The 229,086-nt window shown below is 66.3% G+C and carries 198 protein-coding genes, 4 tRNA genes and 2 pseudogenes (2 of these 204 cut by a window edge); 129 read left to right on the top strand and 75 right to left on the bottom strand.

All coding sequences use genetic code 11. From position 1 onward, the window contains the following. From WI26_RS06045 to WI26_RS06065, 5 genes are all read right to left on the bottom strand, one after another. Window positions 1-177, bottom strand: partial view of an MATE family efflux transporter gene (locus WI26_RS06045; RefSeq protein ID WP_069225455.1) — the 5' end (the start) only. The gene continues 1,197 nt to the left of window position 1, outside the view; the window shows 177 of its 1,374 coding nt (coding positions 1-177); it begins with the start codon at window positions 175-177; the stop codon falls past the left edge of the window. Window positions 178-187: 10 nt separating this feature from the next. Beyond that, window positions 188-514, bottom strand: coding sequence for a DUF2288 domain-containing protein (locus WI26_RS06050; protein WP_059508759.1), 327 nt, complete (start codon window positions 512-514; stop codon window positions 188-190). A gap of 84 nt (window positions 515-598) precedes the next feature. Continuing rightward, entirely contained in the window at window positions 599-2,218 is a 1,620-nt protein-coding gene (locus tag WI26_RS06055; RefSeq protein WP_069225456.1) for an acyl-CoA synthetase, read from the bottom strand. Window positions 2,219-2,595: 377 nt separating this feature from the next. Beyond that, a complete protein-coding gene (locus WI26_RS06060; protein WP_059465612.1) occupies window positions 2,596-3,288 on the bottom strand; it encodes a peptidoglycan DD-metalloendopeptidase family protein in 693 nt (230 codons plus the stop codon). 137 nt (window positions 3,289-3,425) lie between these two features. Beyond that, window positions 3,426-4,337 carry an aldose epimerase gene (locus WI26_RS06065; protein WP_069225457.1) on the bottom strand — a complete coding sequence of 304 codons (912 nt, stop codon included), beginning with the start codon at window positions 4,335-4,337 and terminating at the stop codon, window positions 3,426-3,428. Between the two features lie 483 nt (window positions 4,338-4,820). On the opposite strand from WI26_RS06065, the gene WI26_RS06070 reads away from it, so the two are divergent. Together WI26_RS06070 and WI26_RS06075 are read left to right on the top strand one after the other, a co-directional pair. After that, the gene (locus tag WI26_RS06070; RefSeq protein WP_069225458.1) at window positions 4,821-5,651 is read left to right on the top strand and encodes an undecaprenyl-diphosphate phosphatase; all 831 of its coding nucleotides are present in this window, start codon (window positions 4,821-4,823) and stop codon (window positions 5,649-5,651) included. 184 nt (window positions 5,652-5,835) lie between these two features. Beyond that, window positions 5,836-5,912: transfer RNA gene (locus WI26_RS06075), tRNA-Arg, on the top strand. A gap of 84 nt (window positions 5,913-5,996) precedes the next feature. Here WI26_RS06075 and WI26_RS06080 read toward each other — a convergent pair. The 8 genes from WI26_RS06080 to WI26_RS06105 all read right to left on the bottom strand — a co-directional run bounded on the left by WI26_RS06080 (window position 5,997) and on the right by WI26_RS06105 (window position 14,385). After that, window positions 5,997-6,461 (bottom strand): phage terminase small subunit P27 family, encoded by a 465-nt coding sequence (locus WI26_RS06080; protein WP_069225459.1) that lies wholly within the window; start codon window positions 6,459-6,461, stop codon window positions 5,997-5,999. Window positions 6,462-6,658: 197 nt separating this feature from the next. Then, window positions 6,659-8,113 carry an ATP-dependent nuclease gene (locus WI26_RS06085; RefSeq protein ID WP_069225460.1) on the bottom strand — a complete coding sequence of 485 codons (1,455 nt, stop codon included), beginning with the start codon at window positions 8,111-8,113 and terminating at the stop codon, window positions 6,659-6,661. Window positions 8,114-8,910: 797 nt separating this feature from the next. Further along, window positions 8,911-9,603 (bottom strand): hypothetical protein, encoded by a 693-nt coding sequence (locus WI26_RS06090; protein ID WP_069225461.1) that lies wholly within the window; start codon window positions 9,601-9,603, stop codon window positions 8,911-8,913. Between the two features lie 395 nt (window positions 9,604-9,998). Then, window positions 9,999-10,463 (bottom strand): hypothetical protein, encoded by a 465-nt coding sequence (locus tag WI26_RS32130; protein WP_155768739.1) that lies wholly within the window; start codon window positions 10,461-10,463, stop codon window positions 9,999-10,001. Continuing rightward, window positions 10,463-12,070 (bottom strand): YfjI family protein, encoded by a 1,608-nt coding sequence (locus tag WI26_RS06100; protein ID WP_167359233.1) that lies wholly within the window; start codon window positions 12,068-12,070, stop codon window positions 10,463-10,465. The genes WI26_RS32130 and WI26_RS06100 overlap by 1 nt, the downstream gene beginning before the upstream one ends. Next, a complete protein-coding gene (locus WI26_RS32625; RefSeq protein WP_167359234.1) occupies window positions 12,067-12,276 on the bottom strand; it encodes a hypothetical protein in 210 nt (69 codons plus the stop codon). Before WI26_RS32625 ends, WI26_RS06100 begins: the two co-directional genes overlap by 4 nt. Window positions 12,277-12,416: 140 nt before the next feature. Then, entirely contained in the window at window positions 12,417-12,644 is a 228-nt protein-coding gene (locus WI26_RS30895) for a hypothetical protein (protein ID WP_081334277.1), read from the bottom strand. Window positions 12,645-13,011: 367 nt separating this feature from the next. Next, complete coding sequence (locus WI26_RS06105) at window positions 13,012-14,385, bottom strand: tyrosine-type recombinase/integrase (RefSeq protein ID WP_069225463.1); 1,374 nt, start codon at window positions 14,383-14,385, stop codon at window positions 13,012-13,014. 156 nt (window positions 14,386-14,541) lie between these two features. Between WI26_RS06105 and WI26_RS32135 the strand changes: the two genes are divergently transcribed. The 4 genes from WI26_RS32135 to WI26_RS06120 all read left to right on the top strand — a co-directional run bounded on the left by WI26_RS32135 (window position 14,542) and on the right by WI26_RS06120 (window position 18,911). Next, window positions 14,542-14,609, top strand: a tRNA-Arg gene (locus WI26_RS32135). Window positions 14,610-15,447: 838 nt separating this feature from the next. Then, a complete protein-coding gene (locus WI26_RS06110; RefSeq protein ID WP_069226359.1) occupies window positions 15,448-17,277 on the top strand; it encodes an acyl-CoA dehydrogenase in 1,830 nt (609 codons plus the stop codon). 126 nt (window positions 17,278-17,403) lie between these two features. After that, the gene (locus WI26_RS06115) at window positions 17,404-18,384 is read left to right on the top strand and encodes an NADPH:quinone oxidoreductase family protein (protein ID WP_069226360.1); all 981 of its coding nucleotides are present in this window, start codon (window positions 17,404-17,406) and stop codon (window positions 18,382-18,384) included. A gap of 89 nt (window positions 18,385-18,473) precedes the next feature. Continuing rightward, window positions 18,474-18,911 (top strand): nuclear transport factor 2 family protein, encoded by a 438-nt coding sequence (locus tag WI26_RS06120; protein WP_069225464.1) that lies wholly within the window; start codon window positions 18,474-18,476, stop codon window positions 18,909-18,911. A 25-nt stretch (window positions 18,912-18,936) separates the two neighbouring features. On the opposite strand, the gene WI26_RS06125 is transcribed toward WI26_RS06120, so the two are convergent. Together WI26_RS06125 and WI26_RS06130 are read right to left on the bottom strand one after the other, a co-directional pair. Continuing rightward, entirely contained in the window at window positions 18,937-20,307 is a 1,371-nt protein-coding gene (locus tag WI26_RS06125; protein WP_069225465.1) for an ATP-binding protein, read from the bottom strand. Then, complete coding sequence (locus tag WI26_RS06130) at window positions 20,308-21,033, bottom strand: response regulator (protein ID WP_059508774.1); 726 nt, start codon at window positions 21,031-21,033, stop codon at window positions 20,308-20,310. It abuts the gene before it with no gap. 245 nt (window positions 21,034-21,278) lie between these two features. On the opposite strand from WI26_RS06130, the gene WI26_RS06135 reads away from it, so the two are divergent. Further along, entirely contained in the window at window positions 21,279-22,025 is a 747-nt protein-coding gene (locus tag WI26_RS06135) for a MipA/OmpV family protein (protein WP_069225466.1), read from the top strand. Between the two features lie 273 nt (window positions 22,026-22,298). After that, window positions 22,299-22,634: a hypothetical protein gene (locus WI26_RS06140; RefSeq protein WP_069225467.1), complete on the top strand. Its 336-nt coding sequence runs from the start codon at window positions 22,299-22,301 to the stop codon at window positions 22,632-22,634. Window positions 22,635-22,655: 21 nt separating this feature from the next. On the opposite strand, the gene WI26_RS06145 is transcribed toward WI26_RS06140, so the two are convergent. After that, window positions 22,656-23,894, bottom strand: a complete 1,239-nt coding sequence (locus WI26_RS06145) for a transglycosylase SLT domain-containing protein (protein WP_069225468.1) — start codon at window positions 23,892-23,894, stop codon at window positions 22,656-22,658. Between the two features lie 424 nt (window positions 23,895-24,318). Beyond that, a complete protein-coding gene (locus WI26_RS06150) occupies window positions 24,319-25,479 on the bottom strand; it encodes a porin (RefSeq protein WP_069225469.1) in 1,161 nt (386 codons plus the stop codon). Window positions 25,480-25,897: 418 nt separating this feature from the next. Between WI26_RS06150 and WI26_RS06155 the strand changes: the two genes are divergently transcribed. Then, entirely contained in the window at window positions 25,898-26,491 is a 594-nt protein-coding gene (locus WI26_RS06155; RefSeq protein ID WP_069225470.1) for a flavin reductase family protein, read from the top strand. Between the two features lie 40 nt (window positions 26,492-26,531). Here the strand turns inward: WI26_RS06155 and WI26_RS06160 are convergent, their stop codons facing one another. Further along, complete coding sequence (locus WI26_RS06160) at window positions 26,532-27,428, bottom strand: LysR family transcriptional regulator (protein ID WP_069225471.1); 897 nt, start codon at window positions 27,426-27,428, stop codon at window positions 26,532-26,534. Window positions 27,429-27,525: 97 nt separating this feature from the next. Between WI26_RS06160 and WI26_RS06165 the strand changes: the two genes are divergently transcribed. Genes WI26_RS06165 through WI26_RS06175 form a run of 3 tightly spaced genes read left to right on the top strand, consistent with a single transcriptional unit; the run spans window position 27,526 to window position 30,536 of the window. Next, window positions 27,526-28,824 (top strand): CitMHS family transporter, encoded by a 1,299-nt coding sequence (locus WI26_RS06165; protein WP_069225472.1) that lies wholly within the window; start codon window positions 27,526-27,528, stop codon window positions 28,822-28,824. 39 nt (window positions 28,825-28,863) lie between these two features. Then, window positions 28,864-30,225: an acyclic terpene utilization AtuA family protein gene (locus WI26_RS06170; protein WP_069225473.1), complete on the top strand. Its 1,362-nt coding sequence runs from the start codon at window positions 28,864-28,866 to the stop codon at window positions 30,223-30,225. Next, on the top strand, window positions 30,225-30,536 hold the full coding sequence (locus WI26_RS06175) for a hypothetical protein (RefSeq protein WP_059508838.1): 312 nt from the start codon (window positions 30,225-30,227) through the stop codon (window positions 30,534-30,536). The genes WI26_RS06170 and WI26_RS06175 overlap by 1 nt, the downstream gene beginning before the upstream one ends. A 21-nt stretch (window positions 30,537-30,557) precedes the next feature. Here the strand turns inward: WI26_RS06175 and WI26_RS06180 are convergent, their stop codons facing one another. Beyond that, the gene (locus WI26_RS06180; protein WP_069225474.1) at window positions 30,558-31,487 is read right to left on the bottom strand and encodes a phosphatidate cytidylyltransferase; all 930 of its coding nucleotides are present in this window, start codon (window positions 31,485-31,487) and stop codon (window positions 30,558-30,560) included. Window positions 31,488-31,523: 36 nt separating this feature from the next. Beyond that, the gene (locus tag WI26_RS06185; RefSeq protein ID WP_069226361.1) at window positions 31,524-32,156 is read right to left on the bottom strand and encodes a lysophospholipid acyltransferase family protein; all 633 of its coding nucleotides are present in this window, start codon (window positions 32,154-32,156) and stop codon (window positions 31,524-31,526) included. A gap of 452 nt (window positions 32,157-32,608) precedes the next feature. Between WI26_RS06185 and WI26_RS06190 the strand changes: the two genes are divergently transcribed. From WI26_RS06190 to WI26_RS06250, 13 genes are all read left to right on the top strand, one after another. Further along, window positions 32,609-33,214 (top strand): CDP-alcohol phosphatidyltransferase family protein, encoded by a 606-nt coding sequence (locus WI26_RS06190; protein ID WP_059540219.1) that lies wholly within the window; start codon window positions 32,609-32,611, stop codon window positions 33,212-33,214. Between the two features lie 68 nt (window positions 33,215-33,282). Continuing rightward, window positions 33,283-35,052, top strand: a complete 1,770-nt coding sequence (locus WI26_RS06195) for a bifunctional alpha/beta hydrolase/class I SAM-dependent methyltransferase (protein WP_069225475.1) — start codon at window positions 33,283-33,285, stop codon at window positions 35,050-35,052. Continuing rightward, window positions 35,049-36,449 carry a phosphatase PAP2/dual specificity phosphatase family protein gene (locus WI26_RS06200; protein ID WP_069225476.1) on the top strand — a complete coding sequence of 467 codons (1,401 nt, stop codon included), beginning with the start codon at window positions 35,049-35,051 and terminating at the stop codon, window positions 36,447-36,449. The genes WI26_RS06195 and WI26_RS06200 overlap by 4 nt, the downstream gene beginning before the upstream one ends. Then, window positions 36,449-36,901 carry a hypothetical protein gene (locus WI26_RS06205; protein ID WP_069225477.1) on the top strand — a complete coding sequence of 151 codons (453 nt, stop codon included), beginning with the start codon at window positions 36,449-36,451 and terminating at the stop codon, window positions 36,899-36,901. Before WI26_RS06200 ends, WI26_RS06205 begins: the two co-directional genes overlap by 1 nt. A 746-nt stretch (window positions 36,902-37,647) precedes the next feature. Further along, window positions 37,648-39,954 (top strand): cellulose biosynthesis cyclic di-GMP-binding regulatory protein BcsB, encoded by a 2,307-nt coding sequence (gene bcsB, locus WI26_RS06210; protein ID WP_059594416.1) that lies wholly within the window; start codon window positions 37,648-37,650, stop codon window positions 39,952-39,954. A 3-nt stretch (window positions 39,955-39,957) separates the two neighbouring features. Beyond that, on the top strand, window positions 39,958-41,163 hold the full coding sequence (bcsZ, locus tag WI26_RS06215) for a cellulose synthase complex periplasmic endoglucanase BcsZ (RefSeq protein WP_069225478.1): 1,206 nt from the start codon (window positions 39,958-39,960) through the stop codon (window positions 41,161-41,163). Then, window positions 41,148-45,071, top strand: coding sequence for a cellulose synthase subunit BcsC-related outer membrane protein (locus WI26_RS06220; RefSeq protein ID WP_069225479.1), 3,924 nt, complete (start codon window positions 41,148-41,150; stop codon window positions 45,069-45,071). Before bcsZ ends, WI26_RS06220 begins: the two co-directional genes overlap by 16 nt. An 8-nt stretch (window positions 45,072-45,079) precedes the next feature. Continuing rightward, window positions 45,080-47,035 (top strand): cellulose biosynthesis protein BcsE, encoded by a 1,956-nt coding sequence (bcsE, locus tag WI26_RS06225; RefSeq protein ID WP_069225480.1) that lies wholly within the window; start codon window positions 45,080-45,082, stop codon window positions 47,033-47,035. Further along, window positions 47,032-47,241 carry a hypothetical protein gene (locus tag WI26_RS06230; protein ID WP_069225481.1) on the top strand — a complete coding sequence of 70 codons (210 nt, stop codon included), beginning with the start codon at window positions 47,032-47,034 and terminating at the stop codon, window positions 47,239-47,241. The genes bcsE and WI26_RS06230 overlap by 4 nt, the downstream gene beginning before the upstream one ends. Beyond that, window positions 47,238-48,026 carry a cellulose biosynthesis protein BcsQ gene (gene bcsQ / locus WI26_RS06235; protein ID WP_069225482.1) on the top strand — a complete coding sequence of 263 codons (789 nt, stop codon included), beginning with the start codon at window positions 47,238-47,240 and terminating at the stop codon, window positions 48,024-48,026. The genes WI26_RS06230 and bcsQ overlap by 4 nt, the downstream gene beginning before the upstream one ends. Further along, window positions 48,023-50,560, top strand: coding sequence for a UDP-forming cellulose synthase catalytic subunit (bcsA, locus tag WI26_RS06240; RefSeq protein ID WP_069226362.1), 2,538 nt, complete (start codon window positions 48,023-48,025; stop codon window positions 50,558-50,560). The genes bcsQ and bcsA overlap by 4 nt, the downstream gene beginning before the upstream one ends. 27 nt (window positions 50,561-50,587) lie before the next feature. Beyond that, window positions 50,588-52,141 carry a cellulose biosynthesis protein BcsG gene (gene bcsG, locus WI26_RS06245; RefSeq protein ID WP_069225483.1) on the top strand — a complete coding sequence of 518 codons (1,554 nt, stop codon included), beginning with the start codon at window positions 50,588-50,590 and terminating at the stop codon, window positions 52,139-52,141. Then, complete coding sequence (locus WI26_RS06250) at window positions 52,123-52,317, top strand: hypothetical protein (protein ID WP_059540229.1); 195 nt, start codon at window positions 52,123-52,125, stop codon at window positions 52,315-52,317. The genes bcsG and WI26_RS06250 overlap by 19 nt, the downstream gene beginning before the upstream one ends. A gap of 60 nt (window positions 52,318-52,377) precedes the next feature. Here WI26_RS06250 and WI26_RS06255 read toward each other — a convergent pair whose 3' ends face one another. From WI26_RS06255 to WI26_RS06270, 4 genes are read right to left on the bottom strand one after another with little or no spacing between them, the layout of a single operon-like run. Then, on the bottom strand, window positions 52,378-53,262 hold the full coding sequence (locus WI26_RS06255; RefSeq protein WP_069225484.1) for a pirin family protein: 885 nt from the start codon (window positions 53,260-53,262) through the stop codon (window positions 52,378-52,380). Between the two features lie 23 nt (window positions 53,263-53,285). Continuing rightward, a complete protein-coding gene (locus tag WI26_RS06260; RefSeq protein WP_059467735.1) occupies window positions 53,286-53,678 on the bottom strand; it encodes an OsmC family protein in 393 nt (130 codons plus the stop codon). Between the two features lie 53 nt (window positions 53,679-53,731). Beyond that, window positions 53,732-55,312: a cation:proton antiporter gene (locus WI26_RS06265; RefSeq protein ID WP_069225485.1), complete on the bottom strand. Its 1,581-nt coding sequence runs from the start codon at window positions 55,310-55,312 to the stop codon at window positions 53,732-53,734. A gap of 10 nt (window positions 55,313-55,322) precedes the next feature. Further along, window positions 55,323-55,583, bottom strand: a complete 261-nt coding sequence (locus tag WI26_RS06270) for a DUF1427 family protein (protein ID WP_059508791.1) — start codon at window positions 55,581-55,583, stop codon at window positions 55,323-55,325. 287 nt (window positions 55,584-55,870) lie between these two features. Between WI26_RS06270 and WI26_RS06275 the strand changes: the two genes are divergently transcribed. Beyond that, window positions 55,871-56,557 carry a hydrolase gene (locus tag WI26_RS06275; RefSeq protein WP_069225486.1) on the top strand — a complete coding sequence of 229 codons (687 nt, stop codon included), beginning with the start codon at window positions 55,871-55,873 and terminating at the stop codon, window positions 56,555-56,557. An 18-nt stretch (window positions 56,558-56,575) separates the two neighbouring features. Here the strand turns inward: WI26_RS06275 and WI26_RS06280 are convergent, their stop codons facing one another. Then, window positions 56,576-57,499, bottom strand: coding sequence for a LysR family transcriptional regulator (locus WI26_RS06280; RefSeq protein WP_069225487.1), 924 nt, complete (start codon window positions 57,497-57,499; stop codon window positions 56,576-56,578). A 113-nt stretch (window positions 57,500-57,612) separates the two neighbouring features. Between WI26_RS06280 and WI26_RS06285 the strand changes: the two genes are divergently transcribed. The 6 genes from WI26_RS06285 to WI26_RS06310 are packed head-to-tail and all read left to right on the top strand — an operon-like array spanning window position 57,613 to window position 63,279. Continuing rightward, window positions 57,613-57,780: a DUF1427 family protein gene (locus WI26_RS06285; RefSeq protein ID WP_059467730.1), complete on the top strand. Its 168-nt coding sequence runs from the start codon at window positions 57,613-57,615 to the stop codon at window positions 57,778-57,780. A gap of 19 nt (window positions 57,781-57,799) precedes the next feature. Beyond that, window positions 57,800-59,689, top strand: coding sequence for an amidohydrolase (locus WI26_RS06290; protein WP_069225488.1), 1,890 nt, complete (start codon window positions 57,800-57,802; stop codon window positions 59,687-59,689). Window position 59,690: 1 nt separating this feature from the next. Continuing rightward, window positions 59,691-60,137, top strand: a complete 447-nt coding sequence (locus WI26_RS06295) for a DoxX family protein (RefSeq protein ID WP_059540234.1) — start codon at window positions 59,691-59,693, stop codon at window positions 60,135-60,137. Between the two features lie 51 nt (window positions 60,138-60,188). Next, on the top strand, window positions 60,189-61,103 hold the full coding sequence (locus WI26_RS06300) for a VOC family protein (protein WP_059467727.1): 915 nt from the start codon (window positions 60,189-60,191) through the stop codon (window positions 61,101-61,103). Continuing rightward, window positions 61,100-61,798: a YoaK family protein gene (locus WI26_RS06305; protein WP_059540236.1), complete on the top strand. Its 699-nt coding sequence runs from the start codon at window positions 61,100-61,102 to the stop codon at window positions 61,796-61,798. Before WI26_RS06300 ends, WI26_RS06305 begins: the two co-directional genes overlap by 4 nt. Beyond that, a complete protein-coding gene (locus WI26_RS06310) occupies window positions 61,795-63,279 on the top strand; it encodes an alginate export family protein (protein WP_069225489.1) in 1,485 nt (494 codons plus the stop codon). Before WI26_RS06305 ends, WI26_RS06310 begins: the two co-directional genes overlap by 4 nt. Before the next feature lie 104 nt (window positions 63,280-63,383). Here WI26_RS06310 and WI26_RS06315 read toward each other — a convergent pair whose 3' ends face one another. Continuing rightward, window positions 63,384-64,970 carry an acid phosphatase gene (locus WI26_RS06315; RefSeq protein WP_059467724.1) on the bottom strand — a complete coding sequence of 529 codons (1,587 nt, stop codon included), beginning with the start codon at window positions 64,968-64,970 and terminating at the stop codon, window positions 63,384-63,386. 223 nt (window positions 64,971-65,193) lie between these two features. Between WI26_RS06315 and WI26_RS06320 the strand changes: the two genes are divergently transcribed. From WI26_RS06320 to WI26_RS06330, 3 genes are all read left to right on the top strand, one after another. After that, a complete protein-coding gene (locus tag WI26_RS06320; RefSeq protein ID WP_069225490.1) occupies window positions 65,194-66,543 on the top strand; it encodes a cytochrome-c peroxidase in 1,350 nt (449 codons plus the stop codon). Window positions 66,544-66,655: 112 nt separating this feature from the next. Beyond that, on the top strand, window positions 66,656-67,042 hold the full coding sequence (locus WI26_RS06325) for a hypothetical protein (protein WP_069225491.1): 387 nt from the start codon (window positions 66,656-66,658) through the stop codon (window positions 67,040-67,042). 11 nt (window positions 67,043-67,053) lie between these two features. Beyond that, window positions 67,054-67,524, top strand: coding sequence for an NUDIX hydrolase (locus WI26_RS06330; protein WP_069225492.1), 471 nt, complete (start codon window positions 67,054-67,056; stop codon window positions 67,522-67,524). Window positions 67,525-67,644: 120 nt separating this feature from the next. Here WI26_RS06330 and WI26_RS06335 read toward each other — a convergent pair whose 3' ends face one another. Next, window positions 67,645-69,354 carry a glutamine--tRNA ligase/YqeY domain fusion protein gene (locus WI26_RS06335; protein WP_060319995.1) on the bottom strand — a complete coding sequence of 570 codons (1,710 nt, stop codon included), beginning with the start codon at window positions 69,352-69,354 and terminating at the stop codon, window positions 67,645-67,647. Window positions 69,355-69,607: 253 nt separating this feature from the next. Here WI26_RS06335 and WI26_RS06340 point away from each other — a divergent pair, with 253 nt between their 5' ends. Beyond that, a complete protein-coding gene (locus tag WI26_RS06340; RefSeq protein WP_006497729.1) occupies window positions 69,608-69,817 on the top strand; it encodes an ornithine acetyltransferase in 210 nt (69 codons plus the stop codon). 172 nt (window positions 69,818-69,989) lie between these two features. Continuing rightward, window positions 69,990-70,538, top strand: coding sequence for an RBBP9/YdeN family alpha/beta hydrolase (locus WI26_RS06345; protein ID WP_069225493.1), 549 nt, complete (start codon window positions 69,990-69,992; stop codon window positions 70,536-70,538). A gap of 97 nt (window positions 70,539-70,635) precedes the next feature. Here the strand turns inward: WI26_RS06345 and WI26_RS06350 are convergent, their stop codons facing one another. After that, the gene (locus WI26_RS06350) at window positions 70,636-71,856 is read right to left on the bottom strand and encodes a CaiB/BaiF CoA transferase family protein (protein WP_059467718.1); all 1,221 of its coding nucleotides are present in this window, start codon (window positions 71,854-71,856) and stop codon (window positions 70,636-70,638) included. 239 nt (window positions 71,857-72,095) lie between these two features. On the opposite strand from WI26_RS06350, the gene alaS reads away from it, so the two are divergent. Beyond that, complete coding sequence (gene alaS / locus WI26_RS06355; protein ID WP_069225494.1) at window positions 72,096-74,720, top strand: alanine--tRNA ligase; 2,625 nt, start codon at window positions 72,096-72,098, stop codon at window positions 74,718-74,720. Between the two features lie 139 nt (window positions 74,721-74,859). Here alaS and WI26_RS06360 read toward each other — a convergent pair whose 3' ends face one another. Beyond that, entirely contained in the window at window positions 74,860-75,777 is a 918-nt protein-coding gene (locus tag WI26_RS06360) for a LysR family transcriptional regulator (RefSeq protein WP_069225495.1), read from the bottom strand. Between the two features lie 124 nt (window positions 75,778-75,901). Between WI26_RS06360 and WI26_RS06365 the strand changes: the two genes are divergently transcribed. The 8 genes from WI26_RS06365 to WI26_RS06400 all read left to right on the top strand — a co-directional run bounded on the left by WI26_RS06365 (window position 75,902) and on the right by WI26_RS06400 (window position 82,894). Next, window positions 75,902-77,158 carry a YbfB/YjiJ family MFS transporter gene (locus WI26_RS06365; RefSeq protein WP_069225496.1) on the top strand — a complete coding sequence of 419 codons (1,257 nt, stop codon included), beginning with the start codon at window positions 75,902-75,904 and terminating at the stop codon, window positions 77,156-77,158. 121 nt (window positions 77,159-77,279) lie between these two features. Continuing rightward, entirely contained in the window at window positions 77,280-77,816 is a 537-nt protein-coding gene (locus WI26_RS06370) for an NUDIX domain-containing protein (RefSeq protein ID WP_059467714.1), read from the top strand. 115 nt (window positions 77,817-77,931) lie between these two features. Continuing rightward, entirely contained in the window at window positions 77,932-78,369 is a 438-nt protein-coding gene (locus tag WI26_RS06375) for an acyl-CoA thioesterase (protein ID WP_059467713.1), read from the top strand. A 12-nt stretch (window positions 78,370-78,381) separates the two neighbouring features. Beyond that, entirely contained in the window at window positions 78,382-79,317 is a 936-nt protein-coding gene (locus WI26_RS06380) for a branched-chain amino acid ABC transporter permease (protein ID WP_069225497.1), read from the top strand. After that, complete coding sequence (locus tag WI26_RS06385; protein ID WP_069225498.1) at window positions 79,310-80,536, top strand: branched-chain amino acid ABC transporter permease; 1,227 nt, start codon at window positions 79,310-79,312, stop codon at window positions 80,534-80,536. Before WI26_RS06380 ends, WI26_RS06385 begins: the two co-directional genes overlap by 8 nt. Then, window positions 80,533-81,282 carry an ABC transporter ATP-binding protein gene (locus WI26_RS06390; RefSeq protein ID WP_060190607.1) on the top strand — a complete coding sequence of 250 codons (750 nt, stop codon included), beginning with the start codon at window positions 80,533-80,535 and terminating at the stop codon, window positions 81,280-81,282. The genes WI26_RS06385 and WI26_RS06390 overlap by 4 nt, the downstream gene beginning before the upstream one ends. Then, on the top strand, window positions 81,279-81,983 hold the full coding sequence (locus tag WI26_RS06395) for an ABC transporter ATP-binding protein (RefSeq protein WP_069225499.1): 705 nt from the start codon (window positions 81,279-81,281) through the stop codon (window positions 81,981-81,983). The genes WI26_RS06390 and WI26_RS06395 overlap by 4 nt, the downstream gene beginning before the upstream one ends. Window positions 81,984-82,147: 164 nt before the next feature. After that, window positions 82,148-82,894 carry a glucose 1-dehydrogenase gene (locus tag WI26_RS06400; protein ID WP_059508806.1) on the top strand — a complete coding sequence of 249 codons (747 nt, stop codon included), beginning with the start codon at window positions 82,148-82,150 and terminating at the stop codon, window positions 82,892-82,894. Window positions 82,895-82,916: 22 nt separating this feature from the next. Here WI26_RS06400 and WI26_RS06405 read toward each other — a convergent pair whose 3' ends face one another. From WI26_RS06405 to WI26_RS06425, 5 genes are all read right to left on the bottom strand, one after another. Beyond that, window positions 82,917-83,411 carry a heme-degrading domain-containing protein gene (locus WI26_RS06405; RefSeq protein ID WP_069225500.1) on the bottom strand — a complete coding sequence of 165 codons (495 nt, stop codon included), beginning with the start codon at window positions 83,409-83,411 and terminating at the stop codon, window positions 82,917-82,919. An 82-nt stretch (window positions 83,412-83,493) separates the two neighbouring features. Beyond that, window positions 83,494-84,312: a 5-deoxy-glucuronate isomerase gene (gene iolB / locus WI26_RS06410; protein ID WP_059467706.1), complete on the bottom strand. Its 819-nt coding sequence runs from the start codon at window positions 84,310-84,312 to the stop codon at window positions 83,494-83,496. A 41-nt stretch (window positions 84,313-84,353) separates the two neighbouring features. Beyond that, complete coding sequence (iolE, locus tag WI26_RS06415) at window positions 84,354-85,283, bottom strand: myo-inosose-2 dehydratase (RefSeq protein WP_059467705.1); 930 nt, start codon at window positions 85,281-85,283, stop codon at window positions 84,354-84,356. A 60-nt stretch (window positions 85,284-85,343) separates the two neighbouring features. Beyond that, window positions 85,344-87,227 (bottom strand): 3D-(3,5/4)-trihydroxycyclohexane-1,2-dione acylhydrolase (decyclizing), encoded by a 1,884-nt coding sequence (iolD, locus tag WI26_RS06420; RefSeq protein WP_069225501.1) that lies wholly within the window; start codon window positions 87,225-87,227, stop codon window positions 85,344-85,346. Window positions 87,228-87,273: 46 nt separating this feature from the next. After that, the gene (locus tag WI26_RS06425; protein WP_069225502.1) at window positions 87,274-89,232 is read right to left on the bottom strand and encodes a bifunctional 5-dehydro-2-deoxygluconokinase/5-dehydro-2-deoxyphosphogluconate aldolase; all 1,959 of its coding nucleotides are present in this window, start codon (window positions 89,230-89,232) and stop codon (window positions 87,274-87,276) included. Window positions 89,233-89,539: 307 nt separating this feature from the next. On the opposite strand from WI26_RS06425, the gene WI26_RS06430 reads away from it, so the two are divergent. From WI26_RS06430 to WI26_RS06465, 8 genes are all read left to right on the top strand, one after another. Then, the gene (locus tag WI26_RS06430; RefSeq protein WP_059508810.1) at window positions 89,540-90,466 is read left to right on the top strand and encodes a sugar ABC transporter substrate-binding protein; all 927 of its coding nucleotides are present in this window, start codon (window positions 89,540-89,542) and stop codon (window positions 90,464-90,466) included. A 68-nt stretch (window positions 90,467-90,534) separates the two neighbouring features. Beyond that, a complete protein-coding gene (locus tag WI26_RS06435; protein ID WP_059467701.1) occupies window positions 90,535-92,109 on the top strand; it encodes a sugar ABC transporter ATP-binding protein in 1,575 nt (524 codons plus the stop codon). 27 nt (window positions 92,110-92,136) lie between these two features. Further along, a complete protein-coding gene (locus tag WI26_RS06440; protein ID WP_069225503.1) occupies window positions 92,137-93,162 on the top strand; it encodes an ABC transporter permease in 1,026 nt (341 codons plus the stop codon). Window positions 93,163-93,199: 37 nt separating this feature from the next. Further along, window positions 93,200-94,114: a sugar phosphate isomerase/epimerase family protein gene (locus tag WI26_RS06445; RefSeq protein WP_069225504.1), complete on the top strand. Its 915-nt coding sequence runs from the start codon at window positions 93,200-93,202 to the stop codon at window positions 94,112-94,114. Window positions 94,115-94,177: 63 nt separating this feature from the next. Next, window positions 94,178-95,191, top strand: coding sequence for a Gfo/Idh/MocA family oxidoreductase (locus tag WI26_RS06450; RefSeq protein WP_059467698.1), 1,014 nt, complete (start codon window positions 94,178-94,180; stop codon window positions 95,189-95,191). 59 nt (window positions 95,192-95,250) lie between these two features. Continuing rightward, entirely contained in the window at window positions 95,251-96,177 is a 927-nt protein-coding gene (locus WI26_RS06455) for a TIM barrel protein (RefSeq protein ID WP_069225505.1), read from the top strand. 54 nt (window positions 96,178-96,231) lie between these two features. Continuing rightward, window positions 96,232-97,404 (top strand): Gfo/Idh/MocA family protein, encoded by a 1,173-nt coding sequence (locus WI26_RS06460; protein WP_069225506.1) that lies wholly within the window; start codon window positions 96,232-96,234, stop codon window positions 97,402-97,404. Between the two features lie 268 nt (window positions 97,405-97,672). Then, window positions 97,673-98,557: a MurR/RpiR family transcriptional regulator gene (locus WI26_RS06465; RefSeq protein WP_069226363.1), complete on the top strand. Its 885-nt coding sequence runs from the start codon at window positions 97,673-97,675 to the stop codon at window positions 98,555-98,557. Between the two features lie 62 nt (window positions 98,558-98,619). Here the strand turns inward: WI26_RS06465 and WI26_RS06470 are convergent, their stop codons facing one another. Then, the gene (locus tag WI26_RS06470; RefSeq protein WP_069225507.1) at window positions 98,620-100,140 is read right to left on the bottom strand and encodes a CoA-acylating methylmalonate-semialdehyde dehydrogenase; all 1,521 of its coding nucleotides are present in this window, start codon (window positions 100,138-100,140) and stop codon (window positions 98,620-98,622) included. A 108-nt stretch (window positions 100,141-100,248) separates the two neighbouring features. Between WI26_RS06470 and WI26_RS06475 the strand changes: the two genes are divergently transcribed. From WI26_RS06475 to WI26_RS06505, 7 genes are all read left to right on the top strand, one after another. Beyond that, window positions 100,249-101,184 (top strand): LysR family transcriptional regulator, encoded by a 936-nt coding sequence (locus WI26_RS06475; RefSeq protein ID WP_059467694.1) that lies wholly within the window; start codon window positions 100,249-100,251, stop codon window positions 101,182-101,184. A 128-nt stretch (window positions 101,185-101,312) separates the two neighbouring features. Continuing rightward, the gene (locus WI26_RS06480) at window positions 101,313-101,540 is read left to right on the top strand and encodes a sulfurtransferase TusA family protein (RefSeq protein WP_006753156.1); all 228 of its coding nucleotides are present in this window, start codon (window positions 101,313-101,315) and stop codon (window positions 101,538-101,540) included. A 232-nt stretch (window positions 101,541-101,772) separates the two neighbouring features. Then, window positions 101,773-102,201: a peptidase gene (locus WI26_RS06485; RefSeq protein WP_069225508.1), complete on the top strand. Its 429-nt coding sequence runs from the start codon at window positions 101,773-101,775 to the stop codon at window positions 102,199-102,201. Window positions 102,202-102,464: 263 nt separating this feature from the next. Next, the gene (locus WI26_RS06490) at window positions 102,465-103,169 is read left to right on the top strand and encodes a response regulator transcription factor (protein ID WP_006402120.1); all 705 of its coding nucleotides are present in this window, start codon (window positions 102,465-102,467) and stop codon (window positions 103,167-103,169) included. Next, window positions 103,166-104,527 (top strand): FecR family protein, encoded by a 1,362-nt coding sequence (locus WI26_RS06495; RefSeq protein WP_069225509.1) that lies wholly within the window; start codon window positions 103,166-103,168, stop codon window positions 104,525-104,527. Before WI26_RS06490 ends, WI26_RS06495 begins: the two co-directional genes overlap by 4 nt. Before the next feature lie 10 nt (window positions 104,528-104,537). Next, window positions 104,538-106,925, top strand: coding sequence for a CHASE2 domain-containing protein (locus tag WI26_RS06500; protein WP_069225510.1), 2,388 nt, complete (start codon window positions 104,538-104,540; stop codon window positions 106,923-106,925). A 37-nt stretch (window positions 106,926-106,962) separates the two neighbouring features. Next, window positions 106,963-107,577, top strand: a complete 615-nt coding sequence (locus WI26_RS06505; RefSeq protein WP_069225511.1) for a DUF4136 domain-containing protein — start codon at window positions 106,963-106,965, stop codon at window positions 107,575-107,577. 59 nt (window positions 107,578-107,636) lie between these two features. Here WI26_RS06505 and galU read toward each other — a convergent pair whose 3' ends face one another. Both galU and WI26_RS06515 read right to left on the bottom strand, forming a co-directional pair. After that, window positions 107,637-108,521, bottom strand: coding sequence for a UTP--glucose-1-phosphate uridylyltransferase GalU (gene galU, locus WI26_RS06510; protein ID WP_059467689.1), 885 nt, complete (start codon window positions 108,519-108,521; stop codon window positions 107,637-107,639). An 87-nt stretch (window positions 108,522-108,608) separates the two neighbouring features. Next, window positions 108,609-111,476: a valine--tRNA ligase gene (locus WI26_RS06515; RefSeq protein WP_069225512.1), complete on the bottom strand. Its 2,868-nt coding sequence runs from the start codon at window positions 111,474-111,476 to the stop codon at window positions 108,609-108,611. A gap of 214 nt (window positions 111,477-111,690) precedes the next feature. On the opposite strand from WI26_RS06515, the gene WI26_RS06520 reads away from it, so the two are divergent. Together WI26_RS06520 and WI26_RS06525 are read left to right on the top strand one after the other, a co-directional pair. Continuing rightward, window positions 111,691-114,054 carry a UvrD-helicase domain-containing protein gene (locus tag WI26_RS06520; RefSeq protein WP_069225513.1) on the top strand — a complete coding sequence of 788 codons (2,364 nt, stop codon included), beginning with the start codon at window positions 111,691-111,693 and terminating at the stop codon, window positions 114,052-114,054. Further along, window positions 114,051-114,848, top strand: coding sequence for a 5'-methylthioadenosine/adenosylhomocysteine nucleosidase (locus WI26_RS06525; protein ID WP_069225514.1), 798 nt, complete (start codon window positions 114,051-114,053; stop codon window positions 114,846-114,848). The genes WI26_RS06520 and WI26_RS06525 overlap by 4 nt, the downstream gene beginning before the upstream one ends. 66 nt (window positions 114,849-114,914) lie before the next feature. Here WI26_RS06525 and WI26_RS06530 read toward each other — a convergent pair whose 3' ends face one another. Then, complete coding sequence (locus WI26_RS06530; protein ID WP_069225515.1) at window positions 114,915-116,153, bottom strand: MFS transporter; 1,239 nt, start codon at window positions 116,151-116,153, stop codon at window positions 114,915-114,917. A gap of 84 nt (window positions 116,154-116,237) precedes the next feature. Between WI26_RS06530 and WI26_RS32140 the strand changes: the two genes are divergently transcribed. From WI26_RS32140 to WI26_RS06540, 3 genes are all read left to right on the top strand, one after another. Further along, window positions 116,238-116,567: a hypothetical protein gene (locus tag WI26_RS32140; RefSeq protein ID WP_155768740.1), complete on the top strand. Its 330-nt coding sequence runs from the start codon at window positions 116,238-116,240 to the stop codon at window positions 116,565-116,567. Continuing rightward, entirely contained in the window at window positions 116,564-118,237 is a 1,674-nt protein-coding gene (locus tag WI26_RS06535) for a methyl-accepting chemotaxis protein (RefSeq protein WP_059508818.1), read from the top strand. Before WI26_RS32140 ends, WI26_RS06535 begins: the two co-directional genes overlap by 4 nt. Window positions 118,238-118,436: 199 nt before the next feature. After that, on the top strand, window positions 118,437-119,465 hold the full coding sequence (locus WI26_RS06540; protein ID WP_069225516.1) for an EpsG family protein: 1,029 nt from the start codon (window positions 118,437-118,439) through the stop codon (window positions 119,463-119,465). Window positions 119,466-119,501: 36 nt separating this feature from the next. On the opposite strand, the gene WI26_RS06545 is transcribed toward WI26_RS06540, so the two are convergent. The 4 genes from WI26_RS06545 to WI26_RS06560 are packed head-to-tail and all read right to left on the bottom strand — an operon-like array spanning window position 119,502 to window position 124,411. Next, entirely contained in the window at window positions 119,502-120,377 is an 876-nt protein-coding gene (locus WI26_RS06545; protein ID WP_014897260.1) for an HlyD family secretion protein, read from the bottom strand. A gap of 12 nt (window positions 120,378-120,389) precedes the next feature. Then, window positions 120,390-120,593, bottom strand: coding sequence for a DUF1656 domain-containing protein (locus WI26_RS06550; RefSeq protein WP_011351756.1), 204 nt, complete (start codon window positions 120,591-120,593; stop codon window positions 120,390-120,392). Next, a complete protein-coding gene (locus tag WI26_RS06555; protein WP_069225517.1) occupies window positions 120,590-122,791 on the bottom strand; it encodes an FUSC family protein in 2,202 nt (733 codons plus the stop codon). Before WI26_RS06555 ends, WI26_RS06550 begins: the two co-directional genes overlap by 4 nt. 15 nt (window positions 122,792-122,806) lie before the next feature. After that, a complete protein-coding gene (locus WI26_RS06560) occupies window positions 122,807-124,411 on the bottom strand; it encodes an efflux transporter outer membrane subunit (protein WP_081334232.1) in 1,605 nt (534 codons plus the stop codon). Window positions 124,412-124,568: 157 nt separating this feature from the next. Here WI26_RS06560 and WI26_RS06565 point away from each other — a divergent pair, with 157 nt between their 5' ends. Beyond that, entirely contained in the window at window positions 124,569-125,510 is a 942-nt protein-coding gene (locus tag WI26_RS06565) for a LysR family transcriptional regulator (protein WP_059467680.1), read from the top strand. A gap of 125 nt (window positions 125,511-125,635) precedes the next feature. Further along, complete coding sequence (locus WI26_RS32630) at window positions 125,636-125,794, top strand: hypothetical protein (protein ID WP_167359235.1); 159 nt, start codon at window positions 125,636-125,638, stop codon at window positions 125,792-125,794. 55 nt (window positions 125,795-125,849) lie between these two features. Here WI26_RS32630 and WI26_RS06570 read toward each other — a convergent pair whose 3' ends face one another. From WI26_RS06570 to wrbA, 4 genes are read right to left on the bottom strand one after another with little or no spacing between them, the layout of a single operon-like run. Then, window positions 125,850-126,677: a metallophosphoesterase gene (locus tag WI26_RS06570; protein ID WP_059467679.1), complete on the bottom strand. Its 828-nt coding sequence runs from the start codon at window positions 126,675-126,677 to the stop codon at window positions 125,850-125,852. A 25-nt stretch (window positions 126,678-126,702) separates the two neighbouring features. Next, complete coding sequence (locus WI26_RS06575; RefSeq protein WP_060190631.1) at window positions 126,703-128,124, bottom strand: FAD-binding oxidoreductase; 1,422 nt, start codon at window positions 128,122-128,124, stop codon at window positions 126,703-126,705. 20 nt (window positions 128,125-128,144) lie between these two features. Beyond that, entirely contained in the window at window positions 128,145-128,537 is a 393-nt protein-coding gene (locus tag WI26_RS06580) for a DUF2069 domain-containing protein (protein ID WP_069225519.1), read from the bottom strand. Further along, a complete protein-coding gene (wrbA, locus tag WI26_RS06585) occupies window positions 128,534-129,154 on the bottom strand; it encodes an NAD(P)H:quinone oxidoreductase (RefSeq protein ID WP_069225520.1) in 621 nt (206 codons plus the stop codon). The genes WI26_RS06580 and wrbA overlap by 4 nt, the downstream gene beginning before the upstream one ends. Before the next feature lie 142 nt (window positions 129,155-129,296). Between wrbA and WI26_RS06590 the strand changes: the two genes are divergently transcribed. Continuing rightward, window positions 129,297-130,628 carry a YihY family inner membrane protein gene (locus tag WI26_RS06590; protein WP_059467675.1) on the top strand — a complete coding sequence of 444 codons (1,332 nt, stop codon included), beginning with the start codon at window positions 129,297-129,299 and terminating at the stop codon, window positions 130,626-130,628. Window positions 130,629-130,646: 18 nt separating this feature from the next. Here WI26_RS06590 and WI26_RS06595 read toward each other — a convergent pair whose 3' ends face one another. Continuing rightward, window positions 130,647-130,964, bottom strand: coding sequence for an Mpo1-like protein (locus WI26_RS06595; protein WP_069225521.1), 318 nt, complete (start codon window positions 130,962-130,964; stop codon window positions 130,647-130,649). Between the two features lie 154 nt (window positions 130,965-131,118). Here WI26_RS06595 and WI26_RS06600 point away from each other — a divergent pair, with 154 nt between their 5' ends. The 3 genes from WI26_RS06600 (at window position 131,119) to aroC (ending at window position 135,013) form a co-directional block, all read left to right on the top strand. After that, window positions 131,119-131,574 carry a CBS domain-containing protein gene (locus WI26_RS06600; RefSeq protein ID WP_044846066.1) on the top strand — a complete coding sequence of 152 codons (456 nt, stop codon included), beginning with the start codon at window positions 131,119-131,121 and terminating at the stop codon, window positions 131,572-131,574. 139 nt (window positions 131,575-131,713) lie between these two features. Then, on the top strand, window positions 131,714-133,648 hold the full coding sequence (locus WI26_RS06605; protein ID WP_059543452.1) for an MFS transporter: 1,935 nt from the start codon (window positions 131,714-131,716) through the stop codon (window positions 133,646-133,648). A 264-nt stretch (window positions 133,649-133,912) separates the two neighbouring features. Then, the gene (aroC, locus tag WI26_RS06610; RefSeq protein WP_059467672.1) at window positions 133,913-135,013 is read left to right on the top strand and encodes a chorismate synthase; all 1,101 of its coding nucleotides are present in this window, start codon (window positions 133,913-133,915) and stop codon (window positions 135,011-135,013) included. A 68-nt stretch (window positions 135,014-135,081) separates the two neighbouring features. On the opposite strand, the gene WI26_RS06615 is transcribed toward aroC, so the two are convergent. Further along, window positions 135,082-136,152 (bottom strand): LacI family DNA-binding transcriptional regulator, encoded by a 1,071-nt coding sequence (locus tag WI26_RS06615; RefSeq protein ID WP_069225522.1) that lies wholly within the window; start codon window positions 136,150-136,152, stop codon window positions 135,082-135,084. Between the two features lie 238 nt (window positions 136,153-136,390). On the opposite strand from WI26_RS06615, the gene rbsK reads away from it, so the two are divergent. The 3 genes from rbsK to WI26_RS06630 are packed head-to-tail and all read left to right on the top strand — an operon-like array spanning window position 136,391 to window position 139,693. Continuing rightward, window positions 136,391-137,323 carry a ribokinase gene (gene rbsK, locus WI26_RS06620; protein ID WP_059594387.1) on the top strand — a complete coding sequence of 311 codons (933 nt, stop codon included), beginning with the start codon at window positions 136,391-136,393 and terminating at the stop codon, window positions 137,321-137,323. Window positions 137,324-137,381: 58 nt separating this feature from the next. Next, a complete protein-coding gene (locus tag WI26_RS06625) occupies window positions 137,382-138,701 on the top strand; it encodes an MFS transporter (RefSeq protein ID WP_069225523.1) in 1,320 nt (439 codons plus the stop codon). Window positions 138,702-138,745: 44 nt separating this feature from the next. Then, entirely contained in the window at window positions 138,746-139,693 is a 948-nt protein-coding gene (locus WI26_RS06630; protein ID WP_069225524.1) for a dihydrodipicolinate synthase family protein, read from the top strand. Between the two features lie 110 nt (window positions 139,694-139,803). On the opposite strand, the gene WI26_RS06635 is transcribed toward WI26_RS06630, so the two are convergent. Continuing rightward, window positions 139,804-141,477 (bottom strand): electron transfer flavoprotein-ubiquinone oxidoreductase, encoded by a 1,674-nt coding sequence (locus WI26_RS06635; RefSeq protein WP_069225525.1) that lies wholly within the window; start codon window positions 141,475-141,477, stop codon window positions 139,804-139,806. 178 nt (window positions 141,478-141,655) lie between these two features. Here WI26_RS06635 and WI26_RS06640 point away from each other — a divergent pair, with 178 nt between their 5' ends. Together WI26_RS06640 and WI26_RS06645 are read left to right on the top strand one after the other, a co-directional pair. Further along, complete coding sequence (locus WI26_RS06640) at window positions 141,656-142,432, top strand: SDR family oxidoreductase (protein ID WP_059467666.1); 777 nt, start codon at window positions 141,656-141,658, stop codon at window positions 142,430-142,432. A gap of 32 nt (window positions 142,433-142,464) precedes the next feature. Continuing rightward, a complete protein-coding gene (locus WI26_RS06645; RefSeq protein ID WP_069225526.1) occupies window positions 142,465-142,896 on the top strand; it encodes an acyl-CoA thioesterase in 432 nt (143 codons plus the stop codon). 107 nt (window positions 142,897-143,003) lie between these two features. Here WI26_RS06645 and WI26_RS06650 read toward each other — a convergent pair whose 3' ends face one another. Then, complete coding sequence (locus WI26_RS06650; protein ID WP_069225527.1) at window positions 143,004-143,549, bottom strand: PAS and helix-turn-helix domain-containing protein; 546 nt, start codon at window positions 143,547-143,549, stop codon at window positions 143,004-143,006. A 223-nt stretch (window positions 143,550-143,772) separates the two neighbouring features. On the opposite strand from WI26_RS06650, the gene WI26_RS06655 reads away from it, so the two are divergent. Next, complete coding sequence (locus tag WI26_RS06655; RefSeq protein WP_059467663.1) at window positions 143,773-144,477, top strand: CoA transferase subunit A; 705 nt, start codon at window positions 143,773-143,775, stop codon at window positions 144,475-144,477. Between the two features lies 1 nt (window position 144,478). Beyond that, on the top strand, window positions 144,479-145,120 hold the full coding sequence (locus WI26_RS06660) for a CoA transferase subunit B (RefSeq protein WP_059467662.1): 642 nt from the start codon (window positions 144,479-144,481) through the stop codon (window positions 145,118-145,120). 78 nt (window positions 145,121-145,198) lie between these two features. On the opposite strand, the gene WI26_RS06665 is transcribed toward WI26_RS06660, so the two are convergent. Genes WI26_RS06665 through WI26_RS06675 form a run of 3 tightly spaced genes read right to left on the bottom strand, consistent with a single transcriptional unit; the run spans window position 145,199 to window position 147,526 of the window. Continuing rightward, complete coding sequence (locus WI26_RS06665; RefSeq protein ID WP_069225528.1) at window positions 145,199-145,912, bottom strand: SDR family oxidoreductase; 714 nt, start codon at window positions 145,910-145,912, stop codon at window positions 145,199-145,201. A 34-nt stretch (window positions 145,913-145,946) separates the two neighbouring features. Beyond that, entirely contained in the window at window positions 145,947-146,957 is a 1,011-nt protein-coding gene (locus WI26_RS06670; protein ID WP_069225529.1) for a polysaccharide deacetylase family protein, read from the bottom strand. 11 nt (window positions 146,958-146,968) lie between these two features. Beyond that, window positions 146,969-147,526 (bottom strand): ester cyclase, encoded by a 558-nt coding sequence (locus WI26_RS06675; protein ID WP_059594659.1) that lies wholly within the window; start codon window positions 147,524-147,526, stop codon window positions 146,969-146,971. 137 nt (window positions 147,527-147,663) lie between these two features. Here WI26_RS06675 and WI26_RS06680 point away from each other — a divergent pair, with 137 nt between their 5' ends. The 13 genes from WI26_RS06680 (at window position 147,664) to WI26_RS06740 (ending at window position 160,629) form a co-directional block, all read left to right on the top strand. Further along, window positions 147,664-148,569, top strand: coding sequence for a LysR family transcriptional regulator (locus WI26_RS06680; protein WP_069225530.1), 906 nt, complete (start codon window positions 147,664-147,666; stop codon window positions 148,567-148,569). Between the two features lie 131 nt (window positions 148,570-148,700). After that, on the top strand, window positions 148,701-149,597 hold the full coding sequence (locus WI26_RS06685) for an alpha/beta fold hydrolase (protein WP_069225531.1): 897 nt from the start codon (window positions 148,701-148,703) through the stop codon (window positions 149,595-149,597). 81 nt (window positions 149,598-149,678) lie between these two features. Further along, entirely contained in the window at window positions 149,679-150,032 is a 354-nt protein-coding gene (locus WI26_RS06690) for a RidA family protein (RefSeq protein ID WP_027784253.1), read from the top strand. Between the two features lie 39 nt (window positions 150,033-150,071). Further along, window positions 150,072-152,306 (top strand): RelA/SpoT family protein, encoded by a 2,235-nt coding sequence (locus WI26_RS06695; protein WP_069225532.1) that lies wholly within the window; start codon window positions 150,072-150,074, stop codon window positions 152,304-152,306. Between the two features lie 95 nt (window positions 152,307-152,401). After that, a tRNA-Val gene (locus WI26_RS06700) sits at window positions 152,402-152,478 on the top strand. Between the two features lie 271 nt (window positions 152,479-152,749). Beyond that, window positions 152,750-154,657, top strand: coding sequence for a threonine--tRNA ligase (gene thrS, locus WI26_RS06705; protein WP_059536996.1), 1,908 nt, complete (start codon window positions 152,750-152,752; stop codon window positions 154,655-154,657). Window positions 154,658-154,706: 49 nt separating this feature from the next. Beyond that, a complete protein-coding gene (gene infC, locus WI26_RS06710; protein WP_071734130.1) occupies window positions 154,707-155,231 on the top strand; it encodes a translation initiation factor IF-3 in 525 nt (174 codons plus the stop codon). 190 nt (window positions 155,232-155,421) lie between these two features. Further along, window positions 155,422-155,619 carry a 50S ribosomal protein L35 gene (gene rpmI / locus WI26_RS06715; protein ID WP_004191477.1) on the top strand — a complete coding sequence of 66 codons (198 nt, stop codon included), beginning with the start codon at window positions 155,422-155,424 and terminating at the stop codon, window positions 155,617-155,619. 30 nt (window positions 155,620-155,649) lie between these two features. Next, complete coding sequence (rplT, locus tag WI26_RS06720; protein WP_004192938.1) at window positions 155,650-156,009, top strand: 50S ribosomal protein L20; 360 nt, start codon at window positions 155,650-155,652, stop codon at window positions 156,007-156,009. Window positions 156,010-156,157: 148 nt separating this feature from the next. Continuing rightward, window positions 156,158-157,171, top strand: a complete 1,014-nt coding sequence (gene pheS, locus WI26_RS06725) for a phenylalanine--tRNA ligase subunit alpha (protein WP_006753318.1) — start codon at window positions 156,158-156,160, stop codon at window positions 157,169-157,171. Window positions 157,172-157,267: 96 nt separating this feature from the next. Next, window positions 157,268-159,697, top strand: a complete 2,430-nt coding sequence (gene pheT / locus WI26_RS06730; protein WP_069225533.1) for a phenylalanine--tRNA ligase subunit beta — start codon at window positions 157,268-157,270, stop codon at window positions 159,695-159,697. Between the two features lie 73 nt (window positions 159,698-159,770). Continuing rightward, on the top strand, window positions 159,771-160,157 hold the full coding sequence (locus tag WI26_RS06735; RefSeq protein WP_006486093.1) for an integration host factor subunit alpha: 387 nt from the start codon (window positions 159,771-159,773) through the stop codon (window positions 160,155-160,157). Window positions 160,158-160,218: 61 nt separating this feature from the next. After that, on the top strand, window positions 160,219-160,629 hold the full coding sequence (locus tag WI26_RS06740) for a MerR family transcriptional regulator (RefSeq protein ID WP_069225534.1): 411 nt from the start codon (window positions 160,219-160,221) through the stop codon (window positions 160,627-160,629). Between the two features lie 77 nt (window positions 160,630-160,706). Here WI26_RS06740 and WI26_RS06745 read toward each other — a convergent pair whose 3' ends face one another. Both WI26_RS06745 and WI26_RS06750 read right to left on the bottom strand, forming a co-directional pair. Further along, a complete protein-coding gene (locus tag WI26_RS06745; protein ID WP_069225535.1) occupies window positions 160,707-162,917 on the bottom strand; it encodes a hypothetical protein in 2,211 nt (736 codons plus the stop codon). Window positions 162,918-163,275: 358 nt separating this feature from the next. Next, window positions 163,276-164,154 (bottom strand): annotated as a pseudogene (locus WI26_RS06750) (tyrosine-protein phosphatase). A 326-nt stretch (window positions 164,155-164,480) separates the two neighbouring features. Between WI26_RS06750 and WI26_RS06755 the strand changes: the two are divergent. The 3 genes from WI26_RS06755 (at window position 164,481) to bamC (ending at window position 166,782) form a co-directional block, all read left to right on the top strand. Continuing rightward, entirely contained in the window at window positions 164,481-165,194 is a 714-nt protein-coding gene (locus WI26_RS06755; RefSeq protein ID WP_059537006.1) for a methyltransferase domain-containing protein, read from the top strand. 161 nt (window positions 165,195-165,355) lie between these two features. Continuing rightward, window positions 165,356-165,432 (top strand) — tRNA-Pro (locus WI26_RS06760). 141 nt (window positions 165,433-165,573) lie between these two features. Continuing rightward, entirely contained in the window at window positions 165,574-166,782 is a 1,209-nt protein-coding gene (bamC, locus tag WI26_RS06765; protein ID WP_059467652.1) for an outer membrane protein assembly factor BamC, read from the top strand. A 715-nt stretch (window positions 166,783-167,497) separates the two neighbouring features. Here bamC and WI26_RS06770 read toward each other — a convergent pair. The 3 genes from WI26_RS06770 to WI26_RS06780 all read right to left on the bottom strand — a co-directional run bounded on the left by WI26_RS06770 (window position 167,498) and on the right by WI26_RS06780 (window position 169,111). Beyond that, window positions 167,498-167,755, bottom strand: coding sequence for a hypothetical protein (locus WI26_RS06770; protein WP_006486090.1), 258 nt, complete (start codon window positions 167,753-167,755; stop codon window positions 167,498-167,500). Between the two features lie 136 nt (window positions 167,756-167,891). Next, window positions 167,892-168,173: a hypothetical protein gene (locus WI26_RS06775; RefSeq protein WP_059467651.1), complete on the bottom strand. Its 282-nt coding sequence runs from the start codon at window positions 168,171-168,173 to the stop codon at window positions 167,892-167,894. 221 nt (window positions 168,174-168,394) lie between these two features. After that, a complete protein-coding gene (locus WI26_RS06780; RefSeq protein WP_069225536.1) occupies window positions 168,395-169,111 on the bottom strand; it encodes a YdcF family protein in 717 nt (238 codons plus the stop codon). Window positions 169,112-169,268: 157 nt separating this feature from the next. Here WI26_RS06780 and WI26_RS06785 point away from each other — a divergent pair, with 157 nt between their 5' ends. Further along, a complete protein-coding gene (locus WI26_RS06785) occupies window positions 169,269-169,586 on the top strand; it encodes a hypothetical protein (RefSeq protein ID WP_059510817.1) in 318 nt (105 codons plus the stop codon). Window positions 169,587-169,765: 179 nt separating this feature from the next. On the opposite strand, the gene WI26_RS06790 is transcribed toward WI26_RS06785, so the two are convergent. Both WI26_RS06790 and WI26_RS06795 read right to left on the bottom strand, forming a co-directional pair. Further along, window positions 169,766-170,017: a hypothetical protein gene (locus WI26_RS06790; RefSeq protein ID WP_059537207.1), complete on the bottom strand. Its 252-nt coding sequence runs from the start codon at window positions 170,015-170,017 to the stop codon at window positions 169,766-169,768. 200 nt (window positions 170,018-170,217) lie between these two features. Then, a pseudogene (locus tag WI26_RS06795) lies at window positions 170,218-170,613 on the bottom strand (transposase); the annotation flags it as partial. 431 nt (window positions 170,614-171,044) lie between these two features. Here WI26_RS06795 and WI26_RS06800 point away from each other — a divergent pair. The 9 genes from WI26_RS06800 (at window position 171,045) to truB (ending at window position 183,086) form a co-directional block, all read left to right on the top strand. Further along, entirely contained in the window at window positions 171,045-171,947 is a 903-nt protein-coding gene (locus WI26_RS06800; protein ID WP_059467647.1) for a LysR family transcriptional regulator, read from the top strand. A gap of 64 nt (window positions 171,948-172,011) precedes the next feature. Beyond that, window positions 172,012-173,214 (top strand): pyridoxal phosphate-dependent aminotransferase, encoded by a 1,203-nt coding sequence (locus WI26_RS06805; RefSeq protein ID WP_069225537.1) that lies wholly within the window; start codon window positions 172,012-172,014, stop codon window positions 173,212-173,214. Window positions 173,215-173,487: 273 nt separating this feature from the next. Next, the gene (scpB, locus tag WI26_RS06810; RefSeq protein WP_069225538.1) at window positions 173,488-174,510 is read left to right on the top strand and encodes an SMC-Scp complex subunit ScpB; all 1,023 of its coding nucleotides are present in this window, start codon (window positions 173,488-173,490) and stop codon (window positions 174,508-174,510) included. Between the two features lie 60 nt (window positions 174,511-174,570). After that, window positions 174,571-176,265 carry a 23S rRNA pseudouridine(2605) synthase RluB gene (gene rluB / locus WI26_RS06815; protein WP_069225539.1) on the top strand — a complete coding sequence of 565 codons (1,695 nt, stop codon included), beginning with the start codon at window positions 174,571-174,573 and terminating at the stop codon, window positions 176,263-176,265. Window positions 176,266-176,681: 416 nt separating this feature from the next. Next, entirely contained in the window at window positions 176,682-177,140 is a 459-nt protein-coding gene (gene rimP, locus WI26_RS06820; protein ID WP_014897219.1) for a ribosome maturation factor RimP, read from the top strand. Continuing rightward, window positions 177,140-178,615, top strand: a complete 1,476-nt coding sequence (nusA, locus tag WI26_RS06825) for a transcription termination factor NusA (protein WP_069225540.1) — start codon at window positions 177,140-177,142, stop codon at window positions 178,613-178,615. The genes rimP and nusA overlap by 1 nt, the downstream gene beginning before the upstream one ends. A gap of 91 nt (window positions 178,616-178,706) precedes the next feature. Next, window positions 178,707-181,628: a translation initiation factor IF-2 gene (infB, locus tag WI26_RS06830; protein WP_059537220.1), complete on the top strand. Its 2,922-nt coding sequence runs from the start codon at window positions 178,707-178,709 to the stop codon at window positions 181,626-181,628. 112 nt (window positions 181,629-181,740) lie between these two features. Beyond that, entirely contained in the window at window positions 181,741-182,139 is a 399-nt protein-coding gene (rbfA, locus tag WI26_RS06835) for a 30S ribosome-binding factor RbfA (protein ID WP_069225541.1), read from the top strand. A gap of 14 nt (window positions 182,140-182,153) precedes the next feature. Further along, the gene (truB, locus tag WI26_RS06840; RefSeq protein WP_069225542.1) at window positions 182,154-183,086 is read left to right on the top strand and encodes a tRNA pseudouridine(55) synthase TruB; all 933 of its coding nucleotides are present in this window, start codon (window positions 182,154-182,156) and stop codon (window positions 183,084-183,086) included. Between the two features lie 90 nt (window positions 183,087-183,176). Here the strand turns inward: truB and WI26_RS06845 are convergent, their stop codons facing one another. From WI26_RS06845 to WI26_RS06860, 4 genes are all read right to left on the bottom strand, one after another. After that, entirely contained in the window at window positions 183,177-184,736 is a 1,560-nt protein-coding gene (locus WI26_RS06845) for a DHA2 family efflux MFS transporter permease subunit (protein ID WP_057924316.1), read from the bottom strand. 27 nt (window positions 184,737-184,763) lie between these two features. Continuing rightward, the gene (locus WI26_RS06850; protein ID WP_059467639.1) at window positions 184,764-185,981 is read right to left on the bottom strand and encodes an efflux RND transporter periplasmic adaptor subunit; all 1,218 of its coding nucleotides are present in this window, start codon (window positions 185,979-185,981) and stop codon (window positions 184,764-184,766) included. Window positions 185,982-186,033: 52 nt separating this feature from the next. Continuing rightward, entirely contained in the window at window positions 186,034-187,530 is a 1,497-nt protein-coding gene (locus WI26_RS06855; RefSeq protein WP_069225543.1) for an efflux transporter outer membrane subunit, read from the bottom strand. An 87-nt stretch (window positions 187,531-187,617) separates the two neighbouring features. Next, on the bottom strand, window positions 187,618-188,109 hold the full coding sequence (locus tag WI26_RS06860; protein ID WP_059467637.1) for a MarR family winged helix-turn-helix transcriptional regulator: 492 nt from the start codon (window positions 188,107-188,109) through the stop codon (window positions 187,618-187,620). A gap of 335 nt (window positions 188,110-188,444) precedes the next feature. Here WI26_RS06860 and typA point away from each other — a divergent pair, with 335 nt between their 5' ends. From typA to WI26_RS06890, 6 genes are all read left to right on the top strand, one after another. Then, window positions 188,445-190,271, top strand: coding sequence for a translational GTPase TypA (typA, locus tag WI26_RS06865; protein WP_059467636.1), 1,827 nt, complete (start codon window positions 188,445-188,447; stop codon window positions 190,269-190,271). A gap of 317 nt (window positions 190,272-190,588) precedes the next feature. Further along, window positions 190,589-193,453, top strand: a complete 2,865-nt coding sequence (locus WI26_RS06870) for a 2-oxoglutarate dehydrogenase E1 component (RefSeq protein WP_069225544.1) — start codon at window positions 190,589-190,591, stop codon at window positions 193,451-193,453. 136 nt (window positions 193,454-193,589) lie between these two features. Continuing rightward, window positions 193,590-194,867: a 2-oxoglutarate dehydrogenase complex dihydrolipoyllysine-residue succinyltransferase gene (gene odhB, locus WI26_RS06875; protein WP_059447177.1), complete on the top strand. Its 1,278-nt coding sequence runs from the start codon at window positions 193,590-193,592 to the stop codon at window positions 194,865-194,867. A gap of 81 nt (window positions 194,868-194,948) precedes the next feature. Next, window positions 194,949-196,379 carry a dihydrolipoyl dehydrogenase gene (lpdA, locus tag WI26_RS06880; protein WP_059447178.1) on the top strand — a complete coding sequence of 477 codons (1,431 nt, stop codon included), beginning with the start codon at window positions 194,949-194,951 and terminating at the stop codon, window positions 196,377-196,379. Between the two features lie 99 nt (window positions 196,380-196,478). Further along, window positions 196,479-197,576: a cell division protein ZapE gene (gene zapE / locus WI26_RS06885; RefSeq protein ID WP_040144059.1), complete on the top strand. Its 1,098-nt coding sequence runs from the start codon at window positions 196,479-196,481 to the stop codon at window positions 197,574-197,576. Between the two features lie 94 nt (window positions 197,577-197,670). Beyond that, window positions 197,671-198,132, top strand: coding sequence for a transposase (locus WI26_RS06890; protein ID WP_155768741.1), 462 nt, complete (start codon window positions 197,671-197,673; stop codon window positions 198,130-198,132). A gap of 102 nt (window positions 198,133-198,234) precedes the next feature. Here WI26_RS06890 and WI26_RS06895 read toward each other — a convergent pair whose 3' ends face one another. From WI26_RS06895 to WI26_RS06910, 4 genes are all read right to left on the bottom strand, one after another. After that, entirely contained in the window at window positions 198,235-198,696 is a 462-nt protein-coding gene (locus tag WI26_RS06895) for a DUF2147 domain-containing protein (protein ID WP_059510808.1), read from the bottom strand. Between the two features lie 166 nt (window positions 198,697-198,862). Then, window positions 198,863-200,548, bottom strand: a complete 1,686-nt coding sequence (locus WI26_RS06900; RefSeq protein WP_059467632.1) for a ShlB/FhaC/HecB family hemolysin secretion/activation protein — start codon at window positions 200,546-200,548, stop codon at window positions 198,863-198,865. A 144-nt stretch (window positions 200,549-200,692) separates the two neighbouring features. After that, on the bottom strand, window positions 200,693-202,051 hold the full coding sequence (locus WI26_RS06905) for a collagen-like triple helix repeat-containing protein (RefSeq protein ID WP_059467631.1): 1,359 nt from the start codon (window positions 202,049-202,051) through the stop codon (window positions 200,693-200,695). Between the two features lie 40 nt (window positions 202,052-202,091). Next, complete coding sequence (locus WI26_RS06910; RefSeq protein ID WP_069225545.1) at window positions 202,092-203,780, bottom strand: collagen-like triple helix repeat-containing protein; 1,689 nt, start codon at window positions 203,778-203,780, stop codon at window positions 202,092-202,094. 666 nt (window positions 203,781-204,446) lie between these two features. Here WI26_RS06910 and WI26_RS06915 point away from each other — a divergent pair. The 14 genes from WI26_RS06915 to WI26_RS06980 all read left to right on the top strand — a co-directional run bounded on the left by WI26_RS06915 (window position 204,447) and on the right by WI26_RS06980 (window position 218,062). Beyond that, complete coding sequence (locus WI26_RS06915; RefSeq protein WP_011656702.1) at window positions 204,447-204,611, top strand: Flp family type IVb pilin; 165 nt, start codon at window positions 204,447-204,449, stop codon at window positions 204,609-204,611. An 80-nt stretch (window positions 204,612-204,691) separates the two neighbouring features. Next, a complete protein-coding gene (locus WI26_RS06920) occupies window positions 204,692-205,192 on the top strand; it encodes an A24 family peptidase (protein ID WP_069225546.1) in 501 nt (166 codons plus the stop codon). Further along, a complete protein-coding gene (locus WI26_RS06925; RefSeq protein ID WP_059467628.1) occupies window positions 205,189-205,659 on the top strand; it encodes a TadE/TadG family type IV pilus assembly protein in 471 nt (156 codons plus the stop codon). Before WI26_RS06920 ends, WI26_RS06925 begins: the two co-directional genes overlap by 4 nt. A gap of 88 nt (window positions 205,660-205,747) precedes the next feature. After that, entirely contained in the window at window positions 205,748-206,656 is a 909-nt protein-coding gene (gene cpaB / locus WI26_RS06930; RefSeq protein WP_069225547.1) for a Flp pilus assembly protein CpaB, read from the top strand. Window positions 206,657-206,721: 65 nt separating this feature from the next. Continuing rightward, window positions 206,722-208,056 (top strand): type II and III secretion system protein family protein, encoded by a 1,335-nt coding sequence (locus WI26_RS06935; protein ID WP_069225548.1) that lies wholly within the window; start codon window positions 206,722-206,724, stop codon window positions 208,054-208,056. A gap of 45 nt (window positions 208,057-208,101) precedes the next feature. Then, window positions 208,102-209,382 (top strand): fimbrial protein, encoded by a 1,281-nt coding sequence (locus WI26_RS06940; RefSeq protein ID WP_069225549.1) that lies wholly within the window; start codon window positions 208,102-208,104, stop codon window positions 209,380-209,382. A 3-nt stretch (window positions 209,383-209,385) separates the two neighbouring features. Continuing rightward, the gene (locus WI26_RS06945) at window positions 209,386-210,744 is read left to right on the top strand and encodes a CpaF family protein (protein WP_069225550.1); all 1,359 of its coding nucleotides are present in this window, start codon (window positions 209,386-209,388) and stop codon (window positions 210,742-210,744) included. Further along, on the top strand, window positions 210,737-211,720 hold the full coding sequence (locus WI26_RS06950) for a type II secretion system F family protein (RefSeq protein ID WP_069225551.1): 984 nt from the start codon (window positions 210,737-210,739) through the stop codon (window positions 211,718-211,720). The genes WI26_RS06945 and WI26_RS06950 overlap by 8 nt, the downstream gene beginning before the upstream one ends. A 4-nt stretch (window positions 211,721-211,724) precedes the next feature. Continuing rightward, entirely contained in the window at window positions 211,725-212,738 is a 1,014-nt protein-coding gene (locus tag WI26_RS06955; protein WP_069225552.1) for a type II secretion system F family protein, read from the top strand. A gap of 25 nt (window positions 212,739-212,763) precedes the next feature. Beyond that, window positions 212,764-213,654, top strand: coding sequence for a pilus assembly protein (locus WI26_RS06960; protein ID WP_069225553.1), 891 nt, complete (start codon window positions 212,764-212,766; stop codon window positions 213,652-213,654). Between the two features lie 131 nt (window positions 213,655-213,785). Continuing rightward, on the top strand, window positions 213,786-214,013 hold the full coding sequence (locus WI26_RS06965) for a DUF3613 domain-containing protein (protein ID WP_420480781.1): 228 nt from the start codon (window positions 213,786-213,788) through the stop codon (window positions 214,011-214,013). A gap of 11 nt (window positions 214,014-214,024) precedes the next feature. Then, window positions 214,025-215,890, top strand: a complete 1,866-nt coding sequence (locus WI26_RS06970) for a TadG family pilus assembly protein (RefSeq protein WP_069225554.1) — start codon at window positions 214,025-214,027, stop codon at window positions 215,888-215,890. 17 nt (window positions 215,891-215,907) lie between these two features. Then, window positions 215,908-217,299, top strand: coding sequence for a sigma 54-interacting transcriptional regulator (locus tag WI26_RS06975; protein WP_059467618.1), 1,392 nt, complete (start codon window positions 215,908-215,910; stop codon window positions 217,297-217,299). A 55-nt stretch (window positions 217,300-217,354) separates the two neighbouring features. Further along, a complete protein-coding gene (locus WI26_RS06980; RefSeq protein WP_059467617.1) occupies window positions 217,355-218,062 on the top strand; it encodes a DUF2968 domain-containing protein in 708 nt (235 codons plus the stop codon). An 83-nt stretch (window positions 218,063-218,145) separates the two neighbouring features. Here the strand turns inward: WI26_RS06980 and hfq are convergent, their stop codons facing one another. After that, window positions 218,146-218,739: an RNA chaperone Hfq gene (gene hfq, locus WI26_RS06985; protein ID WP_059537265.1), complete on the bottom strand. Its 594-nt coding sequence runs from the start codon at window positions 218,737-218,739 to the stop codon at window positions 218,146-218,148. 293 nt (window positions 218,740-219,032) lie between these two features. On the opposite strand from hfq, the gene WI26_RS06990 reads away from it, so the two are divergent. Then, entirely contained in the window at window positions 219,033-219,314 is a 282-nt protein-coding gene (locus WI26_RS06990; RefSeq protein ID WP_059537525.1) for a PXPV repeat protein, read from the top strand. A 27-nt stretch (window positions 219,315-219,341) separates the two neighbouring features. Here WI26_RS06990 and WI26_RS06995 read toward each other — a convergent pair whose 3' ends face one another. The 4 genes from WI26_RS06995 to WI26_RS07010 form a co-directional block, all read right to left on the bottom strand. Further along, window positions 219,342-220,253, bottom strand: coding sequence for a DUF1571 domain-containing protein (locus WI26_RS06995; protein WP_069225555.1), 912 nt, complete (start codon window positions 220,251-220,253; stop codon window positions 219,342-219,344). Window positions 220,254-220,282: 29 nt separating this feature from the next. Beyond that, window positions 220,283-222,037, bottom strand: coding sequence for an AMP-binding protein (locus tag WI26_RS07000; RefSeq protein WP_069225556.1), 1,755 nt, complete (start codon window positions 222,035-222,037; stop codon window positions 220,283-220,285). A 280-nt stretch (window positions 222,038-222,317) separates the two neighbouring features. Next, window positions 222,318-223,136: a TetR/AcrR family transcriptional regulator gene (locus WI26_RS07005; RefSeq protein ID WP_059537271.1), complete on the bottom strand. Its 819-nt coding sequence runs from the start codon at window positions 223,134-223,136 to the stop codon at window positions 222,318-222,320. A 216-nt stretch (window positions 223,137-223,352) separates the two neighbouring features. Beyond that, on the bottom strand, window positions 223,353-224,573 hold the full coding sequence (locus WI26_RS07010) for an MFS transporter (RefSeq protein WP_069225557.1): 1,221 nt from the start codon (window positions 224,571-224,573) through the stop codon (window positions 223,353-223,355). Between the two features lie 287 nt (window positions 224,574-224,860). On the opposite strand from WI26_RS07010, the gene WI26_RS07015 reads away from it, so the two are divergent. The 3 genes from WI26_RS07015 (at window position 224,861) to WI26_RS07025 (ending at window position 227,912) form a co-directional block, all read left to right on the top strand. After that, window positions 224,861-225,403, top strand: a complete 543-nt coding sequence (locus WI26_RS07015) for a GNAT family N-acetyltransferase (protein WP_069226365.1) — start codon at window positions 224,861-224,863, stop codon at window positions 225,401-225,403. Window positions 225,404-225,533: 130 nt separating this feature from the next. After that, window positions 225,534-226,160, top strand: coding sequence for a ParB-like protein (locus WI26_RS07020; protein ID WP_059914041.1), 627 nt, complete (start codon window positions 225,534-225,536; stop codon window positions 226,158-226,160). Between the two features lie 24 nt (window positions 226,161-226,184). Then, window positions 226,185-227,912, top strand: a complete 1,728-nt coding sequence (locus WI26_RS07025) for a SulP family inorganic anion transporter (RefSeq protein ID WP_069225558.1) — start codon at window positions 226,185-226,187, stop codon at window positions 227,910-227,912. Between the two features lie 42 nt (window positions 227,913-227,954). Here WI26_RS07025 and WI26_RS07030 read toward each other — a convergent pair whose 3' ends face one another. After that, a complete protein-coding gene (locus WI26_RS07030; protein ID WP_069225559.1) occupies window positions 227,955-228,905 on the bottom strand; it encodes a carbohydrate kinase family protein in 951 nt (316 codons plus the stop codon). Between the two features lie 131 nt (window positions 228,906-229,036). After that, window positions 229,037-229,086: the 3' portion of an ABC transporter substrate-binding protein gene (locus tag WI26_RS07035; RefSeq protein WP_069225560.1), read on the bottom strand. 895 nt of this gene lie beyond the right edge of the window; the window shows 50 of its 945 coding nt (coding positions 896-945); its start codon lies off the right edge, out of view; it ends in the stop codon at window positions 229,037-229,039.

The following is a 229,086-nucleotide window of genomic DNA, read 5'->3' on the forward strand; positions in this document are numbered from 1 at the left end:
GACGCCGCCGAGATACTGCGCGCCATCGAGGTGGCCGGCGACGGCCGTGTCGACCGCGCCGAGGATCGGCTGGGTCAGGTTCGCAAGGACGATCGGGAAGGCGAGGGCGAGGACGCGCCGGTGCGAGACGGCGGCCGACCCAGTGCCCGCCCCATGCGGCAATGCGGATTCGGACATGGCGGTCGGGTCAGGCGCGTTCCTGTACGCAGACCCACGGCGACACGACGACCGCCCACAGCTCCGGATTGCGTGCGGCGAAGTCGGAGGCGGTTTCCGCCGGCATGCGCGTGACGAGACCGGACGACAGCCAACGCGTGACCTGTTCGGCGTCATCGCCGGCGATCGCTTCCGCGACGCTGACGAGATCGAGATCGCGTGCAACCGACAGCAGCTTGCCCTGCGCGAAGAAGCGCTCGAGATCGCACCAGTCGATCTTGGCGGTTTCGCCGAGGAGTTTGGCGTAGAGCGGGCTGTGCGACGCGCCCGCGGCGGATTCGTGTTGGTCGGAGGACATCGGTGATGTGCTGAAAAGACTGCGTGGGCGCCACTATAAACCATCCGGGCGCGCGGCCGGCCGCGCGGCGGGCATGCGCCCGGTTCACGCGCCGCGCAGCGCGCGGCGGACGATCTTGCCGGTTGCCGTCATCGGAAGGCTGTCGACGAACGCGATCGCGCGCGGATACTCGTGCGCGGCCAGACGAGTACGCACGTGGGCCTGCAGCGCGTGCACGAGCGCGTCGTCGCCGACATGGCCGGGGTTCAGCACGACGAACGCCTTGACGATTTCCGTGCGCGTCGGATCGGGTGCGCCGACGACGGCCGCCATCCGCACCGCCGGATGCGTGAGCAGGCAGTCCTCGATCGGCCCTGGGCCGATCCGGTAGCCGGCGCTCGTGATCACGTCGTCGTCGCGGCCGATGAAGCGCACGAAGCCGTCGGCGTCGATCGTGCCGGTGTCGCCGGTAAGCAGGTAGTCGCCCGCGAACTTGTCGCGGGTCGCGGCGGGATTGCGCCAGTATTCGAGGAACATCACCGGGTCGGGGCGGCGCACGGCGATGTGCCCCTCGACGCCGGGCGGCAGCGGCGTGCCGTGCTCGTCGACGATCGCGACCGCGTGGCCCGGCACGGCCTTGCCGATCGCACCGGGCCGCGCGTCGAACAGCGCCGCGCACGACGACAGCACCATGTTGCATTCGGTCTGTCCGTAGAACTCGTTGATCGTCACGCCGAGCGCGTCGCGTCCCCAGGCTGTCAGCTCGGTGCCAAGCGATTCCCCGCCGCTCGCGACCGATTTCAGCGCCAGCGCGTGACGCTCGCTCGGCGCGGGCACCGCGCGCATCAGCTTCAGCGCGGTCGGCGGCAGGAACGCGTGGGTCACGCCATGTCGCGCCATCAGTGCGAATGCGGCTTCGCCGTCGAACTTCTCGAAGCGGCGAGCGAGCACGGGAACGCCGTGGTGCCATGACGGCAGCAGCACGTCGAGGAGTCCGCCGATCCACGCCCAGTCGGCCGGTGTCCAGAACAGGCGTGCGTCGCGCGGAAAGCACTGCTGCGACATCTCGACGCCCGGCAGATGACCCAGCAGCACGCGATGCGCATGGAGCGCGCCTTTCGGCTTCCCGGTCGTCCCGGACGTATAGATGATGACCGCCGGGTCGTCGGCGGCGGTGTCCGCCGGCACGAAATCCGGCGATTCGGCCGCGAGTGCGGCGTCGAAACGCAGCACGCCGGGCGCGTCGGGCGCATCGTCGCCGATGCAGTAGCAGGTGCGCAGCGCCGGCAGTCGCGCGCGCAGCGGCGCGATCTTCGCGTACCCGGCGGCATCGGTGACGAGCGCGGCGGCTTCGCTGTTCTCGAGCCGGTATTCGAGCGCGTCGGCGCCGAACAGCGTGAACAGCGGCACCGCGATCGCGCCGAGCTTGTACGCGGCGAGATGGGCGATGGCCGTTTCCGGACCCTGCGCGAGGAAGATGGCGATCCGGTCGCCACGTTGCAAACCCGCCCGCGCGAGGCTATTTGCGAAACGGTTAGAAACATTCCTCAGGTCGTCGAACGTGAGGCGGGACACGTCGCCTTGTGCCGTTTCGTGAATCAGCGCGAGCCGTCCGCTGCCGTCGGCCCACTTGTCGCAGACGTCCACGCCGATGTTGTAGCGGGCCGGAACGTCCCACGCGAAGCGGGAGAGGAGGTTGTCGTAGCAGTCGGCGGCTGGCAGCATCGCGAGTCTCCTTGACGTCGATCGTCGGCATCGGTTGACGGATTACATCTGCATTTAATGCGACCGAAACCACAATGGCGTCTGATGGATAGGGGAATGTGCGGGCTCGTGTAACCGAGGGGCTCAGTGCACGATTCCGCCATGACGCATAAGATCATGACAAAACAGTGATATGACCATGGATTTGCTTCTGATAGCTGCGGGGTTCAGCCTGTTCGGAATCGGGGTGCTGGTGGTGTTTGCCAGCCGCGTCGATCCGTTGTCCGGCCGGTTCACCGGCCGTTTGCGCAAGCGCTGACACAACCTTCCCGATCTCCCTCGCGACGACATGCGACGCATGCCGGCATCGCGTGTCGTCCTCGTTCGGCGTGGCGCGCTCAGCGCGCCGGCAGGTAGCGTGCCGGATCGATCGAGCGGCCGCCGTAGCGCAGCTCGAAGTGCAGCGCGACGCGATCGCTGTCGCTGTTGCCCATTTCGGCAATCGTCTGCCCCTGCGTGACCGACTGACCTTCCTTCACGAGCAGCGCACGGTTGTGCGCGTACGCCGTCAGATAATCGGCATTGTGCTTGAGGATGATCAGGTTGCCATAGCCGCGCAATCCGTTGCCCGCATAGACGACGGTGCCCGGTGCGGCGGCCAGCACCGGCGTACCCGCGGCGTTCGCGATATCGATGCCCTTGGATTTCGAGCCGTCGAAGCTGCGCACCACGTTGCCGGCGGCCGGCCAGATCAGCGCGATGCTGGTGGCCGGCTTGACGGCCGATTCGACCGGCGCTGAAGGCGCGGGGCGGTTGCGGCCCGCGCTGCCGGTGCCGGTGGTCGACGCAGTCGTCGTGCCGGGCGGCGGCGCGACGCGCAGCACCTGGCCGACCTCGATCGCGTCGGGATTCGTGATCTGGTTCCAGCGCACGATGTTGGCCATCGACGTGCGATTCTCGCGCGCGATCTTGTAGAGCGTGTCGCCGCGCTCGACGCGGTAGTAGCCCGGGCCGACGGGTGCGGAGCCGCACGCGACGAGCAGTGCGGCGCAGGCGGCCGCGAAAAGCCGCTTCGTTGTTGTTCCGAACATTGAACCTCGCAAAACCCCGCCGCGCGCGACGCGGCAGGTGATACAAAACGTCCGATTTTAACGGGTTCGGCCCGAGCACCGCAGTTTCGGGCTGCGGGTGCGGGCCTGCGCACACCGGCAAACCGGTGTGGCCGACGTCAGCCGGCGAGCGGCAGCAGCCGAATCCGCAGCGTGGCCGTTTCGATCGCGCCCGGTGCAAGCATGCGCAGCCCGAGGCCGTTGTGGATCGCGTCCGGCAGGCCAAGCCACGGCTCGACGCAGTAGAAGTCCGATTCCGGCTTCTCCGTCCAGGTCGTGACCGCGTACCACGGGATCGAGCCCGGGACGTCGAGCGCGATCTCGATCGTGCGGCCGCGGCCCGGCATCACGATGCGCACCGGCTCGGACGGCGCGCCGTCGAGGCAGTGGAAGCGGTCGAGAATGTCCGGGTCGCCGAGGCTGTACGACGCTTCGCCGGGCTCGAACGGGCTGATCGAGCCGTCGGCGCGCTGCATGCAGCGTCGCGTCGGCGGCAGCTCGAGCGTGGTCTGCGCGCGCTCGCCGTGTGGCAGCGCGAAGTAGAAATGGTGGCCTGCGTAGTAGGGCAGCGGCGTGTCGCCGCGGTTGGTCGTGGTGAGCGCGACGTCGAGCGTGTGCGCGTCGGCGAGCCGGTAGGTCGTCTCGAACCGGAAATCGAACGGGTAGCTGTCGCGCAGCGCGTCGTTCGCATCAAGCGTCATCGACAGTGCGGCGCCGTCGGCCGACGGTTGTGCCGCGAACGGCAGGTCGCGCGCGAAACCGTGCATCGGCAGCTCGCGGACCACGCCGGCGGCATCGCGCCAGCGGCCCAGTTCACCGTCGACGCGATGGCGGCCGAGGAACGGGAACAGCAGCGGATTGCCGCCGCGCACGCGCGCGAGGTTGCTCCAGTCGGCGGCTTCCGGCCAGAAGATGACCGGCTCGCCGTCGACGTGCCACGACAGCAAGCGGCCGCCGAATTGCGGGGCGACCCGGACGAGCGACGGGCCGGCGTGAAGTTCATGAATGTCGTGCTGCTGGAAGATCGGCATGGCGAATCGGTATGAACGGGTGGGCGGGGTGCGCGATGGCGCGCTCCATTATCGGGCCGCGACGCGGTCGGGGAAAACCCTTCTCGGGAAATCGCGAGTTTTTCAGACTGCCGACGGTCTGGATAATGCCTGTAAACCGGTGATGTTGCCGGGTCATGACACTTCGTGGAGGGGCCATGGATCTGGCAATGGCAATGGGAATCGCACTGTTCGGCATGTTCACCGGCAGCACGGTATTGTTTTTCTATCAGCTCGGCCGCTGACGGCAATTTCTGCCGGAACCGAAGGCCCGCCATGCAAATGGCGGGCTTTTTGCTTTCTGCGCGCTTACAAATTGCAAGCGTTTGTGTGCATCGCCGCAATAACCAGCCAAATGCCTTGGCGCAGTAATCCTGGCTCGGCATAATCGGGGCGCGTTTTTCCGGACGCGCGATGCGTCGTCCGCTTTTCCATCCGATTGATCACCACTAAAAGGACCGACGCGTGAGTCTCTGGTTTCTGGTATTCCTGAGCGTCCTGCAGGGCGTCACCGAACTTTTCCCCGTCAGCAGTCTCGGCCACACGCTGCTCGTGCCCGCGCTGTTCGGCATGCACATCGACAAGCACGCGCCGCAGTTGCTGCCGTTCCTCGTTGCGCTGCACCTCGGCACCGCGCTCGCGCTGCTCTGGTATTTCCGCGCACGCTGGATCGCGCTGATCAGCGGCTTCTTCGCGCAGCTCGGCGGCCGCAAGAACGACGACGGGCACCTGATGTGGGCGCTGATCATCGGCACGATTCCGACCGGGATCGTCGGCCTGTTGCTGGAGAAGCGCATCGAGCGCGTCTTCCACGACCTGCGGATCGTCGCGATCGCGCTGATCATCAACGGCGTGCTGCTGTGGATCGGCGATCGGATTCAGCGCAGCCGTGCGCACCAGCCGCCCGAAAAGATGACGTTCCAGCAGGCGTTCTTCGTGGGCCTTGCGCAGATCGGCGCGCTGATTCCGGGGTTCTCGCGCAGCGGGCTGACCATGATCGCCGGTAACGCGGCCGGGTTGACGGCGGAAAAGGCGGCGGAGTTTTCGTTCCTGCTCGGCACGCCGATCATTTTCGCGGCGGGCGTGCTCGAACTGCCGAAGCTGTTCCACGCGCGCGACCAGCTCGCCGACGCGCTGCTCGGTGGCGTGCTGACGGCAATTGCCGCTTATCTGAGCGTGCGGTTCCTGATGCGCTATTTCGAAGGCCGCGGGCGGCTGGCTTCGTTCGGCTTGTATTGCGTGATTGCCGGCGTGTTTTGTCTCGGGTGGTTCATGCTGCATCCGCAGCCGGTTTGACGGGGGCGGTGCCGGTCGCGCGGCGCGCGTGATTTGACGCGATGATCGGGTATAATTTCGGGCTCGGCTTCATGCCGGGCCCGTTTCGTTTCGGGGCTTTGAATTCGGCTGGTGCCGTGTTTTTCTCAAAGCCCGTTCGCGTCAAATGCGGCCCGGGTTTTGTGGCCGTGTCTTTTCCCCTCGACCGCCCTTAGCTCAGTTGGATAGAGCAACGGCCTTCTAAGCCGTAGGTCACACGTTCGAATCGTGTAGGGCGGGCCAATGGAATCAATGAGTTAGCTCGGCTTTTTGGGCCGGGCTTTTTGCTTCTGCGGATGGCCGGAACCAATCCGGAACCTAGTTCGCTCAACGTTGCGGCCGAACTGACTTCACGAACGCGGCATAGGGATTTTCAGCGGGCAACGGCGGCGGCGCGTCGATAGCTTGCCGTCCGCGCGGACTTAGGCCGAATGCATCGAGCAGCCGGGCCGCTTGGGCGCGCGCGTCGCTCAGCGCGCGCAGCGCCGGATGCGCCTTGCTTCCGCCGGTTCCGGTCGCAATCGTCAATCCTTCACGGTCCAGCGTCTCGCGCAACTGCGCCTCCGTTGCCAATGTTTCGGCAAGCAGTTCGAGCGCGCGTAGGTCGGAAGCGCTCAACAGACCCAAGCTCACGACGAGCGGCGCGACGCGGTCCCATTCCGCAGCCGCACGTAATGACATGCCGTCCGGCGGTGGCGGCGCGACGGTCAATTGATCGGCAGCGATGCCTTTGAGGCGGTCAGCGCGCAAGGTTCCGGCTAGTGCCTTGGTTACATTCGACTTGCGGGGCATGATTTTTCCCGAAGAGTGATGCGCCGTGGCTTACCGGGGAGCGTGACAACGATCCCAAGGAACAAGTAACAGAGTCTGCCAAAGCCGCGAGACGACATATGTCATGATCTAGCCCTAAGCGACACGCGACAAAGAGTGCTCGCACCTCTCGCACCGATCCTTAGTAACCCTATCACCGGTTCCCCTAAGTAATTATCTTACTTGTTCAGCAAAGACTCGATACTATTTGAAAATTTTTCAAACGAGATTGCTCGCATGATGTCGTCCGATAGCTTTTGAGCAAACATAAGCTCATCGATTCCACGCGCCTCGAGATTTTTGCGCAGGCGATAATAGAATTTCTTATCCGGTTGATCGACCTTCCCTTTGTACTTCTCGTTATGCTCGGCAGCCAACGAGTCCAAAGAATCCAGTTGAAAATATTTATCATTTATTGTTTTTTTGAGGGGCGGGTTGGTGCCATCAATTACAATAGAGTAAAGGAATTTTTCAATACTTTTTATTGGGAGAAAGAGCTTCTTGAGGTCGGAAAAGTCCTTTGGAACCTTGTCCGCTATATCCCCATCAAGAATGCTTATTATTTCTCGGCCAACACCCAAGACATTCCCGCGCAATAGGTCACGCTGCAACGTGAGGACGTTGGTGTAACCCCCAACTGGAACGACATGCACTAATTTACTTGACCCGAGATTTTTCGACTCTAGAACCTTTTCAACCAGCACTTTTGCGAGAATGTCCTCAACCAACAAAAGATAGTCGAATCCGTCATGTCGATATACGTCGCGGATAACGTAGCTTGGATAGCCCGGATTGACTACATCCACGATGCCTGAATTATTTTCGATTTTGTAGATATTCTTTGGTTGAATTTTTCGAATAACCTCGGGCGAGTGCGAAGTCAAAATAACCATCAGGTTAGGCGTGCTTTGCACAAGCTCATTGATCAGGTCTATAAATCGACTAACCGCAATCGGATGCAGAGCTAGTTCGATTTCATCGATGAGAACCAGAATCAGCTGATCATTAGCGAGCGAGCGCCGCACAATTGCATTGTAGACAAAATGAAGGAGCGAGATTAAGAGGCACTCACCTGAGCTCATTCGATACTGGCTAATTAGATTTCCATTAATGGAGTTAAAATAAGGGGTGCTTGTCAGGTTGAGTTTTTGCGCTATTGCGCGATTTTTAATTCGCTTAAGGTCTTTGTATTTGTTCGCCGTACCTGTGAGAATTTGGCTCAGCTTCTCTTTGACGTAGTCGTCCGCATCCACAATATCCCTATCCGCAATCTTTCCGGACTTAAGATGGCTATCTACGGTTCGAGAATCATTGAATCGCGTCCCGTAAAATAGACTCCCTTCGTACATCCCTCTTAAGGAGACCGCTTGATTGAATGGAGACCAACCATTTGCTCCGGACCAGACATCAACCTTCCCGTCGAGGCCGATTTCGACTTTTGAAGACGCATCATAATCATCGGATTCAAGTGATTTTAGAGAATTTCGGATTGCCTGAGAAAGCGCCAGCAATATCGTACTTTTGCCACTCCCGTTACTGCCAACAATCAGACTTAGACTTTGCTCTAACGGAAATTCAATTTCAGCGGATTTTATATTTTTTACATTCTCGATTTTAATTTTTAGATCGTTCATTTTTGAGATGTCCGTTCGCCGTGTGAAATGGATGCGCACATAATACCACTACGGAATCGCCTCGTTTGGAGACAAATCCACGTAATTCAAGGCGGTTGGTAAGGTCATCGCCGAGCCTGAAGCAGGGGGGGCACCGCGTCAGGGAGCGCGCGCGAGCGATCTCCATTCGCCACAAATCTACGAAAAGCCGAAAATTTTGTTTTCCTGCTGACTTCGCAAAAATTCGACTTGCGCCACGATCACCTGACCGCGTGGCCTAGGGATTTGCCCCCCTACGGGGTGCGGTGGATGCCTCACGGACGGTCGTCGTGGGCCGCTGCGCCGCTCGCGCGCGTTAGCCAAGGCCCCGCGTACCGGCGCGCGCACCGACCGCCCAAAACGCCAGCAATCTGCCCGCTTCGTCGCGCGCGGTCGCCACGCGCGTATCGCGAATCCGGACAGCCGACGCTATTGCCGCGCCTGATTATTGGCTCGCCATCGTGCCTGCGGCGAGCGTATCGAGCGTTCGCGGGTCAGCTTGCCGTCCTTGCGCGACCGGGGGCGATACGGTCTAGTTCCTGCTTCGTATCGGCCGTCGCGTTACAGAATGCATAAGGCGTCGGCCGATTCCATCTTCGGCACGCCCGGCGGTCGCGCATGAACGCCCGCAACGCGTCGAGGCTGTGACAATGCGACACACCGGCGGCGGGCGCTTGGGGTATGGCCAATTTTGCGCATACCCCCTACGTCGATCAGCAGAACGGCAAGCGGCATTCAGGGTCGGCACACACCGTCGATGCACGCCGCCAGGCGCTCACTTAGCTTCGATAACCCGCGACTTCGGCCAACAGGTCGCCGTGCGGCCGCGAACGGCGAGTTTCCCACTTCTGACGCGGCACCAATTCGAACATCGGCTCAAGCGCCTGATTCACACACGCGCGCGCACGCGATACCAGTTCGTCGCTTGGAATTGCCCCGTCATGAACAATCGCGCGAACGTCGCGTTGTGCCTCGGCGATTTTCGCGCGAGCCGCCTTGATTTGGGGCATGTTCGTCGTGACGTTGCCGACGCGAGCACCCAGCCAGTTTTTCTCCGTGAAAACGTCGGTCCGAACTGCGGCACGCAACAAATCATCCGCGCTCGACAACTCGTCGAGCGCCTCGCCGACTTCGGGCGGCGCGGTGCGTTCGAGTTCGGTCAGGATGCGTTCGCGGTCGCCGCTATCGGCCATCGTCCAAACCGCGAGGCGACCGCGCGTTTCGAGCATCGACTTTTCAGCTTCGTAGCATGCCGCTTTCGCGGCAGCGAAGGCAGCCGCCGCTCGTTCGGCCTCATTGGTCAACGCGGACCGCGCGCGTTTCCGGTCCGGCAACGACTTGAGTTCGTGCGCCAGTTCGGCGCGACGCGCATCGAGCTTCGCTCGTTGTTTCGCCGCGAGTTCGTCGGCGAGGCCGGTATCGGCGACGAGCGCTTCGAGGATTACCATGCGCTCGGGCAGGGGTTTTTTCATGACACTCTCCAAAAGGCGCGTTAGCGCGGGATTACGACGATGTAATCTTCGGGACGAATTTCGACGCGGTACTTCACCGGACCGGGCTTTACGACTTGGTATAGCGTCCGGCCGGCCGGACCGGGCCAAACGAGAATGCTGTAACTGCCATGTACGGCGTCAAAATGCAGTCGCTCCAGAAGCCGTTTCGGTGCAGACACCTTCATGATTTCGCACTCCTATTTACTCAGTTAAAACACCTTCACAGTGCGGGTTGCCCCGCGCCCATAAATCGTCCTGCATGTCCGACGTGTCGCTGCTGTAGAACGCCGCTGCTTGTCGGGAACCGTCCGTAGCCGGGCGTCCGCTTTACTCGCCGTTGACCATCGGCCCGTCTCGAAATTCGCGAACCCTCGTCAGGTGCGACGATCAAGAACGGCGCGGGCGGCGGCTTCCGCGTGGGCCGCTTCGAGTCGTTCGCGGAAGTACGCGATATTCGGCAACAGATCAGCCAGTGGCCCGCGTATGACGCGCATAAGTACGTTTTCGCGATGCAAGTGCGCCCAACCCTCAAGCGCCGATAGTTCCTCGACCATGTCGATCAGTTCCGTGCGCATCCGGCACACATCGTCCACGCTAAAGCATGGCCCCCAAGGCAGATACAGTCCGCCGTCCGGATCGCGCAGCGCACCAACGCAGTCGCGGGGAATCTCGGGACGGCTGATTGCGCTGTCGGTCCCCTGACGGACCTTGCTAACGCTAATGTCGCTAACGTTGCTAACTTCTCCGCCGCTTCGGTCCTCTCCATTAGCAGGATTAGCACGATTAGCATTAGCGATTCCGCCGCGACGTTTTTTGTAGATCAGGTCGGCAAGGCTCATTACGCGCCCCCGTTGATAAGCGCCGGGTTCAGGTGAATAACGGTCTTCTTTCCTTCCTTGACGACGCGCAGCCGGTCTAGTGTCGCCAGCGCTTGCAATGCGGCGCTCAACGACGCGGCGTTGCGCAGCGGCCCAAATTGCATCGCTCGGCTTTTATCGACGGCGCGCGTACGCTGCGTATTGCAATGCTCAATCAGCCAAGCGTCCAATCGCGCCGCGTCAACATCGCCGTCAGATACCGCAAGCTCGGAGAAAAAACGTTTCGACTCGGACAGGTGCCACGCAACGATGCTCGATGCGCTCTCGAACGCATCCGAACCAATCGACCCGGTCGCGCCGCTAAATACGTGAAAGAGCGCGGCCAATCGTGCTGCGTTGTCTGCTGACTTGCTCGCCACGTCGCGCACGTCGTAAAGCTCGCCGCCACTCGATAGTTGCCCCTCAACGGCATCGTGAAACCGCACCCATGCCTCTTTCGCGGCTGGGTCGAGCGACAGTAGCGCGGGTTCGAGTTCGCCATGCTCGTTCACCGGCGCGCTCTGGTTCAAGATTTCCTTCACGCGCTGATTGAACGCCTCCATGTGTGGCCAGTTTTCTGGTGCCTCCGTGAAAGGGCGAAACCCCTGCGTTGATTGCGGCCACGCTACGAGAAATCGGGCCATGAAGCCGGTACCGCGCGCGAGTGCCCCTGTCTTCTGAAAGAATGCGCGAATCGTCGCGTCCTGAACCTGAAATGCGACTGTCAGGCGTGCGCCGCGCACCGTGAACGAGTCGGACGTGCGCCTATCGATGGTCAACGTGTTACCGTCCCAAAGCTGATTCAGCATCGAGAGGTTACGCATGACCGAATCCGCGCCCATCCCGTGCGAGCCGAAAACAAACCCCGCTTCGGAAGATACAACGCCGCCAGACGGCCATTGCTTGCCCAGTGAGAATGCAAGTGCTTCGGGCGTCGCGTCCGCATAAAGAAGGCGCGGCACGCGCGGTGCCCGTGGTTTTGCGATCTCAAGCTTACGTAGCTCTTCTTCAAGGGCAATCGTCGACTTTCCGCCCTTTGTGGCTTGCCGGATGTGCTCCTTGACGCCGCCGACCTTCGACTCCCACGCCTGAATGTCGGCGCGATAGTCGCTCAGGGAACGTTGCGCGGCCTGCGCCTGCTCGGCTTCGTATTCCCGAATAGCTCGCATGAAAAAGCTGTCACAGGTTGATTTTCGTTCGCCGCTGTCGGCCACGACGACTACGTACAAGCCGACAGGCCCGATTAGTCGATCAGCTCTCTTCACATCGAAGTGCGCTTGTATCGCAAGGCTCAATGCCGCGATGGCGCACGACGCAACCAGCGGTAGCGGGGCCTTAACGAAGCCACAAACCTCATCGACAGCGGCGCGGATGCAAGATGGCAACACCTCGACGGGATATTCCATCGGCTCGATATTGACGATGAGCGGCTGCGGGTCGGGCCATAGGCTCACACCGCTTCTTTGATCAAAGATCGGTTCATGCACTTCTTCCACTTCTTGCGTTGCTCGCTGGACGTTACGTGCTTTCGCGTTTGCATCGGTTTCGACGGCGTCCGCATATACGTCATCCGAGATGTGTTCGTTCACAGCTTTCCCTCCCGGGCTTGGCGCATCATCCATTGGATCGCGGCGGCGACTACGTTTTCGCGAATCCAGTCACCGTGTTCGCGCCAGTTGTTCGGGCCATGTAAAACACGGCATCGAGTAAGCTCGCGGTCGATCAGCGTTTCGACTCGCGATTTGAGTGCTTGTGATGCTTCTGATTTAACAGCGGTAGGGCGATCGACATTCACGATTTTCCACGATCACAAAAGGTATCGACAGAATGCATCAACGGAATGGTTGTGTCGGTAATTGAGTTCGACGTGATTCAAGGATGTCTGATTGAGAAGTTGAAAGCGTATGTGTCGATGAAAAAATCGACATTTGTCATTCACTGACGGTTTTGATTAAGCAGGGCTTGGATATCAGCAACCTTCCACGCCAAGCGGCGATTAATCCTGATGGGTCGAATCGGGCCGTTTTCTTCGCATGCCCATTTGCGGAGGGTTTGTTCTTTACGGTTCAGTGCGACGGCGGCGACTGCCGTCGTGACCGTTCCCGTTACGCCGAATGCTTGCAGCGTCATTCTGATGTCGGTAGCGGCGTGCTCGTTTTTCATTTTCATTTTCTCCCTGTTGCCTGCGTTGAGCTGTCTGATTCATTGTTGCTCGACAATCGGGAATTTCAAAGCGCGCGGGATATCATGTATCGATGGTTGCGTGTGTCGATTATTTCTTACGACAGTGTCATTTAAAATCAATTGGTTGCGTCTTGAGTAATGTATTTCAGTGTAAAAATGTAGACGTTCGCACGCACGAATGTTGCTGTCTGAAAAAGGCCCTTGCGCGGACGTGAAACACGCTGAAACAATGTGTTTCGGCATGGAACACGTTGCGGCACGTGCTATCGCACCGCAAAGAATCCCACGCGCGGGTGTGATCGCATCGGATCGATGATATTTTTATATCGATTTTATCGGGCGATAGTTACTGATCGCGGCCGGCTGCAATCCGCAATGGCGTCGCGGCTTGAATCAATGAAAATTCAATACCAGCTTGGGCAAGCATCCACGCTTCAATCTTGTCGTGCCACATGCGCAGCAAATCGAGCGAACGGCGGCGGTAGTGCTTTTCAGCGATTGCCGAAGGCTTATGGCCCTGAATTTGCGCGACTACACCGATTGGACATTCGACCCATTCGGCAAGCGTCCCGAACGAGCGCCGGAGGCCGTGCAGACTCAGATGAGGAAGGCCGGCTATCGCGAGCGCTTTGTTATGCGCGATACGCGGCTCGGCAATTTTTCCGTCCGCCGATTTCTTGCTCGCGAAAACCCAAGGGGAGGGCGACCACGATTCGCCTTTGGCGGTCAAGTCCCGTATTTGACGGATGTTCGGCGGCGTGTCGTTCAAGCGCTTGAGCTCCCGCAGGACGCTGGCGAGGTACGGTGTAAGCGGGATGATGCGGGAACCTTCGACCTTGTCGGCGATGGACAGCGAGCGCCATTGAAAATCGACATCGGTCCATCGGAGTGCCGCCATTTCCTCGCGGCGCGCGCCCGTGATGAGCAACGCTTGCAGATATGCCGCAATGACCGGATTGCCGAGCTTGCTGACGGCGTCGAACCAAGCCGGTAGCTGTTCCCGTTGCAGGCAATCATCTTTCGCCTTAGTACGCGGTACGACGCTTCTTACGGCGCGCGCGTTGTATGCATTTGGCGCAATGATGCCGCCGTATTCCGGCCGGTCGTTACACCAGCGGATGAAGGCGCGCAGCTTCCGATAACTCTGCTCGGCATTTGTCGGGCGCGTTAGCGATTCGGATTCGAGCCACGCGGCGACCACGTCGGCGGTTAAGGTCGATAGCTTCAACGGCATGAGTGCGGCGAGCGGTCCCGCGACCGTCACACCTTTCCCGCGCTTTCTCGGCTCTCCGCCAGCGTGTGCCAGATTCTCATGGTCGAATAGATGGCGCTCGCTCCATCGCGACCGGTTTGCGTCGAGATAAGCCGCCCAAGCGTCGTGCACGGTCGCATCTTGTCGCTTGGCTTCGGCTTTCCGCGCTTCGTAGGCGGCGGCGTGTTCTGCTGCCTGTTCGCGCGGGTCTATGCCGCTGTCGAGAAGGGTTTTCAAGCGGCGTGCTTCAACGCGTGCCTTCTCGATGCTCCAAGCGGATGGGTCGCCAATCGAGATGCGCACAAGTGAGCCACGCAATTTCGCTTGGAGCACATACCGTTTTGTGCCGCCCGCGTTTGCGCGAAGACCAAGACCCGGCGCGCCGCTGTCCCACAGGAAGGCTTCGGATTTGCCCTCGGGGCAGGTGTGTGCCGCGATCTTGCCCGCCGTGAAATTGACCTTTGCCATTGTCGTCGCCCCCGCTTAGGGTAGGTTCCGGAACCAATCCGGAACCCGATTTTGGCAATTTTGATCAACACATGTCAACGGACAGGCAGGGCAAAATTCTTGTGAGAACCTTATTGGTTAAGGGTTTTGAGGATTTTTGGCGGCGTTCTCCAATGCCCGAAAATACCTAGTCTTTCGGCCTTCTAAGCCGTAGGTCACACGTTCGAATCGTGTAGGGCGGGCCAGTCAAATCATGGGTTTGCGGCTGCTGTAGTGGCTGATCTCCCGTGCATCAATTTCCATGTAGAAGCCGTGTAGGCATATCGCCGTGTCGGCGAGGCTCGTCATCCGTCGCATATTCGCGAGGCTTCGCGAGCGTCAGCCAGCGACGCATTGATCCGGGTGAAGAGCGATGTCGGCCAGGTTGCCACGGGCACACATCATCCACCCATGCTATTGCGTTGTGGGACGGTATCGGCAACGTTCATGCATCGAATGGCTTCCGTAACGCCGCCGCCAGTTGATTGCTGACGTACACGCGCGAGCGCATGATACAGGTCGATGCGCTCGAATTCACCACTGCTGCGGAAGGAGCGGTACGCAACGGCGCAGTCGAGTCGAAGAGCCGTTCGCGATCAGCGTGGATGGCTGGAGGGGAAGCGTTCAAGAATAATCCGTACGCTGCAGATCGGATTCCTGATGACTTGCTCGTATCTCCGGAACAGCAGGACATCGTGCCTTGCGCGGCGCGTATCTGTATCGACCGACGTCGACCAACCCTCGCCTTCCCCTGCCGCCATCGTCCTCGGTTTGCAGTCGGGGCGACTCTCCATTGTCGTTTTAGAACGACCGTGCTAAATTTCCCGCCGGCACTTGCAGTCACCGACCCAATCATCCGGTTCCGGCAACCGGCGCCAATATGTGCGCCGGCGCCGCCCGACAGGAGACAGACGTGATGGAGCATGCATCGATCGCGCGCCCGTGGATCGACCGGGTCACGCAGGACCGGGTCACGAAACACCATGTCGCGCAGGAGCGCCCGCGAGCGCCGCACGGCGTGCGGGCCGCGTGGAGGGCGTCGCGATGAGCCTGCTGATATCGCGACGCGATCTCGCATTTCTGCTGTACGACTGGCTCGACGCGGATGCGCTCGCCGCGCTGCCTCGCTATGCGGAGCACAGCCGCGAGACGTTCGATGCGGTGCTCGACACCAGCGAGCGGATCGCGGCCGACCTATTCGCACCGCATGCGGCGCGCGGCGACCGCGAGGAGCCGCGTTTCGACGGCGAGCGCGTGACGCTGATTCCCGAGGTCAAGCCGGCGGTGCGGGCCTTCGCCGACGCCGGCCTGATCGCCGCGGGCCAGGACGAAGCATTCGGCGGGATGCGGCTGCCGAAACTCGTCGAAGCCGCATCGTTCCTGTTCTTCCAGGCCGCGAACATCGCGACCGCCGCGTATCCGTTCCTCACCGTCGCGAACGCGAACCTGTTGCTCACGCACGGCAGCCCCGCGCAGATCGACGCGTTCGCGCGTCCCGAGCTGGAAGGCCGCTTCTTCGGCACGATGTGCCTGTCCGAGCCGCAAGCCGGTTCATCGCTGTCGGACATCGTCACGCGTGCCGACTTCGAATGCGCGTCGCCGCTCGGCCCGCGCTATCGAATCACCGGCAACAAGATGTGGATTTCGGGTGGCGAGCACGAACTGGCGGAGAACATCGTTCACCTCGTGCTCGCGAAGATTCCCGACGAGCATGGGCGGCTGCTGCCCGGCACGCGCGGCATCTCGCTGTTCATCGTCCCCAGGTATCTGCCGGCCGACAACGGCGCTGCGCGCGGCGAGCACAACGACGTGGTGCTCGCCGGCCTGAATCACAAGATGGGCTATCGCGGCACGACCAACTGCCTGCTGAACTTCGGCGAAGGCACGCGCCATCGTCCGCTGGGGCGGGCTGGTGCAATCGGCTATCTGGTCGGCGAGCCCAATCACGGCCTCGCTTACATGTTCCACATGATGAACGAGGCGCGCATCGGCGTTGGCGCGGGCGCGGTGGCGCTCGGCTACACCGGTTACCTGCACGCCCTCGACTATGCGCGCAACCGGCCGCAAGGGCGTGCGCTCGGACCGGCCGGCAAGGACGCGGCGGCGCCGCAGGCGCCGATCATCGCGCACCCCGACGTGCGACGCATGCTGCTCGCGCAGAAGGCCTACGTCGAAGGCGGCCTCGCGCTGATCCTGTATTGCGCGCGGCTCGTCGACGAAGCGCGCGCGCACGGCGATGCGGCGGTGCGCGCCGAGGCCGTACGCCTGCTCGACATTCTGACGCCGATCGCGAAGAGCTGGCCGTCGCAGTGGTGTCTCGCGGCCAACGATCTCGCGATCCAGGTGCACGGCGGCTATGGGTACACGCGCGACTATCCGGTCGAGCGGCTCTATCGCGACAATCGTCTGAATCCGATCCACGAAGGCACGCACGGCATCCAGGCGCTCGACCTGCTGGGTCGCAAGATCGGCCAGGACGACGGCGCGCTGTTGCGTACGCTCGATGCTCGCATCGATGCGACGGTCCAACGCGCACGGGCGGCGGAGGGCGACACGCGCATGCATGCCGATGCGCTGGCGCCGCGCTGGGCGAGGCTTGTCGACGTCACGCGCGCACTGGCCGCGCTCGGCGATCCGCAGGTGCGGCTCGCGAACGCGAGCGTCTATCTGGAGGCGTTCGGCCATCTGGTTGTCGCGTGGCTGTGGCTCGACGTGACGCTCGCCGCGCAAGGACGCGATGACGATTTCCACGATGGCAAGCGAGCTGCCGCGCGGTATTTCTTTCGCTGGGAGTTGCCGAAGGTGGATGCGCAACTCGACCTGCTGGGGAGCGTCGATACGACGACGCTCGACATGCGCGATGCGTGGTTCTGAGCGTCGGGCCGCACGGATGACGGTGTCGCGGTGCCGGCCATCTGGCCGGCGACGCATACCTTTCGCGCGGGCGCGTCCCGCTGCCGTATCGATGCGCGGCGATGTCGCGCAAGGAGAATGGAGAGCATGAAAGCCCTGTTGTGTACTGCATTCGGCCCGATCGACCGCTTGCGTATCGAGGATGTCGCGATTCCCGAACCGGCCGCCGGTCAGGTGCGGATTCGCGTGAAGGCGGCATCGCTCAATTTCCCCGATGCGCTGATCGTCCAGGGGCTGTATCAGGTGAAGCCGGCGCTGCCGTTCTCTCCCGGCGCGGAATTCGCCGGCGTGATCGACGCGGTCGGCGATGGCGTGAGCGCCTGGCGGCCGGGCGACGAGGTGGTCGCGTTCACCGGCCACGGCGGCTTCGCCGGGCAGTGCGTGGCCGATGTGCACCAGATCGCGGCGCTGCCGCCGGGGATGTCGTTCGAGCAGGGCGCGGCGCTCGTGCTGGCCTACGGCACGTCGCTGCATGCGCTGCAGCAGCGTGCGCGCCTGCAGCAGGGCGAGACACTGCTGGTGCTGGGCGCGGCCGGCGGAGTCGGGCTCGCCGCGATCGAGATCGCGAAGGCGCTGGGCGCGCGCGTGATCGCGGCCGCGTCGAGCGCGGACAAACTGGCGCTGTGCCGCGAAGCCGGCGCCGACGACACGATCGACTACTCGACCGAGGACCTGCGGCGCCGCGTCGACGAACTGACCGGCGGACGCGGCGCGGACGTCGTCTACGAGCCGGTCGGCGGTGCGTACAGCGAGGCGGCGCTGCGCGCGACCGCGTGGCGCGGCCGGTTCCTCGTGGTCGGATTTGCAGCCGGCGAAATTCCGAAGATCGCGCTGAACCTTGCACTGCTGAAGGAGCGCGACATTCTGGGCGTGTTCTGGGGCGACGCGGTGCGGCGCGACCCCGCGCAGCATGCGGCGAACATGCGCCAGCTCGCGCAATGGTTCGCGGCCGGCAAGGTGCGGCCCGCGATCACCGAGCGCGTGCCGCTCGCGGGCGCGGCCGACGCGATTGCGCGCATGGCGAACCGGCAGGTCAAGGGCAAGGTCGTCATCCTGCCGGATGCTTGATCGCGCCGTGCCGGACGATGCGAAGGGGGCCGATTCGGCGCCGCCTTCGGTCGAGCATCCTTTGTGTGACGTCACCGGAGTCGTTGAGTATGCAACCTTTATCGAATGTGCAGCCCGCCGTTGCGAAATCGCTCACGGCCTGGCACGCAATGCTCGAGCGCAAGGATTTCAGCGAGCTCGACACGATCGTCCATCCGGACGCCGTGTTCCGCTCGCCGATGGCGTTCAAGCCGTACGGACCGGCGCCCGCGCTGCTGCTGGCGCTGCGCACGGTGCTCACGATCCTCGAGAACTTCGAATATCACCGCGCGTTCGCCGATGACGACGGCACGAGCGTCGTGCTGGAATTCAGTGCAACGGTCGGCGACAAGCGGCTGAAGGGGATCGACATGATCCGCTTCGACACCGACGGACGGATCGTCGAATTCGAGGTGATGATCCGTCCGTTCAATGCGCTGCAGGCGCTCGGCGCGGAAATGGGCGCGCGGCTCGGGCAGCAGTTGCCGGCGTTCAAGGTTGGCGGGTAAGCGGGCGGTACCGCCCCGCCTGCGTTCATCGGCGCAATGAAGTCGATGACGAGTGGCCGGCACGACCGTGCGCTGCGTTTGCCGGCGCGTCGTCGAGAAAATCCTGCAACGCCCGCGCCGGCAGAGAAATCACGAAGCGTGCGCCGCCGAGCGGCGAATCCTCGAGTCGCACGTCACCGCCGTGCACGAGCGCGACGCGCCGCACGATCGCAAGCCCGAGCCCGAACCCGCCGGTTTGCCGGTCGCGGCTCGAATCGAGCCGCTGGAACGGTTCGAATACGCGCGCGCGATCGGCGACCGGAATGCCGGGGCCGTCATCGTCGACGCTCAGCACGAGCGCGCCGCACGCATCGTGCGTTGCGGACAGCAGGACCGTGCGCGACGCATAACGTGCGCCATTGCGGATCAGGTTCAACAGGGCACGTGCGACAAGCTTCGGATCGCACACGTGGGTGGCGGGCGCGCCCGTCGTCGACACGCCGAGCGTGAGACCACTGTCGGCGATGTCGTTCGCGACATTGCCGGCCACACTGTCGATCAGCGCGTCGACGACGACGTCCATCGGCGCGATCTCGCTTGCGCCTTGTTCGAGGCGCCCGATCGTCAGCAGTTCGGTTACCAGATCGTCCAGTTCGCGCACGTCGCGCCGAAGTTCGTCACGGCGTTCGCGCATCCGGCCGCTCTCGTCGGATTCGGCGAGCAGCGCGAGCCCGAATTCGAGCCGCGCGAGCGGCGTCTTCAGCTCGTGCGAGATTCCGTGCATCATCTCGCGCTGCTGTTTGATCGACGCCTCGATCCGCTCGGCCATGTCGTTGAACTGCTGCGACAGTTCGTAGATGTTCGATCGCCCGGACAGCTGCACGCGCGTCGACAGGTCGCCCGCGCCGAACGCGTGCGCGGCGGCCTGCAACCGGCGTAGATCGCGCCAGTGATACGAGATCCACAGCACGACGGCGAACAGCGCGGCGAGTGCGAGCAGCAGGTATGCGTAGATCTTGATGTCGAGATCGGCTGCCTCGGTCGGTCGCGCGTGCAGCACGGACCCGTCCGCGAGCGGCATGTAGTAATCCCTGGCGTCGTAGCTGATAGCGATCCTGCCCGCGTCGAGATCGCGCAGCGGCGCGCCGCTCAACTGAGCGCGGGCGTCGGCCATCGTCACGAAGCCGAATCCTTCGTTGCCGTGCTTCGCGAGTTCGCGCAGCGCGAGCATGCGTTGCGCGCCGGGATGACGCTCCAGGTAATCGTTCAGGACGAACGCGTAGGTCGTCAGCGAATCGCGCTGCGCCTGCGCGACGCGATCGTAGAAGATCCGGTCGAACGAAAACTGGATGAACGCAATCGATCCTGCGACACACAGGATCACGATGAGGTACAGCCTGATCAACGGACGCAGCATTTATTCGTCCCACGCGGAAGGGCTGAACAGGTAGCCGCGGCCCCAGATCGTCTTGATCTTGTGCGGCTCCGACGACGCATCCTCGAAGCGGCGGCGCAGCTTCGAGATGCCGGAATCGACCGAGCGGTCGAGCCCGTCGAATTCGATTCCGCGCAACTGCTTCAGGATGTCGTCGCGACTCAGCACGGTGCCGGCCGCGCGCGCGAGAATCAGCAGCAGGTTGAACTCGGCCGTTTTCAGATCGACAAGCTCGCCGCGCCATGTGACGGTGCGGTTCGGCGGCGAGATCGTCAGTTCTCCGAATACCAGCGCTTCGGGCGCGGCAGCCGGTGTGTTCGTCGCAACCGGTTGCGCGCGGCGCAGCAGCGCGCGGGCGCGCGCCACCAGCACACGCGGCTCGATCGGCTTCGTCACGTAGTCGTCGGCGCCGGTTTCGAGGCCAGCGACCTGATCGTAGACATCCGCGCGCGCGGTGAGAATCAACACGGGGACATTGGTGAACGCGCGAATGCGCCGGCACACTTCCATCCCGTCGAGGTTCGGCAGCATCAGGTCAAGGATCACGAGCGCAGGACGGTGCTCACGCACTGCCGCGACGGCCAGGTCGCCACGCCGCACGACCTTCACGGCGAATTCGTAGTTGTCGAGGTATTCGCGCACGAGCTGCGCCAGGCGGTCGTCGTCCTCGATCAGCAGTACACGATATTTGAGCGGATTGTTGTACATGGTCTCCTCGATGCGCACGCGTCATCCCGCATTCCGGCTCGCGGGCGCGCGGCGCGGCACGCGAATTCTATCCGGCGTTCCGGCGGTTCGGGGAGTGGGGCGACAATCGGGAACAATCGAACACAATTGGGTACAGATTCCCCGCAGATCCGGACAGTCCCGGCGCACGGCGGCACCTAGACTTCGGGCTCCGTCACTCTTACTTCAACATTGTGCGTCCAACCCTTCGCTGCTTTCGTTATTGCGTGCCGCTTGTCGGCCTGACCGTTGCCGCCGCCGCCCATGCGGAAAACCAGTATTCGCTTTCGCTCGGCGGCGGGTTCGCGCCGCGCTATCAGGGAAGCAACCAGTATCGCGGCGTCGTCGCGCCGGGGTTTTCCGCGACATTCGGCAACGGCTTCTTCATCGACAGCAGCACGGGCGCCGGCTATCGGCTGGATCTTCCGCACGGCGCGTTTGTGTCGGCTGCGGTGAACTACGACCCCGGCCGCGCCGACACAAACCGCGTCGACCTGCCCGGTTCGGATTACCTGAAGGGGATGGGCCGGATCCCGGGCTCGGTGCTCGTCGGCCTGCAGGCCGGGGTGACACTGTTCGATGCGGCCGAACTGAGCGTGACGGTCGACACCCCGGTGACGCATACGTCGCGCGGCGTGTCGGGCCATGTCGACCTTGCGGTGCCGGTGTTCAAGACCGCGCGGCACGAGATCGTCGTGACGGGCAGCGTGCATGCCGGGACCGGACGCTACACGCAGACGTTCTATGGCGTGACCGACGCGCAGTCGATGGCGAGCCGCTTCCAGCCGTATTCGACGCGCGGCGGGATCGACAGCGCGACGATGTCGGTCGCATGGAACTGGAACCTGTCGCGACACTGGTCGGTGGTCGCGACCGGTGGCGTGACGCGGCTGCTTGGGCGCTATGGCGACAGCCCGATCGTCCAGTCGCGTAGCAACTACTACGGGATGGCCGGCGCGACCTACAAGTTTTGAACGGGCTGCCGCCGCGCGCATGCCGGACATGACGCGCCGATGTCGGGCCGTTGCCGCGAACCGCGTGCGGTAACATGCTGGCGGGTCCGGCATTGCGTCGGGTCTGCGACGCCGGTGCGCGGAAACGACTCGGCCGCGTCGTGCAATGCCGCCATTCGCCGGCAGCCATCCGTCGGGATATGGCCAGCGGCGCGCGGCGCCGATCATGCATGCGATAACCGGCCTGGCTCGAATGCCGCACATGAATCGCCGGGCCGCGACAGGGAGAAACCGATGAAGAGAACGATCGCGATGCTCGTGGCACTCGTTGCGAGCGCAACCTTTGCAGGATGTGCGGACATGAAAACGAAGCACCCGAACGCCACCGCCGGCGGCGCGGTAATGAATCCTGCGCCGTCAGGGGCCGCGGCTGCGTGCAAGGCAGACGCGGCCCCTGACGATGCGCTGATCGGCAGGACCGAGGCCGATGCGGCCGCGCTGCTCGACGGCTGCCTGTGGCGCGTGCTCGAACGTGACGGCAAATCGTTGCCGGGCACGATGGACTACCGCGCGGAGCGCCGCGACCTGGGCATTCGCGACGGCAAGGTGATCTGGGTGCGGCGCGGGTGATGCGGCGGGCCGGCGCGTGGGTTACTTCGAGATATACCAGAGCGCGTCGGTGCTGACGCGCGCAGCCGGCTTCGTCGCCGCTGGCGCCTGAGGCGTCGCGACGGGGGGCGGTGTGTTCGACGTCACTGCAGTGGGCCACGTCGCTGGCGTCTGCGACGTGGTCGACGCCGTCGAGGTGGTTGCCGTACTCGACGAGGTCGCCGCCGAACCCGACGTCGACGCCGTATCGATATACCAGAGCGCATCGGACGATGTGGTGCGCTTGGCCGACGCATTGGCCGTGTGCTTCACCGCCGGCGCCGTGGCAGCCGATGCCGCCGCCCCCGAACGCTGCGTTGCCGCTGTTGTCGCCGTTCCTCCCTGCGCAGTTGCCCCCGCCGCGCCGTGCTGCGCGCGCGCCTCGAACGGTCCGAGCTGGAAGATTAACGTTTGCGCGGGACGCGTCAGAACGGCATACGGAAACTGCAGCTCCCACGACATCAGCACGCGGCCCGACGACGTCTCGGTGAAGATCGCCGGCACGTGCTTCATGTCGCTGAATTGCACGTAGATTCGCGCGCCGTCGTCAAACACCTGGGTCGGCCTGGCCTGGTCCGCACCGGTGACCGTCCAGCCGAAGTTGTACGTGCCGGCCGGGCCGGCGGGCCCGCCTTGCGGCTGCGGCGGGGGGGCGGCTGGCGCAAGCGTGCGGGCACGCGCGACCGGCGGCGCCGACACGCTCAGGCTGGCGAACGGGTTGTACGCCTGCACCTGCTGCGGCGGCGTGAAGGAGGGTGGCAGGATGGGCATGGGAGTATCTGGCGAATCCGGCATGGTCCGGATTGCATCATAGACCTTGCGGGCATACGCGAGGCGCTTGTCGGGCGATGCTGAGTTGTACGCGCCGATCGCGTTCCAGTTCGCACCGAGCTGGCGGATGTTCTGCGACAGGATCCACGCGCCGACATACGCGTTGGTGCACGCATCGAACAGGCTTTCACGCGAGATGCCCTCGCGCGCGAGTGTCGGCAGCCAGGTGCTGTTGATCTGCATCAGCCCGATGTCGACGGTGCCGTTTGTGTTGGTGTTGATGGCGTTCGGGTTCATTCCCGATTCGACCTGCGCGATGCCGCGCAGCAGGCTCACGCTCACTTTCTGGAACGTGGCCGCGTCGTCGAGGCAGTCGGCCCGCGCGAATCCGTGCAGCGCACACGACAGTGCGATCGTCGCGACGATCTTCGGCGTGGCTTGGCTGATCGAACGGGCAGTCTTACGCGGCATGGCAGGATGGGGCGGAATCCGTCCGCCCGGTGCAAGGAAATTACGCAGACGCGAAGTGTGCCATAGCGCGCAGTCAAATGGCTCGCGTCAAACTTTCCTTTGCATTTGCCGGCGCATGTGTCGCGCATTTCCGTTGGCGCCGGCATCCACGCGCGACGGGACGGAATCGGTAAAAAGGACTGCAATCGCGCGCATGCCGGCAGGCACGCGCGCTCGCAATACTGACGCCACGCGTCATGTGCCGCAATGACGGCAGTGAATGGTGCAGCGAAGCGGAATGACGGGCGGCGCAGCCGGCCGTGCGCGGGCAGTGAAAACGACGACGGCGGCCGCAGCCGCCGTGTCGGTGAATCCTCGATCCCCGAATCCGAATCGGGAGCCGATCGACCGGCCGCGCCTGCCGCGCGCAGCCGGCCGTCGTCGATCAGAAGCGGTGGCGCAGGCCGAGGTTGACCATCGTCTGCGAACTCGTGCCCGCATAGCCGTACGAACCGATCGACGCCTGCGCGGCCATCGACCCGCCGTTGCCGTCGCCCGTCCGTCCGCTCGCGTGCTGGTACGCGGCGGTCAGGTACACGTCGGTGCGCTTCGACAGGTTATAGTCCGCGCCGGCCGACACCTGGTGATAGGTTGCCGACGTATCGCCGCCCGAGCGCGTATAGCTGTATCCGACGCCGACGAGCAGCGCATTGGTCGCCTGGTAGTTCACGAAGCCCTGGCCGGTGTTGTAGTGCTCGTTCGAGTTGAACACCGAGCTCGCGTCGCGGCGGTACTGTGCGTTGCTGTAGCCGAGGCCGAACGTGAAAGGGCCGGCAACGTACTGGCCCGCGATGCGGGCGATGCCGATCGAGTGCGCGCTCGCGTAGCCATTGTTGATCGGGCCGTCGAAGGTGCCGTCCGACGAGCTGGTCCAGCCGGTGCGCAGCCCGTTTGACGCGGGGCTGTTGGTCGCGTGGAAGTAGCCGCCCGCGACGCTGAACGGGCCATTGTTGTATGACACGGCAGCCGAATACGACTGCGCGGCGCCGGTGCTGCCGGCGATGCCGCCGAACGAGTACATCGCCGAGAACTGCAGGCCCGAATACACGGCCGACGTGTACTTCACCGCGTTGTCGACGCGGAAGCTGTTGTCGTAGTTGTCGACGTCACCCGGCGTCGCGAACACGCTGCCGAGATAGTTGTCGGCGGTGATGCCCTGCACGAGATCGACGAGCGGATCGTACTGGCGGCCGAACGTGAGCGTGCCGTAGCGGTCGCTCGTCAGCCCGACGAACGCCTGCCGGCCGAACAGGCGACCGCCCTGGCCCTGCCGGCCGCCGCTCGGGTCGAAGCCGTTCTCGAGCTGGAACAGCGCCTTCAGCCCGCCGCCGAGATCCTCGGTGCCTTTCACGCCCCAGCGGCTGCCGGCAAGATTGCCCGCGCTGCTGTTGCCGAGCATCCACGCATTGTCCTTGCCCTGCGCGTGATTCACGTACGTGATCGACGTGTCGATCACGCCATACAGCGTGACGCTCGACTGCGCATGCGCGGCGGGAATCGCCGCGAACAATGCGAGCGAAATCAGCGAAAGGGTCGTGCGTTTCATTTCATCTCCTTGCGATTGGCTTGCTTTCTTGGAACCGGATTGGCAGGAGACTACCGAGCCGCCGACGAACGGCAAAAATGAAATTCTCCGATGTGATCTAAAGCAGACAGGTGCGTGCTTCGGCAAGGTCCATTGAGAGATTCACATTATTGTGAATTGTGTATCAATCGATTTGAATCTCAGGATTGGAAGATCGGCGTATTGCCGGATTCGTGATAATTCCGCGCGATTTTCAGTCGAATTTCGATGGCGACGCATTCGACGTCGATTCATCAATTGATTATTTAATGAATTGAATCGCGTGATGCGGGCCGGATGTGTTATTGCGCTCTCGCGCTCACCGTCAGCGGCGATCGGCACACGGTGCGAGAATGCGGCCTTCGGCCGGCACGCTCGCGCCGCTCACCAGGGAACCCGCATGGACAGTCACATTGCTCCGGTGGAGCTGAAGAAAGCCTACCGTCTTCTCAACCATGGCCCGACCGTGCTCGTGTCGGCCCGTCACGGCGGCGTCGACAACGTGATGGCCGCCGCATGGGCCTGTGCGCTCGATTTCCTGCCGCCAAAGCTGACGGTCGTGCTCGACAAGTCCGCGAAGACGCGCGAGCTCGTCGAGCGCAGCGGCACTTTCGTCATCCAGGTGCCGACGGCCGCGCAATTGCAGCTCACGCATGCGGTCGGCAGCCACAGTCTCGCGGAGCGGCCGGACAAGCTGCGCGAGGCGGGCGTCACGCTGTTCGATGTCGAAGGCCACGACCTGCCGTTCGTCGCCGGCTGTTCGGGCTGGCTCGCATGCAAGCTGATTCCCGAGCCGCACAACCAGCAGACCTACGATCTGTTCATCGGCGAGGTGATCGGCGCATGGTCCGACACGCGCGTGTTCCGCGACGGCCACTGGTATTTCGAATCGGCCGATCCGGCGCTGCGCAGCCTGCACTACATCGCGGGCGGCAACTTCTATGCGATCGGCGAATCGCTGCACGTCGATCCGGGCCAGCCGGGCCCGCGGTAATCATTCGGCCGGCGGCCCGCTTTCGTCGAGGGCGCGCGGCTCACGCACGCTTTTTCAGTTCCGCCAGCATCGCGTCGGCGAACGCCTGCGTAACGCGCGACAGCGTGCGCCCGCGTTTCGCGACGAGCGCGATCGGCCGCACGAACGCGGGGTCGTCGATCGGCTTCGCGACGAGGTCGGGTTCGGCGCGCACCTCGCGGGCAGTCGCCGGCAGGATCGTCACGCCGAGGCCGCCGCGCACCATCGCGACGGCCGTCATCATGTAGGTCGGTTCGCACGCGATGTCCGGCGTGCAGCCGGCTGCCTCCAGCGCCGCATCGACGACGCTGCGCACGCTCGTGCCCTGCGCGGTCAGCACGAGCGGCACGGCGGCGACATCGCCGGTGCGCACGCGCCGCTTGCGCGCGAGCGGATGATCCTTCGGGCACACGGCGACGAGCCGATCGGCGCCCGCGTACAGCACGTCCAGCGACGCGTCGAACGCATCGCCGCCGGTCAGCCCGAGATCGGCTTCCTCGTTGCGCACCAGCGCGGTGACGAGGCTCGCGACGCCGTCGCGGATGTCGAAGGCCGCGCGCGGCACGTCGCGCCGGAACGACTGGATGAGCTCCGGCAGCATGCTCGACGCAAACGTCGGCAGGCACGCGAGCCGCACCGTGCCGCTCGCGCCTTCGCCGAGCGCACGCGCATCGCGCAGCACGCGCTCCATGTCGTCGAGCGAGCGCTGCAGCAGCGGCAGCAGCTCGCGCCCCGTCTGCGTGAGCGCGACGCTGCGGCTGTTGCGGTCGAACAGCCGCGCGCCGACGATTTCCTCGAGCCGCCGGATCTGCACGGTCAGCGCCGGCTGCGACAAGTGCAGCCGCGCGGCGGCGCGCGTGAAGTCGCCGGCGTGCGCGACGGTGACGAACGCGCGAATGTCGCGAAGGTTCAGATCCATAACGGTTCGTGATTGCTGCGATCAAATCATTTCAATTGTGCTATCGCTGCGCCAACCGTACGCTCGTCCCCAACAAAAGACAAGGTAGGAGACACCGATGCTGCCGTTACTCGGGCTGGGCACGATCGTCGTGCTGCTCGCCGCGATTCTGTCCAGACGCATGTCGCCGCTCGTGGCGCTGATCATCGTGCCGATCGCGGCATCGCTCATCGGCGGCTTCGGGCTGCATACCAGCAAATTCGTGATCGACGGCCTGAAGGGCCTCGCGCCCGTGGTCGGGATGTTCGTGTTCGCGATCCTCTATTTCGGGACGATCACCGACGCCGGCACGCTCGACCCGATCATCGATCGCATCCTGCGCGCGGTCGGCACGCGGCCCACGCGGATCGTAATGGGCACGATGCTGCTCGCGCTGCTGATCCATCTCGACGGCTCGGGCGCCGTCTGCTTTCTCGTGACGATTCCCGCCGTGTTGCCGCTGTACGACCGCCTGAAGATGGACCGGCGCGTGCTGGCCGCCGCTGTGTCGATGGCGGCTGGCATCAACTTCCTGCCATGGACCGGGCCAATGATCCGTGCGTCGGCGTCGCTGCATCTGCCGGTGTCGGCGCTGTTCAATCCGCTGATTCCGGTGCAGGCGATCGGCCTCGTGTTCGTGTTCGGCGTCGCGTACTGGCTCGGGCGACGCGAGGAGAAGCGGCTCGGCCTGTCGCGCGACGATGCATCGATTCCGCTGCCGATCCGCGAGCTGACGCCGGACGAGCAGGCGCTGCGCCGGCCGCATCTGTTCTGGTTCAACCTGGTGCTGACGCTCGTCGTGCTCGGCACGATGGTCGCGATGGGCGAGAAGATCCCGCCCGCGATCATGTTCATGGTCGGCCTGTGCGTCGCGCTGATGGTGAACTACCCGGACGTCGACATGCAGCGGAAGCGCATCGACGCGCATGCGCGCGCGGCGCTGATGATGGCTGGCATCCTGCTCGCAGCCGGCGTGTTTACCGGGATCATGCAGGGCAGCGGGATGCTGAAGGCGATGGCGCAGGCGGCGGTCGGCTTCGTGCCGCCGTCGATGGCCGGCCATATTCCGGTTGCGCTCGGCCTCGCGTCGATGCCGCTCAGCATGCTGTTCGATCCCGATTCGTTCTACTTCGGCGTGCTGCCGGTGATAGCGGAAGTGGCCGGCCAGCTCGGCGTGCCGGCCGTGCATGTGGGGCAGGCTGCGTTGCTCGGCCAGATGACGACCGGGTTTCCGGTCAGCCCGCTGACGCCCGCGACGTTCCTTGTCGTCGGCCTGTGCGGGATCGAGCTGGCCGAGCACCAGAAGTTCACGTTCCCGCTGCTGTTCGGCGCCTCGATCGTGATGACGATCGCGTGCGTCGTGCTGGGCGTTTTCTGATTTTTTCCCGGCGCGCGAGCGCCGGATCACGGTACCGACATGACAGCAAAGCCATCATACGAACGGCGCGTGCGCATCGGCGCGGGCGCCGGCTATTCGGGCGACCGGATCGAGCCTGCGGTCGAGCTGGCCGAGCACGGGCAACTCGACTATCTCGTCTTCGAATGCCTGGCCGAGCGCACGATCGCGATCGCGCAGCAGGCACGGCGCAAGGATCCATCGCTGGGCTACGATCCGCTGCTCGACGCGCGCATGCAGGCGGTGTTGCCGGTGGCGGCGGCGAAACGCGTGCGTATCGTGTCGAACATGGGCGCGGCGAACCCGCGCGCGGCCGCGCTGCGCACCGCGCGGATCGCGCAGTCGCTCGGCCTCGCGGGGCTGAAGGTCGCGGCGGTCGAAGGCGACGACGTGCTCGACGTCGTGCTGCGCGGCGCGTTCCGTTTCGAGGAGTCGGGCGACGAGGTCGCCGCGTATCGCGACCGCATCGTGTCCGCGAACGCGTATCTTGGCGCCGCGCCGATCGTCGATGCGCTCGCGGCCGGCGCGGACGTCGTGCTGACCGGGCGCGTCGCCGATCCGTCGCTGTTCGCCGCGCCGCTGATTCATGCGTTCGGCTGGCGGATGGATGACTGGGACACGCTCGGGGCGGCGACGGTCGTCGGCCATCTGCTCGAATGCGCGGGGCAGGTGACGGGCGGCTATTTTGCCGACCCTGGCTACAAGGACGTGCCGAATCTTGCGCGGCTCGGATTTCCGATCGGCGAGGTCGCGGCCGACGGCTCCGTCGTCATCACCAAGGTGCCGCACGCGGGCGGCCGCGTAAGCGCGGCGACCTGCAAGGAACAGCTGCTGTACGAGATTCACGACCCGGCGCGCTACCTGCAGCCCGACGTCGTCGCGGATTTCACGCGCGTGGCCGTCGCGGAAGAGGCACCGGACCGCGTGCGCGTGACGGGTGGGCGCGGCAGCGCGCGTACCGACACGCTGAAGGTGTCGGTCGCGTATGTCGACGGCCATATCGGCGAAGGGCAGATCTCGTATGGCGGGCCGGGTGCGCTGGCTCGCGCTCGGCTCGCGCTCGACATCGTCCGCGAGCGGCTCGCGCTGACCGGCGTGGCCGCGACCGAACTGCGCTTCGATCTGATCGGCGTGGATTCGCTGTACGGCGACGCGGCGCCTGCCGCGCGCGGCGAGCCGGCCGAAGTCCGCGTGCGGGTGGCCGGCCGTGCGGCGAGCGCCGCCGAGGCAGCGCGGATCGGCAACGAAGTCGAGACGCTTTATACGAACGGTCCGGCCGGCGGGGGCGGTGCGTTCAAGTCGACGCGCGAGGTGATCGCGGTGCAGTCGGTGCTGCTGCCGCGCACGGACGTCACACCGTCGTTTTCATTCGTGGAGGCATGATGCAACTGCGTGAACTGGCGCATGCGCGCACCGGCGACAAGGGCAATACGCTGAACGTGTCGGTCATTTGTCGCGATCCGCGTCACTACGAACACCTGCGCGCACATCTCGATGCGCCGGCGGTGAAGGCGTGGCTTGCGGGCATCGTGCACGGCGACGTCGTGCGCCACGAGCTGCCGGTGCTTGCCGCGTTCAACTTCGTGCTGCGCGATTCGCTCGGCGGCGGCGTCACGCGTTCACTCGCGCTCGACGCGCACGGCAAGTCGGTCAGCTCGGCGTTGCTGGCGATCGACTTGCCGGAGCCGGCGTGACGGCGTCCCGCCATTCCGACTTCACACGTACAGATAACGCACGAGGTGGAAGAACACCGGCGCCGCGAAGCAGATGGAGTCGACGCGATCGAGCATCCCGCCGTGGCCCGCGATCATCGAGCCCCAGTCCTTGGTGCCGAGCGAGCGCTTCACGGCCGACAGCACGAGGCCGCCGACGAAGCCCGCGATCACGATCGCGAGCGAGATCCCGAACGCCGCACCGAAGCTGAACGGCGTCACGCGATACAGCGACGCGCCGCACAGCGTCGCGAGCAGGCCGCCGCCGACGAAGCCCTCGACCGTCTTCGACGGCGACAGGCGCGGCGCGATCTTGCGGCGCCCGCACAGCTTGCCGACCACGTACTGCAGCACGTCGCTGATCTGCACGACGAACAGGAAGAAGAACAGCAGCAGCGCGTTCTGCCCGGCGTAGCGCGGAATGTCGAGGATCAGCACAGCCGGCGCATGGCTCAACCCGTACACGCACACCATCAGCGCCCAGTTGATCTTCGCGTTGCGGCTCAGGAATTCGCGCGTGTCCTGCGTGAGTGCCGACACCAGCGACATCGCGAAGAACAGGTGCACCGGTACGAAGATCGAATACATCCCGTACCAGTTGATCCCGAGCAGCAGGTACTGCACCGGAATCGCGACGAAGAACGCGATGAAGAGCGTCGTGTGGTCGCTTGCGGTGGTCGGTGTGAGCGTGATGAATTCGCGCAGCGTCAGGTACGAAAGCAGCGCGAATACCAGATACGTGACGTTGTTGCCGAGACTGATCGAGATGACCATGATCGCGATCATCGCCCACCATGCGCGGATGCGCTGGTTCAGGTTGACGATGGTCGCGCTGGTACCGCCGCTGCGCGCGCCGAGGATCGCGCCGATCACGGTCGCGAGCACCAGCACGCCGGTGACGCCTGCGACCAGTTCCCAGAAGAGAGTTCGCATGAAGAGGTCCGGAAAAGGAAGAGGAGGGCGCCGCGTTCAGCCGGCCGGCCGCTGCGGCGGCGCGAGCGCGACGATCGCGTCGCGCATGCGGGCGAGGAAGGTCGGCTTGTCTTCGTCGGCGCCGAGCGCTTCGTTCGCACCGAAGTGCACCTTGCAGATCAGCGGCACGGGCCAGATCGCGCCCTTCGGCATGATGCGCTGTAGGTTCTCGAGATAAACCGGCGCGAGCGCGACCTCCGGAAACTCGGTCGCGAGATGGAACAGGCCGCTCTTGAACGGCTGCGGCAAGACTTCGGCGCCGCGCGTGCCTTCCGGAAAGATGATGATCGAATGGCCTTGCCGCAGTGCATCGCGCACCGGGTCCAACGGGTCGCCGCCGCTTTCGCGGTGACGGTCGATCAGCACGACGTTCAGCAGCTTCTGCGCGATGTGACGCTTCACGTTGCTGCTGTCCCAGTAGTCGCGCGCGGCGACGGGCCGTACGACCGCGCGCACGTCGCGCGGCAGCGCGGCGAGGATCGCGAGCGTGTCGATATGGCTCGTATGGTTCGAGAAGTAGATCTTCTGTGTCGGGGACGGCGGCGCCTGATGCCAGACCGGATACGCACCGGCGACGAGACGCACGATCGACAGCAGGAAATCGCGCTGCCACACGTTCAGGATGTTCATCGGTGCCGCGCCTCCTGCACGCATGTCCGCGCCGCCGCGCATGTGCGGCGGGCGGAATCCCGGAATGCCGGAGCGGCAGGATGCGCACCGGACGGCCATTGTTTAAGTTTTTTCAAATTCGTGGCTGCCTGTCGCAGGGCCGCGATAATCGGGCGATGCGCCGGCGGGTGTTGCGTCGCGGCGAATTCGCCGTTCGACGGCGTGATAATCGGCTGTTGCACGAGCGCCCTGTCACAGTTCGAATGAATTGCTGCGCTCGCGGGCCAGCGGATTATCGCGAGTTTCCGTCGAAAATGCCAGATAGCGCGGCGCGGCCGGCGAGTGTGCGGCTTGACGCGCTGGGGACCGCTCGGCGACGATTACGCCCACCCGTTGCACGCTGCGGCCGACGGGCGCGCTGCCCGGGGCGGGGCCGCCACAAACGTGTCCGAACGTGAATAACCAATAAAACGATGAGCCTCTACTCACTCAAACCGAAATTCCAGAACCGTCTGCGTCCGTTCGCGGATTCGCTTGCCGAACGCGGCGTCACGGCCAATCAGGTCACGCTGTTCGCGGCCGGCGGCTCGATCGTCGTCGGCGCGCTGGCGGGGCTCGGCGTATTCGCCCGCGTGCTGTTCCTGCTGATCCCGATCTGGCTGTTCGTGCGGATGGCGCTCAATGCGATCGATGGCATGCTCGCCCGCGAACACGGGCAGAAGAGCACGCTTGGCGCGTACCTGAACGAGCTTGGCGACGTCGTGTCCGACGTCGCGCTCGTGCTGCCGTTCCTCGCGGTCTCCGCTTTCGCTCAGGCAGACGTCTGGCTGTTCGCGCTGGCTGCGGTCATCGTCGAATGCGCGGGGCTGATCGGCCCGCTCGCCGGCGCGACGCGCCGCTACGACGGCCCGTTCGGCAAGAGCGACCGCGCGCTCGCGCTCGGCGCGTTCGCGCTGTGGATCGGCTTCGGTCTGCCGGTCGGCAGCGTGGCGGCGTGGCTGTGGCGCGTGCTGATCATGCTGTCGCTCGTGACGGTGGTGCGGCGCGTGCAGGCCGGCATCGCCGAAGCGGGTGGCTGACGGCGGTAGAAGGACCGGCGCCGGAGGGCGGCGCCGCATGATTCGAACAACGAAACGAGAGAGATCGCATGAGCGCACGCACGGCCCGCGAGGCCGATTTCATCACGCACGACGGCGAAACGCTGTTCTATCGTCACTGGCCCGCGACGGGCCCGCGCTGCCGCGGCGCGATCGTGCTGCTGCATCGCGGACACGAACATTCGGCGCGCGTTGCGCACCTCGTCGACGAGCTCGACCTGCCTGACTTCGCGTTCTTCGCGTGGGATGCGCGCGGCCACGGCCGCTCGCCCGGCGCACGCGGCTACAGCCCGAGCGCGGCCGCGTCGGTGCGCGACCTGCAGACCTTCGTCGAGCATATTCGCGACGCGCACGGCATCGCGATCGAGGACGTGGCCGTGGTCGGGCAGAGCGTCGGAGCGGTGCTCGCCGCCACCTGGGTACACGACTACGCGCCGCCGATCCGCTGCCTCGTGGTCGCGTCGCCGGCGTTCCACATCAAGCTCTACGTACCGTTCGCGCGGCCGGGGTTGCGGCTGACGCACAAGCTGCGCGGGCTGTTCTACGTGAACAGCTACGTGAAACCGAAATTCCTCACGCACGATCCCGAACGGATCGCGAGCTATGCGGCTGACCCGCTGATCACGCGGCCTATCGCGGTGAACATGCTGCTCGACCTGCACGACACCGCGAAGCGGATCGTCGCCGATGCAGCCGCGATCACGGTGCCGACGCAATTGCTGATCTCGGGCGCCGACTGGGTCGTGCATCGCGGCCCGCAGGACCGCTTCTTCGCGCGGCTCGGCGCCGCGCGCAAGGAGCGCATCGTGCTGCCCGGCTTCTATCACGACACGCTCGGCGAACGCGACCGCGCGCAGGCGCTCGCGCCGTTGCGCGCATTCGTGCTGCGCGAGTTCGATACGCCGAGCCCGCGCGTGTCGCTCGCCGACGCCGACCGGCGCGGTGCGTTCCACGACGAATACGCGGCGCTCGCCCGCCCGCCAGCGAACCCGTTCGCACGGGTGTACTGGGCGATCACGCGGGCGGGCCTGAGGGCCGGCGGCGCGCTGTCGGACGGCATCGCGCTCGGGCTGCGGCTCGGCTTCGATTCGGGCTCGACCCTCGACTACGTGTACCGCAACCGCGCGCAGGGCCGGCTTGGCGTTGGCGCGCTGATCGACCGCACCTATCTAGATTCCCCGGGCTGGGTCGGCATCCGCCAGCGCAAGGTGCATCTGCAGGAGCTGATCGGTGCGGCGATCGGCCGGCTGCGCGGGCACGGCGAACCGGTGCGGATCGTCGACATCGCGGCCGGACACGGGCGCTACGTGCTCGACGCGATCGCGACGGCCGCCGAGCGCGACGGAGCGGCGCCCGACGACATCACGCTGCGCGACTACAGCCCGCCGAACGTCGAGGCCGGGCGCGTGCTGATCGCGCAGCGCGGGCTCGAGCCGATCGCGCGCTTCGAGCGCGGCGACGCGTTCGACGAGGCGTCGCTGGCGACGCTCGAGCCGCGCCCGACGCTGGCGATCGTGTCAGGGCTGTATGAACTGTTCGGCGAGAACGCGCTGATCGAACGCTCGCTGCGCGGGCTTGCGCAGGCGGTGCCGCTCGGCGGCTATCTCGTCTATACCGGGCAGCCGTGGCATCCTCAGCTCGAATTCATCGCGCGCGCACTGAACAATCATCGCGGCGACGCGACCTGGGTGATGCGCCGCCGCTCGCAGGCCGAGATGGACGAACTCGTCGCGCGCGCGGGTTTTCGCAAGCTCGACCAGCGGATCGACGAGATGGGCATCTTCACGGTCAGCCTCGCGCAGCGGGTCGACGCATCATGAGCGCGCTCGGCGGCGGCGCCGGCCGTCTCGCCGAGCCGGCGGCCGGTGCGCGCGATGCGTCGTTCGCGCTGCGCGTCGGCTGGCTCGCGGCGATGGGCGCGGTGTTCTTCTCCACGTACGGCTTCGCGAACTGGCTCGCCGCGCGCCGCGCCGTGGTGCCGACCTTCGCGTTCGGCTGGGAGCACGCGATTCCGTTCGTGCCGTGGACCATCGTGCCGTATTGGTCGATCGACCTGCTGTACGCGCTGTCGTTCTTCTTCTGGACCCGCCGCGACGATCTGCTCGATCACGTGAAGCGGCTGTTGACCGTGCAACTGGTGTCGGTCGCATGCTTCATCGCGTGGCCGCTGCGCTTCGGCTTCGAGCGGCCCGAGGCGGGCGGCGTGGCCGGCGCGCTGTTCACGCTGCTGATGGGGTTCGACAAGCCATTCAACCAGGCGCCGTCGCTGCACATCGGCCTGCTCGTCGTGCTTTGGGCCGTCTATGCGAAGCATCTGCGCGGCACGGCCGCCCGGCTCGTGTTGCATCCGTGGTTCGCGGTGATCGGCGTGTCGGTGCTGACGACCTATCAGCATCACGCGATCGACGTGCCGACCGGTGCGGCCGTCGGCTGTCTGGCGCTGTTCCTGTTTCCATTGCGTGACGTCGCGGGGCGGCGGCCGGGCGCGACCGGCTCGCCGTCCGCCGCCGGCCGCGCGCTCGCCCGCCGCTACGCGCTCGGCGCGGCGCTGGTCGTGCTGGTGGCGCTTGGCTGCGTGCAGAGCGCGCCGGGCTGGGCGTTGGCGGCCGGATGGGCCGCGCTGGCGCTCGCGTGCGTCGCGTGGATCTACCGGCGCGGCGCGCCCGGCGCGTTTCAGAAAGACGACGCGGGCCGTTTCCCGGTGTTCATCCGCTGGTTGCTCGCACCGACGATCGCCGGCGCGTTCGTCAACTCACGGTTGTGGACGTTCCGGCATCCGGCGCCGGTGCGGATCGACGAGCGCGTGTCGATCGGCCGCACGCCGACCGCGCGCGATCTGCGCCGCCACGGTTTCACCGCGCTCGTCGACCTGACGGCCGAGATGCCGCGCTGGGTCGCGGCCGACGCGTCGCTCGCGTATGCGTCGGTGCCACAGCTCGACCTCGTCGCGCCTACCGCCGCGCAGCTCGCGGCGGCCGTCGCGGCGCTCGAACGCCTGCACGCTGACGGGCGCGACGTGCTGGTCTGCTGTGCGCTCGGCTACGGGCGCAGCGTGTTGTGTGCGGCCACCTGGTTCGCCGCGCGGCGCGGGCTAGGCGACGCGCGCGACGCGCTCGCCGCGGTACGGGCGCTGCGGCCGCGTGCGGTATGGTCGGACGACGGCGTGGCCGTGCTGCAGGACTGGATCGACCGCAGGCGCGTGACGGGAGCGGCGTGATGCGCGACCCGTCCGCACCGTTCCGGATAGCCGCCGCGCGCGGCGCGCTCGACGCCGGCGCGGGGGCCATCGCGGCCGCATTGGCCGCGGCGGGCGCGGGCTGGTGGGTCGCGGCGGGCTGGCCGCCGGCGACGATCTCGCGCGTGCTGCTGGCCGTGATCAGCACCGGGTCGGGGATTGCCGCGCTGTGGTACGCAGTGCGCATCGAGATCGACCGGCGGCTGTTCGCGGCGCTTGCGCGCACGGCATCGGGCGATGCGTCGGCCGACGACGGATTGGCCTTGCTCGATCGCGCGCTTGCCGACCTCGGCTGGATCGACGCAGGGAAGGCCGGCCGCACGCTCGATGCGCGCGTGCGCGGTGCGGTCGGGTTGTGCCGTGCCGGAGTGCTGGTCGCGATCGTGCAGTGGATCGTGGTCGGTGCGGCGATCGCAGTGTCGCGGGTCGGTTAGCCGTTTGTGACGGGCCCGATCGGCCGCGGGGCGGGGTGGCCGAGCGCGTTGTGTGTTTGCCGCCTGTTGCGTCCGCGTGCGCTTGGCGTCGGGCATCGCCTGGCATGGACCGCCGCGCCGCTCGCGCCCGCGAGCGGCGCTACCTGTTCGATCACGTCAGCAATCATGCTGCCGGGGTCGAAACTGAGATTCGCGATCCCGGGCGGCGCTCCCGCACCGCACCGTATCGGAGGAGGACGGCGCGGCGACGTCGACGATTTGATCCAGGTCAGTTTTCCATGAAGAAAGCACAGCGCGCGGCGCGGGCATGCGGTAGCATACGCGCCGCTCACGCGGCAGCGCGTTCTTGGGCGGCCCGCAACGGGCCGCAGTCGGCATCCGGCCAGTCTCTGGGGCGCCGGACCGTCGGTTCGGCAGCGTCGGCAGCAACGGTGTAACTCTTGCCATTCAATCGCGACGCGCAGCATTTTCGACCGAATTGAGTTGTTTTTCGCTTCATCAGCACGAATCAGGACGAGTTTCGTCCTAATTTTGAGATAGTGTGACGAATGGGCGAGCACCGGTGCCAGGTGCGCGCTGTCCGACGAGTCGGCAGCAAAATGATTCGTCGTGTCGTTTCAATAAATTATTCAGGCCAGATTTTGAGGGGAAGCAGTGAGGATGTGCACTTGCGGGCATAGCTGCTTTGCGCGCGTCGGTTGCGGCGCGCTTGATGACCGGACGATCGTGACGATGCGGGGCCGCGCATGAGGCCGGCCGCGTCGCTGTTCGTGCTGTCGGTCGCCACATTTGGCGCGTTCCATGCGGCCGCGCTGTCGGCCGCGCCCATGCCGGCTGCGGCTACGGCCGCTTCGGCGTCCGCCGGCAATCCGGCCGCGCCGCCGTTCGCGGCCGCGCCGAGCGCCCCCGGCGCGGCGTCCGCCGGCCTGCCCGCGACGACCGTGCACCTGCCGTTCGCGTCGCTCGGCGCGTTCGATCCGATGCACCTGCGCGGCGCCGACGACGCGCGCACGATCAATGCGGGCGTGCGGCTCGACCGCGTGGTGACCGGCGCGCGGCTGCGGCTGACCTACGCGTATTCGCCGTCGCTGGTCTTTCCGATGTCGCACCTGAAGGTGTCGATGAACGGCGAGGTGGTCGCGACCGTCCCGTTCGACGCGACGCGCGCGGGGCACACGGTCACGCAGGACGTCCCGATCGATCCGCGCTACTTCTCCGATTTCAACCAGATCGGCCTGCGCCTGATTGCGCATTACACGCTCGATCACTGCGAGGATCCGTCGAGCTCGGCGCTCTGGGCCGACGTGAGCCCGACGAGCGAGCTGATCCTCGACGAGTCGCCGGTACACCTGCCGAACGATCTCGCGCTGCTGCCCGCGCCGTTCTTCGACCGGCGCGACAACGGGCTCCTGCGGCTGCCGTTCGTGCTGCCGGCGTCGCCCGACTCGGCGACGCTGCGCAGCGCCGGCGTGCTCGCGTCGTGGTTCGGCGCGCAGGCCGACTACCGGCAGGCGCGCTTCCCGGTTGCGGCGACGCTCCCGTCCGACGACCAGGCGGTGGTGGTCGGCACGGCCGCGACCTTGCCGGCCGGCCTCGCGCTGCCGTCGGTCAACGGCCCGCTGCTCGCCGTCGCGGACAACCCGGCCGCGCCGGGCCGCAAGCTGCTGGTCGTGACGGGCCGCACGGCCGCCGAGGTCGACGATGCGGTCGCGGCGCTCGTGCTTGGCCGCGCGGCGCTGTCGGGCCCGGCGGCGACGGTCGCGCACGTCGATCTCGGCGCGCCGCGCAAGCCGTACGACGCACCGCGCTGGCTGCCGGTGAACCGGCCGATCGCGTTCCGCGAACTGGTGTCGGATCCGCGCGAACTCGAGGTGCGCGGCACGTCGCCCGACGCGATCCGGCTGAACCTGCGCGTGCCGTCCGATCTGCATTCGTGGAACGGCTCGGGCGTGCCGATCACGCTGCGCTACCGCTACACGGCGCCGACCGTGCAGGACAACTCGACGCTCGCCGTCGAGATCAACGACCAGCTCGTGAAGTCGTACCGGCTCGGGCCGGCCCACGCGGAAGACGCGCGCGGACGCATGCAGCTGCCGCTGCTGTCGGTGCCGGAAGGGCGCGCGACGAGCGATGTCGACATCCCGGCGTTTCGCGTCGGCAGCGGCAACCAGCTGCAGTTCCGCTTCACGCTCGATTCGCAGAAGACGGGGCTCTGCTCGAGCACCGCGACCGAGCCGCAGCGCGCGGCGATCGATCCGGATTCGACGATCGACTTCTCGCACTTCGTCCATTACGCGCAATTGCCGAACCTCGCGTTCTTCGCGAACAGCGGTTTCCCGTTTACGCGCTTCGCCGACCTGTCGCAGACGGCGGTCGTGATGCCGGATCGGCCGTCGCCGCAGGAGCTGGAAGCCTACCTGACGATGCTCGGCCACATGGGGCAGTGGACCGGCTTCCCGGCGCTGCGCGTGCAGGTCGCGCGGCCCGGCGACGTCGCCGCGCTCGCGGGCCGCAAGGACCTGCTCGTGATCGACGGCTCGCCCGCGTCGCCGTTGTTGTCGCGCTGGCGCGCCGCGTTGCCGCTGTCGATCGACCAGCAGGCCGGCACGGGCGCGACGCGTGTCGCGTTCTCGGTGAAGGAGCGCTGGCGCAACGGCGTCGGCATGGCCGACGGCGGCGCGCATATCGAACAGACGGGCGCGCTCGCGGCGCTGGCCGGGTTCGAGCTGCCGGGCAGCCATGGCCGCAGCGTCGTGGCGTTGACGGCGACCGACCAGACGCGTCTGGCCGACCTGCTCGACGTATTCGAGAAGCCGGGCCTCGTATCGCAACTGCAGGGCGACCTCGCGCTGGTGCGGCCGGGGCAGGTCGACAGCCTGCGCGTCGGCGAGCCGTACGTGGTCGGCTTCGTGCCGTGGTACGCGCGCGTCTGGACGCAAGCGGCGCGGCATCCGGTGGTGCTCGGCGCGGTCGGCGTTGTCGCGGGGCTGCTGCTCGCGCTCGGCGTGTTCAGCGTGCTGCAGAGAATCGCCGCGCGCCGACGGGGGATGTAACGGATGGCGTGGGCATTCGTAAGGCGACGGGCAGCGCAGCCGGCGCGGCGGGTCGGTACGGCGCTCGTGCTGGCCGTCGCGGCCGCGTGTGCGGCGACCGGCGCCGCCGCGCAAAGCGGCGCGGCCGGCGAGCGGTGCGGCGCGGCGTGGCCGCGCTGGGATGCGTTCAAGCGCGATTTCGTGTCGGCCGACGGCCGGGTGATCGACGTCGGCTCGGCGGATTCGCGCACGGTATCGGAGGGGCAGGCGTATGGACTGTTCTTCGCGCTCGTCGCGAACGACCGACGCACGTTCGACACGATCCTCGAATGGACCGAGAACAACCTTGCGCAGGGCGACCTGAGCGCCCGTCTGCCGGCGTGGCTGTGGGGCCGCGCGCCGGACGGCGCGTGGCGCGTGCTCGATGCGAACGCGGCGTCCGATGCCGACCTGTGGATCGCGTACACGCTCGTCGAAGCCGGACGGCTGTGGCACGAGCGCAGCTACACCGCGCGCGGCGCGCTGCTCGCGAAGCGCGTGCTCGACGACGAGACGGCCAGCGTGCCGGGCCTCGGCCTCACGCTGCTGCCCGGGCCGACCGGATTCAGGCTGGCCGACGGTCGATGGCGCGTGAACCCGAGCTATTCGCCGCCGCAGGTGATCCGCGGGCTCGCCGCGCGCCTGCCGGACGATCGCCGCTGGGCCGCGCTCGCGGCGAGCACCGGCCGCGTGTTGCTCGAGACTGCGCCCAAGGGGTTTGCGCCGGACTGGGCGTTGTATCGCGCCGGTGCCGGCTTCGCGCCCGATCCGCAGACCCACGCGGAAAGCGCGTACAACGCGATTCGGGTGTACCTGTGGGCCGGCACGCTCGATCACGCCGATTCGCTCGCGCCACAGCTGCTCGCGCGCTTCGCGCCGTTCGCCGATCACATCGCCGCGCATGGCGCGCCGCCGGAGAAGGTCGACACGACGACCGGCGTCGCGGGGCCGAACGACGGCAACGGCGGCTTCTCCGCGGCGGCGGTGCCGTTCCTCGACGCGCGCGGCCAGCACGCGCTCGCCGATGCGCAGGCGGCGCGTGTCGATGCGCTCGCGCGTCAGTCGGCGCCCGGTTACTACACGAGTGTGCTGACGCTGTTCGGCCTCGGCTGGCGCGACGGCCGCTACCGGTTCGGCGCGGACGGGTCGCTCGATGTGCGCTGGGAGGGCCGTTCATGCGCGGCCCGATGAAGTACACCGCGCGGCGTGTCGCGGGGCTTGCGTGGCTCGCGTCGTCGGTCTCCGCGGCGGCGCCGGCCGTGGTCGCCGTCGCGGCGACGAAACCCGTGGCGCCGAAAGCCGTGCCGATGCCGGCTGCGGCCGCTCCGTCCGATGTCCAGCGTCAGCTTGCAACTGCTCGCATGTGGGGCGCCAAGCATCGCGACGACCTCGCCCGCGACGCACTGCGCAAGGGGCTCCTGATCGCGCCGGACGATCCCGGACTGCTCGCGGAACAGGTGCGTGTGCTGCTGCGGCTCGGCGACGCGCAAGGCGCGCAGGCCACGCTGGCACGCCTGCAGGCGCGCGCGCCCGCGGCGCCCGACACGCGCCGCGCGGCTGACGAATACCGCGTCGCGACGAGCGGCCGCGGCGAAATGGCGCAGATCCGCCTGCTCGCGCGCAGCGGCCGCGCCGACGAGGCGGCCCGACGGATCGTCGCGCTGTTTCCGAACGGCGCGCCGTCCGGCGCACTCGGCGCCGAGTACTACCAGATCGTCGCGAACGCGCCGGGCGGCCGCGAACCGGCAATCGCCGCACTGCGCCGCGCGGTCGCGGCCGACCCGCAGGACTCGAGCGCGGCGCTGGCGCTTGCACGGCTTCTGAACCAGCGCGACGGCACGCGCGCGGAAGCGAACCGCATCGCGTGGTCGCTCGCGAAGCGGGTCGACGTCGACCATACGGAAGCGATGGCCGTGTGGCGGCGCGTGCTGCAGTCGGCCGGCAGCGACCCCGCGTATCTCGATGCGCTGCACGCGTATCTCGCGCTCGTGCCGGACGACACGGAATTCCGCGATCGCGCCGCCGCACTCGACCAGCAGCGCGACGCACAGCGCCGCCTCGAGCGCGATCCCGACTACATCGCGCAGCAGCGCGGCCTGCAGGCGCTCGTGCGAGGCGATCTGGCCGGCGCCGATCCGCTGCTCGCGCGCGCGGCGAAGGCACGTGCCGACGACGCCGACGCGGTCGGCGGGCTCGGCCTGCTGCGCCTGCGCGAAGGCCGCCATGACGAAGCGCGCGCGTTGTTCGCGCGCGCCGCTGCGCTGTCGACCGACCAGCGCGGCAAGTGGCAGAGTCTCGCGCGCACCGCGCAGTTCTGGGGGCTGCTTGCGCAAGGCCGCGCGGCGGCGTCGGCCGGGCGGCCGCAGGATGCCGAACGCGCGGCGCGCGCCGCACTCGCGATGCAGCCGGACAGCCCCGACGCGAAGCTTCAGCTCGCCGATGCGCTGCTCGCGCAGCGCGACTGGGCGCGTGCGGAACCGCTGCTGCGCGAATTGCTGGCCGCACGTGCGCCGAACCTGTCGGCGGTGCGCGGCGCGGCGATGCTGTATGAGAACACCGGCCGCGCGGATCGCGTCGGTCCGCTGCTCGACGCGCTGCAAAGCCGCGTGACGGGCCGCGACGATCGCCGCGCGCTCGACGGGTTGCGTGCCGACCTGCTCGCGAGCGACGCGCGTGCGCTCGCGGACAAGGGCGAACGGGGGCCGGCCGCGCAACGCTACGAAGCGGCCGTGCGTGCGGCGCCCGACGCACCGTGGACGCGTTTCGCGCTCGCGCGGCTGTACCGCGACATGGGACTGCCGCAGCTTGGCCGCACGGTGATGGACGAAGGGCTCGCACAGAGCGAGTCTCCCGAGATGCGCTATGCGACCGCGCTGTATCGCAATTCGCTGGACGATGTCGCCGGCGCGCAGGCCGCGCTCGCGGGCGTCGACGATGCGCATCGTTCGGACGGCATGCGCGCGCTCGCACGCAAGCTCGATGCGCAAAGCGCGCTGACCGACGCACGCGGTGCGCTCGGCCGCGGCGATCGCGCGGCATTCGATGCGGCGCTCGCGCATGCGCGGGCGAGCGCGCCGGACGATCCCGACATGCTGGCCGCGATCGGCGCGCAATGGATCGACGCGGGCGAACCCGACCGCGGTCTCGCACCGTTGCACGACTGGATCGCCGCGCATCCGCGCGAGGCCGACACCGACGTGCGGCTGCGCTACGGCGACCTGCTCGGCAGCGCGGGGCGCGACGACGCGCTCGCCGCGTGGCTCGACGCGCTGCGCCGCGCACCGGCGCTGACGCCGGCGCAGACCGCGCGGATCGAGGACCAGTCGCTGCGGCTCGTGTTGCGGCAGACGGACGAAGCGATCGCGCAACGAGACTATGCGCGCGCGCGCGCGCTGCTCGATCGGGCGAGCCCTGCCGGCCGCGCAGACAAGCGCTACGCACTCGAACTGGCAGACCTCGAGCGTGCACAGGGGCGTTACGACGCGGCACGCGACGCGCTCGCGCCGGTCGTCGCGCGCACGCCTGACGATGCGGATACGCAACTCGCGCTCGCGCGCATCGACGAGGACAGCGGGCGCCGCGCGGCCGCGCTCGCCCGCGTGCAGGCCGTGCTCGCGCGCACGCCGGACGACGATGTCGATACGCGGCTGTCGGCCGTGCGCCGGCTGAACGCGCTGCGCCGTTCGGACGAAGCCGCGCAAGTGATCGACCCGCTGCATGCCGCATACCCGGCGCGTGCCGACGTGACGGTCGCGGCAGGTCGCGTGGCCGAGGCGCAGGGGCGCTATGACGATGCCGCATCGCTGTACCGGCTGTCGATGTCGCAGGAGCGCACGAGCGGCGTGAGCCCGGGCCGCGACGGCCGCACGCCCGCGCAGGCCGCGTTCGCGGATCTCGCCCAGCGGCGCGATCCCGAGATCGAGATCGGCTGGCTGCCCGCGTACAAGTCGGGCGACGAAGGGATTTCCGCGTACCGCGCACAGCAGGTGCCGATCTACATGCAGATGCCGGTGCGCTACGACGGGCATGCGTTCCTGCAGCTGGATACCGTGCATCTGGACGCCGGCACGCTCGATACGAGCGATCCCAATGCGTATTCGCTGAAGACGTTCGGGACCTACGCGGCGCTCAACTCGCCGATCGGGTTGCCCGCGCCGTTCGTCGCGAACCCGTCGGCCGCCGCGTTGATCGCGCATCCGCCGGGCGACCTCCATCAGCCGATGATGGGCGTCGCGCTCGGCGCCGGCTTTCGCACGGACGCATGGCGCGTCGATCTCGGCACGTCGCCGCTCGGCTTCCCGGTGCATTACCTGGTCGGCGGCGTGCGCTACCGCTTCGATGCGGGGCCGGCGAGCTTCACCGTGAACGCATCGCGCCGGCCGGAAACGAGCAGCGTGCTGTCGTATGCGGGGATGCGCGATCCGTGGACCGGGGCGGTTTGGGGCGGCGTGCGCCGCGACGGCGTCAACTTGCGCGCGGCGGTCGACGTCGGACGCGTGAACCTGTTCGCGGAGCTCGGCGCGGGTGTGCTGTCGGGCCGCAACGTCGAGCGCAACGCGGAAGTCACGCTGCGCTCGGGCTTCACGGTGCCCGTGTACGAACGCGCGACGATGAAGGTGAGCACGGGACTCATCGGCAATGCGTGGCACTACGCACAAAACCTGCGCTACTACACGTACGGGCAGGGCGGGTACTACAGCCCGCAGCGCTACCTGTCGCTCGGCGTGCCGATCGAATGGGCCGGGCGGCGCGACGCGCTGTCGTGGGACCTGACCGTCACGGCCGGAATCTCGAACAGCTACGAAAAAGATTCGGTGTTCTACCCGACCTTCGCGAACCAGCGCGCCGCGCAGGAAGCGGCGGGGCTCGTCTACGCGGGCAGTTCGACGCGCGGCGTGTCGTTCTCGTACGGCGTGAACGGCATCGTCGAATATCGCGTGAATCCGCACCTCAGCGTCGGCGCGCAACTGCACGTCGACCGGTCGCACGACTATGCGCCGAGTTCGGCGCTCGTGTACCTGCGCTACGCGTTCGACGCACGCGCGGAGCGCAACTGGCTCGTCACGCCGACGCCGGTGCGGCTTTATTCGGATTACTAGGGGAAGCCGTGAATACGGAAATCGATGCAACCCGCCCCGCGCTCGGCGCCGCCGGCCTGCTTGGCCGCTTGCGCGCGCTGCTGCGCACGGGGCCGGCAGGCGGCCGCGCCGGCGCGTTGAGCCGGCTCGCGATCGACGGGCTGCCCGATACATGGACGCAGCTGGAAGCGGGCGGCCTGTACGCGATCTATGCCGCTGCCGGCACGCCGGCGTGCGACGCGCTGGTTTGGGAAAGCGCGCGTCAGTCGCGCACGCGCGACGTGACGGTCGTGCTGTCGCGCGACGCGGCGCGCGTTGCCGCGCAGATGGAGTCGCGCGGTTTCGCGGGCGGCGCGCAGCCGGCCGGCTGGCCGCGCAACCTGAACGTGCTGGCGCTGCCGCCCGCGCATGAGCCGGCCGACGGCGATGACGCGCGCGAACCAAGCGCGCCGCGCCGTGCGGCGCCCGGTCCGTTCGCACGCCTCACGGGCGGCTTGCGCGCGATGAAGCGCTACGGCTTTCGCGCGCGCTCGCTGTATTTCATCGAAGGCGCGCAGCGCTGGTTCAGCTGGGACGATCCGGCGGCACTCGCCGAAGAGGCGCACGCACTCGCCGACTGGTGCCGCACGCATCGAATCGCGCTGGTGCTGCTGGTCGATCCGGAGATCGCGCGCACCGGCGCCGACCTGGATACCGACGATCCACCGCTCGTGCGCGATGCGAATCGCGCGCCGCGCAGCGGCTTTCATGGCGTGTGCTCGGGCGTCGCGCAGTTGCAGCGCACGCACGGCGAGCTGCTGTGGGTCGTCGATTTCTGGCGTGCCGGCGACACGCTCGCGGCCGGTGAAGTGCGGCCGCTGCGTTTCGCGCCGAGCGGCAGGCTCGCGGCGGTCGTCGACGGCGGCGCCGCCGAGCCGTCGCGCCGCATGAAGCTCGCGACTGACGAGGATCGCGTCGTCGTCAGCCGCGCGGTGCTCGATGAAGCGAGCCGTGTGCCCGCGGGCTGGGAAATCGTCGACGACAACGCGGCGGTCGTCGCCGCCTGTGCGCACGCGCAGGCCGCGACCGCGGTGCTGGCGTTCCGCTCGCACGCGCAGCTCGAGGCGCTGTGCGCGGCCGTTCACGCGTTGCGCCGGCAATCCGGCGGCGCATTGAAGATCGCCGTCGTCGAACGCGGCGAGGTGCTGCGCCAGCAGTTCGAGATGCTCGTGCTGAGCGTCGGCGCGAACCGCGTCGTCGCGCGCGACCTGCCGGTGTCGCGGATGTACGCGGCGGTCAATGCGCTGCACGGACAGCTCTATGCGCGGCCCGTCGCGGCCGACTATCGTGCGGCGCTCGCGGCCGCGCTCGGCGATTCGGTGCTCGGCTACCTGCCGGTCGGCGCCTTCTGCCTGCGGATTCGCGCAGTGCTCGATCGCGGCGCCGTGCTCGCGTTGCCGCATACGCTCGCGAAGATCGCGCTGCTGCCCGGCGTGTCGCACGTCGATGCGCTGCGCCACTGCCGGCCGCGCCGCGCGGGCGACGTCGTCACCGCCGATGCCGGACACCTGTACGTATTCCTGTTCGCGTGCGAACCCGGCGATGCCGACGACGCGCTGACGCGGATCTTCGACGTGCCGGTCGACACGCTGTCCGATCGCGTCGTGTGTCTCGGGCAGGGCAGCATCGACACCGAGCTCGATGCGCTGAAGGCCGAGAACCGGCGCGCGCCGATCGCCGACTACAGCGACCTGTTCTCGACGGCGAAGCCGGCCGGTTCGGCGCGTGCGCCGATCGAACGCGCCGGCGACGTCGCGACGCTCGCTGAACCGGGTACCGAAGTCACAGCGGCCGGGACGTTCGACGAGCATGCCGATGCGGCGCCGCACGCCGGCGACGCAACGCCGGCTGCCGATGCGCCGGCACCGTCCGCCGAATTTCCCGCCGCGCGCGCGCGCGGCGCCATCCGCAGCGCGATGCCGCTGCGCAAGCCGGAGGGTGCATGATCGCCGAACTCGTCATCGGATTCGTCGTCGGCATTGCGATCGCGGTGCCGGTGTGGCTCGTCGTGCAGCACCTGGGGCTTGGCCGCGGCTTTCATGCGCCGCGCGGGCTGCACCGGCGCGACGCGGTGCCGTGCGAACTCGTGCCGGTCGCGCTGCGCGGGCGCCTGCTGCCCGAAGCCGACCGTACCGACGAGGCCGCGCCATGAAGACGATCGCCATCACATCGACGACCGGCGGCGCGGGCCGTACGACGCTCGCAGGCGCGCTCGCGGTACTGCTCGCGCGTCGCGGCCGGCCGGTCGTCGCGGTCGAGTTCGATGCGCAGAACCTGATGGGCGCGACGCTCGGTCTCGATACGCTGGCCGAGCACGGGCTCGCGCACAGCCTGCTCGGTGACGCGGATGATGCCGCGCCATGGCACGCGCACACGTGGCGCAATGCCGACGGTGTGCTGTTCGTGCCGTACGGTCAGGTCGACGCGGTGGGCGCCGCCGCCTGCGATGCGCGGCTCGCGGCCGATCCGGCCTGGCTGTCGCGCGCGCTCGACGAGATCGCGCTGCCGGCCGACGGCGTCGTGCTGGTCGACACCGCGCGCTATCCGTCGCCGCAGGCCGAGCAGGCGATTCGCCGTGCCGACCTGACGCTCGTCGTCGTGCCGCCCGAACCGGCCGCATGCGCAACGGTCGCCGCGCGCCTCGACGCATTGCGGGCCGGCGGCGGCGACCTGCAGATCGTCGTGAACCGGCTGAACCCGGCGCGCGACATGCAGCGCGACGCGCTCGCGATGCTGCGTGCGGTCGCGGGGCCGGCGTCGATGCTCGAACAGCGGATTCACGTCGATGCGGCCGTGCCCGAGACGCTCGCGCGCGGCACCTGGATCTTCGACGACGCACCGTATTCGCAGGCGTCGCACGACCTGAACGGCGTCGCGAACTGGGTCGACACGTGGCTCGCCGCCGCCGTCGCCGGCCGCACGGGAGCGCGGCGATGAAGGCCGCGTTCGCGTCTCGCTGGCGCGCCGCGGCGCGGCGTGCGACCGACTGGTGTGCGTGCGGGATCGGGCTGCCGGCCCAGCGCACGCTGCTCGACTGGCTCGTGCGGCTGTTCTTTCATGCACCGCCGCCCGGCCGGCCCGATCCCGTGCGCCGCCGGGCGCGCGTCGCGTTCCTGTGGCTCGCGCAGGAGTGGGGCGTGCTGCAGCCGCTGAGCCCGCGTGAATGGCTGTGGCGCGCGATCGTGCGTGCGCCGCGCGCGGCCGACGAGCGGCCCGCGCGCGATCCGCTCGCATGGTTCGACACGTTCGTCGTGCCGGCCTACGTCGCGGCGCGCGCGCTCGGCGCCCGCATCGACGCGTTGCTCGGGCGTCTGCCGTGGGCGCGCTGGGGCGGCTGGCTCGACGCGCGCGCGCATGGCGTCGGCCGGCATCGCTGGCTCGCGCCGCTGCTGCTGATCGCCGGTGCGCTGATGTGGGCCGCGGCCGGGATGTCGCCGCTGATGCCCGGCGCGCAGTTCGCATTCTTCGCGATCGTCGCGGTGCTGGCACTGGCGCTGCGCCGCCTGCCGGGTCATCTGCCGACCCTCGCGCTCGCGTCGCTCGCGTTGCTCGCCACGGTCCGCTACGTGTGGTGGCGCACGACGCAGACGCTCGATTTCCGCAGCCCGGTCGAGGCGTTCGCCGGCTACCTGTTGTACGGTGCCGAAGCCTACACGTGGATGATCCTGCTGCTTGGCTTCATCCAGACCGCTTGGCCGCTCGACCGGCCGATCGTGCCGTTGCCCGACGATCCCGACAGCTGGCCGAGCGTCGACATCTATATCCCGACCTACAACGAGCCGCTGTCGGTCGTGAAGCCGACCGTGTTTGCATCGCAGAGCATCGACTGGCCCACGGCCAAGCTGCGCGTGTACCTGCTCGACGACGGCCGTCGCCCCGAGTTCGAGGCGTTCGCGCGGGAAGCGGGGATCGGCTACCTGACGCGCGACGACAATCGCCATGCGAAGGCAGGCAACATCAACCGCGCATTGCCGAAGACGCACGGCGACTACATCGCGATCTTCGACTGCGATCACGTGCCCACGCGCTCGTTCCTGCAGACCACGATGGGCGTGTTCCTGCGCGACCCGAAGTGCGCGCTGGTGCAGACGCCGCACCATTTCTTCTCGCCCGATCCGTTCGAGCGCAACCTCGGCACGTTCCGCGAGATCCCGAACGAGGGCAACCTGTTCTACGGGCTCGTGCAGTCGGGCAACGACCTGTGGAACGCGACGTTCTTCTGCGGATCGTGCGCGGTGCTCAAGCGCAGCGCGCTGGAGGAGGTGGGCGGCGTCGCCGTCGAGACCGTGACCGAGGACGCGCATACCGCGCTCAAGCTGCATCGCCGCGGCTACACGTCGGCTTACCTGCCGACCGTGCAGGCGGCCGGCCTCGCGACCGAGAGCCTCGCGGGGCACGTGAAGCAGCGCACGCGCTGGGCGCGCGGGATGGCGCAGATCTTCCGCATCGACAACCCGTTCCTCGGGCGCGGGCTCGGCTTGATCCAGCGGATCTGCTACGGCAACGCGATGCTGCATTTCTTCTACGGGATCCCGCGGCTCGTGTTCCTGACGATCCCGCTCGCCTACCTGTTCTTCCACCTGTACTTCATCAATGCGTCGTCGGTTGCGCTCGCGAGCTACGTGATCCCGTACCTGGTGCTCGCGAACGTCGCGAACTCGCGGATGCAGGGCCGTTATCGCCACTCGTTCTGGGCGGAAGTCTATGAATCGGTGCTCGCGTGGTATATCGCGCTGCCGACCACCGTCGCGTTCTTCAGCCCGAAGCACGGCAAGTTCAACGTGACCGACAAGGGCGGCAAGATCGACGAGGGCTACGTCGACTGGTCGACGTCGAAGCCGTATCTCGTGCTGTTCGCGCTGAACGTGCTCGCGATCGCGGCCGGCCTGTGGCGGCTCGTGGCCGATCAGGGCGACGAGGCGTCGACGATCCTGATCACGCTCGGCTGGACCGTCTACAACCTCGCGATGCTCGGCGCCGCGCTGGCCGTCGCGCGCGAGACCAGGCAGGTGCGCGTCACGCACCGGATCGCGATGCGCGTGCCGGCGACGCTGCTGCTCGCCGACGGGTCGACGGCCGCTTGCTTCACCAGCGACTACTCGACCGGCGGCCTCGGCCTCGAAGCGGTGCCGGGGCTGGCGCTCGCAGTCGGCGACACGCTGACGGTGTGCGTGACGCGTGGCGACCGGCCGTTCCCGTTCCCGGTGCGCGTGAGCCGCGTGACGCCGACGCACGTCGGCGTGAGCTTCGAGGCGCTGACGCTCGAACAGGAGCGCCAGCTCGTGCAGTGCACGTTCGGCCGCGCGGACGCGTGGCTCGACTGGCACGCGAGCGCGCGCGCGGACACGCCGCTGCGCGGGCTGAAGGAAGTGCTGCGCGTGGGCCTGGACGGTTACGTGCGAATGTGGAAAGGCGCGGCGCGCGGCGTGCAGTCGATGATCGCGCCGAAGCTCGATCGGGCGCGCGACTGAGGTGGCGCCCATCACGGAGTGGTTTAGATGACGTTCTGGAATCTGTATTTCATCCTGAAGTTCGCGCTGTTCGCGACCGACCACCTGCAGCCGCTGTGGCTCGCGAATCTCGCATTCGCGCTGGCGCTCGCGGCGAGCGCGCCGATCCGGCGGCGCGCGTGGCGTATCGTGCGGCAGCTCGTCGCGATCGCGATCGCGGTGCCGCTTCTCGCGCGCGAGATGCATGCGCCGCCGCTCGCGCGCCTTGCCGAAGCCGCGCGCGAGGTCGGCACGTTCCGCCTCGACTACTGGATGGAGCTGCTGCCGCGCCTGTTGCCGCCGGTGCTGGTGCTGACGGTGGCGGGCGTGCTGATCGCCTATTTCGTCGTCAACCGCTGGGTGCGCGTCGCGACCTTCGTGCTGGCCGCGCTGATCGTGATGCCGCTGTGGCAGGCCGGCAACGGGCTGCTGGCGCGCGTCGTTGCGCCGCTGCCGCAGCAGGCGAACGCGATGGGCGTGCGCGCCGGCCAGCCAGAGGACCACAACGCGGCGCTCGCGACGTTCCGCGCGCAGGAATCGCAGCGCCAGGTCGCGTTCGGTCATCTCGGCAACGACCCGGCCGCCCAGTTCGATGTGATCGTGCTGCATGTCTGCTCGCTGTCGTGGGACGACCTCGACGCCGCGAAGGTGCGCAACCACCCGATGCTGAGTCACTTCGACTACCTGTTCAACAACTTCAGCACGGCCGCGAGCTACAGCGGCCCGGCCGCGATCCGCGTGCTGCGCGCGAGCTGCGGGCAGGAAGCGCATGCGGACCTGTACAAACCCGCGCCGCAGCAGTGCTACCTGTTCTCGCAACTCGCGTCCGCGGGCTACACGGTGCAGTCGCTGCTGAACCACGACGGCCACTTCGACAACTTCCTGCAGGTCATTCACGACAATATCGGCGTGCCCGACGCACCGCTGATCTCGAACGCCGCCGCTCCGGTCGCGATGCATGCGTTCGATGGCTCGGCGATCAAGGACGATTACGGCACGCTCGCGAACTGGTACGCGCAGCGTGCGTCGGTGCCGGGCCCGGTCGCGCTGTACTACAACACGATCAGCCTGCACGATGGCAACCGCGTGGTGGGCAGTGCGCTGACCAGCATCGATTCGTATCCGCAGCGCGCGAGCAAGCTGATGAACGACTTCGACCGGCTCGCCGACCTGATCGCGCAGTCGGGCCGGCGCGCGGTGATCGTGTTCGTGCCCGAACACGGCGCCGCGCTGCGCGGCGACAAGAACCAGGTCGCGGGCCTGCGCGAGATTCCGACGCCGCGCATCGTTCACGGGCCGGTCGGCGTGCGGCTCGTCGGCTTCACCGGCGATCACGGCACGACGACCGTGATCGACCAGCCGACGAGCTTTCTCGCGCTCGCGCAGTTGCTGTCGAACCTCGTGTCGAACAGCCCGTTCAAGCCGGGCGTGACGCTTGCGCAATATGCCGCCGACCTGCCGCGCACGCGGATGGTCGGCGAAAACGAAGGCACGGTGACGATGCAGACAAGTACCGGCTATGCGGTCAAGACTCCGGACGGCGTATGGATCGACGAACAGTAAACATCGGCGAAGGCGACGACGATCGCCTGTCGCAACCGAACGACGTGATCGGCCTCGCGCGGCACCTGCCCGCGCTGGACCCGGCACGTTACGTCGACGAGCAGGCGCGGCGCGCGTTCGTCGAATCGCTCGATCGCTGGCCGGTGCTCGCGAAGCTGATGGGATTGAAGCGCTAAACCCAGGGCGGCCGGCGTGAATGCCGGCCGCCTTGCATCGATGAGCCAGCTGCTACCGGCTTACTGCGCGCGGCGCTCCGGCTGGCGCGCCCATTCGTTTTCCTCGCCTGGCACCTTGCCGAAGGTCTGCGCGGCCCATGCGTTGCGGGCCGCCTCGATTTTCGCGCGCTCGCTCGACACGAAATTCCATTCGATGAATCGCTCGCCCGGCAGGTGCGCACCGCCGAGCAGCATCACGCGCGCGCCGTTCGCGCTGGCGAGCGCGACGTTCGCGCCAGGTTCGAGCACGGCCATCGTCGCGGGTGCGAGCGGCGTGCCGTCGATCGTGAGGTCGCCGTCGACGAGATACACGCCGCGCTCGTCGTGTTCCGCGTCGAGCGCGAGTCGTCCGCCCGCGACGAATTCCGCATATGCATAGAGCGTCGGCGAGAACACGGCGACCGGCGATGCGAGGCCGAATGCGGTGCCCGCGATTACGCGCACGCTCGCGCCGTCGCGCGTGAACGACGGCAGCGTGTCGGCCGCGTGATGCACGAACGCGGGCGCGGTGTCCTCGTGCTCGACCGGCAGCGCGACCCAGGTCTGGATCCCGTGCACGGGCTGTTCATGCGGGCGGTCCTCGTCGGGCGAGCGCTCCGAGTGGACGATGCCGCGCCCGGCCGTCATCCAGTTCACGTCGCCCGGCACGATCTTCTGCCGGAAGCCGAGGCTGTCGTGATGCATCAGCGTGCCGTCGAACAGATAGGTGACGGTCGCGAGGCCGATGTGCGGATGCGGCAACACGTCGATCCCGCTGCCGGCCGGCAGCACGGCCGGCCCCATTTCATCGAAGAAGATGAACGGGCCGACGAGGCGCGCGGCGCGCGCGGGCAGCACGCGGCGCACGACGAGGTTGCCGATGTCGCTCTCGCGCGGCGTGAGCAGGGTCTTGATCGATGCGGACATGATGGTCTCCCGGTTTCGTTGGGTCAGGCGATGGCCGTATCGATCGTGATCGGGTGCGTGAGGATCTTGTGCACGGGGCACGCGTTCGCGATCTGCAGCAGGCGCTCGCGCTGTTCGTCGGTCAGGTCGCCGTCGAGCGTGATGCGGCGCACGATCGTGCTGCCCGCGCTGCCCGATTCGTGCGCGAGCTTCACGTGGACTTCGGCGAGCGGCCAGCCCTTGCGTTGCGCGTACATCTTCAGCGTGATCGCGGTGCAGGCGCCGAGGCTCGACAGCAGCAGCGCGACGGGCGTCGGCGCGGTGTCGCCGCCGCCGAGCGACGCCGGTTCGTCGGCGCGCCACTGATGCACGCCGTCGGTGAAATGGACCAGGTAATCGACGGAGCCGATGCTTGCTTCGACGGACAGTTCGCTCATTGCAATTCCATGTGGGGGAAGGGGGAGACGGGCCGGCCGGGCATGGCCGCGCGTCATGGCTCGAGCAGGCGCTGCAGCCGCAATTCCTCGAAGTCCAGCTCGGATTCTATGCGGTGCAACACCGCGTCGTCGACCCGGCCGTGGCGATGCAGGTCGAGTAGCGCGTCGCGCGACACGCCGACCAACTCCAGCTCGACGCGCAGCATCCGCGCGCGCACGTCCGCCGGTTCGGCGCCGTCGCGGTGCGCGCGTTCGTTGAACGCGACGCGGCTGCGGTATTCGGTCAACAGCCGGTCGAGCGACGCGCGTTCGAGGCCCGGGCCGCGCTGCCCGCGAGTATCGAGTTCGGCGAGCGCCGCGCCGAACGTGTATGCGCGCACCGCATGCTCGGACATCGTGTGCCGCGCGGCCGGGCGCAGCTTCAGCACGCGGATCAGCGGCGCCAGCGTGCCGCCTTGCACGACCAGCGTCGCGATGATCAGCAGGAACGTGCTGAACAGGATCAGGTCGCGCCCCGGAAAATTGCCCGGCAGCGCGATCGCGGCCGCGAGGCTCACGACGCCGCGCATGCCGGACCAGCCGAGCACGACGGCCTCGCGCCACGACCACGGCGCATGGCCCGCGCGCGGCGCGCGCAGACGGCCGGGCAGCCACATCGCGACGAACACCCAGACGACGCGCGCGGCGATCGCGGCAGCCGTCGCCGGCAGCGCGACGCGCAGGCCGGCCATCAGCACCGCGCCTTCGTGATTCACGCGCGCGAGGATCGCATGCAGTGCGAGGCCGATGAGGATGAATACGAGCGCGTCTAGCACGAACACGATCGCTTCCCAGGTCGCCTTCGCCTTGATCCGCATGTCGGCGTCGAACACGCGATGCTGGCGCACGCCGAGCACGAGGCCGCAGGTCACGACCGACAGCACGCCGGAGCCGTGCACGGCTTCCGCGATCCCGTAGCTGCCCCACGCCATCGCGAAGGTCACGACGATGCCGAGCATCGGCTCGCGCAGGCGTTGCAGCACCCAGCACATTGCATGGCCGCACGCGAGACCGACCGCGATGCCGATCAGCGTGAGGGAAAAGAACAGGCCGGTGGCGCTCGCGGTCGTGATCGTGACGGCGAGCGCGGCCGAAACGGCCATTTGATACAGCAGCAGGCCCGACGCATCGTTGACGAGGCTTTCGCCTTCGAGCACCGCGACGAGCCGCGCGGGCAACGGATGGCGCTGCAGGATCGCCTTCGCGGCGACCGCGTCGGGCGGCGACACGATCGCGCCGAGCGTGAAGCATGCGGCCCACGGCAACGACGGATTGGCCGCATGCACGGCGAGCGCGACCGCAACCGTCGTGAACGCCACCGCGCCAAGCGCGAGCGACGCGATCGAGCCGAGCTCGTGCCGGAATTCCTTCCATGCCGTGTAGAAGCCGCTCGACATCAGCAGCGGCGGCAGCACGGCTGCCAGGAGCAGCGCCGGGTCCATGTCGGGCACGCCCTTGCCGGCGACGGCCACCACGCAGCCGCCGAGCAGCAGCACGACGGCCGGTGGAATCGAGATCCGCTCCGCGAGCCACGTGAGCGCGCCCGCGCCGCAGATCAACAGCAGCAGGTAATGAAACAGTTCGACGTTGGTCATGAGCCTTGCGTCACGACGGTTTGCGGTCGTTCGCGGCGCCGCCCGGCAGTGCGCCGAACATGTGCTGGCTGCATTGTGCATCGCGCCATGCGGTATTCAGCCGGTAGCCGGACAGCATCCGGCGCGCGAGCGGCAGGATCTGTTCGCCGGCCAGCATGCCGAGCAGGCCGAGGAGCGCGATGATCGGCGGGGCCGGCGAATTCACGCCGAGCGCACCGTAGATGACGCCGGCGAGGATGCCAGCGAACAGCGACAGAAAATACGGTTTCATGATGAAAACCTCGCGTGATAGGCTGATCGGGGGGGGGGGCGAAGGGCGCACCTTCGACGTGCTGGAAGCGTATCGGGTTTACGTATGGAACAAAAGGGCGGATGGCCCTTGGAGACCCTCTCTTTCGGAATTCGATCGATTCCATTTCTTGGATGTTCGAGCCGCAACTTTTCAGATTAAATGGCTGCAACCGGAAGACGCAGATCCGGGGTAACGCACAGTCGGCTTCTCTCGGTTCCGGTCGAGGCAAGTCTTAAACGTTTCGTGTCCAAAGGATGATTCGCGCCATGAGCAACCCGAAGCTTGAAGTCCTCACTCCCCAGAACAGCCAGTTGATCTTCATCGACCAGCAGCCGCAGATGGCATTCGGCGTGCAATCGATCGATCGCCAGACGTTGAAGAACAACGTCGTCGGGCTCGCCAAGGCCGCGAAGGCGTTCAACATCCCGACCACGATCACGACGGTCGAAAGCGACAGCTTCTCGGGTTACACCTACCCCGAACTGCTCGACGTGTTCCCGAACCAGAAGACGCTCGAACGCACGTCGATGAACTCGTGGGACGACCAGAAGGTGCGCGATGCGCTGGCCGCGAACGGCCGCAAGAAGGTCGTCGTGTCGGGCCTGTGGACCGAGGTCTGCAACACGACGTTCGCGCTCAGCGCGATGCTCGAAGGTGACTACGAAATCTACATGGTCGCCGATGCGTCGGGCGGCACGTCGAAGGACGCGCACGATTTCGCGATGCAGCGGATGATCCAGGCCGGCGTGGTGCCGGTCACCTGGCAGCAGGTCGCGCTCGAGTGGCAGCGCGACTGGGCGCGCCGCGACACTTACGATGCCGTGATGGCGGTCGTGAAGGAGCACTCGGGCGCGTACGGGATGGGCATCGACTACGCGTACACGATGGTCCACAAGGCACCGCAACGCACCGCGACGCCGCACGAGTCGATCCCGGCCGTGCCGGCGAAGTAACGGCTGCGGGCCGCCCGTTCAGACGGGCGGCAGCGCCCACGGCGCGTGCGACAGATGTTCGACGAGGAACTCGAGCAGCGCCGTCACGCGTGCGGCACGCAGCATGCCGGGCGGCGTGACGAGGTTGACGTTGATGTCGGGGATTTTCCAGTCGTGCATGACTTCCTCGAGCTCGCCGCTTTGCAGTGCATCCCACACCAGGAACGTCGGCTGCAGCGCGAGACCGTGGCCTGCAACCAGCGCGGGGCCGATGACGTCGGCGTTGTTGGTGCGGATGCGGCCGCGCACGGGTATGCCGATTTCGTCGTTCGACGCAGTGTGGCGAAAGCGCCAGTAGTCGGGCGTCGGGATGTTCGTGTAGGTCAGGCACACGTGCTGGTCGAGTTCGCTCGGATGGGTCGGCCGGCCATGCCGGTCGAGATACGCGGGCGATGCGACGAGCGGCCGGCGCACAGCGCAGAGACGGCGCGCCCGCAGCGACGAATCGTTCAGCTCGGCGATCCGGATCGCGACGTCGAAACCGCCCGACACGATTTCGACGAAATGGTCGGTCAGCACGAGGTCGATGTCGACGCGCGGGTAGCGTTCGAGAAACGCGGGCAGCACCGGCGCCAGGTGGTGCAGCCCGAACGACATCGGCGCGTTCACGCGTACGAGGCCGTGCGGTTCGAGCGCGTGCGCGGATGCTTCGTCCTCGATCAGCTCGGCGTCGGCGAGCAGCCGGATCGCACGATCGCGCAGCAGTTCGCCGGTCGGCGTGAGCGACAGCTTGCGCGACGTGCGGTACAGCAGCATCGCGCCGAGACGCTTTTCGAGGCGCGCGATCGCTTTCGACACGGTCGGTTGCGAGATGCCGAGCAGGTCGGCGGCCTTGGCGAACGAACCGGTCTCCGCGACGCGCGCGAAGATGGCCCAGGCTTCGAGATCGGGAAGATGTTGCATGGCTGGAAAGCGTGACAGGGAAGCGGCGCGGACGCGGCGGCAGCGAATCGGGCCGCCGGTGCGCGGCGCCCGGGCGGCAATGCGGCACATTCTAATTCAGTCGGGAGGGGCGTATGGAATCGTATCTGGCTTCATTGGGCGCTGGCGTGCTGGTCGGCGTCGTGTACAGCGTGATCAAGGTCCGCTCTCCCGCGCCGCCGCTGATCGCGCTGGTCGGGCTGGCCGGCATGCTGATCGGTGTGGCGGCCGTTGCACCGGTCCGGCACTGGCTCGGTTTCTGATTGCATCGAGGACAAACTGATGAGCGTATCCGACACTCGACCTGATCTCATCCTGCACAACGGGCGCATCACGACCCTCGACCGCACGAACCCTGTCGCCACCGCGGTGGCCATCGCTGCCGGCCGCTTTGTCGCGGTCGGCAGCGACGCGGACGTGATGCCGCTCGCGGGCCGCGCGACGAAAGTGGTCGACCTCGACGGCCGCGGCGTGCTGCCGGGCCTGATCGACAACCACTGCCACGTGATTCGTGGCGGCCTGAACTACAACATGGAGCTGCGCTGGGACGGCGTGCCTTCGCTCGCGCTCGCGATGGAGATGCTCAAGCGGCAGGTCGCCGTGACCCCCGCGCCGCAGTGGGTGCGCGTGGTCGGCGGCTTCACCGAACATCAGTTCGTGGAGAAGCGCCTGCCCACGATCGACGAGCTCAACGCAGTCGCGCCCGATACGCCGGTGTTCATCCTGCACCTGTACGATCGCGCGCTGCTGAACGCGGCCGCGCTGCGCGTGGTCGGCTATACGAAGGACACGCCCGAGCCGCCGGGCGGCACGATCCTGCGCGATGCGGCCGGCAACCCGACGGGCCTGCTGCTCGCGAACCCGAACGCAACGATCCTCTACGCGACGCTCGCGAAGGGGCCGAAGCTGCCGTTCGAGTATCAGTACAACTCGACGCGTCACTTCATGCGCGAACTGAACCGGCTCGGCGTGACGGGCGTGATCGACGCGGGCGGCGGCTCGCAGAACTACCCGGACGATTACGAAGTGATCCGCAAGCTGCACGACGCGGGCGAGATGACGATCCGGATCGCGTACAACCTGTTCACGCAAAAGCCGAACGCCGAGAAGGAAGACTTCGTGAACTGGACGCAGAGCGTCAAGTATCACGACGGCACCGACTACTTCCGCAACAATGGCGCGGGCGAGATGCTGGTGTTCTCCGCGGCCGATTTCGAGGACTTCCGCGTCGCGCGCCCGGACCTGCCCGCGCAGATGGAGGACGATCTCGAAGGCGTCGTGCGCGTGCTCGCGCAGAACCGCTGGCCGTGGCGGATGCACGCGACGTACGACGAAACGATCAGCCGCGCGCTCGACGTGTTCGAGAAGGTCAACGAGGACATCCCGCTCGAAGGGCTGAACTGGTTCTTCGATCACGCGGAAACGATCTCCGAGCGTTCGATGGACCGGATTGCGGCGCTCGGCGGCGGTGTCGCGGTGCAGCACCGGATGGCGTACCAGGGCGAATACTTCGTCGAGCGCTACGGCGCGCAGGCGGCGGAAGCCACGCCGCCGGTCGCGAAGATGCTCGACAAGGGCCTCAAGGTCTCGGCCGGCACCGACGCGACGCGCGTGGCGTCGTACAACCCGTGGGTGTCGCTCGCATGGCTGGTGACGGGCAAGACGGTCGGCGGCCTGCGGATGTACCCGCAGCGCAACCTGCTCGATCGCGAGACCGCGCTGCGCATGTGGACCGAGTACGTGACGTGGTTCTCGAACGAGGAAGGCAGGAAGGGGCGCATCGCGGTCGGGCAGCTCGCCGACCTGGTGGTCCCGGATCGCGATTTCTTCGCATGCGCGGAGGACGATATCGCGGGCACGACCGCGCTGCTGACGGTGGTCGGCGGCAAGATCGTGTGGGGCGCGGGCCCGTTCGCGTCGCACGACGCGCCGATTCCGCCGGCGATGCCGGACTGGTCGCCGGTGCGCGAGTACGGCGGCTATGGCGGCTGGGGCGCGACGCAGCGCAACGGCGCGCCGCTGCAACGGGCGGCGGCTGCCGCGATGTGCGGCTGCGCGAACGCGTGCACCGTGCACCAGCATGCGCATGCGAGCGCGTGGGGCAGCGCATTGCCGACGTCGGACGCGAAGGGCTTCTGGGGCGCGTTCGGCTGTTCGTGCTGGGCGATCTGAGATGTCGACGCCCATCGGCCGGTACAGCCCCGGGTGGATCCGGGCCCTGCTTGCGCAGCCGTGGGTCGGCGCGCTGGTGCGACTTGCCCTCGTCTCGGCGTTTCTGATCGGCGGGATCGACAAGGCGACGCATTTCGACGACGCGGTGGCCGAGCAGGCGCATTTCGGGCTGCAGCCGGCCGCGCTGTGGGCTGCGCTGGCGGTTGTGGTCGAGATCGGCGGCTCGCTCTGCGTGGTGTTTCGCCGCTTCACGTGGCTCGGCGCCGGCGGCCTCGGCATGCTGACGCTCGTCGCGATGCTGGTGGCGAACGACTTCTGGAACCAGACGGGCACCGCGCATTTCATGGCGCTCAACAGCTTTTTCGAGCACCTGGGATTGATTGCCGCGCTGGTGCTCGCGACCGTGCTCGACGATGCGCGGCGGCCGGCCGGCGATGGCCGCGGGTGACAGGGTGCCCGAGCCGCTGCACCATTTGATGAAACAACAAGGACATCCAATATGAAAATCCTTCGTTCCGCGTTGCTGGCGCTTGCGATTGCCAGCGGCCTCGTTGCCGCGCCTGCCGCGTTCGCGAAACCGCCCGTGCCGCCTGCCGTCGCGCCAACGGTCGCCGTCGGTCCGCAGTACGACACGACGCATGTGTGCGTGGCGCCGGAAGACTTCGACCGCTTCACCGACAGCTTCGTCGCGACATTCGGCGGCAGCAAGTCGAAGCAGGGCGTGTTCCAGGTTACGCCGACGCCAAGCCAGACGATGTCGCAGCTCGTGCTGACGCCGGTCGGCACGATCTCCGTGTTCGGCTTCAAGACGCCGATCCCGTATCCGTTCTGCGCGGAGCGCACCGGCTATCTCGTCACGGACATGGACGTCGCCGTGAAGTCGGCGCGCGAGCACGGCGCCGACGTGATCGTCGACACGTTCCCGGATCCCATCGGCCGCGATGCGGTCATTGCGTGGGCGGGCGGCGTGAAGATGCAGCTCTACTGGCATACCCGGGCGCCGAACTACGACGCGTTGCAGACGATCCCCGAGAACCGCGTCTACGTGTCGCCGCAAAGCGTGCGCAAGTTCGTGCACGACTTCGTCAAGTTCTCGAAGGGCAAGGTGGTGTCGGACAACCTGAAGGCGCCGGGCATCGAGATCGGCCGGCCGAACGATACGTACCGCCGCATCCGCATCGAATCGGGCTTCGGCAAGATGACCGTGCTCGTGACCGACGGCCATCTGCCTTACCCCTTCGGTCGCGAGATGACCGGCTACGAAGTGCCCGATCTCGCGGCGACGCTGAAGAAGGCCGAAGCCGCGGGCGCGACCGTGCTCGTGCCGCCGTTCACGGCGGACGGCCGCGACGCTGCACTCGTGCAGTTTCCGGGCGGCTACGTCGCCGAGATCCACGCGAGCGCGACGCGATGAAGCACGAAGACACGATCCTTGCCGCGGTGGCCGGCTTCGTCGACACGCTGAGCTTCGTCGCGCTATTCGGGCTGTTCACTGCACACGTGACCGGCAACTTCGTGCTGATCGGCGCGGGCATCGCGGGCTTCGGCCAGGGTGTCGTGCTGAAGCTCAGCGTGTTTCCCGCGTTCGTGTGCGGCGTGATCGCGAGCAGCCTGATCGCGCGGTCGATGTCCGGGCGGCCTGCCTGGCAGGGTGTGCGCGTGCTGCATGCGGTGCAGGCCGTGCTGCTGCTCGGCTTCTGCGCCGCCGGCGTGTGGGCGACGCCCGTCACGCAGCCCGACGCGTTGCCGGCGCTCGTGGCCGGCATCGTCGGCACGTTCGCGATGGGCGTGCAGAACGCGCATCCGCGCGTGATTCCGCGTGCGGGCGGCGTGCCGAATACGGTGATGACGGGCAACGTGACGCAGGCGATCCTCGATGCCGTCGATCTGCTGTCGGCCGGCACGGCCGACACCGCGCGCGCGGCGGCGCGGGCGCGTTTCGGCAAGATGCTGCCGGCGATCGTCGCGTTCGCGCTCGGCGCGATGGGGGGCGCGCTCGGGTTCCGCCAGGTCGGATTCCTGGCGCTGCTCGTACCGGTCGGCGCACTCGCGATGCTTGCACTGTGTGCGGCGCAAGCGGCCGGACCCGCCACGCAGGAGCGCGCATGATCGCGCGGCAGCGGGGCAAGCAAGGGAGGCGCCACGGCCGCCGCTTCGAGCGGGCCGCACGCGTGTCGATCGTCGCGGGCCTGCTGGTCGCGGGCGCCGACGCGGCGTTGGCGGAAACGGCGACGACGTCCACGTCGACATCCGGTGACGCAACCGAGTCGACATGCACGGCGAAGCGGCCGACGGTGCTGTTCAACCGATGGCAGGAAGACTGGTCGGTGCTCGCGAATCCGTGCGTGCCGCGCGCGCCGCTCGACGCACTGAAATACATTCCGCTCGGCAACGATCCGGCATCCTATCTGTCGCTGGGCGTGAACCTGCGCGAGCGGCTGGAGACCAACGACGCGCCGCTGTTCGGGATCGGCTCCGCGCAATCGGATACGTACGTCATCCAGCGCGTCGAAGTGCATGCCGATGCGCATCTGGGCCGGCACTGGCAGTTCTTCGTGCAGTTGCAGGACGACCGCGCATTCGGCAAGAACACGATCTCGCCGGTCGACAGGAATCCGCTCGATCTCGAACAGGCGTTCGCGACCTACACGGGCGCGCTTGGTGGCGGCACGTTCAAGTTCCGCGTCGGCCGGCAGGAAATGGCGTTCGACTTGCAGCGCTTCATTGCCACGCGCGACGGTCCGAACGTGCGGCAGGCGTTCGATGCGGTGTGGGCCGACTACGAATATCAGAAGTGGCGCTTCATCGCGTATGCGACGCAGCCCGTGCAGAACCGCACGGTGTCCGCGTTCGATGACGTGTCGAACCGCGACCTGACGTTCAGCGGCGTGCGTTTCGAGCGGCAGTCGGTCGGGCCGGGCGATCTGTCGGGCTACTGGTCGCGCTACAACCGCAGCAACGCGCGTTTCCTCGATGCGAGCGGCCCCGAGCATCGCGACGTGTGGGACGTGCGCTACACGGGCACGCACGGTCGCTTCGACTGGGATCTCGAAACGATGCTGCAGAGCGGCACGGTCGGCAACGCGACGATCGGCGCGTGGGCCGTCGGCTCGATCGCGGGCTACAAGCTCGACGCGCCGTGGTCCCCGCGCATTGCGCTGCAGGTCGACGCGGCATCGGGCGACCGGCATCCGCACGACGGCCGCGTCGGCACCTTCAACCCGCTGTTTCCGAACGGCTATTACTTCACGCTCGCCGGTTATACGAGTTACGCGAACCTGATTCACGTGAAGCCGTCGGTGACGCTGAAGCCGTCGCCGAACCTGTCGCTGCTCGGCGCGCTTGGCTTCCAGTGGCGCGAGACGACCGGTGACGCCGTGTATCAGCAGCCGAACGTCGCGGTGCCCGGCACGGCAGGCAAGGGCGGTTTGTGGACGGGGATGTACGTGCAGCTGCGCGCGGACTGGACGATTGCCGCGAACCTGATCGGTTCGATCGAGGCCGTGCACTTCCAGGTCGGCGACACGATCCGCCAGGCCGGCGGGCACAACGCGGACTACGCCGGCATCGAGCTGAAGTACGGCTGGTAACGCGGTCGCGCGGCAACGCGCGCGCATGAAAAAGGGCGGCCCCGTGGGTCCGCCCTTGGCGCGCCTGGGCCGGCAGCGCGGCCGGCCCGTTCGTCGCGATGCCGTTACAGGTTCGGCGACAGCGCGAGCGCGTTCGTCAGGTCGCCCATCGGCTGCGCGCCGTTCGCCTTCAGCGCGTCGTCGCGCTGCTGCAGGCCCGCGAGGCGCGGCAGCGAGAAGCGGCGCGTGATGAAGCGCAGGATCGAACCCGTGTCGTACTGCGTATGGTCCACGAAACCCTTCTTCGCGAACGGCGACACGATCAGCGCCGGGATGCGGGTGCCCGGGCCCCAACGATCGCCGGTCGGCGGCGCGGCGTGATCCCAGAAGCCGCCGTTTTCGTCGTACGTGACGACCACGACCATGTTCTTCCACTGCGGGCTGGCCTGCAGGTGCGCGATCACGTCTGCGATGTGCTGATCGCCGGAGGTGACGTCCGTATACCCCGGGTGCTCGTTCAGGTTGCCCTGCGGCTTGTAGAACGTGACTTGCGGCAGCGTGCCTGCGTCGATCGCCTTGATGAATTCCGCGCCGTTCGCGCCGCCGTCGAGCAGGTGCTGCGCGCGGCTCGCGGTGCCCGGCGCCTGGTTCGCATAGTAGTTGAACGGCTGATGGTGCGGCTGGAAGTTCGGCGTCGAGAGGTCTGCACCGTAGATCACGTTCGACGTGCCGTTCTGGCTCGCCTGCAGCGCCTGGCCCCATGCGCCGCTGTACCATGCCCACGATACGTTTGCATTGGTCATCAGGTCGCCGATGTTGGTCGCCGTCTGCGGCGGCATCGTCGAAGGATTGGCCGGGTCGGCGAGCAGCGGGTCGCCGCCGGTGGCGGCCTTGTTGCCGCTCGGCTGGTACGCCGGCTGCATCGTGTTGACGCCGTAGAAGTCCGGCGTCAGTGCGCCGTCGTTGACGAACTTCGGCGGGCCGCTCAGCGCGGATGCCGGCGAGTTCGCGGCGACAGCCAGCGACTTGCCGTCTGCGTTCAGGACTGCGATCTTGCCGGCCGCCGGGCTCTTGTCGGCATTCGCGTAGTACGGTGCGCATGCGCAGATCAGATACTGGTGGTTCAGGAACGAGCCGCCGAACGCGCCCATGAAGAAGTTGTCGGCGAGAACGTACTGCTGCGCGATCTTCCACAGCGGCAGCTTCGACGGATCCGGTGTGTAGTGGCCCATCGTCAGGCCGCCCGCGTCGGTCCATGCGGCGTACATGTCGTTCTTGCCGCCGTCGATCTGCATCTGGTCCTGGTAGAAGCGGTGCACGATGTCGCGCGTCGCGATGCTCATCGACTGGTTGAAGCCGTTGGGATCGTCGATCGCGAACGGTGCGTTCGGCAGGTTCGCCGTCATCGCTTCGGTGACGGCCGGCGTGATGCCGGTTGCGGTCAGGCCACCCCAGATCTTCGGCAGCGTTGCCATCGTCGAGCCGTCGCGATCCTTCTGCACCGAGTTCGCGGCCGTTGCGTTCTGCAGACCGTTCGCGCCCGGGAAGTTGCCGTAGAGGTTGTCGAAGCTGCGGTTTTCCGCGTAGATCACGACGACGTTCTTGACGGCCGACAGGCCTTGCTGCGTGACGTCGTCGCCGCCGCAGGCGGTCAGGCTGAGCGCGGCCGCGAGGGCGATCGGCGTGTAGCGAATCCAGGCGTGCTTCTTCATGCGATGTTCTCTCTCTTTCGTTGTTTGTCGCGTGTGGGAACCGGGTTGGTGTGGGGCCGGCGCAGGAACCGCGAGGCACCGACCGGCTGCGCGCATTATCTGGAACCCGTTTGACAGCCGGGTGTAGGGGCGCTTTCAATTGACTGTCGGTCGAACGTCATGCAGCGGTCACGAAACTGACATAAGCTCCGGCCGATTGCCCACCGCTACAAGAAGAACGACGATGCACAGCCTCCTGAAACCCCTCGCGTTCGCGCGATCGTTGATCCCCGCCGCGGCGACGCTCGCGCTGATGGGCGGGCTCATGCCGCTCGCCGGTTGCGATGCGCGGCCCGGGGCGACCGCCCAAGCGGTCTCCGTCGTGTCGGCGGCACAAGCCGCCCCGGCCGCTCCGGCGGTCGCGCCGGCCAGCCAGCCGCAAACGCGCGCGCAAGTATTCGAGGGCGTGAAGCAGATGACGGCGCTCGGCAAGCAGCTGTTCTTCGATCCGTCGCTGTCCGGCTCCGGCAAGCTCGCATGCGCGTCGTGCCATAGCGCCGAGCATGCGTTCGGGCCGCCCAATGCGCTGTCGGTGCAACTCGGCGGCGACGACATGCATCGCATGGGCTTTCGCGCGGTGCCGTCACTGAAGTACGTGCGCGGCATTCCGCCATTCACCGAGCACTTCCACGATTCACCCGACGAAGGTGACGAAAGCATCGATGCAGGCCCGACCGGCGGCTTGACCTGGGACGGTCGCGTCGACACGCGCGATGCGCAGGCGCGCATTCCGCTCACGTCGCCGTTCGAGATGAGCAGCTCGCCGGCGCGGGTCGCGCAGGCGGTGCGTGCCGCGCCTTATGCCGACGCGTTCCGCAAGGCGTTCGGCGATCGCGTCCTTGGCGACGACCAGGCGACTTTCGGTGCAGTGCTGCGTGCGCTCGACGCATTCCAGCAGCAGCCGGCATTGTTCGATCCGTACACGAGCAAGTACGACGCGTATCTGGCCGGCCACGCGCAGCTCACGCCTGCGGAGTTGCACGGGCTGCAACTGTTCAACGACGAGAAGAAGGGCAACTGCGCGAGCTGTCACGTGAGCCAGCGCACGCTCGAAGGCGGCCCGCCGCAGTTCAGCGATTTCGGCCTGATCGCGATCGCGGTGCCGCGCAACCGTGCGCTGCCGGTCAATCGCGACCCGCGCTTCCACGATCTCGGCGCGTGCGGCCCCGAGCGCACCGACCTGAAGGGCCGCGACGAATTCTGCGGGCTGTTCCGCACGCCGTCGCTGCGCAACGTCGCGTTGCGCAAGACGTTCTTCCACAATGGCGTGTATCACTCGCTCGAAGAGGTGATGCACTTCTACGTCGAGCGCGACATCCATCCGGAGAAGTTCTATCCGGTCGTGCATGGCAAGGTGCAGGTGTACGACGACCTGCCGAAGCGCTACTGGCCGAACATCAACCGCGAGCCGCCGTTCGACCGCAAGCGCGGCGACGCACCCGCGCTGAACGCGGCCGAGATCAAGGACGTGATCGCGTTCCTGAACACGCTGACCGACGGATATCAACCGGCGGCCACGTCGGCGGCGCGCTAGAGCGCGGTCGTTGCGGCACGCATGCTATGCTCGCTGGCTGACGGGCGTGGCGCGTGCCGGGCCGCCGGCCGCGCGCCACGCCGTTCGATCGAACATCCAAGGAGAACAACACATGTCGATGCGTGCATCCCTTTCCGTCGTCACGCGCGTGCTGGCCGGCGCCGCGTGCGCAGCCGCGATGCTGCCCGCCCACGCGCAAAGCAATCTGGGCTTCCTGAACGACACGCCGCTGACCTACTTCAGCAAGACCGACCGAGCATCGCTGGCGAAGGCCGTCGTGCAGGTGCGCGACGAGGGCAAGGACGGCGAGACCACGACGTGGCAGAGCAGCGGCCGTGGCACGCAGATCGACGCGAAGCTCACGCCGTCGACGTCCGAGAACGACGGCAAGACCTGCCGCGAGATCGCCACCGAAATTTCCGCGAAGGGCCAGACGATGACGCTCAAGCCCGTCTATTGCAAGACCGCCGCGGGCAAGTGGCAGCTGCAGAAGCGCTGAGCGCGCGAGCAATGAAGCGCAGCAGTGCGCCGCGCACGGTATCGTGCGGCGTCGTGATTCTCGACGGGGCCGGCCGCGTGTTCCTCGCGCACGCGACGGACACCACGCACTGGGACATCCCGAAGGGGCAGGGTGAGCCCGGCGAATCGCCGGCCGAAGCGGCGCTGCGAGAGCTGCGCGAGGAAACCGGCATCGAACTCGTGGCGTCGCGGCTGCTCGATCTCGGACGTTTCGCATACCGTCACGACAAGGACTTGCACCTGTTCGCGGTGCGAGTCGCGGACGACGAGATCGATCCCGCGCACTGCACGTGCACGTCGCTGTTTCCGAGCCGTCGCGACGGCTCGCCGATTCCCGAGATGGATGCGTATCGCTGGACCGCGCCCGGAGACGTCGATGCGTATGCGAGCCGCAGCCTCGCGCGGCTGTTTCGCACGTCGCTGTCGCTTGCGGATCTGCACCGGCGATTGGCGGGCGCGTGAGCGCTGCCGTTTCGATCCCGACGAACCCGCGCACGCAATAAAAAACCGGCCCGAAGGCCGGTTTTTTTATCGTCGCGCGACGCCGGCTCCGAGCCGCGCGCCGCGCAATGGAGCAGGCCGTCAGGCCGGCTTGCCCCAGCTGTCGCGAAGCCCGACTATCCGGTTGAACACGGGCTTGCCCGGTTTCGAATCGACGCGGTCGGCGACGAAATAGCCGTGACGCTCGAACTGGAGGCGCGTTTCCGGCGCGACGTCGCCGGCGCCTGGTTCGACATAGGCGAGCGTGACCTTCTTCGAATCCGGGTTCAGCGCCTCGAGGAAGTTCGCGCCGCCCGCGTCCGGGTGCGGCTCCTTGAACAGCCGGTCGTAGATTCGCACTTCGGCCGCCTGCGCATGCTTCGCGCTGACCCAGTGAATGTTGCCCTTGACCTTGTAGTTGTTCGCGCCTTCGGTGCCCGACTTGCTGTCCGGGAAGTAGTTGCAGTGCACGGCCGTGACGTTGCCGTCGGCGTCCTTGTCGAAGCCCGTGCACTCGATCACGTAGCCGTAGCGCAGGCGCACCTTGTTGCCCGGGAACAGGCGGAAATAGCCCTTCGGCGGGTTCTCGACGAAGTCCTCGCGTTCGATCCACAGCTCGCGCGAGATCGGGAACGTGCGCACGCCGCGCTCCGGATGATGCGGGTGCACGGGTGCCGTGCACGCTTCCTCGAGGTCTTCCGGATAGTTGTCGATCACGAGCTTCAGCGGATCGAGCACGGCGACCGAGCGCGGCGCCTTGTCGTCGAGGTCGTCGCGCAGCGCGCCTTCGAACACGCTCATGTCGATCCACGAATCGACCTTCGTGACGCCGATCCGCTCGCAGAACAGCTGGATGCTCTCAGGCGTGAAGCCGCGGCGGCGGATCCCGACGATCGTCGGCATGCGCGGGTCGTCCCAGCCTTCGACGTGACCTTCGGTGACGAGCTGCAGCAGCTTGCGCTTGCTGGTGATCGCATACGTGAGGTTCAGGCGCGAGAATTCGATCTGCTGCGGCAACGGGCGCGTGAACACGCCGGCTTCCGCGAGTTCGTTCAGCACCCAGTCGTACAGCGGGCGGTGATCCTCGAACTCGAGCGTGCACAGCGAGTGCGTGATGCCTTCGAGCGCATCCGAGATGCAGTGCGTGTAGTCGTACATCGGATACACGCACCATGCGTCGCCGGTGCGATAGTGGTGCGCGTAGCGGATCCGGTAGATCACCGGGTCGCGCATGTTCATGTTCGGCGAAGCCATGTCGATCTTCGCGCGCAGCACATGCTCGCCTTCCTTGAACTCGCCGGCCTTCATCCGGCGGAACAGGTCGAGGTTTTCCTCGGGCGAACGGTCGCGGAACGGCGACGGCTTGCCGCCTTCGGTCAGCGAGCCGCGGTTCGCGCGCATCTCTTCGGCGCTCTGGCTGTCGACGTATGCCTTGCCGCGCTGGATCAGCAACTCGGCGAATTCGTACAGCTTGTCGTAGTAGTCGCTCGCGAAATACTGGTGATCGACCGCATCCTTGCGCCAGTCGAAGCCGAGCCAGCGAACCGCGTCGACGATCGAGTCGACGTATTCGACGCTTTCCTTTTCCGGGTTCGTGTCGTCGAAGCGCAGGTGGCACACGCCGCCGTAGTCGCGCGCGACGCTGAAGTTCAGGCAGATGCTCTTCGCATGGCCGATGTGCAGATAGCCGTTCGGCTCGGGCGGAAAGCGCGTTTCGACGCGGCCGCCCCATTTGCCGGTGCGGTTGTCGTCGTCGATGATGTTGCGGATGAAGTTGGAAGCCGCGGGGGCGTCGTTGCGTTCGGTGCTCATGCGGTTGGCGTCAGGTTGTGTCGGCGCGTCGCGCCGGTTTAATCCCGTAATTCTACCTGACCGGGGTCCGTCCCGCGCGGGTTGCGCCACCGGGCGGGGCGGTTCGCGGTGCGCAGCCGCAATATCTCGATTGTGTGTCGGCTGTAACACGACGTAAATCGGATTGCCCCGCGCATTCGGCTTTTCCTATGATGGCTTTACCGATTCAATGCCGCCATTCGTATTATTTGCCGGCGGGAGGACATCAACAATCATGATGAAGAAGACCACTTTTCTCGTTCGTACCGCGGTAATCGTCGCGGCTCTGTCGCAACTCGGCGCATGCGCGATGACGCATACGCAACGTAACGCCGGTATCGGCGCGGCCGCGGGCGGCGCGCTCGGCTACCTGATCACGGGTGGCCCGGTCGGCACGGTTGCCGGCGCTGCGGCAGGCGGCCTGGTCGGCGCCGGCGTGCGCTGATCGAAGCCGGCGCGCATGAGCGCCGGCCGGTCGTGAAGGCGTTGCCGCCGCATCACGGCCCGTTCTTGCTCCGCACATCCATTCCGCGAGTCGACAGGCAGCATCAGGGAGGAACGGATGTGCGACACTTCGTCGACATCACATAACGATTTCATTCGTCGACGAATCCTCCATGAGCGACTCTCTCGTTTTCGTGCTGCCGGGCTACGGCAACTCCGGTCCGTTCCACTGGCAAAGCCGTTGGGAGCGTGCCGACGCGCGTTTCGTGCGCGTCGCGATGCCGGACTGGGAGCGTGCGTTCCGCAACGGCTGGTGTCTTGCGCTCGACCGCGCGGTCGAGGCCGCACCGGGCCCCGTGACGATCGCCGCGCATAGCCTCGGCACGCTGACCACCGCGTGGTGGGCGACCCGCTACGCGCGGCCGGCCGCGCTCGCGAAGGTGCGCGGCGCGTTGCTCGTGGCGTTGCCCGACCCGGCCGGAGCGGCGTTTCCGGCCGACGCGCACGGTTTCGGGCCGGTGCCGCACGAGCGCCTGCCATTTCCCACCTGCGTGGTTGCAAGCAGCGACGATCCGTACGGTTCGATCGCGTTCGCGCGCGGCTGCGCGCGCGCGTGGGGCAGTGCGTTCCATGATCTCGGCCCGCGCGGCCACATCAACGCGGACAGCGGGCTAGGCGACTGGCCCGATGCGCGCGGCTGGCTCGATGCGCTTGCGCGCTAGCCGCTGACAGCCGATCCATCGATCCGACGGCGTCCGCCTGCGCGCTGGAACGCCGACGCGTGCCGGGCAGGCATGGCGGCGCGCTCGCCCGGACGGTTCAGATCGCCTGCTTCGCCTTCAGCGCCGCAATGCGCGCGTCGTCGTAGCCGAGCATGTCGCGCAGTACGTCCACCGTTTGTGCGCCGAGCAGCGGCGGGGCGGTGCGCGCATCGGGCGGTGTCGCACTCATCCGGATCGGATTGCGCACGAGCTTCACGTCCGCGCCGCACGGGTGCGGCAGCGTCACCTGCATTCCGCGCGCGACCACCTGCTCGTTGTCGAACACCTCGTCGAGTTCGTTGATCGGCCCGCACGGCACACCGGCCGCTTCGAGCGCGCCGATCCAGTCGGCCTTCGCGCGCGTCTTCACCATCTCCGCGAGGATCGGCACGAGCGTGTCGCGATGGCGCACGCGCGACGGGTTCGTCGCGAACCGTTCGTCGTCGGCCAGCTCGGGCCGGCCGCCGGCCTCGACGAACTTGCGGAACTGCCCGTCGTTGCCGACCGCGACGATGATCCAGCCGTCGCTCGTCTGGAACGTCTGGTACGGCACGATGTTCGGGTGCGCGTTGCCCCAGCGCACCGGCGGCTTGCCGCTCGCGAGGAAGTTGGTGTTCATGTTCGCGAGCAGCGCGACCTGCACGTCGAGCAGCGCCATGTCGATGTGCTGGCCTTCGCCCGTGCGGTCGCGGTGCGCTAGCGCGGCGAGCACCGCGATCGTCGAGTAGAGGCCCGTCGCGAGATCGGCGATCGCGACGCCGGCCTTCTGCGGGCCGCCGCCCGGCTCGCTGTCGCGCTCGCCGGTGATGCTCATGAAACCGCCGATTCCCTGGACGATGAAGTCGTAGCCCGCGCGGTGCGCGTACGGGCCCGTCTGACCGAAGCCCGTGACCGAGCAGTAGACGAGATCGGGTTTCACCGCGCGCAGCGACTCGTAATCGAGGCCGTACTTCTTCAATTGCCCGACCTTGTAGTTCTCGAGCACGACGTCGCTCTGCGCCGCGAGTTCGCGCACGATCTGCTGGCCTTCGGGCGTCGCGATGTCGACCGTCACCGACCGCTTGTTGCGGTTCGCCGCGAGGTAGTACGCGGCTTCCGCCGTATCGGCGCCGTTCGCGTCCTTCAGGTACGGCGGCCCCCAGTGGCGCGTATCGTCGCCGGCGCCGGGGCGCTCGACCTTGATCACGTCCGCGCCGAAGTCGGCGAGCGTCTGCGCGCACCAAGGGCCCGCGAGCACGCGGGTCAGGTCAAGCACGCGGATATGGCTCAGGGCACCCATCGTCGAATCGTCTCCTTTCATGGCTCGCCCGGCCGGGGCAAGACGGATTGTCATGGCGAGCATCTTAAGGCGAATCGGTCGCGCCGGTGGCCCAGCCCGGTCGTCCGGCGCGCCGGGCCGCTGCCGTCTGGGGCGCCGATCTGTATCGTATAATCGACCGTTTACGATATTTGCCCGCCGTGCGTCCGCGAGGACGGCCGGCGTTTGAAGCCGTCTCAGCCAGACATTCCCCGCACGCCATGAAAGCTGCCGAAATCCGCGAGAAATTCCTCAAATTCTTCGAATCGAAGGGCCACACGATCGTCCGCTCGTCGAGCCTCGTGCCCGGTAACGACCCCACGCTGATGTTCACGAACTCGGGCATGGTCCAGTTCAAGGACGTGTTCCTCGGCACGGACCCGCGTCCGTACTCGCGCGCCACCACGGCGCAGCGCAGCGTGCGCGCGGGCGGCAAGCACAACGACCTCGAGAACGTCGGCTACACGGCGCGCCACCACACCTTCTTCGAGATGCTCGGCAACTTCTCGTTCGGCGACTACTTCAAGCACGACGCGATCAAGTTCGCGTGGGAGCTGCTGACCACGGTCTACATGCTGCCGAAGGAAAAGCTGTGGGTTACCGTCTACCAGGAAGACGACGAAGCGTACGACATCTGGGCGAAGGAAGTCGGCGTTCCGACCGAGCGGATCATCCGCATCGGCGACAACAAGGGCGCGCGTTACGCGTCGGACAACTTCTGGACGATGGGCGACACGGGCCCGTGCGGCCCGTGCACGGAAATCTTCTACGACCACGGCCCGGACGTGTGGGGCGGCCCGCCGGGGTCTCCGGAAGAAGACGGCGACCGCTACATCGAGATCTGGAACCTCGTGTTCATGCAGTTCAACCGCGACGCGCAGGGCAACATGACGCGCCTGCCGAAGCAGTCGGTCGACACCGGCATGGGCCTCGAGCGCCTCGCCGCGGTGCTGCAGCACGTGCACAGCAACTACGAGATCGACCTGTTCCAGAACCTGATCAAGGCCGCCGCGCGCGTGACCGAGATCAGCGACCTGAACAACAACTCGCTGAAGGTGATCGCCGATCACATCCGCGCGTGCTCGTTCCTGATCGTCGACGGCGTGATCCCCGGCAACGAAGGCCGCGGCTACGTGCTGCGCCGCATCGTGCGCCGTGCAATCCGCCACGGCTACAAGCTCGGTCGCAAGGGCTCGTTCTTCCACATGCTGGTGGCCGACCTCGTCGCCGAGATGGGCGCCGCGTACCCGGAACTGAAGGAAGCCGAACAGCGCGTGACGGACGTGCTGCGTCAGGAAGAGGAGCGCTTCTTCGAAACGATCGAGCACGGGATGTCGATCCTCGAGGCCGCGCTGGCGGATGTCGAGGCGAAGGGCGGCAAGGTGCTCGACGGCGAACTCGCGTTCAAGCTGCACGACACGTACGGCTTCCCGCTCGACCTCACGGCCGACGTGTGCCGCGAGCGCGGGATGACGGTCGACGAGCCGGCGTTCGACGACGCGATGGCACGCCAGCGCGAGCAGGCGCGCGCGGCCGGCAAGTTCAAGGCCACGCAGGGTCTCGAATACTCGGGCGCGAAGACCACCTTCCACGGCTACGAGGAAATCGCGTTCGACGACGCGAAGGTCGTCGCGCTGTACGTCGACGGTTCGGCCGTCAACGAAGTGAAGCACGGCCAGGATGCGGTCGTGGTGCTCGACCACACGCCGTTCTACGCGGAATCGGGCGGCCAGGTCGGCGATCAGGGCGTGCTCGCGAATGCCGCCACGCGCTTCGCGGTGGCCGACACGCTGAAGGTGCAGGCCGACGTGATCGGCCACCACGGCACGCTCGAACAGGGCACGCTCAAGGTCGGCGACGTGCTGCGCGCGGAAATCGACGCGCAGCGCCGCGCGCGCACGCAGCGCAATCACTCGGCCACCCACCTGATGCACAAGGCGCTGCGCGAAGTGCTCGGCGCGCACGTGCAGCAGAAGGGTTCGCTCGTCGACGCGGAGAAAACCCGTTTCGACTTCGCGCACAACGCGCCGATGACCGACGACGAAATCCGTCGCGTCGAGCAGATCGTCAACAATGAAATCCTAGCGAACGCGCCGGGCATCGTGCGCGTGATGCCGTACGACGAAGCGGTGAAGGGCGGCGCGATGGCGCTGTTCGGCGAAAAGTACGGCGACGAAGTGCGCGTGCTCGACCTCGGCTTCTCGCGCGAGCTGTGCGGCGGCACGCACGTGCACCGCACCGGCGACATCGGTTTCTTCAAGATCGTCGTCGAAGGCGGCGTCGCGGCCGGCATCCGCCGCGTCGAGGCGATCACCGGCGACAATGCCGTGCGTTACGTGCAGGAGCTGGATGCACGTGTCAACGAAGCGGCGGCCGCGCTGAAAGCGCAACCGTCGGAGCTCACGCAGCGCATCGCGCAGGTGCAGGACCAGGTGAAGTCGCTCGAGAAGGAACTGGGCGCGCTGAAGTCGAAGCTCGCTTCGAGCCAGGGCGACGAGCTCGCGCAACAGGCGGTCGAAATCGGCGGCGTGTACGTGCTGGCCGCGACGCTCGACGGCGCGGATGCAAAGACGCTGCGCGAGACGGTCGACAAGCTGAAGGACAAGCTGAAGAGCGCGGCGATCGTGCTGGCGGCCGTCGAAGGCGGCAAGGTCAGCCTGATCGCGGGCGTCACGCAAGAGGCGAGCAAGAAGGTCAAGGCCGGCGAACTCGTGAACTTCGTCGCGCAGCAGGTGGGCGGCAAGGGCGGCGGCCGTCCGGACATGGCGCAGGCAGGCGGTACGGAACCGGCGAATCTGCCGGGCGCGCTGGCAGGCGTGAAGGGCTGGATCGAAGAGCGTCTTTGATCGTCATGGTTGATGCGATGCGGTCTTGCTGACCCCTCGCAGCACACGAAAAAACAACCCGATCGGCGGTGGCCGGTCGGGTTGTTTTGTTTTTGCCGGTGCGCAGAATGAGCGCGTGCCGGCCAACTCCACCGCAGAATCAGGCCGGTAATGCCGTCGCTGGCAACGTGGGCGCATCCCCTGACTGCCGCGCGGCATCGCCGAGCGCATCGCGCAGCGCGGCCAGCGCCGCCGACGCGTAACCGTGCCGCCACGCGAGCAGCGTGTCGATGCCTTCGAGTTCCGCGATCGTGTGGGCGGTTACGTTGCCGGTCTCGGGTTGAAGCTCGAGCACCGAGCGCGGCGCGACCGCGATGCCCGCGCCGGCCGCCACGCACGCGACGATCGCGTGATACGAACCCAGTTCGAGCACGCGCGCGGGCTGCATTCCATGTGCCGCATACCATCGTTCGACGTATTTCCGGTACGTGCAGCCGCGCTCGAACGCAATCAGCGTCGGGAGGATCACGTCGCGCGGCGTGCGCACCGGCGGATGGCCGCGCGGCGTCAGCAGCACCAGGTCCTCGCGGAAGATCGGCACCGTCTCGAACGTGTCGGGCAGCGTGTCCGGTTCCGGCGGCCGGGCGAACAGCGCCGCGTCGATCTCGAAGTCGCGCACCTTGTCGATCAGCCAGCCGGTCGTACCGGTCACGAGTTCCAGCGATACGTTGGGCCACGCATGGTGATAGCGCGCGAGCACGGTCGGCAGCCGGCTCGCGGCCGTGCTTTCCATCGTGCCGAGCCGCAGCCGCCCGCGCGGCGTGTCCTCGCGCACCGCGTCGCGCGCCTCGTCGGCAAGCTCAAGCAGCCGCTCCGCGTACGGCAGCAGCGTGTGCCCGGCCGGCGTCAGCACGAGCCGGCGGCCGTCGCGCACGAACAGCGCCGCGCCGAGCTCCTCCTCGAGCTGCTTGATGCGCGTCGTCACGTTCGACTGCACGCGATTGAGCTTCGCCGCCGCGCGCGTGACGCCGTTCTCACGCACGACGGCCCGGAAAATCGCCAGCGCCGCCAGGTCCATGATTCTCTCCGTGCGATGGTTGGATTCTCAATTATTCATTTTTCGAGAATGATTGGTCAAGCTACGATACGAGCAATCCGACTCCCGTTCCGGCCGTTGCGCAAACCGCGCGGCCCATGCCGCCATGTCCCGTTCCGATGCTCCAAGCGCCGCCGACGTACACCTGTCCGATGACGCCGACCGCCGCGCTCGCGCGGCCGCGCTTGCCTGCATGATCGGGCTCGCCGTCGCGCTCGGCGTCGGCCGTTTCGCGTTCACGCCGCTGCTGCCGCTGATGCTCGCCGACGGCTCGATCGGCCTGAAGGCGGGCAGCTGGCTCGCGTCGGCGAACTACGCGGGCTATTTCGTCGGCGCGGTCAGTTGCGCGGCAGTGCGCGTCCCGCCCGCGCGGATGGTGCGCTTCGGGCTTGCGGCCACCGTGCTGCTGACCGCCGCGATGGGCATCGGTCACCTGCTGCCGGTGTGGCTCGCGGTGCGCTTCGTCGCGGGCGTCGTCAGCGCATGGACGTTCGTGTTCGTATCGCAATGGGGGCTGCGGCGGCTCGCCGAGCTGCACGCGCCAGAGTGGAGCGGGGTGATCTACGCGGGGCCCGGGGTCGGCATCGTTCTGACGGGCCTGATCGGCAGTGCACTGGCCGGCCATCGCGCGGCGCCCGGCTGGCTCGGCTTCGCGGTGTTGTCGGCGGTGCTGTCGGTCGCGATCTGGCGCACGTTCGGCGGTGGGCCCGCGGCGACGGCGGCAGGCGTAACGTCGGCAGCGCCAGTCCAGCATGCGGCGATGGACGCGGCACCGCACGACGCGCGCCGCCATCGTGTCGACGCCGCATGGCTCGTCGTCCTGTACGGGATGCCGGGCTTCGGCTACATCATCACCGCGACGTTCCTGCCGGTGATCGCGCGCGCCGCGCTGCCGGCCGGCTCGCCGTGGCCGGATCTGTTCTGGCCGATGTTCGGCGCGGCGCTGATCGTCGGCGCGATCGCGGCCGCGCGGCTGCCTGCCCGCTGGGACAACCGGATGCTGCTCGCTGCCGGTTGCGCGACGCAGGCGCTCGGGATCGCGGCGGGAATCGTGTGGCCGAATGCGGCCGGCTTCTCGATCGGCAGCGCGCTGCTCGGCGTGCCGTTCACCGCGATCACGCTGTTCGCGATGCGCGAGGCGCGGCGCCTGCACGGCGAACGCGCGGCCGGGCTGATGGGCTATGCGACGGCGTCGTACGGGGTCGGGCAGATTCTCGGCCCGCTCGTCGCGGCGCCGCTGACCGCGCGCTTCGGGTCGTTCTCGCCGGCGTTGTGGGTCGCGGCGGGTGCGTTGCTCGTCGGTGCCGCCGGCTTCGCGGCGACGGCGGCACGCGGGCGCGCGCAACCCGGCCGGCAACCCTGACATCGTCGGGGCCGGATCGTAAGCGACGCGGGCAAACTCGCTAGAATGAAGCCTTTCCCGCGCCGAGCGGGCGTGCGAGGCGGCTTGCCGGCCGCCGTCGACGCTTGCCACATCCCCATCGATGACCATCGCCGACTACCGTTTTTGCCCGCGCTGCGCGCGTCCGCTGACCGAGCGCGCCGATCCCGAACACGAGGGCGGCCGCGTCCGCCAAGCCTGCCCGGACGACGCGTGCGGCTACGTGCACTGGAACAACCCGCTGCCCGTGGTGGCCGCGATCGTCGAGCTCGACGGCAAGATCCTGCTCGCGCGCAACGCGGCCTGGCCGGAAGGGATGTTCGCGCTGATCACAGGTTTCCTGGAGAACGGCGAGACGCCCGAGGACGGCATCGCGCGCGAGGTGTTCGAGGAAACCGCGCTCAAGGCCGAGCAGGTCACGCTGGTCGGCGTCTATGAATTCATTCGCAAGAACGAACTGATCATCGCGTATCACGTACGCGCGTCGGGCACCGTCGCGCTGTCGCCGGAGCTGCTCGAATACCGGCTCGTCGATCCGCCGTTGCTGCGCCCGTGGCGCGCCGGCACCGGCTATGCGCTGGCCGACTGGATGCGCGCGCGCGGCCTCGATTTCGAATTCGTCGATCGAGCGGGGCAGTGACGGGCCGCGCCGCTTCCGGCATGTCACCCGCCGCGTCTGGCACGGTCGCGGCGCGGCATCCCGCCGGCCACCGCGCGCCGTCCGCTTCGTCTTCTTCATCCTGACCGCCATCGCCATGTCCGACAAGCCGCAGCCGCGTCCGCGCGACGCCTATCGCCACTTCCTGCCGATCACGACCCGCTGGATGGACAACGACGTCTACGGGCACGTGAACAACGTCGTCTACTACAGCTACTTCGACACCGTCGTGAACGAATACCTGATCCGCGCGGGCGTGCTCGACGTCGAGCACGGGCAGACGATCGGGCTCGTGGTCGAGACGCAGTGCAACTATTTCGCCCCGCTCGTGTTTCCGCAGTCGGTCGATGCGGGGCTGCGCGTCGCGAAGCTCGGCACGTCGAGCGTGCGCTACGAGATCGGGCTGTTCGCGGCAGGGCAAGCCGCGCCGGCCGCGCAAGGGCATTTCGTGCACGTGTACGTCGATCGCGGCACGCGCCGCCCCGTGCCGTTGCCCGACGCGCTGCGCGCGGCGCTCGAACCGCTCGCCGGCTGACAGGGGCCACCGGTGCACGCGTTCGCGCTCCAGGCGTTCAACGGCCTCAGCTACGGGTTGCTGCTGTTCATGCTGTCGGCCGGCCTTACGCTGATCTTCAGCGTGCAGGGCGTGCTCAACTTCGCCCACGCGAGCTTCTACATGCTCGGTGCATACATTGGATACAGCATCGCGGCCCGCGCGGGTTTCTGGCCCGCGCTCGCGCTCGCGCCGATCGTGGTCGGGTTGCTCGGCGCCGGCTGCGAGCGCTGGCTGCTGCGCCGCGTACAGCCGCACGGGCACACGAGCGAACTGCTGCTGACCTTCGGGCTCGCGTACCTGATCGGCGAGGGCGCGAAACTCCTGTGGGGTCTCGCGCCGCTGCCTGCCCCGGTGCCGCCGCTGTTCGACGGTGCGCCCGTGACCGTGTTCGGCCTCGCGCTGCCGCGCTACCGGCTCTTCATGATGGCGATGTCCACGGCGATGCTGGCCGCACTCGGCGCGCTGCTGCGCGCGTCGCGCATCGGGCTCGTCGTGCGCGCCGCGCTCACGCACCGCGCGGCTGTCGAAGCGCTCGGCTACGACGTGCCGCGCGTGATGACGGGACTGTTCGGCGCGGGCACCGCGCTCGCGGCACTGGCCGGCGTGATCGGCGCGCCGCTTGCGGTGATCGAACCGGCGCTGGCCGAGACCGTCGGGTCGGTGGTGTTCGCGGTCGTCGTGATCGGCGGGCTCGGCTCGCTCGGCGGCGCGTTCGTCGCGTCGCTCGCGGTTGGCTTCGCGCAGACCTTCGCGGCGTCCAGCGACACGTCGCTGCGCGACCTCGCGCAATGGTCCGGCGTCGCGCTGCCCGATCGCGTCGCTGCCGTGTCGATCGCTCAGCTCGCACCGTTGGTCCCGTACCTGCTGCTCGTCGCGGTGCTGGTCGCCCGTCCGCGCGGACTGTTCGGCGAGCGTGTCGATGGCTAGCCGCGCACGGGCCGGCGTGCTGCGCTGGGTGCTGTTCGCCGCGTGCGTCGCGCTACCCGCGTGGCTGTGGCCGCACGGCGCGGTGCTCGGCTATCTCGCACAGACGGCCGCGCTCGTCGTGCTCGCGCTGTCGTACAACCTGCAGCTCGGCACGACCGGGCTGCTGTCGTTCGGTCATGCCGCTTTCGCAGGGCTTGGCGCATTCGCCGCCGCGCACTGGTTCAATCATGTCGGCGGCCCGCTGCCGCTGTTGCCGCTTGTCGGCGGTGTGGCCGGCGCGGGCTTCGGGTTCGTCGCCGGCCTGCTCGCGACACGCCGCGCGGGCACCGTGTTCGCGATGATCACGCTCGGCCTCGGCGAGTGCGTCGCAGCCGCGGCGTGGAGCGTGCCCGCGTGGTTCGGCGGGCTCGGCGGCGTACCGATTGACCGTGCGAGCGGCACGCCTTTGGGCAGCTGGCATTTCGGCGCGCAAACGCAGGCCTACGCCGTGATCGCCGCATGGTGCATCGTGTCTGCGGCGGCGATGCACGCGCTGACGCGCACGCCGCTCGCGCGGCTTGCGAACGCGGTGCGCGACAACCCCGTGCGCGTTGCCGCGCTCGGCACCGAGCCGCGCCGCGTGCGGCTCGCGATGGTGACCTGCGCGTCGTTCTTCGCCGGCATTGCCGGCACGCTGACGTTGATCGACGTCGAGATCGCGACGCCCGACAGCGTGTCGATGGCGCGTTCGGCGACCGTGCTCATCGCCGCGGTGATCGGCGGCACCGGCACGTTCTTCGGGCCGGCAGCCGGAGCGGTGGTGCTGACCGCGCTGAGCATCGGCGTCGCAGGCGTGTCGCGCGCATGGGCGCTGTATCTCGGCGTGCTGTTCGTCGCGGTCGTCGTCGCCGCGCCGCGCGGGATCGCGGGCATCGCGCAGACGCTCGCGCATGCGTTGCGCGGCGACGCGCCGCCCGCCGAGCGCTGGCGCGTGCTGTGCGGCGTCGGCGCATGTGCATTCTGGGCCGTCGCGATCGTCTGCGCGGCCGAGCTCGGTTATGCATGGCGCTTCGCGCAGGACGACGGCACGGGCATCGCATTCGGTGCGTGGGGCATCGACGCCGATGCGCCGGCGGGCTGGGCCGTCGCATGCTCGGCGGCCGGTATCGGAACGTTGCTGTGGAGCTGGCGCGCGCGATTCCCGAGTCAGGGGCACGGCAAGCGGGAGGACGAGCGATGAGCGGCAGCGCGATCGCGCTGCACGGGATCGTGCAACGCTTCGGTGTGCAGACGGTGCTCGACGGCATCGAACTGAGCGTCGCGGCCGGCGAGCGCCATGCGCTGATCGGGCCGAACGGCGCGGGCAAGTCGACGCTGTTCGGCGTGATTGCCGGCGCGACGCGGCCGACGCGCGGGCGCGTCGTGTTGCACGGCGTCGAGCTGCGCGGGCGCGGGCCGGTCGTGGCGAGCCGACTCGGCATCGGCCGCAGTTTCCAGCAGACGAGCGCGTTCGCGCGGCTGAGCGTGTTCGACAACCTGCGCTGCGCGGCGCTGCATGCACCGGCCGAGCGGCGGCGCTGGTGGAACCGGCTGCGTGAATCCGCGTCGGTCGATCGCGCGGCCGCGCGCGTGCTGAGCGACATCGGTCTCGATGCGCGGCGCGACGCGATGGCCGCCGAACTCGGTTATGCGGAACAGCGCGCGCTCGATCTCGGCATCGCACTCGCGAGCGGTGCGCGCACGCTGCTGCTCGACGAACCGACGGCCGGCATGAACCGCGACCAGGCGGCGCGGATGATCGCGCTGATTCGCGCGACGACGCAGGGCCGCACGGTGCTGATGATCGAGCATGACATGGATGCGGTGTTCGGCTTCGCCGAGCGCATCACGGTGCTCGTGCGCGGCGCGGTGGTCGCGACCGGCGTGCCCGACGCGATCCGGGCAGACCCGGCCGTGCGCGCCGCCTATCTTGGCGACGGCGCATGAGCGTGCTGCTCGACATTCGCAGCCTGCGTGCGTGGTACGGGATGCAGCCCGTGCTCGACGGCGTCGATCTCGCGCTCGCGCCGGGCGAGACGCTTGCGTTGCTCGGCCGCAACGGCTCGGGCCGCTCGACGCTCGCGAAGGCCGTGATGGGGCTCGTACGCACCGCGGGCTCGGTGCGCATCGCCGGCGCCGAATGCGCGGGCGCGCGCACGTTCGAGATCGCACGGCGCGGCGTCGCTTACGTCGCCGAAAGCCGCGATGTGTTTCCGCTGCTGAGCGTGCGCGACAACCTGCGGCTCGGCCTGCGCGGCGTGCATGGCGCGGCCGAACGCGCGGCGCTCGACCGGCTGCTCGCGCGCTTTCCGCTGCTGGCCGCGCGGGCGGACGTGAAGGCCGGACGGCTGTCGGGCGGCGAGCAGCAGGTGCTCGCGCTGGTGCGCGCACTCGCCGGCCGCCCGCGCGTGCTGATCGTCGACGAACCGGCCGAAGGGCTCGCGCCGCTCGCGGTAGGCGAGGTCGGCGCGTGTCTCGCCGCGCTGCAGGCCTACGGCGTCGCGATCCTGCTGATCGAGCAGCGGCTGCAGCTCGCGCCGCGGCTTGCGCGGCGCGTCGCGGTGATGGGGCGTGGTCGAATCGTCTACGACGGCCCGCTCGGCGGGCTTGGCGCCGATGTCGTCAATGCATGGCTGAGCGCGGGCTGATCGCCCGTGCGCCGATTGTTCGGAAAACTCCGCCAGTCAATTCGCGTCGAGCCGCTTTATCGCGGTCGCGCGAACCGCCAAGATTGCCAGCAAGGCCGGTGTGCGCCGCGACAGGCGAGACCGGCACCCATCCATCGAAGGTCATCCGACTGAGGAATGAAATCATGAGCAAGCTGGCAGGCAAGGTAGCGATCGTCACGGGCGGGTCCAAGGGCATCGGCGCCGCGATCGCAAGGGCGCTGGCCGCCGAAGGCGCGTCGGTCGTGGTCAATTACGCGAGCAGCAAGGCCGGCGCCGACGCGGTCGTGAACGCGATCGTCGAGGCAGGCGGCCGCGCGGTCGCGGTCGGCGGCGACGTGTCGAAGGCAGCGGACGCCCAGCGCATCGTCGACACCGCGATCGACACCTATGGCCGTCTCGACGTGCTGGTCAACAATTCCGGCGTATACGAATTCGCGCCGATCGAGGCGATCACCGAAGAACACTACCGTCGGCAGTTCGACACGAACGTGTTCGGCGTGCTGCTGACCACGCAGGCCGCCGTCAAGCATCTCGGCGAAGGCGCGAGCATCATCAACATCAGCTCGGTGGTGACGAGCATCACGCCGCCCGCGAGCGCCGTGTACAGCGGCACCAAGGGCGCCGTCGACGCGATCACCGGCGTGCTCGCGCTGGAGCTCGGCGCGCGCAAGATCCGCGTGAACGCGATCAACCCGGGCATGATCGTGACCGAAGGCACGCACAGCGCGGGCATCATCGGCTCGGATCTCGAGAAGCAGGTGCGCAGCGAGACGCCGCTCGGCCGACTCGGCGAGCCGGACGACATCGCGTCGGTCGCCGTGTTCCTCGCCTCGGACGATTCCCGCTGGCTGACCGGCGAGCGTCTCGTCGCGAGCGGCGGGCTGCACTGATCGCGCGAGACGGCGCGCGCGGCTACGCGATCATCGCGAGCGCGTTCGCGCCGACATGCCAGCGCAGGCTTTCGACGACGAGTGCGTGATCGCGCGCGTCGTCGAGCCCCGCGATCGTCATCGCGCCGACGATGCCGCCGCCGGCAAGCCACAACGGCACGCTGCCGCCATCGAGCGCATAGTCGGCGTCCGACAATCCCTGCGACTGCAGCGACCAGCCGGCGCGGCGAAAGCGCGCGCCGACCTCGAGCGAACTGACGCCGAAACGGAACACCGTGTTCTGCCGGCGGCGGATCGCGTCGCTGTCGTTCGCGCGGCTGCCGTCCAGCGCGCAATAGAACAGCGGCGCGGTTTCGCCGACGATGCCGACCGCGATCGGCAGCCCGCGGCGCGACGCGAGATTGACCGCGATGTCGCCGAGCCGGCGCGCGACGTCGGCGTCGAAGTGCGGCAGCATCGGCGTCGACGCGGTGTCGCCGAAGGGCGCGGGTGCGAAGTGCGAGAAGGTGGTCGCCATGGCAGCTCCGTGTCGTCGCAAGTCCGGTGGGCGCGCGTCCTGCGTCGCGCGCCCACCGTCGATCGTTCAGCGCATCGATGCGTCAGCGCCCGGGCGCCGCGTCGAGCATCCATTCGTGCGCAGGGTCGTTCTTGAACGCCCACGCGCGGCTCGGCCCGGCCATCACGTTCAGGTAATACAGGTTGTAGCCATGCGGCGCGACCACCGGGTGATAACCGCGCGGCACCATCACCACGTCGTGGTTCTCGACCGCGCACGCCTCGTCGAGGCTGCGGTCATCCGTGTACACGCGCTGGAACGCGAAGCCCTGCGGCGGATCGATCCGGTGGTAGTAGGTTTCCTCGAGCGACGTTTCTTCCGGCGCCGCGTCGCGATCGTGCTTGTGCGGCGGATAGCTGCTCGAGTGGCTCGCGGGCGTGATCACTTCGACGACGAGCAACCGGTCGGCGGCCGGGTTGTCGCCCATCAGGATGTCGCACACGTAGCGCGTGTTGGTGCCTTGCCCGCGCACCGCGCGCCGCATCCGTTCGCCGTCGAGGCGCTGCACGCGCTTGTCGCCGCTCGCGTAAGGCGCGGTGCACAGCGCGACTTCCGCATCGCGCGTCGCCACCAGCGTGACGGTCTTGCCGCCCGGCACGTACAGCGCGTCCGGCGACACTTCCTCGAACACGCTGTCGCGCTTGCCGAGCGCATCGTAGGTTTCGCCGTCGACTTGCGCGCGCAGCGTGCCCGTGAGCACGACGACACATAATTCGCGCGCGCCGGTATCGAGCGTTTCGGTGTCGCCGGCCTTCAGGCGCAGCGCGCGAAAGCCGACGTGTTTCCAGCCGGCCGACTCGGGCGTCACGTTGCAGATTTCGCGGTCGGCGGATGCCTTGACCAGCAGGGGAGAAATCGTCATGGAACGGGGCTCCGCAATAGGGTGATCAGCGGGGGCAGGGCTTACGCGCTCAACCGGTCGACGATCGCGCGCAGCGATTCGTAGCCCTTCTTCGCATATTGATAGCTCGGCGCGACGGCCGGATCCTGCTCGGCCTCGACCACGAGCCAGCCTTCGTAGCCGGCGTCCTTCAGCGTGCGCAGCGTCGCTTCGTAATCGAGCGCGCCGTCGCCCGGCACCGTGAAGGTGCCGTTGATCACGCCGTTCAGGAAGCTCCAGCCGCCGTTGCGCGCCTGCGTGACGACTTGCGGGCGCACGTCCTTGCAATGCACGTGCACGACGCGCGACACATGTTTCTTCAGCAGCGCGACCGGATCGGCCGCGCCGCCGAAATACGCGTGGCCGGTGTCGAACAGCAGGAACACCTTTGCCGGATCGGTCAGCGCCATCAGCCGGTCGACGTCGGCGGGCGATTCGACGTATGCGCCCATGTGGTGATGGTAGGCGAGCTTGATCCCGTAGGTCTCCAGCAGATGCGCGCCGAATGCGTCGAGGCGTGCCGCATAGCGTCGCCACGCTTCATCGTCGACGAAACGCGGACGCTTCGCGACCGGCGTGTCGATGCTGCCCTGGATCGTGCCCGCGCATTCGCCGTACACCACCACCTTCACGTCGTTGAACTGCAGCTTCGTCATGTGCGCGCGGCAGCGCTCGATTTCGGCGGCGAGCGCATCGGCATCGCTCATGCCCGGTTCGACTTCCGCGAGGAAGCCCGAATACCAGCCGGACACGCATACGAGCCCGAATTCGGCGAGCTTCGCCTTCAGCTCGGGGCCCGTCTTCGGAAACTTGTTGCCGAGCTCGAAGCCCGCATAGCCGATTTCGGCGCCTTCCTTCAGCGCCGTTTCGAGCGGCGTCTCGCCGCCGAGCGACGGCAGGTCGTCGTTCATCCACGACAGGGGATTGATACCGATGCGAACGTTCCAGCTCATGACTTGCTTCCTTGGTTCGAATATTGTTGCCGCGGGCGGAGGATTGAAAGGGCGAGCGTGTCAGTGCCGCTGCCGCGTCTTGGCGTCGAGATACGCGCGATGCGCCGCTTCGACGCCGGCGCGCGCAGACACCTGCGGCACCGCGACTTCCCACCACGCGCCGCCGTCCGCGGTCGTGCGCTGATGCGTCGTGTCGATCACGAGCACCTGGCTTGTCTTCGCCGCACGCGCGCGCTTCATCTCGTGGCGCAGCTCGGCGACGTCGCGCACGTGCACGGCTTCTGCACCCATCGCGCGCGCATGCATCGCGAAGTCGATCGTCGAGCGTTCGCCGCCTTCGGGCACGCAGTCGTCGAGCATGTTGTTGAAGCTCGCGCCGCCGCAGTTCAGTTGCAGCCGCTCGATGCAACCGTAGCCGCGGTTGTCGAGGATCACGACGATGATCTTGCGGCCGAGCATCACGGATGTCGCGAGCTCCGCGTTGAGCATCATGTAGGAGCCGTCGCCGACGATCACGATCACTTCGCGCTCGGGCCGCGCGAGCTTCGCGCCGAGCCCGCCCGCGACCTCGTAGCCCATGCACGAGTACGCGTAGTCCATGTGATAGTTGCCGGGCACGCCGCTGCGCCACAGCTTGTGCAGTTCGGCCGGCAGCGTGCCGGCCGCGCACACGACGAGATCGTCGCGCGCGCTGTCGCGCCCGGCGTCGGCCGCCGAGTCGCGCACCGCGCCGATGACTTCCGCGTCGTACGGCAACGTGTCCTTCGGCACGCGTGTGGTCAGTTCGGTCACGCGCGCATTCCACGCGGCGGCCTGGTCGCGGTTCGCGGCGGTCCACGCCGCATCCGCCTGCCAGCCCGCGAGCGCGGCCGACAGCTGGCCGAGGCCGGTGCGTGCGTCGGCGATCAATTGCCGGCCGCGTTTCTTGCCTGCATCGAACGCCTGCACGTTCAGGCTCAGCAGCGTCGCGTTGCCGAACAGCGCGTGCGAGCCGGTCGTGAAGTCCTGCAGGCGGGTGCCGACCGCGAACACCACGTCGGCCTGCGCGGCCGCGCGATTCGCGGCAGGCGAGCCCGTTACGCCGATCGAGCCGAGGTTCAGCGGGTGGTCCCACGCGAGGCTGCCCTTGCCGGCCTGCGATTCGGCGACCGGCACGCCGTGCGTGTCGGCGAACGTGCGCAGCGCGTCCCATGCCTGGCTGTACAGCACGCCGCCGCCGGCGACGATCAGCGGCTTCTTCGCGGCCTTCAGCACGTCCAGCGCATCCGCGAGTTCGAGCGCGTCGGCCGGCGGCCGGCGCATGCGGATCACCGGCGGCGCGAAGAAGTCCTCGGGCCAGTCGTACGCGAAGGTCTGCACGTCCTGCGGCAGCGCGAGACACACCGGCCCGCATTGGGCGGGATCGGTCATCACCTGGATCGCGCGCGGCAGCGCGACGAGCAGCTGTTCCGGCGACGTGATCCGGTCGAAGTAGCGCGTCACCGGCCGGAAGCAGTCGTTCGCACTGACGTCGCCCTGTTCGAAATCCTCGACCTGCTGCAGCACCGGGTCGGGCAGCCGCGACACGAACACGTCGCCGGGCAGCAGCAACAGCGGCAGCCGGCCGACGTGCGCGAGCGCGGCGGAGGTCAGCATGTTGGTCGCGCCGGGGCCGATGCTCGACGTTGCGGCCATCATCCGCTGGCGGAAATTCGCTTTCGCGAACGCGATGGCCGCATTCGCCATGCCTTGCTCGTTATGCGCGCGCAACGTCGGCAGCCGCTCCTTTTCGGCGTGCAGCGCCTCGCCGAGCCCGGCCACGTTGCCGTGCCCGAAGATCGCGAACACGCCGCCGCAGTACGGCAGGATTTCGGTGCGGCCGTCCGGCTGGACAACTTCGGCGCGCAGGGCGGCCAGGTAGCGCACGAGCGCCTGGCTCACGGTCAGTCTCACGGTGGTGGTCATCGTCTGTCGATCAGGAGGAGTCGGGTGGTCATCACGGACATCTGCATCAGGCTGCGGCCGCGGCGCGCGCGGCGGCACGGCGGCCGAGCCATGCGTCGACCAGCTGCGCGAAATTGCCGGCCACTTCGTCGATCAGCGCCTGGTCGTCGATGCGACCGGCGAGCCAGTGCAGCGACGCATCGGCCCACAGCGTACGGCCGACCATGAAGCCCTTGACGATCGGATTGGTCGCCGAGCGGAAGCTGTCGACGAGATACTGCAGCGGCTGGTTCAGCCCGAGGATGACCGCGCCGCGGCAGTACGGGTCGCGCTCGGCAACGAGCGTTTCGAGCCGCGCCCAGCCGTCGGCGCTCATCGGCGCGAGTTTCCACCACTCGGGCATCACGCCGAGGTTGTAGAAGCGCGCGACCGTGCGCAGCACCGCGTCGTCCTCGGTGCCGGCCGGCGTGACCGCGCGCGGCGGAATGATTTCCAGCAGCAGCTCGTTGCCGCTCGCGCGGGTCGCTTCCCACAGCTCCAGCACGCGCTGCTCCTGCGCGACGCGCAGGTCGACGTCGTCGTCGGGGTGGTAGTGGACGAGGCACTTCACGACCTGCTCGGTCGGCCAGTGCGTGAGCGACGAGCCGACCGAGCGCGTATCGTCGAAGCAGAGCGGCCGCGAGCCGGGCAGCTCGACGGGGCGGCCGACCCACCAGCCGCGGCCGGTGGCCGATGCGAGCGCGTCGCTGCCGTATGCGCCGCCGTCGATCAGCACACCGACATGGCCTTCGATATGGCGATCGCGTTCGACCTGTTCGGCCGCGCGCACGAGCAGGCGCTTCAGTGTCTTGATCCGCGTTTCGTCCGCGCCGGCCTGCACCGCGAGTTCGTAGAACTGGCTGCGATGGTCGAATGCCATCACGCACAGGTCGTCCCATTCGCGGCGCGGCACTGTCACGCGATGCAGGTGCGCGAGCGTACGGTCGGCGTCCACCTGCGGATTGCGGCTGCCGCCGAACCAGTGTGCGAGCTCGGCCGGCGTCGGCATCGCGGCCGAACACGCGTGGCGCGACACGACGATCGCGCCGCATGCGTTCGCGATGCGTGTCGATTCGGCCCAGTCGCGCCCGCGCAGCAGCCCGGACAGCAGGCCCGACAGAAATGCGTCGCCCGCGCCGAGCACGTTCAGGACTTCGACGTGTTCGCCGTGGAAGGTCGGCGCATCCTCGATGCGTGCGGGGATGTCGCCCTCGATCACGCAGCAGCCGAGCGCACCGCGCTTGACCACCAGCGCCGCGCCGCTCGCGCGACGCACGGCCTGCAGCGACGCGATCAGGTCGTGCGGCACACCGCCCGCGATCAGGAATTCCTCCTCGGTGCCGACCAGCAGGTCGAACTCGCCGAGCACCTGCTGCAGCTGCCGCGTGACCTGCGCGTCCGGCACGTAGCGGTTCTCGCCCGCGCCGCGCGCGGTCAATCCCCACAGCACCGGCCGGTAGTCGATGTCGAGGATCCGCACGACGCCGTGGCGGCGCGCGTAGCCGAGTGCGGTCAGCGACGCCTCGCGGGTGCCGGGCGTCGACAGATGAGTACCAGTGATCGCGAGCGCGCGGCAGCCGGCGATGAAGTCCTCGCGGATCTCGTCGGCGCGCACGGCCATGTCCGCGCAGTTCTCGCGCACGAACAGCAGCGGGAACGTGTCGCGATCCTTCAGACCGAGCAGCACCAGCGCGGTCAGCCGTTCCGGATCCGTCTGCAGCTGGCTCGTGTCGCAGCCTTCGCGCTCGAGCGTCTCGCGCACGAAGCGGCCCATCTGCTCGTCGCCGACGCGCGAAATCATCGCGGTCTTCAGCCCGAGGCGGGCGACGCCGAACGCGACGTTGCCCGACGAGCCGCCGAGATACATCTGAAAGCTGCGCGCATCCTCCAGGCGGCTGCCGTACTGCTGCGCGTAAAGATCCACGGCGACGCGGCCGAGGCAGGCGAGATCGATGGGGCGGTCAGTCGGGAAGTTCAACGGGCTCATATCACGTATCACGCTCGCGGCCGGCGGTCGGCGTTGCCGGCAGATTGGGGGGCCGATCCCTGACGGCAATGCGTCACGTGCGCGGCACGACACGAGCGCGCCTGCCGCGAGGAATCGGGCTACGGAACGGAGTCTAGACTTTTTGGAAATCCTGTTCCCTAGGTGAAATCACGTAGAAATAAATTTCCAAATTTTCGAGGAAGTGATCTACAGTTTCATCCGGATGCTTCAGTCCGTTATCGGACTCGGCCCGGCGGCGCGCAACGCGCCGTTTTTCCGCCCCCGGAGATGAGGAGACAGAGTGATCATGAAGACCAAGCTGATGGCCGCCGCGGCCGCCGCGATCCTGGCCATGCCGCTCGCGCATGCCGAGAAGATCGGCGTGACGATGGCATCGTTCGACGACACGTTCCTGACGATCCTGCGCAACAGCATCGGCGACGCGGCGAAGAAGGACGGCGCGACCGTGCAGATCGAGGACGGCGGCAACGACGTCGGCAAGCAGTTGAGCCAGGTCCAGAACATGATCGCGCAGAAAGTCGACGCGATCATCGTGAACGCGGTCGACACCGACGCGACGCCGAAGATCACGAAGATGGTGACCGCCGCGAAGATTCCGCTCGTCTACGTGAACCGCAAGCCGGTCGATTTCGACAAGCTGCCGGCCGGCGTCGCGGTGGTTGCGTCCGACGAGAAGCAGTCGGGCACGCTGCAGGCGCGCCAGGTTTGCAAGCTGCTCGGCGGCAAGGGCGACATCCTCGTGCTGATGGGCGAGCTGTCCAACGAGTCGGCGCGTGCGCGCACCAAGGACATCGAGGACGTGATCGCGACCAAGGACTGTTCCGGCATGAAGATCGTCGACAAGCGCGAAGGCAAGTGGAGCCGCACGCAGGGCCAGGACATCACGATGAACTGGCTGAGCTCCGGCACGAAGTTCGACGCGATCGTATCGAACAACGACGAGATGGCGATCGGCGCGATCAACGCGCTGAAGGCGGCGCGCAAGCTGACGCCGAAGACGGTCGTCGCAGGCATCGATGCGACGCCGGACGGGCTCGCGGCGATGAAGAGCGGCGAGCTGAAGGTGTCCGTGTACCAGAACGCGGCCGGGCAGGGCGCGCAGGCCGTCGCGACCGCGCTGAAGCTCGCGAAGAAGCAGCCGGTCGACCGCTACGTGAACGTGCCGTTCGAGCTCGTCACGCCGGAGAACATGAGCCAGTACGCGAAGCACTGACCGGCTTTTCCGCTGAACTGCGCGAGCCCGGCGCGTCCGGGTTCGCGTGTGACTTTCGAGGAACGTCCATGTTTACAGCCAGGATGGCGCGCTCGATGGCCAGCGAAAGCGCGCCGGCCGCCTCGTTCGGCGCATCGGGTTCGTCCGGTGCGCCCGCTGCCGATTGCCTGCTCGAGGTGCGCGGCGTCGGCAAGTCGTTTCCCGGCGTCGTCGCGCTCGACGGCGTGCAGTTCCGCGTGCGCCGCGGCACCGTGCATGCGCTGATGGGCGAGAACGGCGCAGGCAAGTCGACGCTGATGAAGATCATCGCCGGCGTCTACACCCCCGACCAGGGCGAGATCCTGATCAACGGCGAGCCGGTCGTGCTGAACGGCCCGCTCGACGCGCTCGATCGCGGGATCGCGATGATCCACCAGGAACTCAACCTGATGCCGTACATGACGGTCGCGGAGAACATCTGGATCCGCCGCGAACCGAAGAATCGCTTCGGCCTGATCGATCACGCCGAGCTGCGCCGCCGCACGGCCGCACTGTTCGAGCGGCTGTCGATCGACATCGACCCCGAGGCCGACGTGCGCACGCTGACGGTCGCGAGCCGCCAGATGGTCGAGATCGCGAAGGCGGTGTCGTTCGACTCGGACGTGCTGATCATGGACGAGCCGACCTCGGCGCTGACCGACAAGGAGGTCACGCACCTGTTCCGGATCATTCGCCAGCTGCGCGAGCAGGGCAAGGGCATCGTCTACATCACGCACAAGATGAACGAGCTGTTCGAGATCGCCGACGAATTCTCGGTGTTCCGCGACGGCAAGTACATCGGCACGCATGCGTCGACCGACGTCACGCGCGACGACATCATCCGGATGATGGTCGGCCGCGAGATTACACAGATGTTCCCGAAGGAGGAGGTGCCGATCGGCGACGTCGTGCTGGCCGTAAGGAATCTCGGCGTCGACGGCGTGTTCCGCGACGTCAGCTTCGAGTTGCGCGCGGGCGAAATTCTCGGTGTCGCTGGCCTCGTCGGCTCGGGGCGCTCGAACGTCGCGGAGGCGTTGTTCGGCGTCGTGCCGGCGACTTCGGGCGAGATCCTGATCGACGGCAAGCCGGTGCGAATTTCCACGCCCGCGCAGGCGATGAAGCACGGGATGGCGTTCCTCACCGAGGACCGCAAGGACACCGGCTGCTTCCTGAATCTCGACCTGCTCGCGAACATGGAAGCTGCGGTGCTCAGCAATCGCTACGTGAAGTTCAATTTCGTGCGGCAGGCGCAGTTGAAGCGCGACTGCGAGGAAATGAGCCGGATGTTGCGCGTGAAGACGCCGGGGCTGCACGAGGAAATCCAAAACCTGTCGGGCGGCAACCAGCAGAAGGTGCTGATCGGAAGATGGTTGCTGACGCAACCACGCATCCTGATCCTCGACGAACCGACGCGCGGGATCGACGTCGGCGCGAAGGCCGAGATCCACCGGCTCGTCAGCGCGCTCGCCGGCAAGGGCGTCGCGGTGCTGATGATCTCGTCGGAAATGCCGGAAGTGCTCGGCATGAGCGACCGCGTGATGGTGATGCACGAAGGCCGGATGACCGGCATCGTCGAGCGCAAGGACGCCGACCAGGTCCGCATCATGGACCTGGCTTCGCGCTGAGCCGCAACAAGCATGGAGACAACTGAAATGGGCAACCTGAATCCGGTCGCGGACGCGCAGTCCATGACGATCAAGACGCGGCACGCGAAGTGGCCGCCCGAACTGAGCATCTTCATGGTGCTGGTGGGCATCAGCCTGTTCTTCGAGGTGATCGGCTGGATCGTCGTCGGCCAGAGCTTCCTGTTCAACGCGGAGCGGCTCGAGATCATCGTGTTGCAGATGGCCGTGATCGGCATCATCGCGGTCGGCGTGAACCTCGTGATCATCACCAGCGGAATCGACCTGTCGTCGGGGTCGGTCGTTGCCGCTGCGGCCGTCGTGTCGGCCAGCCTCGCACAGGTATCCGATTTTCCGCGCGCGGTGTTCCCGCACCTGACCGACCTGCCGGTCATCTGGCCGGTGCTGGCGGGCGTGTGCGTCGGGCTGCTGGTCGGTCTCCTGAACGGCTCGCTGATCGCGCTGACGGGGATCCCGCCGTTCATCGCGACGCTCGGCACGATGGTCGCCGCGCGCGGCTTCGCGAAATGGTTCACCAACGGGATGCCGGTGTCGATGCTGACCGACCAGTTCGCGGCGATCGGCGCGGGGGCGAACCCGGTGATCATCTTCGTCGTGGTGGCCGCGATTTTCCACGTCGTGCTGCGCTACACGCGCTTCGGCAAGTACACGTATGCGATCGGCGCGAACCGCCACGCGGCCGTCGTGTCGGGCATCAACGTGACGCGCCACCTGGTGTTCGTCTATGCGATCGCGGGCCTGCTGAGCGGGATCGCCGGCACCGTGACGGCCGCGCGTGCGATCTCCGGCCAGTCGGGCATGGGCGTGATGTACGAGCTCGACGCGATTGCGGCCGTCGTGATCGGCGGCACGTCGCTGTCGGGCGGCCTCGGGCGCGTGACGGGCACCGTGATCGGCGTGCTGATCCTCGGCGTGATGACCTCGGGTTTCACGTTCATCCGGATCGACGCGTATTACCAGGAGATGGTCAAGGGCGCGATCATCGTCGCGGCCGTGATCGCCGACCAGTACCGCAACAAGAAGTCCCGTCGCTGACCTGCGACGATCGAATACGGAGCCGCCCGGGAAGACGATGAAGATCGCTCTGGATCCCTACATGATTCGCCATCTGCCGCTCGATCGGCTGCCGCACGCGGTTGCCGAACTCGGCTACGACCAGATCGAGCTGTCGCCGCGCAGCGACTTTCTCGACTGGTGGGTGATGCCGCGTGCGACGCGCGAGCGCATGGGCGCGTTCCGGCAAGCGCTGCGTGCGAGCGGCGTCGGCCTCGCGTCGCTTCAGCCGATGTACCGCTGGGCCAGCCCGTTCGAGGACGAGCGGCAATGGGCGGTGCGCTGCTGGAAAAAGGCGATCGAGGTCGCGCTCGAGATGGAGTGCGCGCTGATGGTGTCCGAGTTCGGGCGCGGCGCGTCGCCGGAGCGCTCGGTCGGCGAGCGGCCGGGCGCGAATCCGAAGGAGCTGTGCGAAGCCGCATGGTTCCGTTCGATGGACGAGCTGCTGCCGATCCTCGAGCGCGAACGCATCGTGCTGTCGGTCGAGCCGCATCCGGAGGACTGGATCGAGCAGCTGCAGCCGGCGATCGACATCGTCACGAACATCGATTCGCCATCGCTGAAGCTGTCGTACATCGCGCCGCACACGTTCTACTACGGCGACGACATGGCCGCGATGATCGCGCAGGCCGCGCCGATCCTTGCGCACGTGCGCGTGGCCGACACCTTCGATCACCGCAAGAGCAGCCAGTTGCGCTACATCGTGAACCCGCCCGGCTCGAACCAGATCCGCGTGCACCAGCATCTCGACATCGGGCAGGGCGAGATCGACTGGGACAATTTTTTCCGCGCGCTTGGCGATGCCGGCTTCGACGGCGTGATGTCGTCGTGCGTGTTTGCGTGGGAGGACCGCGCGGAGGCGTCGTCGCGCTACATGCGCGACACGATCCAGCGCTACGTCGATCGCCATTTCGAGCGCGCGGCGGCGCGCTGACTCATGAATGACCGGCACGGCACGGGCCGTGCCGTTGATGAACGACAGACTGGAGATATCCGGATGACCTTGCAAATCGGCGTGATCGGCTGCGGCGCGATCGGCCAGGACCATATCCGCAGGCTCACGCGCACGCTGTCCGGCGCGCGCGTGGTGGCCGTCAACGACATCGATCCGCAGCAGGCGCGCGATGCGGTGACGAAGTACGGGCTCGACGCGGAAATCTACGGCGACGGTCATGAAGTCGTCGCGGCCGCCGACGTGGAGGCCGTGCTCGTCACATCATGGGGGCCGACGCACGAAGCGTTCGTGCTCGACGCGATCGCGCACGGCAAGCCGGTGTTCTGCGAGAAGCCGCTCGCGGTGACGGCCGATGGCTGCATGCGGATCGTCGAGGCCGAGGTCGCGCACGGCCGCCGGCTCGTGCAGGTCGGCTTCATGAGGCCGTACGACGAAGGCTATCGCGCGCTGAAGCGTGTGATCGACAGCGGCGAGATCGGCGCGCCGCTGATGCTGCATTGCGCGCACCGCAACCAGTCGGTCGGCGAGCGTTACACGACCGACATGGCAATCACCGACACGCTGATCCACGAGCTTGACGTGTTGCGCTGGCTGCTCGACGAAGACTATGCGACCGCGCAGGTCGTCTATCCGAAGAAGACGCGTCACGCGAGCGCGCATCTCGCCGATCCGCAGATCGTGCTGCTCGAAACCGCGAGCGGCGTGCGCATCGACGTCGAGATCTTCGTCAACTGCCAGTATGGCTATGACATCCAGTGCGAGGTCGTCGGCGAGAACGGCATCGCGAAGCTGCCCGATCCGCCGGCCGTCGGGCTCAAGCACGCGGCGCGCCAATCGGTCGAGATCATGACCGACTGGAAGGAGCGCTTCATCGCGTCGTACGACGTCGAGCTGCAGGCATTCATCGACGGCGTGCGGCACGGCGCGCTGACCGGTCCGTCCGCATGGGACGGCTACGCGGCGGCAGTGGCGGCCGACGCTTGCGTGCGTGCGCAAAAGAGCGGGGCGGTCGAGCCGATCGCAATGGCCGAACGCCCGGCGTTCTATCGCGCCTGATCCGCGGCCGCGTCGCCACGCACACGGCGACGCGCCGCTTTCCCACGGGACCGACCGACATGACGATGAAGATCGGCTGCGCACCCTGTTGCTGGGGCGTCGACGACGTGAACAACCCGCACCTGCCGCCGTGGCGGCACGTGCTTGCCGAGGCCGCGCAGGCAGGCTACTCGGGCATCGAGCTCGGGCCATACGGCTATATCCCGCTCGAGCTCGACGTGGTGAGCGCCGAGCTCGACCGGCAGCGCCTGAGCATCACCGCCGGCACGATCTTCGACGATCTGGTGTCGCCGGAGAACCTGCCGAACCTGCTGCGCCAGACGCGCGAGATCTGTGCGCTGATCTCGCGGTTGCCGACCTTGCCGACGCAGCACGGCCAGCGCTATGCGGGGCCATACCTGGTCGTGATGGACTGGGGACACGCGGAACGCGACTACGCGGCGGGCCATGCCGATCGCGCACCACGGCTGTCAGAAGAACGCTGGGCATGCATGGTCGACCATATCCACCGAATCGCGACCGTCGCGCGCGACGAATTCGGCGTGCGCGCGGTGATTCATCCGCACGCGGGCGGCTACATCGAGTTCGCGGACGAGATCGACCGGATCGTCGCGGACATCGCGGCCGACACTGCCGGCTTGTGTCTCGACACCGGCCATCTGTACTACTCGGGCATGGATCCCGAGACGTGGCTGCGCCGTCATGCGGCGCGGCTCGACTACGTGCATTTCAAGGATATCGATGCGGCCGTGTACGACGCGGTGATGGGCGAGCACATCGCGTTCTTCGCGGCCTGCGCGCGCGGCGTGATGTGTCCGATCGGCAATGGCGTGCTCGACTACCGCGCGATCCGTCGCGCGCTCGACGACATCGGCTATGCCGGCACCATCACGATCGAGCAGGAGCGCGATCCGCGCAATGCCGGCACGAGCCTGCGCGACGTCGCGGCGAGCCGCGCGTTTCTCGCATCGGCCGGATTCGCGTGAGCGGCGGCGATTGGTACTTCTGAACATCTGAACACGGACAGGAACACGACAATCATGATCGACGGACAGATTCTGCTCGGACATTCGATTCCCTGGGGCATGGTCGGCGGCGGGCTCGGCAGCCAGATCGGCTACAGCCACCGGTCGGCCGCATTGCGCGACGGCAGTTTCCGGCTGGTCGCCGGCGCATTCGACATCGATGCCGAGCGAGGGCGGCAGTTCGGCGTGAAGCTCGGCGTCGACGCCGAGCGCTGCTACCCCGACTACCGGGCGATGTTCGAGGCCGAGGCGAAGCGCGCCGACGGCATTCGCGCGGTGTCGATCGCGACGCCGAACAACACGCACTTCGAGATCTGCCGCGCGGCGCTGAACGCCGGGCTGCACGTGGTTTGCGAGAAGCCGCTGTGCTTCACCACGGAGGAGGCCGAGGCGCTGCAGCGGTTGTCGATCGAGAAGAATCGCATCGTCGGCGTCGCGTACGGCTATTCAGGTCACCAGATGATCGAGCAGGCGCGCGAGATGATCGCGCGCGGCGATCTCGGCGAGATCCGCATCGTGCAGATGCAGTTCGCGCACGGCTTTCACAGCGAGGGCGTGGAGGCCGCGAGCGCGGCCGCCCGCTGGCGCGTCGACCCGAAATTCGCGGGTCCGAGCTACGTGCTCGGCGACATCGGCACGCACCCGCTGTACATCTCGGAAGTGATGGCGCCCGAGCTGAAGATCCGCCGGCTGATGTGCTCGCGGCAAAGCTTCGTGAAGAGCCGCGCGCCACTCGAGGACAATGCGTTCACGATCATGGAATACGACACCGGCGCGATCGGCTACGTATGGTCGAGCGCGGTGAACGCAGGCTCGATGCACGGGCAGAAGGTGCGCGTGATCGGCTCCAGGGCGAGCGTCGAATGGTGGGACGAGCATCCGAACCAGTTGCGCTACGAAATCCAGGGGCAACCCGCGCAGGTGCTCGATCGCGGAATGGGCTATCTGCATCCGCACGCATTGCGCGAGGACCGCATCGGCGCCGGGCATCCGGAAGGGCTGTTCGAAGCATGGTCGAACCTGTACGCGCGTTTCGCACTCGCGATGGATGCGGCCGACCGCGGCGACGCGCAGGCATTGAAGCACATCCGCTTCCCGGACGTGCACGCTGGCGTCGAAGGCGTGCGCTGGGTCGAGAACTGCGTGCGGTCCGCCGAGGCGGGTGGCGTGTGGGTCGACTATCGTTGAGCCATGGCCGGCCGATGCGCGGCATCGGCCGGCGGCCGCGTCGGTAAACGTCCTGATCTTCACGGCACGGCGTGAGCGTTGGAAAATCGTTTCCAGTATCGCCATGGAGCGTGTGCAGGTGATGATCGAGCGCGTGGGAGCGAGCGTGCGGCGCGGTTTGTGCCGCAAACGTGATTAAATTCGCCCTTCATGCATGTATACAGGTGAGTCCCGGGCGGTGCGCGTCGGTATCGCGCGCGCATCGGGGCCGTCAACTTCGCGCTATCCGATGAGTTCATCCGAGAAACCTCCCGCCACCGTCGAGCAGTTCCTGCAGCATCTGGCGCACGAGTATGACGGTCTCAGCAATCGTCTGAAGGCGATTGCGCGTCACGTGGAAACGCATCGGGACCAGCTTGGCCTGGAGGGGATCCAGTCGCTTGCGGAGGCATGCGGGGTCCAGCCGTCGGCCGTCGTGCGGTTCGCGAAGCATTTCGGTTTCTCCGGCTTCTCCGAGATGCAGCGCTTGTTCCGCGAGGGCCTGGCCCAGCAGATCGCGCCGGGCCGCGCGTACAACCTGCGATTGCGCGACGTGATCGAATCGGGCTCGTCCAGCCTGCAGCCCGAGCAGATCGCCGACGAATTCATCAAGGGCAGCATTGCCGGGATGCAGCAGTTGCGGCAGACGCTTGACCCGCAGGCGCTCGCGCAGGCCGTCGACCTGCTCGCCGACACGCAGGCGATCTGGATCGCCGGCTCGCGCCGCGCGTTTCCGATTGCCGTCTATCTCGACTACGCGCTGCAGCACACCGACAAGCGCATCGGCCTGTTCAGCGCGCTTGGCAGCATGCATCTCGGGCAGATCCGGTCGGTGCGCGAGGGCGACGTGATGATCGTGATCTCGTTCATGCCGTATGCGGAAGAGACGGTGCAGGTTGCGCAGCAGGCCGTGCAGCGCGGCGCGCGCCTGATCGCGATCACCGACAGCCGGATGAGCCCGCTCGCGCGCGAGGCCGAGGTGACGTTGATGGTGCAGGACAGCGCGACGTTCGGGTTTCGCGCGCTGACCGCGACGATGGGCCTCGCGCAGAGCCTGTTCGTGGCGCTCGCATACCGGCTCGAGCTGTCGTACCTGCCGACCACCGACGGCGCCCACGGCACGAAGGCCGGCTGACGCCGGCCTTCCGCATGCGTGCCGCCCGCGGGCACATCCGGCGGGCGGCATGGCCATCGCGCTTACTTCGCGGTCGGCATCGCGAACTCGGCGCCCTTGCCGATGCTCGATGCCCAGCGCTGCATCACCGACTTCTGGCGCGTGTAGAAGCGCACGCCTTCCTCGCCGTACGCGTGCATGTCGCCGAACAGGCTCTTCTTCCAGCCGCCGAAGCCGTGCCATGCCATCGGCACGGGAATCGGCACGTTGATGCCGACCATGCCGACCTGGATGCGCCGCGCGAATTCGCGCGCGATGCCGCCGTCGCTCGTGAAGCACGCGACGCCGTTGCCGAACTCGTGCGCGTTGATCAGGTCGACCGCTTCGCCGAAGTCCTTCACGCGCACGCAGCCGAGCACGGGCCCGAAGATTTCTTCCTTGTAGATGCGCATGTCGGGCGTCACATGATCGAACAGCGTGCCGCCGGTGAAGAAGCCCGCCTCGCGGCCCGGCACGCGCAGCCCGCGCCCGTCGACCACCAGTTGCGCGCCTTCGCTGACGCCTTGCTCGATATAGCCTTCGATCCGCTTGAGCGCGTCGCCGGTGACGATCGGACCCATCTCGACTTCCGGCGACATCCCGTCGCCGATCACCAGCTTGCGCGCACGCTCGGCGACTGCCGGCACGATTTGGTCGGCCACGTCGCCGACCAGCACCGCAATGCTGATCGCCATGCAACGTTCGCCCGCCGAGCCGTACGCCGCGCCGATCAGCGCGTCGACCGCCTGCTCGATGTTCGCATCGGGCATCACGACGAGGTGGTTCTTCGCGCCGCCGAGCGCCTGCACGCGCTTGCCCGACTGGACCGCGCGCTGCTGCACGTAGGCCGCAATCGGCGTCGAGCCGACGAAGCTCACGGCCTGCACGTCCGGGTGGTCGAGCAGCGCGTCGACCGCGCCCTTGTCGCCCTGCACGACGTTGAACACTCCGGCGGGCAGGCCGGCCTGCGTCAGCAGGTCGGCCATGAACAGCGCCGCCGACGGGTCGCGTTCGCTCGGCTTCAGCACGAACGTGTTGCCCGTCGCGAGCGCGACCGGGAACATCCAGCACGGCACCATGCACGGGAAGTTGAACGGCGTGATCCCGGCGACGACGCCGAGCGGCTGGCGCATCGTCCAGTTGTCGATGCCGGTGCTGACCTGGTCGGTGAAGTCGCCCTTCAGCAACTGCGGTACGCCGCATGCGAATTCGATGATGTCGATGCCGCGCGCGACTTCGCCCTGCGCGTCGGAGAACACCTTGCCGTGCTCGGCCGTGATGATCGCCGCGAGCGTGTCGCGGTGCTCGTTCATCAACTGCAGGAAGCGGTGCAGCACGCGGGCGCGGCGGATCGGCGGCGTGGCGGCCCAGGCCGGGAAAGCGGCGTGGGCGGACGCGACGGCCTGCTGCACCTCGTCGTCGCCGGCGAGCGCGACGCGGCGCACAGCGCGGCCGAGCGCCGGGTTGAGGACGTCCTGGAAGCGGCCGCTGCGGCCGGCAACGGGCGTGCCGTCGACATAGTGGCCGACGTCGGCGTCGGACGTGTAGGCGGGAACCGGATTCATCGTGTCTCCTGAGGATGGGGGTGGGCGGAACCTAGTCTAGGCAAAGCGGCGGGGCGGGAGAAGGCCGCGCAGCTTGATTCACTGTTCAGAATTCTGAATAATCATCGAATGAATCAGCAAAATGTCCAGGCGCTCTGGCCGCATATCCATTCGCTGACGGTGCTGGCGGCGGCAGGCAGTTTCACGGCCGCGGCGCAGCGGCTCGGCATCAGCAAGGCCGCGATGAGTCAGCGCATCGCCGATCTCGAGAAGGCGGCCGGCGTGCCGCTGGTGCGGCGCACGACACGCAGCGTGCGGCTCACCGACGCGGGGCAGACGCTGGTCGACAGCACGCGCGACGCGTTCGAATCGATTGGCCAGCACTTCGCTCGCGTGAAGGACCTGGCCGGCGAGCCGCGCGGGCTGCTGCGCGTGACGGCGCCCGTCGCGCTCGGGCGCCAGCAGGTCGTGCCGCACTTGCCCGATTTCCTGCGGCAGCATCCGGGCGTGCATATCGAACTCGATCTGTCCGACCGGCTGCATTCGCTGACGCAGGAGGGTTTCGACCTCGCGATCCGCCATACGACGACCGCGCCGCAAACCCACGTCGCGTGGAAGCTGTGCGACACGCGTTCGTTGCTGGTCGCGAGCCGGGACTACCTCGACGCGCGCGGCACGCCGCGCCACCCGAGCGAACTCGTCGACCACAGCTGTCTGTGCTACCTGCGCGACAACGAACCGGCGGCCTGGAGCTTCGAGCCGGACGGCCGTCGGCGCCAGCGCGTGAGCGTGCCCGTGCGCGGCAGCTTCGCGGCGAACAACAGCGAGGCGATGCGCGAGGCCGCGCTCGGCGGGCTCGGCATCGCACTCCTGCCGGATTTCAGCGCGCGGCGCGACCTCGACGCCGGGCGGCTCGTCGCGCTGCTCGACGGCTGGCGACCGTCGGGCGCGTTCGGCGACCACATCTTCGCGATCCGGCCGTACAGCACGGTCGTGCCGAGCGCGGTTCGCGCGCTCGTGCGGCACTTGCGCGAGCGACTCGCGGGCGGTTTCTCGGGCGCCTGACAGGCGAGGCCGGGCGCGCCGCGTCGCATGGCCGGGGCCTGGCCGCACGGGCAGGGGTGGCCGCGCTGCGGTAAAATCGCCGCTTCCTCCCGCGCCCGTGTGGCGCGTCATTCGAAGGTCGACAGCCGATGCAGATTCACAAGGAAGTGGACGCGCGCGGGCTCAATTGCCCGTTGCCGATCCTGCGCGCCAAGAAAGCGCTCGCCGATATGGAGAGCGGGCAGATCCTCAAGGTGCTCGCGACCGATCCGGGCTCGCAGCGCGATTTCGCCGCGTTCGCGAAGCAGACGGGCAACGAGATCGTCGAAGTGACGACCCAGGACAAGACGTTCGTGTTCCTGATGCGCCGCCGCTGACGGCCCGCATCACGCGCCGCTTGCGGCACCCGCACGGGCAGCGCCCGTCGCGGCCCGCCCGCGCCTCCTCCTCCGACACCTCTGACAATTCTTAAACCTCGTCGCACGGCCGGCTGCGTATACTGACCCGGCCGGTCGTCCGTCTCGGATGGATGCGCCGGCCACGGTACGTCATACGAGGCGGGCACGGGGGCCATGCCTGACGCTACCGTTGTACAAACGGGGAGAGGACATGTCCTTCAGACCAGGGACCATTCGAAGTCCGTCCGCAGCGGAATGCATCGCGCCCGCACGCGCGGCGGGGTTGAGCCGGATCGAGCTCGACCCGCAACAGGATCGCCACGCGCGTGCCGCGCTGGAGGCGTATGCCGATTCGGCGGCGGCCGAGATGCCATGGCTCGCGGAGTCGCTCGACGAACGGCTGCGCGGCGTCGCGCAGGAGGACGGCGCGGGCCTCACGTATTGCGGCGCAACGATTGGGCGCGTGTTCGATCTCGCGCAGGCGTGGGCGGCGAGCCAGCCCGACTATGTGGCGCCGGCGTGGGAGCGCGTGCGCGGCCAGCTGGAGCGGATGCTGGGGCAGCCGATGCCGCGGCAGCCGGAGGTATTCCCGGTCGCGCGGCTGGCCGAGCCGATGGCCGGCAACGCGAGCCCCGACTAGGCGCGCGACCGCGCGACGGGAAGGATTATTCGAATAAAGGACCGTAGTCCGCGCAATTTCTTGGCGAATTTCATACTACTATGATGAAATCGCCGGTTCGTCCGTGCCCCGTTTTTGAGATATGTTGCCGGGGGGCCGTGCCGCGCAGGTCGCGCGTTCGGCAATCGACGGCTCGTCGGCCGGTGTTGGGGGCCGCGCGCGTGCTGCGCGGGGTGAGCGCGGGGAGCTGAACTGGACGAATCGATTTCGATTTGCGGGGTGCTATGAGAATTGCTGTACTGGATGACGATCCGGCCCAGACGGATTTCGTCAGTCAAACGCTGACGGCCGCTGGCCATACATGCTATGCGTTCAAGGAAGGCAAGGCCCTGAAGAAGCGTCTGCAGCGAGAGACGTTCGATCTGCTCGTGCTCGACTGGAACGTGCCGGACATGTCCGGCGAGGAAGTGCTCAAATGGGTGCGGGCGAACCAGACCGAGCACAGCCTGCCGATCATCTTCATGACGAGCCGCGACGACGAGGCAGGGATCACGCAGATCCTCAACGCCGGCGCCGACGATTACGTGGTCAAGCCTGTGTCGGGCCCGATTCTGCGCGCGCGCATCGGCTCGCTGCTGCGCCGCGCGTATCCGGTCAACGCGGAGGCGACCGTTCGCGAGTTCGACCAGTTCCGCTTCGACGTGAACCTGAAGCAGGCGTATGTCGGCGACAAGGCCGTGAGCCTCACGCAGAAGGAATTCGAGCTCGCGCTGCTGCTGTTCCAGCACCTCGACCGACCGCTGTCGCGCGCGCACATTCTCGATCTCGTGTGGAAGCAGGCGACCGACATTCCGTCGCGCACGATGGACACGCACATCTCGATGCTGCGCACGAAGCTCGGCCTGCGGCCGGAAAACGGCTATCGCCTCGCGCCGATCTACGGCTACGGCTACCGGCTCGAGCGGGTCGGTCAGGGAGAACCGGAGTGACCCAGCGAATCACGCAGCGCACGGCGCGTTTGTGCACGGTGGCCCTGCGCGCGGCGTGCGCGGTCGCGTTCGCGTTCGCGGCACAGCAGGCCGTCGCGCAGCCGCCCGCTGCCGTGGGCAAGACGGTCGTCTACCGCACGCATGCCGGCGACACGCTGTATGACGTCGCCGCGCGCTATCTGCAGGGCCCGGACGACTGGCAGTTGCTGCAGCAGATCAACGGCGTGCCCGCGCCGAAGCACCTGCAGTCCGGCGTCGCGCTGAAGCTGCCTGTCGCGCGGCTGCGCAAGGAAAAGCTGACCGCGCGCGTCGTCGCGGTGCAGGGCACGGTCGAGCGCGCATCCGGCGGCGCGTATGCGCCGCTCGTGAACGACGCGACGCTCGCCGAGGGCGATCGCGTGCGCACCGGCGGGAACGGCTTCCTGACGCTCGAACTGGCCGACGGCACGCACATGAGCCTGCCGCCCGACAGTCAGCTGGACCTGAAGACCTTGCGCCGCACCGTGCTGACCGGCACGCTCGATCGGGAATTCGAACTCACGCGCGGCTCCGTCGACAGCGACGTCACGCATCTGAAGAAGCGCGACGACCGCTTCCAGATTCGCTCGCCGTCCGTCGTGGCCGGCGTGCGCGGCACGCGGTTCCGCGTGAACTACGACGCCGCCGGCAACGCGGCGACGCGCGTCGAGGTGCTCGACGGCACCGTCGGCGTCGCTGGCAAGCAGCAGCCGGCCGACCCGACGCTCGTGCATGCGAACTTCGGCAGCGTCTCGACGTCGTCCGGCGCGGTCGGTACCCCCGTGCAACTGCTGCCGGCGCCTGCGCTCACACATCCCGACAAGGTGCAGGACGAGTCCGACATCGCGTTCGACATCGCGCCGCTCGAGCATGCGCACGCCTATCACCTGCAACTCGCGCGCGACGCGGGCATGCTCGAGCTGTTCAGCGAAACGCGCACCGTTTCGTCGCGCGCGGTGTTCCGCGACGTGCCGAACGGTACGTACTTCGTCCGGATTGCCGCGATCGACGACAACGGCCTCGAAGGCGTGCCGCACATTTATGCGTTCGAGCGGCGCCTGATGGGGCTCGACGCAACTGCGTCGGCCGGCCCGAACGGCTATGAGTTCCGCTGGTCGCCGAATGGCGCGAGCAAGGATGCGCGTTATCGGTTCGTGCTGTCGCGCTCGAAGGACCTGAGCGCGCCGGTCGTCGACCAGATGGGCCTGCAGGCGCGCAGGATCACGGTCGCGCACCTGCCGCCCGGCGACTATTACTGGGCGGTGACGGTCGAGGAGTTCGAAGGCGGCAAGTTCTATCAGAAGACGAGTCCGGTCAGCGCGTTCACGTTGTCGCGCTGACCCGCGGCGCATGAAAACCGACTCCGTTTCCCCGCGGCGGCGCCTCGGCCGCCGCTTCCTGATCGAGTGGATCGCGATCGGCTGCCTCGGGATCGCGGTGATCCTCGCGTGCGCGTTCGGCCGGTTCTCGTCGAGCGTCGACGGGCTCATCTACGACCGGCTGCTGATGCTGCGCAGCCTGCCGCTGTCGCCCGACGTCGTCGTCGTCGACATCGACAACCAGAGCGTGTCCGCACTCGGCCGCTGGCCGTGGCCGCGCAGCGTGCACGCGCGGCTGCTCGACACGCTGGCGCGTGCGAAGCCGGCCGCGGTCGTCTACGACGTGCTGTTTACCGAGCAGTCGCCGGAGGATCGCGCGTTCGCGGATGCAATGACCCACGTGCCGACTTTCCTGCCCGTCTTGCTGAGCCCCGAGCAGGCGGACGGCACGCGCACCGTCGAGCCGCCGGTGGCGGAGCTGTCGGCACGCACGATGGGGCTCGGCCACATCAATCTCGAAGTCGATCCCGACGGTATCGTGCGCAGCGTCGCGCTGTTCGAAAGCGACGGACGCGTGCGCTGGCCGCAACTGATGGTGCCGGTCTATCGGGCAATCCAGGCCGGCCGGCTGCATCCGGTCGGCGGCGTGCCCGGCGCGAATGCGCACGACCTGTCGCGCGACGCGAGCGGCGAGGGTCGCTACCTGATCCCGTTCAGTCGCAATACGCCCGCCTATGCGACGCTGTCGTTCGACGACGTGCTCGAAGGGCGCGTGAAACCCGACGCGCTGCGCGGCAAGATCGTCGTCGTCGGCGTGACCGCATCGGGCCTCTACGACCGCTTCGCGACGCCGGTGTCGGGTGACTTCGGCCCGCTTGCCGGCGTGTACATCCATGCGAACGTGCTCGACATGCTGACCACGGGCAGCGCGATCCTGCCCGCGTCTCGTGCGTGGCTATTCGCCGCATCGCTGCTGCCGCTTGCCGTGCTGCTGGGCGGTTTCCTGATGCTGTCGCCGTGGCGTGCGCTGCTGCTGACGCTGAGCCTGGCCGCGCTGTCCGTCGTCGCCAGCATGGCGCTGCTGTTCGAGGCGCGCGTGTGGCTGTCGCCCGCGCCGGCGATCTTCGGGCTGATCGCCGTGTACCCGATCTGGAACTGGCGGCGCCTGGAAATGACGATGTCGTACCTGCGTCGCGAACTGCAGCGGCTGGCCGACGAGCCGCACCTGCTGCCCGAGGCGCCACGCACGCGTAGCGTCGGCGGCGACGTGCTCGAACGGCAGATGGCGCTGATGGCGCAGGCCGCGCAGCGCGTGCAGGACATGAAGCGCTTCGTCTGGGACAGCCTCGACAGCATGCCGGAGCCGATCTTCGTCACCGACCTGGCCGGGACCGTGCTGATCGCGAACCATGCGGCGAAGCGCTACGGGGCGCGCCTCGCGCTGCCTCTGCCGGAAGGGCGGCCGCTGCGCGCCGCGCTCGGCGAGCTGACTTTCATGAAGACCGTCGACGGCAACGCCGAACATGACGTCACGATCCGCGAACACTGGCCGGACGCGCTCGACCCGACGCTCGGGGCCGAAGACGAAGCGATGGCGCGCGGCATCGAGGTGCGCGATCGCAACGGGCTTGACCATCTGTTACGCTACGCCCCGTGTACGAATGCGCAGGGCCGCGTGACGGGCTGGATTGCCGGCCTCGTCGACGTGACCGAGCTGCACGCGGCCGAGCGGCAGCGCGAGGAGGCGCTGCACCTGCTGTCGCACGACATGCGCTCGCCGCAGTCGTCGATCCTCGCGCTCGTCGAAATCGAGCGCGATCGCGTCGAAACGGAAGCGATGCGCGGGCTGCTCGCGCGGATCGAGCGGTACGCGCACCGTGCGCTGTCGCTCGCCGACGAGTTCGTGCAGCTGGCGCGCGCGGAGTCGCAGGCGTATCAGCTCGAACCGACCAGCCTCGTCGACGTGCTGATCGATGCGAGCGACGAAGTCTGGCCGCAGGCGCAGGCGAAGCGCATCCGCATCGAGACCGACGTCGGCACCGACATGTGCTGGGCGCGCGCCGACCGCTCGCTGATCACGCGCGCGTTCGTCAACCTGCTGAACAATGCAGTCAAATACAGTCCGTCCAACACGGTGATCACGTGTACGCTGACGGTCGAGCATGCATCGAAGCGGATGTTCTGTACGATTCGCGATCAGGGGTACGGCATCGCGCCGGAAGATCAGCGGCATCTGTTCGAGCGTTTCAAGCGATTCCATGCGGGCGAGCGGCCCGAAATCTCGGGCTCGGGGCTCGGCATGGCATTCGTGAAGACGGTCGTTACGCGCCACGGCGGCAGCGTGACGGTCGACAGCGAAGTGGGTGTCGGCACCGCGGTGACGGTGTCGCTGCCCGCGATCGACGAGCCGTCCGCCTGACAGGGCCGGGCACGACGGCAGGCATTTGGGGGAAGTCATGAGAAAGGAATGGGCAGCGACCGCGCTGGCGGTGGCGCTGTTGACGGGCTGCGCCGGCGTCACGACCGGCGTGAGCGCGCTCGGGCAGCCGAACGCGTTCGCATCCGGTGCGCACGATTACGATTTCGTTCGCACGGCCGCTCAGGCCGGCGATGCCGAATACCGGCAGATCGAGACGCTCGTGCGCGACGAGCTCGCGCACCGCGGCTTCGACGCGCAGTCTGGCCAGGCCGCGCGTTACCGGCTGTCGATCGCGTACGCGACGCAGCCGGCGTCGGTCGCGACGATGGCCGACCAGTGCGGCGCGGCAAGCAGCGCGTGCGTGACCGTCGACGGGCCGGCCCCGCTGGCGCTGCCGTTCGCCGGCAAGGTGTACCGCCACGTGCTGACGCTGCGTTTCGTCGATGCGAAGTCGGGCGCCGACGTCTATCGCGTGTCGGCGTCGATGCGCGATCGCGATGCCGGCACGCAGCAGGCCGCGCCGACGCTCGTGAAGAGCGCGCTCGCGAAGCTGCCGTTCGAGCAGGGAGGCGGCTGGCTCGTGAAGACGAAAAAAGACGACGCGGGCGCAATGCCGGGCGTCGTCTCGGTGAAATCGGCCGCCGCGCGCTGACGCGCCGGCCGTGAGGTGAGGGCGGCTCGCCGCGCGGGCGAGGCCGGCCCGTGGCGCGTTCAGGCGGCCGGTTGCCCGTTGGCTCGCGCGCGCAGGTACGCGTCGAACTCGGCGCCGACTTCCGGGTGGCGCAGTGCGAACTCGACCGTCGCCTTCAGGTAGCCCAGCTTGCTGCCGCAGTCGTAGCGCGTGCCCTGATACTTGTAGGCCAGCACCTGTTCGTCGGCGAGCAGCGCCTGGATCGCGTCGGTGAGCTGCAGTTCGCCGCCCGCGCCCGGCTTCAGCGCGCGCAGGTGTTCGAAGATCCGCGGCTTCAGAATGTAGCGGCCGACCACGCCGAGGTTCGACGGCGCGACTTCCGGCGCCGGCTTCTCGACGATCGCCGACATCTTGACGATCGACTCTTCCCACTCCTTGCCGTCGACGATGCCGTACGACTTCGTCTCCGACGGCGGGATCTCTTCCACGCCGATCACCGAGCTGTGATAGTGGTCGAACACGTCGACCATCTGCTTCATCACGGGCGGGTTGCCGTCGAGCAGGTCGTCGGCGAGGATCACCGCGAACGGGTTGTCGGCGACCAGCTTCTCCGCGCACAGCACCGCATGGCCGAGGCCGAGCGCTTCCGGCTGGCGCACGTAGAAGCAGTCGACATGGCTCGGCTTGATGCTGCGCACGAGCTCGAGCAGTTTCTCCTTGCCGCGCGCCTCGAGTTCGGCCTCGACTTCGTACGACTTGTCGAAGTGATCCTCGATCGCGCGCTTGCTGCGACCGGTCACGAAGATCATCTCCGTGATGCCCGCGGCGATCGCTTCCTCGACCGCGTACTGGATGAGCGGCTTGTCGACGACGGGCAGCATTTCCTTCGGGCTCGCCTTCGTTGCCGGGAGGAACCGCGTGCCGAGACCGGCAACGGGGAATACCGCCTTGGTGACTTTCAACATGATCGAACCTTTATTCCTGTAATCGACTTGTCAGACAGTCTATGTTCACGTTCCGATTATAGTGAACGCAAACGACCTTACTGTTTGTTACGCAGGCAACCGATCGAGCTGTGCGCGCAGCTTGTCCAAAGTGCTCTGGAATTCGGCTACGCGCTTGTGCTCCTGTTCGACCACGGCTGGCGGCGCTTTCGCGACGAACGCCTCGTTGCCGAGCTTTGCATTGCACTTCCCGATCTCGCCCGTCAGGCGCGCGATTTCCTTCGACAGGCGCTCGCGTTCGGCCGCAATGTCGATTTCCACTTTCAGTACCAGCTTGTTCGGGCCCACGATCGCGATCGGCGCGCCGTGCGCCGCCTGGTCGAGCGTCGCTTCGTCGGCCAGGATCTGCACTTCCGACAGGCGGGCCAGCGCCTGGACGTACGGCGCGAACGAGCCCAGGCGCTCGGCGTCGCCGGCCGCGAGCAGCGGCACCTTGGTCGCCGGCGACAGGTTCATCTCGCCGCGCAGGTTGCGGCATGCGTCGACGATCGCCTTCAGGTCGGCTGCCCATTGTTCGGACGCCTCGTCGATCTTCTGCAGGTTCGCGACCGGATACGACTGCGTCATCAGCGACGCTTCGCCTTCACTCTTGCCTTGCGGGTAACGGCCGGCGAGCGGTGCGACCTTCTGCCAGAGCGCCTCGGTGATGAACGGAATGATCGGGTGTGCGAGGCGCAGCACGGTTTCGAGCACGCGCAGCAGCGTTCGGCGCGTCGCGCGCTGCTGCTCCGGCGTACCGTTCTGGATCTGCACCTTCGCGAGTTCGAGATACCAGTCGCAGTACTCGTCCCACACGAACTTGTAGATGCTGGTGGCGATGTTGTCGAAGCGGTAATCGGCGAAGCCCTTCGCGATGTCGGCCTCGGTGCGCTGCAGGAGCGACACGATCCAGCGGTCGGCCGCCGAGAAGTCGAGGTAGCCGCCGGGGCCGCAGTCGCCCGCGCCGCACACTTCCGGCTTGTCGGCGCCGCAGTCGTGGCCTTCGCAGTTCATCAGCACGAAGCGCGTCGCGTTCCACAGCTTGTTGCAGAAGTTGCGATAGCCTTCGCAGCGCGCGAGGTCGAAGTTCACGTTGCGGCCGAGCGTCGCCATCGACGCCATCGTGAAGCGCAGCGCGTCGGTGCCGAACGCGGCGATGCCGTCCGGGAATTCCTTGCGCGTCTTCTTCTCGATGGTGGCGGCCTGCTTCGGGTTCATCAGGCCCGTCGTGCGCTTCGCCACCAGCGTTTCGAGGTCGATGCCGTCGACGATGTCGATCGGGTCGAGCGTGTTGCCCTTGCTCTTCGACATCTTCTGGCCTTCCGCGTCGCGCACGAGGCCGTGCACGTAGACGGTATGGAACGGCACCTTGCCGGTGAAGTGCGTCGTCATCATCACCATCCGGGCAACCCAGAAGAAGATGATGTCGAAGCCGGTGACGAGCACCGACGACGGCAGGAAGTGCTGCAGCTCAGGCGTTTCGTTCGGCCAGCCGAGCGACGAGAACGGCACGAGCGCCGACGAGAACCACGTGTCGAGCACGTCCTCGTCGCGCTTGAGCGCGCCGGCATAGCCCTTCGCGGCGGCCTGCGCGCGCGCCTCTTCCTCGTTGCGCGCGACGAACACTTCGCCGTTTTCGCCGTACCATGCGGGAATCTGGTGGCCCCACCAAAGCTGGCGCGAGATGCACCAGTCCTGGATGTTCTCGAGCCATTGATAGTAGGTGGTCGTCCAGTTTTCCGGCACGAACTTGATCTGGCCGTTGCGCACGACGTCGAGCGACGTTTCGGTGATCGACTTGCCCGGGTTGAACGTGCCTTCCGGCGCCGGCTTCGTCATCGCGACGAACCACTGGTCGGTCAGCATCGGCTCGATCACGACGCCCGTGCGATCGCCGCGCGGCACCATCAGCTTGTGCGGTTTCACGGAATCGAGGAAGCCCTGCGCGTCGAGATCGGCGACGATCGCCTTACGCGCGTCGAAGCGGTCGAGGCCGCGATACTGCTCGGGGCCGTTGTCGTTGATCTTCGCGTCGAGCGTTAGGATCTCGATCGGCGCGAGGTTGTGGCGCAGGCCGACCTGGTAGTCGTTGAAGTCGTGCGCGGGCGTGACCTTCACGACGCCCGTGCCGAATTCGCGGTCGACGTAGTCGTCGGCGATCACCGGAATCTCGCGGCCCGTCAGCGGCAGCGTGACGAGCTTGCCGATCAGATGCGCGTAGCGCTCGTCTTCCGGGTGAACCATCAGCGCGACGTCGCCGAGCATCGTTTCCGGGCGCGTGGTCGCGACGGTCAGCGAACCCGAACCGTCGACGAGCGGGTAGCGGATGTGCCACAGATGGCCGTTTTCCTCCTCGCTCGCGACCTCGAGATCCGACACCGCGGTGAGCAGCACCGGATCCCAGTTGACGAGGCGCTTGCCGCGGTAGATCAGGCCCTGTTCGTAGAGCGTGACGAACACGTCGCGCACGGCGGCCGACATCTTGTCGTCCATCGTGAAATACTCGCGCGACCAGTCGGTCGATGCGCCGAGACGGCGCACCTGGCCGGTGATCGTCGAACCGGACTGCTGCTTCCACTCCCACACGCGCTCGACGAACTTCTCGCGGCCGAGGTCATGGCGCGATACGCCCTGCGCATCGAGCTGGCGTTCGACGACGATCTGGGTCGCGATCCCCGCGTGGTCGGTGCCGGGCACCCACAATGTGTTCTCGCCGAGCATCCGGTGGTAACGGGCGAGACCGTCCATGATCGTCTGGTTGAACGCGTGGCCCATGTGCAACGTGCCGGTGACGTTCGGCGGCGGCAGCTGGATCGCGAAATCCGGGCGTGCCGGATCGAATGCCGGGGCGGCATAGCCGCGTTTTTCCCACTCCGGCCCCCATTGGGACTCGATGGTGTGGGGCTCGAAACTCTTCGCAAGCGTGCTGTCGCTCATGGTTGGAAATCTGCCGAAAAATGCGTGAATTGGATGCCGAATCTGTCAATTATAAATGGATGCACATCGGCCAGCCATCGCTTGCCGGCGCGGGCAGGTGGCAGGGGGCGCGCAACGCGGGCGGCGGCTTGCGGCGGAACGGATCGGAAACGGCATCGCTCGGCCGACTTATAATGGCGGGTCCGCATTTTTCTCGCACATCCGCTGCCGCTCCATGCCCGATCTGCTCGCCAATCTGAACCCTGAACAATACGCCGCCGTCACGCTGCCGAACGAACCGGCGCTGATCCTCGCGGGGGCGGGCAGCGGCAAGACCCGCGTGCTGATCACGCGCATCGCGTGGCTGATTCAGCAGGGCTACGCGTCGCCGGCCACCGTGCTTGCCGTCACCTTCACGAACAAGGCGGCGCGCGAGATGATGGCGCGGCTGTCGGCGATGATGCCGATCGACACGCGCGGCATGTGGATCGGCACGTTCCACGGGCTGTGCAACCGGATGCTGCGCACGCACTGGCGTGACGCCGGCCTGCCGCAGACCTTCCAGATTCTCGACACGGCCGACCAGCTGTCGGCGATCAAGCGGCTGATGAAGGCGGCGAATGTCGACGACGAAAAATATCCGCCGAAGAACGTCCAGTACTTCATCAACAACGCGAAGGAGCAGGGGCTGCGTCCCGACAAGGTCGACGCGTCCGACAACTTCAACCGCAAGTTCGTCGAGCTCTATCAGGCGTACGACCAGCAGTGCCAGCGCGAGGGCGTCGTCGACTTCCCCGAGCTGCTGCTGCGCTGCTACGAGCTGCTCGCATACAACGCGCCGCTGCGCGCGCATTACCAGGCGCGCTTCAGGCACATTCTCGTCGACGAGTTCCAGGACACCAACAAGCTGCAGTACGCGTGGCTCAAGATGCTCGCCGGCGGCGAGAACGCGATCTTCGCGGTCGGCGACGACGACCAGTCGATCTACGCGTTCCGCGGCGCGAACGTCGGCAACATGCGCGACTTCGAAGACGAATTCCGCGTGCGCAACCTGATCAAGCTCGAGCAGAACTACCGGTCGCACGGCAACATCCTGGATGCGGCGAACCAGCTGATCTCGAACAACTCGCATCGCCTCGGCAAGAATCTGCGCACCGACGCCGGCCATGGCGAGCCCGTGCGCGTGTACGAGGCGAGCACCGATGCGCAGGAGGCGGGCTGGATCGTCGAGGAGATCCGCTCGCTCATCAACACCGGGTTGTCGCGCAGCGAAGTCGCCGTGCTTTATCGCAGCAACGCGCAGTCGCGTGCGATCGAGCACACGCTGATGACGTCGGGCATCCCGTATCGCGTGTACGGCGGCCTGCGCTTCTTCGAGCGCCAGGAAGTGAAGCACGCGCTCGCGTACCTGCGCCTGATCGACAACCCGAACGACGACACCGCGTTCGTGCGCGTCGTGAATTTCCCGACGCGCGGGATCGGCGCGCGCTCGATCGAGCAGCTCGCGGACGCCGCGCGCCTGTACGACTGCTCGATGGCCGCGGCGATTCCGTACGTCACCGGCAAGGCTGGCACGAGCCTCGGCGCGTTCGCGAACCTGATCGCGAAGATGCGCGCCGAGACGCAGCAGATGAGCCTGCCGGAGACGGTCGAATACGTCGTGCGCGCGAGCGGCCTCGCCGATTTCTACCAGGGCGAGCGCGAAGGCCAGGACCGCCTCGAGAACTTGCAGGAACTCGTGAACGCGGCCACCGCGTTCGTCAGCGAGGAAGGTTACGGGCTCGATGCGCCGGCCCGCTCGATTCCGCTGCGCGCGGGCGCGATCGCGGCGCCGGAGCTTGGCGTGGACGCGGACGATCCGGCGATCGACGTGCTCGATCCGGCGCGGCTCGACGACCCCGCGCAGAACCCCGACACGATGACGCCGCTCGCGGGATTCCTGTCGCATGCGTCGCTTGAAGCGGGCGATAACCAGGCGCAGGCCGGCCAGGACGCGGTGCAACTGATGACGGTGCACGCGGCGAAGGGTCTCGAATTCTCGGCCGTGTTCATCACCGGCCTCGAGGAAGGGCTGTTTCCGCACGAGAACAGCGTGCTCGAATCGGACGGTCTCGAGGAAGAGCGTCGGTTGATGTACGTCGCGATCACGCGCGCGAAGGAGCGGCTCTACCTGTCGTTCGCGCAGAGCCGGATGCTGCATGGCCAGACGCGCTACAACGTGCGCTCGCGCTTCTTCGACGAATTGCCGGAGCACGTGCTGAAATGGCTCACGCCGAAGGTCGAGGCGGGCTCGCGCTGGGGCGGCCGTTCGGACAACGCCGGCTGGGGCCGCGACTGGTTCGCGCGGCCGGGCGGCGGCAGTCGCGAGCAGGTCGTCGATGCGGCGGTCACCGCGCCGCTTCCGGCGTTCGCGAACAAGCAGCGCGCGGCCGACACCGGCTTCCGCATCGGGCAGCAGGTGTTCCATACCAAGTTCGGCGAGGGGACGGTCACCGCGCTCGAAGGCAACGGCGCCGATGCGAAGGCGCAGGTGAAGTTCAAACGGCACGGCGAGAAATGGCTCGCGCTGGCGGTCGCGAAACTGCAGGCGGTGGAATGATGAGCATCGACATGGTTCAAACGGCCTCGACGCGCCCGCTCGGCATTCTGGCCGCGCTGCCCGAGGAACTCGGCGACCTGATCGCCGCGATGCGCTCCGAAGGCGCGATGAAGACGATCACGCTCGGCCGCCGCGATTATCACGTCGGCACCGTGCACGGCGCGGCCTGCGTCGTCACGCTCGCGCGAGTCGGCAAGGTCGCGGCCGCCGCGACGGTCAGCGCGCTGATTCATGTGTTCGGCGTGTCCGGCATCGTGTTCACCGGCGTCGCCGGCGGCGTGTCGCGCGCCGTGCGCGTCGGCGACGTCGTCGTCGCCGATCTGCTGCTGCAGCACGATCTCGATGCATCCCCGCTGTTTCCGCGTTACGAGGTGCCGCTGCTCGGCATCACGAGGTTCGCGACCGATGCCGTGCTGACGGCTCGCCTGAAGGCTGCGTGCACGCTGTTCGTCGCCGAGGAAGGCGCGCAGTTCGCCGAGCGTTTCGGGCTGGCCAGCTCGACGCTGCACGGCGGGCTGATCATCAGCGGCGACCGCTTCGTGTCGAGCGAGCGCGAAGTCGTTGCGCTTCGCGACGCGCTGCCGGACGCGCTCGCGGTCGAGATGGAAGGCGCGGCGATCGCGCAGGTGTGTGCCGAACACGACGTACCGTTCGCCATCGTGCGCACGATTTCCGATACGGCCGACGATCATGCGACGCAGTCGTTCTCGCACTTCCTGTCGGCGATCGCGAGCAGCTATTCGTCCGGCATCCTCAAGCGTTTCCTGACGCTGCATGCGACGACGGCGGCCTGAAGCCGCCGTCGTACTCTCCCTTCAAACGGGTCGACCGGCCGCGGCACGCATGCCGCGGCCGTTTCGTCACGCCTTCTTGCGCCGGCTGCTTTCGAGGTTCGGCAGGAACACCGTCAGCACGCCGATCAGCGGCAGGAAAGAGCACACCTTGTAGACGAACGCGATGCTCGTCGCATCCGCGAGCTGGCCGAGCACGGCGGCGCCCACGCCGCCCAGGCCGAACGCGAAGCCGAAGAACAGGCCCGCGACCATGCCGACCTTGCCGGGCATCAGTTCCGTCGCGTAGACGAGGATCGCGGCGAACGCCGACGCCAGCACGATGCCGATGATCACGCTCAGCACGCTCGTCCAGAACAGGTTCGCGTACGGCAGCAGCAGCGTGAACGGCGCGACGCCGAGAATCGACACCCAGATCACGTACTTGCGGCCGATCCGGTCGCCGACCGGCCCGCCGATCAGCGTACCGGCCGCGACTGCCGCGAGGAACACGAACAGGTGGATCTGCGCGGCCTGCACCGACAGGTGGAACTTGTCGATCAGGTAGAACGTGAAATAACTGTTGATGCTTGCGAGGTAGAAGTACTTCGAGAACACCAGCAGCACCAGCACGCCGATCGCGGCGAGCACGCGGCCCTGCGACAGCGTCGGATGGCCCGCCGCCGCCGCCTTCTTCTTCATCGACGGATGCTTCTTGTACCAGTGGCCGATCTGCGTGAGCACGACCATCGCGACGAGCGCGGCCGCCGAGAACCACGCGATGCTGTGCTGGCCGTGCGGAATGATCACCAGCGCGGCGAGCAGCGGCCCGAGTGCCGAACCTGCGTTGCCGCCGACCTGGAACAGCGACTGCGCGAGCCCGTGCTGGCCGCCCGATGCCATCCGCGCGACGCGCGACGATTCCGGATGGAACACCGACGAGCCGCAGCCGACCAGCGCTGCCGCCACCAGCAGCGTCGGGAAGTTCTGTGCGGCCGACATCAGCAGCAGCCCCGCGAGGGTGAAGCCCATCCCGACCGGCAGCGAATACGGCTTCGGCCGCTTGTCCGTGTACAGGCCGACGAGCGGCTGCAGCAGCGACGCGGTGATCTGGTAGGTCAGCGTGATCAGGCCGATCTGCGCGAATGACAGGGCGAACTGGCTCTTGAGCATCGGATAGATCGCGAGGATCAACGACTGGATCATGTCGTTGAGCATGTGCGAGAAGCTAATCGCGCCGAGCACGGGGTAGACGGTACGCGGAGCGGGTGGGACAGGCGGCTGGGCTGCGGCTGTTGCGCGTGCGCCCGTATCGAGGCTGGTTTCCATGTGAGCTGAGCGAGTTGAGGTGGCGGGACGCGCTCTGATGGGGATCGGCGCGTTCGAATCGTTGTTGCGTCAAAGAAGTGTAATGTGGCGTATCGAGAATGTCAGGCCAAGTTTTATCGCGATTCGGACATTGCTGTGACGATTTGGCCGCGACGCCGTTTTTTGGCCGGGTATAACGCTGCGGCGCGTTCGCCTTTCGTCGGGCCGCGCGCGACCGGATCGGTGTTTGCCCGGACTCAAGGCGCGCCGATGGCGGCCGTAGAACGACGCAACGACAACACAGATGCGCCTGCGTGCAGCACCGGCCACGAGCCGGGCGGGCGCAGCGCGCGCGGCATGGCGGCCATCGCGGGAATGCCGGCCGCCGGAACCGACCTTTCCGGCGGCATGATCAATACGGGGATATATCGATGAAAGCAGCTTCATTGCATCCGCGGCCGGATGCGGCCGCCGCCGCATCCGGCGCAGCCTCCAGGCCCGTCGCACGGCGCGCCCGTGCAGCTCGGCGCGAACGCCGGCCGTGGACGGTCAAGGCGACGTTGCGCGCCGCGTTCGCGATCCTGCTGGCCGGCACGCTCGCGATCGGCGTGTTTTCGCTGTGGCAGATCAGCCGGCTGAACGCGTCGATTGCGTCGGTCTACGAGCAGGGGCACGTCGCGAGCCGGGCGGCGGAGGAGGTGCGCGCCGAGGTGCTGCGCGCGAGCCGCGCGCAGAAGATGCTGCTGACCGCGACCACCGCGAAGGAGCGCGACGACCTGGGCGCGGAGGTTGGCGCGGGGCTCGCGTCGATCGGCCAGGCGCTCGCGACGCTGCAGCGTTACGCGGATCCGGCCGATGCGGACGATTCCGCGCGACTGCGCGCGTTCTCGATGGCGGTCGGCACGTGGAGCGGCCATCTGCGCGATTTCGTCGCGCTCGTGCAGGCGCAGCCGCTCGACCTGTCGCAGATGAACTGGCAGGTCGGCACGCAGGACGTGTCGCTACTGGTCGAGACCGGCAAGCTCGAGAAGCTCGTCGCGATGCTCGTGAAGACGCGCGGCGCGAAGTCGAAGGCGACGCTCGATGCGTCCGCAACGATCTTCTCGTCGTCGTTCGCGATGATCGCGGCGATGACGGCCGCGCTGATCGTGCTGGCGATCGCGATTGCCGAAGGGGTCGTGCGCCGACTCGCGTCGCAGCTCGGCGGCGAGCCCGCCGACGCAAAGGCGATCGCCGCCGACATCGCGCGTGGCGACCTTACGCGACCGATAACGCTCGGCCGGCACGACCGCGACAGCATGGTGCGTGCGCTGTCCGACATGCAGACCGGGCTCGCGGCCACCGTCGGCGAGATCGCCGTCAGCGCCGAGGCGATCGCGGCCGCGTCCGGCGAGATATCGACCGGCAACCTCGACCTGTCGCGGCGCACCGAGCAGCAGGCCGTCGCGCTGGAGCGCACGGCGGCCAGCATGGAGGAGCTCACGTCGACCGTGCGGCAGAACGCCGAGAACGCGCGGCAAGCGAGCGCGCTCGCGGCCAATGCGTCGGCCGTCGCGGAGGCGGGCGGCGAAGTCGTCGGGCGCGTGGTCGCGACGATGAGCGAGATCGACGACAGCGCCAAGAATATTCGCGACATCATCGGCACGATCGAAGGGATCGCGTTCCAGACCAACATTCTCGCGTTGAACGCCGCGGTCGAGGCGGCGCGTGCGGGTGAGCAGGGGCGCGGTTTTTCGGTGGTCGCGGGCGAGGTGCGGCTGCTCGCGCAGCGCGCGGCGACCGCGGCGAAGGAGATCCGTACGCTGATCGGCGCGTCGGTCGAGCGCGTCGCGAACGGCGCGGCGCTCGCGCACGATGCGGGCCGCACGATGGACGACGTGGTACGGGCGGTCAAGCGCGTGACCGACATCATCGCGGAGATCTCTGCGGCATCGGACGAGCAGAGCGCGGGGATCGACGAAATCGGCCGCGCTGTCACGCAGATGGATGCCGGCACGCAGCAGAACGCGGCGCTTGTCGAACAGGCGGCCGCAGCAGCGAATGCGCTCGACGAGCAGGCGCAGGCGCTCAAGTCGCTGGTCGGGCGCTTTCGCATCGCGGCCTGAGCGTCGTTTCGTCCCCCGCCGTCGCGAGCCGTCCGTGCGCGCCACGCAGGCTGACGGGCCGCTGTCGATCGGTGACAAACCCGGCAGTCGGCCCGCGCGCAATCCCTTACAATGCGCGTCCACATAGCTGGGGGCCAGAACCCGCGGTGCGTGCGTACCGGCTCCTCCGGTGCGACCGCACGCCGAGCGGGTCACGACAATGACGATAACGATCTATCTGACGGGATACCTGTGGATGCTCGCGTCCGCCGCGATCGGCATGCGCACGCGCGTGGCCGCGTGGCGATGGCTCGCGGCGGGCATCGCGCCGGCTGCCGCGTTCGCCGTGCTGCGGGGCCGGACCGGCACCGACACGGCGATCTACCACGACATCATCGCCGGCATCTGGAGCGGCAATCTGAAAGTCGTGCCGCGCACGCTCGAACCGGGCTTCGTCTGGCTCGTTCGCGCGCTCGGATGGCTCGGGCACGATCCGCACGTCGCGATGGCGATCCTGTCGCTGCTGGTCGTCGTCGCGTGCGTCACCGCGTTCGGCCGGAGCACGGAGGACGCAGGCGTGTTCGCGATGCTGATCTTCCCGCTCTTTTTCTACGACATGGCGATGAGCGGCTTGCGCTACGGCGTCGCGTTCTGTGTCGCGAAGCTCGCGTCGGACGCGTGGGCGCGCAGACGGCACGGCGCGTCGTTCGCATTCGCGGCCGCGGCGACCGGCATGCACGTGTCGGCGGCGCTTCTCGTCGTGCTGCTGCAGGTGCGACGGTTGCGCCTGCTGCGCTACGCGGGGCTGGCGGTCGCGATCGGCGGCGTGCTGTTCGCGATGCATCACGATGCGCTGCTCGCGAAGGTCGGCCTGTACGCGGCATTCACGCCGCCCGCGCAGATGTCGGGCGGCGCACCGCTCGTGCTTGCGCTGCTGACGCTCGCCGCCGGCTGGGTGCTGTTGGCGCGCATGCCGCGCACGCTCGTGTTCCTGTTCGTCTGCGAGGTCGCGAGCTTCGCGCTCGCGAGAGTCAGCTACGCAGGGCTGCGTTTCCAGTGGCTCGTGCTGTTCGCGATGAGCTGTCAGTTCGTGCCGCTCCAGCACGTGCCGGGAATCCGGCGCCGGCACGTGATCGTCGCGCTGGCCGTGATCGGCGCCGTCGGCTTCGCGATGCGGCTGCGCAACATGCTCGGCGAATACGGGCTCGGACCGTCGCCGTTCCTGCCTTACCGCTTCTTCTGGGAATGACGCGGCTAGGCGGGGCGTCGCCTGGCCGTCGCACCGTCACGACTTCTTCTGCTTGTCCGGATCGATGATGACCGTGCAGGTCGTGCCCGCCGACAGCACCACGTCGGCCGGCACTTCGTCGATGCGGATGCGCACCGGCACGCGTTGCGCGAGGCGCACCCAGTTGAAGGTCGGGTTCACGTCCGCGACGAGGTCGCGGCTTTGCGGGTTGTCGCGATCGTAGATGCCGCGCGAGATGCTCTCGACGTGGCCCTTCATCACGCCGCCGCTCATCAGCCGCATCTCGGCCGGTGCGCCGATCTTCACGCGCGGCAGCTTGGTTTCCTCGAAGTAGCCGTAGACCCAGAACGAATGGCTGTCGACGATCGCGAGCTTTGCCTGGCCGGCCACCGCGTAGTTGCCCTTGAACGTCTGCAGGTTCGTGATGTAGCCGTCGACCGGCGCGACCACGCGCGTGCGTTCGAGGTTGAGCTTCGCGGCGTCGAGCGCGGCGATCGCCTGCTGGTACTGGGCATCCGCGCTCGATGCGCTGTGCGCCGCGTTCTCGCGGTTTTCCTTGGACACGACGAGCGCGTCGAGGTCGGCACGGCGGGCCGCATCGTCGCGGCGCATCTGCAGTTCCGCGCGCCGGGCGGCGACGGCGGCCTGGGCCTGTTCGACCGCGATCTGATAGTGCGACGGGTCGATCTGCATGATCAGGTCGCCCTTCTTCACGAGCTGGTTGTCATGCACGGGCAGCTCGACGATCGCACCCGACACGTCCGGTGCGACGTTGACGATCTCGGCACGGACGCGCCCGTCGCGCGTCCACGGATCGTCCATGTAGTGCACCCACAGCGAGCGCCCGATCAGGATCGCGACGAGAAGGATGACGGCGGTCGCGACGAAGCCGAAGAGTTTTCTGAGAATCATGATGGTTCGGAATCAACGGTAAACGGCAAGACTCAGTCCGCCGCAAATGCAGACGAGAAGGCACGCGCGGAACAGCGACGGATGCCAGACGAGACGGTAGAGGCCCGTGTAGGCGAGCAGGCGGTCGACGGCCCAGGTCGCCAGCGCGCCCAGGACGAACATCAGGACCACCGTGGGCATGTAGGCATCGAGAATGGCGATTTCACGCGGCATCATGACGAGGCTCCTTGTTGGGGACGCACGGGGCGATTGCGGTTGAGCGGCTCGAGCGGCGATTCCGGATCGAGCAGCGCCGTGCGTACGAAATGCAGATGGCTCAGGATGCGCTGCAGCCGATGGCGCTCCTCGCGCGACGGCGTGAACGCATCGAGCGTTTGCCGGGTCGCGTCGATCGCGGCGTTGACCGCGTCGAGCGTCGCATCGAAGCGCGCTGCGTTCGGATTGCGGAACAGCGCGGACAGCGCGGTGCGCAGCGTTTCGATCGCGCGTCGCCACGGCGTCGTCGGCGCATGGCGCGGGTCGGACGGCAGCGCAGCCAGCTCGGTGCGCAGGTCGAGCGCCGCGTTGCCCGTCTCCAGCACCGCGAACATCCAGCGCAGCGCGTCGCGCTGCACGTCGGGCTGGTCGGCCGACAGCGTGTGCGCCTGATACATCAGGTCGCGCGCGCCGCTCTCGAAGCGCGTGCGCAGTCCGGCCAGCCGTGCGTGGCACGCGGCGACCACCTGGTGGCGCAGGTCGGCGAACAGCCGCTTCTTGAGCCACGGCGCGGTCGGCGGGAACAGCACCGCGAACGCGATCGCCGAGACCAGCATCGACAGCACCAGCGCGAGCGCGTCGTTCATGAAGCTCGTCGGATCGTAGTGCGTGATGTTGTCGGGGCCGGCGAGGAAGCTGAAGAAGATCAGGTAGCCCATCCCGTAGCCCGCGAGTTTCGGCTTCAGCGTCATGAAGATGCCGATCGCGAGCAGCGGCGCGAGCGCCGCGCACAGCAGCGGGAAGCCATCGATGTGCGGGTAGATGCCGAAGGTCAGCAGGAAGCCCGTGCAGACGGCCAGCGCGGTGCCCATGCCCATCTGCGCGGACATCGCGGTCGGGCGCGGCGTCGACGACGCGAGCGCGCAGGTGGCCGCGGCCGTCAGCGTCATCGTCACGCCGCTCGGCCACGCGGTCTCGATCCAGAACCAGCCGAGCACGAGGATCACGGTCGCGGTGCGGATCGCCGCGATCACCATCGCCGTCGCGTTGGTGCGCGGTTCGTAGCGCTCGATCCAGCGTTCGCGCTCGTGCGTCGCGGTCGACAGCGACGCATAGGTCGCCGCGTATTCGTGCAGGTCTGTGATGAAGCGATACAGCAGCTCGGTGGCCGTGTCGAAGTCGAGCAGCGGAAAATCCGGCTGCGTCTCGAGCGCGGCGCGCGTCACGCGGATGCGGCGCGGCAGCGCGTCGCGCCATGCGAGCAACTGTTCGGCCGCGAGCGCGGCGTCGGCCGACGAGCGCACCGGTTCGCCATTGCGCGTCAGAAGCGGTGCGATCTCGCGGAAATACGGCTCGATCGCATTGATCGCGGCCTGCGCGCCGGCGGCGCGCAGCCGGTTCATCAACTGATGCAGTGCATGGAAGCGGCTCGATACGCTCATGAACTCGCTGTTCAGCCGCGCGAGGCGGCCACTGCGCATCCGCGTGTCCGGATCCTCGAACACGGCCATGCTGCGCGCCGCTTCGAATCCGACCACGTCCGCGACGAAGCGCGTATGGATGGTTTCGATGTGCGCGCGATCGAGCTGGCCCGACAGCGCGGCCGCGACGTAGTCGACGAAGCTGCTGAAGCGCTTGCGCACCGTTGTGCGCATCTGCTCGCCTGTGTACTGCGGAAACACCAGCGCGCTGACCACGCCTGCCGACACGATCCCGACCATGATTTCGGCGACCCGCGTCATCGCGCTCATGAACGCGCCGTCCGGATGTTGCGATGCCGGCAGGCCGATCAGCGCGGTCGTATAACCGGCGAGCAGGAAGCCGTAGCTGCGGAAGTTGCGGTTGCGCGCGGCGCCGGCCGTGCACAGCGCGACCCACAGCGCGACGGCCAGCAGGAACAGCTGCGGCTGCTGCGGGAACAGCCCGACGAAAGTGAGCGTCGCGATCAGCCCGAAGATCGTGCCGGCGACCCGGTAGAAACTCTTCGCGAGCACCGCGCCGCTTTGCGGCTGCATCACGATGAACACCGTGGTCATGGCCGTTTTCGGCGCCGGTAGGTCGAGCCGCATCGACACGCCGGTCGCGATGAACGCGGCGAGCAGCGCCTTGAACAGATAGAGCCACGCGGCGCCGTCGCTGCGGGCCCAGTCGCCGAACGCGGCGGACCAGGCCGCGAGCGGACCGGCGGCATGCGTGGAAGCGGGGGAGGAGGCGGACATGACGGTCGCTCCGCTTTACCGTGCGGCCGGCGCGGCGGTCGCGGCGGCGGTTGCGACCTGCGCGGGCCGGGCGACGGCCGCGACGGGCTTTGCGCCCGATGCGGCGGTGGGCGCAGCGGTGCCCGCGGCAGTGCCTGCGCCGGACTCGTCGTTCCGCGGATGGGCTCCCTGAACGTCCGTTTCCGTCTCGACGCCGCCGCCGAGCGCGGCCATCAGCTGCGCGTGCGCGGCGAGGCGTTCCGCGTCGATGCGGGCCGCCGTCTCCTGCGCGCGCAGCAGTTGTTGTTGCGCGACCAGCACGTTCACGTAATCGGTCAGCCCGCGGCGGAAACCTTCGCGCGACAACCGGTAGCTGCGGTCGTTGGCGGCCACCGAGCGCGCGGCATCCTTCTTCTGCGTATCGAGCGAACGGATCCGCACGACCTGGTCGGCGATGTCCTTGAGCGCGCCGACGACCGTCTGGTTGTAGCGCTCGACCGCCTGGTCGTAGCCGGCGTCGGCCGCGCCGAGTTGCGCGCGCAGGCGGCCGCCTTCGAAGATCGGCAGCGACAGCGCGGGGCCGGCCGTCCAGCCGCCGTTCATCGCGCGCAGGAAGTCGGTGAACGGCGCGGTCACGCCGAAGCCGCCGACCGTCGCGAGCAGATCGATGTTCGGGTAGAACGCGGCTTTCGCGACATCAATGCCGCGCGCCTGCGCGTCGACCGTCCAGCGGGCCGCGACGACGTCCGGGCGGCGGCCGAGCAGGTCGGCCGGCATCGCGGAGGGCAAGCCGGCCGGCGCGTCGAGCGACAGGCTCGGCCGCTTGATTGCGTCGCCGGCGCCCGGGCCCTTGCCCGCGAGCGCGGCGAGCTGGTGGCGCGCGAGCTGGATCGCTTCTTCATAGGTGTCGATCTGGCGCTCGTAGTCGGGCAGCGTCGATTCGGCCTGGCTGACTTCGAGCTGCGTGCCGAGGCCGGCCTGCAGGCGCTTGCGCGCGAGATCGGCCAGTGATCGCTGGCGTTCGAACGTTTCGTGCGCGAGGTCGAGCAGCGCGTAGTTCATCGACATGCCGACGTACGCGCGTACGACGTTGACCTCGAGCTCGAGCTTCGCCGCGCGTGCGTCGGCCGCGGTCGCATGCGCGGTGTCGAGCGCGCGCTCGGTCGCGTTCTTGTCCTTGCCCCACAGGTCGAGGTGGTACGACAGGCCGAGCGTGCCGGTGTTGTTCCACGTGTCGGTGTCGGCGAGCGGTCCCGGGCCGTAATACACGTTGTCGGGCCAGTGCTGGCGCATCAGTGACAGATTGCCGTTGATCTGCGGCAGTTCCGCCGAACGGGCCACGCGCGCCATCGCCTGCGCTTCTCGAACGCGAGCCTCGGCGGCCGCAAGGGTGGGGTTGCCGGCCTGCGCGGCGGCGACCCATGCGTCGAGCTGCGGGTCGCGATATGCGCGCCACCAGTCGGACGCGGGCCAGCCCGCGTCGCGGTCCGCCGCGCGGATGGCGGCGCCGGCATCGAGCGTGTTCGCGTCGATGCGGGCGGACTGCGGCTTGTTGTCGCCCATGCTCGCGCACCCGGCCATTATTAATGAGACTGCAAGAACCGCCAGTGCCAGCGTCCCTTTTGTTGCCGGAGACCGCACGATTTTCTCCCTTTCGGATATAGATGAGTCGGATGCGATTATATTTTTCAGTGATTCCTGAATAAATGGACAAGGGTGCAAGTCATTTTTACGAATCCTGAGACAATATTTGTTCGCCCCTGTGCAACAATCGGTCCGGATTCAAACGGGTAATGCGATGGATACGTTACAAAACATGCGGGTATTCGTCCGCGTGGTCGACGCGGGAAGCTTTACCGCGGCCGCCCAGCAGATGAATTCGACGACGGCCTATGCGTCGCGCGCCGTCTCGGATCTCGAGGCGCACCTGCGCACGCGGCTCCTGAACCGGACGACGCGCCGGATTGCGTTGACCGAAGCAGGCGAGCGCTACCTGCAGCGCTGCGAGCAAATCCTTGCGTACGTCGATCAGGCAGAAGCCGAAGCGGGCGATGCGCACGCGCGCCCGTCGGGCAAGCTGAAGGTTCATTGCTTCACGAGCCTCGGGCAGCATTACCTGGTGCCGGCCATCGCGCGCTATCGGCAGCGCTATCCGGACGTGCACGTCGAACTGACGCTCGCGCAGCGGATGCCCGACCTGCTCGACGAGGGGTACGACGTCGCGATCGTCGTCGGCCGCGACCTGCCCGATTCGGGGCTCGTGTCGCAGCGGCTCGGCGAGAGCTACAGCGTCGTGTGCGCGTCGCCCGGCTATGTCGACGCGCACGGCGTGCCGCGCACGCCCGCGGATCTCGAGCAGCACGTCTGTCTCGGGATGGTCGCGCCGGGCTTTCACTTCGACGAGTGGTCGCTGTCGGGGCCGCGCGGCGACGAGGTGATTCCGATCACGGCGCCGCCGTTCCGCGTGAATGTCGCAGAGGCGCTTGCGGTGGCCGTGCGGGAAGGGATGGGGATCGGCGGGCTGCCGCTCTATTCGGCGATCGGCGGGCTGCGCAGCGGACACATCGTGCGCGTGATGCCCGAATACCGGTCGCACGTGATGAACATCTACGCGCTGTATCCGTCGCGCCAGTACCTCGACGCCAAAATCCGCACCTGGGTCGATTTTCTGCGCGACGAGTTGCCGGCCACGCTCGAAGCCGACGAAGCCGCGCTCGCGCAGTTCACGGCTGCGACATGAGCGCGCGGTCGAGCCCGATCTGACGAGATTTGTCCTTCGCGCAACATTTTTTTACCCTCGGACGGCGGACAGTTTGATACTGTTCAAATCAGAGAGATTTGGATCTGCCCATACCCGGAGTCGCAATGGATACGCAACTGATGATCGGCCTTGGAGTTCTGCTTGGTGCGGCTGCCGCCGCCGCGGCGACGCGCGATCTGCTGCGCGCGATGAAGGCGCGGATGAAGCCGGCACCGGTGCGGGTACGCCCGTCGTCGAACGGATCGCGCCGCGCCGATCGCTGATCGGCGGTCTCTCCGATCGGGAAGGGCCGCATCGCCCGGCCCGAGGGTTCGGCGCTCAGCCGAGCTCGACCACTCTGTCCCACGCAAACGCGGGATTTTCCAGTTCGCCGGTGCGCCGGTGGATATAGCCGCGCGGATTGCACACCACGCGCGTGCCGCTGTCGGTCACATAATCGAATGAAGTATGCGTGTGACCGTGGATCCACAGGTCCACGGGCGGTCGCACGAGTTCCGCCATGTCCGTGACGAATCCCGCCGATGCCAGGTCTTCCGCGTAGCGCTCGGCCAGCGAGCGCAGGTGCGGTGCATGATGGGTGACGACGATCGTGCGGCCGTCGAACGGCGTCGCGAGCCGTGCCTCGAGCCACGCGCGGCCTTGCCGGTGCAGCGCGATTGCGTCGGCCGGCGTGAAATCCCGCTCCGGCGCCTGCGCCGCATGCAGTGCCGCGTCGTGCGGCCACGTCACCTGGATCAAGCCCTTGAAGTCGAGCATCACGCGCACGCCGGCGTCGATCGCGCGTGCGATGCTCGCATCGTCGGCGCCGAACAGCGAGAAATCGGACCACAACGTCGTACCCAGCACGCGAAAGCGCTGCGCCGGATCGACGTACACGCCGTTGTTCAGGTAATGCACGTTGTCGATCGCCTGCGCGGCGTCGCGCATCGCGGTCTCGAGCGCGCCGAATTCCCCGTCGTAGTACTCATGGTTGCCCGGCACGTAGATCACCGGCACGTCCGGGTCGAACGTTTCGGCGGCCCAGCGCAGGCCTTCCGCGTGATTGTGGATGTCGCCGGCCAGCACGACGAGATCCGCGTCGGCATGCACGATCGTGTCGGGCTGGTTGCTTTCGAGATGCAGGTCGGACAGGACGCGAACTCTCATGGACATCGCTCCAGGGTGGGTGGCTTCAGCGCAGGACCTTGCCGGGATTCATCAGCCCGCGCGGATCGAACGCGGTCTTCAGCGTGCGCATGAGCGCCGTTTCGACCGGTGACTTGTAGCGCTGCGCGTCGTCGATCTTCAACTGGCCGATCCCGTGCTCCGCGCTGATCGTGCCGTGGTGACGGTGCACGTTGTCGTAGACGATGCGGTTGATCGGCGTCTGGAATTCCACGAGGAACGCCTTCGGGTCGCCGCCTTCGGGCGTCTGCACGTTGTAGTGCAGGTTGCCGTCGCCGAGGTGGCCGAAGGTGACCATTCGCGCGCCGGGCGCGGCCTGCTGGATTGCCGCGTCGGTTTCGTCGATGAAGCGCGCGATCGACGAGATCGGCACCGCGATGTCATGCTTGATGTTCAGTCCTTCGTCGGCCTGCGCGAGCGGGATATGTTCGCGCAGATCCCAGAACGCACGCGACTGCGCGAGATTTTCCGCGACCACCGCGTCGACCACGAGGCCGGCCTCGAACGCTTCTTCCATCAATTTCTCGAACAGCGCGCGCGCATGCGTTTCGCTCTCGTTGTCCGACAGTTCGAGCAGCACCGTCTGTGCATGCGTGCGGTCGAACGGATAGCGCAGTTGCGGATAGTGCTTGCCGACGAGCTGCATGCAGAAGTCGGACATCAGCTCGAAGCCGGTCAGCAGCGGGCCGGCCGCGCGCTGCGCGAGCGCGAGGAAGTCGAGCGCCGCGTGCGGCGACTCGAGCGCGGCGAGCGCGGTGACCTGCGCGGCCGGCAGCGGATGCAGCTTCATCACGGCGGCCGTGATGATCCCGAGCGTGCCTTCCGCACCGATGAACAGGTCGCGCAGGTCGTAGCCCGTGTTGTCCTTGCGCAGGCCGCGCAGGCCGTCCCAGATCTCGCCCTGCGGCGTCACGACCTCGAGCCCGAGGCACAGCTCGCGCGCGTTGCCGTAGCGCAGCACCGCGGTGCCGCCCGCGTTGGTCGACAGGTTGCCGCCGATCGTGCAGCTGCCTTCGGCCGCGAGGCTCAGCGCGAACAGTCGGCCGCCTTCGCGGGCGCGCGCCTGCACGTCGGCGAGGATCACGCCGGCTTCGACCGTGATCGTGTTGTTGTGCGCATCGAGCGCGCGTACGCGGTTCAGGCGCGCGAGGCTCAGCACGGCCTGGCCGCCGCTCGCGTCGGGCGTCGCGCCGCCGGCCAGGCCCGTGTTGCCGCCCTGCGGCACGAGTGCGACGCCGTGCGTGTTCGCGAGCCGGACGAGTGCGGCGACTTCGGCCGTATCGGCCGGTTTCAGCACCGCGCACGCGCTGCCCTTGTAGCGGCGGCGCCAATCGGTCAGGAATGGCTCGGTGTCGTGCGGATCGGTCAGCACGTAGGCGGCGCCGATCGCGTCGCGGCAGGCGGATACGAAGGCTTCGGAAGAAATCATCACGTTCGGTCGCGTAAGGGTCAGGACGCGGCGCGCTGCCGCTTCGCCGCGCGCTTGAACGGCGCGACGTACGCAAGCACTGCCACGAAGAAGCCGATGGCGAGCGCGGTCTCGCACCAGCCGAGCGTCGCGGACAGTCCGCGGTCGGACATGCCGCGCACGATGCCTTCGGCGAAATAGACGAGGATCAGCATGCTCGCCCACTGCATCGTATAGATGTTACGCCGCCAGACGCCGGGCAGCGCGAGCGCGAGCGGCACGGCCTTGAGCATCAGCGCCGAGCCGCCGGGGCGCAGCGGCGCGAGCCACAGTTCCCACGCGAGCGACAGCGCGATCAGCGCGATGAGGCACGCGGCCGCGGCCAGCGCGCAGCGCGGCCGGACGACGACGGCGGGGCGGGCCGGCGCGTTCATGCGGCTTCGGCAGCATGGGCGGCGGACAGCGCCGCCGCCGCGCGGGCGAGCCGCACGCCGAGCGCAGCCGCGAGCGCTTTTTCGTCGGCCGACAGCCCTTCGGGCGCGCTGCGATCGTGCTGCGACACGTGCGATGCGCCGTACGGCGTACCGCCGGTGCGCGTCGTGCTGAGCGCGGATTCCGTGTACGGGATCCCGACGATCATCATCCCGTGATGCAGCAGCGGCAGCATCATCGACAGCAGCGTCGATTCCTGGCCGCCGTGCAGGCTGCCGGTCGACGTGAACACGCAGGCCGGCTTGCCGGTCAGCGCGCCGGACAGCCATTGCGGGGTCGTGCCGTCGAGGAAATATTTGAGCGAGGCGGCCATGTTGCCGAAGCGGGTTGGCGAACCGAGCGCGAGGCCCGCGCATTCCTCGAGATCGCGCAGCTCCGCGTAGGGCGGGCCGTCCTCGGGGATGTCGGGCGCGGTGGCTTCGCAGACCGTCGAGACGGGCGGCACGGTGCGGATGCGGGCCTGCATGCCGGGCACGCTGTCGATGCCGTTCGCGATCGCGAGCGCGAGATCGCGCGTGGCGCCGTGGCGGCTGTAATAAAGGACGAGAATGTCTTTCATGGGCGACGGGGCCGCGTGCGGCCGCGCGCATGCCCGGTGCAGTCGGCCCCTGCTGGATCGAGCGGCTATTATAGGGGCTGAAGTCGTCGCGCAGCGCGGCGGCGGCGCGCCGCCGCGCGCACCATCGAGAAGGAGAAGCCGTTTGCCGAAGTTGAGCGTCGATCTCGACACCCTCAAGCGCCTCGCGCAGTTCGCAGCCCGGCGCAGCGCCGAGGATCGCATCCCGCAAGTGGCGGGCAGCCTCACGTTCACGACGATGCTGGCACTCGTGCCGCTCGTGACGGTCGCGTTCGCGCTGTTCACCGCGTTCCCGATGTTCGCGTCGTTCCAGATCTCGCTGCAGGGATTCCTCGCCGATCACCTGATGCCCGCGCAGTTCAACGTCCAGATCTTCAAGTACCTGAACCAGTTCGCGTCGAAGGCCAAGGGGCTGACGACGGCGGGCCTGATCGCGCTCGTCGTCACGTCGGTGATGACGATGATGACGATCGAGTCCGCGTTCAACCTGATCTGGCGGGTGCGCAAGCCGCGGCCGTTCGCACAGCGCGTGCTCGCGTACTGGGCGCTCATCACGCTGGGTCCGTTGCTGTTCGGCGTGAGCCTGTCGATCTCGTCGTACCTGTTTACGCAGTCGCTGGCGTTCACCGGCGCCGCGCCGTCGACGTCGATCGTCGAATGGCTGCTCGCGTTCGCGTCGCTGCCGCTGACCGTGCTCGCGTTCACGCTGCTGTACGTGTACCTGCCGAACTGCACGGTCGCATGGCGCGACGCGGTGATCGGCGGGTTGTTCGCGGCTATCGCGTTCGAACTCGCGAAGCGCGGCTTCGGCTATTACGTGCGGCGCATTCCGACCTACACGGCTGTATACGGCGCGTTCGCGGCGCTGCCGGTGTTCCTGTTGTGGGTGTACCTGAGCTGGTTCATCGCACTGCTCGGTGCGATGGTGGCGTCCGCGCTGCCGGCGATCCGCGTCGGCCAGTTCCATCGCATCCACTATCCGGGCAGCGACTTGCTCGACGCGCTCGAATTGCTCGCGCGGCTGGCGGAGGCGCGCGCGGCCGGCAAGGCCGGCCATACGGCGATGCGGCTCGCGGCCATGTTGCGCTGCGACATGGAAACCGCGCAGCGGCTGCTGTTGACGATGGAGGAGCGGGAATGGATCGCGCGGCTGGAAAGCGGCGAACCTGCGCCGCGCTACATCCTGCTGGCGAATCCGGAGCAACTGACGCTGGCGCAGCTGTTCGACGTGCTGGTGATCGACCGCACGGAGCTGACCTACCAGCTGCAGCGGCGCCGCAGCCACGTCGAAGGTGCGGCATTGCTCGAGGTGCTGTCGAACGACCGGTTCGACGTATCGCTTGCGTCGCTGATCGCCGCGCACCGACTCGCCGGCGTGCAGCCGGCAGAAACCGTGCCGGGGCACGTGCCCGGCGGGGCGCCCGACCCGCACGCGCGACCGCCGAAAACGGCGTGACGTGCTGCCGGGCGGCCGTTACAGCGGGATCCTCCCGGTGCAGATGTCCTTGAACATCACCCAGTCGCCCATCAGGCTGTAGATCGGGTGCCGGAACGTGGCGGGGCGATTCTTCTCGAAGAAGAAGTGCCCGACCCACGCGAATCCGTAGCCGCTCACGACCGCCGCGGGCAGCCACGGCCAGTAGCCTGTCGCGATCGCCATCGCGACGCAGCCGATCACGCCGAGCGAGCCGATGAAGTGCAGCCGCCGCGACGTGAGGTTCTGGTGTTCATTCAGATAGTAAGGGTAGAAATCAGCGAAGCTGGCGAATTGCTCCGTATGCGTATGCGCCATGGCCGTCTCCTCGGGCCGCTGTCGATGGAATCATTGTGCGGCGGGCGGCCGGCGTCCGCAAGCGGCGCGCGCCCGCGCGGGGGCGCGCTTTCCTTTTGACAGGCTTTCCGATAGGATCGAAAGCGGATTTGCATTCAAGCATGAGGGGACTACGATGCGCGTCAGCGATATTCTGAAAGTGAAGGGCAACACGCTGTTTACGGTGACGCCCGATAAGCCGCTGCGCGAAGCGGTCGATACGATGGCCGAACACGATATCGGTTCGCTCGTCGTGATGGAGTACGGCGATCTCGTCGGGATGCTGACATTCCGCGAGATTATCCTGCGCCTCCACGTGAACGGCGGCGCGATCGGCGACGTGCAGGTGCGCAAGGTGATGGACGAGCCGCTCACGTGCACGCCGGAAACCGACGTCAACGAAGTGCGCCGGATGATGCTCGAGCGCCACGCGCGCTACATGCCGGTGCTCGACAAGAAGGTGCTGATGGGCGTCATCTCGTTCTATGACGTCGCGAAGACGGTCGTCGAGGCGCAAAGCTTCGAGAACCGGATGCTGAAGGCGTACATCCGCGACTGGCCGGAATCGGAAGCCGAAGCGCAGAAGCCGTGAAGCACGTCGCGCCCGATGCCATGATGCGCGGGCGCTGCCACTCGGCGCACGGCGGCGCAGGTTCTGCCTGCGCCGCCGTTTTTTCGACAACAACACAAGGCCCGCGCAGCTTCGCCCAGACGATGCACGCGTATTCCGCATGAGCGATCACACGCAAGTCTCTTCCGCGTCGCGCGGCGAACGGCGCGCCCACGCGTCGCAGTTCGACCTGTTGCGTCAGCGCCGTTTCGCGCCGTTCTTCACGACTCAGTTCCTCGGGGCGCTGAACGACAACGTGTTCAAGATCGGGTTCACGTCGCTCGTCACCTATCACACCGCACGTTTCTCCGGCGTCGACGCGAAGACCGCCGCGTTCCTGATTTCCGCGATCTTCATCCTGCCGTTCGTGCTGTTCTCGGCCACCTCCGGCCAGATCGCCGACAAATACGACAAGGCGACGCTCACGCGCTTCGTGAAGACCTTCGAGATCGTGCTGATGCTGGTCGGCGCGGCCGGTTTCGTCACGCACAGCGCGACGCTGCTGTATCTGTGCACGTTCATGATGGGGATGCACTCGACGCTGTTCGGCCCCGTCAAGTATTCGTACCTGCCGCAGCATCTCGGCGACCACGAACTGGTCGGCGGCAACGGCCTCGTCGAGATGGGCACGTTCATCGCGATCCTGATCGGGACGATCATCGGCGGTGCGGCCGCGGGCATCGAAGGCAGCGGTGAGCGCGTGCTCGCCGTCAGCGTCGTCGTCATTGCGCTCGCGGGACGGCTCGTCGCGCAGCGCGTGCCGCCGACGCCGGCGCCGCAGCCCGATCTCGTGATCAACTGGAACCCGTTCAGCGAGACCTGGCGCAACCTCGGGCTCGCGCGGCAGAATCGCACCGTGTTCCTGAGCCTGCTCGGCATCTCGTGGCTGTGGTTCGTCGGCGCGACGTTCCTCACGTCGTTCTTCAATTTTGCGAAGGACGTGCTGTCCGCGAGCCCCGATGTCGTCACGGTTCTGCTCGCGACGTTCTCGGTCGGGATCGGCCTCGGCTCGCTGCTGTGCGAGCGTCTGTCGCAGCGGCGTGTCGAGATCGGCCTCGTGCCGCTCGGCTCGATCGGCATCAGCGTATTCGCGATCGAGTTGTATTTCGCGAGCCGCTCGCTGCCTTCGCCCGCGCATCTGCTGTCGGTCGGGGAATTCCTGGCCGGCGCGCGCCACTGGCGCATCCTGGCCGACCTGTTCCTGCTCGCGATGTTCGGCGGCTTCTACAGCGTGCCTCTGTATGCGCTGATCCAGAGCCGCAGCGCGCCGACCCATCGTGCGCGGATCATCGCCGCGAACAACATCCTGAACGCGCTGTTCATGATCCTGTCGGCCCTGATGGCGATGGGGCTGACCAAGGCCGGCGTCGACATCCCGGGCCTGTTCCTCGTCACCGCGTTGCTGAACGTCGTGGTGGCGACGTACATCTATCTGCTCGTTCCGGAATTCCTGCTGCGCTTCGTCGCGTGGGTGCTGGTGCACACGTTCTACCGGATTCGCCTCGTGCATGCGGAGCGGATTCCGGAAGAGGGCGCGGCCGTGCTCGTATGCAACCACGTGAGCTACGTCGACGCGCTGGTGCTGGCGGCGGCGAGCCCGCGGCCGATCCGGTTCGTGATGGATCACCGGATCTTCAAGACGCGCTTCGCGAGCTGGGTGTTCCGGCATGCGAAGGCAATTCCCATCGCGCCGCGCCACGAGGATCCCGACATGCTCGCACGCGCGTACGACGCGTGCGAGGCCGCGCTGAAGGACGGCGAGCTCGTGTGCATCTTCCCCGAAGGCAAGCTGACCAAGACGGGTGACATCAACACGTTCCACCACGGCATCACCGAAATCCTGAGCCGTACGCCGGCGCCCGTGATTCCGATGGCGTTGCGCGGGCTGTGGGGCAGCTATTTCTCCCGCCATGCCGATGCGCGCATGCCGCGACCCATCAAACGCGGCGTGATGAGCCGGCTGACGCTCGCAGTCGGCGAGCCGATCCCGGCATCCGTCGCGACGCCCGAGGCGTTGCAAGCTGCGGTGACCGAGCTGCGCGGTGCGCGAAAGTAAGCAGGAGCGGGCCCGGCGGCATCTCGCCGGGCCGTGACGACGGCGGCGAACCGGCTCGTTTGGCCGGAACGGCGCGGGTGACGGTCCTTGCGCCGGGCGGTCCGCGTGGCCGGCCCGTGTGGTCTGAACGGTTCACACGGCCCGCGGGCACGGGACGGCTGGCATAATAGCGGTTTACTTCTTTTTCTCGACCGGCAAACGATCGGCCTGCCAGCGGTCCCGGCAGCGCATCGGTTTGTCCAATTCTCTTTGGGCGGTTCCATCATGTCCGGCAATACCCTCGGCACGCTTTTCACTGTCACGACCTTCGGCGAATCGCACGGTCCCGCCATCGGCTGCGTGATCGACGGCTGCCCGCCGGGAATGGGGCTGACCGAAGCCGACATCCAGGTCGAACTCGATCGCCGCAAGCCCGGCACGTCGCGGCACGTGACGCAGCGCCAGGAGGCCGACGAGGTCGAGATCCTGTCCGGCGTGTTCGAAGGCGTGACGACCGGCACACCGATCGCGCTGCTGATCCGCAATACCGACCAGCGCAGCAAGGACTACGGCAACATCGTCGAGACGTTCCGCCCTGGCCATGCCGACTACACCTACTGGCAGAAATACGGCATCCGCGACTACCGTGGCGGCGGCCGCTCGTCCGCGCGCCTGACCGCGCCGATCGTCGGCGCGGGCGCGGTTGCGAAGAAGTGGCTGCGCGAGCGTTTCGGCGTCGAGGTGCGCGGCTACATGAGCGGTTTGGGCGAGATCGACGTGCCGTTCGTCGACTGGTCGCACGTTCGCGAGAACCCGTTCTTCTCGCCGAACGCGGCGATCGTTCCTGAGCTGGAAGCCTACATGGACGCGCTGCGCAAGGACGGCGATTCGATCGGCGCGCGCATCGACGTCGTTGCGTCGGGCGTGCCGGTCGGCTGGGGCGAGCCGGTATTCGACCGGCTCGACGCGGACATCGCGAAGGCGATGATGAGCATCAATGCGGTGAAGGGCGTCGAGATCGGTGCGGGCTTCGACAGCATCGGGCAGCGCGGCTCGGTGCACGGCGATGAACTGACGCCGGCCGGCTTCGTCGGCAACCATGCGGGCGGCGTGCTCGGCGGAATCTCGACGGGGCAGGACATCACCGTGTCGATCGCGATCAAGCCGACGTCGAGCATTCGCACGCCGCGGCGTTCGATCACGAAGTCCGGCGAAGAGGCGACGGTCGAAACCTTCGGTCGCCACGACCCGTGCGTCGGCATTCGCGCGACGCCGATCGCCGAGTCGATGCTCGCGTTGGTGCTGATCGACCATGCGCTGCGCCATCGTGCGCAGTGCGGCGACGTCGAGACGTCGACGCCGAAGATCGCGGGCAGCGCGACCTGATGCGAGCGGGCCGGCATGCGCCCGCTGGACCGATTCGATGCGAAACGGGGCGCCAAGGCGCCCCGTTTTCATTGGGCCGCCGAAGCCGGCGGCGCGGCCGACTCGCGCACCCGCAGCTCCGGCAGTATCGCGCAACCGGGCCCGGCTTTGCCGTGCTCGAGTGCATCGAGCAACGCGCGGGCGGCCTTGCGGCCGATCGCATCGGTGTCGACCCACATCGTCGTCAGCGCAGGCCGGATTTCGCGAGCCAGCGCAACATCGTCGAAGCCGGTGATCGACAATTGGGACGGCACCTCGAGACCAATTGCCTGTGCTTCCAGCAGGGCGCCGAGTGCGAGTGCGTCGTTGCCGCAGATCACGGCGGTCGGGCGCGCCGCTCCGCTATCGACGATCGCACGCAGGCTCGCCCGCCCGAACGCAATCGTGGCCGGGCCTTCATGCTGGTGGATCGGCCGGACCGCGAGCCCGCGCGCGGCGAGCGTGTCGTGGATGCCGCGCAGGCGGGCCTGCACACGGTCGTTGTCCGCGGAAGGCTGCATGATGATCGCGAAATCGCGATGCCCGAGCTCGAGCAGGTGCGTGGTCAGTCGCGCGAATGCCGCGCGGTTGTCGAAGCCGATGCAGCAGTGCGGGCTATCGTCGCGGTAAGCATAAGTGACGACATACGGCACCCGATGCAGGTCGAGCAGTTCGAACACTTCCGGCGGATAGGCTTCGCCCACCAGCGACACGGCTTCGACGCCGCGCGACAGCATCGCGCGCACCTGCGCGAGTGCCTGTGCCGGGTCGTAATTCGAGCAGCCCAGGAACAGGGTGATGCCGTGCTCGGCCATGACCGCCTGCATGCCCGCTACCTGCGATGCGAACACCTGGTCGTCGAGCGTCGGGATGATCGCACCCGTGATGTGGGTGCGCGTGGAGGCGAGTGCTCGGCCGGCCGCGTTGGGAATCCAGTTCAGAGCGCGTGCCGCGTCGCGCACGCGCTGCTGCACGTCGGCCGAAACCTTGCCGGGGTCGTTGTAGACGCGCGAAACGGTCGCAGTCGACACGCCGGCGAGTTTCGCGACATCCCCGAGCACCGATCGGCCGCTGCCGCGGCGTGCGCGCGCCGCGCCGCTGCTGGATGGGGGCGTACTCATCGGTCATCCCCGGGCGCGGCTGCCCAGCAGGCGCCACGCGTCGTCAAAAACGCCATCGTTTACCCTCGATTCAACGTGTGCTCGCTTGCATTCTTGGTCGTGCCTGTGCGAATGTAAGCGCTATCTTGATGCATGCGCGTATTATGTCAGACACCGATTGCAGCTGCATGGTGAAATTTTCGTCGACGATGGCCGTTCCGGCTATTTTGTTTGTCGCAAATGTAAGCGGTTACATTCAATGAAGAATCACGGAAAGCCCCCTCGAATCGCGGTCGTCGGCAGCCTCAACGTCGATCTCGTCACGCATGCCCCGCGGCTGCCCGTGCCCGGAGAAACGCTGCTCGGCACGACGTTCCAGACCGTTCACGGCGGCAAGGGTGCGAATCAGGCGGTGGCGGCGGCCCGTCTCGGTGCATCGGTGGCGATGATCGGCTGCGTCGGCGACGACGCATTCGGGGCGCGCCTGCACGATGCACTGGCGACCGAACGCATCGACGTGACGCATCTGCACCGGATCGACGGCGAGGCAACCGGCGTGGCGACGATCACGGTCGATGCGCACGGGGCGAACAGCATCGTCGTCGTACCCGGTGCAAATGCGCGTCTCGATGCGGAATTGATCGACGGGGCGCGCGACGCGATCGCCGGTGCGGCGCTGATGGTGTGCCAGCTCGAGGTGCCGATCGAGACAGTCGCGCGCGCGATCGGCAGTGCGCTCGCACATCGCACGCCGGTGCTGCTCAATCCGGCGCCTGCACAGCCGCTGTTCGACGCATTGCTGGCACGGATCGACTATCTCGTCGTCAACGAAACGGAAGCGGAGTCGCTGACCGGCATCGCCGTCGGCGACGACGCCTCGGCGGTGCGCGCCGCCGAGGCGCTGCACGCGAAGGGCGTCGGCAACGTGCTGGTCACGCTGGGCGCGCGCGGCGTCTGCTGGCGCGGCAGCGCAGGGAGCGGCCGCCATCGGGCAATGACGGTGGCCGCCGTCGATACGACGGCGGCCGGCGACACCTTTGTCGGCGGATTCGCGGCGGCCCGGGCGAGCGGCGCATCGATGGACGACGCGATCGCGTTCGGCCAGCGTGCTGCCGCGATCAGTGTCACGCGCCACGGCGCGCAGACGTCGATTCCGACACGCGAGGAAGTGGAAAACCTGGCCGCCGTATAGATTCCGCAACGACGGAAAGCGCCGGCAGGCACCGGCCCATGACATGGAGACAATCGAAATGAACGAAGATCAGCCTGTTCCGACTGCGCCGCCACGTATCCGGCGCGGACAACGTATCGCGCTCGCGCTGCTGATGGCGAGCGGAATCGTCAACTATCTCGATCGCGGCACGCTGGCCGTCGCGAGTTCGGCAATCCGGAACGATCTCGGGCTGTCGCTTTCGCAGATGGGGCTGCTGCTGTCGGCATTCTCGTGGAGCTATGCGCTGTGCCAGTTCCCGGTCGGCGGACTCGTCGATCGCATCGGGCCGCGCCGGCTGCTCGGCATCGGGCTGATCGTCTGGTCGTTCGCGCAGGCAGCGGGCGGTATCGTGTCCACCTTCGGCTGGTTCATCGTCGCGCGCATCGTGCTCGGCATCGGTGAGGCGCCGCAGTTCCCGTCGGCGGCGCGGGTGGTGAGCAACTGGTTTCCGTTGCGCGCACGCGGTACGCCGACCGGGATCTTCAACGCGGCGTCGCCGCTCGGTACCGCGCTCGCGCCGTTGCTGCTGTCGGTGCTCGTCGCCTCGCTCGACTGGCGCTGGGCGTTCTTCGTCACGGGCGCACTGGGTCTGGTTGTCGCCGTCGTGTGGTTTGCGTCGTATCGCGATCCGGCGCGCGCGCAATTGACCGCGGCGGAACGAGGGTATCTCGATGCCGATGCGCAGATGGCCGTCGTGGCGCCCAAGCTGACCTTCGCCGAATGGCGCAGCCTGTTTTCGCACGGCACGACCTGGGGCATGCTGATCGGATTCTTCGGTTCGGTGTATCTGAACTGGGTCTACCTGACCTGGCTGCCGGGATATCTGACGATGGAGCGTCACATGAGCCTCGTTCGCACCGGGTTTGCGGCATCCGTGCCGTTCCTGTGCGGATTCATCGGCTCGCTCGTTGCCGGCTGGCTGTCGGATCTGGTGACGCGCCGCAGCCGCTCGCCGGTCGTGAGCCGGCGCAATGCGGTGGTCGTCGCGATGCTCGGGATGGTCGCGTTCACGATTCCGGCTGCGCTCGTTCAGAGCAACACGGTCGCGCTGGCATGCATTTCGGTCGTGATCTTTCTCGCCAATGCGGCGTCGGCGTGTTCGTGGGCGCTCGCGACGGCGGCCGCACCGCCGAGCCGTATTGCATCGCTCGGCGCGATCCAGAATTTCGGCGGTTTCATCGGAGGTGCGCTCGCGCCGATCCTGACGGGTGTCATCGCGCAGAAGTGGTCGTTCGTGCCGGCGCTGCTGACGGCGGCGGCAATCGCGTTCGCGGGCGCGATGGCTTATCTGCTACTGGTGCGCAAGCCGATCCCCGAGCAGTCCGCGAGCGCAGCGCCCGGACCGCTACCGGCGTGAGGCCGCCGTCTATTCCGTGTATTCACTGAAGTAAGGAGAAACAGATGCAATCACATCAGCAGGCGAGCGCGACCATCGAAGGGATCGTGCCGGTGATGCTGACGCCGTTCGACGATGCTGGCGCGATCGACTACGCAGGCCTTGAGCGACTCATCGAATGGTATCTGGCGCACGGCTCGGATGCGCTGTTCGCGGTCGCGCAATCGAGCGAGATGCAATTCCTGAGTCTTGCCGAACGTGCCGAGCTTGCGCGCTTCGTGGTCGAGCGGGTGGCCGGGCGTGTGCCTGTCGTCGCGTCCGGCCACGTCAGCGAAGATCTTGACGCGCAGGTCGCCGAGCTGTGTGCCGCGGCGGAATCGGGTGCGCAGGGCGTCGTGCTCGTGACCAACCGCCTCGATCCGCAGCGCAAGGGGAGTGCCGCGTTTCTCGACCATCTGGACAAGCTGCTTGCGCGTTTGCCGTCGGATCTGCCGCTCGGCTTGTATGAATGTCCGGCGCCTTATCGGCGATTGCTGTCCGACGACGAACTGCGCGCGTGCATCGATACAGGTCGCTTCGTGATGTTGAAGGACGTGAGCTGCGACCTGGAGACGGTCAAGCGACGTGTTGCGCTGGCTGCGGGCTCACCGATGAAGATACTGAATGCGAATGCCGCGATCGCATGGGATGCGATGAAGGCGGGCTCCGCAGGTTTCAACGGCGTGTTCACCAATTTCCACCCCGATCTGTATCGGTGGCTGCGCACCCACGGCGACTCGGATCCGGCACTTGCCGGCGAATTGTCGACATTCCTGGTGCTCTCGGCGGTGTCGGAAGCGCTCGGCTACCCGGCGCTCGCGAAGATCTATCATCAACGGATCGGCACGTTCGGATCGATTCGCTGTCGCTCGATCGACTACGACGTGCGGGAGCGGTTCTGGGCGCTCGATGCGGTGCTCGACAAGATCGTGTCCGGCACCGAGCATTTCCGCAGGCGGATCGCGGCGCGTTAGCGCGGCCGGTGCGGGTGTAGTGAGCGAATCGCGGGCCCGATCGTGGCCGGGCAGCGTCGAATGCAGACGGGACAAAAAAACGCCGCGCAAGGCGGCGTTTTCTCAGCAGGTTACATGTTCGGGTAATTCGGCCCGCCACCGCCTTCGGGCGTGACCCACACGATGTTCTGCGTCGGGTCCTTGATGTCGCACGTCTTGCAGTGCACGCAGTTCTGCGCGTTGATCACGAGACGCTCGCTGCCGTCGTCGTTCTTCACGAACTCGTACACCGCCGCCGGGCAGAACCGCGCCTCCGGCCCCGCGTACGTGCGCAGGTTCACGTTCACCGGCACGCTCGCGTCCTTCAGCGTCAGGTGCGCCGGCTGGTTCTCCTCGTGGTTCGTGTTCGAGATGAACACCGACGACAGCCGGTCGAACGTCAGCTTGCCGTCCGGCTTCGGATACGCGATCGGCGTGCATTGCGACGCCGGCTTCAGCATCTCGTGGTCCGCATGCTTGTGGTGCAGCGTCCACGGCACGTTGCCGCCCATCACCTTCTGCTCGAGTCCGACCATCAGCGTACCGAGGTACAGCCCCTTCGCCATCCACTGCTTGAAGTTGCGCGCGCGGTACAGCTCCGTGTACAGCCACGATTGCTTGAACGCATCCGGGTACGCATTGAGTTCGTCCGACTGACGGCCGGCCTGCAGCGCGTCGAACGCCGCATCGGCCGCCAGCATGCCCGTCTTGATCGCCGCGTGGCTGCCCTTGATCCGCGATGCGTTCAGGAAGCCCGCGTCGTCGCCGATCAGCGCGCCGCCCGGGAACACCGTCTTCGGCAGCGACAACAGGCCACCGGCCGTGATCGCGCGCGCGCCGTACGACACGCGCTTGCCGCCTTCGAGGAACGCGCGGATCGACGGATGCGTCTTGTAGCGCTGGAATTCCTCGAACGGCGACAGGTACGGGTTCGTGTAGCCCAGGCCCACCACGAAGCCGACCACCACCTGGTTGTTGTCCATGTGATACAGGAACGAGCCGCCGTAGGTGTCGGACTTCAACGGCCAGCCGGCCGTGTGGATCACCAGGCCCGGCTTGTGCTTGGCCGGATCGATTTCCCACAGCTCCTTGATGCCGATCCCGTACGCCTGCGGATCGGCGTTCGCGTCCAGCTTGAACTTCGAGATCAGCTGGCGGCCCAGATGGCCGCGGCAGCCTTCGGCGAACAGCGTGTACTTCGCGTGCAGCTCCATGCCGAGCTGGAAGTTCTCGGTCGGCTCGCCGTCCTTGCCTACACCCATGTTGCCGGTGGCGACGCCCTTCACCGAGCCGTCGTCGTTGTAGAGAATTTCCGCGGCCGGGAAGCCCGGGAAGATCTCGACGCCGAGCGCCTCGGCCTGCTGGCCCAGCCAGCGCGTGACGTTGCCCAGCGAGATCACGTAGTTGCCGTGGTTCTTGAAATTCTCGGGCAGCGCCCAGTTGGGCGTGGCGACCGCGCTCTTCTCCGACAGGAACAGGAAGCGGTCTTCCGTGACCTCGACGTTCAGGGGCGCGCCCTGTTCCTTCCAGTCAGGGAACAGTTCGGTGATCGCGCGCGGGTCCATCACCGCGCCCGACAGGATGTGCGCGCCGATCTCGGAACCCTTCTCGAGCACGCACACGCCGATCTCGGTGCCTTTCTCGGCGGCCAGCTGCTTGAGCCGGATCGCGGCCGACAGCCCGGCCGGGCCGCCGCCCACGATCACGACGTCGTATTCCATCGATTCGCGCGGGCCGTATTGCTCGATGAGGCTTGCGGGGGTCATTGGCGTTCCTCTAACCGTTAGAATGCTTTTATTCGGGAGCGTATTGTCTGCGAAACGAAACGCTTGCCGCAACAGCATGCGCGTAGATTAGCACGATCGTTCTATTTTTTGTGCTAGGGTTATGCTGCTTGGGACTTGGCGCCCGCGGCGGCGAAACGATATCGAAAGGGGATGTGCAATGGGTCGATCGATCAATCTGGAAGGCAAGGTCGCGCTGGTCACGGGCGCATCGAGCGGCCTCGGGCAACGTTTTGCGCAGGTGCTGTCGCAGGCCGGTGCGAAGGTCGTGCTCGCGAGCCGCCGCGTCGAGCGCCTGAAGGAGTTGCGCGCGGAAATCGAGGCGGCGGGCGGTGCCGCGCACGTCGTGTCGCTCGACGTCACCGACGTGCAGAGCATCAAGGCAGCCATCGCGCACGCGGAAACGGAAGCCGGCACGATCGACATCCTCGTGAACAATTCGGGCGTTTCGACGATGCAGAAGCTCGTCGACGTCACGCCGGCCGATTTCGAGTTCGTGTTCGACACCAACACGCGAGGCGCGTTTTTCGTCGCGCAGGAAGTCGCGAAGCGGATGATCATGCGCGCGAACGGCAACGGCAAGCCGCCTTACCGGATCATCAACATCGCGTCGGTGGCCGGGCTGCGCGTGTTTCCGCAGATCGGGCTGTACGCGATGAGCAAGTCGGCGGTCGTGCAGATGACGCGCGCGATGGCGCTCGAATGGGGCCGCCACGGAATCAACGTCAACGCGATCTGTCCGGGTTATATCGATACCGAAATCAATCATTACCTGTGGGAAACCGAGCAGGGCCAGAAGCTGCAGTCGATGCTGCCGCGTCGGCGCGTCGGCAAGCCTCAGGATCTCGACGGGCTGTTGTTGCTGCTCGCGGCCGACGAGTCGCAGTTCATCAACGGCTCGATTATCTCCGCCGACGACGGCTTCGGCCTCGCCTGAGTGGATGACATCCAGCAACGAAGAAGACTGCAATGAGCGAATATTCCCCCGTATTTGAAATGTCGATGCCGATCCGCTGGGGCGACATGGATGCATTCGGCCACGTGAACAACACGGTCTATTTCCGCTACATGGAGCAGGCCCGGATCTCGTGGTTCGAGGAACTCGGCATCGCGGGCGGCAACGGCGAGGGGCAGGGGCCCGTGATCGTCACGGCGTCGATGGAGTTCCTGAAGCAACTGCACTATCCGGGCGACGTGATCGCGAGGATGTCGGTCGCGAAGCCCGGCCGCAGCAGCTTCGACACGGGTTTCGAGCTGACGCGCGCGGACGATCCGGAACATGTCTATGCGCGCGGCAACGCGCGCTGCGTGTGGGTCGACTACGCGCTCGGCAAGTCGGTGCCGCTGCCGCAACTGCTGCGCGACACCATCGAGCGCGCGCTCGCGGCGAAGGTCAGTTGAGCGCGGCGATACCGAGGCCGGCGCGCGAGCGCCGGTATGTCGCCATTTCCCGTTGATCTCGCGAATCGGCCGCCCCCACGCGGCCGATTGCCATTCCGGCGTGCGTGTTACTGGCCGAGCAGGCGCTGAAGCAGTTCCGGCGTATTGTTCGTGCCGTACTTGCGCATCAGCCGCGCCCGATAGATGTCGACCGTGCGTGAACTGATGTCGAGCATGCGCCCGATCTGCTTGCTGGTCTTTCCGGTCGCGAGCTGCGCGGCGATCTCGCGCTCGCGCGGCGTCAGCTCGACGGCGACCCGGCGCGTCGCGCTCAGGTCCTCGAATGTCCAGACGCCGACCGCGAGCGGCGCGGTGCGGTCGAGCGCGCGGCCCGTCACGTGACACCAGAACAGCTCGCCGTCGGCTCGTTTCATGATTCTGTCATCGGCGTAGGTGCCATTCGCGATCATCACGCGCGAGATGCGCTCGCCGATGCGCTGGAATTCGTCCGGCGACGGATAGAGCACTTCGTACGACTTCCCGATCAGGTCGGCTCTCGCACAGCGGAAGATCGACGCGAGCGCGTCGTTGCAGTCCTCGATCACGCGGTCGCGCGACATCACGAGGCCGAGCGGCGCGAGGTGAAAGGCAGTCTGGTAATCGAGAGCGGGCATGGCGCAGGCAAGCGGAGGCAAACGCTTATGTATTTTTGCGTATTGTGCCGCATCCGAGCCACATCGTACCCTTTCAGACATCTCGCGGCGGCTTGTCGCGATATAAAAACAGCGCGCTTCGACGCAGGTATCGCCGTGCATGCATAGAATGATGCGGTGGGCTTGCGGCCCAGAGGGCGCGTGAACCGGTTTTGCTGGTTTCCATAGAGGAAGGGACATACAGATGAACAAAGTCTATCCAAGCGCGGCAGCCGCGCTGGAAGGGATCGTCCGCGACGGACAGACTTTCGCGGTGGGCGGCTTCGGCCTGTGCGGGATTCCCGAGGCGCTGATCGCGGCGCTGCGCGATTCCGCCGTCAAGGGCATCACCTGCATCAGCAACAACGCGGGTGTCGACGGCTTCGGTCTCGGCCTGCTGCTGGAAACGCGCCAGATCAAGAAGATGATCTCGTCGTACGTCGGCGAGAACAAGGAGTTCGAGCGCCAGTACCTGGCTGGCGAACTCGAGCTCGAATTCACGCCGCAAGGCACGCTCGCCGAGAAGCTGCGCGCGGGCGGCGCCGGCATCCCCGCGTTTTTCACGAACACCGGTTACGGCACCGTGATCGCGGAAGGCAAGGAAACGCGCCAGTTCGGCGATCGCCACTATGTGCTCGAGCCGTCGCTGACGGCCGACGTCGCGCTCGTGAAAGCGTGGAAGGCCGACAAGTCCGGCAACCTGATCTATCGCCGCACCGCGCGCAACTTCAACCCGATGTGCGCGATGGCGGGCAAGATCACCGTGGCGGAAGTCGAGGAGATCGTCGAGAACGGCGCGCTTGACCCGGACCAGATCCATACGCCAGGGATTTTCGTGCAGCGCATCGTGCTGAACGCGACGCCCGAAAAACGCATCGAACAACGCGTCGTACGCGCGAAAGGAGACTGACATGGCCTGGAATCGTGACCAGATGGCCGCGCGCGCGGCGAAGGAACTGCAGGACGGCTTCTATGTGAACCTCGGTATCGGGCTGCCGACGCTCGTCGCGAACCATGTTCCGGCGGGCGTCGAGGTGTGGCTGCAGTCGGAAAACGGCCTGCTCGGCATCGGCCCGTCGCCGACCGAGGACGAAGTCGACGCCGACCTGATCAACGCCGGCAAGCAGACCGTCACGACGCTGCCGGGGTCGTCGATCTTCTCGTCGGCCGATTCGTTCGCGATGATCCGCGGCGGCCACATCAACCTCGCGATCCTTGGCGCGATGCAGGTCAGCAAGACCGGCGACCTCGCGAACTGGATGATCCCGGGCAAGATGATCAAGGGCATGGGCGGCGCGATGGACCTCGTCGCGGGCGTGAAGCGCGTCGTCGTGCTGATGGAGCACGTCGCGAAGGGCGACCAGCACAAGATCCTCGACGAATGCAATCTGCCGCTGACGGGCGTCGGCGTGGTCGACCTGATCATTACTGACCTCGGCGTGATCGAAGTGACGCCGAACGGCCTGAAGGTGCTCGAGCTTGCCGACGGCGTAAGCGCGGAAGAGATCCAGGCGAAGACGGGCGCGCCGCTCGACGTGAGCGCGGTCGCGTAACCGCCGGCCTTCCGGCACAACGCTCGACGCCCCGCGTTCCGCCATGGAACGCGGGGCGTTTTGTCTTGACCGCACGCGCTACGCGATTGCACCGCCGCCGTCGATCAGCACCGTCGAGCCGGTCGCATAAGGCGTTGTCGCCAGATACACGATCGCATTTGCGACGTCTTCCGGCTGGCCCACGCGGCGTGCCGGGAGGCGCTGTGCGGCGCCGGCGTACAGCGCGTCGCGCGCATCGGGTGCGAGCTTGTCCCACAACGGTGTCGCGATCAGGCCGGGCGACACGGCATTCACCCGCACGGGCGCCAACTCGAGCGCAAGGCCGCGGGCGAGCGCCTCGAGCGCCGCGTTGATCGCGCCTTGCAGTACCGACGATGCGTTAGGCCGCACGCTGAGGTAGCCCGACACGAACGTCAGCGAACCGCCGGGCGCGATATCGATCGAGCGTGCGATGCGGTATGCACCCCAGAACTTGCTGTCCATTGCGGCTTGCGCGTCGGCAAGCGGCAGCGCCCGGACCGGGCCCGTTGCCGTCTTCGCGGCCGAAATCACGACATGGTCGAACTGGCCGGCGCGCACGCAGAATGCGTCGACGGCCGCCGTATCGGTGATGTCGAGCGCTTCGGTGCGGACGTGCGCGCCCGGCGCGGCGTCTGCATTGGCCTTGGCCGGGTCGCGCGATGCGATCGTCACGACAGCGCCGCGTTGTGCGAATGCTTTCGCGGCGGCGGCACCGATGCCCGAACTGCCGCCGACGACGAGTACCTTCTTTCCGTGGAGTGAATCGTTCATGGTGGTCCTTGCGAGGTGAGGAGGGGCAATCCGCTCAGATCGTTTCGGCTTCGCGCAATGTCGACGGGCTTTGCATGACGAAACGTGCAATGTCGTCCTTGCGCATGAAGACAACGCCCGGATGCGATCGAGCGTAGTGCAGGAATGCATCCCACGCGCGAACCATCTGCGGCGTGCCGCTGATCCGGTCGTGCGCGCTGATCGACATCAATCGCCGCCGTTGTCCCGCTTCCGCGTACAACTGATCGAAATCGAGCTTGATCTGCTCGAGGAACATCGTCGGCGAATAGTTGCGGCCCTCGATCAGCAGGATGTCGTTGTTGCGCAACGTATACGGGACGACCGCGAAGTCGCGGCCATCGACGGTTTCGATGAAGGGCTCGTCGCGGCTGACATCGTCGATGTGATACACGTAGCCGAGTTCCTGCAGCAGCGGCAGCGTGTGCGGTCCGCGCCGCAGCCAGTTGCAGTTGTAGCCGATCGCGCGTTGTCCCGTCGCTGCTTCGACCATGTCGCGCGCTTCGGTGAGGAAGCGGCGCTCGTCGTCGCGGCTCATCGCGAATTGCGACCGCCAGGTCGGGCCGTGCGCGGCCGCTTCGTGGCCGCGCGACACGATCTCGCGTGCCAGTTCCGGATGCCGGCGTGCCGCCTCGCCAATCATGTGCGACGTGACTTTCACGCCATGTCGATCCCACAGATCGAGAAGACGCGGGATACCTTCCCGGTAACCATAGGCGAACCACGTGGCCGAGGCCAGGTCGACCGGCACCGACGACGGAAATTCGACCGACGGGAACGGACTGTCCGCGCCCTTGGGCGGTTGTCCCCCGGCCTCGAACTGCATCGAGATCGAGATGACGAGGCGCGCGTCGCCCGGCCAGTATCCTCCGGTACCTGTCGATGCGAGGCCGGGTACCGGGGCAGCCGTTGCCGGCCCGGCGGCACCCGCGGCCATCGCGACGCCGGCTGCCAATCCTGCGGCCGCTTGTGCAAGGAACGTGCGACGAGCCGGAAGCGTTGCTGAACCGTGATTGCGGTGAGTCATCGCTTCCTCCGTCAGCCGACGAGCCCGAGCTGACGCATCAGCGTCAGGTTGTCCTCGATATGCCAGTTTTCCGCTATCCGGCCGTGGTCGATCCGGTAGATGTCGGTCGCGATGAAGTCGACCGCCTGTCCACTCCCGGTCGTTCCATTGAACGTGCCGGTGAAATGTCCGCGAAAGTGCAGGTGCACGACGACACGGTCGCCCGCCACGATCATCTGCTCGATGTCGCAATGCAGATCCGGGATGGCCGCACGCATCGTTCTGGACGCCGCAAGCGGTCCCGCGACACCTTGCTCACGGCCGGCCGGCAACGTCCGGTCGAGGAAATCGGCGGCGAGCGCGGTGCGCGCGAGGGTCGCATCGCCGGTATCCCAGAACGTGCCGTAGCGACGCGCCGCGAGGATTTGCGCCCGTGCCTGCGCGGCCGGCACGTCGGCCGCGACGGTCAGGGCGTGCGGGTCGAGAAGGTCTGCGGCGCGGGACGCGGCAGGCGACAGCGCAGCGACGCAGGCCGCCGCGGCGATGACGCGGGCGATCGGGCGCGCGACAGAAGCAAAGGGGATCGACATGGTTTCGGTTGTCCTGTGGAGTGCGTCGTGGGCGACGCGGTACCGGTATGGTAGTTTTCCGTTTTGCACGCAAATACGGGGAAATGGCGAATGGATTATTCGAAAAAAGGAAAGATCGACGCGACAGAGGTGCCGCGATGCTGATCGACGATCTCCCGGCGCTCGATACCTTCGCTAGGATCGTGTCGGCGGGCAGCCTGTCCGCGGCGGCGCGCGAGCTCGACTTGTCGTTGTCCGTCGTCAGCAAGCGGCTCGCGCATCTCGAGTCGCGGCTCGGCGTGCGTCTGCTGCATCGGACGACACGGCAGCAGACGCTGACCGACGACGGCGCGCAGTTCCATGCGCAAGTGCTGCGCATCCTGGCCGAGATCGATCGCGCTGAAACGCTGATGAGCGATCGTCGCGGCACGGTCGGTGGCGTGCTGCGCGTAACGGCGCCCGGCGAACTCGGTCGACTGCGGATCGCGCCGCTCGTCGCGGCGTTTCAACGGCGCCATCCGGAGTTGACCGTGCACCTGATGCTGACCGACACGATCGTCGATCTGCTCGCGCACGACATCGACGTCGCCGTGCGGATCGGCAGCCTCGCCGATTCGACGATGATCGCGCGCGAACTGGCACCGAATCATCGCGTGCTTTGCGCGTCGTCGGGCTATCTTGCCGTGCATGGGCAGCCGACTCATCCGGCCGAGCTTCGTGCGCATCGATGCATCGTGATGGGCGACCAGCCGCGTACGGAGTGGCGGTTCGACGGTGTGCAGGGTGCGGTGACGGTCGAAGTGACGGCCGCGCTGCTGACGAACGACGGTGGTGCGGCCCGGACGTTGGCATTGGAGGGCGCCGGCATTGCGCTGAAGTCGATCTGGGATGTCGGTGCCGATCTCGAGGCAGGCCGGCTCGTCCGCGTCTTGCCGACATTCGAGGCGCCTGCGGCACCGCTCCATGCCGTATACCCGGGCGGCCGACATGTACCGCTGCGCGTGCGGGCATTCGTCGACTACCTGCGCGACCAACTGCGCGACACGTGGCGCCGCAGTGCATGAGCCGCTGCGAACGATGCGCCGGGTGACCGCCGCCACGTGAAGTCCCGTCCTTGCGAAGCGGTTTACAATCGTTCGCATCAGGCGGCGCGAACGTTGCCCGCCGCACGCCTCCGTTCGACAGGATGCCAACGATGCCAACAACCTCAGCGAATCCTCCGGTTCCCCGTCAGCGACGCGTGCAGTGTGCGAGCGCCGCCGGCCTTCACCACGTCGCCTATACCGAATGGGGCGACCCGGCCAATCCCCGTGTGCTGGTCTGCGTGCACGGGCTGACCCGTTCGGGGCGCGACTTCGATCGGCTTGCCGCCGCGTTGTCCGACACGTATCGCGTCGTCTGCCCCGACGTCGTCGGGCGCGGGCGTTCCGACTGGCTTGCCGATCCGCGGCTTTATGCGATTCCGCAATATGTGGCCGACATGGTGACGCTGATTGCGCGGCTCGACGTCGAGTCGGTCGACTGGTTCGGCACGTCGATGGGCGGGTTGATCGGCATGGCGCTCGCGGGGTTGCCCGGTTCGCCGCTGCGCCGGATGATCGTCAACGACGTCGGCCCGCGCATCGAGCCCGATTCGCTGACGCGCATTGGCGAATACCTCGGCGTGCAGCCGCGTTTCGCGACCGAACAGGAGGGCATCGACTATCTGACGTCGCTGTCGCTGCCGTTTGGCGCGTTGACCGACGACGAATGGCGCGAAATCAATGGGCCGTTGCTGCGCGAACTGCCCGACGGCGGCTGGACGATGCGCTACGATCCGCGCATCGCCGAGCCGTTCAAGGCGACGACGCCCGAGCTTGCTGCGCTCGGCGAGGCCGCGCTGTGGCGCGCGATCGAGACCACCGATGCGTCCCTGCTCGTCGTGCGCGGCGAGCGTTCCGACCTGCTGTCGCGTGACACGGTGGCCGAGATGGTGCGTCGCGGCCGACACGTGACGCAAGCCGAGATCTTGGGCGCGGGCCACGCGCCGGCGTTCACCAGCGCCGACCAGATTGCGCTCGCCCGCCGGTTTTTCGTCGAAGGCGGCGCATAAACGCGTCATAATATGCGGTTCGGCGGCACGCGGGCCGCGTCGTCGCCGATTCTTTACCCACTCACACGACCGGAACATTCCATGGCAGTCATTCGTCACCACGTCGGAGCGCGTCTCTCCGAAACCGCGATCCACAACGGTACCGTGTATCTGGCCGGCCAGATCGCCGAAGACACCACCCAGGACATCCGCGGCCAGACGCGCGAAGTGCTCGGCCACATCGACCGCCTGCTCGCCGAGGCGAACAGCGACAAGGCGCATCTGCTGTCGGTGCAGATCTACATTTCGGATCTTGCGAACTTCGAAGGCATGAACGCGGAGTGGGACGCATGGGTTGCGCAGGGCAATACGCCGCCGCGCGCGACCGTCGAGGCAAAGCTCGCGGATCCGGCGCTGCTCGTCGAGATCGTCGTCGTCGCTGCGCAACGGAGCTGAGCGAAGCATTCCGATGACCGCGATACGCCAGGCCGTGCGATGACCGAGTCCGTTTCCGCTTCTTCCGTCGCAGCACCGTCGTTCGACGACGTGCTCGCGTTCGTGCGCGAGCGCGCCGGTGACGCGCGCCTGTCGTCGGGCGAACTGCTCGCCGATCACTCGGCGGGCACGGCGTCGATCATGCGCACGCTGAACGTCGACCCGCATGCGATGCAGGCAGCTGCGCTGTTCGTGCTCACGCCGCACCTGAGCGATCCCGAGCGGGAGCTGACCGAACGTTTTGGCGACGAGGTCGCGCGGCTCGTATCCGACGTTCGCAAGCTGCTGCGGCTCGGCACCGTCAGCCTGCGCGCCGCGCAGAACGCAATGCCTGACGCCGGGCGCGACGCCGCGCAAGAGCGGCGCACGCAGATCGAGGCACTGCGCAAGATGCTGCTCGCGTTCGCGCAGGACATCCGCGTGGTGCTGATCCGGTTGGCGTCACGGTTGCAGTCGCTGCGCTACTACGCGGCGGCGAAGATCGATCCGCCGCCCGACGTCGCGCGCGAGACGCTCGAGATCTATGCGCCGCTCGCGAACCGCCTCGGTATCTGGCAACTGAAGTGGGAACTCGAGGACCTCGCGTTCCGCTTCGAGGATCCGGTCACCTACAAGCGTATCGCGAGGCTGCTCGACGAGAAGCGCATCGAACGCGAGGCGTACGTCGCGCAGGCGATCGAGCGGCTGCAGCGCGAACTGGCGGAGGCGCACATCCCGGCCGACGTGAGCGGGCGGCCGAAGCACATCTACAGCATCTGGCGCAAGATGCGCGGCAAGGAGCTCGACTTCTCCGAGCTGTACGACGTGCGCGCATTCCGCGTGATCGTGCCGGACATCAAGGATTGCTACGCGGTGCTCGGCATCGTGCATCACCTGTGGCAGCCGGTGCCGAAGGAATTCGATGATTACATCTCGCGTCCGAAGCCGAACGGCTACAAGTCGCTGCATACGGTCGTGGTCGGCGACGACGGTCGCGCGTTCGAAGTGCAGATCCGCACGCAGGAAATGCACCGCTTCGCGGAGTACGGTGTCGCCGCGCACTGGCGTTACAAGGAAGCGGGCGCGCGCGGCTATGGCGGCCAGTTCTCGGCGAGCGACAAGTACGACGAGAAGATCGCGTGGCTGCGCCAGCTGCTCGCCTGGAAGGACGACGTCGAGGACGGCACGGAAATATCGGGTGACCAGGCGTGGGCCCAATTGCGCGAGACGTCGCTCGATGATGACCACATCTACGTGCTGACGCCGCAGGCGCGCGTGATTGCGTTGCCGCAGGGCGCGACGCCGGTCGATTTCGCCTACCACCTGCATAGCGAGCTCGGCCATCGCTGCCGCGGCGCGCGAGTCGACGGTGTGATGGTGCCGCTGAACACGGCGCTTGCGAACGGCCAGACGGTCGAGATCGTCGCGGTGAAGGAGGGCGGACCGTCACGCGACTGGCTGAACCTGCAACTCGGCTACCTGAAGAGTCCGCGTGCGCGGCAGAAGGTGCGTGCGTGGTTCAACTCGATCGAGCAGGAAGAGAATATCGCGCACGGTCGCGCGCTCGTCGAAAAGACGCTGCAGCGCGAAGGCAAGACGTCGGTCAACCTCGACAACCTCGCCGCGAAGCTCGGCTTCAAGTCACCCGAGGAGTTGTTCTCGGTCGTCGGCAAGGAAGAGTTCAGCCTGCGCAACGTTGAACATGCGCTGTCCGATGCGCCGCCGCCCGAGCATGCGCCCGAGGCGCCCGCCGATTTCGAGAAGCGCAGCAGCGGGGCGAGTGTTGCGCATGGCGCGTCTGCGGGCGTGCTGGTGGTCGGCGTCGATGCGCTGCTGACTCAGCTTGCGCGCTGCTGCCGTCCGGCTCCGCCGGACCCGATCAGCGGTTTCGTGACGCGCGGCAAGGGGATGTCGATTCACCGCAGCGACTGCCCGACCTTCCGGCGGATGGCCGAACGGTCCCCGGAGCGTGTGCTGCAGACAACCTGGTCGGCCGATGTGCTGGGCGGCCGTGGCGTGTCCGTCTATCCGGTGGACCTGATGATCGAAGCGAGCGACCGGCAAGGCTTGCTGCGCGACATCTCCGAAGTGTTCGCACGCGAGAAGATGAACGTGGTGGGCGTGAAGACGCAGAGCCGCCGGAATGCGGCATTCATGCAGTTCACGGTCGAAGTGTCGAATTCCGCACAGGTGCAGCGTGCGTGCACGCTGCTCGGCGAAGTGCCGGGCGTGGTGCGGGCGGCCCGTAAGGCGTGAGGTCTTCGGAAACGGGGTTGGAGCACGATCCTTTGCTGCGACCGCATAAAACACTTGCCAAGTGCGCGAGGGCTCCATATAATCTTAGCTTCTCTAGGCTCGTAGCTCAGCTGGTTAGAGCACCACCTTGACATGGTGGGGGTCGTTGGTTCGAGTCCAATCGAGCCTACCAACGAATTGAGAATGCCCAGTTTCCGGGTGTTCGATGCAGTAAATAACTCAACGCGAACAAGGCGAATACGGTTATGACACCGCGAACGTTGACCGAAACCTTTTCGGAGCGACGCTAGTCGAGGAACGTTTTCGCCCTTTCAGTTTGAGTGAAGTATCGAATGCGGCCCCTCGAAAGCGGGGCCGCATTTTTTTTGTCGCGAAATTTTCGCGCGTGACTTTGATATCGCGTGCTTGGTTTGCCGCCCACTGTCGGCATCACGGAGATTGCTATGGTTTCGATACGCTTGCCTGACGGCTCAGTTCGACAATACGAGCATCCGGTGACAGTTGCCGAGGTTGCGGCCTCGATCGGTCCCGGCCTTGCGAAGGCTGCGCTTGGTGGCAAGCTCGACGGGGAGCTCGTCGATACGTCCACGGTCATCGATCGCGACGCATCGCTTGCGATCGTCACGGACAAGGATGCCGACGGTCTCGACATCATCCGTCACTCGACCGCGCACTTGCTTGCCTACGCGGTGAAGGACCTGTACCCGGATGCGCAGGTGACGATCGGCCCGGTGATCGACAACGGCTTCTATTACGATTTCTCGTATAACCGTCCGTTCACGCCCGAAGATCTGGAAAAGATCGAAAAGCGCATGCAGGAACTCGCGAAGAAGGACGAGCCGGTGACGCGTCGCGTCGTGTCTCGCGACGAGGCGGCCGGCTATTTCCGTAGCCTTGGCGAGAAGTACAAGGCCGAAATCATCGAATCGATTCCGCAAAGCGACGAAATCAAGCTGTACTCGCACGGCGGCTTCACGGACCTCTGCCGTGGCCCGCACGTGCCGTCGACCGGCAAGCTGAAGGTCTTCAAGCTGATGAAGGTCGCGGGTGCGTACTGGCGTGGCGACTCGAAGAACGAGCAGCTGCAGCGCATCTACGGCACGGCCTGGACGAAGAAGGAAGACCAGGATCAATACCTGCACATGCTCGAGGAAGCGGAAAAGCGCGACCACCGCAAGCTCGGCAAGCAACTCGACCTGTTCCACATGCAGGAAGAGTCGCCGGGCATGGTGTTCTGGCATCCGAAGGGCTGGGCGCTGTGGCAGCAGGTCGAGCAGTACATGCGTCGCCGCGTGAACGAGGCCGGCTACCTCGAGATCAAGACGCCGATGATCATGGACCGTTCGCTGTGGGAGGCGTCGGGCCACTGGCAGAACTACCGCGAGAACATGTTCACGACGGAGTCGGAGAAGCGCGACTACGCGATCAAGCCGATGAACTGTCCGGGTCACGTTCAGGTGTTCAAGCACGGCCTGCGCTCGTACCGCGACCTGCCGCTGCGCTATGCGGAATTCGGTTCGTGCCATCGCAACGAGGCCTCGGGTGCGCTGCATGGCCTGATGCGCGTGCGCGGCTTCGTGCAGGACGATGCTCATATCTTCTGTACGGAAGAGCAGTTCATTGCCGAGTCGATCGCATTCAACACGCTGGCGATGAGCGTCTACAAGGATTTCGGGTTCGAGCACATCGACATCAAGCTGTCGCTGCGCCCTGACCAGCGGGCGGGCACCGACGAAACGTGGGATCGCGCGGAGCAGGGTTTGCGCGACGCGCTGACGGCGTGCGGCCTGTCGTGGGAAGAGCTGCCGGGCGAGGGTGCGTTCTACGGCCCGAAGATCGAATACCACATCAAGGATGCGCTTGGCCGCTCATGGCAGTGCGGCACGCTGCAGCTCGACATGGTGCTGCCGGAGCGCCTCGGCGCCGAATACGTCGCGGAAGACAACAGCCGCCGCCGGCCCGTGATGTTGCACCGTGCGATCGTGGGTTCGATGGAGCGATTCCTCGGCATTCTGATCGAGCACCACGCTGGTGCAATGCCGGTCTGGCTCGCGCCGTTCCAGGCAATTGTGCTCAATATCGCCGAAAGTCAGGCGGAATATGCACAATCTCTGGCCCAAACGTTGCAAAAACAAGGGGTTAGAGTGGCAGCCGATTTGCGCAACGAGAAGATTAGCTATAAAATACGCGAGCACACGCTGGAAAAGGTGCCTTATCTCCTCGTCGTGGGCGATAAGGAGCGTGATGCGCAAACGGTAGCCGTGCGTGCCCGTGGCGGCGTCGATCTTGGCGTTATGCCGATCGAAGCCTTCGTTGAGCGTCTGCAGGAAGACCTGCGCTCGTTCAAGTAACCGCCCTGGCAGCGCGGCTCGTTTTTTTAATTTTTAGAGGAAACGTAACATCGCTACTGATAAGTCGTCGCATCGCATCAACGGTGAAATCACTGCGCCGGAAGTGCGTCTGGTCGGGATCGAGAACGAACCGCTCGGTATCGTAAAACTCGCTGATGCTTTCCGTAAATCGGAAGAGCTGGATGTTGACCTGGTGGAAATCGCGCCGCAAGCGGTTCCGCCGGTCTGCCGTCTGATGGACTACGGCAAGTTCAAGTATCAGGAGTCCAAGAAGCAGCATGAAGCGAAGCTGAAGCAGAAGGTCATCCAGGTGAAGGAAGTCAAATTCCGCCCGGGTACCGATGACGGTGACTACAACGTCAAGCTTCGCAATCTCGTGCGCTTCCTCGAAGAGGGCGACAAGACGAAGATCACGTTGCGTTTCCGCGGCCGCGAAATGGCTCACCAGGAGATCGGCATGCGGATGCTTGAGCGTCTGCGCACGGATCTCGAGGAAGTCGGCCAGGTCGAGCAGATGCCGAAGATGGAAGGGCGCCAGATGATCATGGTGCTCTCGCCGAAGAAAAAGAAGTGACGGGCCCGTGCGCATGCCGCGCAGGTTCGAAAGTGGTTCGGTGCGTTGCCCGGTCAGGGCGGCGCGCCAACAATGACGGCGGCTGCGCAAGCCGTTCGCCGTACACAAGTGGACTGGGTTTCGAAGGGCGGGTCAAGGGCGCAAGCCAACCGCACACCCATCGCCATCAAATAAACTGGAGTTGTTCGTCATGCCTAAGATGAAGACCAAGAAGAGTGCTGCAAAGCGCTTCGTGGTGCGTCCGGGCGGTACCGTCAAGCGCGGTCAAGCCTTCAAGCGTCACATCCTGACCAAGAAAACCACGAAGAACAAGCGTCACCTGCGCGGCGCAACGGCAGTTCATGATTCCGATCTGAACTCCGTCCGCGCAATGCTGCCGTTCGCGTAACCCCTCAACTGATACTCCAAGGAGAGAAACATGCCTCGAGTCAAACGTGGGGTAACCGCACGGGCCCGCCACAAGAAGATCATCAACCTGGCCAAGGGTTATCGCGGCCGTCGCAATAACGTCTACCGCATCGCCAAGCAGGCGGTGATGCGCGCTGGTCAGTACGCGTACCGCGATCGCCGCAACAAGAAGCGTGTGTTCCGCGCACTGTGGATCACGCGTATCAACGCGGCAGTTCGCCAGCACGACATGACCTACAGCGTGTTCATCAACGGCCTGAAGAAGGCGTCGATCGAACTCGACCGTAAGGTCCTGGCCGACATGGCGGTGTTCGACAAGGCTGCTTTTGCTGCGATCGTCAAGCAGGTGAAAGCCGCCGTTGCAGCCTAATTGCGAAATTAGCACTGCGTGGTTAGTTGCAGCGATGTTCCGGTAGGTTCGGCCGCTGCAGCGAAAACGGGGCTCTTCCGAGCCCCTTTTTTGTTTGGCGGGCAGTTTCGCTCGCCAAGACCGAATGACGTTGGAAATGATGGGATCTATGGATCTGGACCAGATTGTCGCCGACGCGCAGCAGTCCTTCGAACAGGCTGCCGACATCACCACGCTCGAAAACGAGAAAGCACGCTTTCTCGGCAAGTCGGGTGCGCTGACCGAGTTGCTCAAGGGCCTCGGTAAGCTCGATCCCGAAGCACGCAAGACCGAAGGCGCACGCATCAACGTCGCGAAGCAGCAGGTTGAAGCCGCGCTGACCGCTCGCCGCCAGGCGCTCGCCGATGCGCTCTTGAACCAGCGCCTCGCCGCCGAGGCGATCGACGTCACGCTGCCGGGCCGCGGCGCCGGTGCAGGCAGCCTGCACCCCGTGATGCGCACGTGGGAGCGCGTCGAACAGATTTTCCGCTCGATCGGCTTCGACGTGGCCGACGGTCCCGAGATCGAGACCGACTGGTACAACTTCACGTCGTTGAACAGCCCGGAGAACCATCCGGCGCGTTCGATGCAGGACACCTTCTACGTCGAAGGCAAGGACGCCGACGGCCGCCAGCTGCTGCTGCGCACGCATACGAGCCCGATGCAGGTGCGTTACGCGCGCATGAACCGCCCGCCGATCAAGGTGATCGCACCGGGCCGCACGTATCGCGTCGACAGCGATGCGACCCACTCGCCGATGTTCAATCAGGTCGAGGGGCTGTGGATCGACGAAAACATCAGCTTCGCCGACCTCAAGGGTGTCTATACCGACTTCCTGAAGAAATTCTTCGAGCGCGACGACATCCTCGTGCGCTTCCGTCCGTCGTATTTCCCGTTCACGGAACCGTCGGCCGAGATCGACATGATGTTCGAGCACGGCAAGAACGCCGGCAAATGGCTCGAGATCTCGGGCTCGGGGCAGGTGCATCCGACCGTGATCCGCAACATGGGCCTCGATCCCGAGCGCTACATCGGCTTTGCGTTCGGCAGCGGCCTCGAGCGCCTGACGATGCTGCGCTACGGCGTACAGGATCTCCGGCTGTTCTTCGAGAACGACCTGCGTTTCCTGCGCCAGTTCGCATAACGCACGCGCCGCGCCGACATGTGCCCGCGCATGCGCCGCCGGACGTTTCCGACGGGGGCCGGGCGCCGATCTAACCTGTTTCGAACGTAGACACCCATGCAATTCCCTGAATCCTGGTTGAGAACCTTTGTCGACCCGCAGCTGACGACCGACGAACTGTCGCACGCGCTGACGATGGCGGGGCTCGAAGTCGAATCGCTGAGCAAGGCTGCGCCGCCGACGTCGAAGATCGTCGTCGGTCGCGTGCTCGAAGTCGTCAAGCATCCGGATGCGGACAAGCTCAATGTCTGCCAGGTCGACGCCGGCACCGGCGCGACGCTGAATATCGTGTGCGGCGCACCGAACGTGGCGCCCGGCATCAAGGTGCCGGTCGCGCTGGTCGGCGCCGAACTGCCGCCGGCGGAAGAGGGCGGCAAGCCGTTCGCGATCAAGCTGTCGAAGCTGCGCGGCGTGGAGAGCCAGGGGATGCTGTGCTCGGCGCGCGAGCTGAAGCTGTCCGAGGACCACAGCGGCCTGCTGATCCTGCCGGAAGACACGCCGGTCGGCCAGGACATCCGCGACACGCTCAATCTCGACGACACGATCTTCGAAATCAAGCTGACGCCGAACAAGGCCGACTGCCTGTCGGTGTTCGGCATCGCGCGCGAGACGGCCGCGATCACCGGCGCGCCGCTGACGCCGGTCGACATCCGTCCGGTGCGCGTCGAGCTCGACGAAACGCTGCCCGTGCGCATCGCCGCTCCCGACCTGTGCGGCCGCTTCTCGGGTCGCGTGATCCGTGGCGTGAACGCACATGCGAAGACGCCGCAGTGGATGGTCGAGCGCCTCGAGCGTTCCGGCCAACGCAGCGTGTCGGCGCTGGTCGACATCTCGAACTACGTGATGTTCGAGCTCGGCCGTCCGTCGCACGTGTTCGATCTGGACAAGATCCACGGTGGCATCGAGGTTCGCTGGGGCAAGCGCGGCGAATCGCTGAAGCTGCTGAACGGCAACACGGTCGAGCTCGACGAAACGGTCGGCGTGATTGCGGACGACCGTCAGGTCGAAAGCCTCGCGGGCATCATGGGCGGCGACAGCACGGCCGTCACGCTCGACACGACCAACATCTACCTCGAGGCCGCGTTCTGGTGGCCGGACAGCATCCGTGGCCGCGCGCGCAAGTACAACTTCTCGACCGATGCGGCCCATCGCTTCGAGCGCGGTGTCGACTATGCGACGACCGTCGAGCACGTCGAGCGCATCACGCAACTGATTCTCGAGATCTGCGGCGGCAAGGCCGGCCCGGTCGACGACCAGGCAGTGAACCTGCCGCAGCGCGCGCCGGTGAAGATGCGCGTGTCGCGCGCGAACCGCATCATCGGCGTGAAGATCGACGCGGACGAGATCGCGAACATCTTCACGCGTCTCGGCCTGCCGTTCGAGCGTGACGACGATGCATTCCTGGTCACGCCGCCGTCGCACCGCTTCGACATCGAGATCGAGGAAGACCTGATCGAGGAAGTGGCTCGCATTTACGGCTTCGAGAAGATCCCGGCGCGCCCGCCGGTCGCGACGAGCGAGATGCGCGCGACCAACGAGACGCGGCGCTCGATCCACGACATCCGTCACGCGCTCGCGGCGCGCGACTACGCGGAAACGGTCAACTTCAGCTTCGTCGACGCGGAGTGGGAGCACGATTTCGCGGGCAACGACAACCCGATCCGTTTGCTGAACCCGATCGCGAGCCAGCTGTCGGTGATGCGTACGACGCTGTTCGGCAGCCTGATCTCAGTGCTGCGCCACAACCTGAACCGTCGTGCGGATCGCGTTCGCGTGTTCGAGACGGGCCGCGTGTTCCTCGCCGATCCTTCGGTGAAGGCCGGCGAACTGACCGTCGAAGGCTACACACAGCCGAAGCGTGTCGGCGCGCTCGCGTACGGCCCGGCGGTCGACGAACAGTGGGGTGTCGCGACCCGCGCGGTCGATTTCTTCGACGTGAAGGGCGATCTCGAGGCGCTGCTCGCGCCGGCCGCTGCGCGCTTCGTGAAGGCCGAGCATCCGGCCCTCCATCCGGGCCGCAGCGCGCGCATCGAGGTCGACGGTCGCGCGGTCGGCTGGATTGGCGAGCTTCATCCGCGCCTGATGCAGAAGTACGAACTGCCCCACGCGCCGGTGATGTTCGAAATCGATGCGGATGCGCTGATCGCACGTGCGTTGCCGGCTCCGACCGACGTGTCGAAATTCCCGCCGGTGCGGCGTGACATCGCGGTCGTGGTCGATCAGGCGGTCGAGGTTCAGGCACTTTTCGACGAAATGAAGAAGGCGCTGGCCGAAGACGCCTGCCGATTCGTTCAGAAGGTTGTACTCTTCGACGAATTTCGTGCAAAATCAAATACTTCCGGTGGCCTTGCCGCGCACGAGAAGAGCCTTGCCTTCCGCGTGACGCTGCAGGACGCGGCTGGCACGCTGCAGGACGAAGTCGTCGATCAGGCGATCCAGGCGCTGATCGAGCGGATGGCTCGTTCTGGTGCGCGCCTGCGCGGCTAAGGAGAGGGGCCGCCCGCTCGCGGGTGGCGCTTCCCCATCGTAAGTTTTGGTTTTAACGCGCTGTATGGCAGATATGAACGACATGACCTCGAGTGAATTCGAAGCCCTCCTGACGGCGCAACGCAGTGCCATGAACCGCGACGCTTCGGCGCCGGCGTCCACCGAGACGCCGACGCTGACGAAAGCGGAACTGGCGGAGCTGCTGTTCGACAGCGTCGGCCTGAACAAGCGTGAAGCGAAGGACATGGTCGAGGCGTTCTTCGAAGTGATCCGCGACGCGCTCGAAAACGGCGAAAGCGTCAAGCTGTCGGGATTCGGCAACTTCCAGCTGCGCGACAAGCCGCAGCGTCCGGGCCGCAATCCGAAGACGGGCGAGGCGATTCCGATCGCGGCCCGCCGGGTGGTAACCTTCCACGCGAGCCAGAAACTGAAGGCGCTGGTCGAAAACGGCGCGGAGTAACGCCCGCGCGCTGACGTCTCCGCGCGGCCGCCGCGCACCCTTTACCGACGGTTAACCGACGATGACCACCACGGTTGAGAAAGTCGTCTTGCCTCCGATTCCCGCGAAGCGCTACTTCACGATCGGTGAAGTCAGTGAACTGTGCGGGGTCAAGCCGCACGTGCTGCGTTACTGGGAGCAGGAATTCACGCAGTTGCGGCCGGTGAAGCGGCGTGGCAATCGCCGATACTACCAGCACCACGAAGTGCTGCTGATCCGGCGGATTCGCGAGTTGCTGTACGAACAGGGGTTCACGATCAACGGGGCGCGCAACCGGCTCGATTCGCCGAGCGGCGAGCGCGCTGCCGGCGCAACGGTCGAGCCCGACGTGCCGGCCGATGCGCGTGCATCGGGCAAGCCGGGGGCAACGGTCGACGTGATCGCGCTGCGGCAGGCGCTCCTCGACGTGATCGATGGACTGAAGCACGACTGAGCGCGACGCTCGGATCAATATGAAGCCCGGTTGGCGAAGCGCCACCGGGCTTTTTTCATGGTGCGGGCCCGCCCGGATCAGCGCGACGCGAGCGGATTCGGCTTGCCCATGTCGACGACCAGCGTGCCGTCCGGCAGCATCCGCACCGAGCCTTGCGCGACCTGGCTGCGGTAGTCGTACAGATCGAAGCGCATCGGGCCGGCCTCGGCCGAGTTCCGGATCAGCGCGCGCACGTTCAGTTCCAGCACGTTGAACATCTTCATGTCGCCGCCTTCCATCCACATGTAGCTCGGCGCGTCGATCTGCGGCCGCTTCGGCGAGGGTGCGTCGGCGGCGCGCCGGAACGTGAGGCGCAGTCCGTCGCGTTCGACCGTGGCCTGACCGAGCTTGCCGTTCAGCACGGGCGGCGGAAAGACGGTGTACTGGTCGAGCACGAGCGTGTCGCCGCGCAGTTCCGCGCCGCGGCGCTGCAGCGGCGTCAGCGACGCGAGCTCGATGCCGAGCGAGCGCAGCAGCTTCGCCTGCGGGATGCCGAGCACCGACACCTGCGATGGCCGGAATGCGAGATGGCGGTCGTCGAGCACAGAAAGCGAGCCCTTCATGTCGGTCGGCAGCCACACGCCAGGCACGTGATTCCAGAGCTTGATGCCGCCCTGGACGCGCAGGTCCTGGCCGTCCGCGCTCAACTGCAGGTCGTTCAGCGAGCGCGGCGAATAGTCGAGCAGGTAGTTGTTGAAGAGCGCCGACATCGCCTTCCACGATTCGACGACTGTCCCGCCGAGAATGCGGATGTCGTACTGGTTCGGATCGTCGAGGTCGACCGGTTCGCCCGGCCGTTTCGCGATGAGCTGGACGTCGAGATCCTCGACGTGAAAGCCGATGTCGCCCGACAGGTTGAAGTCGACATTGTGCAGATGGATCGTCGGATTGCGGTTCGATACGTGCCGTTCGTTGAACGGGAAGGCCGACGAGCGCCGCATCGCAACTTTCTGCATGCCGGACTGCGCTGCGCCGGCCGCGAGTGCAAATGCTTGCCAGTGCTGGCGCGCGTCGTGCAATGTCGTTTGCTGCGCGGCGAGGAAGCTGTCATTCAGGCGAGCGGTCGCGTTGCCGAGCGCGGCGCCGCTCGCGGGGCCCGCGTACGACGGCATCCGGATCGCCATCGCGCCGCTTTCGTCGAAATTGAAATACCCGGCCGACACCTGGTCGCGATAGTGATACAGGTCGAACACGAAATTCTGGTCACGCCTGGTCGGATCGACGGGGCTGATCAGGATGTCCGCGTTCATCGGCATCGAGCGCATGAACTTCACGTCGCCGCCGCGGATGTACATCGCCTGTTGCGGTGCGTTCGCGGGCAGCGCGAAGCCGGCATGCGAGCCGTCGTCGAGCGTCAGGTCCAGGCCGGCCGGCGTTACGTGCAGCGCGGTGATCCTGATCTTCAGCCGCGGCGGCGGCATCAGCTTGTCGACCGACATCACGAGGTCGTCGCCGGCGAGCCGTGCGATCGGCGTCTCCACCTTCAGCAGATCGGCCATTTTCACGTTGGCTGCGCGCATTACCGGCTGTGCGTTGATGCCCGACACGCGTACGCCGGTCGGATGGAACACGAGCTGGCTGCCGTCGCGGATCGTGAGCGTGCCGGTCAGCGAGAACGGTACCCAGCCGTCGCGCTGCATCTCGCCCTGCAAATGGATCACGCCGTCGCCTGCCGATACGGCGAGCTTGCGCAGCGGCGCATTGCGGTAACCGAAGATGTAGGAGTTGAAGAGGGCGGTCAGTTTCACGTTGTCGAGCGTGACCGTGCCTTCGTGCACGTCGATCTCGAAACTCGTCGGATCGTCGAATACGATCGGCGCGCCGGCCTGCGTCGGCACGAGTGTCGCGGACAGCTGATGGATGAAGAAGCCGAGGTTGTTGACGATGCGGAAATCAACATCGCGCAGGAACGTCATCGCACCGTTCTGGCCCGAGTCGCGCAGCGTTAACGGGCGCGGCTGCGCGACGCTGAGCGACGCGAGCGACGGCACCGTGCGGGCGATTTGCTGTTCGCGGGCGAGGCGTTCGGCCTTGGTCCGCTCGATCTTCGTCGATGCGACCGACGCGTTGCCGTCGCGCTGCGCAGCCGGTTCCGCGCAGCCGGCACAGAGCAGCGCGAGCGCAAGTGCGCCGCAGCCGAGTGCACGAGACGTGCTCAGTGAAACCGGCGCGGCCGCGCGTCGCGGGCCGGCCATCCAGTCGAAAAATGCCAAAGGCGTGCGATGGCCGCGCCGGACCGCATTCCGCATCGTCTGTCTCCAGGTCTTGTCGTGATCGGCGACGGCGCACGGCGAAGCGCGGCGCTGACGTCGATGCCGTGCAGTGTGGCATAGCGCGCTAGAGCGGCGTAACCAAACAGCGGGCGTGGGGGCGCAACCGACCGGCGCGCGACAGGACAATGGATTCGCGGCAGCGGGGCGGAAAGATCAAACGGCCGTTTGGTTTTGCGGTCGAGGCGGGCGGCGCGCGTTGTGCCGGATCGGCAATCCCGGTGTTGGCGTTGGCTGACGCGAGGTCGCATGCCGGATGAAGGTGCTTTCCGACCCAAGGTGCAGGCGACAGGCGGGGCGGCCGATGCGCCTGCGCTATCGCCGCCTGCACGACCGCTCAGACCAGCATGCGCTGCCGTATTGCATTCTGAATCGTCTGGTCCAGCTGCAGCCCGTTATCGATGTACGACGTCATCGAGCCGTAGGAGGCGACGACCTGATCGAATGCTGCCTGCAGATAGGCCGCCTGTGCGCCCTGCAGCGCGGCCATCATGTCGGCCGCATCCTGCCCGCCGCTCTTGCGCGCCTGTGCGACATAGGCGGCGATCTCCGACGCACTGTAGACGTTGGTCAGCAGATAGTCGGCGACGATCGTCTGCCGCGGGACACCGAGGATCGTGTGCAGAATGGCCGTCGCCCAGCCGGTGCGATCCTTGCCGGCCGTGCAGTGGAAGACCAGGTTGTCGCCGGACGCGGCAAAGCCGGCGAATAGCGTGTGGTAACTCGACCGTGCCGTTTCCGATGTCACGAATGCCCGATACATGCTTTGCATGAACGCCGTCGCAGTTGCGCCATCGGTTGGAAGCGAACCGATGCTGGCGATGCCGAGCACATTGAGGTTCTGTCAGGTGGCGCCGGCCAATGGCACATCCGGCTGAGCGCGAATTTCCGCGGGCGTGCGCAGGTCGCACACCCACGTGATGCCGAGCGTGTCGACCGTTGCGAGGTCGGCCACGGACAGCGCGAGCGCGGAAGACCGGTAGATCGCGCCTTTCTTCATCGTTGCACCGCTCGCGGTGGCATAGCCTGTTGCGTCCGGTCCCCCGGTGTCGCGGAAGTTCGCTGCCGAACCGAGTCTGGGCGTCGTGACCGGGGCGACAGCGATCGAGTCGCCGCCGCACGCGGACAGAAGAGACGTGCCTCCCAGCGCGATGCCGATCGTGCCGGCACCCAGCCGAAGAAAGTGTCGACGGGAAATGTCGCTTTTCTGAGTCATTCACTGGCCTTTGTCTGAGACGGTGACAGGACGTCGCGACTGCCGTTGCGATCGAAAGCGCTTCCGGTGTGCGATGCGGCAATGCGGAGACATGCGATATCGATCGGCATGCAATCGGACGATGTGCCGTGCGCATTGATCTCGCGCCGGTGAGCAGACGGTAGCGATCCGCGACGAATCGGCCATCGTCCTTTTCGATTAAGGCGCAACACAGGTTGCCCGTGCGAATCGCGCAACTTGCCGCACGTGCGACGGTGGCGGCGCGGTAAGATCGGCGTCAGTGGCTGGATGGATCAATGCATGGTGGCCGACACGGGGGAGGCGTCATGGATCTGAAGGAACTCGACGTATTGGGCGAGGATGTAGGCGATCACTGGTACTACGCGTCGAAGGCGAGTGCGATCCGTCGGTTTCTGGGCACGGCAGACGCGAACCGCATACTCGATGTAGGTGCCGGCTCGGGCTTCTTTTCGAAGCATCTGCTCGAGCGCACGCAGGCGACGGAAGCATGGTGTGTCGATACGAGCTACGCCGGCGATACCGACGGGGAGGCCGCCGGCAAGCCCGTTCATTTTCGCCGGGCCGTCGATCGGTTCGATGCCGATCTCGTGTTGCTGATGGATGTCCTCGAGCACGTCGACGACGATGTCGGGTTGCTTGCCCGCTACGTGGCCGGTGCGCCGAAGGGCAGCCGGTTCCTGATCACGGTTCCCGCGTTTCAGTTTCTCTGGAGCGCGCATGACGATTTTCTCGAGCACAAGCGCAGATATACGCTCGACGGTTTGGAAGATGTCGCGCGTCGTGCGGGGCTGGAGGTCGAGCGCGGCGCTTACTACTTCGGCTTGACGTTCCCGCTCGCGGCGGCATTGCGACTGAGCGAGCGGGCGCGTCGGCAACCGCGCGAACCGGCGTCGCAATTGCGCCGGCACCACCCGGTCGTCAACGGTTTGCTCAAGCTGATCTGCCGGGCCGAGTTGCCGATGTTCCGGTTCAACCGGGTGGCGGGCCTCACGGTCATCTGCGTCGCGCGCCGGCGGTGAGCATGTGGCGGGTCGCATGGCCAGAGCGGGGCGCAGCGGGATGCGCGTATTGAAGCCGTCATGTCCACTCGGGGATATCGCAAAAAATTTCGCAGGAACATGCACAAAATGCATGCGACCCGTTCTAAAGCGGCAAACTGTCTGTTATAATTTTTTTCTTTCGGGGCGTAGCGCAGCCTGGTAGCGTACCTGCATGGGGTGCAGGTGGTCGGAGGTTCAAATCCTCTCGCCCCGACCAGACAAAGAACCCGCGTCAGTTCAGGCTGACGCGGGTTTTTTCTTGCCGGTCGCTTTTTTGCACATCCCGGCGCGGCCCCGGTAAAATGCAAGGTTGATCCACGGAAAGCGCCGTGATTTAGCGGAAGAGGATTCCCCGAACATGACTGATCTTCGTCTTACCATGCGGTTCGCTGCAGTGCTCGCCACCGGCGCGCTCGTTGCCGGTTGCGGTACGTCGTCGCCCACGAAAGTGGACTACAAGAGCGATTCGAAATCGAAGGAAGCGTCGCTCGCAGTGCCGCCCAACATGCTCGACGAGACGGCCGATCAGCGTTCGCTGCCGCCACAGGGCGGCGCGACTTCCCTGTCCGCGCTCCAGCAGGTCCAGCACGCGGCACCCTCGATGGACACCGTCGCGCCCGCCGTGGCCGGCATGCACATTCAGCGCGATGGCACCGAGAGCTGGCTCGTGATCGACGGCAAGAAGCCTGCCGACATCTGGCCGCAAGTTCGCCGTTTCTGGCAGGAGCAGGGCTTCCTGCTCGTCGTCGACCAGCGCGACAAGGGCGTGATGGAAACCGACTGGAACGAAACCCATCCGCAGATCAACGACGGCCTGATCCGCAGCGTGATCTCCAAGGCGATGGGCAATTCGTACGTGACGGCCGAGCGCAACAAGTACCGCACCCGTCTCGATTCGGCGCCGAACGGCGGCACCTACGTGTTCATCAGCCAGAAGGGCATGCGCGAGGCGATCACCGGCGCGAACAACGATTCGAGCAAGTGGGAAGCGAAGCCGAATGATCCGGCGCTCGAGACCGAATACCTGAAGCGGTTGATGGCGGTGCTTGCACAGAACGAGCAGCGCGCGAAGAACGGCGAGCCGCCGATCGCGAACATCAACGACAACACGGTGCCGAAGGACAAGAAGGCGGATACCGACGCGTCGAAGGCCGCCGCCGCGGCTATCGCTGCACAGAACGTCGCGCGTACGTCGTCGCAAGCGAACGATGTCGATTCGGCCGCGGTGCCGTCCGAAGTCACGCTCGGCGAGCCGTACGACCGGTCGTGGCTGCATGTCGGTCTCGCACTCGATCGCGCGAATTTCACGGTCGACGATCGCGATCGCACGAAGGGTCTGTATTTCGTGCGTTATGTCGATCCGAAGGATCTAAGCGCGGCCGAGCAGGGCTTCTGGAGCCAGCTGTTCCACGGCAAGAAGGAAAAGCAGGCGAAGCAGTATCGCGTCAACGTAAAGGCGTTGACGCCCGACCAGACGCGTGTGGCAATCGTCGACGATTCGGGCGCAATCGATACGTCGGGGCCGGCCCGGCAAATCATGGGGCTGCTCGTGAATCAGCTGCGCTGATCGCGGTACGTTCCCGCTCTTCGAAAAGCCCGCCTTCTGGCGGGCTTTTTTCATGGTCGTGCGTGGCCTGTCCATTCCGGCGTTTGGCGGGCGTTCGCGTCCCCCTCTCGTGACGTTACGTAACATTCGCGCGTTACGGCGGCAGAACGGGTGTTACATCGTCGTGAATACGAAAAATATCCTTATGGATCAATAGCGTACTTTCGAAAATGCACCTGGCACGCAAACTGCTTTATAAGTGCGAATCGTTAGGACAGGGAGGATTGGCATCAGAGACCGGGCAGGCGTCGCGAGCGCCCGATCAACGGTTTCGATGTCTTCAGATGCCGGCGCTGCGAGCGCCGGCGTAACCGATGACGATCCGCGTCGTGCGCGGATCTCGATGGCCCCGTCGCCTATCCTCGTAGGGCGACGGTTTCGCCCGCGCTTCTTCTGAAGCGCGGGCAATTTTTTTGGTGGGGCCGTAATGAGAGACATCGCGATCCGGTGCGTGCCGATTCGCTGATTCGCAATCTTTTCTGAATTGGGGAGTTGGCGCGTATTCGTCGAGCACCGGGAGGCCGGGTCGCTTTGGCCGTGCATGCGCGTTCTGCGCACATTCCGGCACGTCGCGAAGCCGCCTTGGACTGGAATCGATCGGTCCGGGACCGCGTGCTGTCGAAGCTCGCGTAAGCAGGGTGGTGCGGCCGGACGCGTTGCCGGCCGCTGCGACGCGTCAGTGCGACGCGCTGGGCACGTCGAGAATCAGGATGATCGTCCAGTCGGCATCGCCATCGTGGTGATACTGGCGTTCGGCGACGATGAACGGTTGCTGCTTGCCTTGCGGACCGAGGAAAAGCACGTCGCCCTCCATCGGCAGGCACTCGATCGGCGGCAGCGCGAGGAAGGCGTCGTCCGAGCCGCGCGGCATCAGTTGCTTGATCTTGCGAGTGGCTGCTTCGGTCCACTCGATGTCGAGTTGAATGTTGCTCATGCTGTCCTCCGCACCGGGGTGCGCACGGGTGGAAAATTTCGGTGCGCGACTTTAGCACAGCGCGCAGGCGCCGCAACCAAAAAAGCCGAACCCGGTTGCCCGGATTCGGCTTTTCGCTTGTGCGGTGCCGCCGAACTTACTGGCTGGCAGCGTCTGCCGGAGCGGCCTTGGCGGCTTTCTTGCCAGCCTTCTTCGCTGCCTTGTGGTGGTGAGCTGCCTTCTTGCCGTGGTGCTCTTCCTGCGCCGCGGGCTGTGCAGCCTCGGCTGCTTGCTGCTGTTGCAGGGCCTGTGCGCGCTGCTCGATCTCGGCGATCTTGGCCGGGTCGGTGATGGTCTGGATTTGCGTGCTCTCTTGCGCATACGCTGCGCCAGTCAGCGCCGACATCGCGACCAGAATAGCCAGGGACGTCTTCTTCATTGCTTTACCTCCGCTAAGTGGTGATGAACCCGAATGTTGCCGTTTTGTCTGGCGACTGCAATCGAGTGCGTGTCGAGTGTAACAAAAGTGACGGATCAATGTGCACCGGATCGCGGCGCAGCGCAAGGCCCCGTTGAAGTCGCGCAACACTTGTGCATTCCGTCATTCGCATGCCATCCCGGGCGGTACCGTTGCTTTCGCCTTTGCTGCACGCGTCGCCATCAAAACCAGCCGAGCCATCGGTAGACGTGGAATTGCGCGATGCCGATCAACTCATGCAATGCCTGATTCGCGTCTTCCATGTTGTGCCAGCGGGGCAGCCAGCCCGTTTGAGCCCGCCGGCGGTTGGAATAAACGGGCTGCGGATCGACGCCAAAGTGGCGGAAATCCAGCAATGCACGTCGCATCTGGTACGACGACGCGACGAGAATGCGCGAGTCGTCATGTTGTGAGCGTAGTATAGAAGCGGTGAATTTCGCATTTTCGTAGGTGGTGCGGCTGTTCGGCTCGAGAACGAGGTCGCCTGGAGCGACGTCTTCCGCGATCAGCCGGCGCCCGTAGACGGCCGCCTCGGTTTCACCGTGATGTTGCGGGTCCCCGCCTGACATCACCACGGTGCAGCGGATCGCCTGCTCGCGGCACGTGCGGTAGAGTGCCGCGGTCGTGCGGATGCGTGCTTCGCCGTCGGGCGGTGGCCGCAGGCCGGTATCGCTGCGCCGTGTGCCGATGCCGATGATGATCAGTGTGGTTCGGCCGTGCATGTCGGGGCGCTCGACCGGCGTCACGCCCGCTTCGGTCCATGCGATGAGCGGAGCGGTGAGCCAGCCTGTCGCGAGCAGCCAGAGCAGCGCGACGCTTGCGATCGCGATGAGTCTGCGCCGTTTGCGGAAGAGCATGAAACCGATGAAGAGAAGTACAAATGAATCGAACAGAATCAATTTGATTGGGGTATGGTGTCTTTTTATGGACGGCTGACGATCCGGCCCTGATGCGACGCCGAACGTCGGCCCCCAGAATCGGTGGCGGTATCGGCGGGTGGAGCTCCCGCCCGGCGCGCCGCTTCGCATTGTCGCTGCACTTTAAGAAAGAATCGAGATGGCCACGTATTCCAACGAAGCGGTGCTCGACGCATTGAGACGAGTGCAGTACCGCCAGGTACCGTGGGCGCGCCGCCCGGGCGTGTTCGAGTATCTCCGGTCGCTGGGGCTGATGGACACGGTCAGGCAGAAGACGGTTGCCCCCGCACCGGGTTTCCATGCACCGGTCGACATCGCAGTGCTGACCGATAGTGGTCGGGCCGAATGCGCGCGCCTCGAGCGCGACGAAAAATTACTTTCCTGGACCGATCGCCGTATGGACGACTACGCGTTGAGCGAAGCGAGCGCCGTGGCGATTCTCGAAAGTCGCCTGTAGCGGCGCGCTCATGATCTCGCCCGTCGCGGGCGACACTCAAAAAAAAGCCCGTATCGCGAGGATACGGGCGTACCGGATACTTATGCTGTTGCCACGCTGTGCTCATGGCAACGGATGTGACTCATCGTATGTCGAGCAGTTCCCGAACTCCGGAATTTTCTTTGACGAAATCCTGCGGACTACGGATGACGCGGGAAGTCCGTCGGCTGCGATCCGATGCGTGCACGTGCGTTGCTGGCGATGTCGCCGCGCAAATCGCCGCGTGGCACGGTCGGTCGATTGAGTGACGTGGCGGGCGGTTGCTGGCGAAGGGTGTTTCGGTGATCCTGCTGGCGGTGGGGTGGCTTCGCGCGATCGTCGGCGCGGGCGGGGGCGGTCAGCGCCAGCGAAACGACAATGCCGCATGCGACGAGCAGTGACATTGGTTTCATGGCGGGGCTCCCTTCAAGCCATCGGCGCGGCTTGTTGATATGTCGCTACGGTAAGCGCGGGAGTGCAGGCTTGCTGTAAATAATAGTAAATAGATGTATCGCGGCACGACAGCGGTAATCGACGACGACGCGGGCGCCGCGCAAAGCGCGTGGCGCGAAAGAAACCGGGCGGCCGAAGCCGCCCGATCGAGCATGCGTTACGCCATCTTCACAGGGGCGCGCCAGGATTCCGGATTGGTCCAGAAGGCGCCGCGCAACCGGTCGCGGCTCGGCGGTGCAGGCGGCTTCGCCGCGCTTGCCCCGATGCGCCCGCGCAGCGAGATCTGGCGGCCGCTCGTGCCAAGGCGCTTGACGATTTCGGCGAGCGTACCGTCTGCCTGCCATTCGTCGAAGCGACGGCGGCAGGTCGGCGGCGACGGATAGCGACCCGGCAGCTTCGACCAACCTTCGCCGGTCGACAGCACCCACAGCACGGCGTTTACCACCGAACGGGCCTCCACGCGGGGACGGCCACGCCGTTCACTACGTGCGGGTTCCGAGCAAAACAGACCCTCGACCAGCGCCCACTCGTTATCTCTCAAATCGTCGAACAGCATCATGTCCTCACCTCAGCGAAGCTAACTCCGGTGCGCTGCCCTGCGCCGCGCACTCTTCAAGCACTCGAGCGTCGAGTGCCGGGTGGGGGCGTCCGGTTGGCCGGCAGCGGCGTTTCTGCCTTCCGTCCGACTAAACCTGCGCCCTGTGCGCCAGGTAAAAGCACGATGTGTGCCATGTCGGAGGCGATTCCCTCGAGAGCCGCTTGGCAGCGGGCTAACGGCTAAGTCAGCTAGGGGCGTATAAGACGCCAAAATAACCCGCCAGCAAATCAGGACAATCACCAATCTTGTGCAATTCGCCCGTGGCACGTGCGTTTGCGTGAATATTGCACCGCAGCGAAACATGTGTGGCCAGTGCCGGATTCGCTCATCGAAGCCGATTTTGCGCATTACAATCGTGCATCGGTATCGACGATTGATGAGGTGAACGGATGAACGTTACGCTGCGCCAGCTTCGCGTATTCATCGAGGTTGCGCGGCTCCGGAGCTTCAGCCGCGCGGGTGACGAGATCGGACTCACGCAGTCCGCGGTCAGCCGTTGCGTGCGGGAACTCGAGACCGAGCTCGGGCTGAAGCTGATCGACCGGACGACCCGCGACGTGCAGTTGACCGACGTCGGGGCGAACCTGATCGCGAGCGTGTCCCGCCTGCTCGACGATCTCGACGACACGCTGCGCGAGATTCGCGAGATCGGCGAGCAGCGGCGCGGGCGCGTGATCGTCGCCGCGAGCCCGACGATCGCGTGCCGGCTGATGCCGCGCGTCGTCGCGGCCTGCGAGCGCCAGTTCCCGTTCGTCACGCTCGGCCTGCGCGACGACGTGCAGAGCGACGTGCTGCGGAAAGTGAAGTCGAGCGAGGTCGATTTCGGTGTCGTCATCGGGCCGCTCACCGTTGCCGATCTCGTCTGCGAGCCGTTGATGACCGACTCGTTTTGCCTGGTCGCGCGCGCCGATCACCCGCTCGCGGCACGGACCGAAGTGCCCTGGACGGCGCTCGACGGGGAGCGCCTCGTCCTGCTTGACCATGCGTCCGGAAGCCGGCCGTTGATCGACGCCGCGTTGGCTGCCCATCGGGTGAACGCGACGGTCATGCAGGAGCTCGGGCATTCGGCGACTGTATTCGGGCTCGTCGAGGCCGGTGTCGGCGTGAGCGTGCAGCCGTGGCTGTCGCTGCCGTTGCCGGCGGGATCGTCGCTGGTCGCGCGGCCGCTGACGCCGCGTACCGAGCGCACCGTCGAACTGGTGCGCCGCCGCGATCGATCGCTGTCGCCGGCCGCGCAGGCGATCTGGGAACTCGCGCGCCAGATGCCGGCGCGCTCGGAAGACCTCGATTGAGGGTGTTGATCCGGCGCGCACGCCGGTACACTGCGCGAATCGTGTTCCTCGGTGGCGGTTCTCGATGACGCATTTCGCAGATGTCGGCCCGGCGGCGGGCGAGCCGGCGGCACGCAGCGCGGTCCAGGCGCTGCGTCCGTCGCTGATCAGGGAAGTCTCGAACGCCGGCTTCGGGGTGCCCGATGTGCTGCCGTTCTGGTTCGGCGAATCCGATCGCGTGACGCCGGCATTCATTCGCGACGCGGCTGCCGCGGCGCTGAGCGACGGCGCAACTTTCTACACGCACAATCTCGGCACGGTACCGTTGCGCAGCGCGATTGCCGCCTATGTGAGCACGCGTCACGGCGAGACCGAGGCCGATGCGATCGCCGTGACGAGTTCGGGCGTGAGCGCGCTGATGCTGGCGGCGCAACTGCTGGTCGGCCCTGGCGATCGCGTCGTCGCGGTCACGCCGCTCTGGCCGAACCTCGTTGAAATCCCGAAGATACTCGGTGCACATGTCGAGTGCATCCCGCTGCGCCATGGCGATGCGGGCTGGCGGCTCGATATCGACCGGCTGCTCGCGGCGCTGACGCCCGACACACGGATGCTGTTCGTGAACTCGCCGAATAATCCGACCGGCTGGACGATGTCCCGCGACGACCAGCGGGCTGTACTCGCGCATTGCAGGCGTCACGGCATCTGGGTGGTCGCCGACGAGGTGTACGAACGGCTCGCGTTCACTGCGGACGGCGCGCCGTCGTTTCTCGACATCGCGTCGCGCGACGAGCGACTCATCGTCGTGAATTCGTTCTCGAAGGCCTGGGCGATGACGGGCTGGCGGCTCGGATGGTTGGTCGCGCCGGCGTCGATCATGGGCGATCTGTCGAAGCTGGTCGAATACAACACGTCGTGCGCGCCGGGTTTCGTCCAGGCCGCGGGGGAGGTTGCGCTGCGAGACGGCGAGCCGTTCGTGCGGTCGTTCGTTGCGGCGCTGGGTGGCGCACGTGACCGCCTGCTCGCCGCGCTGCGCACGTTGCCGGGCGTCGATGTGCCGCCTCCGCCGGGCGCGATGTACCTGTTCCTGCGCCTCCCGGGCGCGGACGATAGTCTCGCGTTTTGCAAGTCGCTGGTCCGCGAGGCGGGGCTTGGGCTGGCGCCGGGACGCGCGTTCGGCCCGGAGGGGGAAGGGTTCGTGCGCTGGTGCTACGCGTGCGACCCGGTGCGGCTCGACGCGGGCGTCGAGCGCTTGCGGGCGTTCCTCGCGCGCGGTGCGGGCCCGCGTTGAAGCGGGGGCGGATCTGCCGCGGCGTGCGGGCGGCGGGCCGTTTCGGCTCATCTTTACGCACCGGGCAATTTTGCGTAAGATGGCGCTCAGTCACGCGGTTCCGTCGTTGAGCCGTGCTGTTCCGTCCGGTTTGGGCCTGGCTTGAAGTTGGTTCGCCGCCCCCGGTTCGTGCTCCCATCAATATGACCGATCAGAATCGGGCGAGCGCGTCTTCCGTTCCTTTCGTCTGTTTGTTGATCCGGTTCGTTTGACCACAGGGTCTGGCCTAGCTGCATGAATACCCAAGAGGCGAAGATCGTCCTCGAGACTGCCTTGATCTGCGCGCAAGAACCGCTGAAGCTCGGCGATTTGCGCAAGCTCTTTGCCGACGGCGTGTCGGCTGACACGGTCCGCACGTTGCTCGAAGATCTGAAACAGGATTGGTCCGGCCGCGGCGTCGAACTGGTGGCGCTGGCAACCGGATGGCGCTTTCAGAGCAAGCCGGCGATGCGCCATTATCTGGACCGGCTGCATCCCGAGAAACCGCCGAAATATTCGCGCGCGGTGCTCGAAACGCTCGCGATCATCGCGTATCGGCAACCCGTCACGCGCGGCGACATCGAAGAGATTCGCGGCGTCACGGTCAATACGCAGGTGGTCAAGCAGCTCGAGGACCGCGGCTGGATCGAGGTGATCGGGCATCGCGACGTGCCGGGACGTCCGGCGCTGTACGCGACGACCAAGCAGTTCCTTGACGATCTCGGCCTGAAGGCGCTCGACGACCTGCCGGCGCTCGAGGAACCGGCCGCGAACATCGAGGCCGCGCTGCTCGCGCAGCAGGCGATGGATTTCGACGGCGATGCGCCGGCGGCGGACGCGGCGCAGGAAGCCGGCGAAGCAGCGGCCGACGTGTTGCAGATGCAGCCGGATGAATTGCCGGGCGGCGCCGCAGCGGAAGGTGCGACGACGCAGGAAATGCCGAACCGCGATACGCTGGAAGCTGATCGCGTTCAGGTGGAACAGGGCGGCGCCGAAGCAGCGCCGGCCGGCGGGCAGCCCGAGCCGCTGCGCGCGGAAGGGAACGAGGAAGATCGCAGGCCGGCCGCCGACGCGGTTGCCGGAGACGGAGCGGAAGCGGCCGGCGACATGCCGGGCGAGGCTGGCCAAGCCGACGCCTCTCGCTCCAGTCCCGCGGACGACGAGTTGCTGGACGATACGTCCGACAGTCTCGCCGATGCCGTACGCAGTGCCGGCGCGCCCATCGGCGCCGCCGCACTGCCGGACGACGAAGCAGAACCCGAACAGCGCCGCGCCTGATCGCGGCCGACTTCTTGCCGCGCCCGAACCGGGCGCGAGACCTGACATTTTGAGGTTGTTTTGACTGATATCCACGATATTGAATCGTCCGCGCCTGCCGTGCAGGCCGCGCGCGCCGACGATGCGCCGGAGCAGGATGCTCCGGCCGCAGGTGGTGACGAGCGTCCCCGCCGCGGCCTGCGGCGCGGGCCGCGCAGCCTGATCGCGCGCCGCCGCGCGGCGGCCAAGTCGAAGGGCGATGGCGAGTCGCAGGGCGGCGAAGGCGCGGAAGCGCAGCCGGCCGCGGAAGCTCAGCCTGCACGCGCGCCACGCAAGGAAGGTGCGGCGAAGGGCGGCCGCAAGCCGGCCGGCAAGCGTGAAGGTGCGGCCAAGGGTGCCCAGGGCGGCCAGGGGCGGCGCGGTGGTTCGGCGAAAGCCGAGGGCGGCGCAGTGAAGGCCGACGGCGACGCGGCGTCGCAGGACGACCTGTTCGCCTACGTGACGTCGCCGGCATTCGATGCGGACAATTCGACGGGCGGCAGCGGCGTGCGTGCGCCGATGCTGCGTCGCGGCCGCAACCAGCCGACGAACAAGCGCGTGCTGTCGCCGGACGACGACGCGCCGAAGCTCCACAAGGTGCTTGCGGAAGCCGGCATGGGCTCGCGCCGTGAAATGGAAGAGCTGATCGTTGCCGGCCGCGTGTCGGTGAACGGTGAGCCCGCGCACATCGGCCAGCGCATCATGCCGACCGACCAGGTCCGCATCAACGGCAAGCCGGTCAAGCGCAAGCTGCCGAACAAGCCGCCGCGCGTGCTGCTGTACCACAAGCCGACGGGCGAGATCGTGAGCCACGCAGACCCGGAAGGTCGTCCGTCGGTGTTTGACCGCCTGCCCCCGATGAAGACGGCGAAATGGCTCGCGGTGGGTCGTCTCGACTTCAACACCGAAGGTCTGCTGATGCTGACGACGTCGGGCGATCTCGCGAACCGTTTCATGCATCCGCGCTACAGCGTCGAACGCGAGTATGCGGTGCGCGTCGTCGGCGAGCTGTCCGAGGGGATGCGGCAGAAGCTGCTGCACGGCGTCGAACTCGATGACGGCCCGGCGAACTTCCTGCGCATCCGCGATGGCGGCGGCGAAGGCACGAATCATTGGTACCACGTTGCGCTGGCTGAAGGCCGCAACCGCGAAGTGCGCCGGATGTTCGAGGCGGCCGGCCTGATGGTGAGCCGCCTGATCCGTACGCGTCACGGCCCGATTCCGCTGCCGCGCGGGCTGAAGCGCGGTCGCTGGGAGGAGCTCGACGAAGCGCAGGTGCGCAAGCTGATGGCGACCGTCGGCCTGAAGGCGCCGTCCGAGGAGAAGGGCAAGCGCGGTGGCGGCGGGCAGGCCGAGCGTCGCCAGCCGGATCCGATGCAGACGTCGATGGGCTTCATCAGCCGCGAGCCGGTGCTGACCACGCATGGTCAGCTCGATCAGCCGCGTCGCGGTGGCGGTCGACGTGGCGCCCCGGGCCTGCCTGGCCTGAGCGGCTACGGCAGTCTGCCGGTTTCGCCGTCGGGCTACGGCAACCGCTCGGGTGGCGGTCGCGATGTCGATGGCAATCGCGCGTCGTATGGCGCCGGCCCGAAGCGTGAGGGCGCAGGCGGCAAGCGCGGCGGCAAGGGCGGTAACCGCAATCCCAACGGCAATCGCGCCGAAGGCGCCGGCAATGGCGGCGGCGGTGGCGCGCGCGGCGGCCAGCGTCCGCAGCGCAATCGCTCCCGCGGCCGCTGAGCGTTTCTGGCGGTTGGCGGTGTGAAACCGCCGGTGTGCCGGCAATGTTGGCGCGAATCAGGTTGGGTCGGCACTTCGCCGTGCGTGGCTTGCTTTCGACTGTCTATATCGCGCTGCCGGATTGTGCCGTCTGTTCGGACAGGCCGGTTTCGCATTTTTGGTCGGTAAAGGCGGCCCAGACGCTGCTTTTACCGGCTGGCTTGGCGTTTGCGCCAAAAATCGCTATAATCGCGGAGTCGCTGGGCGTACGGATTCAATGTGCGGCTCAGGTGCGACCACCAGTAAGAAGATGGGCGTTCCGCCCATTTTTTTTTGCTGAAACGGTTAGGCATCTCGGGTAGCGCTTCCTGCGCCGGCTAAGGCGCGCGCCCGCGGGTGAATCGCGAGCGGCGGGCGCGAACACCTGAGAGGACACTGTGCAACTGACGGAACTGATAGAAACCACGGTCACCGGGCTCGGCTACGAGCTGGTGGATCTCGAGCGCACCGGGCGCGGCATGCTTTGCATCTATATCGATCAGCCTGCCGGCATCTCGCTCGAAGATTGCGAAAAGGTCACGCGTCAGCTCCAGCACGTCTTGACGGTCGAAAACATCGATTACGAACGGCTCGAAGTCTCGTCCCCGGGGCTCGACCGCCCGTTGAAGAAGCTGGCCGACTTCGAGCGCTTCGCCGGCAGCGAAGTTTCCGTGACCTTGAAAAAGCCGCTGGACGGGCGCAAGACGTACCGGGGCATTCTGCACGCGCCGAATGGCGAAACGATCGGTTTGGAATTTGAGAGGAAGAAGGGCGAGGCAGCCATGCTGGATTTCACGCTGGCCGATATCGACAAAGCCCGCCTGATTCCGCAAGTTGACTTTAGGAGCCGCAAATAATGAGTCGCGAAGTGTTGATGCTGGTGGATGCGCTGGCGCGCGAGAAAAACGTCGACAAGGATGTGGTGCTGGGCGCCCTCGAGGCTGCGCTCGCGTCCGCTTCCAAGAAGCTGTTCGACGAAGGCGCCGAAATCCGCGTCCATATCGATCGCGAAAGCGGCGAGCACGAAACCTTCCGTCGCTGGCTCGTCGTGCCCGACGAGGCAGGCTTGCAGGAGCCGGATCGCGAGATCCTGCTGTTCGAAGCGCGTGAGCAGAAGCCCGACATCGAAGTCGGTGAATTCATCGAGGAGCCGGTGCCGTCGATCGAGTTCGGCCGTATCGGCGCGCAGGCCGCCAAGCAGGTGATCCTGCAGAAGGTGCGCGATGCCGAGCGCGAGCAGATCCTGAACGACTATCTCGAGCGCGGTGAAAAGATCATGACGGGCACGGTGAAGCGCCTCGACAAGGGCAACTTCATCGTCGAATCGGGCCGTGTCGAAGCGCTGCTGCGCCGCGATCAGCTGATTCCGAAGGAAAACTTGCGCGTGGGTGACCGCGTGCGTGCATACATCGCGAAGGTCGACCGCACCGCGCGTGGCCCGCAGATCGAACTCTCGCGCACGGCGCCAGAGTTCCTGATGAAGTTGTTCGAGATGGAAGTGCCGGAAATCGAGCAGGGCCTGCTCGAAATCAAGGCGGCCGCTCGCGATCCGGGCGTACGCGCGAAGATCGGCGTGATCGCCTACGACAAGCGGATCGATCCGATCGGCACCTGCGTCGGCATCCGCGGTTCGCGTGTGCAGGCTGTGCGCAACGAGCTCGGTGGCGAAAACATCGACATCGTGCTATGGTCCGAGGATCCCGCCCAGTTCGTGATCGGCGCGCTCGCGCCGGCAGCCGTCCAGTCGATCGTCGTCGATGAAGAAAAGCACTCGATGGACGTCGTCGTCGACGAGAACGAGCTGGCTGTCGCGATCGGCCGCAGCGGTCAGAACGTTCGCCTTGCCAGCGAGTTGACCGGCTGGCAGATCAACATCATGACGCCGGACGAATCCGCCCTGAAGCAGGGTGAAGAACGCGATCGACTGCGTTCGCTGTTCATGGCGCGTCTCGACGTCGACGAAGAAGTTGCCGACATCCTGATCGACGAAGGCTTCACGAGCCTCGAAGAGATCGCTTACGTGCCGCTCAACGAAATGCTCGAAATCGAGGCGTTCGACGAGGACACCGTGCACGAGCTGCGCAACCGCGCGCGCGATGCACTGTTGACGATGGCGATCGCGAACGAAGAAAAGGTCGAAAACGCAGCGCTGGATTTGAAGGGCCTCGACGGCGTCACGCCGGAGTTGCTCGCGAAGCTGGCCGAACACGGCATGCAGACGCGCGACGATCTCGCCGAGCTGGCCGTGGATGAACTGGTCGACATGACCGGGATGGAAGAGGATGCCGCTAAGGCGTTGATCATGAAAGCACGTGAACACTGGTTCCAGTGAGAAATGACCATGGCGCACTGATTTGATGGCGGCCGTATGGCCTGACCCGATGCTAACCGCAAGGAATCGGTCCTTGCACTAAGAGGAATGAATGGCGAGTAACAACGTAGCCCAATTTGCCGCGGAACTGAAAATGCCTGCTGGTGTGCTGCTCGAACAGCTGCAGGCAGCGGGCGTCCAGAAAGCGAGTGAAGACGATGCGCTGTCCGAGGCGGACAAGGCGCGTCTGCTCGATCATTTGCGCAAGTCGCACGGCGCAACCGACGGCGACAAGCGCAAGATCACGCTGACCCGCAAGCATACGTCGGAGATCAAGCAGTCTGACGCGACGGGCAAGGCTCGCACCATTCAGGTCGAGGTCCGCAAGAAGCGTACGTTCGTCAAGCGCGACGACGTGGCCGAGGGTGCGGAACAGGGTCAGGCGCAGGTCGCCGAAGCGGATGACGATGCCGATCTGAAGCGTCGCGAGGAAGAAGCGCGCCGCGAGGCCGAGCTGCTCGAAAAGCAAGCGCAGGAACTGCGCGAGCGCCAGGAGCGTCTCGAGCGCGAGGAAGCCGAGCGCCGTGCCCGTGAGGAAGCGGCCGAAGCCGAGCGTCGCCGTGCAGAGGAAGAAGCAGCGGCGAAACGCGCCGCGGCCGAAGCCGCAGCGGCACAGCAGGCTGCGGCCCAGCAGGCCGCCGAGGCTCAGCAGGAAGCTTCCGGTGCGCAGTCCGCACAGGACGAAGCACGCGCGGCCGCCGAACGCGCGGCCCAGCGCGAAGCGGCGAAGAAGGCCGAGGACGCTGCCCGCGAAGCGGCCGACAAGGCGCGCGCCGAGCAGGAAGAGATCAGCAAGCGTCGCGCGGCGGCCGAGGCCGAAGCGCGCGCGATCCGCGAAATGATGAACACGCCGCGCAAGGCCGTGGTCAAGGCAGTCGAGCCGCCGAAGCCGGTTGAACCGCCGAAGCCGGCCGAAGCGAAGGGCACGTTGCACAAGCCGGCGAAGCCGGCGGGTGCAGCCGCGCAGGCACGTCCGGCCGTGAAGAAGCCGGCCGGCGCAGCCCCGGCGGCGACGCAGGCACCGGCAGGCGCGGGCGACCGCAACAAGAAGCCGGGCGGCGGCAAGGGCGGCTGGCAGGACGACGCGGCCAAGCGCCGTGGCATCAAGACGCGCGGCGATTCGAGCGGTGGCGTCGACCGCGGCTGGCGCGGCGGCCCGAAGGGTCGCGGCCGTCACCAGGACAGCGCATCGACGTTCCAGGCGCCGACCGAGCCGATCGTGCGTGAAGTGCACGTGCCGGAAACCATCTCGGTTGCCGATCTTGCGCACAAGATGTCGATCAAGGCCTCCGAAGTCATCAAGGTGATGATGAAGATGGGCCAGATGGTCACGATCAACCAAGTGCTGGACCAGGAAACGGCGATGATCGTCGTCGAGGAACTGGGCCACCGCGCGGTCGCTGCGAAGCTGGACGACCCGGAAGCGCTGCTGGTCGAAGGCGAGACCGGTACCGATGCCGAGCAACTGCCGCGTCCGCCGGTCGTCACCGTGATGGGTCACGTCGACCACGGCAAGACCTCGCTGCTCGACCACATCCGCCGCGCGAAGGTTGCAGCGGGCGAAGCGGGCGGCATTACGCAGCACATCGGCGCATACCACGTCGAAACGCCGCGCGGTGTCATCACGTTCCTCGATACGCCGGGTCACGAGGCGTTCACGGCAATGCGTGCACGCGGCGCGAAGGCAACCGACATCGTGGTGCTGGTGGTGGCGGCCGATGACGGCGTGATGCCGCAGACGAAGGAAGCCATCGCTCACGCGAAGGCGGGTGGTGTGCCGATCGTCGTGGCGATCAACAAGATCGACAAGCCGGAAGCGAACCCGGACCGCGTCAAGCAGGAGCTGGTCGCGGAAGGTGTCGTGCCGGAAGAATACGGTGGCGATTCGCCGTTCGTGCCGGTGTCGGCGAAGACGGGTGCCGGTATCGACGACCTGCTCGAAAACGTGCTGCTGCAGGCCGAAGTGCTGGAACTGAAGGCGCCGGTCGAGGCGCCGGCCAAGGGCATCGTGATCGAAGCGAAGCTGGACAAGGGCAAGGGCCCGGTCGCCACGATCCTGGTGCAGTCCGGTACGCTCAACCGTGGCGACATCGTGTTGGCAGGCACGGCTTACGGCCGCGTGCGCGCGATGCTCGACGAGAACGGCAAGCCGACGAAGGAAGCCGGCCCGTCGATTCCGGTCGAAATCCAGGGTCTGTCGGAAGTGCCGGGTGCAGGCGAGGAAGTGATCGTGCTGCCGGACGAGCGCAAGGCGCGCGAAATCGCGCTGTTCCGCCAGGGCAAGTTCCGCGACGTCAAGCTGGCGAAGCAGCAGGCCGCGAAGCTGGAAAGCATGCTCGAGCAGATGGGCGAAGGCGAAGTGCAGAACCTGCCGCTCATCATCAAGGCGGACGTGCAGGGCTCGCAGGAAGCGCTCGTTCAGTCGCTGCTCAAGCTGTCGACCGACGAAGTGCGCGTGCAGATCGTGCACAGCGCGGTGGGCGGCATCAGCGAAAACGACGTCAACCTCGCGACGGCATCGAAGGCGGTCATCATCGGCTTCAACACGCGCGCGGATGCACAGGCACGCAAGCTGGCCGAAGCGAACGGTATCGACATTCGCTACTACAACATCATCTACGATGCAGTGGATGAGGTGAAGGCCGCGATGTCGGGCATGCTGGCGCCGGAGAAGCGCGAAGTCGTGACCGGCATGGTCGAGGTGCGCCAGGTGTTCAAGGTGCCGAAGGTCGGTACGGTTGCCGGCTGTATGGTCACCGACGGTATCGTCAAGCGCTCGTCGTCGGTTCGCGTGCTGCGCAACAACGTCGTGATCTTCACGGGCGAACTCGAATCGCTGAAGCGCTTCAAGGACGACGTGAAGGAAGTCAAGCAAGGCTTCGAGTGCGGTATGTCGGTGAAGAACTTCAACGACATCATCGAAGGCGACCAGTTCGAAGTCTTCGAAGTAACCGAAGTCGCACGTACGCTGTAATCGTCGCGTATCGGCTCTTGGGCGGGGCAGGCTTGGGCCTGTCCCGCCCATTTTCATGGTGGCGTGCCCGCGGCGCGCCGCTTTATCCTGATAAACGGATCACGGATCGATCATGTCCAGGAAACGTACTTCCCCCAATCGCAACGTTCAGATCGCCGACCAGATTCAGCGCGATCTGTCCGAACTCATCATGCGCGAGGTCAAAGATCCGCGCATCGGCATCGTGACCATCCAGAGCGTGGAACTCACGCCGGATTATGCGCACGCGAAGATCTATTTCACGGCGCTCACCGGCGATCCGGACAAGACGCAGGAAGCGTTGAATCATGCGTCGGGTCACCTGCACAACCTGCTGTTCAAGCGCCTGCATATCCATACGGTGCCGACGCTGCATTTCCATTACGATCAGACGATCGAGAAGGCCGTGGAAATGTCGCGCCTGATCAAGGAAGCCAATTCGACGCGCGCGAAGGACGACGACGAAGCCGACGCGCCCGCGAAGGACGAGTGAGCGCGCGCCCCGCCATGACGACTGCAGCTCCCCAGCGTCCACGTGTGCCCCGGCGCGCGCTGGACGGCGTTCTCCTGCTCGACAAACCGGTCGGCCTGTCGAGCAACGACGCCCTGATTCGCGCGAAGCGTCTGCTTCTCGCGAAGAAAGCCGGCCACACCGGCACGCTCGATCCGCTGGCCTCGGGCCTGTTGCCGCTGTGCTTCGGCGAGGCGACGAAGTTCTCGCAGGACTTGCTGGAAGCGGACAAGACCTACGAAGCGACGATGCGTCTCGGCGTGCGCACGACCACCGGAGATGCTGAAGGCGAAGTGCTCGACACGCGTGCCGTCGAATGCGACCGGACGGCGGTGGAGGCGGCGCTCGCGCGCTTTATCGGCGAGATCGTGCAAGTGCCGCCGATGTATTCGGCGCTCAAGCGCGATGGCAAGCCGCTGTACGAATATGCGCGCGCGGGCCAGACCGTCGAACGGGAAGGCCGCAACGTGACGATCCATGCGCTCGACCTGTTGGCCTGCGAATTGCCCGACGTGACGTTTCGCGTGACCTGCAGCAAGGGCACGTATGTGCGCACGCTGGCGGAGGATATCGGCGAAGCGCTCGGTTGCGGTGCGCATCTGACGATGCTGCGTCGCACGGGCGTCGGCGCGCTGACGCTCGAGCATGCGGTGACGCTCGACGCGCTGTCCGACGCCGCCGAGGCGGCGCGCGACGCGTGGCTTCAGCCGGTCGACGCGCTGCTGTCGACGTTTCCGCTGGTGCGTCTCGACGAAGCTTGCGCGAAGCGGTTCCTGCACGGCCAGCGCCTGCCGCTGTCGGCGCTCGCTTCGATCGACGCGGCGGAGGGCGAGCGTGTGCGCGTGTACGACGCGGCGCGGCTGCTCGGTGTGGCGCGCAAGGCCAACGGCGTGCTCGCGCCCGAACGTCTCGTCGTGACGGCTGCATGATGAGCGGCCCGCAAGCGCCGTCGTCGGAATGAAAAAAACCGGTCAGGATCGACCGGTTTTTTTGTTGGCGTGCTCGTTTCAGCGCAACGCTCAGTGTGCAGCCGACGCCGCCGCACCCGCATCGCCGCCGCCCGCGCGTTCGGGCTTCGTGATCCAGATCAGTCCGATCAGTAGCACGAAGATTGCTGCCGAGATGTAGAACAGGTCGTTCACGCCGAGTTGCGCGGCCTGCTGCGTGGCCATGTTGTTGATGAGGCCATGCGCCTGGTCCTGTGTCAGCCCGAGGTTGCCCATCTGCGTGACGGCCTGGTTGAACGTCGGGTTGTACGGGTTGGTCTGCTCGACCAGCTGCGCATGGTGGAAGTTGTTCCGATGATCCCACGCGGTCTGGAAGATCGACGTGCCGATGCCGCCGCACATGATCCGCACGAAGTTCGACAGGCCCGATGCCGCGGGAATGCGATGGCCGGGCAGGCCGGACAGCGTGATCGACACGAGCGGAATGAAGAAGCCGGCCATTGCGATGCCCTGCACGAGCGTCGGCAGCGTCAGCGACCACTCGTCGACGCCGGTCGTGTAGCGCGAACGCATCCAGAAGCACAGGGCGAACGTCAGGAATGCGGCGGTCGCGATGTAGCGCGGGTCGGTGCGCGGCAGGAACTTGCCGGTCAGCGGCGACAGCAGGATCGCGAACAGCCCGACGGGCGCCATCACGAGGCCGGCATCGGTTGCCGTGTAGCCGATCTGGGTCTGCAGCCACAGCGGCAGCAGCACGAGATTGCCGAAATAGAGCCCGTAGCCGACCGCGAGCGCGATCGTGCCTCCCGTGAAGTTGCGCATGCGGAACAGCGACAGGTCGACGACCGGATGTTCGGCGGTCAGCTCCCAGATCACGAAGAACGCGAACGAGATGACCGCGATCAACGCGAGCGCGATGATCGTCGTCGACGCGAACCAGTCGAGATCCTTGCCCTTGTCGAGCATGATCTGCAGCGAGCCGACCCATAACACGAGCAGCGCGAGACCGACGCCGTCGATCGGCGCGCGACGCACCGTCGATTCGCGCGTGCGATAGATCGACCACGTGGCCAGCGCGGCGGCGATGCCGACGGGGATGTTCACATAGAAGATCCACGGCCACGAATAGTTGTCCGAAATCCAGCCACCGAGGATCGGGCCCGCGACCGGTGCGATCAGTGTCGTCATCGACCACAGCGCGAGTGCCATCGGCGCTTTCGCGCGCGGGTAGCTCGACAGCAGCAGCGATTGCGACAGCGGAATCATCGGCCCGGCGACCGCGCCCTGGAGCACGCGCGACGCAAGCAGGAACGGCAGGCTCGGCGCCAGTCCGCACATCCACGACGAGATGACGAACAGGATGATCGACGCGAGGAACAGGCGAACCTGCCCGAAGCGGTCGGTCAGCCAGCCCGTCAGCGGCACGGAGATCGCGTTCGCGACGGCGAACGACGTGATGACCCACGTACCCTGATCGGACGATACGCCGAGATCGCCCGAGATGGTTGGGATCGCGACGTTCGCGATGGACGTGTCGAGCACGTTCATGAACACCGCGAGCGATACCGCGATCGTTCCGAGCACGAGTTGCCCGCCTTGCAGCGGCGGGTGGGAGACAGGAGCCTGTGCCATGTCGGTAATTTTTCGGAGTCGGAGCCGTTACATCATCTTTGCGGTGCCGTTCGACTTCGCCGCAACCGACGCCGGCGCGTTGCCGCCGGCGTTCTCGGCGATGATGCGCGCGATTTCGGCGTCGGCTTCGTCGCCATATTTTGCGAACACGTTCGTCTCGTAAACCGTGTTCTGCGCATTGGCCAGCTGATCGCCGCGCTCGTCCTTGATGTCGACGTCGACCTGCATCGACAGGCCGATGCGCAGCGGATGCTTCTCGAGATCCTTCGGATCGATCTCGATACGCACCGGCAGGCGCTGCACGACCTTGATCCAGTTGCCTGTCGCGTTCTGCGCCGGCAGCAGCGAGAACGCCGAACCCGTGCCGGCGGAGAAGCCGACCACCTTGCCGTGGTAGACGGCCGACGAGCCGTAGATGTCGGCGGTCAATTCGACCGGCTGGCCGATACGCATGTGCTTGAGCTGGACTTCCTTGAAGTTCGCGTCGACCCACACCGCGTTCAGCGGCACGACCGACATCAGCGGGTTGCCCGGCGACACGCGCTGGCCGACCTGCACCGAGCGCTTCGCGACATAGCCGGTGACCGGCGCGGGCAGGACGTTACGCGCATTCGCGAGGTACGCGTCGCGAACCTTCGCTGCCGCGGCCATCACGTTCGGGTGCGACGCGATCGTCGTGTTCGCGGTCAGTGCGCGGTTCGATGCGAGCTGCTGTTGCGCCGCGTCGACCGACGCCTGCGCGGCGCGTACCGCGTCGCGCGCATGGGAGATTTCTTCCTGTGACACGGCGCCCGTCTGCGCGACGGCCATCCGGCGGCGAAGGTCGTCCTGCGCCTTCGACAGATCGGACTGGCGCAGCGCGACTTGCGCGCGATACTGATCGTCGTTGACGAACAGGCCGCGCACCTGGCGTACCGTCTGCGCAAGGTTGGCCTCGGCCTGCTGCAGCGCGACCTGCGAGTCGGCCGGGTCGAGCACGACCAGCGGATCGCCGGCCTTGACCGTCTGCGTATCGTCGGCCTTCACGGCGATCACGGTACCCGTGACCTGCGGCGTGATCTGCACGACGTTGCCGTTCACGTATGCGTCGTCGGTTTCTTCATGGAAGCGTGCGACGAGGAAGTAGTACAGACCGTACGCGATGGCCGCGATCACGATGACCGCGATCAGCAGCGTCATCATCCGTTTGCGCTTCCCGTTGTTCTGCGGCTGTGCGCTGGCGGCGTTTTGTTGAGGGTCGCTCATGGCGATTTTCTCCGTCCGTTATTTCGAGTGTCTGCGTAGTGGTGGCGCCAGATCAGTTGGCGGCCTGTTTCGTCTGCTTGTCGGTGTCGGGCGCGGCGAGCCGCGTGCCGGTCGCATCGAACCCGCCGCCGAGCGCCTTGATCAGCGCGAGCTGCATGTCGCGCCGGCGCATCTTCAGGTTCGTCACCGTCTGTTCCGACGCGAGGCGGTTGCTGTCGGCGGTCAGCACCTGGAGCTGCGGCGACAGGCCGGCCTTGTAGCGGATTACGGCAAGGTCGTACGCACGCGTCGACGCGTCGAGCGCACGCTGCGCGTCGCCCATCTGGCGATCGATCGCGCGGATCGACGCGACCTGCGTCGCGACGTCGTTCAGCGCGCTGATCAGCGTCTGGTTGTAGTTCGCGACCGAGAGGTCGAAGTCCGCGTAACGGCCCTTGAGCTGCGCGCGCAACGCACCGGCGTCGAAGATCGGCAGGTGGATGGCCGGGCCGAACTGCGCCTGGCGGCTCGCGAAATTCAGGAATTTGCCCCAACCGAACGCATCGAAGCCGAAGCCGGCCGCGAGGTTCACGTCGGGGAAGAATTCGGCCTTCGCTTCCTTCACGTCGTGCATCGCGGCCTCGACCTGCCAGCGCGCGGCGACGATGTCAGGGCGGCGCGACACGAGGTCGGCCGGCAGGTTGCCGGGGAGTGCGACTTCGCCGGTCGGGTTCATCACGGGTGCGGCGATCTGCAGACCGCGGTCCGGCCCCTTGCCGAGCAGCGCGGCGAGCTGGTAACGCACGGTCGTGATCTGGCCGTCGAGGTCGGACAGCGACGCCTGGGTCGTCGCGATATTGCCGCGCGCGGTCTGGCGTTCCACATTGGTGTCGAGGCCGGCCGACACTCGGCCGTCGGTGATCTTGCCGACCGTCTGGCGGTTGGTGATCTCGCGTTGCGCGATGTCGCGCAGCGCATACAGTTGCGCAAGCGAGTTGTAGGTGCGGGCGACCGACGATGCGAGCGTGATGCGCGCCTGCTGCATGTCGGCTTCGGCGGCCTTTTCCTGCGACACGGCCGTATGCAGGCGCTCGCGGTTCTTGCCCCAGAGGTCGAGATCCCACGATGCGCTGGCGAGCGCGTTGTTCTCGCTATACCACTGGCCGCCGTACGGGGGCGGGAACAGCGCATTCGACGAATACAGTTCGCGCGTCCAGGAATAGCTGGCTTCGGCCTTCGGCATCAGGTTCGAGCGCGACGATTCGATGTACGACGACGCCTTCGCGATGCGCGCCTGTGCCTGCGCGATTGACGGGTTGCCCTGGAGCGCCTCGTCGATCAGCTTCGGCAACTGCGGATCGCCGAACTGGTTTGCCCAGTCGAGCGCCGGCCACTGCCCGCCCTGGGCGGGCAGGCTCTGAGCGGTTTCGAATTGCGACGCGGGCGCGATCTGCTTGTCGCTCTTGATGCCGATGTAGTTTGCGCAGCCCGCCAGCGCCAGCGCGGCGACCGCGGCGGCGACGGCGGCGCGGCACGACCCGGCGCGCACGGACAACGGGGAGGATTTCATCGCGCTGTTCCCTGACTCGGAATGAATGATGGACACTGCAAGGATTTCCTTACATTAATCTGTCAAAAGTAATTGTTATGGCAACTATTACGTGACGCTACCGCCGGCGGTCTCGCAATAGTTGCTGAGAATGCGACGCAGCATGCTCTTCAGGAACCCGACCTCTTCCGGCGTAAAACCGTCCAGCAATTCGTCGAGCACGCTGCGGAACACCGGCGGCAGCCGCTCGGCGAGCGCGCGACCTTCGTCGGTCAATTCGAGGCGCACGACCCGCCGATCCTCGATGCTGCGCACCCGGGACAGCAGGCCGCGCTTCTCGACGCGATCGAGCAGGCGCGTGACCGCGCTCGCGTCGATCCCGTATTCCCGCGCGAGCTCGGCGGCCGTCGAGCATTTGCCGACCGCGATCATGAACAGCATGCTCGCCTGAGTGCCCGTGATGCCGAGCTCCTCCTGCGTGCGCTGCGTGACGAGGTTGGTCATCACTGATTTCACGCGCGACATCAGATAACCGACGCTGTCGTTCATCTGATACGAGGACAGCGGCGAAACAGGCGGTTGGGAAGGAGAATCCGACATAAAACCCTGAAGCTGCAATAGTTGACTAGGCAGCAGTATAGGCACAATTGCTTGCCGCGGCAAATGTTAATCGAACGGACGAGGGCGCGCTCCGCGAGCCGAAATCTCCTTGTCGGCGTCAGGGTCTTCGGCTTGCCGTCGGCGGTGCCGCCAGAGTGGTTTGCCCATTTGCGGCGAGGGTGGGGAGGCGCCGTTTGCTGCGTTGCAAACGCTGGTCCGGCTTTCGACATCCTCACGTGCTATAATTTGAGGCTTTCCAAGCTGCAACGCGCGCGCACGTGTCCCGGTGACTGACGAGCGTGCGCGTTTGCGCGTTCAACGATTTCCAGGTTTCTATGACCCGCGCCCTTCGCAACATCGCCATCATCGCTCACGTCGACCACGGCAAGACCACGCTCGTCGACCAGCTGCTCCGCCAGTCCGGCACCTTCCGCGAGAACCAGCAGATTGCCGAGCGAGTGATGGACTCGAACGACATCGAAAAAGAGCGCGGGATCACGATTCTCGCGAAGAACTGCGCGGTCGAATATGAGGGCACGCACATCAACATCGTCGACACGCCGGGGCACGCGGACTTCGGTGGCGAGGTGGAGCGCGTGCTGTCGATGGTCGACTCGGTGCTGCTGCTCGTCGACGCCGTCGAGGGCCCGATGCCGCAAACGCGCTTCGTCACGAAGAAGGCGCTCGCGCTCGGTCTGAAGCCGATCGTCGTCATCAACAAGATCGACCGTCCGGGCGCGCGGATCGACTGGGTCATCAACCAGACCTTCGATCTGTTCGACAAGCTCGGCGCGACCGAAGAGCAGCTCGACTTCCCGATCGTCTACGCATCGGGCCTGAACGGCTATGCATCGCTCGATCCGGCGACCCGCGAAGGCGACATGCGTCCGCTGTTCGAGGCGATTCTCGCGCACGTGCCGGTTCGCCCGGCCGACCCGGAAGCGCCGCTGCAGCTCCAGATCACGTCGCTCGACTATTCGACGTACGTCGGCCGGATCGGCGTCGGCCGCATCACGCGCGGCCGCATCAAGCCGGGTCAACCGGTCGTGATGCGCTTCGGTCCGGAAGGCGACGTGCTGAACCGCAAGATCAACCAGGTGCTGTCGTTCAAGGGTCTCGAGCGCGTGCAGGTCGAGTCGGCCGAAGCCGGCGACATCGTGCTGATCAACGGTATCGAAGACGTCGGCATCGGCGCGACGATCTGCGCGGTCGATACGCCGGAAGCGCTGCCGATGATCACCGTCGACGAGCCGACGCTGACGATGAACTTCCTGGTCAACTCGTCGCCGCTGGCCGGCCGCGAAGGCAAGTTCGTGACGAGCCGCCAGATCCGCGATCGTCTGATGAAGGAACTGAATCACAACGTCGCGCTGCGCGTGAAGGATACGGGCGACGAAACGGTGTTCGAAGTGTCGGGCCGCGGCGAATTGCACCTGACGATTCTCGTCGAGAACATGCGTCGTGAAGGCTACGAGCTGGCCGTGTCGCGTCCGCGCGTCGTGATGCAGGAAATCGACGGCGTGCGCCATGAGCCGTACGAGCTGCTGACGGTCGACGTCGAGGACGAGCACCAGGGCGGCGTGATGGAAGAGCTCGGTCGCCGCAAGGGCGAAATGCTCGACATGGCATCGGACGGCCGCGGCCGCACGCGTCTCGAGTACAAGATCTCGGCGCGTGGCCTGATCGGCTTCCAGAGCGAATTCCTGACGCTTACCCGCGGCACCGGCCTGATGAGCCACATCTTCGACTCGTACGCGCCGGTCAAGGACGGTTCGGTGTTCGAGCGCCGCAACGGCGTGCTGATCTCGCAGGACGACGGCGCGGCGGTGGCGTACGCGCTGTGGAAGCTGCAGGATCGCGGCCGCATGTTCGTGAAGCCGGGCGACGCGCTGTATGAGGGCATGATCATCGGCATCCACAGCCGCGACAACGACCTCGTCGTGAACCCGATCAAGGGCAAGCAGCTGACCAACGTGCGTGCGTCGGGTACCGATGAAGCCGTGCGTCTCGTGCCGCCGGTCCAGATGTCGCTCGAATACGCGGTCGAATTCATCGACGACGACGAACTCGTCGAAGTGACGCCGCAGTCGATTCGCCTGCGCAAGCGCTTCCTGAAGGAGCACGAGCGTCGCCGCGCGAGCCGCGAAGGCGCGGTCGACTAAGCATCGACTGTTCCCGTGCATGATGCAAAAAGGCTGCCTTCGGGCAGCCTTTTTGCATCTGCGCGGTATGCAATCGGGCGGGTTGCAAAACACTGTTCCCGCAGGTCGCGGCAATCCGGCGAAACCGCGCCGCGCGGTGCTTTCGGGCGCATTTCGCCGTGAACTTCGGTATCGGTTCTGTGATATGCTGCGCGCACGCAAGTTTTAGGTCCTTCCAAGCAAGACTTGATTCGCAATCCGCTAAACGGTCAGGCCGTGTCGCGGAAGGTTGAGTAACCCGCTATTTCTCGAGAAGCTCGAAGAAAGGTGAGCGTAAAATGTCAGATGTAATGAAGCAGTTTCAGCTGAACTCCTATCTGTTCGGCGGCAATGCTTCGTACGTTGAAGAACTGTACGATGCATACCTCAACAATCCGGCATCGGTGCCGGAGAACTGGCGAGAGTATTTCGACGCGCTGCAGAACGTGCCTGCAACCGACGGCTCGAACGCCAACGACGTTGCTCACTTCCCGATCGTCGAATCGTTTGCCGAGCGTGCGAAGGCCAATGCCTTCATCCCGCGCGAAAGCACGAGCAATCTGGCGACCGCCCGCAAGCAGGTCCACGTCCAGTCCCTCATCAGTGCATATCGCTTCCTCGGCTCGCAATGGGCCAATCTGGATCCGCTGAAGCGTCGCGAACGTCCCGCCATTCCCGAACTCGAACCCGCTTTCTACGACTTCTCCGAAGGCGACCTCGACCAGACGTACAGCGCAAGCAACCTGTATTTCGGTTTCGACCAGGCTTCGCTGCGCGACATCGTCAAGGGCCTGCGTGACACGTACTGCGGCACGATCGGCGCCGAATACATGTACATCAGCGATCCGGAGCAGAAGCGCTGGTGGCAGGAGCGCCTGGAATCGATCCGCGCGACGCCGTCCTTCTCGGTCGACAAGAAGAAGCACATCCTGAATCGCCTGACGGCAGCGGAAGGCCTCGAGCGCTATCTGCACACCAAGTACGTCGGCCAGAAGCGCTTCTCGCTCGAAGGCGGCGAAAGCTTCATCGCGGCGATGGACGAAGTCGTCCAGCACGCAGGCAAGCGCGGCGTGCAGGAAATCATCATCGGCATGGCGCACCGCGGCCGTCTGAACGTGCTGGTCAACACGCTGGGCAAGATGCCGGCCGACCTGTTCGCCGAATTCGAAGGCAAGCACGTCGACGACCTGCCGGCCGGTGACGTGAAGTACCACAAGGGCTTCTCGTCGGACGTGTCGACCGAAGGCGGCCCGGTCCACCTGTCGCTCGCGTTCAACCCGTCGCACCTCGAAATCGTGAACCCGGTGGTCGAAGGTTCCGCGAAGGCACGGATGGACCGCCGCGGCGACGAAGACGGCCTGCAAGTGCTGCCGGTGCAGATCCACGGTGACGCGGCCTTCGCTGGCCAGGGCGTCGTGATGGAAACGCTGAACCTCGCACAGACGCGCGGTTACGGCACGCATGGCACGCTGCACATCGTCATCAACAACCAGATCGGCTTCACGACGTCCGACCCGCGCGACGCGCGCTCGACGCTGTACTGTACCGACGTGGTCAAGATGATCGAAGCGCCGGTGCTGCACGTGAACGGCGACGATCCGGAAGCCGTCGTGCTCGCGATCCAGATCGCGATCGACTACCGGATGCAGTTCCACAAGGATGTCGTGATCGACATCGTCTGCTTCCGCAAGCTGGGTCACAACGAGCAGGACACGCCGGCGGTCACGCAGCCGCTGATGTACAAGAAGATCGCGCAGCACCCGGGCACCCGTGCGCTGTACGCAGAGAAGCTCGTGCAGCAGGGCGTGATCACCGCGGAAGACGCCGACAGCTACGTGAAGGCGTACCGCAAGGCGATGGACGACGGCCACCACACCGTCGATCCGGTCCTGTCGAACTACAAGAGCAAGTACGCGGTCGACTGGGTTCCGTTCCTGAACCGCAAGTGGACGGACGCTGCCGATACGGCCGTGCCGCTCGCCGAACTGAAGCGCCTCGGCGAACGCATCACGACGGTTCCGGAAAACTTCAAGGTCCACCCGCTCGTCGAGCGCGTGATCAACGACCGCCGCAACATGGCGCGCGGCGACCAGCCGCTCGACTGGGGCATGGGCGAACACCTCGCATTCGCGTCGCTCGTCGCATCGGGCTACTCGGTGCGCCTGACCGGTCAGGACTCGGGCCGCGGCACGTTCACGCACCGTCATGCGGTGCTGCACGACCAGAACCGCGAGCGCTGGAACGACGGCACGTACGTGCCGCTGCAGAACATCGCCGACGGTCAGGCGAAGTTCACGGTGATCGACTCGGTGCTGTCGGAAGAAGCGGTGCTGGGCTTCGAATACGGTTACTCGACCGCCGAGCCGAACACGCTCGTGCTGTGGGAAGCGCAGTTCGGCGACTTCGTCAACGGCGCGCAGGTCGTGATCGACCAGTTCATCTCGTCGGGCGAAGTGAAGTGGGGCCGTGTGTCGGGTCTCACGATGCTGCTGCCGCACGGCTACGAAGGCCAGGGTCCGGAACACTCGTCGACGCGTATCGAGCGTTTCCTGCAGCTGTGCGCCGATCACAACATGCAGGTCGTTCAGCCGACGACGCCGGCGCAGATTTTCCACCTGCTGCGCCGTCAGATGATCCGTCTGTTCCGCAAGCCGCTGATCGTCGCAACGCCGAAGTCGCTGCTGCGCCACAAGGAAGCGGTGTCGGACCTGTCGGAACTCGCGAAGGGTTCGTTCCAGCCGGTGCTGGGCGAAACCGACGGCGGCATCGACGCGAAGAAGGTCAAGCGCGTGCTGGTGTGCTCGGGCCGCGTGTACTACGACCTCGTCGCGCATCGCCGCGAAGCGAAGGCGAACGACGTCGCGATCATCCGTATCGAGCAGCTGTATCCGTTCGCGCACAAGCAGTTCGAAGCCGAAATGAAGAAGTACGAGAACGCGACTGAAGTGGTCTGGGTGCAGGACGAGCCGCAGAACCAGGGCCCCTGGTTCTACGTCGAGCACCACCTGAAGGAAGGCATGAAGGAAGGGCAGAAGCTGGCATACAGCGGTCGTCCGGCTTCGGCCTCGCCGGCGGTTGGCTACTACGCGAAGCACTACGAGCAGCAGAAGGCCCTCATCGAAGGTGCGTTCGGCCGCCTGAAGAGCGCATCGATCGCGAAATAACCGACGTCAAGCGAAACGGGAAGGCGCGCCGCGCTTTCCCGTGTCTTTTGGCCCGCCGGGCGCGTTGCGCGCCGCACCGGCCGAAGGAATCGCACGAACCTCGTCATTACCCAGATTAAGCATCCAGGAAAATCACATGGCTATCGTAGAAGTCAAAGTCCCCCAGCTTTCGGAGTCGGTTTCGGAAGCCACCATGCTGCAGTGGAAGAAGAAGCCGGGCGAAGCAGTCGCACAGGACGAAATCCTGATCGAACTCGAGACCGACAAGGTCGTGCTCGAAGTGCCGGCGCCGGCCGCGGGCGTGCTCGCGCAAGTGCTGCAGAACGACGGTGACACGGTCGTCGCCGACCAGGTCATCGCGACGATCGACACCGAAGCGAAGGCAGGGGCTGCCGAAGCGGCAGCGGGCGCCGCCGAAGTGAAGCCGGCGGCAGCACCCGCCGCAGCCGCACCGGCAGCACAGCCGGCCGCCGCGGTCGCATCGAGCTCGGCCGCCGCATCGCCGGCCGCAGCGAAGCTGCTGGCCGAGAAGGGCCTGTCGGCAGGCGACGTCGCAGGTTCGGGCCGCGACGGCCGCGTCACGAAGGGCGACGCGCTCGCCGCAGGCAGCGCACCGAAGGCTGCTCCGGCCGCCGCACCGGCGAAGACCGCCGCTGCGAAGCCGTCGCTGCCGGAAGTGAAGGTGCCGGCGTCGGCCACGACGTGGCTCAACGATCGTCCGGAACAGCGCGTGCCGATGTCGCGTCTGCGTGCGCGTATCGCCGAGCGTCTGCTCGAGTCGCAGCAGACCAACGCGATCCTGACGACGTTCAACGAAGTCAACATGGCTCCGGTCATGGAGCTGCGCAACAAGTACAAGGACAAGTTCGAGAAGGAACATGGCGTGAAGCTCGGCTTCATGTCGTTCTTCGTGAAGGCGGCCGTGCACGCGCTGAAGAAGTTCCCGCTCGTGAACGCGTCGATCGACGGCAACGATATCGTCTACCACGGCTACTTCGACATCGGTATCGCCGTCGGCTCGCCGCGCGGCCTCGTGGTGCCGATCCTGCGCAATGCCGATCAAATGAGCCTCGCCGACATCGAGAAGAAGATCGCCGAATTCGGCCAGAAGGCGAAGGACGGCAAGCTGTCGATCGAGGAAATGACGGGTGGTACGTTCTCGATCTCGAACGGCGGCGTGTTCGGCTCGATGCTGTCGACGCCGATCATCAACCCGCCGCAGTCGGCCATCCTCGGCGTGCACGCGACGAAGGAGCGCCCGGTCGTCGAAAACGGCCAGATCGTGATCCGTCCGATCAACTACCTGGCACTGTCGTACGACCACCGGATCATCGACGGCCGCGAAGCCGTCCTGTCGCTCGTCGCGATGAAGGATGCGCTGGAAGATCCGGCACGCCTGCTGCTCGACCTGTAAGCCGAGTCTCACTGCATTGACCCGTTCCGCACGCTCGCGCCCACGCGCGACCGTGCGGGCGTACAAGTAGAAAGGATTGTCATGTCCAAGGAATTTGACGTCGTCGTGATCGGCGCCGGCCCCGGCGGCTACATCGCCGCGATTCGCGCCGCGCAGCTCGGCAAGACCGTTGCCTGTATCGAAAAGTGGAAGAACCCGGCCGGCGCGCTGAAGCTCGGCGGCACCTGCCTGAACGTCGGCTGCATCCCGTCGAAGGCGCTGCTCGCCTCGTCGGAAGAGTTCGAGAATGCATCGCATCACCTGGCCGACCACGGCATCACGGTCGACGGCGTGAAGATCGACGTCGCGAAGATGCTCGGCCGCAAGGATGCGATCGTCGAGAAGATGACGAGCGGGATCGAGTTCCTGTTCAAGAAGAACAAGATCACCTGGCTGAAGGGCCATGGCAAGTTCACCGGCAAGACCGACGCCGGCGTGCAGATCGAAGTGAGCGGCGAGGGTGAGACGGAAGTCGTCACCGCGAAGAACGTGATCATCGCGACGGGCTCGAAGGCGCGTCATCTGCCGAACATCCCGGTCGACAACAAGATCGTGTCGGACAACGAAGGTGCGCTGACGTTCGACTCGGTGCCGAAGAAGCTCGCCGTGATTGGCGCAGGCGTGATCGGCCTCGAGCTCGGCTCGGTGTGGCGCCGCCTGGGCGCCGAAGTGACGGTGCTCGAAGCGCTGCCGGCGTTCCTCGGCGCAGCCGACGAAGCGCTCGCGAAGGAAGCAGCCAAGCTGTTCAAGAAGCAGGGCCTCGACATCCATCTCGGCGTGAAGATCGGCGACGTGAAGACGACGGCGAACGGCGTGTCGATCGCTTACACGGACAAGGACGGCAACGCGCAGACGCTCGACGCCGACCGCCTGATCGTGTCGGTCGGCCGCGTGCCGAACACCGACAATCTCGGCCTCGAGGCGATCGGCCTGAAGGCGAACGAGCGCGGCTTCATCGACGTGGACGACCACTGCCGTACCGCGGTGCCGAACGTCTATGCGATCGGCGACGTGGTGCGCGGCCCGATGCTCGCGCACAAGGCGGAAGACGAAGGCGTGCTGGTCGCGGAAGTGATCGACGGCCAGAAGCCGCACATCGACTACAACTGCATTCCGTGGGTGATCTACACGTACCCGGAAATCGCATGGGTCGGCAAGACGGAGCAGCAGCTGAAGGCGGAAGGCCGCGAGATCAAGTCGGGCAAGTTCCCGTTCTCGATCAACGGCCGCGCGCTCGGCATGAACGCGCCGGACGGCTTCGTGAAGATGATCGCGGACGCGAAGACCGACGAACTGCTCGGCGTGCACGTGATCGCCGCGAACGCGTCGGACCTGATCGCGGAAGCCGTGGTGGCGATGGAGTTCAAGGCGGCGTCGGAAGATATCGCCCGCATCTGCCATCCGCACCCGTCGATGTCGGAAGTGATGCGCGAAGCGGCGCTCGCCGTCGACAAGCGCTCGCTGAACAGCTGAGCACGGTGTAGCGCCTGCCGGCCATCGGCCGGCGCAAGCGTCTCATGACGAAGGCGGGCGGGGTTTCCCCGCTCGCCTTCGTTCTTTCCGGTTTGCCCGATGAACGTCACCGAATACTACACGCGCGAACTGACCACGCGCGGCTATCAGTCCGATCCCGCACAGCGCGCGGCCGTCGATCGCCTGCAGCGCTGCTTCGACGAATGGGTCGACTACAAGGCGCGTCGCTCGAACGCGTTCAAGAAGCTCATCAATCATCCGGACCTCCCGCGCGGCGTCTACATGTGGGGCGGCGTCGGCCGCGGCAAGAGCTTCCTGATGGACAGCTTCTACGCGGTGGTGCCCGTGCAGCGCAAGACGCGCCTGCACTTCCACGAATTCATGCGTGAGGTGCATCGCGAGCTCGAGGAACTGAAAGGGCAGGCCGATCCGCTCGACGAACTCGCGCGGCGCATCGCGAAGCGCTACCGGTTGATCTGCTTCGACGAATTCCACGTGTCGGATATCGCGGACGCGATGATCCTGTACCGGCTTCTCGATCGCCTGTTCAACAACGGCGTGCAGTTCGTGATGACGTCCAATTACGATCCCGACGATCTGTATCCCGACGGCCTGCATCGTGACCGCATGCTGCCGGCGATCGCGTTGATCAAGCAAAAGCTCGACGTGTTGAACGTCGACGCGGGCGTCGACTATCGTCAGCGCACGCTCGCGCAGGTGCAGATGTATCACACGCCGCTGGGCGCGGATGCCGATCGCGAACTGCGTCATGCATTCGCGAAGCTCGCCGCGGTGCCGGACGAAAGCCCGATCCTGCATATCGAGAAGCGCGAACTGAAGGCGCTGCGCAAGGCCGACGGGGTCGTCTGGTTCGATTTCGCGACGCTGTGCGGCGGCCCGCGTTCGCAGAACGACTATCTCGAGCTTGCCAGCCGCTTCCATGCGATCGTGCTGTCGGAAGTGCCCCAGATGTCGCCGCGGATGGCGTCCGAGGCACGGCGCTTCACCTGGCTCATCGACGTGCTGTACGACCACAAGGTCAAGCTGCTGATGTCCGCGGCGGTGCCGGCGGAGCAACTGTACGTCGAAGGGCCGATGGCGAACGAATTCGCGCGCACTGTATCGCGGATCGTCGAGATGCAGTCGAAGGAGTATCTCGAAACGCCGCGCCGCATCGTCGATACTTCGCTGACCTGATCGTGGTTTTCCGGCAAACGGCGCCCTTCAAACGTCAATTCCGGTCAAATTCTCGCGATCTCAGGGTATTTTCGGATTTGTCTTATGTTCATGGTTGAGGGCAATCGATATCGTTGAGTCATGGTTCCTAAGGCTGGAGATGTCCATGACACCGTATCGCGATCTGACCGACCATGAGTGGCGCTGCGTCGTGCCGCTTCTGCCCGAAATGCAGCCGCGCACCGAGTTGCGCGGCCGTCCGTTGGCCAACACACGCGCCGTTCTGAACGGCGTGCTCTGGGTGATTTATAGCGGCGCGACCTGGTCTGCGATGCCGCGTCGCTACCCTTCGTACCAGACATGCCATCGCCGCTTCAAGGCCTGGCACGAGACCGGCACGTTGATGCGGGTGATGCGCGAGCTGTATGGCGACGCCGGCGCGAATCTGTGCAAGGAATTGTCCACGCGGATGCGAAAGCATGCGCAGTCGAAGGCGGCGGAGATGCGAAGTGCCGCGGCGCCCGCGTATCGCCAGCAGGGCGGTCGTGCACCGGAATCGCTGAAGCACGCAGCATGACGTCGATTGATTTCACGCACGCTCGGCTCCAAACAAAATCGGCCTGACGACGCCGTCGCAGGCCGATTTTTCATTGCATCACGCGTATCGACGCGCGTCGCGTTATTGCGCGCGAACCCAGGTCTGCGACCGGCCGAGCAGCGACACGCCGATGTAGCCGCGCACGACGAGCTTCTGACCACCGTCTTCCAGCGACATCTTGCACTTGTAGACCTTGCCGTTTTCCGGGTCGAGGATATTGCCGCCGTCCCAGTGGTCGCCATCCTTCTTCATCGCCTTGATGATCGTCATGCCCTTGATGAGCTGATCCTTGCGCTCGTCCGTGCATGCGGTGCAGCGGCGATCGGGCGTGTCGTTGGCACCGAGGCCCTTGACGACCTTGCCCGACAGCGACCCTTCGCCGTCGTCGGCAATCTGCACGAGCGCCTTCGGCTGATGCGTGTTGTCGTCGATCGTCTGCCACATGCCGATGGGGCTGTCGGTTTGGGCGAACGAAGGTGCGGCGCAAGCGAGCAGCGCGCTTGCAATTGCAAGTGTGCGCAACGGGCGGGTCAGTTGAATCATCGTCTTCCTCCTTGTTTCATGTCGTATTCGATGCGCCCGCACGACCGTCTGCATGGGGCGGTGGCATGTTGCGAGCTTTGCCAGAATACGTGAAACCGCGCGCTGCGTTTGATAGAGGGGACTCTAATCCAAACAGCCCGCGAGATGCGGGCTGTCTGAGGATCGATCAGTTGAGCTGATACGAGAACGCGGCATTCACGCGCGGGCTGCGTGATGCGCTTTCAACGGGTGCATCGCCGACCGGCTTCGCGATATTCAGGTCGAGGCTGTAGTAACGGCTGTCCGTAAACCGCACGCCGATGCCGACCGACGACAGGCGGCTCGGTGACGGCGTGCCGGTATGCAGATACACGCGCGCCATGTCGTACGCGATGTACGGTGTGACGGATTTCATGTACGTCCAGCCCGGCGTGAATCCGCGGTTGACCTCCAGCGACATCCCCCAGCCCGAGTCGCCCGACGTTTCGCCCGGCTGGTAGCCGAGCGCATAGCGCGTCGAACCGAACGAGATCTGTTCCGACGTCGGCAGCGAGTCGGGGCTGTACTGGCCGGTCAGCGAAACCGACGTGCCGATCTTGAATGGCCATTCGTTGGTCTGCGTGAAGGTTGCGCCGGTGCGCACGAACGTCAGCGAAACGGGGCTGTCCACCGAGGTCGTGTTTGAGCCGATCGTGGTGTCCTGCGATTTCGACGCGCCGAGAATGTTGAAGCCCTTGGCGACGTTCACACTGAGCTTCTGCACTTGCTTGGCCGACACGCTCGTGTAGTCGAGCTGCATTTGCAGCACGCGGACCTGCGAGCGCGTGTCGATGCTGTTGCCGTTGAGCTTGCTCTGATAGCGGTCTTCGTTGTGCGACGCATAGCCCGACACGGTACCGAGCAGGCTGCGCTGGTTGTTCAGCAATAACGGATAGGATGCCGAAAGACCGAGCTTCTCGTTCTTGACGGTGCGCTCGACGGACGATGGCAGGCCCGGGTTGTCGGTCGGCTTGCCGCGATACGTACTGGCATCGAGGCGCGTGACCAGGCCGCTGCTGCCGACCGGCACCGAGCCGCTGAACGCGACGTACGTTTGCTTGTCGCGCCCGGGCGGCACCAGCGCGGAAATGCTCAGTTGCTCGCCGAACGACGTGAGGCCGTTCTCCGTCGCGGTGATGAGGCCCTGCACGCCCGGGTGATTGAAGTCGATGCCGGTGCTGATGTTGAACGCCTTGCGGTCGACGGCCAACTCGAGCGTCGTCGCGCCGTCCGTCGTTTGCGGCGGCGGAACATTGGCCTTCACCGTCACGCCGGGCAGGAGGCCGAACGTGTTGACGTAGCGTTCGAACGTTGCGCGGCGCAGCGGACGATCGGCCGTGATGTGCGCGGCGATCGCGCGGATTTTCGATTCCATCGCGCCGGGCTTGCCGGTCACCTTGACGTCCGACACGTAGCCTTCGACGACGGTCACGCGTACGACGCCGTTCTCGAACGTCTGCGCGGGAATGAACGCGAACGACAGCGCATAGCCGCGATCCTGGTACAGCTTGGTCACGCCGTTCGCGGTTTCGATCAGCTCGCCGATCGTGATGTCCTTGCCGACGAGGGGCGTGAAGCGACGGGAGATTTCGTCGAACGGCACCGACTTCACGCCTTCGACCTGGAACGTCGTCGGCGTCAGGTGGCGCGACAGCAGCTCCTGCAGTTGCGGTGCCTGCGGCGCGACCTGCACGGTGACGCTCGGGCCTTTCTGTGGTGCGTTGATCTGAGGGAGCGAATCGAGCGGGTTACCCGCCGCGCGCGTTTGTGCATGTGCCGTGCCGGCTGCCGCGATGGCGAGCAGCATCATCCATCTGTCGAGTCTGGATTTCATTGTTCTTCCTCGTAGGCCTTGCTTTTCATCTTCTTTCTAATGCGGGCGCGCGACACCAGGGTGTCGCGCGCCGCGTGCCGCATTGCCGGTTGTGTTTGTACGGCCGCGCCTCCTGCTCCGGCTGCAAGGGCGCGACCGTCCTCCTTACTTGCCAACGCTGCCCAGCGTACCCAGCAACCCCGTTACCGGCGCGAGGAGCCCCGTCGAGCTGCCCGACGACGCCGTCCCCGTCACACCGCCGACGAGCGACGTGACCGGTGCGAGCGGATTCGACGAAGCCCCGGATCCTGCTGCACCGCCGACTGCCCCGGTGACAGTATTCAGCAAACCGGTGACGGGCGCGAGAGGGTTTGCACCGCCTGCGCCACCCGTTGCGCCGCCGAGCGCACCCGTCACCGTCGACACGAGACCGGTGACCGGCGCGAGCGGGTTGCTGCCCGAGCTGCCCGTTGCGCCACCGACTGCGCCGGTGAGCGAACCGAGCGGCGTCGAACCGAGACCGGACAACAGGCCGCCGAGCGGGTTGGTCGAGCTGGAGCCTGACGACGGGCCATTCTGGACGGTAGCCGTCGAGCCGCCGACGAGGCTCGTGATCAGGCCGGGGATCGGCGCCGCGCCGTTCGGGCCGTTCGGATTCACGAGGCCACCCGCGTTGGTCACGGTATTGCCGACCGCAGTGACGAGCTGGCCCACGTCGCCGACGAGCGGCTGATTCGACGTGCTGCCGACTTGCTTGCCCGCCGAGCTGATCGCGCCGCCGATCTGGCCCAGCAGGCCCGACACGGGTTGTCCCAGGCCGGTGGTCGTGCCGACTTGTTGCGTGACCTGACCGGCGGTGATCACCAGCGGCGTGATTGCCGAACTGAGCGGCTGCGTCACTTGCTGCACGGCGCCCGACGACAGCGTCGAGCCGATCGTCGTCCCGGCGGCCGACAGACCGTTGGCGACAGTGTCGAGCACGGTGCCGACCGGCGACGTGACAGGGGCGAGCGGCGCGAGCGGGCCCGTGCCGAGGGCCTTGACCGTCGAGCTCAGGCCCGACACGGTGTTGCTGGTCGCGCCAACGACATTGCCGAGGCCAGCGACGGTCGTGCCGACGGGATCCTTGATCGAGCCCGTCTGCCCGAGCCCGTTGCTCAATGCATCGGCAGCCGCGTTGATGATCGTGCCGGTGCTCGAGACGGTGCTGCCGACGCCCTTCGTCACGCCGTCGCCGAGACCCGGCACGCTGACGTTGCCGATCGTGCTGCCGAGATCGGTTGCAGTCTGGCCGAGCGTGCTGACAGCGCCCTTGGTGCCGGTGGACGAGCCGCTGGTGCCGCTGGTGCCACTCGTGCCGCTGGTACCGCTCGTGCCGCTGGAACTGCCGCCGTTGTTGCTGGACGGCGGCGCGCTGACGCTGTTGCCGCCGCAGGCAGCCAGCAGGCACGCTGCCGCGAAGGCGGTGAGGGGCACGCGCCACTGGCGCAGGACGCTCGCGGTGATGGAACGTTGCTGGGACATGATGGACTCCTCGCTGTCTTGTCGATGAATGGGTGTTCGATTACTTGCCGTGCGTGCCGCCGAGCAGGCCGCCGATCAGCGACGTGACAGGCGCGAGCAGATTCGAGCCCGAGCCCGAATTCGTGACACCGCCCGTGGTGCCGCTCAGTGCGGGTACGCCGACCGTGCTGGTGACGGTGGACACCGCGCCCGTCACGGGGGCGAGCGGGTTGCCGCCGCCTGCGCCGCCCGTTACGCTGCCGAGCGCGCCGGTGACCGCGGAGACCAGGCCCGTAACCGGGGAGAGCGGGCCGCTGCTGCCGCCGGCTACGCCGCCGAGCGCACCGGTGACGGTGGAGACGAGGCCGGTAACCGGGGCGAGTGGGCTGCCGCTGGTGCCGCCGGCTGCGCCGCCGAGTGCGCCGGTGACGGTCGAGAGGAGGCCGGTCACCGGGGCGAGCGGACCGCCGCTGGTGCCGCCTGCTGCGCCGCCGAGTGCGCCGGTGACGGTCGAGACGAGGCCGGTAACCGGAGCGAGTGGGCCGCCGCTGGTGCCGCCCGCTGCACCGCCGAGCGTGCCGGTGAGGCCGGAGACGAGGCCGGTGACCGGGGCGAGCGGGCCGCCGCTCGCGCCGCCCGTTGCGCCGCCGAGCGTGCCGGTGACCGTCGTGAGGAGACCCGTGAGCGGCGCGAGCGGGTTGGTCGTGCCGCCGGTGCCGCCCGTGAGCAGGCCGCCGACAGACTTCACGGTATTGCCGGCCGACGAGACGGTGTTGCCGAGGCCGGTCGTGACGGGGTTGCCGCCCGTCGATGCGATCAGCGCGCCGCCCTGGTTGAGGCCGTTGCCGATCGTGCCGAGCAGCATGTTGACCGGGGCGCCGAGGCCGGTGGCTGTCCCGATCGTCTGCGTGGTCTGACCGACCATCGTCGTGATCGGCGTGATCGCCGAGCTGACCGTCTGCGTGACCTGCTGGATCGGACCGGTCGACAACACGTTGGTCAGCGTGGTGCCGCCGTTCGATACGGCATTGCCGACTTGCGAGACGAGGCCGCCGACGGCACCGGTGACCGGAGCGAGCGGCGACAGCGGGCCGCTGCCGAGACTCGTGACCAGATTGCCGGTCTGCGTGACTGCGCCGCCGAGCTCGTTCACCACGCCGCCGGTGCTGGCGACCGTGACGCCGACCGGGTCCTTCGTCGCGCCGAGCTGGCCGAGGCCGCTGCCGAGGCCACTGCCGAGCGCCGTTACCGCACCGCCGACGTTCTGCACGATGCCGCCTGCTGCTTGCGTCGTCGCCGGGTTGACGCCGGGCAACGACTGGCCGGCGACCATGGAGCCGAGGCCGGATACGGTGCCGCCGAGATTCGTGATGACATTGCTGCTGCTTGCGAGGACGGTTCCCACCGCATTCGACGACACACCGGAGGTGCCGCTCGTGCCGCTGCTCGTTCCGCTCGTCGTTCCGCTGGTGCTGCCGCTCGTCGAACCACTCGTCGAGCCGCTCGTGCTGCCGCTGGTCGAGCCGCTGGTGCTACCGGACGTGCCGCCGCTCGTCGAACCGGACGTGCCGCCCGAGGTGCCGCCGCCCGACGTGGAGATCGAATCGCCACCCCCGGAGCTGGAGCCGCCGCTGAGCCCCTTGCTGATGGAACCGGAACCGCCGCACGCGGAGAGGGAAAGCATGGCTGCCACGGTGGCCGCGATCATAGTCGTCCGGAGCATGCCATGAGGGATAACCTGAATGTCCATTTCGTCCTCGCATTGAAGCTGATGTTGTGTTGAGTGATGCGGGGATTACTCTGCAACTGTCGTGCCATTTCGATGGCCGACGGTTCGACAATTGGTTTTAAACGAGGCAATTCCTTGTCGGAAAAGGGATTTAGGCAAATTGAAAGATTGTTGAATCTGTTTAAGAACAGTCGAATGAGAACGGTTCCTGCCGTTTCGTAACGTAACGTCACAACATTGGCGTTACGCGTGCGGCGTAACGTAAGGGGGGGCGAAGGGCTGGCGGGTGGTCTGATTGTTTTACTGGTGGATTAGGTGTGCACATCTAACCTATCGTAAATCCTATGTGTAAGTCGTACCGAAACGCCGTACAAATACTTGGCGCGCCCGGAAAGTTTTTCGACCCGATCTTAAAAGAAGTTGGAAGTTAAATAGGATCGGATATAGAATCGGGAGCAGGTGTAAGGAAATGTACGATTCGGTACACAACGTTCGAGGAGGGTGACTATCGCGAATGTTAACTTGCATCAAATTTTGTTCGATGCCCCTCGGGGTGACATATAAAGAAAGCGCACTCGGCTGTCGTACACATGTGTAACGAACGGCGCGAGGCAAGGGCCAGATATACGGGGACACACAACGTATAAAAGGCCAAAGAACGTACATACAGGCACGAGGAATTAAAAAATGAAAGCACTCATCAAGCGCTTCCTCAAGGAAGAAGACGGGGTTACCGCGATCGAGTATGGTCTGATTGCGGGGTTGATTGCAGCCTTGATCATTACCAGCGTGACGACCATCGGCACGAAGATCGCGGCTCTGTTCTCCACGATTGCCAGTTCGCTGCCCTGACCCTTGCAGTGCGTTGGGGGCGAGCGAGCCGCGGTTGCGGCTCGCTCGCCGTTACATGGGCATGCGCAGTCGATCGCGATATGGCACATCTCATCAGCACCAGCATTTTTCTTGCTTGGGCCGCCCTTGTTGCTGCCGGTGATATTCGATTTCGGCTTGTCCGGAATTCGCTTGTCATCTGCGGAGGTATTGCTGCACTCGTCAGTTCACTGATAAACGCAAATCCATTCGGTATCTCAATCGAGCAGGCATTGATCGGCGCGCTGGTTGGTTTGGTCAGCTTCTTTCCGCTTTTTGCGATGCGCGTCATGGGGGCGGCAGACGTCAAGGTATTCGCGGTTCTCGGCGCGTGGTGCGGTTTACCGATATTGCTGCGGTTGTGGGTCATTGCCAGCCTTGTCGCCGGATTACACGTCCTTGGACTGATGTTGTTCACGCACACGTCGCTCGGTGCGTTATGGGGGCGTGGAGTCCCGACAATGATGCTCGGCGGCCGGCGCTCGACACCGTACGCGGCGTGTCTCGTCGTTCCCGCGGCAATTTGGCTGTGCTATCTGGTCGTTACCTGGAGCGGGAGATGAAACGACAGTATCGACCGGGCGCGCGCGTCCAGGAGCGTGGGGCGACTGCCGTCGAGTTCGCGCTGGTATTCCCGCTATTTTTCCTGATTCTGTATGCGATCGTGACGTTCGGGCTGATCTTCGCGGTTCAGCAAAGCCTGACGCTGGCCGCGACCGAGGGGGCGCGTTCGGCGCTCAACTATGTTTACGAGGCCAACGGTTCGGGTACGCAGGCACTGTCGGACCGGGCGAGCGCGGCAAAGGCGACGGCTGTCGGCCTTACTTCATGGCTGACCAATGTCCAGATCCCGACACCGGCGTCAGGAACATGCAGTTACGACCCAACCATGTATTGTGTGACGGTCACGGTTACCTATCCGTATCAGGCGCATCCGCTGGTTCCGTCTCTCCCATTGCTGGGTCTTGTCACGCCGACGAAGCTTACCGGCACGGCCACCGTCCAGATCAATCCGGCGACTATCCTATGAGCCGGGCAGTACGCATAGCGGGGCACATGCACGCGGCGGTGTCTACGCTCGAACATAACTACATCAATCTACGGCACCGACATTCACCATGGCCAACAACTTGACGAAGATCATCGCCGGGCTGCTGATCGCAATCGCTGTTCTGCTTGGGGTTTATGCCTGGACGCTTGGTCGCGCGCCGGCCCATCCGCCGGTTGTGGCAATGCCGACTGCGGCAGCGCAATCGGTGTCGATCGTCGTTGCGGCGCGTCTGCTTCCGGCCGGCCAGCCAATTCCGCCCGATGCATTGAAGCTCGCACAGGTACCTACGATGCCGACGGGAGGGTTCAGTGATCCGACGGCCCTGGTCGGCCGCGTTCCGGCGAACGACATACTTGCTGCAGCGCCCGTGCTCGAAGGTGGATTGACCTCAGGACTGGCGGATCAGGTGGCGCTCGGTGAGCGTGCCGTCGCCGTGAAGGTCGACGAAACGAATGCAGTCGGCAATCGGTTGCGGCCGGGCAACTTCGTGGACGTGTTTCTGAATCTGCGGCGTGACGGCTCCGGCGGCGCGCAGGCGAGCTCGGAGATTCCCGGTACGCAAGCGCGCCTGCTGTTGTCGAAGGTCCGTGTGCTGTCGTTCGGCGACGCGACCTCGGATCGGGACGGCGGCGGCGGACCGAGCGGGGCGGTGCGGACCGCGGTGCTCGCCGTACCGACGGCACAGGTCGATGCGCTCACGCTTGCCGAAGCAAGCGGCCGTCTGACGCTCGCGCTGCGCAATCCGCGCGACACCGAAGTCGCGACGCAAACTGTCGCGATTCGTACGGCGCTCGGTGATGCGACGCCGTCGACGCAGGCCGCAAGCGGCGTATGGCTGGATGATCTGTCGGGCGGACGAACGCGCGGTACGTCCCGTGCACCGGTTGCCCCGCGCACTTCTGCTGTCATGGCCCGGGGAGGCGGTAGCAGTATTGAAGTCATTCGTGGCGGGCGTGCCGAAACGGTCGCCTATTGACATCAACGTACGATCATCGACAGCAGCTACGGAAGAGAGAAGGCCGCGCGACGGCCTCCGACACAATGACAAACAAACTGATTGCATACGCGATTGCTATTTGCGCCATGGCCTTTGCCGTCCTGGCGGAGGCTGCCGGCACAAACGGGTCGATTGATCTTGCGGTCGGCTCGCAACGTCAGGTTGCTGCAGGCCGCACGCTGCAACGGATTGCGGTTGGCGATCCAGCCGTCGTCGACGTACTGGTCATGAAGGGGAGCCGTGCGGGTTCGGTGCTGCTGGTTGCGAAGGCGCCTGGTTCGACGAACGTTTTGTTGTGGGAACGTGGCCGTGACGAGCCGACGGTGTGGAACGTCAATGTCGTCGATGCGGCTGCTCAGGCGGTGCTTGATGGGACCGGGCCAAAGGTCAAGGCATACGGCGGAGCCGCGGTCTTGTCGGGATCCGCGGCGTCGCTCGATGCGCATGACCGCGCCGTGACCGTGGGCAAGCGGATGGGGGGCAAGGACGGTGCAGTGATCGATGCATCGACGGTAGGTAACCGGAGCGTGGTGCAGGTCGATGTGCGTGTCGTCGAATTCAGTCGCTCGGTGTTGAAGGAAGCAGGACTGAACTTCTTCAAGCAGAGCAACGGGTTCGCGTTCGGTGCATTTTCGCCGGGTGGACTGCAGTCCGTGACGGGCGGCGCGACCTCGGGCTTCCAGGCGACGGCCGGCATCCCGATCGCGTCGGCGTTCAACCTGGTCGTGAATTCGGCCGGCCGCGGCATCTTCGGCAATATTTCGATTCTCGAAGCGAACAACCTGGCCCGCGTGCTCGCGCAGCCAACGCTAGTTGCGCTGTCGGGGCAAAGCGCGAGCTTTCTCGCCGGTGGCGAGATTCCGGTGCCGGTGCCGCAGGCGTTGGGCTCGACGGCGATCGACTGGAAGCAGTACGGCGTTGGTCTGACGCTGACACCGACCGTGCTGAACCAGCATCGGATTGCGCTGAAGGTCGCGCCCGAATCGAGCCAGCTCGACTTTCAGCACGGCGTTACGATCAACAGCGTGTCGGTGCCGGCCATCACGACGCGGCGCGCGGATACGACGGTCGAATTGGGCGATGGCGAGAGCTTCGTGATCGGCGGTCTGATCGACCGCGAAACGATGTCGAACATCAGCAAGGTACCGGTCCTGGGCGATCTACCGATCATCGGTGCGTTCTTCAAGTCTTTGAACTATCAGCAGAACGACAAGGAACTGGTGATCATCGTGACGCCGCATCTGGTTGCGCCGATCGCGAAGGGTGCACCGCTACCGGCGACGCCAGGCGAATTGTCCGAGCAGCGTGACGGGCCTGTGTGGCGCTCGTATCTTGGCGGTATCGCGTCTCCCGACGCCGCGCCGGGATTTTCGAAATGACCGCACGGCGCGGCGTCGCGCGATATCGATTCGGGGGTATTCAACATGAACGCGAGAACCCTTTCATTGGCTGAGCCCGCCGTGAGCGACTATTTTGTATGCGCCTCGCACCGGGACGAGCATCTCCGCTGGCTGGGGGACACGCTTGTCTCGACCGGTACGGTGGAAGCGGTGCCGCTGGAGCCCGGCCTGCTGGCTCAGCGTATCCTGGGGCTCAACCCGGCGATCGTGTTCATCGATTTTTCCCGCGCGCAGGCCGAAGCCAGTGCTGCCGCCGCGGCGGTGCGTCTCGCGCACCCGAGCCTGCCGGTCGTCGCGCTCGGCACATTGGCGGAGCCGGAAAGCGCACTCGCAGCGCTACGGGCCGGTGTGCGCGATTTCATCGACGTTTCCGGCAGTGCGGACGATGCTTTGCGTATCACGCGCGGGCTGCTCGAGCATGCCGGCACGGAACCGACCAATCGCCACGGCAAGCTCGTCGCGCTGCTCGGCGCGCGCGCCGGGATGGGCGTGAGTACACTCGCGTCGAACCTGGCCGTGTGGCTGCACAAGCGCGGGGCCACCAGCAACGTCGCTGGCGACGCGTCCGCGTTCGGGGTTGCAACGTCGCACGCGCGGCAAACTGCGCTCGTCGATCTCGGTCTGCCGGCGGGTGATAGTGCGCTATTCCTCAACACGCGTTGTGAATTCCACTTTGTCGAAGCCGTGCGCAATCTGCGCCGCATCGACCGGACGTTCGTCAACACGGCCCTCGCGCGACATGCGAGCGGCGTTGCGCTGACGACACTGCCGCCGAACCTTGCCGATTTGCGCGACGTGTCGTATGCGGCGTGCGTCGGTCTGCTGAACCGGCTGCGCGCATTCTTCGATCAGCAGATCGTCGATCTGGGGGGCTTTACCAACCTGGATTTCGTCGCGCAGATCTCGGCGGTTGCCGATGAGGCGTGGCTTGTCTGCGACCAGGGCGTCGCGTCGATCGTCTCTGCCGTCGATTTGCTCGAAGGGCTCCGCGATGCAGGTGTCGACCTCGGCAAGATGCGTCTGGTCGTCAACCAGTACGACGCGGCGCTGAGCCTAACGCCGGCGCAGATCGCAGACCGGCTCGGCATTGCGTTGCTGACGACGCTGCCCGCGCGGCGTGTGTCGATCGGGCAGGCGGCGAACCAAGGGCGACTCATCGTCGACATGGCCGAGCGCGATCCGTATGTGCGGGCGCTGGAGCCGCTAGTGGAGCGACTGACAGGCACGGTGGCCGCCGGAAAGAGCACCGCTTCGGGCCTGTCCGTACTCAAGCGATTCATTCAACCTTCGTCCAAGCGTTCGTAAGCGATGGCACACGACATTCAATTTGCCGACGGCGCCGCGCCGTTCTCCCAGTCGCAACAGTTCCATGACATCAAGAATGCCGCGCACGAACACTTGCTGACGCGCATCGAGGAACTGGGGGCCGAATTCGGTCGTTGGTCGCGCCAGGCGATCAACCAGTTTGTCGATCTTGAAATCGACAGCTTCGTGCGTTTGCGGCGCATTCCGCTCAACGAGAACGAGGTCAGGACGATTGCCGAGGCGTTGACCAAGGAGTTGGCCGGGTTCGGGCCGATCGAGGATCTGCTTGCCGACCCGAATGTGGAGGACATCCTGATCAACGGCTACAACGATATTTACGTGTCGCGCCACGGGATCCTGGTCAAGTTGCCGATTCGCTTTACGGACAACGCGCACCTGTTGCGCATCGTGCGACGCATCCTTGCGCCGATTGGCCGGCGCCTCGACGAATCGAATCCGATGGTCGACGCGCGGCTACCGGACGGCGGGCGCGTCAACGTGGTGATCGAGCCGCTGTCGATCGACGGGCCGGTCGTGTCGATCCGGAAATTTCGCAAGGATCCGCTGAAGCCGGCCGATCTGCTCGGCAACGGCACGTTCAATGCGGAGATCGGCGCGTTGCTCGAGGCGGCGGTCGAGGCACGCTGCAACATCCTGGTGTCGGGTGGCACGAGTTCCGGCAAGACGTCGCTGCTCAATGCGCTCGCGTTCCACATTCCCGAGCCGGAACGCGTCGTGACGATCGAGGATACGGCCGAACTGTCGCTGAATCACCCACATGTCGTGCGCCTCGAAAGCCGGCCCGGCGGTTTCGACGGGACCGGTGTCGTGTCGATTCGCGACTTGCTGCGCAATACGTTGCGGATGCGTCCGGACCGGATCATCGTCGGCGAAGTGCGCGGCGGCGAGGTGCTCGAGATGCTGCAGGCGATGAACACGGGTCACGACGGCTCGATGGGGACCGTGCATGCGAGTTCGCCGCGCGAGTGCCTCTATCGACTCGAGATGCTGGCCGGTTTCGCCGGCTTCCAAGGTACGGAATCGAGTCTGCGCCGGCAGATCGCGAATGCGATCGACTTCATCGTGCAGATCGGCCGCCTGTCGAACGGACGGCGCCGGATCATGTCGATCACGGAAGTCACCGGATTGTCGGACAACATTATTGCTACGCAGGAACTGTATCGCTACGAGGCGCGCGTCACGCCCGAGGGCGAAGAGGTCGACAACTGGGAGTCGCTCGGCATTCATCCGCATTCGCCTAAGCTTGCACGCTTCCGTCAGACGCTGCAGGGCGGCTTCGGAGGGAATGGCGGCGGGTTCGGAGGTGGATTCGGCCGCGGAGGCGGGGGTTTCAATGTATAGCGTGCTGGCAATGGCGCTTCTGCTCGCCGCCGCCGCGCTGCTGTTGTGGCGGCACGGCGAGATGAAGCGCGATCGCGCGGATGTGCAGCGATTCATCGACAGCCGTATCGAACCCGGTGCGCGTGCAGGGGGGGTGCCGCAGCGGGATGCCCGAGCGGCATCTGCTGCTGCCGCCGCGCCTGTAGCGGCACGCGTTGCGCCGGCGATACCAGCTTCGCAGTGGGGCCGGTGGCGCGTGATCGCAACCGAGTATTTCGTCAACGTGGCAAGCCGAGCAGGAATCGAGGACGCACGTGGCAAGGCGCTGTTTGCGCTGCTGGCGCTGGCAGGGGCCGGGGTCGCTGCGGGCAATCGGGGCGGCTGGCTCGGCGGGATTGCCGCACTCGTCTGCGGGGCTGCGCTGATCGTGTTCTGGCTGGTGTCGCGCATTCATCGGCGGCGCCTGATGATCGTTCGTCAACTGCCATCGTTTCTTGACGGGATCGTGCGGCTGGTGACGCTGGGCAATAGCGTGCCGGCTGCGTTCCAGGCCGCGCTGCAGACGACCGAGGCGCCGTTGCGTGGCTGCCTGGACCACGTATCGAGGATGCTGCGTTCGGGTATCGAGATCGACCGCGCGATGATGCATATCGCGAACGTGTACCACACGAAGGAGTTCGAACTGGTCGGGTCGGTGTTGCGATTGTCGGTGCGATACGGCGGACGAGCGGACATCATGCTCGACCGGATGTCGACGTTCATGCGCGACCTCGAACAGGCCGAGAGAGAACTGGAAGCGATGTCGTCGGAAACGCGCCTGTCGGCATGGGTGCTCGTCATGCTGCCGATCGCGATCGGCAGTTTCGTGATCGCGACCAATCCGCTCTATCTCCAGTCGATGTGGAACGACTACACCGGTCGCCAGTTGCTGATCCTCGCTTTCATGCTGCAGATCGCGGGCGGGATCTGGCTTTACCACATGGCCAAACTCAGGTGACGGCATGACAGCCAATCAACTTGGTTCGATCGCGCTGGTGCTTGGGGCGCTGGGCATTCTGTTGCTTGCGCTGCTCGCGATCCGCAGTGCGAATGCGCAATCGCGCAGCGACCGGACGCTGAGCGATGCACTCGAACGGCGACTCGCCACGCTGGCGGCCGCAAGCGGGCGGGCAGGCCAGGATCCGGACGATTCGTTGCGGAAAGAACCGGACGCGCGGCAGGCAACCGATCAACCGTCGCCCTTGGCGAAAGTGCAGGCGCGTCTGTCTGCGCTCGGGATGCGCTGGCTGGATAGCGGAATCGGCCGCCTTGCCGTTGCCGAAGAGGACCGGCTGCTGCTCGAGCAGTGCGGCTTTGTCGATACGCGCACGCGCGGCTTCTTCCTTAGTGCACGACTCGCGTGTTCGATCATCGTTCCGCTGGCCTACATCGCCATGGTCGGGCGGCATGTGAGCGGCACGCAGTGGTGGCTCGGCGTGGGTATTGCGTTCATCGTCGGATTCATGGTGCCGAAGCTCTACCTGAGGCGCCGTGCCGCGAAGCGCAAGCAATCCGTCGTCGACGAACTGCCGCTGCTGGTCGACATGCTGCGTCTGCTTCAAGGGGTCGGCCTGTCGCTCGATCAGAGTATCCAGGTCGTCACGAACGACTTCAAAGGCATGATGCCGGTGCTGTCGTCCGAGATGGAGATCGCCCAGCGGCAGTTTGCGGCGGGACGCACGCGGGAGCAATCGTTGCAGCGGTTGTCATCGGGCTTTGAAAATGAGGATCTGCGCGCCATCGTGCGATTGCTGATTCAGGTCGACAAGCACGGCGGCGCGGTCCAGGAGCCGCTCAAGCAGTTCGGCGAACGCCTGCGGGAGGCTCGTCGCGCGATGCTGCGCGAGCGCATCGGCCGACTGACGGTGAAGATGACGGGCGTGATGATCGTGACGCTTCTGCCCGCACTGCTGATCGTGACGGCCGGGCCGGGGATGATTTCGGTGTTGAGGGCGCTGAGCCAGGCGCAGCACTGATGCAGGGAAGAGAAAGGACGGGAAGATGAAACGCATCGATGAAATCGCGAAAGTGGCCGGAATGGTGGCCATGGCGAGCCTGCTCTGCGCGTGTTCGGCGTTTAAGGAAAGCGGGTACGGCGTGGGTCCGCAGGCCGAGCGTGCAGCATTGATGGACGCGGCGGCGCAGAAACAGGCGGCACCCGACACGCCCGGCATGTACCTGGGCCTGATCGAGCGGATGCAGTCGCAAGGACTGTATTACGCGTCGCTCGCGCATATCGACGCGTACGAAAAGCAATATGGTGCGTCACCGCAGACCATCCTGCTGCGCGCCGACGCGTTGCGCATGACCGATCAGCCGGCTGCGAGCACGGCCGTATACACGCAACTGCTCAACACGCCGCTGGCAGCGCGCGGGTATCGTGGGCTGGGGCTGATCGCGGGTGCGGCAGGCGATTTTCCGCGCGCTGCACAGGCGTTGTCGCAGGCGACGGTGCTGGCACCGACCGATGCCGCGACGCTGTCGGATCTCGCCTACGCCAAGCTGCGCAGCGGCGATGTCGACGGTGCGCGAATCCCGCTGATGAAGGCGGCCGAACTCGATCAGAACAATCCGAAGATCATCAGCAACCTGGTGCTGTATCTGCTCGCGTCCGGGCGTACACACGATGCACAGCGGCTGATGGCGCAGCAGAAGCTGTCGATTGAAATTCGCAACGATATCCGCGGCGACGCGATGAAAATCACGACGGCCGCACGCGCGTGGCGCCGCACGGCACCGTCGCCGGGCTCGATCGCGACGGCGACGCCGCTGGTCGGCTCTGGCAGTGTGGTCAACGTGTCGGGTGCCGATGTCGCACGGCGGCCGTCGCCGGTCGCAAACATTCAGGGATTCGATCCCACCGCGCCGCTGCTGCAGCGGTTCGCACAATGATGACAAGGCATTCGGGGGGAAGTGACATGACGAACAACAAAGGTTTGATTCGCCGTCTCGCAGGGCTGCACCGCGTTATCACACTGGTTGCCTTGATGGGGGCCGCGACGGCAGCGCATTGCGAGGAATCGATGCCTTCGGCATCGGAAGTCGGCCATTCGACCAATGCGCTGCTCGCGCTGCAGCGCGACAGCCGTGCGGCCGGGCCGGGATTGCCGATGCTCGGCGACACAGCGTCGCTCAGCTACCAGCGCTATCTCGATTCGTTCAAGCACAAGATTCCGGAGTCGATGGGATCGCCGGTCAACTCGAACGGCAATGGCGGGTCGGGTGGGCAGCAGTCCATGAAATCGTATTGAGCGAGGCGGCAATGATCGCGGCTCGCCATTCATCCCATCGCGTGACCAGGCGAGGTCATACCGCGCCACGGCGCCAGCGCGGCTCGGTCGTCGTCATGGCATCCGTATGGATACTGCTGGCGATGGTGATTCTCGGTTCGGTCGACATCGGCAACGTGTTCATGGCCCGTCGCGACATGCAGCGCGTCGCCGATCTCGCGGCACTCGCCGCAGTCCAGCGGCTGGACGACACGTGTGCGAACGTGACGAGCGTGGCCACGAACAACGCATCGAAGAATGGCTTTTCCGTCGGCGGTACCACGACGCTGTCGGCCGATTGCGGCTACTGGGCGCCGACGGCCACGGGGTCGTCGAGCACTTTCTATACGTCGAAGACGTCGGTCCCCAAGCTGACCCAGCTGAATGCGGTCCGGGTCACGATTTCCAAGGTGATGCCGTATTTCTTTTTCGGACCGACGCGCACGGTGACCGCCACGTCGACCGCAAAAGCGACCAACGTCGACACGTTCTCGATCGGCGCGACGCTGGCCGCCGTCGGCGGCGTCGGCTGCTCGGGCGTGCCGAGCGGCAATCCCGGCCTGGTGAATGCGCTGCTGGGCGCGTTGCTGCAAGGCCAGGGCGGAACGCCGCTGACGCTTAATCTCGTGTCGTACCAGGGGCTCGCATGCGCGAACGTCAAGCTGGGCGACATTGCGGTTGCGTTGCAGTCGCTGTCCGTCGGCAACGGAACGATGGGCGGGCTGGTCAATGCGCAGGCATCGGTCGGAACGCTGCTGAAGGCGATGGTGACGGCCGTCGGGAAGACCACCACACTCGGCGCCACTCTGCAGTCGAGTGCCACCGGTGCGCTGAACAACATCCTCAACCTGAGCCTGCTCAGCAATACCAACATCAAGGTCGCGAGCCTGACGGGGCAGGGTGCAACGTCACTGCTCACGCTCGGTCTCGCGAATGCGCAGGCGGCGGCCGACGCGACCGTGAACGTGCTCGATCTCGTAATGGCGATGGCGCAAATCTCGCACAGCGGCAAGCCAGGCATCGTGATCGGCGCCAACGTGCCGCTGACGCTGCCGAACGGCAATTCTGTATCGATCGTGCAGTTGCAGGTACAGGTCATCAGCCCTCCGACCATCGCCGTGGGCGAAGGCGGGAAGGACGCGACCGGCGCATGGCGCACCGTTGCGACGAATGCGCAGATCGGCCTCTATCTTCTCGTCAACCTCGGTGTCAATCCCTTGCCGGTTGTGGTTTCCGCGAACGTTTACCTGCCGCTTTACGTGCAACTGGGTGCCGGCAGCGCGACGCTGCTGTCGACCAATTGCCTGACTTTGCCGAATTCGGCCACGATCAGCGCGCAACCGAGCGTTGCGAATCTCTGCATCGGCCAGCCGCCGCTCAGCGGGAACCTGCTCAATCTGCCGGCGACCTACAGCTGCTCGACGCCCGCCAAGGTGCTCGATGTGCTGGTGCTGGCTGGCGCGGTGGAAGTTTCTGCGACCGTCTCGAACGTGTCGGTGAATCTGGCCGGCAACACGGCGACCAACACGTTTTACGGACGGGGCGGAAGCGATCCGTCTTACTACTGGACCACCAACACGAATGCGCTGGGTTCAGCCGTGAGCAATGCATTGGCGGGGCTGAGCTCCGCTACGATCACTCCGAAAGTGGACCTGCTGTTCGGACTATTGACCGTCACGATCACGCCGGATTTCATTTCGCAACTGCTGGGCGTATTGACCGGCATTTTGGGCCCGCTGTTGAGCGCGCTGGACGGTATCATCGATCCGCTGCTGGATCTGCTTGGCGTCCAGCTCGGTGCCGCTACGGTGCATCAGATGTCGCTTACCTGTGGCGCTGCACAAACTGTCAGTAATTAGAGAAGCAAGACCACCCGATGAGAACCCCCTCCGCAATCGCAGAACTCGACCTGTACGTCTGGGAAGGCAAGGCGGACATCGTCGACCGCGTTGCCCGCTGCATGGCGAGCTTCGATGTCGAAGTGATCCGCGCCGACAATGCGGAAATCTCGCCGGAGCGCGCCGCGTTGCGGCCGTCGCTCGCGATCATCAGCGTGACGATGATCGAAACCGGCGCGGCGTTCCTGCGCGACTGGCAGGCCAACATCGGCATGCCGGTCGTCTGGGTCGGCGCGGCGCGCGACCACGACGCGTCGCAATATCCGCCCGACTATTCGCATATCCTGCCGCTCGACTTCACCTGCGCCGAGCTGCGCGGCATGATCGGCAAGCTGGTCACGCAGCTGCGCGCGCATGCGGCCGATACGCTGCAGCCGTCCGAACTCGTCGCGCACTCGGAGTCGATGCAGGCGCTCCTGCACGAGGTCGATACGTTCGCCGACTGCGACACCAACGTGCTGCTGCACGGCGAAACCGGCGTCGGCAAGGAACGTATCGCACAATTGCTCCATGAAAAGCATTCGCGCTACCGGAACGGCGAATTCGTGCCGGTCAACTGCGGTGCGATTCCGGACGGCCTGTTCGAGTCGCTGTTCTTCGGGCACGCGAAAGGCTCGTTTACGGGCGCGGTTGTTGCGCATAAAGGCTATTTCGAGCAGGCGGCGGGCGGCACGCTGTTCCTCGACGAAGTCGGCGACCTGCCGTTGTACCAGCAGGTCAAGCTGCTGCGCGTGCTCGAGGACGGCGCCGTGCTGCGGGTCGGCGCGACGACGCCGATCAAGGTCGATTTCCGTCTCGTCGCGGCCAGCAACAAGAAGCTGCCGCAGCTCGTGAAGGATGGCCTGTTCCGCGCCGATCTTTACTATCGGCTCGCGGTGATCGAGCTGAGCATTCCGTCGCTGGAGGAACGGGGCGCTGTCGACAAGATCGCGCTGTTCAAGTCGTTCGTCGCGGAGGTGGTGGGCGAGGAGCGGCTCGCGCAACTGTCAGACCTGCCTTACTGGCTCGCGGACGCGGTCGCTGACAGCTATTTCCCCGGCAACGTGCGTGAGTTGCGCAACCTTGCGGAGCGCGTCGGCGTGACGGTGCGGCAAACGGGCGGCTGGGATGCCGCTCGACTGCAGCGGCTGGTCGCGCATGCGCGCAATGCGGCGCAGCCGGTGCCGGCGGAGAGCGCGGCAGAGGTCTTCGTCGACCGCAGCAAGTGGGACATGAACGAGCGCAGCCGCGTGATCGCCGCCCTCGACGCAAACGGTTGGCGGCGCCAGGATACGGCGCAGCAGCTTGGTATCAGCCGGAAGGTCCTGTGGGAAAAGATGCGCAAGTATCAGATATTCGACGAAGAGCCCGAGACCCGCGAAAGCGAGTAATTAATGAGATAAAATCGCGCTGAATTACAACGACACGGGCGGGGAATTGAAATTCATGAGCCATATGACGGGGTTGGGGCGGGCGTGTGTGTTGCTCGCCATGATGGGAGGCATGCAGGGCGCGTTCGCGCAGGGGTTGGCCGGCAATGCATCGCCGGCGGTGCAGCAGGCGTCGGCACCGGTGGCGGCGATTCCGGTGATCGATCAGCAGGTTCAGACCTCGGTGCAGCCGCAGGCGGGCGAGACCACCGGGCAGAGCACGGTCGACGAACTGCAGCGCCAGATCCAGGCGCACTCGCTGACGGAAATGCGCACCAGCTATAACGGCAGCTATGGCGCGAGCCTGCTGTTCAGCGTGAAGGACGGTTCCTATTTCGTCGCGCTGTTCCAGCAGAAGGCGTTCTGGCGTGTGATCAAGACGTACGACGAGACGCGGGCGGAAGCGATCTATCGCGATTTTTCGCGTCAGGCGGAACGGCTGGCCGTCAATGAGCTGCGTGCGGCGAAGCTGGAATCGCAGAAGGCGCAGATGGACCGGCAGATCGAAGTGACGCAGGAACGCGCGCGGCGTCTGCAGGCGGACATCTCGATCGCACGCGAGCAGCAGGCAGCGGTCGCGGATCGCCAGAAGAGCGTTCGTACCGAAACGGCGGCGTTGCAGGCGCAACAGGCGCAGCTTCAGTCGCAACTGCGCGCATTGCAGCAGCAGGTGCGTTCGCTGCAGCGCGAGGCCGACGCAGGCTTGCCGACGACGGCACGCTGAGCGATCACGGCACGGCCGGTGCGGCGACATGCCGCGCCGACCCACCAGAAAAAAGGGCAAGCCACTTGGCTTGCCCTTTCGTTTTACTGGCCGTCCGGCACGATTCGCCGACGCCGCGTGACGATCACCGGCCCGTTGCCGCCGCGCGTGTCGGACGGCGACGTGTTGCCCGATGCGTCGCCGGCATCACGCGGTGCACCGTAGCTCTCACGCGGGGCGCCATAGCCTTCGCGGGGCTCGCGCGGCGCGCCGTAACCCTCGCGTGGTTCACGCGAGCCATAACCTTCGCGCGGTTCACGCGAACCGTAACCTTCACGCGGTTCGCGCGAGCCGTAGCCGCCGCCGTCGCCGCGCGCTTCGCGGGCGCCGCCGTGCGAGCCGTACGGGCTGTGGCCGCCGCCTTCGCGGCCGCCCGGCCGGCCGCCGGTACGCGGCCCGCGGGGGCCGCCGCCGCCCGGGCGCGAACCGCCGGTGTCGAGCTGGATCGTGGAAATCGCACGCTTGTAGATGCCTTGCAGACCCACGGGGGTGCGCAGCATCACCAGGTACTGGTCGAACGACTCGATACACCCCGTCAGACGAATGCCGTTGACGAGATAGATTTCAACACGCTTACGTTCCTTGCGCGCCGAATTGATGAAGTCGTTTTGCGGATGGGATTCTGCGGGATTGGCCATTGAGGTGCGGCAGGAGCCTGCGTCAGAGAATATGTTGTGCGTGTGTGGCGTGGTTGCCCACCAAGTATTGGGCGGGATTTTACCCTGTTCGTTCCACCAGTGCGCAGTCGTGATTGTGTCGAACCGTAACCCACTATAGACGTTCCCGTGCATTTTCGCGATTCGGTCGAATGGCTAGTGCCGTTTCGTTACGTCGCGTTACGACTCTCGCAACGGCGTAGCACCTGGCGATGCGTGATGCGATTACATTCGACGCGCATGCCGGGCTGGCCGGCGGATCCGGGAAGGGGAACATGAACAAGAGGGGATTGGCGGTGTGGGTCGGGAGTGTGGCATTGCTCGCTTCCGGCAGTGCTGTGGCGGGACACGTCGACCTGTCGGTGGGCATCGGCGTGCCGGTCGCGCCGGTCTATGTCGAGCCGGCGCCGGTCTATGTGGCGCCGCAGCCGGCAGTGGTCGCCTATCCGGGTTACGGGTACGGCTACTACGGCGACGAGGACGACGACGGTTACCGGAGATGGCGCAAGCACTATTACAAGCATTGGCGCAAGCATCACGACGATGACGACGACTGAGCGCGACGCGCGCGGCGCCGGTGACGATCAGAACGCGTAATCCGGATTCTTCGGGTCGAACGCGGATTCGTCGAGCGTCGCCGGCGCGATTTTCTCGATGATGATCCGTTCGAAGATCTTGCCGTCGTTGTCATAGGATTCGACGGTCCTGAAGTACGGCGCGTGCAGGTCGAGCCCAAGGATTTCCTTCTTCGCGTAGAACTGCGGGCGGCCGGTCGGCGTCTCGTAGGTGAGCGCGACGACGCGTACGCCGCCGATCGTCTTCGCTTCCACCTGCGTCGGCCGCTGCACGCCGGCTTCCTGGTATTTCTTTCCTTCGGTCAGGTACAGGTTCGTGATGAACTCGGTGCCGAGATCCTTCACCTGGTGATTCGACTGTGCGCGTGCAAGTGCGCCGTCGAGCGCCGTCCATAGCGGAATCTTGCCGAGCAGGCCGCCGAGATGGCCGTACATCTCGTCCTTGCGCTGGGTCGTGTCGTAGATCGTTTCCTGTCCCGCGTGCGCGCCGCCCGGCAGCCATTTCGCATAGACCCGCAACGGTTCGCGGGTCGTCTTCACGAGCATGCGGTCGGGCGTGTCGGACCATTTCCCGCTGATGCGCTCCTGGCGCACCATCGTGAATTGATAGGACGGATAGCCGTTGGGTCCATTGCGGATATAGAGCGGGACGGCAAGCGGATCGAGTGCCTTGAACAGCGCCGTGAGCGTCGCGTCGTCGAGTTGAGCGAGCGTGCCGCGCTGGGCGGCCGCGCGCAGCCAGCGCGCCTGCTGCGCGATCGGCTCGCGCGTGATCTTCGAGAGGTCGGCCGGCAGCGCGGCCTCCTGTACCGCACTCGCGGCGGCGGTTTCCTGCGCATGCAGGCCGGCTTGCGCGAGCGACAGCATGCACGCGACGGCCGCGGCGGCGTGCCGCGTGCGGCGCTTCATTCCTTCGTTCATCGACAGCGTCTCCCGGGGGCGATGGATCGTCAGCCTTGCTTCGCGGCCTTGAGCCTGGCGAGTTCCTCGTCGCGCAGCGCGCGGCGCAGGATCTTGCCGACGTTCGTCTGCGGCAGCGCGTCGCGGAACTCGACGAGCTTCGGCATCTTGTAGCCGGTCAGGTTCTTGCGGCAATGCGCGAGCACGTCATCGACCGTCAGCGTCGGGTCGCGGCGCACGACGAAGACCTTGATCCGTTCACCCTGCACTTCGTCCGGAATGCCGATCGCGGCGGCTTCGCTGATGCCCGGATGCATGACCAGCACTTCCTCGATCTCGTTTGGATATACGTTGAAGCCCGAGACGAGGATCATGTCCTTCTTGCGGTCGATGAGGCGGATGAAACCGCGCTCGTCCATCACGCCGATGTCGCCGGTGCCGAGCCAGCCGTCGGCGTCGATCACCTTCGCGGTCTCGTCGGGCCGCTGCCAGTAGCCGCGCATCACCTGCGGGCCATGCACGCACAGCTCGCCCGGCTCGCCGACGGCGGCCCAGGTGCCGTCCTCGCGCCGGAAGCGCACGAGCGTCGACGGGGCCGGCAGGCCGATCGAACCGCTGAACGCCGCCATGTCGTTCAGGTCGACCGGATTCATCGTGACGATCGGCGAGCATTCGGTGAGCCCGTAGCCTTCGACGACCGGCCGCCCCGTGACCTCCTGAAAGCGCTCCGCGACCGCGCGCTGCATCGCCATGCCGCCGGCCATCGCGAGCTTGAGCTTCGAGAAGTCGCGTTTGCGGAATTCCTCGTTGTCGAGGAACGCGTTGTACAGCGTGTTGATCCCGGTGATTCCGGTGAACGTTTCGTTGCGGATGATCTTCATCACCATCTTCATGTCGCGCGGGTTCGCGATCAGGATGTTGCGCCCGCCGAGTCCCATGAAGATGAACGCATTCACGGTCAGCGAATAGATGTGATAGAGCGGCAGCGGCGTCAGCACGGTTTCGACTTCGCCCGAGACCTGGTCGGCGATCCACGCCTTGGCCTGAAGCAGGTTCGCGATCAGATTGCCGTGCGTGAGCATCGCGCCTTTCGCGACGCCGGTCGTGCCGCCGGTGTATTGCAGGAACGCGAGATCGTCGCGCGTCGTCTGCACCGGTTGCGGTTTGCCGCGCGCGCCCAGCGCGAGGGCGGAGCGCAGCCGGATCGCCTGCGGCAGGCTGTAGGCCGGCACGAGCTTCTTCACGTGCTTCAGCACGAAATTGATCAGGCGTCCCTTCGCATTGAAACCGTCGGCGAGCAGATCGCCGAGCGCGGTGACGACGATGTTCTTCACCTGCGTTTCGGGCAACGCGTCCTGCAGCGTGCGTGCGAAGTTCTCGAACACGACGATCGTCTGCGCGCCGCTGTCCTTCAACTGGTGCGCGAGTTCGCGCGCGGTATAGAGCGGGTTGACGTTGACGACGATTGCACCGGCCTTCAGCGTTCCGAACAGTGCGACCGGGTACTGGAACGTATTCGGCAGCATGATCGCGACGCGGTCGCCCGGCTTCACGCCGATGCTTTGCAGATACGACGCGAACGCATCGACTTTCTGCGCGAGCGTGCGGTAGGTCATCGATGCGCCGGCGCTCACGTAGGCGACGCGCTCGGCGAAGCGCGTCGTGCATTCGTCGAAGAACTGCACGAGCGATGCGTACTGCGTGACGTCGATCTCGTGCGGCACGCCGGGCGGATACGACGCGTACCAGATGCCGTCGGTGTTCGGCGGGAGCTGGGCCGCTGCGGTTGCTGCGGATGAGGACATGATGTGTCTCCGGTGTCGGCGAGAGTTAGCGCTTCAGCGCTTACTCTCGTCCCATGCTTTGCGGTCGACGAGAATTAGCGCGTCAACGCCTACTCTCGCCCATGCTTCGCGGACGGTGAGAGCCGCCACTTCAGCGCGCTATTCTCGCCATGTTTTTTCGTCGTCGAGCGCAAGCCAGCCCTGGCTTTCGCCGCATGACATTCGTTCGGCCCGGCCCGGCGCATCAACGCCGGCCCGGGCCGCCAGAATCGTGAATCGCTGCCTGCACGGCCATGCGCGATCAGCTCGCCGAATGCATCGCCGCCGGATCGGCAGCCGGCGCGCTCGACGGCAGCCCGAACGCCTCGCTTGCACCCGCATCGTCGAGTACGGCCGCGAAGATCGACAACTGCGCGCTGTCGGGCATCGGCGCCTTCAGCGCGGCGACGATCAGCGACGACAACCGCGCGATCATCTGAACGTCGTTCATCGTGCGGCCTTGCGAGAATTCATCGATGAGGCTTTCGGTCTCGGCACCGGCCAGTGCGCCGGACAGCGCGCCGATCGCGAAGTGCAGCCGCCAGCCGAGCTCCGTGCGCGGCAGGTGCGGCAGCGCGCGCTGGAAGGCGTCGAAGAAGCGGCCTGCGACGCTCGCGTAGTGCGCGGTCAGGAAGTTGCGCACGAACGGCGATGGGTCGGTGTACGCGCGGCCGATCAGCCGCAGGAACGCGGGGCCGCCGCGCTCGGGGTCGCGTGACGCCTTCAGCGCGGGAATGAACATCGCACCGAGCACGTGCTCGCAGGTGATGTGCGCACCGAGCTGCGCATCGAAGCGGTCGAGGATGCCGAGGCGCTCCTGGTTGAGCTGGTCGAGCCGGCGCGACAGCATCGCGTGGATCAGCGCTTCCTTGCTGCCGAAGTGATAGTTGACCGCGGCGAGATTCACCGCCGCGCGCGACGTGATCTGCCGCATCGACATCGCTTCGAAGCCATGTTCGATGAACAGGTCCTCGGCCGCATCGAGAATGCGCGCCTTCGTCCCGCCGGTCTGCCGGTTGCCGGATGACCGCGTCCCGGACGGCCGTCCGGCCGACGGTCGCCCCTCCTGACTTACTGCCATGTCCCGCCTCCCAATGCCGGTCGCCCGGCCGCGAACAGGTGATTTGATTATCTGATTCAAACAGCCGTTTTTATTAAGATAAAAAAACGCGGGCGGCGCGGGCAAGCGAGGAATCTGGACAAATTCCTCTAGTCCGATGTGCGAATGCGGAAAGTATGTCGCGCGGCCCCGGCGGGACGGGGCGCGCGTGATGGTGCGATGCGGCAATACGCGGGCTCAGCCGACGGTGGTACGCGTATTGACCGATTGCGTCATGTCGATGCCGCGCCGTTCGCGGCTGAACAGGATCAGCACGGCGATCGCGACGGCCACGATGCCGGCCACGAGCGCGAGCGCGAAACCGTAGTCGTTGCCCTGGGAAACCGCGAGCGACGCCTGCATCGTCGCATTGCCGGAAGCGAGCAGGTTGCCGAGCTGGTAGACGACCCCGGGGAAGGTCGCGCGAATCTCGTCGGGCGAGATCTCGTTCAGGTGGACGGGGATTACGCCCCACGCACCCTGTACCGAGATCTGCATCAGGAACGCGCCGGCGGCGAGCGCGACCGGGCCGCTCGAGAACGCCCACAGCGGCAGCACCGGCAGCGCGATAAGCGCGGCGACGAAGATCGCGCGACGGCGGCCGATCTTCTCCGAGATCGCGCCGAACGACAGGCCGCCGACGATCGCGCCGATGTTCAGCACGATCGTGATCCACGACACGGTATGCGGATCGAAGTGATGCTGTTCGCGCAGGAAGGTCGGATAGAGGTCCTGCGTGCCGTGCGAGAAGAAGTTGAACGCGGTCATCAGCACGATCGCGTAGATCGTGAGTTTCCAGTTCTGCTGAATCGTGGTCGCGAGACTCGGCCGCGGACGCTTTTCCATCTGCTTCCAGGCCGGCGATTCGGGCACGTGCGTGCGCACGTACAGCACGAGCAGCGCGGGCAGTACGCCGACCATGAACATTCCGCGCCAGCCGATGTACTGGTAGAAGAGGCCGAACACGATGGATGCGAGCAGGTAGCCGCTCGGATAGCCGGCCTGCAGCAAGCCGGACACGAAGCCGCGCGCATGGGTCGGCACGGTTTCCATCGTCAATGCGGAGCCGACGCCCCATTCACCGCCCATCGCGATGCCGAACAGCGCGCGCAGCGCCAGCAGCGCGGCGAGACTCGGCGCGAAGCCGGACGCGAGTTCGAGCAGCGAATAGCACGCGATGTTGACCATCAGCGTCGGACGGCGGCCGAAGCGGTCGGCGAGCCGGCCGAAGACCAGCGCGCCGATCGGGCGCATCGCGAGCGTGAGCGTCAGCGCAAACGCGACGGCGGGGATCGTCGACGCGAATTCGGCGGCGATGTCCTTCAGCACGAAGACCATCAGGAAAAAATCGAATGCGTCGAGTGTCCAGCCGAGGTAGGCGGCGATCGTGACGTTGCGTTGTTCGCGGGTCCAGCTCATGTCCGAAGTCTCCTCGCAGGCTTGCGCGCTCACGATCTTCAGGTGGATGCCGGCCCGGGTGGCGCGCGGCGCGGGGGCATGGATCGAGTGTAGGCCGCAGCGCCGTACGATGTGGGGTGCGATAGCCGCGAATCGGGAATAATCCCTACGAAATGAACTGTTGAGAAAACGGAAATGCGTGTGCGCGAGACAGGCGACAGGCGTCTGTATCATTCCGGAAGGCTTTTTGTATCAGTTATGTAATGCGCGCGATGCGCATCGCTACCGTCACCGCATCAGGAGTCCCGATGACCGAACCATCCATTGCCGCGTTGCCCGTCCTGGAAACCGGGCGGCTGTGGCTGCGCCCGCGCGTGCTGGCCGATCTCGACGCGAGCATCGAGACGGATCGCGACCCCGAAGTCACGCGCTACATCGCGGGTCCGTGGCACGACCCTGACGAACATCGTCGCTTCGTCACGCACCGGATCACGCGCGCGTACCCGCCGGGCCTCGGCTATTGGTCGATCTTCGAGAAGACCGCGCCCGACGCGTTCATCGGCTGGATCCTGCTGATTCCCGACTACGCGGGCGGCGCGCGCGACGTCGAGATCGGCTGGCGGCTCGTGCGCGCGGCATGGGGGCGCGGCATCGCATGCGAGGCCGCCGCGGCCGTCGTGCGCCATGCGTTCGACACCGTGCGGCTGCCGCGCGTGATCGCCGATATCGCCGAGGCAAATACGGGTTCGCTGAACGTTGCACGCAAGCTCGGGATGCGGCGCGTGAGCGTCGTTCACGACGGAATTCCGTACGTGCGTCATCGTCTCGAGCGCGACGACCTGCGTGCATAGTGTTGCGTCGCGTCGACGCGCGGCCGGTTGTCAGAGATGGTCAAGCGCATGCGCATCGAGGCCGCGACGTATTAACGGCTCGCGAGATCAGGAGTATCGTTGCCGGAAATTCGCAACATGGGGTACGACCATGGCACTCGGCAACGACGTTCATCTCATTCCCGTCCGGCTCGACGCACTGCGTCCGACGCAAATGACGGTCGGCTATCGCGAAGTGAAAGCGAAGCGCAAGCACTGGAAGACGCTCGACAAGCGCGCACGCAAGGCCGCGATCGAGTCGCACTGGTTTCCGGCCGTCCTCGGCCCGGGCGGGCTGCACTACATCACCGATCATCATCACCTCGGCCTCGCGCTGATCGAGGAAGGGGAGACGCGCGTAAACGCGATGCTGCTGAAGGATTTGTCCTGGCTCGACGACACGATCTTCTGGCGGATGATGGAACACAACCAGTGGGTCCACCCGTTCGGCGCGGATGGTTCGCGTCGCGACTATGCACATCTGCCGAAGGCGCTTACGGGGCTCGAGGACGATCCGTACCGGAGCCTTGCGGGCGAGCTGCGCACGGCCGGCGGCTACGCGAAGGATGCGACGCCGTTCAGCGAATTCCTGTGGGCCGACTATCTGCGCCAGCACGTGACGCTCGACCAGATCCGCAAGAGCTTCTCGAAGGCGCTCGACGTCGCGCTGCACCGTGCACACGAGCAGGACGCGCGCTATCTGCCCGGCTGGTCCGGTGTCATCGCCGTCAAACCCTGATATGCGCCCGGCGCCTACCGCCTCATGACGACTGCCCCGACCCGTCCGGATGCCGGCCCTCAGCATCCCGAGCATTTCGCCGCACTCGGTGCGGCAACGCCGCCGCCCACGCAGCGCATCGGCCTCGATGCGCTGGCCGGCCTGTCGATTGCCGGGCTGCTGATTCCCGAGGCGGTCGCGTACGCGGGTCTCGCCAATCTGCCGCCGCAGGCCGGTCTCATCGCGTTGCTGTCCGGGCTCGTCGTCTATGCGCTGAGCGGCAGCAGTCGCTTTGCGATCGTGTCGTCGACGTCGTCGTCGGCGGCGGTGCTCGCCGCGACCGTGCTGGCCGAGTCCGGGATCGCGCTTGCCGCGCAGCTCGCACTGGCGGCCGCGCTCGTCGCGATGACCGGCGTGCTGTTCATCCTGGCGGGCGTCGCGCGCCTGGGCGGCATGTCGGATTTCGTCGCGCGTCCGGTCCTGCGCGGCTTCACGTTCGGCCTGGCGCTGACGATCGTCATCAAGCAACTGCCGAAGATTCTCGCGATTTCCGTGCAGCACAGCGATGCGCCGCGCGTCGCGCTCGACCTCGTCACCGGCGCGCCGCATGCGAACCTCGCGAGCGTCGCACTCGGCGCGACCGCGCTCGCGCTGTTGTTCGTGCTCGGCCGGCGCTCGCGCGTGCCCGCGACACTGGTGGTGATCGTGCTGTCGATCGCGGCCGGGTATATGGTCGACTGGCAGCACTACGGAATAGCGATCGTCGGACACATCGATTTCCGGCACCTCGAGTTCGGGCTGCCGCATCTCGACCGCAACGCATGGATGCAGACGGTCGAGCTCGCATTCGCGCTGATGCTGATCCTGTATGCGGAATCGTACGGATCGATTCGCAACTTCGCGCTGAAGCACGGCGACAGCGTGTCGCCGAACCGCGACCTCGTCGCGCTCGGCTGCGCGAATCTCGTGTCGGGGCTGCTGCACGGGATGCCGGTCGGCGCCGGCTATTCGGCGACGTCCGCGAACGAGGCGGCCGGTGCGCGATCGCGTTTCGCGGGCTTGTGGGCGGCCGGCGTGGTCGCGCTGATCGTGTGGCTACTGCTGCCGCAACTCGCGCGCACGCCCGAGCCGGTGCTCGCGGCGATCGTGATCTTCGCGGTCAGCCATTCGCTTCATCCGTCGGTATTCCGGCCATACTGGGTCTGGCATCGCGACCGGCTCGTCGTGATCGCCGCGCTGCTCGCGGTGCTCGTGCTCGGCGTGCTGCACGGACTGCTCGCGGCCATCGGCGTGAGCCTGCTCCTGACGCTGCGCAAGTTGTCGGAGCCGAACGTGAGCGTGCTCGGCAGGCTGCGTGACGGGCACGACTTCGTCGATGTCGCGAATCATGCCGATGCGAAGCCGGTGCCCGGTGTGCTGATCGTCCGGCCCGAGGCGCAGTTGTTCTTCGCGAACGCGGACCGGATGCTCAATCGCGTGCGTGCGCTGATGAAGGCCGCGCCCGATACGCGTACCGTGCTGCTGAGTCTCGAGGAAACGCCGGACGTGGACGGCACGACGATCGAGTCGTTGCGCACATTCGCGGCTGAATGCGCGGCCCGCGGGCTGCAGTTCGCGATCGTGCGGCTCAAGGAGCACGCGCTGCATGCGCTGCGCCGTGCGGCAGATGACACGCTGCGCGACGACGCGATGTCCGAACTGAGTGTCGACGAGAGCCTGCAATTGCTGCAGGCGCGCGGTAATGGCGGGAAGGGCGCGCAAGGCGGTGCGTGAAGACGTGGGGCGAACGCGCCGTCCGGCGCGTTCCGGCGCCGCCTAGTGCGATAGCGCGGCGTCTGCCGATTCGGTGGTCGCGGAATTCGCCATGACCTCTGCCACCTCGGCAGCCGTCGGCGCATACGCACCCGCATGCGCACAGGCGACCGCCGCGCAGGCTGCCGCGTAGCGCAAATGATCGGCGGCCGTGGCGCCAGGGCGAGCGAGCTGGCTGGCGAGCCAGCCACCGATGCTGGCGTCGCCGCAGCCGACGGTATCGGCGACCTCGGTCGCGAACGCCGGCTGGAACAGCGTGGTGTCGCGGTGCAGGAGCTGCATGCCGGTCGCACCGCGCGTGACGAGAATGCTCGCGTCGGGCGCCCACGCGCGCAATTGCGCGAGCGCGGCGGCTTCGTCGAGTTCGGGGAACAGGCCGCGCAGATCTTCGTCGGAGACCTTGATCCAGTCGGCGAGACTTGCCAGCTGGCGCAGCGTGCCGCGATACGATGGTGTGGCCATCGGCGCGCGATAGTTCGGATCGAACGAGATCCGCTTGCCGCCGGCACGTGCAGCCTGCACGACCTCGATCAGGCGCGACGCAAGCGGCTCGCGCACGACGCCGAGCGAGCCGACGTGCACGACCTCGGCCGCGTCGAGCGCGCCGTCGGGCAAGTCGGCCGGATCGAACGCGAGATCGGCGCTGTTTTCACCGATGAAGAAGTAGTCGGGCGGCTGCTTCGACACCACCATCGCGAGCAGCGGCGCGCGATCGACTTGCCGGATGAAGCGCAGGTCGAGCCCGGCATCGGCGCTCCCGCGCATCAGTTCGTCGCCGAAGATATCGCGGCTGACCGTGCCGGCGAAGGCGGTCGGCACGCCGAGCCGCGCACCGACGCGCGCCACGTTCCAGCACGAGCCGCCAGCGACGCTGCGCCAGTGCTGCGCGTCGTCGCGGATGAAATCGGTCAGTGCTTCGCCGAATACGATCAGGCGAGGGAACGTCGTCGTCATGTCGAAACCTTGTGCCGTCGCGTGTCGCTCGGCGGTGCAGCGGTTGAGGGGGGCGGACGGGCGGGGCCGGTGCCGCGCGCGGCGACGCGGCCCGGCGCCGCCCGGGATCGCGGGTCGGTAGCGTCGCGCGATCAGCGCGGGCTGCTCCAGCCCTTGTAGCCCTTCACGTTGTCGCGTGTGA

This window comes from Burkholderia diffusa, assembly GCF_001718315.1.
Taxonomy (GTDB): domain Bacteria; phylum Pseudomonadota; class Gammaproteobacteria; order Burkholderiales; family Burkholderiaceae; genus Burkholderia; species Burkholderia diffusa_B.

Bases quoted from the DNA above. Each gene is read 5' to 3' on its own strand.
- WI26_RS06775 (WP_059467651.1), bottom strand. From the start codon at position 168,173: ATGAAGAAGACGTCCCTGGCTATTCTGGTCGCGATGTCGGCGCTGACT.
- WI26_RS06370 (WP_059467714.1), top strand. From the start codon at position 77,280: ATGACCATCGCCGACTACCGTTTTTGCCCGCGCTGCGCGCGTCCGCTG.
- WI26_RS06900 (WP_059467632.1), bottom strand. From the start codon at position 200,548: ATGAAATCCAGACTCGACAGATGGATGATGCTGCTCGCCATCGCGGCA.
- WI26_RS06160 (WP_069225471.1), bottom strand. From the start codon at position 27,428: ATGGATCTGAACCTTCGCGACATTCGCGCGTTCGTCACCGTCGCGCAC.
- WI26_RS06860 (WP_059467637.1), bottom strand. From the start codon at position 188,109: ATGTCGGATTCTCCTTCCCAACCGCCTGTTTCGCCGCTGTCCTCGTAT.
- WI26_RS06520 (WP_069225513.1), top strand. From the start codon at position 111,691: ATGCCCGATCTGCTCGCCAATCTGAACCCTGAACAATACGCCGCCGTC.
- WI26_RS06905 (WP_059467631.1), bottom strand. From the start codon at position 202,051: ATGTCCCAGCAACGTTCCATCACCGCGAGCGTCCTGCGCCAGTGGCGC.
- WI26_RS06230 (WP_069225481.1), top strand. From the start codon at position 47,032: ATGATCGCCGAACTCGTCATCGGATTCGTCGTCGGCATTGCGATCGCG.
- WI26_RS06295 (WP_059540234.1), top strand. From the start codon at position 59,691: ATGTCGACGCCCATCGGCCGGTACAGCCCCGGGTGGATCCGGGCCCTG.
- truB (WP_069225542.1), top strand. From the start codon at position 182,154: ATGACGACTGCAGCTCCCCAGCGTCCACGTGTGCCCCGGCGCGCGCTG.
- WI26_RS06475 (WP_059467694.1), top strand. From the start codon at position 100,249: ATGAATCAGCAAAATGTCCAGGCGCTCTGGCCGCATATCCATTCGCTG.
- WI26_RS06085 (WP_069225460.1), bottom strand. From the start codon at position 8,113: ATGAACGATCTAAAAATTAAAATCGAGAATGTAAAAAATATAAAATCC.
- WI26_RS06270 (WP_059508791.1), bottom strand. From the start codon at position 55,583: ATGAAACCGTATTTTCTGTCGCTGTTCGCTGGCATCCTCGCCGGCGTC.
- WI26_RS06675 (WP_059594659.1), bottom strand. From the start codon at position 147,526: ATGTCGATCCCCTTTGCTTCTGTCGCGCGCCCGATCGCCCGCGTCATC.
- WI26_RS06395 (WP_069225499.1), top strand. From the start codon at position 81,279: ATGAGCGTGCTGCTCGACATTCGCAGCCTGCGTGCGTGGTACGGGATG.
- pheT (WP_069225533.1), top strand. From the start codon at position 157,268: ATGCAATTCCCTGAATCCTGGTTGAGAACCTTTGTCGACCCGCAGCTG.
- WI26_RS32630 (WP_167359235.1), top strand. From the start codon at position 125,636: ATGGATACGCAACTGATGATCGGCCTTGGAGTTCTGCTTGGTGCGGCT.
- WI26_RS06690 (WP_027784253.1), top strand. From the start codon at position 149,679: ATGGCAGTCATTCGTCACCACGTCGGAGCGCGTCTCTCCGAAACCGCG.
- bcsA (WP_069226362.1), top strand. From the start codon at position 48,023: ATGAAGGCCGCGTTCGCGTCTCGCTGGCGCGCCGCGGCGCGGCGTGCG.
- WI26_RS06650 (WP_069225527.1), bottom strand. From the start codon at position 143,549: ATGCCCGCTCTCGATTACCAGACTGCCTTTCACCTCGCGCCGCTCGGC.
- WI26_RS06550 (WP_011351756.1), bottom strand. From the start codon at position 120,593: ATGATGCCGCGTGAAATCGCCATTCTCGATGCCTACATGCCCACGGTG.
- WI26_RS06455 (WP_069225505.1), top strand. From the start codon at position 95,251: ATGACGATGAAGATCGGCTGCGCACCCTGTTGCTGGGGCGTCGACGAC.
- infB (WP_059537220.1), top strand. From the start codon at position 178,707: ATGGCGAGTAACAACGTAGCCCAATTTGCCGCGGAACTGAAAATGCCT.
- WI26_RS06435 (WP_059467701.1), top strand. From the start codon at position 90,535: ATGTTTACAGCCAGGATGGCGCGCTCGATGGCCAGCGAAAGCGCGCCG.
- wrbA (WP_069225520.1), bottom strand. From the start codon at position 129,154: ATGAAAGACATTCTCGTCCTTTATTACAGCCGCCACGGCGCCACGCGC.
- WI26_RS06995 (WP_069225555.1), bottom strand. From the start codon at position 220,253: ATGAACGAAGGAATGAAGCGCCGCACGCGGCACGCCGCCGCGGCCGTC.
- WI26_RS06895 (WP_059510808.1), bottom strand. From the start codon at position 198,696: ATGATTCAACTGACCCGCCCGTTGCGCACACTTGCAATTGCAAGCGCG.
- WI26_RS06870 (WP_069225544.1), top strand. From the start codon at position 190,589: ATGTCAGATGTAATGAAGCAGTTTCAGCTGAACTCCTATCTGTTCGGC.
- WI26_RS06660 (WP_059467662.1), top strand. From the start codon at position 144,479: ATGGCCTGGAATCGTGACCAGATGGCCGCGCGCGCGGCGAAGGAACTG.
- WI26_RS06915 (WP_011656702.1), top strand. From the start codon at position 204,447: ATGAAAGCACTCATCAAGCGCTTCCTCAAGGAAGAAGACGGGGTTACC.
- WI26_RS06125 (WP_069225465.1), bottom strand. From the start codon at position 20,307: ATGCTGCGTCCGTTGATCAGGCTGTACCTCATCGTGATCCTGTGTGTC.
- WI26_RS06800 (WP_059467647.1), top strand. From the start codon at position 171,045: ATGAACGTTACGCTGCGCCAGCTTCGCGTATTCATCGAGGTTGCGCGG.
- WI26_RS06260 (WP_059467735.1), bottom strand. From the start codon at position 53,678: ATGAGCGAACTGTCCGTCGAAGCAAGCATCGGCTCCGTCGATTACCTG.
- WI26_RS06145 (WP_069225468.1), bottom strand. From the start codon at position 23,894: ATGCCGCGTAAGACTGCCCGTTCGATCAGCCAAGCCACGCCGAAGATC.
- hfq (WP_059537265.1), bottom strand. From the start codon at position 218,739: ATGGCCAATCCCGCAGAATCCCATCCGCAAAACGACTTCATCAATTCG.
- WI26_RS06805 (WP_069225537.1), top strand. From the start codon at position 172,012: ATGACGCATTTCGCAGATGTCGGCCCGGCGGCGGGCGAGCCGGCGGCA.
- WI26_RS06055 (WP_069225456.1), bottom strand. From the start codon at position 2,218: ATGCTGCCAGCCGCCGACTGCTACGACAACCTCCTCTCCCGCTTCGCG.
- lpdA (WP_059447178.1), top strand. From the start codon at position 194,949: ATGTCCAAGGAATTTGACGTCGTCGTGATCGGCGCCGGCCCCGGCGGC.
- WI26_RS07025 (WP_069225558.1), top strand. From the start codon at position 226,185: ATGACGACTGCCCCGACCCGTCCGGATGCCGGCCCTCAGCATCCCGAG.
- WI26_RS06165 (WP_069225472.1), top strand. From the start codon at position 27,526: ATGCTGCCGTTACTCGGGCTGGGCACGATCGTCGTGCTGCTCGCCGCG.
- WI26_RS07015 (WP_069226365.1), top strand. From the start codon at position 224,861: ATGACCGAACCATCCATTGCCGCGTTGCCCGTCCTGGAAACCGGGCGG.
- WI26_RS06740 (WP_069225534.1), top strand. From the start codon at position 160,219: ATGACCACCACGGTTGAGAAAGTCGTCTTGCCTCCGATTCCCGCGAAG.
- iolE (WP_059467705.1), bottom strand. From the start codon at position 85,283: ATGAGCTGGAACGTTCGCATCGGTATCAATCCCCTGTCGTGGATGAAC.
- rplT (WP_004192938.1), top strand. From the start codon at position 155,650: ATGCCTCGAGTCAAACGTGGGGTAACCGCACGGGCCCGCCACAAGAAG.
- WI26_RS30895 (WP_081334277.1), bottom strand. From the start codon at position 12,644: ATGAAAAACGAGCACGCCGCTACCGACATCAGAATGACGCTGCAAGCA.
- WI26_RS06460 (WP_069225506.1), top strand. From the start codon at position 96,232: ATGATCGACGGACAGATTCTGCTCGGACATTCGATTCCCTGGGGCATG.
- WI26_RS06665 (WP_069225528.1), bottom strand. From the start codon at position 145,912: ATGAACGATTCACTCCACGGAAAGAAGGTACTCGTCGTCGGCGGCAGT.
- thrS (WP_059536996.1), top strand. From the start codon at position 152,750: ATGGTTTCGATACGCTTGCCTGACGGCTCAGTTCGACAATACGAGCAT.
- WI26_RS06945 (WP_069225550.1), top strand. From the start codon at position 209,386: ATGGCACACGACATTCAATTTGCCGACGGCGCCGCGCCGTTCTCCCAG.
- WI26_RS06330 (WP_069225492.1), top strand. From the start codon at position 67,054: ATGAAGCGCAGCAGTGCGCCGCGCACGGTATCGTGCGGCGTCGTGATT.
- WI26_RS06790 (WP_059537207.1), bottom strand. From the start codon at position 170,017: ATGAAACCAATGTCACTGCTCGTCGCATGCGGCATTGTCGTTTCGCTG.
- WI26_RS06970 (WP_069225554.1), top strand. From the start codon at position 214,025: ATGATCGCGGCTCGCCATTCATCCCATCGCGTGACCAGGCGAGGTCAT.
- WI26_RS06785 (WP_059510817.1), top strand. From the start codon at position 169,269: ATGGCCACGTATTCCAACGAAGCGGTGCTCGACGCATTGAGACGAGTG.
- WI26_RS06430 (WP_059508810.1), top strand. From the start codon at position 89,540: ATGAAGACCAAGCTGATGGCCGCCGCGGCCGCCGCGATCCTGGCCATG.
- WI26_RS06150 (WP_069225469.1), bottom strand. From the start codon at position 25,479: ATGAAACGCACGACCCTTTCGCTGATTTCGCTCGCATTGTTCGCGGCG.
- WI26_RS06745 (WP_069225535.1), bottom strand. From the start codon at position 162,917: ATGCGGAATGCGGTCCGGCGCGGCCATCGCACGCCTTTGGCATTTTTC.
- nusA (WP_069225540.1), top strand. From the start codon at position 177,140: ATGAGTCGCGAAGTGTTGATGCTGGTGGATGCGCTGGCGCGCGAGAAA.
- WI26_RS06440 (WP_069225503.1), top strand. From the start codon at position 92,137: ATGGGCAACCTGAATCCGGTCGCGGACGCGCAGTCCATGACGATCAAG.
- WI26_RS06445 (WP_069225504.1), top strand. From the start codon at position 93,200: ATGAAGATCGCTCTGGATCCCTACATGATTCGCCATCTGCCGCTCGAT.
- WI26_RS06090 (WP_069225461.1), bottom strand. From the start codon at position 9,603: ATGAAAAAACCCCTGCCCGAGCGCATGGTAATCCTCGAAGCGCTCGTC.
- rbsK (WP_059594387.1), top strand. From the start codon at position 136,391: ATGAAGAATCACGGAAAGCCCCCTCGAATCGCGGTCGTCGGCAGCCTC.
- WI26_RS06390 (WP_060190607.1), top strand. From the start codon at position 80,533: ATGAGCGGCAGCGCGATCGCGCTGCACGGGATCGTGCAACGCTTCGGT.
- WI26_RS06570 (WP_059467679.1), bottom strand. From the start codon at position 126,677: ATGAGAGTTCGCGTCCTGTCCGACCTGCATCTCGAAAGCAACCAGCCC.
- WI26_RS07030 (WP_069225559.1), bottom strand. From the start codon at position 228,905: ATGACGACGACGTTCCCTCGCCTGATCGTATTCGGCGAAGCACTGACC.
- pheS (WP_006753318.1), top strand. From the start codon at position 156,158: ATGGATCTGGACCAGATTGTCGCCGACGCGCAGCAGTCCTTCGAACAG.
- WI26_RS06770 (WP_006486090.1), bottom strand. From the start codon at position 167,755: ATGAGCAACATTCAACTCGACATCGAGTGGACCGAAGCAGCCACTCGC.
- WI26_RS06530 (WP_069225515.1), bottom strand. From the start codon at position 116,153: ATGGAAACCAGCCTCGATACGGGCGCACGCGCAACAGCCGCAGCCCAG.
- WI26_RS06515 (WP_069225512.1), bottom strand. From the start codon at position 111,476: ATGAGCGACAGCACGCTTGCGAAGAGTTTCGAGCCCCACACCATCGAG.
- WI26_RS06575 (WP_060190631.1), bottom strand. From the start codon at position 128,124: ATGATTTCTTCCGAAGCCTTCGTATCCGCCTGCCGCGACGCGATCGGC.
- WI26_RS06340 (WP_006497729.1), top strand. From the start codon at position 69,608: ATGATGAAGAAGACCACTTTTCTCGTTCGTACCGCGGTAATCGTCGCG.
- WI26_RS06990 (WP_059537525.1), top strand. From the start codon at position 219,033: ATGAACAAGAGGGGATTGGCGGTGTGGGTCGGGAGTGTGGCATTGCTC.
- iolB (WP_059467706.1), bottom strand. From the start codon at position 84,312: ATGACGATTTCTCCCCTGCTGGTCAAGGCATCCGCCGACCGCGAAATC.
- WI26_RS06955 (WP_069225552.1), top strand. From the start codon at position 211,725: ATGACAGCCAATCAACTTGGTTCGATCGCGCTGGTGCTTGGGGCGCTG.
- WI26_RS06535 (WP_059508818.1), top strand. From the start codon at position 116,564: ATGAAAGCAGCTTCATTGCATCCGCGGCCGGATGCGGCCGCCGCCGCA.
- WI26_RS07005 (WP_059537271.1), bottom strand. From the start codon at position 223,136: ATGGCAGTAAGTCAGGAGGGGCGACCGTCGGCCGGACGGCCGTCCGGG.
- WI26_RS06655 (WP_059467663.1), top strand. From the start codon at position 143,773: ATGAACAAAGTCTATCCAAGCGCGGCAGCCGCGCTGGAAGGGATCGTC.
- WI26_RS07000 (WP_069225556.1), bottom strand. From the start codon at position 222,037: ATGTCCTCATCCGCAGCAACCGCAGCGGCCCAGCTCCCGCCGAACACC.
- rpmI (WP_004191477.1), top strand. From the start codon at position 155,422: ATGCCTAAGATGAAGACCAAGAAGAGTGCTGCAAAGCGCTTCGTGGTG.
- WI26_RS06755 (WP_059537006.1), top strand. From the start codon at position 164,481: ATGGATCTGAAGGAACTCGACGTATTGGGCGAGGATGTAGGCGATCAC.
- WI26_RS06140 (WP_069225467.1), top strand. From the start codon at position 22,299: ATGAAGAGAACGATCGCGATGCTCGTGGCACTCGTTGCGAGCGCAACC.
- WI26_RS06170 (WP_069225473.1), top strand. From the start codon at position 28,864: ATGACAGCAAAGCCATCATACGAACGGCGCGTGCGCATCGGCGCGGGC.
- WI26_RS06980 (WP_059467617.1), top strand. From the start codon at position 217,355: ATGAGCCATATGACGGGGTTGGGGCGGGCGTGTGTGTTGCTCGCCATG.
- WI26_RS06735 (WP_006486093.1), top strand. From the start codon at position 159,771: ATGAACGACATGACCTCGAGTGAATTCGAAGCCCTCCTGACGGCGCAA.
- scpB (WP_069225538.1), top strand. From the start codon at position 173,488: ATGAATACCCAAGAGGCGAAGATCGTCCTCGAGACTGCCTTGATCTGC.
- WI26_RS06365 (WP_069225496.1), top strand. From the start codon at position 75,902: ATGTCCCGTTCCGATGCTCCAAGCGCCGCCGACGTACACCTGTCCGAT.
- WI26_RS06580 (WP_069225519.1), bottom strand. From the start codon at position 128,537: ATGAACGCGCCGGCCCGCCCCGCCGTCGTCGTCCGGCCGCGCTGCGCG.
- WI26_RS06250 (WP_059540229.1), top strand. From the start codon at position 52,123: ATGGATCGACGAACAGTAAACATCGGCGAAGGCGACGACGATCGCCTG.
- WI26_RS06925 (WP_059467628.1), top strand. From the start codon at position 205,189: ATGAAACGACAGTATCGACCGGGCGCGCGCGTCCAGGAGCGTGGGGCG.
- bamC (WP_059467652.1), top strand. From the start codon at position 165,574: ATGACTGATCTTCGTCTTACCATGCGGTTCGCTGCAGTGCTCGCCACC.
- WI26_RS06185 (WP_069226361.1), bottom strand. From the start codon at position 32,156: ATGAACATCCTGAACGTGTGGCAGCGCGATTTCCTGCTGTCGATCGTG.
- WI26_RS06375 (WP_059467713.1), top strand. From the start codon at position 77,932: ATGTCCGACAAGCCGCAGCCGCGTCCGCGCGACGCCTATCGCCACTTC.
- bcsQ (WP_069225482.1), top strand. From the start codon at position 47,238: ATGAAGACGATCGCCATCACATCGACGACCGGCGGCGCGGGCCGTACG.
- bcsZ (WP_069225478.1), top strand. From the start codon at position 39,958: ATGGCGTGGGCATTCGTAAGGCGACGGGCAGCGCAGCCGGCGCGGCGG.
- WI26_RS06670 (WP_069225529.1), bottom strand. From the start codon at position 146,957: ATGACTCACCGCAATCACGGTTCAGCAACGCTTCCGGCTCGTCGCACG.
- iolD (WP_069225501.1), bottom strand. From the start codon at position 87,227: ATGACCACCACCGTGAGACTGACCGTGAGCCAGGCGCTCGTGCGCTAC.
- WI26_RS06350 (WP_059467718.1), bottom strand. From the start codon at position 71,856: ATGGGTGCCCTGAGCCATATCCGCGTGCTTGACCTGACCCGCGTGCTC.
- WI26_RS06470 (WP_069225507.1), bottom strand. From the start codon at position 100,140: ATGAATCCGGTTCCCGCCTACACGTCCGACGCCGACGTCGGCCACTAT.
- WI26_RS06175 (WP_059508838.1), top strand. From the start codon at position 30,225: ATGCAACTGCGTGAACTGGCGCATGCGCGCACCGGCGACAAGGGCAAT.
- WI26_RS06640 (WP_059467666.1), top strand. From the start codon at position 141,656: ATGGGTCGATCGATCAATCTGGAAGGCAAGGTCGCGCTGGTCACGGGC.
- WI26_RS06060 (WP_059465612.1), bottom strand. From the start codon at position 3,288: ATGTTCGGAACAACAACGAAGCGGCTTTTCGCGGCCGCCTGCGCCGCA.
- WI26_RS06480 (WP_006753156.1), top strand. From the start codon at position 101,313: ATGCAGATTCACAAGGAAGTGGACGCGCGCGGGCTCAATTGCCCGTTG.
- WI26_RS06385 (WP_069225498.1), top strand. From the start codon at position 79,310: ATGGCTAGCCGCGCACGGGCCGGCGTGCTGCGCTGGGTGCTGTTCGCC.
- WI26_RS07020 (WP_059914041.1), top strand. From the start codon at position 225,534: ATGGCACTCGGCAACGACGTTCATCTCATTCCCGTCCGGCTCGACGCA.
- WI26_RS06320 (WP_069225490.1), top strand. From the start codon at position 65,194: ATGCACAGCCTCCTGAAACCCCTCGCGTTCGCGCGATCGTTGATCCCC.
- WI26_RS06195 (WP_069225475.1), top strand. From the start codon at position 33,283: ATGAGCGCACGCACGGCCCGCGAGGCCGATTTCATCACGCACGACGGC.
- rbfA (WP_069225541.1), top strand. From the start codon at position 181,741: ATGTCCAGGAAACGTACTTCCCCCAATCGCAACGTTCAGATCGCCGAC.
- WI26_RS06645 (WP_069225526.1), top strand. From the start codon at position 142,465: ATGAGCGAATATTCCCCCGTATTTGAAATGTCGATGCCGATCCGCTGG.
- WI26_RS06500 (WP_069225510.1), top strand. From the start codon at position 104,538: ATGAAAACCGACTCCGTTTCCCCGCGGCGGCGCCTCGGCCGCCGCTTC.
- WI26_RS06485 (WP_069225508.1), top strand. From the start codon at position 101,773: ATGTCCTTCAGACCAGGGACCATTCGAAGTCCGTCCGCAGCGGAATGC.
- WI26_RS06545 (WP_014897260.1), bottom strand. From the start codon at position 120,377: ATGATTCTCAGAAAACTCTTCGGCTTCGTCGCGACCGCCGTCATCCTT.
- zapE (WP_040144059.1), top strand. From the start codon at position 196,479: ATGAACGTCACCGAATACTACACGCGCGAACTGACCACGCGCGGCTAT.
- WI26_RS06300 (WP_059467727.1), top strand. From the start codon at position 60,189: ATGAAAATCCTTCGTTCCGCGTTGCTGGCGCTTGCGATTGCCAGCGGC.
- WI26_RS06120 (WP_069225464.1), top strand. From the start codon at position 18,474: ATGCAACCTTTATCGAATGTGCAGCCCGCCGTTGCGAAATCGCTCACG.
- WI26_RS06680 (WP_069225530.1), top strand. From the start codon at position 147,664: ATGCTGATCGACGATCTCCCGGCGCTCGATACCTTCGCTAGGATCGTG.
- WI26_RS06050 (WP_059508759.1), bottom strand. From the start codon at position 514: ATGTCCTCCGACCAACACGAATCCGCCGCGGGCGCGTCGCACAGCCCG.
- WI26_RS06405 (WP_069225500.1), bottom strand. From the start codon at position 83,411: ATGGCGACCACCTTCTCGCACTTCGCACCCGCGCCCTTCGGCGACACC.
- WI26_RS06935 (WP_069225548.1), top strand. From the start codon at position 206,722: ATGACAAACAAACTGATTGCATACGCGATTGCTATTTGCGCCATGGCC.
- WI26_RS06465 (WP_069226363.1), top strand. From the start codon at position 97,673: ATGAGTTCATCCGAGAAACCTCCCGCCACCGTCGAGCAGTTCCTGCAG.
- odhB (WP_059447177.1), top strand. From the start codon at position 193,590: ATGGCTATCGTAGAAGTCAAAGTCCCCCAGCTTTCGGAGTCGGTTTCG.
- WI26_RS06695 (WP_069225532.1), top strand. From the start codon at position 150,072: ATGACCGAGTCCGTTTCCGCTTCTTCCGTCGCAGCACCGTCGTTCGAC.
- WI26_RS06360 (WP_069225495.1), bottom strand. From the start codon at position 75,777: ATGGACCTGGCGGCGCTGGCGATTTTCCGGGCCGTCGTGCGTGAGAAC.
- WI26_RS06490 (WP_006402120.1), top strand. From the start codon at position 102,465: ATGAGAATTGCTGTACTGGATGACGATCCGGCCCAGACGGATTTCGTC.
- WI26_RS06965 (WP_420480781.1), top strand. From the start codon at position 213,786: ATGCCTTCGGCATCGGAAGTCGGCCATTCGACCAATGCGCTGCTCGCG.
- WI26_RS06315 (WP_059467724.1), bottom strand. From the start codon at position 64,970: ATGAAGAAGCACGCCTGGATTCGCTACACGCCGATCGCCCTCGCGGCC.
- WI26_RS06305 (WP_059540236.1), top strand. From the start codon at position 61,100: ATGAAGCACGAAGACACGATCCTTGCCGCGGTGGCCGGCTTCGTCGAC.
- WI26_RS06855 (WP_069225543.1), bottom strand. From the start codon at position 187,530: ATGAAATCCTCCCCGTTGTCCGTGCGCGCCGGGTCGTGCCGCGCCGCC.
- WI26_RS06940 (WP_069225549.1), top strand. From the start codon at position 208,102: ATGAACGCGAGAACCCTTTCATTGGCTGAGCCCGCCGTGAGCGACTAT.
- WI26_RS06105 (WP_069225463.1), bottom strand. From the start codon at position 14,385: ATGGCAAAGGTCAATTTCACGGCGGGCAAGATCGCGGCACACACCTGC.
- WI26_RS06130 (WP_059508774.1), bottom strand. From the start codon at position 21,033: ATGTACAACAATCCGCTCAAATATCGTGTACTGCTGATCGAGGACGAC.
- WI26_RS06615 (WP_069225522.1), bottom strand. From the start codon at position 136,152: ATGAGTACGCCCCCATCCAGCAGCGGCGCGGCGCGCGCACGCCGCGGC.
- WI26_RS06400 (WP_059508806.1), top strand. From the start codon at position 82,148: ATGAGCAAGCTGGCAGGCAAGGTAGCGATCGTCACGGGCGGGTCCAAG.
- WI26_RS06155 (WP_069225470.1), top strand. From the start codon at position 25,898: ATGGACAGTCACATTGCTCCGGTGGAGCTGAAGAAAGCCTACCGTCTT.
- WI26_RS06280 (WP_069225487.1), bottom strand. From the start codon at position 57,499: ATGCAACATCTTCCCGATCTCGAAGCCTGGGCCATCTTCGCGCGCGTC.
- WI26_RS06565 (WP_059467680.1), top strand. From the start codon at position 124,569: ATGGATACGTTACAAAACATGCGGGTATTCGTCCGCGTGGTCGACGCG.
- WI26_RS06220 (WP_069225479.1), top strand. From the start codon at position 41,148: ATGCGCGGCCCGATGAAGTACACCGCGCGGCGTGTCGCGGGGCTTGCG.
- WI26_RS06635 (WP_069225525.1), bottom strand. From the start codon at position 141,477: ATGACCCCCGCAAGCCTCATCGAGCAATACGGCCCGCGCGAATCGATG.
- WI26_RS06625 (WP_069225523.1), top strand. From the start codon at position 137,382: ATGAACGAAGATCAGCCTGTTCCGACTGCGCCGCCACGTATCCGGCGC.
- WI26_RS06255 (WP_069225484.1), bottom strand. From the start codon at position 53,262: ATGTCCGCATCGATCAAGACCCTGCTCACGCCGCGCGAGAGCGACATC.
- WI26_RS06960 (WP_069225553.1), top strand. From the start codon at position 212,764: ATGAAACGCATCGATGAAATCGCGAAAGTGGCCGGAATGGTGGCCATG.
- WI26_RS06180 (WP_069225474.1), bottom strand. From the start codon at position 31,487: ATGCGAACTCTCTTCTGGGAACTGGTCGCAGGCGTCACCGGCGTGCTG.
- WI26_RS06505 (WP_069225511.1), top strand. From the start codon at position 106,963: ATGAGAAAGGAATGGGCAGCGACCGCGCTGGCGGTGGCGCTGTTGACG.
- WI26_RS06325 (WP_069225491.1), top strand. From the start codon at position 66,656: ATGTCGATGCGTGCATCCCTTTCCGTCGTCACGCGCGTGCTGGCCGGC.
- WI26_RS06540 (WP_069225516.1), top strand. From the start codon at position 118,437: ATGACGATAACGATCTATCTGACGGGATACCTGTGGATGCTCGCGTCC.
- WI26_RS06345 (WP_069225493.1), top strand. From the start codon at position 69,990: ATGAGCGACTCTCTCGTTTTCGTGCTGCCGGGCTACGGCAACTCCGGT.
- aroC (WP_059467672.1), top strand. From the start codon at position 133,913: ATGTCCGGCAATACCCTCGGCACGCTTTTCACTGTCACGACCTTCGGC.
- WI26_RS06065 (WP_069225457.1), bottom strand. From the start codon at position 4,337: ATGCCGATCTTCCAGCAGCACGACATTCATGAACTTCACGCCGGCCCG.
- WI26_RS06920 (WP_069225546.1), top strand. From the start codon at position 204,692: ATGGCACATCTCATCAGCACCAGCATTTTTCTTGCTTGGGCCGCCCTT.
- WI26_RS06200 (WP_069225476.1), top strand. From the start codon at position 35,049: ATGAGCGCGCTCGGCGGCGGCGCCGGCCGTCTCGCCGAGCCGGCGGCC.
- WI26_RS32130 (WP_155768739.1), bottom strand. From the start codon at position 10,463: ATGAGCCTTGCCGACCTGATCTACAAAAAACGTCGCGGCGGAATCGCT.
- WI26_RS06600 (WP_044846066.1), top strand. From the start codon at position 131,119: ATGCGCGTCAGCGATATTCTGAAAGTGAAGGGCAACACGCTGTTTACG.
- WI26_RS06910 (WP_069225545.1), bottom strand. From the start codon at position 203,780: ATGGACATTCAGGTTATCCCTCATGGCATGCTCCGGACGACTATGATC.
- alaS (WP_069225494.1), top strand. From the start codon at position 72,096: ATGAAAGCTGCCGAAATCCGCGAGAAATTCCTCAAATTCTTCGAATCG.
- WI26_RS06310 (WP_069225489.1), top strand. From the start codon at position 61,795: ATGATCGCGCGGCAGCGGGGCAAGCAAGGGAGGCGCCACGGCCGCCGC.
- WI26_RS06115 (WP_069226360.1), top strand. From the start codon at position 17,404: ATGAAAGCCCTGTTGTGTACTGCATTCGGCCCGATCGACCGCTTGCGT.
- WI26_RS06685 (WP_069225531.1), top strand. From the start codon at position 148,701: ATGCCAACAACCTCAGCGAATCCTCCGGTTCCCCGTCAGCGACGCGTG.
- bcsG (WP_069225483.1), top strand. From the start codon at position 50,588: ATGACGTTCTGGAATCTGTATTTCATCCTGAAGTTCGCGCTGTTCGCG.
- WI26_RS06975 (WP_059467618.1), top strand. From the start codon at position 215,908: ATGAGAACCCCCTCCGCAATCGCAGAACTCGACCTGTACGTCTGGGAA.
- WI26_RS07010 (WP_069225557.1), bottom strand. From the start codon at position 224,573: ATGAGCTGGACCCGCGAACAACGCAACGTCACGATCGCCGCCTACCTC.
- bcsB (WP_059594416.1), top strand. From the start codon at position 37,648: ATGAGGCCGGCCGCGTCGCTGTTCGTGCTGTCGGTCGCCACATTTGGC.
- WI26_RS06285 (WP_059467730.1), top strand. From the start codon at position 57,613: ATGGAATCGTATCTGGCTTCATTGGGCGCTGGCGTGCTGGTCGGCGTC.
- WI26_RS06335 (WP_060319995.1), bottom strand. From the start codon at position 69,354: ATGAGCACCGAACGCAACGACGCCCCCGCGGCTTCCAACTTCATCCGC.
- WI26_RS06205 (WP_069225477.1), top strand. From the start codon at position 36,449: ATGCGCGACCCGTCCGCACCGTTCCGGATAGCCGCCGCGCGCGGCGCG.
- WI26_RS06190 (WP_059540219.1), top strand. From the start codon at position 32,609: ATGAGCCTCTACTCACTCAAACCGAAATTCCAGAACCGTCTGCGTCCG.
- cpaB (WP_069225547.1), top strand. From the start codon at position 205,748: ATGGCCAACAACTTGACGAAGATCATCGCCGGGCTGCTGATCGCAATC.
- galU (WP_059467689.1), bottom strand. From the start codon at position 108,521: ATGTTGAAAGTCACCAAGGCGGTATTCCCCGTTGCCGGTCTCGGCACG.
- WI26_RS06595 (WP_069225521.1), bottom strand. From the start codon at position 130,964: ATGGCGCATACGCATACGGAGCAATTCGCCAGCTTCGCTGATTTCTAC.
- WI26_RS06425 (WP_069225502.1), bottom strand. From the start codon at position 89,232: ATGAGCCCGTTGAACTTCCCGACTGACCGCCCCATCGATCTCGCCTGC.
- WI26_RS06080 (WP_069225459.1), bottom strand. From the start codon at position 6,461: ATGCCCCGCAAGTCGAATGTAACCAAGGCACTAGCCGGAACCTTGCGC.
- WI26_RS06555 (WP_069225517.1), bottom strand. From the start codon at position 122,791: ATGTCCGCCTCCTCCCCCGCTTCCACGCATGCCGCCGGTCCGCTCGCG.
- WI26_RS06605 (WP_059543452.1), top strand. From the start codon at position 131,714: ATGAGCGATCACACGCAAGTCTCTTCCGCGTCGCGCGGCGAACGGCGC.
- WI26_RS06525 (WP_069225514.1), top strand. From the start codon at position 114,051: ATGATGAGCATCGACATGGTTCAAACGGCCTCGACGCGCCCGCTCGGC.
- WI26_RS06265 (WP_069225485.1), bottom strand. From the start codon at position 55,312: ATGACCAACGTCGAACTGTTTCATTACCTGCTGCTGTTGATCTGCGGC.
- WI26_RS06850 (WP_059467639.1), bottom strand. From the start codon at position 185,981: ATGAGCGACCCTCAACAAAACGCCGCCAGCGCACAGCCGCAGAACAAC.
- WI26_RS06845 (WP_057924316.1), bottom strand. From the start codon at position 184,736: ATGGCACAGGCTCCTGTCTCCCACCCGCCGCTGCAAGGCGGGCAACTC.
- typA (WP_059467636.1), top strand. From the start codon at position 188,445: ATGACCCGCGCCCTTCGCAACATCGCCATCATCGCTCACGTCGACCAC.
- WI26_RS06275 (WP_069225486.1), top strand. From the start codon at position 55,871: ATGAGCAACCCGAAGCTTGAAGTCCTCACTCCCCAGAACAGCCAGTTG.
- WI26_RS06110 (WP_069226359.1), top strand. From the start codon at position 15,448: ATGAGCCTGCTGATATCGCGACGCGATCTCGCATTTCTGCTGTACGAC.
- WI26_RS06950 (WP_069225551.1), top strand. From the start codon at position 210,737: ATGTATAGCGTGCTGGCAATGGCGCTTCTGCTCGCCGCCGCCGCGCTG.
- WI26_RS06630 (WP_069225524.1), top strand. From the start codon at position 138,746: ATGCAATCACATCAGCAGGCGAGCGCGACCATCGAAGGGATCGTGCCG.
- WI26_RS06450 (WP_059467698.1), top strand. From the start codon at position 94,178: ATGACCTTGCAAATCGGCGTGATCGGCTGCGGCGCGATCGGCCAGGAC.
- WI26_RS06290 (WP_069225488.1), top strand. From the start codon at position 57,800: ATGAGCGTATCCGACACTCGACCTGATCTCATCCTGCACAACGGGCGC.